This window comes from Halomonas litopenaei, assembly GCF_003045775.1.
Lineage (GTDB): Bacteria > Pseudomonadota > Gammaproteobacteria > Pseudomonadales > Halomonadaceae > Halomonas > Halomonas litopenaei.
In genome coordinates, this window is record NZ_PXNS01000009.1 from 1 (window position 1) to 220,917 (window position 220,917).

Here is a 220,917-nt window from a genome sequence, read left to right on the forward strand (position 1 = left end):
CGTTGGTGATGCCGCCGGGGCCATCGGCGCCGAACTGGTCGTTGCCGAGCACATCGACGGTGACGGAGCCGTCGTTGTCGGTGGTGGCGACGTCGGCGTTGGCCACTGGCGTGTCGTCATCGACGGTAATGCCGATAGTGCCCGAGGCGCTGTCACCGACGCCGTCGGTGATGGTGTAGCCGACGCTGAAGTTGATGTCGCTCTCGACACTGGGGTTGGAATGATCCAGCGGTTTGGCCAGCACCACCTTGTAGATGCCGTTGGCAACGTCGGTGAGCTGGACGGAAATGACACGTTCACCCGCGTTGTTGAAGCCGACCAGCGAACGACCATTGCCGCTCAGCGACCAGGTGACCGGGCTGCCGCCGGAGGTCAGCACGGGGAGGCCGGCGGTATTCCAGGTAAAGCTACCGCGGCCGTCGCTGCCAAAGTCGTAGCCCAGCGAGCCGATCGCCGCGAGGCGTTCACCAGCCACGTCATTGATGCCACCGGCGATGCCGCCAGGCAGGCCGTCCTCGTCGAGAACCGCTTTTGGCGGGGTGGTGTCGGGATTGCCATCGGTTTCCGGCGTGGTGGGGCCTGTACCTGTGCCGCCGCCGTCCGCGACCCCGACACTGAGATTGCCGGTAACGGTGCTGCCATCGCCATCGGTGGCGGTGTAGTCAATCGTGGCGTTTCCGGTAAAGCCAGGGTGGGGAACAAAGGTCAGGGTGCCGTCAGGGTTGATGGTGGCGGTACCAACATCCGGGCCGCCCTGGACGGTGACACTGGTGAGCTCGCCTGGGCCATCGGCGCCAAAGTTGTCGTTGTCCAGTACGTCAACCGTGATGGGTCCGCTGTTGTCGCCTGCGGCGGCATCGTCGCCCGGCACTGGCATGTCGTCATCCACGGTAACGCGGAGGATGCCCTGCGCACTGTCGCCGTCGGCGTCGGTGATGGTGTAGCCGACGCTGAAGTTGATGTCGCTCTCGACATCGGCTCGGGGGTGATCCAGCGGCTTGAACAGGTCGACCCGGTAGGTGCCGGCGGCAAGATCGCTCAGTTCAATCGAGAGGACCTGCTGTCCGCTGGCGCTGGTGCCAAGAAGAGAGCGTCCGTCTGCGCTGAGTGCCCAGCTGACCAGGCTGCCCTGGGAGGTCAGTACCGGCAGGCCGGCGGTGCTCCAGGTGAAGCCGCCAGGGCCGTCATCGCCGAAGTCATAGCGCAGCCGGCCAGTGGCGATGGTGCGTTCGCCCGGGTAGTCATTGATGCCACCGGCGATGCCGCCGGGAAGGCCATCTTCATCGACCACCGCCTTGGGCGATACGGTGGCAGAATTGCCATCCGTCTCGGGGGTGGTGGGGCCTATCCCATTGCCGCCGGAGATGACGATGTGGGCACTGGAGCTGAAGCTGTCACCGTCGCCGTCCTTGGTGGTGATGTTGAAGTCGAGTGCGCCACTGGCATCGTTGTCGGCGCTGAAACTCCAGGTGCCGTTGGGGTTGACGGTCAAGATGCCCTTGCCGGTATCGATCGGGGTGCCGAGCGGATACTCGTGGTCGTCGGCCTGGAGGTTGACGACGGTATCGGCGACGCCGTCGGCCCCGCCTTGCTGTGACCAGGTACCGGTGACGGTATCGCCGGCTTCCAGGCTCGAGGGCGCGATAACGGTGGTGGTCGGCGAGTCATCGTCAATATCCACGCCCAGGCGTGCAGTGGCGCTATCACCGTCACCATCGGTGATGGTGTAGTAGACCGAAAAGATCAGGTTGTTCTCGATGGTTGCGTCGGGATGATCGATCGGGCCGAGCAGCGAGACGCTGTAGCTGCCTGAGGCAAGATCGGTCAGCCTGACCTGAAGCAGGGTGGTGCCATCGCTGGTGGAGGCGGACAAGGTCCGGCCGCTTGTGGAAACCTGATAGGAAAGGGCCTCGCCGCCAGATGTCAGTGAAGGAAGGCCGGTGGTTTCCCAGCGAAAGGGATGGGTCGCGGCTGGGCCGTTGGCACCGAAATTATAGCCCAGGGTGCCGGTGGCCACGGTGTCCTGGCCAGCCGCATCCTGTGGGCCGCCAGGAATGCCATTGGGCAAGCCATCTTCATCCAGCAGCGCCAGGGCGGTGACCTGGGTGGTGCTGTCCTGCGCCAGCAGTGTGGCGGCAGTGGACTGATTCAATGATGAATCGGTGTTGAAGTTCATTGGGTAATTCCTTGCATGGATGCCGTTAGGGAAGGCGGGGCTTGTTAAACGTATGCAAGGAAAAAAGATGGCGACATTGTACTCATGGGCGGGTGCAAGGGATTCAGAGTAGAGGGTGGCAGAGGGGGGCTGAATGCCCGAAATGTGGGATGGTTTTTAAAGACCTTTTCGTCTTTTTTTTGCCTAAAAGGGTTTTTCCTTACATTGGATATCGGGCGGTATTTGAGACGATGTCGTGATGCGGGGTTCGCTGCCATGGCTGGGGGGTAAAAATGGTAATGAGCCGGTCCTGGTTTGTACGCGAAAAACGCCAGTTGTGCGCACGGCTGGCTGCCGCGACGCGGATAGGCGATAATGGCCGACTAGCGCCAGCGGTGCAGATTCGGCTGTGGAGCGCGGATCTGGTTGCCTCTATTGATTATCTTGTATTCAGCAGGTCGTATGTCCTTCTTTCACCATCTCGATGAACGTACCCCCCTCAAGGGTCGTCTGGCGCTCAGCGTCGAGTACGACGGTACCCACTATTGCGGTTGGCAGCGGCTCAAGCACGCCCCGTCGGTGCAGGGGGCGGTGGAGAAGGCGCTGGCCAAGGTGGCGGGTGTGCCGATCACGTTGCATTGCAGCGGACGCACCGACTCAGGCGTGCACGCGACCCGCCAGATCGCCCACTTCGACCCGCCGGTGGAGCGTTCCGAGAAGGCCTGGGTGTTCGGCGGCAACGCCAACCTCCCCCGGGATGTGGCGATCCGCTGGATTCGCGAGGTGCCCGACGAATTCCACGCCCGCTTCAAGGCGTTGGGCCGGCGCTATCGCTACGTCATCCTCAACCAGCCGAGCCGCCCGGTGCTGGAGCGTGCCAACGCCACCTGGTGCCGCGACCCGCTGGATGCCGACGCCATGCACGAGGCCGCCCAGGCGCTGGTCGGCGAGCACGATTTCTCGAGTTTTCGTGCCGCCGGCTGTCAGTCGAAGACGCCCTGGCGCCACCTGCACTTTATCGAGGTACACCGCCACGGCCCGCTGGTGGTGGTGGACCTTCAGGCCAACGCCTTCCTGCACCACATGGTGCGCAACATCGTCGGCGCGCTGGTGACGGTGGGACGGGGTGAGCAGGGCACCGACTACATCGCGCGACTGATGGCACTCAAGGATCGCAAGCAGAGCGATGTGACGGCGCCAGGCTGTGGGTTGCACTTCGTCGACACCCTGTACGACCCCGAGTGGCAACTGCCCGCCGAACCCTTGGGGCCGAATCTGCTGGCCTTCCTGGGGGAGTGGACAGGAGAGCGCCCGCTGCCGGACTGCCCCATGGTGGAGTTTCGACGCGGACGTCCGATCGCCGAGACGCGCAGGGCGGTACGTGCCGAAGAGCTCGCCGACGGGCTCGGCGACGGTTTCGCTGAAGGACCTGCCGGCGCTTCGGCGGCGCACGCCGCGGACAAGGAGTCCTGATGATCGCTTCCGCGCACCGTACCCGCGTCAAGTTCTGCGGCTTTACCCGCGAAGAGGACATCGACGCCGCCGTGGCGTTGGGCGCCGATGCCTTGGGCTTTGTGCTGTGGCCCGGCAGCAAGAGGGCGGTCAGCCTGGGGCGGCTGGCCGAACTCGCGGCGCGGGTGCCGGCCTTCGTCACCCGGGTGGGGCTGTTCGTCGATGCCGACGACGAGACCATCGAAAGGGCACTGCCGTGTCTCGACCTGCTGCAGTTTCACGGTAGCGAGAGCGCCGAGGCCTGCGAGCGCTTTGCGCGCCCTTATATAAAGGCGCTGAGAATGCGCGACGGCCTCGATCTGCACGAGGCCGAACGCACCTACGCCGGCGCCCAGGCACTGCTGCTGGACGCCTATCGCCCAGGCGTGCCCGGCGGCACCGGTGACACTTTCGACTGGTCGCGCATCCCGTCGTCGCTGGCAAAACCTGTTATCCTCGCCGGTGGCCTGTCGGCGGACAACGCCGCCGAGGCGATTGACCGGGTGAGGCCCTTCGCCCTCGACGTCTCCGGGGGCATCGAAAGCGCGCCGGGCGCCAAGGATCCAGAGCGCATGCAGGCCTTTATGCGCGCGGTGGGGCAGGGCGACGCCCGCCGCTGACGCGGCAGCAGGCCCCACGCCCGGTAGCGAGCGACCATCACCGACTTTTTATTCAGCCAGTTTATCCGCAAGGAGTCCGACGTGAGCAAGTTCAGTGAACTGACCCAATGGCCTGACGCTCGGGGGCACTATGGGGCCTACGGAGGTCGCTTTGTCTCGGAAACCTTGAGCTTTGCGCTGGACGATCTGAGCCGCACCTACGAAAGCCTCAAGGACGATCCTGACTTTCAGGCCGAATTTGACCATGACCTGGCGCACTACGTCGGTCGGCCGTCGCCGCTCTATCACGCCCGGCGCTGGTCTGCGCAGCTTGGCGGTGCCCAGATCTGGCTGAAGCGCGAGGATCTCAATCACACCGGCGCCCACAAGGTGAACAACACCATCGGCCAGGCGCTGCTGGCCAAGAAGAGTGGCAAGCCCCGGGTGATCGCCGAAACCGGCGCCGGCCAGCATGGCGTGGCGACCGCCACCGTGGCGGCGCGGCTGGGCCTGCGCTGTGACGTCTACATGGGCGAGGCCGATACCGAGCGTCAGAAGCTCAACGTCTATCGCATGCGCCTGCTGGGGGCCAACGTCATTCCGGTGACTTCCGGTACCCGCACGCTCAAGGATGCCATGAACGAGGCGCTGCGCGACTGGGTCACCAACGTCGACGATACCTTCTACATCATCGGCACCGTGGCGGGGCCGCATCCCTATCCGCAACTGGTGCGTGACTTCAACGCGGTGGTCGGCCGTGAAGCGCGGCGCCAGTCGCTCGAGCAGTTCGGCAAGCTGCCTGACGCGCTGATCGCCTGCGTCGGCGGTGGCTCCAACGCCATGGGGCTGTTCTATCCCTTCGTCGAGGACGACGGCGTCGAGATGTATGGCGTCGAAGCCGGCGGCGACGGGGTCGAGACCGGCCGTCACGCTGCGCCCCTGGCCTCCGGCGCGCCCCGCGGTGTGCTTCACGGCAACCGCACCTACCTGATGTCCGACGAGGGCGGCCAGGTCAGCGATACCCACTCGATCTCGGCGGGTCTCGACTACCCCGGTGTCGGACCCGAACACGCGCTGTGGAAGGACGTCGGCCGGGTCAACTATGTGGCGGCCAACGACGACGCCGTGCTCGAGGCCTTCCGTGAGCTGACCCACGTCGAGGGCATCATGCCGGCGCTGGAATCGGCCCACGCCCTGGCCCACGCCAAGGTGCTGGCGCCGACCCTGTCGCCGGACCAGAACATCGTGGTCAACCTGTCCGGGCGTGGCGACAAGGACATCCTCACCGTTGCCAAGATCGACGGAATCGACCTGTAGGAGCTAGAGAATTCCATGTCTCGTATCGATAAACGCTTTCGTTCTCTCGCCGATCAGGGTCGCAAGGCGCTGGTTCCCTACATCACCGGGGGCGATCCCACCCCGGAGGTGACCGTCGACTACATGCACGCACTGGTCGAGTCCGGCGCCGACATCATCGAGCTGGGGGTGCCTTTCAGTGACCCCATGGCCGACGGCCCGGTCATCCAGAAGGCCTGCGAACGTGCCTTGAAGCACGGCACCCGTCTGACCGACCTGTTGGCCATGGTGGCCGAGTTTCGGCGTCAGGACGACGACACCCCGGTGGTGCTGATGGGCTATCTCAATCCCATCGAGCGCCTGGGTATCGAGCGCTTCGCCCGCGAGGCGAGGGCGGCCGGCGTCGATGGCGTGCTGGTGGTGGACATGCCGCCGGAAGAGGCCGATGAACTGGGGCCCTTGCTGGAAGCCGAGGATTTGGCGCCAATCTTTCTTGTCGCCCCTACCACTTCCCCAGAGCGTGCCGCTACAATATGCGCCCACGCGCATGGCTATCTCTACTATGTGTCGCTCAAGGGAGTGACCGGCTCGGCGAGCCTCAACGCCGACGATGTGGCGGCCCATCTGGCGCCGCTGCGCGAACTGACCGACCTGCCCCTGTGTGTCGGTTTCGGTATCCGCGACGGCGCCTCCGCCGCGGAAGTGGCTAAGGTTGCCGATGGCGTCATCGTCGGCAGTGCCCTGGTCTCACGCATCGCCGAGCACTGTGACGCTCCCCGCGAGGCCATCGCCGAATTGAAGGCGGTGATGACAGAGATACGCCAGGCCCTGGACGCCTGAGAGGCGATCGGGGAAGAGATTCGACCCTGTCGTCGGCCACCGCCGGCGACCGTAGCAACGGAAGACTTCTGACATGAGCTGGCTAGACAAGATTGTGCCCTCGGTGGGCCGCATTCAGCGCAAGGACCGCCGGGCGAGCGTTCCGGACGGTCTCTGGCGTAAGTGCCCCAAGTGCGAGTCGGTGCTTTACCTGCCCGAACTCGAAAAGCACCACAACGTGTGTCCCAAGTGTGATCACCATCTGCGCCTGACCGCGCGCAAGCGCCTTGACTGGTTCCTCGACAAGGAAGGTCGCGAAGAGATCGCCGCCGACCTCGAGCCGGTGGATCGTCTCAAGTTCCGTGACTCCAAGAAGTACAAGGACCGCCTGGCCGCGGCCCAGAAGGACACCGGCGAGAACGACGCCCTGATCGCCATGCGCGGTTCGCTGGATGGCCTGCCGGTGGTCGCGGTGGCCTTCGAGTTCACCTTCATGGGTGGCTCCATGGGGGCCGTGGTCGGCGAGAAGTTCGTACGTGCCGCCACTATCGCTCTCGAAGAGGGCCAGCCGCTGGTGTGCTTCTCGGCATCCGGCGGTGCGCGCATGCAGGAAGCGCTGTTCTCGCTGATGCAGATGGCCAAGACCTCCGCCGCGCTTGAACGCCTCAAGCAGGCCGGCGTGCCCTATATCTCGGTGTTGACCGATCCGGTGTTCGGTGGCGTGTCGGCGTCACTGGCCATGCTCGGCGATCTCAACGTGGCCGAGCCCAACGCCCTGATCGGCTTTGCCGGTCCTCGGGTCATCGAACAGACGGTGCGCGAGAAGCTGCCTGAAGGCTTCCAGCGCAGCGAGTTCCTGCTCGAACACGGCACCGTCGACATGATCGTCCATCGCCACGAGATGCGTTCGCGGCTGGGTGGGGTGCTGCGCAAGCTGACCCATCAACCTGCGGTAGGTATCGCCGACGACAGCGAGCCCGACCTGGTGGACGCCGCCGAAGCCGCCGAGCGTGACCTGGCGGTGGCCATGGCAGACAGTGAAGGCGCCCAGGCCGAGCACGCGCCGGAGACGGCCGAGCAGCAGACGCACAGCGATGAAGCCGATGCTGCCCAAGGCGAGGAGCCGAAGGACGGCGAACGCACCCAGGACACACCGCGCTAGCCCATGGACAACGACGGTCTGCCCACCACACTGGATAGCTGGCTCGCCCGACTCGAGGCCGCCCACCCCGTCGGCATCGATCTGGGCCTCGAGCGGGTCGCCTGTGTGGCACAGCGTCTCGGTCTGACCGAGCGGCCGATTGCACGCCGGGTGATCACCGTCGCCGGCACCAACGGCAAGGGGTCCACGGTGGCCATGCTCGAGGCGCTGGGACGGGCCCATGGGCTGTCCACGGCGGCCTACACCTCGCCCCATCTGGTGCGTTACAACGAGCGCCTTCGGCTGGACGCCAGCGAGGCCAGCGACGAGGTGCTGATCGAAGGCTTTGTTGCGGTGGAGCAGGCCAGGCTCGCGCCATCCCCGGTCAGCCTGACCTACTTCGAGGTCGGTACCCTGGCCGCGCTGTGGACCATCGCCAGGCGCCAGCCCGACCTGGCGGTGCTGGAGGTCGGCCTCGGTGGTCGCCTGGATGCGGTCAATGTGGTGGATCCGGATGTCGCCGTGGTGACCACCGTGGCTCAGGACCACGCCGCCTTCCTGGGCAACGATATTGCCATCATCGGCCGCGAGAAGGCCGGGATCATGCGTACCGGGCGTCCGGCGGTGCTGGGCAGTCGTGACCTGCCCTCGAGCGTTGCCGACCATGCCCGTTCGCTGGGTGCGCCGATCTTTGCGCTCGGCGAGGCCTTCGCCCATTCGGGCCGCCATGCAGGCCCTCAAGCAGCACCTTGTGCAGGACCTGATGGCGAACAGGGCGGCTGGTCGTGGCGCGGCAGCGACGCACAAGGCCAGCCGGTCGGCCTGGAACGACTAAGCGATCCCGGCCTGCCGCTGGACAACGCCGCTTCTGCGCTGCAGGCACTGTGGCTGGCCCTTGGTGAACTCGATCCAGACGCCTGTCGCCAGGCACTGGCCGAGGTGCGTCTTCCCGGGCGGATGCAGTGGCGCGGTAACTGGTGCCTTGACGTGGGCCACAACCCTCACGCCGCCAACTATCTGGCCGGGCGACTGGCCGAACGGCGTGAAGTGCAACGGGACGTCCAGGGGCGGACCCTGTGTCTGATCGGCATGCTCGAGGACAAGGACGCCGAGGGGGTCATCGCCGCGCTGTCGCCGGTGGTGGACGCCTGGCTGCCGGTGACGCTCGAGGGCGATCGCGGACGTAGCGCAGCCGACCTCGCGGCACGTATCGAACATCAAGGTGGCACCATCCTTCACCACGCCGATAGCGTCGATGACGGCGCCGACTGGCTCGAATCGTGCGTCGAGCCGGCAGATCGTGTACTGGTGACGGGATCCTTCTTCACCGTGGCTGCCATACTGGCGAGATGGAGCCGCCAGTCCAGTGGCGGTGGCGTCATCGAGGGAGCGACATGAAATACGGAATGCGTGAGCGGATCAGCGGGATCATTATCGTGGTGGCGCTGGGCGTCATCTTCGTGCCGATGTTGTTTGATGAGCCCGAATCCCCCGAGCAGCGGCCGGACCCGGTGCTGACCATCGACCCGCCGGTGGATGTGGAGCGCCGCGACGTGCCTGAGCCCACCCCGCCGGAAGGGCTTGGGCAGATTCAGGCACCGGTTGCCCCTGGCGAGGGCAACGCTTCGCAGGCCGACGAGGGCCAGAGCGAACCCTCCGAGTCCAGCCAGCCACAGCAGGTGGATCCTGAACCGGCGCAGCAGGTGGCCGAACAGGCGTCCTCCGAGCGCCAGGCCGAGCCCGAACCGGCACCCGAGGCCAGCCAGCCGCGGGAAGATCCTATCGCCGCCCTGGCGCGCCAGGCCGAACAGCGTACGACGAGCGGCCCCACCGCGGTGGAAGGCGGTGAGTGGGCGGTGCAGGTGGGCAGCTTCGGCGAGGCTGGCAACGCCCAGCGCCTGATGCAGAAGCTGCGTGACCAGGGTTACCCCGCCTACTCACGTGAGCGCAACAACTCGCTGACCACGGTCTACGTGGGTCCCTTCGGGGCGTCTGAGGACGCCGAGGGCGTGATGAGCGAGCTCAAGTCCCGGGAAAATCTGCAGGGGCTTCTGGTCAAGGTGGATAGCTGATGCTGGTGACATGGGTGGACTGGGTCTTCGTCGCCGTGCTGGCGCTGGCCGTGGCGGCGGGGTTCGTCCGTGGCCTGGTGCGTGAGGCGCTGGGCCTGGCCAGCTGGATCGTGGCGCTTTTGGCGGCACGCATGTTCGCCGAGCCGGTGGCCGAGGTGTTGGGCAACTGGATCGACAGTCCGGACGGCCGGCTTATCGTGGCCTTTATCCTGATCATCGTGATCACGATCCTGCTCGGCGGCATCCTGATACGGATGATCCAGGCGGCGGTGGAGTGGGCCGGCGCCGGCTTTCTCAACCGCCTGACCGGCGCCTTGTTCGGTGGGGTGAAGGCGGCAGCGGTGCTGACCCTGGTCACGCTGCTGATCGGCTTTACCCCGCTGGATCAATTGACGGCCTGGCAGGATGCCAGCGTGCGCCCCCACTTCGAGCAACTGCGCGACTGGGGCCTTGGCCAACTGAGTGATTTCGAGGGCAGCCTGCCGGACTTTCCCGAGTCCCTGCGCGAGCTGCCCCAGGCAGAACCATCGCCGCCGACCGGTGGCGAGGCAGAGGGATCTGCCATCGACGATGCGAAGCAAGGTGCCACAAGCACGCTCTGACTTCGCCAGTGACAGACGACTCTTGCGCTGGCCCCCGGGCGGCGTTTCACGGTAAATGAGGTAAGTTGAATGTGCGGTATCGTCGGCCTGATGGCCAAGCAGGCGGTTAACCAGGCAATCTACGACGCCCTGACGGTGCTGCAGCACCGGGGTCAGGACGCGGCGGGCATGATGACCTGGAACGAGGGCCGTTTCCTGCTGCGCAAGAGCAACGGTCTGGTACGTGACGTCTTCCACACACGCCACATGGCGCGCCTGAAGGGCAACCTGGGCATCGGCCACGTGCGCTATCCCACCGCCGGCTCGTCCAGCGAGGCCGAGTCGCAGCCGTTCTACGTGAACTCCCCGTACGGTCTGGCGCTGGCGCACAACGGCAACCTGACCAACTCCGAGCAGCTCAAGAAGGAACTGTTCTCCTCGGATCTGCGCCACATCAACACCAGCTCAGACTCCGAGGTGCTGCTCAACGTCTTCGCCCATGAGCTGGGTAAGCAGGGGCCCCATCTGCTGCCGGGCGACATCTTCGACGCCGTGCGTCGGGTGCACCGTCGTTGCCGCGGTGGCTACGCTGCGGTGGCGGTGATCAACGGTGTAGGCCTGGTCGCCTTCCGTGATCCTCAGGGCATCCGTCCGGTGGTCTTCGGCACCCGCGATCAGGGCGAGGGGCAGGAAGTGATGATCGCCTCCGAGTCGGTGGCGCTGGACGTCGGTGGTTTCGAGCTGGTGCGCGACCTGGCGCCGGGCGAGGCCATCTTCGTCGACATGGATGGCAACTACCACACTCAGTCCTGTGCCGATCGTCCGCTGCTTGCCCCCTGCATCTTCGAGCACGTCTACCTGGCGCGCCCCGATTCGCTGCTGGACGGTGCCTACGTCTACGGCACCCGCCTGCAGATGGGCCGCAAGCTCGCCGATCGCATCAAGAGCGAATGGCCGGATCACGATATCGATGTGGTCATCCCGATTCCCGACACCTCGCGCACCTCGGCACTCGAGATGGCCCAGCACCTGGGGGTCACCTATCGCGAAGGCTTCATGAAGAACCGCTACATCGGGCGGACCTTCATCATGCCCGGGCAGACCCAGCGCAAGAAGTCCGTGCGCCAGAAGCTCAACGCCATCGATATCGAGTTCAAGGGCAAGAACGTGCTTCTGGTGGACGACTCCATCGTGCGCGGCACCACCTGCAAGCAGATCATCCAGATGGCCCGCGACGCCGGCGCCAACAAGGTATACTTTGCCTCTGCCGCGCCTCCCGTGCGTTATCCCAACGTCTACGGCATCGACATGCCCGCCGCCAGCGAGCTGATCGCTCACGGCCGCAGCGAGGCCGAGGTGGGTGAGCTGATCGGCGCTGATCGTATCGTCTACCAGGACCTTGAGGACCTGAAGGCGGCCTGTCGTGAGGTCAATCCGGCGCTGGCCGAGTTCGACTGTTCGGTGTTTGATGGCAAGTACATCACCGGCGACATCGACGAGGCCTACCTGTCCGATCTAGAGGCTTCGCGCAACGATGGCGCCAAGCAGGATCAGAGCGCTGGCGATCACGCCCTGGTCGGCATGCACAATCAGGACGATATCGACTGATACCCAACAGCTAACCGCAGGGCGTCGTCGGTCGGCAGGGGGAGTGCCCGAAGGCGCTCTCTCTACCCGTCCGAGTCGACGGCACCCTGGCGAGTGATGGAGACGGATATGCTGGACCCGACGCAGGACGAATGGAACCTCGAGACCCTGGCCATCCGGGCGGGGCACGATCGCACCCAGGAGCAGGAACACTCCGAGCCGATCTTTCCGACCTCGAGCTTTGTCTACGGCAGCGCAGCCGAAGCGGCGCGCAAGTTTTCCGGTGACGAGCCGGGCAACGTCTACTCGCGCTTCACCAACCCCACGGTACGCACCTTCGAACGTCGCCTGGCGGCGATGGAAGGGGGCGAGCGCTGTGTAGCCACCAGTTCCGGCATGGCCGCCATCCTGTCCACCGCGCTGGCACTGCTTCAGGCCGGTGACGAGATCGTCGCCTCGCGCTCGTTATTCGGCTCCACCGTCAGCCTGTTCGACAAGTATCTCGGCAAGTTCGGTATCACCACACGCTATGTGGAGCTTTCCGATCTGGACGCCTGGGAAGTGGCGATGACCCCGGCGACTCGGCTGCTGTTCGCCGAGACGCCTTCCAACCCGCTGTCCGAGGTTGTCGATATCGCGGCGCTGGCCGAACTGGCCCATCGCCACGATGCCTTGCTCGCCATCGACAACTGCTTCTTGACGCCGGCGCTGCAGCGGCCGCTGTCACTGGGCGCCGATCTGGTGATCCATTCGGCCACCAAGTACCTGGATGGCCAGGGGCGCGCCATCGGCGGGGCCGTGGTCGGGCGTGACAAGGAGCTCGAGGAAGTCTTCGGAGTGGTGCGGACCTGCGGCCCATGCCTCAGTCCCTTCAATGCCTGGATCTTCACCAAGGGACTGGAGACGCTGAACCTGCGGATGAAGGCTCACGCCGCCTCGGCGCTGGAACTGGCGCGCTGGCTTGACGCTCACCCGGCGGTAGAGAAGGTTCACTACAGCGGACTCGAGAGTCATCCCCAGCACCAGGTGGCGAGCCGCCAGCAGCAGGGTTTCGGCGCCGTGGTCGGGGTCGAGGTCAAGGGCGGGCGCGAGCAGGCCTGGTCAGTGGTCGATGCCACCCGCATGCTGTCGATCACCGGCAACCTGGGGGATGCCAAGACCACCATTACCCACCCGGCGACCACTACCCACGGGCGTCTGTCGGACGAACAGAAGGCAACCGCCGGCATTTCCGAGAATCTGCTGCGCATCGCTGTGGGGCTCGAGAATCTCGACGACATCAAGGCTGACCTGGCCAGGGGGCTCGACGCCCTGGTCTAGAGGTTCGCCCGAGGCTGCCATGCTGGAGCCTCCCAATAGTGATGTGTCAAAGCGCTGCTTTACCACGACCGCCGCACGAGTCCGCTCGTCGGCGGTCGTTGCGTTACGGGGGAAGGGCAGCAGCCAGGCGCGCCATATCGCGGTTTTATCGTATCTATCGTTCGAAATTTTTCCACGGTTTGCCGTCTAAAGATGCGTTAAGCTCGATTTCATCGATTAATCAAAGGACGTTGGCATGTGGCGAAATTCACGCCAGGGGTGGGGCCTGTTCGCCATCCTGCTGCACTGGACAAGTGCGCTGGCGATTCTCGGTCTGTTTGCCCTGGGCTGGTGGATGACCGGTCTCGACTACTACAGCAACTGGTACAACCTGGCCCCCTGGTGGCATCGTGGCGTCGGCATGTTGCTGCTGTTCATTGTGGCTGGCCGTATCCTGTGGCGGCTGGTGCAGCCATCCCCCGAGGCCCACGGTTCAGCGCTTGAGCGTCGCGGAGCGGCGCTCGGTCATCTGGCGCTCTATCTGCTGATGACCACGGTGCTGATCAGCGGGTATCTCATCTCCACCGCCGACGGCAAGGGCATCGCCGTGCTCGACCTGTTTACCGTGCCCGCGCTGATCAGTGACCTGCCGGAGCAGGCCTCCCGCGCCGGCGTGGTGCACTGGTACAGTGCGCTGGCGCTGATCATCCTGTCGGCGGGCCACGCCCTGGCGGCCTTCAAGCATCACTACCTGGACCGTCAGGACACCCTGGTTCGCATGGTCGACCCGCGCCTGGCGCGTCGGGCCAAGCCTGACAAGACCACCGGGGAGCAGGCCTGAAGACGCCAACGTGACCTTGCGACCGCCGGCAAGTGTTGTCCGGACGTCAAGAATCGACCGGCCCGGGGCCGATGAATGACCCAAGGTCGGTATAGAGAAAGAGTGCTGACGCAATCACCGCGTAACCATCAAGGAGAGTGACATGTTCAAGAAGACCGCCATCGCCGCCCTGACCGCCGCCTCGCTGCTGACGCTGGCCCAGGCCCAGGCCGCCGACTACGCCATCGATTCTGAAGGCCAGCACGCCTTTATCCAGTTCAAGATCAGCCACCTCGGCTATTCCTATATTCTGGGTAGCTTCGAGTCCTTCGACGGTACCTTCAGCTACGACCCGGAAAACGTCGAGGCGGCGTCCGCCGAGGTCGAGGTTGATGTCACCAGTCTGAATACCAACCACGCCGAGCGCGACAAGCACATCCTGAGCGGTGACTTCCTCGACGCCGGTGAGTACCCGACCGCCACCTTTACCTCCACCGGCTTTGAATCTACCGGCGATGGCGAAGGTGTTCTGAGCGGTGACCTGACCCTGCATGGTGTGACCAACAGCATCGAGATGCCGGTGACCCTGCTGGGCGAGGGTGACGACCCCTGGGGCGGCTATCGCGCAGGCTTCGAAGGTTCCGCCGAGCTGGCGCTGTCCGACTACGACATCGACATGAGCAAGTTCCCCGAGCCGATGCACAACCTTGAGCTGTACGTGACCTTCGAAGGCATTCGTCAGTAACACGCCCTGCTCAACATGACGAAAGCCCCGGGACAGGTGCCCGGGGCTTTTGCCGTTGAAGGAGGCTGAGCGAGGGTTCGTTATGGCTTACCATAAGCGGCCTATCTACCATCCGGAGACACCGTGCACCTAAGTTCCGACTCTACCTCCCTGGGGCGCACCCTGTGGCAAAAGACCTGGCCGATGGCGATCGGAGTGTTGTCGCTGCTCGGCTTTCAGCTGGTCGACTCTGCCTTCGTCGCGCGCCTGGGCACCGCTCCCCTGGCGGCCCAGTCCTACACCTTTCCGCTGTCGTTTCTGATCATCGGCGTACAGGTGGGCATGGGGATCGCCATTGCCGCCTTGATTTCCCGGGCGCTGGGTGGGGGCGAAGACGACCGCGCCCAACGTCTGGGCAGCCTGTCGCTGATGATGGGGACAGTCGCCATCGGCCTGCTGGCGCTGGTGTTATGGGCCCTGCAGAGTCCCATCTTCGGGGCCCTTGGGGCCGACGCTCACGCGCGGGAGTTGATTCGCGCCTACTGGGCACCCCAGCTGGTCGCCGCCTGGCTGGGGGCGGTGGTGTACTTCGGCTACAGCCTGTTTCGTGCCCACGGCAACACCAGCTTTCCCGGCAGCATGATGGTGCTGACCAGCCTGGTGAACCTGTGTCTCGATCCGATTCTGATCTTTGGTATCGGCAACTGGGACGGGCTGGGCCTGCCCGGGGCCGCCTGGGCCACGGTGCTTGCCTTTGGCAGTGGCCTTGCCTTGCTCGGCTGGCAGTTGAAGGGGCGCCACTGGCTCGCGTTCGAAGGCCTCCGGGAGGAATGGCGGCTATCGGGGCGGTCCTTTGCGGGGGTCGCCTGTCCCGCCATGGTCAGCCAATTGATGCCGCCGCTGGCGGCGATGCTGGCGATTTCCACGGTGTCACGCCTGGGCGAATCCGCCGTGGCGGCCTGGGGACTTGCCAGCCGTCTGGAGACGGTGTCGCTGATGGTGGTGCTGGCGCTGACCATGTCGCTGCCACCCTGGCTCGGCCGCTGCTACGGCGCCGGCGACTGGGCCCAGGTGCACCGCCTGATGCGCCTTGCCCTCAAGGTGGTGGTGGTGTGGCAGTTGATGCTGGGTGTGTCGCTGGCACTGGCTTCGCCTTGGGTCGCCCGTGCCCTGGCCGGCACGCCGGAGGTCAGCGAATCGCTGATGGTGCTGATGCGCTTCATGTTGCCGAGCTATGCCGCGCTCGGGGTGTGCATGCTGGTGGTGTCGGCCGGCAATGCCCTCGGCTGGCCGATGCGCGCCATGCTGCTGTCTGCCGCGCGGTTGTTCGTGTTCTACCTGCCGTGCCTGTGGCTCGGTGTAACGCTGATGGGCGGTGTTACCGGCCTTGGGCTTGGAGCGGGGGTGGGCAACCTGCTGGCGGGAATTGGCGCCTACCTGTTGCTGCGGCGGACCCTGTCGCGTCCGAAGCGTAGTGGCAAGGGTGAAATGCAGGGTAGTTGAATCAACTGTTTTAAGGAACTTGAGAGAAAGTAAAGTCTGCGACTCGTAATAACTTCGATATCACCGTTCGCGTAAGGTGGCTAAAAAAGAATAAAACACTTCGGACTCGACCCTATACTCCTCTCATTGCAGGCCGTGGCCATTGGCCACGGCCTATCTCATGCTCAACGCCCGGGATCGGGACGGGCCATCGACAACGAGAACAGAGGAGTGGCGACATGAAGGTACTGGTACTGGGAGCGGGTGTCGTAGGGGTTACCACCGCCTATTATCTGGCCCGTCAGGGACACGAGGTAAAGGTGGTCGATCGTCAGCCCTCCGTGGCGATGGAGACCAGCTACGGCAACGCTGGCCAGGTATCCTTCGGCTTCTCCTCCCCCTGGGCTGCCCCGGGCATCCCCCAGAAGGCGGTCAAGTGGATGTTCCAGGAGCATGCTCCACTCAAGATCCAGCCCAAGATGGACTCGAACATGGGTCGCTTCATGATGCAGATGCTCAGCAACTGCAATCCTGACAGCTACGCCCTCAACAAGGAGCGCATGGTCCGCGTCGCTGAGCACAGCCGCGCCTGCATCAATGCGCTGCGTGACGAGACCGGGCTGCGCTACGAAGATCGCCAGCGTGGCCTGCTGCAGCTGTTCCGTACCGAAAAGCAGGTCGAAGCGGTGGGCAAGGACATGAAGGTCCTCGAGCAGTGCGGCGTGCGTCATGAACTGCTGGACGCCAGCCGCATCGCCCAGGTGGAGCCGGCGCTTGCCCGTGTGCCCGGCAAGTTTGTCGGTGGCCTGCATCTGCCCGACGATCAGACCGGTGACTGCCACCTGTTCACCAATCGCCTGGCCGACTACTGCCGCGAGAAGCTCGGTGTCGAGTTCATGTTCAACACCACCATCGAGCGGCTGACGCGGGTCTCCGGCAAGGTAGAGGCGGTGCACACCAGTGCCGGCACCCTGACCGCCGATGCCTACGTGATGGCGCTGGGCAGCTACTCGCCGTTCCTCGCCCGTGACCTGGACATCCGCCTGCCGATCTACCCGGTCAAGGGCTACAGCCTGACCCTGCCGGTGGTCGATGACGGCGGCGCGCCCCAGTCCACCGTCATGGACGAAACCTTCAAGGTGGCGATTTCGCGCTTCGACGACCGTATCCGTGTCGGCGGCACTGCGGAGCTGGCCTCCTACGACCTCAGCCTGGCCGAGAAGCGTCGTGCCACCATTTCCATGGTCGTGCGCGATGTGTTCCCGGAAGGCGGCGATCTGGCCAAGGCCGAGTTCTGGACCGGCCTGCGCCCGATGACCCCGGACTCCACTCCGATCATCGGCGCTACCAAGTACGACAACCTGTGGCTCAACACCGGCCACGGCACCCTGGGCTGGACCATGAGCTGTGGCAGTGCTCAGCTGCTGTCCGACCTGATCGACGGTCGTACGCCCGCCATCAACCCCGATGGTCTGGCCGTATCCCGCTACGCCGCCTGAAGCCTGAAGCAGTAGAGGCAAGACAAGGCACAACGTCAAGGGCACAACGCCAAGGCATAACGCCAAGGCATAACGCCAAGGCATAACGCCAAGGCATAACGCCAAGGCATAACGCCAAGGCATAACGCCAAGGCATAACGCCAAGACATAACGCCAAGACCCGCGCCTACCGATAGATAGCCAGAGCAGGGTGGTGCAGTAGCACCGCTAGCGACTCAGCCAACACAACGACACCCCGACGGGCCTTGCCCGCCGGGGTGTCGTCGTTTGTGGTATTCGACCACGGCGCGTCGTCAAATCGTGGCCAAACCAGGAAAAGGGTGGGGCGCACTCAGCGACGTCGAGGCAAAGCTCGAATCCCCGGATATGTCGGTATATGCTGAAAGGCAACAACTAAACTTAGCCAGAATGACAGACAGTCCAGCTCCATCCGGGCGTGGAAGCCAGGACGCCTTATTCAAGCCTGGTGGGTAGTGCTGATTTCATAGAAGGGTGTGGCATCAATCGCCAGGGAAGGGGCGTGTCTGTGTGACATTCTCCCGCGGTAGCCTGCCTGAAGGGTAATCGGCAACCGGAGTATCCACGCCGGGCCTGTGTCGATGCTATAGCAGATCCAATGGGCTGGATGTGCCAGCAAACCGAGTCGTGCAGGTGATGCCGACGACATAGAACTCCCGGGCGCGCAAGCTAGCTGCATAAAAGGACCGCAGTGACCTCGGCACGCGTCAGTACGGTGGGAAGCCTACGATGTTGGTGCGCGTGCTAGAAATCGAGCGGTCCCAACTCGACACCAAGAAACTTGTGGTACAAGAAGGCGAGAGCATTCAACGCAATCTTCTGCGTATTGACCGAGACACCGCTGTCGTTGGCGAGCGATGTCTGGAAGACGCGCACCTCGGGTGCACCCATCTCAGCAGGATGTCGGCGATGGTGATACAAGATGAACCGCTTTATCCAGTGCAGATACGTCTTTTCTGTTCGAATACTGTAGCCACGCAAACGTAGATCTCGGCGGATGGACTCCAGGAACGGGCTCTTGCTCATGTGTAGCCTCCCGAATACGGTAACTATACATTCATACAGCATATTGAGAGGCGTCCAGGTGCCGTGCCTGGAAAGCAACAGAAGAACGCATGTTTTCTCCGCACAAATTCCAGAAAAAAGGCAGAACATCAGAGAGATGTCAGCAGAGTCCGGTGGAATGTCAGGCACACTTTCGCAGGAATTCGAGCATGCGCGTATTGGCGACTAAGGGCGAAGAAGGCATAAGATGAATTTCTTGTTAGTATCAAGAAGATGTGAAGCGTTTTATGCAGGTCCGGGCGGCGTCAATTTAAGCAGGCATACAATTAAAAATGTTACATTTCTCGGAGAGATTATGGATAACTGGCTCTACTCAGAAGTTCTTAAACAAGATGACCTTCGAGTTCCAACATTTGCTAGGCAGAGCACAATCAATTGGATGAAGGCTCTTCGTTTTGAAATAGTGAATGAGCATGGTGTTTCAACTAAGGAACAGTTTGAATCTTCTCTTCGGCATTTTAAGGCTGCATACCCCAAAAGATTGAGGCCTTTAAATAACAGTATTGTTTTTGAATCACTGTACTCATCATTAACTAACAGCCTTGCTTTACAAACATCTGCGAAAAATTCCGACAGTGAATCTTGGATGCTTCCCAGTTCAATAGTTAGTTGGTATTACTCAGTTTATTTTTCCATATTGTCAATGTTTGGCTCTACTGGCCAAACAGTAGATGATAACCACGCTTCAGTTTATAGGGCTTTCGGTTCAAATTTGAGTGACCAAATGCCTCACCCCTTCAACATGAAAGCATCACATGTGAAAAATGAAGAGTACTGGTCAAAGCTTCCTCTGTATGTCTCTGCGAATAGCTTTAGTTTAAGTAAAACATTTCCAGAAAATGAAGATGCAGCAAGAGGTATGCTATTAGAGTATCTTTCTGGTACTGCTAAATACTATACATGGTTAACCAAGGAGAGAGTTCTTAAGAAATCTATTTACAGTGATTTTAGGACTAAAGTTGCTAAAGAAGATAGGAATAAACAATTAGCAAAAACAGTAGCCTTTATGCACTGTGCATTTCGCTACAGAGGCAAGGCTAACTACCGTGATGGTATATATCTTACGTATGGCAAAAGCTCCGCAGCTGAAACGAAGGCATTTCTCGAAGATATGGCAGTAGTATCAAAATTTGTGTTTATTTCAGGTCTGGCACTTGCATATAGATCCCCCCTAAACCCTGAAGTGGTTAATTTCATCAACGATGTAAACACAAACTTAAAAGGAATTGATAGCCTGAGTGATGATGAGTGTTTCTGGAGGGTGCTGTGAGCCAAAATGTAACAAGCGCAAACAGTCGGAAAATTTACTTGCTGGCGCTCCTAAATTTCCGCTGTTGCGGGCGTTAGCTGTCTTTGAAGCTCTGGAGTCAATATGAAATTTGAATCTATTAATTTTCAAGATAAATACACAAAGTTTTCTGAGCATTGGTCACCGCGTATTATTGCAGAAATGAATGACTATCAGTTTAAGTTGGTAAAAGTTGAGGGAGAGTTTGTTTGGCATGATCATCCTGATACAGATGAGGTTTTCATCGTTATGGAAGGTGTGCTTAACATAGAGTTCCGAGATGGCATGGTCACGCTTAATGCAGGTGAAATGTTTGTAATCCCTAAAGGCGTAGAACACAAGCCAAGCTCTAGCACCGAATGTAAGATCATGATTGTTGAACCCAAAGGTGTCGTTAATACAGGTGATAAAAGTAGTGAGCTAACTGCCGAAAATGACGTCTGGGTGTAAACTACAGCTAACAAAGCGTTTAAGAGTGACTCCCAACGTGTGCCGGTTTCGCTTCTCTCAAGTATGGCACACGTAGCTGCACACCTTAACGCGGCGTTACATGAATAGGAGGTTGAAGAGTGTTTGACAAGGCATTTGAGTTCATTTTTCAGGGAGAGTACGTCGCATTTTCCATCGCGATTGTTTTGGGAATTTTATTTAACCTAAAACATATCTTGTCCTTTGCAGACATCTATAAAAAGCGAAGAATCGAGCTATTGAAGGAAGCTGTGTCTGTATGTTCGATAAATGGAAACCTGAAGGTTCATTTCGAAGATGAAATAGAAAATGAATATTTTAGATTGGCTCATAAAGTGAAGATGCAAAAGGTTGTTAGGGATGCATGCATTGATTGGCATGTAAGACTGAATAGAGAGCTTTCGATCGCTCATTTTATAAGAGCAAGGAGCCATTTAGAGATAAATAATGGTGAATTAGAGGTAAAAATATCGACCTTCGACATGATTGGCTATTGGTACAATATTATAGCTGGTATTTTATTGTTGCTAATAGGCTCTCTGTTTCTGACGATGACTAATGCTATTCAATCACAATCGATAGTTGGAATTGTTTTTGTGATTGGAGTTTCTCTATTTTTAATATTCTTTGGATTATTTCTCTTGTCCCAGACGTTTTCAGTTGTTTCCGCAAAGAGGGTACAGAAGGCAATCGACTTATGTAACAAGTCACGGAAGGCGGATGCGTGAGACGCGCCGCTTCGTTCAGAGTTAGGCTTTGGAAGGTTCACCGTATGACGAAGAGAGTCGACGATAGATCGTCCAGCCATCTAGGTATCAGGTCCCGGATGATCGATCACGATAAGTTACGCGCCTTGGTCAAACAACTTTATGCAACGGTTAGCGAATTGGAAGCCATGTTTCCTGGAAGGCACTTTACGCCGGATGGACATATGGTTGGTAGTTTGGGGGAATGTCTCGTTGCGGATGCATATAATCTGGAGCTGATGGCAGCGTCCAACGAAGGCTATGACGCAGTTACTGAGTCCGGCCTGGAAGTCGAGATAAAAGCAACGCAGTCAAATTCAGTGGCGTTTCGAAGTCAACCGCAGCGTACGATCGTCATCAAAATCTTGTGCGATGGTACTTTCGAGGAAATCTACAATGGACCAGGAGACCTTGTATGGAGCCATTTCAGAGGTAAACGTCTACCGAGTAATGGTCAGTTTCAAGTCTCTGTCAACACACTCCGGAAGCTTAATGAAACCGTCGAGGAAGTAAGTCGTGTGCCAAGAAAAACACAGTCAGAATTTGGGAGTAAGGAGGGCTGAACGATCAGACATAGACTCACTTCTACGCTTGAGTCATCAGCTTGGTTTAGTACACTTTGACAATGCACCAGAGGCATTTGTACAACCTTCTGACGCGGAAAAGGATTTCCTTCTAAGCGCTTTAGATGAAACGGCTAGAGTTTTCCTGGTGGCAGAGATTGACGGCGACATTGTCGGCTTTGTAACAGCGAAAATTACGCGAAATGAGTCGATTCCGTTTCTGATAAGTAGCCCGATATGTCGAGTCGGTACCATAGTCGTAGATGAAGCCTCAAAAGGATCTGGTATTGGTCGTATGTTGATGTCCCATTGCGATGATTGGGCTAAAGCACAAGGCGCGGAGCAAATTAGGCTGGAGGTCATGTCCTTTAATGAAGATGCGGAGAGGTTCTATAAAGAGCTAGGCTACAAAGATCAATCTAAGACTCTGTGGAAGCCTGTAGAGTAGAAAAACGTGGGAGTTTCTTCATGTTATACAAGTCTATAGTGCGTCTGCGTTTCATGAGTCCACGTTTGAAGGCCTAGTGTATGTCTGTAGTGCACGTTTGGATTGAGCACCTTTAGTTGACTGACGATGCCTGTCAAGCTTGTTGGAACGCGGGATCACGCGGCTTGGCGGTCTCAATGAGCAAGTGCGTGTGGCATCGAACGGGACCTGCAGGGCCGCGCCATTTTTCCTACGCTGAATAGGCATCGGCATGGGCGATCGTCCTGTGGCTCAGGACGGATGGTGCTTAGCGCTATGGTGCCGTCTCGGTGGTATCCGGTATCGAATCGGTGAGCGGGTGGCTGAGGATGCATCAGGCTAACCGAGGCCGGCGATCAAATAGTGCGGTACACCCAAGTGTGCACTCGGTGCACGCGATGCATTCAGGCTCAGGTTCAGGCTCGGAGAGGTGGCGTATGACCAGGCAGATGGGGGGTCAGGGGCTATGTCTCTCGATTTGGCTGCTTGCTGGTTCGTCGGCGGCCCTGGGCGCGGGCTTGCCATCGGGGGAGGGCAGGGAGGCAGTCGAAGTGCAGTGCTCGGTGTGCCATCCGGTCAGTCGCATCAGCCAGAGCCTTGGCTACAGCCGTGAGGGGTGGCTCGAGTTGATGGGCACCATGGTGGATCTCTCGAGTGATCCTGCCCGCCGCGGGGCTATCGCCGACTATCTGGCGGAGCACTTTCCTCCCAATGAGCGACGGGCACCGACGTTGCTTGAGGGAGATACCGATATCAGCTTCCACGAATGGGTGGTGCCGACGCTCGGGCAGCGCTCAAGGGATCCGGCCGAGGCGCCAGACGGCGGGATCTGGTGGGCGGGCCAATGGGGAAATCTGGTGGGGCGCATTGATCCCATGTCCGGTGAGATGCGTGAATACCCGCTGCCGCCCGGCAGCATGCCTCACTCTGTGACGCTGGATCGTGACGGTGGTGTGTGGTTTACCGGCAACAAGAACGGGACGCTGGGGCGTCTCGACCCGGCCAGTGGTGATATCGAGGTGGTCGACATGCCTGACCCCTCGGTGCGTGATCCCCATACGGCGGTGTTCGATGATGACGGTCTTCTCTGGTTTACGGCGCAGCACGCCAATCGCGTCGGACGCCTGGATCCGCAAACCGGTGAGGTCGAACTCGTTGCCATGCCTAGCTCGGGGTCACGCCCCTACGGCATCAAGATCGATGCAGAGGGCACACCCTGGGTGGCCTGCAATGGCAGCAACTGCCTGGTACGGGTCGATCCCGACACCATGGCGCTTACCGAAATCGAACTTCCCCATCAGGCAACCACTGTGCGCAGGCTCGATATCGCCGATGACGGCATGATCTGGTACGTCAATTCGGGAAGGGGCCGGCTTGGGCGCTATGACCCCCGCAGCGGTGAGGTGCAGGAGTGGCCGTCGCCAAGCGGCGAGAAGTCTCATCCCTACGCGATCGCGGTACTCGATGGCGTGGTCTGGTACAACGAATCCGGGATGCGCCCCGATGCTCTGGTGCGCTTTGATCCCGTCACTGAGACCTTCCAGAGCTGGGCGATCCCGTCTGGCGGTATTTACGCCGGTATCGTGCGGCATATGCGACCGACCCGGAATGGCGACCTGCTGATTCATCAGAGCGCCACCAATCGCATCATTCGAGTCGAGATCAATCGCTAGGGGCCTCCGGTTGTTCCGGTGTCCGTAGCTCCCCTTCACGCACCCCGTCGAGAAAGCCTCTCGGCGGGGTGCCTTCGTTTGTTGACCTGATGGCTGATTGGACATCGTCACATTGATGAAGACGGTCTATGCTTCAAAGGCCAAGTTTACTTAGGAAGAGTGTTCTACGGGGGTAGTCATTCTGATTGAATCCATCAGGAATACTTGGTAAGTACTTGATAAATTAGCCGAGATGTTTGGTGTCCTGCGGTCGTGGCCCCGGTGCCTTTTTAAGCACATTTTATTCAGGGCTGCGCCGCCAGAAGCGCTTTCCTTTCCGTGTCAGATGAAAGAGGTCAGCGCGGGGACGCTGTCGGGGCGCCTTGCCCGTTATCCAAAGCTCCGGTGTCCGAGCATGTTTCCCTCCTGCCTCGCATAGCACCAGATTCCGGTCGCCTGCTTCCTGTTTCGGTGGGCTGACGTCCCGGAAGTCGACTCCCCCCGCTCGGTCATCGTTTCGATGACCCGGGTAGCGTTATTTCTCGCCGAGCTTCTTGTTGACGACCTGTACTGCGCTGCCCTGCGAAGTTGCAAACGTCATTCAACGTCAAGGAGCCAACACATGAACACGTCAAAAGACCCCGATCCCTGCCCATGCCGCTCTCAGGTGGGGCTGGGCAAGGATCGGGCGGAAGAGCTCGTGGTGGCCAAGGTGCCCCAGGGCTTTGAGGCCAACATCGATGTGCGCCTCGTTCCTGGAGGAGACTTCGCGCTCCCCAAGCGTCCTCTGCGCTGCCGTCCTCGCAAGGGAGCGCCCCGTCGGGATGCCGAGCCTCTTGCGTTACCAGAGGAGGTGATGAAGAAACTCCAGGAGGCCGACAAGTTGATGATGGAGTGGTTGGCCAAGGACGAGGCGAACGCGAGCCTATACATGGCGCGTCCTGTCGAGGCCTTGCTCAAGGCCGGTGTCAAATTGTCAAGGCAGGAGCTGAAGGCCGTCGAGCGGGCCCACGGGGAGGTCGAACAGACAGCAGTGGTAGGTCCCGGAGTGAAGGTGGCGGGTTTCAAGGCTGCGGCCTTCCCGCGTGGTCGTATCGGCGAGATCAAGCCGGGTGCGAAGCCGCAGGACGATGATGGCTTTGCTGTTCACAAGGAGGGCTAGTCATGGCACTGGATCGAACAGCCGGTTTTGACATGCTCGTTCAGATTTCCGAGAACGAACTCAACAATCAACTTGCCACGGCCTTCCTCGCCGGAGGGATCTTTCCACCCAGTATCAGCGTGCCAGTCAATGCAGGCGGTGTCAGCGGGAGCGCCGATCTGAATTTCGATACCCCCGTCGCCGACCTGGACCGCCCTCGGCCGAGAATGGGGCTGACCGTTCCCTTTTCCAATTCTCAGCTCCAGATCACCGCGCCCCTGGCGTTGACGGTCGCCCCGATCGGTGGCGCCATCACGGTGGTGGACAGTATCGCCATGGTGACCGAGGGCAGCAATCAATTCGCCACCATGGACTTCAATGCCGGTGCGCCCACGGTCAATGTGGCCTTCGATCCTGCGTCGGTGTCACTGCTTGAGCCGCTTCTGGATGTTGCGGGGCTGAGCCTCACGCAGGCGCAGAACATGATGGCGGGAGTCGTGCTCGACCAGCTTCAGTCCAGCATCGGTCGAATCGATCTGACGCCAGCGATCCCGGTCGTCGACGATACGGATGCGACAACCGTCTTCGACATCGATGTCACCACCGTGAACGATACCACGGCACTGGATCGTGATTGCCTTGCGTTCGGTGTGCGCATGTCCAGCGACGGCGGGGGTAATATCAATAACGTCACCTCCAGCTTGATCCCTGCCGGGAGCCAGTCGCTGGTGACGATGAGCAACTTCTGGTTGCTGGCCAGGGTAATGCGCCCACGTATCGCAAGCTCCATGGGCAGACCTGTCACCGATTTCGACACCCCCTTGAGGCTAAACCGCAGTATCCCCGCACCGGGTGGTCAGGGGACGCTTCGAAGTCTTGAGGCTCGCGTTGTCGCCAATCGCATTTCCGTCACGGGACGTGCCACCGACTCGGGTAGTGGTTGGTCGGCGGAGTCGAATTTCTCGTTCTTCATCGATATCGGTCTGGATGCTGGGGCGATCACGGTGACTGCCACCACGCCGGTGGTGGATACCGATGTGGACCTGGCCTGGTGGGTGTGGCTTGCCTCACTCGGTCTGGGAGGTCTGTTCGGCGGTATCGTCGGAGTCATCATTGCCGCCGTGGTGCTGGCGATTGTCGAGGCGGTGGCAGAAGGCATCGCCGATGGTCTGATTTCGGATGGCATCAGCGGGGCCATTGGTGGCCTGCCGGCGATCCCGCTCGGGCCGATCGGTGGTGGTCTGACGCTGTCCAGTATCGTCCTCGATGATCTGGAATTGCGCTCGAGCATCGTGCGGTCGGTCTCGGTGCCGGTAAAACACCAGGGCGGAAACGTCGGTCTCGGAGGGTTCTCGGTGGATCTGGACAGTGGCGCCCTCAGTGCGGGGGTGCTGCCCGGAACCGATCTCGCCTGGAATCCCGCAAGCGGCTTGAATGCCGTCGGTGGCAGTGGGCTGACGGTCACGGGGACCTCCTTCGGCGCGCTGACACCGGTGCAGATATCGCGCCTGCCGCTGGCAACAAGCCAGATGTCTCTGGGCCTGATACCCCTCACGTGGCCGCGATGGTTCCTGTTCATGCCTCACCATGAGGTGGTCTTCGGGATGCGCACGTCCGAAGGGCGCCTGGCCAAGTTACGTGCCTGGCGCCAGATCGATCAGCAGGGGGCACTGCATCTGGACTGGATCACCTTCGACACCCCGACGCCATCGCTGGATATTGCGGCACGATGGAGCGTGACAGAGCGCGGAGAGGTGACTGACTACATTGCGAAGGACTGTTCTCGTTGTCGTTCCAGCCCGGTGCGATGGTGCGGCGTGTTTGAAGCCTGGCCCAGGCTCACGGCCTTCCCGGTGGACTACGAGTGGTGCCTGTGTGGGCAGACCCTGGAACAGGGCGATGGCAAGGTGAAGAGCGCGGCAGGCATCATTACCTATCGACTGGAGGGACGACGGCTCAAGATCGCGACCGAAATGGGCCAGTTGTTCAAGTGCGAGCTGTGTGTCAGCGCCATCGATGCCCGTGGCCTGGAGCTGTACACCTGTATTCAGCTCAATCAGCCCGGTATAGAGCGACGCTGCCGTCCGTGCAAACCGACTCGCAAGGATGTGTCGGTCAATCTGTTGCCGGTGGCCGCTGAGCTTGCCTACTGGCGACCCTTGCTGCCGCGGGAGCCGCTGGTCGAGGTAGATCCCATCGGCTAGGCTCGAGCCCACAAGAAACGCAAGAAAGTAGAAGGAAAAGAGATGGCAGGAGGGGCCGGTACCCGAGCAGGGTTCCGGCCCTTTACTGATTGGTGAGTTCTGCGCCTCGGCGTAACGCCATCTGGTTGCGGGATTCCCCGCCTGCTGGCGAGGCAGCCTGTCGAGGGAGGCTTGACGAGCGCTTCGCTCGTCGACTTTTCGGGCAGCGCCTAGTGGCCGTGCGCTGAACGGCCAATGGAGGAGGGCAAGTAATGAAAGCAGTTGTTCAGGAAGAGATATCCGGTTGCGGTATCGCGACGTGCGCGGTTCTGGCCGGCGTAAGCTACGCCGAGGCCAGGAGCAGGGCCAAGGCGTTGGGCATCCACGCACAGGACCAGGCGCTCTGGTCTGATACCGCATACGTCAGGCGGCTGGCAACCGATCTGGGGGTCGAGCTGGGCGCCAGGGAGTTGCCGTTCGAGTCCTGGGAGGGGCTTCCCGACCTGGCTGTGCTGGCGATTAAATGGCGACGGGAGAGAGGGCGACCGTTCTGGCATTGGGTCGTCTTTCGTCGAGACGAAGGGGGAGAGAGCGTACTGGATTCGAAGAAATCATTGAAGCGTAATGTTCGACAAGACTTCGGTCGACTGAAGCCAAGATGGTTTATCGAGGCCTCCGTTATTTGAACAGGAGGAAAGAAATTTAGGCTCTCTTTTTTGTGGATTGTCTATCTGAGAACGTTGCATTTTTTTGATGTTGAAATATTTCGCAAGATTGTAGGTTATTGGAGCAAGACGAAAGTCGTTGCTACTAAAAAATATGACGACTCTTTAATCGTGGAATCTATCTTTCTTACGTCAGCATGCCCTCTTTATTGCGCTTTGACGTAGGAGAAAGCCATGTTTTTCTCAAGACCAATAAGGTGCATTGCATTGGTGCCTTTTATGGTGGGAGGAACGGCGGTAGCGGAACCCGTCGACATCGACTTCCAGGAAGTGACGAACCTTGCCGCCACTGTTTCTCCAGACGGCAGCCAGGCCGTCCTCGATATTCAAGGTGTGCTTTGGCGCCTGGACATGGCGTCGGGGGAGACGGTGAAGCTAACAGAGCCTGGTCTCGATCCGGCCAGGCCGCACTGGGGGCCGTCCGGTGACCTTATCGTCATGCAGGCCTACCAGCAGGGAACCTTCGATATCTGGATGATGGACAGCGATGGCGAAGGCTTGAAACCGCTCACGGGTGCGCCTTGGGACGAGCGCGAGCCAGAGCTTTCGCCCGATGGCAGTGAAATCGCCTTTGTGTCCGACCGGGGCGGTAGCTATGACGTCTGGACGATGACGCTGGAAACGCGGGCCCTTACCCAGTGGACCGATACGCCTGAAGAAGAGGCGTACCCCACCTGGGCGGCAGACGGCAATCGTATCGCCTACGTCGCCGATCGTACGAGTATCAAGGAGGTAAGCCGCGCAGGAGACATCCAGGCATTGGTCTCCGATATTCAGGGGATTGCCTACGCCCCTTCCTGGTCGGCGGGGGACAATGAGCCGATATCCTGGATTCGTTCGACTCCAGGCAAGACCGAATTGATGCTGGGCGACGAGGTGCGCCTCGACGGACACGATGTGTTCCCGTTCCGCGTGGACTGGCAGGCCGACGGCAGTGCGGTATTGGCGGCCGATGGCCAACTGATGCGCCTGGAAGCCGGGTCTGATGATCTGGTCCCGATTCCCTTCGCCGCCAGCCTATCGATCGACAGACCGAACTTCAGCCGCGAGAACGACCTTGTCGGGTTCGGGCGGCACCAGGTGAAGGGGATCGTGACGCCAGCGTTGCACCCCGACGGCAATCAGGTCGCCTTTGCCGCGCTCAATGACCTGTGGCTCATGCCGGTCGGCGAGGCTCCGCAACGCTTGACCAACGATGTCTACTACGAGTCCGACCCTGCCTGGTCGCCTGATGGGGAGCGACTGGCCTACGTCAGTGATCGCAGTGGCGCTCTGGACATCTGGATTCGCGAGATGGCGAGCGGCAAGAAGTGGGCCCTGACGAACTCCGATGAGACAGAGCTTTACCCCGCCTGGTCGCCGGATGGCTCGAGGCTGGTCTATCAGAATGCCTCGGGCGATACCAAGGTGATCGATATCGCGTCAGGTGAAAGTCGCGCTATCGTCGAAGGCATGTTTCAGCCTGGCCGCGCCAGTTGGTCGGCCGATGGCAAGCACGTCGCGCTTGCCGGTGTCGTGCCCTACACCAGCCGTTTCAGGGAGGGCACCAATCAGGTGCTGGTGGTCGATGTCGCGTCGGGTGAGCAGCGCTTCTATCCGGTTGCCGAGCATGCCTCCATCACCACTCGCTCCGACAATGGTCCCGTCTGGGCGCCTGACGGCGGCAAGATGAGTTTTGTACTGGATGGTGCGCTCTACGTGATGGATGTCTCCGCCGAAGGCCGCCCCACAGGCGAGCCGAGGCGAGTCGCAGAGGGCATCGCCGATTCTCCTTCCTGGAGCGGAGATGCATCCCGCTTGCTGTTTTTGAAAGATGGTCAACTCAAGATGGTGAGCCTCGACGATGGTGAGGTCCAGAACATCGACGTGAGGCTCGAGTGGTCGCCACAGGAGCTGCCTGAGAGCACGGTTGTGCACGTTGGCCGCCTGTGGAACGGCGCAAGTGACGAGGTGCTCACCGATGTCGACATCACGGTGGTGAACGGTCGAATTGCCGCCATCGGTTCGCACGATGACAGCAGGCCACAGGGTAATGTCATCGACGCCAGCGAGCTGACTGCGGTGCCGGGGCTGATCGAAGGTCACACCCACCAGACCTGGGGCAATCACACCTTCGGCTATGGCGCCCGGCAGGGCCGCCTTTTGTTGTCCATGGGGATCACCAGCACGGTCTCGGTGGGGGATCTTGCCTACCGAGCGGTGGGCGACCACGAGGCTATCGCGTCAGGGAAGCGTGTCGGTCCGCGCTTCTTCTACACGGGTGGCCCGCTCGATGGTTCGCGCATCTACTACAATGCCATGCGCCCGGTAGCCGACGAAGGCCAGTTATCGGCAGAGCTGGAGCGCGCCGAGGCCCTGGACTTCGATGTGATGAAGACCTATGTGCGGATGAACCCGGCCTTCATGAAAGCGGTATCCGATGAAGCGGGTCAGCGAGGGGTGCCGACCTATTCGCATTTTCTCGCCCCGGGCGTCTATCTGGACCAGAGCGGCACGACCCATCTGGGCGCCACCGAGCGGCTGGATTACTCGCGTATCGGCTCGCTGACGGGCAGGACCTATCAGGATGTGATCGATCTTTTTTCCCGGGCGAACATGTCGGTGGTGTCGACCTTCTTCGCGGTGGAGCCATCGCTGTTTGGCGACAACGACATTAGAGACGATGTCAGGGTCAAGGCGTTGGTCCCTCGGGCCGAGCGAGATGCCCTCCAGGAGGCCTTCGACAGCGACAGCTCCCCCGACAACTCCCACTTCCTGGCACAGTACGCGGATAATCCCGAAACGCTTGCTCGGATCGTCGAAGCGGGAGGGCGGCTGATCGCCGGCAGCGACTCCCCTCTGGACTTTGTCGGTTTCGGACTCCACAGCAATCTGCGTTGGCTGGAAAGCGGCCCCTTGACGCCGTTCCAGGCGCTGAGGTCTGCCACAGCAGTACCCGCCATGGAGCTTGGCCTGCACGAGCAACTGGGCACGCTGGAAGTCGGCAAGATGGCGGATATCGCCTTTGTCCGGGGGAAGCCGGATGAGGACATCCGTGACCTCATCAAGGTGGAAATGGTGATGAAGGGCGGTCATGCCTATCGCGTGGAGGACCTGGTGGCGCCTTTTTCCATGAATCTTGAATAGGTGCCTCGTCGCCATGAACAAGGGTCGTCAATTGACGGCCCTTGTTTCAGGATGCGGGTCAGCATGGCATCGGATGGGACCTTGTATCCTGACATTTTGCCGACATGGGGTATGTCATGAGGTATGGCGTCTGTGGACTTTTCCTGATGCTGGCGCTGTTGCCGGGAGGCGCCGTGGCCCATGATGATCCCTGGACCAGGGGCATCAACGAAGCGGCGGTGGGTTCGGGCTTTGACGATCCTTTTACGGAAGATATCAACGAAGCGGCGGTAGCAAGCGGGTTCGATGATCCCTTCACTGACGACGTGAATGAAGGTGTGATCGGCTCGGACATCGATGATCCGTTCACCGACGATATCAACGAAGGCGCAGTCGGATCAGGGCGCGACGATCCTTTTACCCCGGGTATCAATGAAGGCGCGGTAGGCTCGGGGTTCGAGGATCCGTTTACTGAACAGATCAATGAGGGGGCGATTGGCTCGGGTAGCGGTGGTTTCTGATCCGCTCTTGTCAGTGCGGGTCTCTGGCGCAGGTCTCTGGCGTCGGCGCAGGTCTTTGGTGTCAGCCTGGCATATGCACCGGGAAGGCCGTTGATATCGTCTCGTGCTACATTGCCAAGCTCGCCGTGGCGGATAGCGAGTTCCGTGACGGCCGCTGAGTGTATTGTCCATCGTCACTGAGGAAAACCGTTGAGTGCCATCGCCACCACACCGACACCGCCGTACTACGCGGTGATCTTCACCTCCACGAGAACGCCGGGGGATGACGGCTACGGCGAGATGGCCGAGCGCATGGTCGAACTGGCGGCACAGCAGCCGGGGTTTCTGGGGGTGGAGTCGGCGCGCTCGCCGGGTGAATACGCCGCCGGCATCACCGTGTCCTACTGGTCTGACCTGGCATCCATTCGCGCCTGGAAGGCCAACCTGGATCATCGCGAGGCCCAGGCCAGGGGCCGCGAGCGCTGGTATGCAAGCTACCGCGTCAGGGTGGCACTGGTGGAGCGGGAGTATGGACTCGACGAGACAGCGGGTATGAGCTGAGCAGCGACGTCGCTGTCATGACGCACCGCTAATATGACATGGCCAATGACAAGGCCCCGCCGGGCAGCTGCTGCACTGCAGCCCGGCGGGGCCTTGTCGTTCTTGCGTATTGGTCTCACGTGCCACGCCACTTTCACCCGACGGGGCTGGCGTTATCGCGTCGCCCTTGCTCAGTGTTGGGCGGTGAGTCTGACAGGGGAGTCGCTCTGGTCGAGGGTCGCGTCGCCGCAGGCGAGTGCGTCAACGATGGGAATGAGCTGTGTGATGACGGCTTCCACGCAATCGTCATCGTAGCGGCGGCCACGTCGCTTCTTGAAGCCCTGCTCGTACAGTCGCATATGGTGGGTGGCGCTGACGCCGGCCTTGTCCAGGCAGTGGGCGGTGCAGTGCATCTGGCAGCCGTCGAGTGCCACGATCGGTCGCCCGGATTGGGCCTTGCGCACCAGCCCCGGCACGCCGCCACCAACGCCCGAGATGCAGGACATCTCGGCGATGCCGCGATGGTCGAGCGCAACAGCAACGCTGTTGGCGAGCTGGGCCACGTCTGAGCAGCCGGAGCAGGCGTAGACCAGAGGAAGGGGTGAGGGGGTGGCCATGGTGGGCTCTCCTTGTCGGAACATTCTGGGGTGTGCTGTCGGTGTTCAGGTCGTCTCACTAGCGGGCGAACTGGCTCAGCGGCAGGTAGGGATAGCGCTGGCCGGGCACCACCTGCTGGCCAGGGGGCACCTGGAGGTAGCCGTCGGCTTGTGCTGCACTCTTGAGCATATTGGAGCCCTGGTCGCCGGCGATCCTGGCCACCGGGGCGATGTCGCTGTGATCCAGGCGGACGCGCAGCCACTGGGTGCGGGTGCGGTTGGCGCGGTAGGTGAAGCCTGCGTGCACTGCAAAGCTCGCCAGCGGGGCGATGGTTCGTCCCTGTCGGCGATGCAGTACCGCCAGGCCCAACAGGTGCCAGGCGACCAGGGCAGCGGTGGGGTTGCCGGGAAGTCCCAGCAACGGGGTGCCGGTAGACGGGGACTGGCCGATGTAGCCCAGGGTGAAGGGCTTGCCGGGCTTCATCGCCACGCCGCTGAGGCAGATGCCGCCAAGGCGCTCGAGGCAGGGCCTGACGTGGTCTTCCTCACCCACCGAGACGCCGCCGGTACAGACGATCAGATCGGCCTGGCGGGCGGCGAAGGTCAGCGCTTCTTCCAGCGCCGTGGCGCTGTCGCTGATGTTGCCAAGGTCGACAAGCTCGGCGTTGTGATCCTGCAGCAGGGCGTGCAGCATGCCGGCGTTCGAGTTGTAGATCTGGCCCGGGGCCAGCGGCTTGCCGGGCGTGACCAGCTCCGAGCCGGTACTGATGACGGCGACGCGCACCCGACGCCGGCAGGGCACCTCGGTGATGCCCTGGGCCGCCAGCAGCGCCAGGCGGATGGCATCGAGGGGCTCACCTGGCTCGAGCAGAGCCGCTCCCTGGGTGAGCTCTTCGCCGCGTCGCCGGATATGGTCTCCCAGGTGCAAGTCAGTGGGAAAGTGGATCTGGCCGGCGTCGTCGATCCGTACCTGTTCCTGGGGCACCACCACGTCGGCACCGCGGGGAATCGGTGCGCCGGTGAAGATGCGCGCACAGCCGTCGAAGGGCAGGGTGATCGGGGCGGCGCCGGCGGGCACCCGGGCCACCACCGGCAGAGCAAGCCGGTGCTTGAGGTCGGCCAGACGCAGGGCGTAGCCGTCCATGGCGCTGTTGTCGATGCCGGGAACGTCGTGCAGCGCCTTGAGCGGCGCGGCCAGGATGCGGCCACGGGCGTGGGTCGTTCTCAGCGTCTCGGTGTCCTCCAGCGGGCGGGTCAAGGCGATGACCTGCTCGCGGGCCTGCCAGGGATCGATCAGGGTGCGGCCCCTGGTCGGTGTGTCACAGCCGCAGGTCTCGCTCATGGGGTGACCTCCAGGGCTTCGTGTCGAGCCGTCATCCCGTTGACTGAAGCGACGTGGTGATCGGCGCTGCGGCTGGTGCAGCGCTGGCTGTCCTTCACCACCATGGCGACGAAGTTGCAGGGCCGGGTGCGGGCGTCGAGCTGGGCTGCAAGAATGTCGTCCCAGGCCATGGCGCAGGCCTTGGGCGAGCCGGGCATGGAGAACACCAGGGTGCGATCGATCACCCCGGCCACGGCGCGGGACTGGATGGTGGAGGTGCCGATGGCCTCGAAGGAACGCAGACGAAAAAGCTCGCCGTAGCCTTCGACGACCTTGTCGAACAGTACCGTCAGTGCCTCCGGGGTGTTGTCACGGGCGGTAAAGCCGGTGCCGCCGTTGACCAGCACCACCTGGATGTCGGAACGGATCACCCAGGCGCTGACCTGGGCGCGAATGCGATAGATGTCGTCGGGGACCAGGGCGCGCTCGGTCAGGCGGTGCCCGGCGCCGGCTAACCGGTCTGCCAGCAGGTTGCCGCTGCCGTCCTCGTCCAGGCCACGGGTATCGGACACGGTGAGGATGGCGATATCCAGCGGGGTGAACACGGCGCACGTGGACGTATGAGACATGCAAGGACTCCGGTGGAGAGAACGTGAAGGGAGCCCGCCGGACCCTGAGGTCTGGCGGGGGTGTCAGGTGGGAGGGAAAGGGGGAGTCGCACGCGTCGTTCGCTAGTGGCGCCTGGTCGGCGCTCTGTCTGTGCTCTTTCAGCGACCTGTCAGCGCCCTTATCAGCGCATCAGGGGACCGTCGACGTCATCGTCGGCCAGGGTGAAACCCTCGACGCCGATCTCGCTTTCCAGCGCCAGCAGGTAGTGGCGCAGGGCGACTCGGGTGGCTTGTTCGGTCAGCTCGTGGGCGACCCTGTCCTTGACCTCGGCGTAGGGCAGTGGCTGGCGCTCCAGACGAGCGTCGATGACGACCACGTGCCAACCGTAGCGTGACGGCAGCGGACGCTCGTGCAGGCCTTCGGGCAGGGGTTCCAGTGCGCGGTCGAGCTCGCTGACGGTCTGGCCGCGGCTGACCCAGCCAAGGCTTCCGCCTTCGTCCTTCGATGGGCACTGCGAAAACCGCTGCGCCATTTCATCGAAGCGTTTGGGATGCTGCTTGAGGGTGTCGATCAGCCCTTCGGCCTTCTTGAACTGCTCGTCGCGGGCGTCCAGGTCGTCGGGGGCTGCCGCCAGCAGGATATGCCGGACCTTGAGACGGGTGGGCTCGCAGAAGCGTTCGGGGTGAGCCGCGTGAAAGCGTACGCAGGCCTCTTCATCGGGCGGGGGGACTTGCAGTTCCTGATCCAGCATCACGGCGATCGCACGCTCGTCGGGCTCGTGCAGCGAGCCCGTCTCGATGCCCAGGATCTCGGCGCGCTGGCGCAAGAGTTCCTGGATGACCAGGGCGCGGGCCGCCGCCTTGGCGGCGGCCTCGCGATCCGTTGACGGATGGAACTGCATCTCCCCGGCGATGGCTTCCTCGCCGATCACGCTGTCACCAACACGAATGCTGGGAACCGTTGTGTGCGGCAGGGTTTCCACGGGGATGGTTTGCATGACATGCCTCCTCAGGCACGGCGCCGGACGATCTGGTAGCGACGCCCCAGGTAACCCAGGGGAGCGCTCCAGGCGTGAACCAGGCGAGTGAACGGGAACACCAGCACAATGGTCAGACCGACCAGAATGTGCAGGTGATAAATGAAGCCAATGCCTTCGAGGTGGGTGGCGGCGCCGCCCTGGAAGAAGACGATGGCCTGTGCCCATTCGGCAAGCTTGATCATCACGCCGCCGTCCAGGTGATGCAGGGCGGCGGGAATGGTCAGCAGGCCCAGGGTGACCTGAACCACCAGCAGCACGATGATCAGGTTGTCCATGAAGCTGGAGGATGCCTTGACCCGTGGGTCGGTGAAGCGGCGATGCAGCAGCATGGCGCCACCGATCAGACAGGCGATACCGGCAAGGCCACCGACCAGGATGGCGAACACCTGCTTGGTGCCGGCGCTGATGAAGGGAGCGTAGACCCAATGCGGTGTCAGCAGGCCGACCAGGTGACCGAAGAAGATCACCAGGATGCCGACGTGGAACAGCGGACTGGCCAGGCGCATGCGCCTGGACGACAGCATCTGGCTCGAGCCGGTCTTCCAGGTGTATTGGCCGTGGTCGAAGCGCAACAGGCTACCGATCAGGAAGACGCTGCCCGCCAGGTAGGGATAGAGGCCGAACAGCAGGGTGTGCAGGTAGTTCATGACAGACCTCCAGTGGGTCGAGAGGGCATGGCATCGGGGAGGCGAACGGTGTCGGGCTGGATACTGCCCCGGCGTTCGGCGAGGCGCTTGCCCTCGGCGGAGGTCAGCGCGCAGTCCTGGTCGGATTCGGCCGAGAAACGCACGGCCTCCTCCTCCCACACGGCGTCGAGGGCGGCAGGGGTGTTGTCGGCCGGTTCTTCCTTGACCGCTTCGCGGTGGAGGTCCACCTGATCCTCGGCGCCGATCAGCGACAGCAGGGTCAGGGTCACCAGCGCCTGGTCGCACTGCTTGGTCTCCAGACGGGCGGTGATGAGCGCCAGGATATGGCTGACGTCACCGATCCAGCGGGCCACCTCATCACCCTCGCGGGTGGAGAGGAACTCGAGCAGCAGTGGCAGGTGGTCGGGAAGCTCGCGGCTGTCGAGGGCAAAGCCGGCATCCTCGTACTCGCCGAGCAGGTCGACCATCGCCTGGCCGCGGTCGCGGGATTCGCCGTGGACGTGCTCGAACAGCAGAAGCGAGGTGGCGCGGCCACGATCGAACTGGGCGACGTAGGCCGCCTGGACGTCCAGCAGGCGGGCATCCGCCAGGCGATCACACCAGTCGAGCAGTGCCTGCCGGGGGGCTCCCCCCGGCAGTGGCATGGCGGCGATCGCCGCCTTGACCTCGGCACGCCCCTCGATCAGTTCCCGGTCGGGATAGTCGAGCAGCCGGGCCAGGGCGCGCAGACCCTGGGCGAGTGGATTAGTCATGCTCGACCTCCGGATGGCTGGGGTCGTACTGCTCGACGTTGACCAGGGTGGTGGTCTGCTTGCGTCCGCCGAACAGGCTGGTCTTGTCGCTGCCACCCTGGCAGCCGTTGCCGAAGGTGAAGCCGCAGCCGCCACGCTCCGGGAAGGCCTCGCGGGCCTGCTCGCGGTGGCTGGTCGGGATGACGAAGCGGTCCTCGTAGTTGGCGATGGCCAGGTAGCGGTACATCTCCTCGACCTGGGCCTCGCTCAGCTCGACCTCGTCGAGCACGTCGTGGCGCAACTCACCGTCCACGTGCTTGCCGCGCATGTACTCGCGCATGGCCATCATGCGCTTGAGCGCGCGAACCACCGGCGCCTCGTCACCGGCGGTGAGCATGTTGGCCAGGTACTTCACCGGGATACGCAGTGATTCGACCTTGGGCAGCACGCCGTCGGTTTCCACGTGGCCACCGTCCACCGCCGACTGGATCGGCGACAGCGGCGGCACGTACCAGACCATCGGCAGGGTGCGGTACTCCGGGTGCAGCGGCAGCGCCAGCTGCCAGTCCATGGCCATCTTGTAGACCGGGGACTCCTGGGCCGCCTTGATCACGTTGTCATCGATACCGTCACGCTTGGCCTGGGCGATGACCTCGGGATCATTGGGGTCGAGGAAGATCTCGCACTGGCGCTTGTACAGGTCGCGCTCGTCCTGGGAGGCGGCAACCTCCTCGATGCGATCGGCGTCGTAGAGCAGCACGCCCAGGTAGCGGATGCGACCGACGCAGGTCTCGGAGCACACCGTAGGCTGGCCCGACTCGATACGCGGGTAGCAGAAGATGCACTTCTCGGACTTGCCGGACTTCCAGTTGTAGTAGATCTTCTTGTACGGACAGCCGGACACGCACATCCGCCAGCCGCGGCACTTGTCCTGGTCGATCAGGACGATGCCGTCCTCTTCACGCTTGTAGATCGCACCGCTCGGGCAGCTGGCCACACAGGCCGGGTTGAGGCAGTGCTCGCACAGGCGCGGCAGGTACATCATGAAGGTGTTTTCGAACTGGCCGTAGATGTCCGCCTGGATCTTGTCGAAGTTGGCGTCCTTGCGGCGCTTGGCGAACTCGGTGCCGAGAATCTCTTCCCAGTTCGGGCCCCATTCGATCTTCTCCATGCGCTGACCGGAGATCAGCGAACGGGGACGCGCCACCGGCTGGTGGCGGCCCTTCTTGGCCTGGTGCAGGTGCTGGTAGTCGAAGGTGAACGGCTCGTAGTAGTCGTCGATCTCCGGCAGGTCGGGGTTGGCGAAGATGTTCGCCAGCACCCGCCACTTGCCACCGATGCGCGGCTCGATGGTGCCGTCCTCGCGCCTCAACCAACCGCCTTTCCAGCGCGCCTGATTCTCCCACTCCTTGGGATAGCCGATGCCCGGCTTGGTCTCGACGTTGTTGAACCAGGCGTACTCGACGCCTTCACGACTGGTCCAGACGTTTTTGCAGGTCACCGAACAGGTGTGACAGCCGATGCACTTGTCGAGGTTGAGCACCATGCCCACTTGGGAACGGATCTTCATTTCACTGCCTCCTGGGCGCTGTCCTGTCCTTCGCCGTCCAACCAGTTGACGTGCTTCATCTTGCGCACCATGACGAACTCATCGCGGTTGGAGCCGACGGTGCCGTAGTAGTTGAAGCCGTAGGAGAGCTGTCCGTAGCCGCCGATCATGTGGGTCGGCTTGGGGCAGACGCGGGTGACCGAGTTGTGGATACCGCCACGGGTGCCGGTTACCTCGGAGCCGGGCACGTTCACGATGCGCTCCTGGGCGTGGTACATCATCGCCATGCCGGTCTTGACCCGCTGACTGACCACAGCGCGGGCGGCGATGGCGCCGTTGGCGTTGTACAGCTCGATCCAGTCGTTGTCCTCAACACCGATGGCGACCGCGTCCTCCTCGGACAGCCAGACGATGGGGCCGCCACGCGACAGGGTCAGCATCAACAGGTTGTCGGAGTAGGTGGAGTGGATGCCCCACTTCTGGTGCGGGGTGATCCAGTTCAGCGCGATCTCCGGGTTACCGTTGGGCCGCGGCATCGCCATGGCCTTGGTGGCCTTGGTGTCGATGGGCGGACGGTAGACCAGCAGGCTCTCGCCGAAGTCACGCATCCAGGCGTGATCCTGGTAGAACTGCTGGCGGCCGCTGACGGTACGCCAGGGGATCAGCTCGTGGACGTTGGTGTAGCCGGCGTTGTAGGACACGTGCTCGTCTTCCAGGCCAGACCAGGTCGGGCTGGAGATGATCTTGCGCGGCTGGGCCACCACGTCGCGGAAGCGGATCTTCTCCTCTTCCTTGGGAACCGCCAGGTGGGTGTGGTCGCGTCCGGTGATCTTCGACAGCGCGTCCCAGGCCTTCACCGCCACCTGACCGTTGGTCTCCGGTGCCAGCGCCAGGATCATCTCGGCGGCGTCGATGGCGCTTTCGAGTCTTGGCTGGCCCTTGGCCGGACCCTCGAGCTTGACGTGGTTGAGACCACGCAACAGCTCGACTTCCTTGTCGGTGTTCCAGCCGATGCCTTTGCCACCGTTGCCGATGCTCTCGAGCAGCGGACCCACCGAGGTGAAGCGCTCGTAGGTCTCGGGGTAGTTGCGCTTGACCTCGATCAGGCTCGGCATGGTCTTGCCGGGGATCGGCTCGCACTCACCGCGCTTCCAGTCGAGCACTTCGGGCTGGGCCAGCTCGCCGGGGCTGTCATGCTGCAGCGGCAAGGTGACCAGGTCGGTTTCCTCGCCCAGGTGGCCGGGGCAGACCTGGGAGAATCTCTTGGCGATGCCCTTGTAGATGTCCCAGTCGCTGCGCGCTTCCCAGGCCGGATCGGTGGCGGCGGTCAGCGGGTGGATGAAGGGGTGCATGTCCGAGGTGTTGAGGTCGTCCTTCTCGTACCAGGTCGCGGTGGGCAGCACCACGTCGGAGTACAGGCAGGTGGTCGACATGCGGAAGTCCAGGGTGGTGAACAGGTCCACCTTGCCCTCGGGGGCCTCGTCGTGCCAGGTGACTTCCCGGGGCATGGCGCCGCCGGATTCGCCCAGGTCCTTGCCCTGCAGCCCATGGCGGGTGCCCAGCAGGTACTTGAGCATGTACTCGTGACCCTTGCCCGAGGAGCCCAGCAGGTTGGAGCGCCACACGAACATGTTGCGCGGGAAGTTCTGGGGGTTGTCCGGGTCCTCGGCGGCGAAGCCAAGACGGCCCTGCTTGAGCTGGCTGACCACGTAGTCGGCGGTGGACATGCCCGCTTCACTGGCGGGGCCTGCCAGGCGCAGCGGGTTGACCCCGAGCTGCGGCGCCGACGGCAGCCAGCCCATGCGCTCGGCGCGCACGTTGAAGTCGATCAGGCTGCCGTCGTACTTGTCGGCCTTGGCCAGCGGCGACAGCAGTTCCTTGACCTCGAGCTTCTCGTAGCGCCACTGGCTCGAGTGGTTGTAGAAGAACGAGGTGCCGTTCATGTGGCGTGGCGGACGCTGCCAGTCCAGGCCGAAGGCCAGCGGGGTCCAGCCGGTCTGGGGACGCAGCTTTTCCTGGCCCACGTAGTGGGACCAGCCGCCGCCGGACTGACCGATACAGCCGCACAGCACCAGCATGTTGATCAGGCCACGGTAGTTCATGTCCATGTGGTACCAGTGGTTCATCCCGGCACCGACGATGATCATGGACCGACCCTGGGTCTTGTCGGCGTTGTGGGCGAACTCGCGGGCGATGCGGATGCACTGGTTGGCGGGTACGCCGGTGATCTTTTCCTGCCACGCCGGGGTGTAGGGGCGCAGCTGGTCCAGTGCGGTGGCGCCGTCGTCCTCGCCTTCGCCGCCGAGGCCACGGTCGATACCGTAGTTGGCGCACATCAGGTCGAACACGGTGACCGCCAGCACTTCCTTGCCATCGGCCAGGGTCAGCTTCTTGGCCGGCAGGCAGTGGTGCAGCACCTCGTTGCCTTCGACGTGGTCGAAGTGCTCGTGGGCGATGCCACCGAAATAGGGGAAGGCCACCTTGGCGACGCTGTCGTGGGTGTCGGCCAGCGACAGTCGCAGGTCGATCTCCTGGCCGTCGGCGTCCAGTGACTCAAGGCTCCACTTGCCCTTTTCGTCGTCGCCGTTCTCGCCCCAGCGGAAGCCGATGGAACCGCGCGGCACCACCAGCTGGTCACGGGTCTCGTCCCAGGCGACGGTCTTCCACTCAGGGTTGTTTTCCTGGCCGAGCGAGGCGTCGAAGTCGGCCGCACGCAGCTGCTTGCCCGGGGCGTAGGTGCCGTCCTCGCGGGGCTCGAGGGCCACCAGGAAGGGCATGTCGGTGTAGCGCTTGACGTAGTCGGTGAAGTAGACGCTGGGCGAGGCGAGGTGGAATTCCTTCAGGATGACGTGGCCCATGGCCATGGCCAGGGCGGCGTCGGTGCCCTGCTTGGCGGACAGCCATTCGTCGGTGAGCTTCGAGACCTCGGCGTAGTCCGGGGTGATCGACACCGTCTTGGTGCCCTTGTAGCGCACTTCGGTGAAGAAGTGGGCGTCCGGGGTACGTGTCTGGGGCACGTTGGAACCCCAGGCGATGATGTAGCCGGAGTTGTACCAGTCGGCGGATTCCGGCACGTCGGTCTGCTCGCCCCAGGTCTGGGGGGAGGCCGGCGGCAGGTCGCAGTACCAGTCATAGAACGACAGGCAGACGCCGCCGATCAGCGACAGGTAGCGGGCGCCGGCGGCGTAGGAGACCATCGACATGGCAGGGATCGGCGAGAAGCCGATGATGCGGTCGGGACCGTAGGTCTTGGCGGTGTAGACGTTGGCCGCCGCGATCAGGGTCTGTGCCTCGTCCCAGTCGGCGCGGACGAAGCCGCCCATGCCGCGGGCACGCTTGTACTGATTGGCCAGGACCGGGTCCTCGACGATGGAGGCCCAGGCATCCACCGGGTCGGCGTGCTTGTCCAGCGCGCGTCGCCACAGGCTGACCAGCTCCTGGCGAATCAGCGGGTACTTGAGGCGGTTGGCACTGTACAGGTACCAGGAGTAGCTGGCGCCACGTGGGCAACCGCGGGGCTCGTGGTTGGGCAGATCGGCGCGGGTACGCGGATAGTCGGTCTGCTGGGTTTCCCAGGTGACCAGGCCATTCTTGACGTAGATCTTCCAGCTGCACGAGCCGGTGCAGTTCACCCCGTGGGTGGAGCGCACGATCTTGTCGTGCTGCCAGCGGGCGCGATAGCCGTCTTCCCAGTCACGTGTCTCTTCGCGGGTTTCGCCGTGTCCGTTGGCGAATTCCGGAGGACGTTTGGTCAGGTATCTCAGGCGATCGAGAAAATGACTCATGGAGGTCTCCTCAAAGGCCCCCCGAAGGGGGCCTGGCTAGACGGTCCTTGTGGACTCGAATGTCACGGTCTTGACGGGAACGTCAGTGCTGGGTCTGAGCCGCACCGGCGCTTGGCTTGCGGGTGGGACCCGCATCCAGGTTCAGTTCGATCTCCGCGCCCTTGCGGCTGTAGTAGAACCAGGTCAGGGCGGTGCAGAACACGTAGAACACGATGAAGCCGATCAGCGCCGCCTCGGCGCCGCCGGTCAGCGAGATCGAGGTACCGAAGGACTTCGGAATCAGGAAGGCGCCGTAGGCGGCGATGGCCGAGGTGAAGCCGATGGTGGCAGCGGATTCGCGCTCGGCGTGGACCAGCTGCTCGGCGGCGGTCAGGTTCGGCATCAGCCGCGGCACTTCCTTGCGGAAGATCGACGGGATCATCTGGAAGGTGCTGGCATTGCCGACGCCGGTGGCGAAGAACAGCAGCATGAAGGAGGCGAAGAAGCCGTAGAAGGCAATCGACATGTCCTTGTTCATCAGGAAGAACAGCACGCCGATCACGCCGCCGATCATGGTCAGGAAGGTCCAGAAGGTGACCCGGGCACCACCGAAGCGGTCGGCCAGTCCACCGGTCCAGGCACGACTCAGGGCGCCGACGAACGGGCCGAGGAAGGCGTACTGGAGGGCATCGATGGCCGGGAACTGGGTCTTGGTCAACAGCGGGAAGCCGGCGGAGAAGCCGATGAAGCTGCCAAAGGTGCCGGTATAGAGGATGCACATCAGCCAGTTGTGCTTGCGCTTGAAGATGACCGACTGCTCCTTGAAGGAGGACTTGGCGCTGGCGATGTCGTTCATGCCGAACCAGGCGGCAACGGTGGCGATGGCGATGAACGGCACCCACACGAAGCCGGCGTTCTGCAGCCACAGAAGATCAGTGTCGGACATCGGCTGGCCACTGCCGGTGAACATCACGAAGCTGCCGGTGGAGATGACCACGGGCACCAGGAACTGCATCACCGACACGCCGAGGTTGCCGAGGCCGGCGTTCATGGCCAGGGCCTTGCCCTTCTCACGCTTGGGATAGAAGAAGGCGATGTTGGCCATGGAGGACGCAAAGTTGCCGCCACCGAAACCACACAGCAGGGCGATGATCGCCATCACCAGGTAGGGCGTTTCGGGATTCTGGACGGCGAAGCCGATCCACAGAGCAGGCAGCAGCAGCGAGGCGGTGGAAATCGCGGTGAAGCGACGGCCGCCGAAGATCGGCACGGTAAAGCTGTAGAAGATCCGCAGGGTGGCACCGGAAAGACCCGGCAGGGCCGCCAGCCAGAACAGCTGGTTCGGGGTGTACTCGAAGCCTACCTGGGGCAGCTTGGCCACGACCATGGACCACACCATCCAGATGCAGAAGGCCAGCAGCAGACAGGGGATGGAGATCCACAGGTTACGCGTGGCGATCTTGCGACCGGTGGACTGCCAGAAGGACTCGTCCTCGGGGCGCCAGTCCTCGAGCACGAAGCGGCTCGGGGTGGACAGCTCGGGCAGGTCGGTGGACTCGCAGCGATCGCGGGCCTCGATACGCTCGGCCTTGCGGATGGCGAAGTGCATCCACATGAGCGCGGCGGCAACCACGACGAACATCAGCATGAAGCAGCTCTGCCAGATGCCGATGACATCGTTGAGCATGCCGAAGGTCAGCGGCAGGAAGAAGCCGCCGAGGCCACCGACCATGCCGACGGCGCCACCGACCAGGCCGACGCTCTTGGGATAGTAGACCGGGATGTGCTTGTACACGGCGGCCTTGCCCAGCGACATGAAGAAGCCCAGCACCATGGTCAACAGGATGAAGCCGACCAGCGGCATGGCGAAGGTGAACTCGACCGGACCACGGACGCCATCGACGACGTACTGGGTGGGCGGATAGCTCAGCAGGAAGGTGCAGATGACCGAGGCCAGGAAGGTCCAGTACATCACGCGACGGGCGCCGTAGCGGTCGGACATCCAGCCGCCGAGGATACGGAACAGCGAGGCCGGGATGGTGTATAGCGCCGCCACGATACCCGCCGCGGAGAGGCTCAGACCGTAGACCTCGATCAGGTAGTGGGGCAGCCAAAGGGCGAGGGCGACGAAGCCACCGAAGACGAAGAAGTAGTAGAGCGAGAAGCGCCACACGCGCAGGTCGGCCAGGGGCGCGAACTGCTCGGACAACGGCAGACGTACGGCATTGCGCGACTGATTCTGGGGGTCTTCCTTGGCCAGCAGGATAAAGGCCACGCCCATGATCGCCATGATGGTGGCGTAGACCAGGGCGGTGCTTTTCCAGCCCATGGCCATCAGCAGAAAGGGCGCGCCGAAGTTGGTGACGGCGGCACCGACGTTACCGGCCCCGAAGATGCCCAGCGCCGTACCCTGGCGTTCCTTCTCGAACCAGGCCGAGGTGTAGGCCACGCCGACGATGAAGGAGCCACCGGCAAGGCCGATACCCAGTGCGCCGACCAACAGCATCACGTAGCTGTTGGCGAAGGTCAGCAGGTAGACACAGGTAGCGGTGACCAGCATGAGCAGGCCGAAGACCCAGCGGCCCCCGAAGCGGTCAGTCAGTACACCGAGAAAGAGTCGGCTGATCGAACCCGTCAGCACGGGAGTGGCCATCAGCAGGCCAAGTTGGGTGTCGGAGAGCGCGAAGTCCTCCTTGATCTGGATACCGAGAATCGAGAACAGGGTCCAGACGGCGAAGCAGAGAGTGAAGGCGAGTGTGGATAGGCCTAGCGCTCTGTTCTGCTGACGCCGGGGTACGGTGTCATGTTGGAGCATGTGCTTTCCTCTTTAGGGGTGCCGGTTCGGCCCCTAAACCTTGCTACAATGTATCTGTATGGCACTTGATTGTGGTCAAGAGAATTGCGTGCTATATCCAGCGCATTTGCTTAATTACCTCCATGGAGGTATCCGGGTGTTTTTGAGGTGTTCGTCACGTATTATCTGCCCTCTCAGATGGATGCGACATTCCGGAAACTTCTAGATGATGAAACCCTTGATCTGGGTCAAAAAGGGAAGGTGTGGTAGATGAACGGCGCCTTTTACCTGCGCCGATCACTGATGCTGCGCATGCTGGTCGCCATGGCGGCGATATCCTGTCTGGCCCTGGTCAGCCTGCTGGGCTCCATCGTCATCGCAAAGAGCGCGGGAGGTTACGCCGACGCCATCAACCAGGCGGGCTCGCTGCGAATGCAGGCCTATCGACTGCTGGCGACGTCGGAGTTGCTGCCGGCGGATCACCCCAGGCGACGCTGGCAGCACGAACAGATGGAGGCCACGCTGGCTGCCGGGGCGATCATCGCGCTGATTCCGGTGGACGCCGATGATCCGCTCAGAGAGGCCTACGACAGGGTGGTGGAGTGCTGGCACGAAACCCTGCGTCCCAACACGGTGGATTTCGAAGGTGGTGACGTCTTTCGGCTGGATGATAAGGTCGCCGAGTTCGTCGACAAGGTCGATATTTTGGTGGGAAGGCTTCAAGAATATGCCGAGTCAAAGGTCGTATTTCTTGAGGTTTTTCAGGGGGCATCACTCGCCGTTCTCGTGATATTTATGGTGATGGTTGTCTATCGAATAGTCTGCGGTGTCATGCCGCCATTTCGTGACCTTATTCGCGTTGTAAATGGCGTGATGGTCGGTGACTTTTCGGGGAGAACCATCTACCGAGGTAACGACGAGTTAGGCTTGTTATCCAGAACAATCAACAAGATGAATGCCAGCCTGTCGGAAATGTACGGTCAGCTGGAAAAGCGTGTCGCGGCGAAGACCCATGAACTGAAGCGCAGCAATGATGCGTTGCGTATGCTTTATCTGACCGCGCGGCGTCTCAATGGGGTCACTCCGCTGACCCGGGAAGAGCTCGAGGAAGTGCTGCGCCAGCTTGAGGCGGTGACCGACGAAGGCCCCTTCGAGCTGCGCCTGTCCATGGGAGGCAATGGCAAGGATATTGTCAGACTCAGCTCTCGCCCCGGCGCGGAAAGCGCTTTCGTTCAGGCACCATCGCGCGGGCGTGAAATATCAGACAAGGCGGCTGCCGGGCTGTATGCCAACGGCAATGAATACGCGGTCAGGGTGCGCGAAGCGGGTCGGGATTTTGGCGAGTTGCGTGTCCATCAGCCTCCCGGCCATATGCTTGCCCAGTGGAAGATCGAGCTGGTGGAGACGGTGGCCGGGCTGATTGCCGCGGCCTTGTCGCTGTCCGAGAAAGCCGACGAACAGCGTCGTCTGGCGCTGATGGATGAGCGCGCGGTGATTGCGCGAGAGCTTCACGACTCGCTGGCGCAGTCGCTGTCCTACCTGAAGATCCAGGTCACCCGTCTACAGATGCAGCTCGATCAGCAACGCCACGAGCAGGTGGCGCAGGTGGTCGCGGAACTCCGGCACGGTCTCAATTCGTCCTACCGCCAGCTCAGGGAGCTGCTCAACACCTTTCGTCTGCGCATCCATGAGTCGGGTCTGGAAGCGGCGTTGGAGGAAACGGTGCTGGAGTACTCCAAGCGGGGTGACTTCGAGCTGACCCTGAAAGGCCAGTGGAGCGGGCTGTCGCTGACCCCCAACGAGGAAATTCATGTGCTGCAGATCGTGCGCGAGTCGCTGTCCAACGTGGCCCGCCATGCACGTGCTCGGCACTGCACCATCAGCCTCGCCGTCGACGACACGGGGCACTATCAACTTTCGGTCACGGACGACGGTGTAGGCATCGGACCGCAATCCGATCCATCCATGTCCCACGGGATGGCGATCATGGAGGAGCGGGCACGAAGCCTGAGTGGAAAGCTCACGGTCAGGGGCATCAAGCCCTGCGGCACCGTGGTGACCGTCCGCTTTCTGCCGCGTCTGTTGGCGCAGTTACCTGTGGCGTCCGAGTGATGGGCTTTCACGGGCGCGAGGTCGCGACGACGTGGCCTGCTGAACGTGTTGCCCGGCAGCGGGTCGGGTGAAACCACTCTGGAGATAGCACTATGAGCATGCTTCGATTGATGATCGTGGACGATCACCCCCTGTTCCGGCGTGGGGTGCGTCAACTGGTGGACATGGATCCTGGTCTGGTGGTGGTCGGTGAAGCCTCGGATGGCGCCGAGGCGGTGCGCAAGGCCGTCGATCTGCAACCCAACCTGATCCTGCTCGACCTCAACATGCAGCCCATCGACGGCATCGAGGTGCTCCGGCGGATGCGTGACGCCCGGGTCAAGAGCCGCATCGTGATCCTGACCGTGTCCGACTCCGACGACGACGTGGTGCGCGCGCTCAAGGAAGGCGCCGATGGCTATCTGCTCAAGGACATGGACCCCGAGGAGGTGCTGCGGCTGATTCGCGAGGCTGCCCAGGGTCAGGTGGTGCTGGGGCCACAGATGGCGTCGCTGCTGGCCAGCGTGGTCAAGGGCGAGCTGCCGGCAGGGGGCGACGACGGCATGTCGTGCCTGACCGCTCGAGAGAGGGACATCCTGCGGACCCTGGCTCGCGGCCTGTCCAACAAGATGATCGCCCGTGAGCTGGACATCGCCGAGGGCACCGTCAAGGTCCACGTCAAGCATCTGTTCAAGAAGCTGGATCTTCGCTCACGGGTGGAAGCAGCGGTGTGGGCCACCAAGCATGGCCTGGGCTAGGGCTTGTCTGAAAAGTGCCTGCGCTCGGTAATACGGCGTTAAAAATCGTCTGGTGCGCCAGCCCGGTCAAAATGCTCATTTACACCCCGTAAACTGCGCTTTCTCACCGATTTTTGCCTTGTCTAACCTTCGCTCGTCGACTTTTCGGACTGCGCCTAGGGCTTTTGCGAAACCTGCCTGCGCTCGTCGACTTTTCGGACAGAGCCCAGGGCTTGCAGAAACAGGCTTGCAGGAATGGTGGTTGCGCTCGGTGGCGCCGGGAAGTTCGTCCGGATACGACAACGCCCGGGACAGGCCCGGGCGTCGTTTGCTGGCTGGCACAGCCCGCTGGCAGGGCGTCAGTCGTTGACGGCGGCCACCGCCTTGGCCAGGTACGGCAGGTTCTCCTGGGAGAAGCCGGCGACGTTGGCGCGGCCCGAGCGCACCATGTAGATGCCGTACTCGTCACGCAGGCGGTCCACCTGTTCCGGCGTCAGGCCGGTGTAGGAGAACATGCCACGCTGCTCGGCGATGTGGGCGTACTTCTGGTCCAGCCCGTAGGGCTTCAAGGCCTCGACGAAGTCACGACGCAGGGTGTTGATGCGATCGCGCATTTCGGTGAGTTCCTCGCGCCACACCGCGGCGAGTTCCGCCGAGTTGAGGATCTCCGCCACGATGCTGCCGCCGTGGGCCGGCGGGTTGGAGTAGTTCTCACGGGCGACGATGGCGATCTGCGAGCGGACGTTCTCCATCTCCTCGCTGTTCTTCGCCACCACGATCAGGGCGCCGGTACGCTCGTTGTAGATGCCGAAGTTCTTCGAGCAGGAGCTGGTGATCAGCACGTTGTCGAGATTCTCGGCCAGCAGGCGAACGGCGTAGGCGTCCTCGTCGAGGCCCTCGGCGAAGCCCTGGTAGGCGAAGTCGACCAGCGGCAGCAGGTCGCGCTGCTGGATCACTTCAAGCACCTGTTGCCACTGCTGGTGGTTCAGGTCGAAGCCGGTGGGGTTGTGGCAGCAGGCGTGCAGCACCACCACGTCGCCCTGGGGGATCTGCTTGAGGGCTTCCAGCATGCCGTCGAAGTCGAGACGGTTGTCGGCGTCGACGTAGGGATACTTGTGCAGTTCGATGCCGGCGGCGGTGAAGATGCCGTGGTGGTTCGGCCAGGTCGGGTCGCTGACCCAGATGCCCTTGCCAGGCAGTTGGGTCGCGACGAAGTCCGCCGCCAGGCGCAGGGCGCCGGTACCACCGGGGGACTGGGTAACGCTGGCGCGGCCGGCCTCGAGCACGGGGGAGTCCTGGCCCAGCACCATCGGCAGCACCACGGCACCGTACTGGGCGGCGCCGTGTGAGCCGATGTAGGTCTTGGTGGTCTCGTTGTTGAGCAGCAGGGCTTCGGCCTCCTTGACCGCACGCATCACCGGAGTGTTGCCCTTTGCATCGCGGTAGACGCCGACGCCAAGATCGACCTTCTGGGGATTGGTGTCCTTCTTGAAGGCCTCGATGAGCCCGAGGATGGCATCCCCGGGAACCCGCTCAATCTTCTCGAACATTTTAGCTTGCTACCTCGTCGGTTCTGGCCGCTAGGATGAAATCGTTCTTGTGCAGGCCCTTCATCTCGTGGGACCACCAGGTCACGGTGACCTTGCCCCACTCGGTCAACAGGGCCGGGTGATGGCCGGCTTCCTCGGCGATCTCGCCGACGCTGTTGGTGAAGGCAAGGGCCTGCCGAAAGTTGCGGAACTTGTAGCTCCGCTCCAGTTGCATGATGCCATCGCGCTCGACGATCCGCCACTCGGGGATCTGCGCGTGCCACTGTTCGATCTCGGCCTCGGTGGCGTGGGGGGCGTCCCAGCTGCAGGCTTCGCAGGACTGCTCGGTGAGGGTCTGGGTGGTGTCGTTCATGCTGTCTCCTGGTGGTGTCGGTGAGCGAATGTGGATGTTCAGGCGTGTTCGCTGCGTCGGTCGTTGTCGGCACCGTCGTGGGCGGATGGGCCGGTCTCGCCGTTCTCGCCGGGCGTTGGCTTGGGCTTGGTCGTTGAATTGGGCTTGGGCGGAAAGCGCGGTTCGAATAACCCCAGCGCCTTGGCTTCCTCGACCAGTGCCATCAGGTCGCGCCGGGACAGTTCCTGAAGCCTGTCAAGGCTGTCCAGAACGTAGTAAAGGGGCTGCAGGATGTCGATGCGGTAGGGGGTGCGCAGGGCGTCGAGGGCGTCGAAGGGCGCATGTGCAGGGGTGTCGGACAGGGCGTGCAGGGTCTCCTTCGGCGAGGAGATGATACCGCCGCCATAGATGCGCCGGCCTTGCGGGGTGTCCACCAGGCCGAATTCCACGGTCATCCAGTAGAGCCTGGCTAGGTAGACCCGGTCCTTGGGTTCGGCGGCGAGGCCGATGCGGCCGTAGGTGGCGGTGAACTCGGCGAAGGCCTCGTTGGTCAGCATCGGGCAGTGGCCGAAGATCTCGTGGAAGATGTCCGGTTCCTTGAGGTAGTCCAGCTCCTCGGGGGTACGGATGAAGGTCGCCACGGGAAAACGACGGTTGGCCAGCAGTTGAAAGAAGGTGTCGAAGGGGATCAGGGCCGGTACCTGGGCGGTCTGCCAGCCGGTGGCTTGCTGTAGCACCCGATCGACGTCGCCCAGTTGCGGAATACGATCGCTGGGCAGGCCGAGGCGCTCGAGGCCGTCCAGATACTGCTGGCACACGCGCCCTTCGATCAACGTCAGCTGGCGTTCCATCAGCGTCTGCCAGGTTCGGTTCTCGACCTCGCTCCACTGGATGATGCCGTCGGCATCCGGCTCACGGGCCTGATAGGCGGTGCCCTTGGTGGACGGGGTGGACGAAGAAGGTGCGTGCATGGTGTCTCCCGGCGATTGTCGACTGTTGTGGTATCGAGACTGAGTCGAGTCTAGGCATGGGGGCTTTCGTCACGCAGCCGTGCATCGGGGGGATAGGCACCAGAAGGCGGCCCTTTTCTGTCAGGAAATCTTTACAGCTGGTGCTCGAGATGGTGTCTATCGACCAAAGATGCAGGACGCGCTCCTCTGTCTTCGATAGGCTGTAACGAAATCTTGACATACGAGTCAGACCAGCCTGACGGAAACTTCAGATGGTGTGACCCTTTTGCGGAGCCGTTCCCTTCATGCGCCTGAGAGTTCACTGCCAGAATCGTGTCGGCATCCTTCGCGACATAGTGGCCCTGCTGGCCGACTATGGGGTCAACGTGGCCCGGGGCGAGGTGGGCGGAGAGCACGGCAACGCCATCTATCTTCACGTGCCGCAACTGTTGCACGCCCAGCTGGCGACGCTGAAGCCCAGTCTCGAGCAGGTGTCCGGCGTATTCGGGGTGCGCCGGGTCAGCCTGATGCCCAGCGAGCGCCACCAGCTCGAGCTGGAGGCGCTGCTGTCGTCACTCTCCGACCCGGTGATGTCCATCGACATGGAGGGGCACCTGGTGGCGGCCAACCGGGCGGCGAGCCAGTTGCTCGGCGTGCGCGTCGACGAGGTGCCCGGGCTGTCGCTGAATCGCTACCTGCCGGAGCTCGACCTGCCGGAAGTGATTCGTCGCAACAATGCTCGGGTCAATGGCCTCAGGATCCGGCTCAAGGACGCCACCTACCTGGCCGATATCGCGCCGCTGCATCGCGAACACCACGACGACGTGGCCTCGCTGGCCGGGGCTGTGGTCACGCTGCATAGCGCCGATCGTATCGGCGAGCGTATCTATCAGGTGCAGCGCCAGGAGATGCGCGGCTTCGAGGCGATGTTCGCGGCCAGCCCCCGACTCGCCTCCCTGATCCACGAGGCGCGGCGCATGGCGCCGCTGGACGCGCCGCTGTTGATCTTTGGTGAGACCGGCACCGGCAAGGAGGTGCTGGCGCGGGCCTGTCACCTGGCCAGCCAGCGCGGTCAGGCGCCGTTCATGGCGCTGAACTGCGCCGGCCTGCCGGAGTCCATGGCCGAGACCGAACTGTTTGGCTATGCCCCGGGCGCCTTCGATGGCGCTCGCCCCGAGGGCAAGCTGGGTCTGCTGGAGCTGACCGCCGGTGGCACCATCTTCCTCGATGAGGTCGGCGAAATGAGTCCGCGGCTGCAGGCCAAGCTGTTGCGCTTTCTGCAGGACGGTGGCTTTCGCCGGGTCGGCGCCGATGACGAGACCTACCTGGACGTGCGGGTGATCTGTGCCACCCAGCAGGATCTGCTGGCCCTGTGCGGCCAGGGGCTGTTTCGTCAGGACCTCTATCATCGCCTCAACGTGCTGTCGTTGAGCGTTCCGCCGCTGAGGGATTGCCTGGATGGCATCGAGGCCCTGGCCGGGCACTTTGTCGACCGAGCCGCGCGCCAGATCGGCTGCGCGTTGCCTACGCTTTCCCCCGCGGCACTGGCGCGCATGGCCAGCTATCACTGGCCCGGCAATGTGCGGCAACTCGAGAACGTGCTGTTCCAGGCGGTGTCGCTGTGCGAGACCGGGGTCATCGAGCCGGCCCATCTGCGGCTGCCGGCCTCGGGGGCGCCGGCGGGTCTTGCCGGTATCGATCTGGACGGCTCGCTCAACGACATCCTGGGCGAGGTCGAGCGGCGCGTATTGGCCTCGCTGTACCCCCAGCATCCGTCCAGTCGCCAGTTGGCGCGACGCCTTGGCGTATCCCACACCACCATCGCCAACAAGCTGAATCGGTATGGCATCACCGGCAGCGAAGGCTGACGGTGAGTGTGAGAGTGAAAGTGAGACTGAGACTGAGACTGAGACTGAGGGGGCTCGAGGCACCGACGGGGCATCGAGGCCCACTGCTCGCGGTCGAATAGCTGGCGGTCGAATAGCTCGCGGTCGCAAGGCTAGCCTTCGAATAGTGGTGCGAGGGCCTGCCTGACGTCGGTATAGCGGGCGCTTTCCTGGCTGGCGAATCCCGGCAGGCGTCGCGCCTTGGCCTGACTCAGGCGCGGGCTGATGACGCCACACAGGAAGCGGGTAGCAAGCTCCAGGTCCAGCGGCTTGCCTGGCTCGACACTTTCCAGTGCCTGGGCCAGGCCCGTCAGCCAGGCTCGCAGTTCGCCCTCGTCCGGGAGCGCCGGAGTCGGTGCGGGTGGCAGGCTGGCGGTCTCGCCGCGACAGGCCGAACAGTGGCCACAGCGTCGGGGGGCATTGGGGTCACCGAACCAGTCGGCGAGTCGCGCGCTGATGCAGTCGTCGGCCTCGAACAGCGCCAGCATGGCGTCGAGTCGCTCGAGTTCGACCCCCGCGCGCTCGACGAACTGCTGATGCAGCTCGGGGGCCAGCTGTCCGGGGTCCACGGCCGCGAGTTTGTGGTAGACCTCGGTCATCTGCTTGCTTTCCAGGCGCATCAGCCCCTGTTCCGCCAGGTAGTCGAGTGCCTTGAGCACCCGCGGGCGGGAGGTGTCGAGGCCGCGTTCCTGGCCCAGCTGGTCGAGGCGTTCGAAGTCCAGCCGATACCAGGTACGGGCCTTGTGCGAGGCATCGAGCAGTGCGCCGAGAAAGGCGCCGCGCTCGCCGGGAAAGCGGGCCAGCAGGGCTTCGGGTTCGATCGCCAGGCTGAAGCGATACTCGGCGAAGTAGCTGTGGCTGGCGCGCACCACGCCGGCCAGTTCCAGCTTGACCAGCAGCGTCTTCAGCGGCAGCTCGCGGATGTCCGAGAGGCGTGACAGGGCGTTGAGCGACAGCTCCCAGCTATCGGAGGCATCCGCCAGGTCGGTCAATACCGCCTCGATGCCCGACAGCGGTGGTACGTCACCATGGATAAAGTTCTCGAGCACCGGCAGGTGTTCACGTCCGGCCAGCATCAGGCACTCCGACGGCTTGCCGTCGCGCCCGGCGCGTCCGATCTCCTGGCTGTAGTTCTCGATGGACTTGGGCAGGTCGAAGTGCACCACCTGGCGGATATCGGCCTTGTCGATGCCCATGCCGAAGGCGATGGTGGCGACGATGCCGGGCAGGCGTCCGCTCATGAAGTCCGCCTGCAGTCGCTGGCGGGTCTCACTGTCGAGCCCGGCGTGGTAGGCGGCGACCTCGAGCCCGGCAGCCTTGAGGTAGGCCGCCAGGCGTTCGGCGCTTTGCTGCAGGGTGACGTAGACAATGGTGCCGCCGTTGCCGAGTCTTGGCGCCAGCCAACTGGCCAGATGGCGAGCCCTGTTGTCGGCGGGCAGCGGGGTGACGGCAAGGTCCAGATTGGCGCGGTAGAAGCCGGTGGTGATGACATCGTCAGGCGCGATATCGAAGCCTCGACGCATGTCATCGATGACCTTGGGCGTGGCGGTGGCGGTCAGCAGCAGCACCTGATCGATGCCGAACTCCCGGCGATAGTCGGGCAGTTTCTGGTAGTCCGGTCGAAAATTATGTCCCCATTCCGACAGGCAGTGGGCCTCGTCGATCACCATCAACGAGACCCGCACGTCGCGCAGAAAGGCGCGAAAGCGTTCATTGCGCAGGCGCTCGACCGATACCATCAGGACCTTGAGCTGGCCGTTGCGGGCCGCTGCCATGACCTCCCGAGCCTGATCGCGATCCTGACTCGAATCGATGCTGGCGGCGGCGATACCGCGCGAGGTCAGCGTCGCCAGTTGGTCCTGCATCAGCGCCAGTAGAGGAGACACCACCAGGGTGAGGTGCGGCAGGTGCAATGCCGGCAGCTGATAGCACAGCGACTTGCCCGAGCCGGTCGGGAAGATCGCCGCTGCGCTACGGCCTTCTGCGATGGCGTTGATGGTCTCCCGCTGTCCTGGCCGAAAGTGGCGGTGGCCGAAGACGTTCTCGAGGGTCTGGTCGATGGTGGTGGACATGCTGGCTCCCTGATGGCGGGCCCTGTGACAGCGGCAGGATCGGGGGCAAGGGTACCCAAAACAGTCACCGGCATGAAGCGACGACGTGCCAGCTCAGGTGGCGATGTCAGGAAGAACCCTGGGGCAGCCAGCGCTGGATCACGCGATCGCGGCCCTGCTGCTTGGCTTCCATCAGGTTGGTGTGGACCTGCTGCATCAGTTGCGCGCTGCTCAAGCCGCGAACGAAGTCGGAGACGCCGATACTGACGGTGACCTTGTGGCGACCGATGCCGAAGTCCTGACGAGAGATGCTCTCGCGCAGGCGTTCGGCCAGCTCGCGCGCTCTGCCAGCGGGTGTCATCGGCAGCAGCAGGGCGAATTCGTCGCTGCCCATGCGTGCCAGCATGTCCTCCTGGCGCAACTGGCTGGATGCCAGGGCGGCGATCTGACAGAGCACCCGATCACCGAGTCCGCGCCCCCAGGTGTCGTTGATCAGGGCAAAGTGGTCCAGGTCTATCAGCAACAGCGATAGCGGCGTGCCATGACGGTTGGACATGGAGGCGATCTTGTCGATGTGTCCCATCATCGAACGTCGGTTGGTCAGCCCGGTGAGTTCGTCGGTGCCGGACAGGTAGCGAAGACGTTGCTCTTCGGCGACCTGATCCTCGATGTCCACCAGCAGGCCATGCCACAGGATGCCTTCGTCCGAGCGTTCCGGCAGGGCCTCCAGCGAGTACCAGTGCGGGGTGAGTTCGCCGATCGGCAGGCGCAGTCGCGTGGAGACCGGCGACAGCCAGTGGGCAGAGTGTTCGATGGCCCGGATGAATTCACCATAGGCGTCACCCAGCAGATCGCCGAGCCGCTGACGCACGTCATTGATCGACAGCAGTGGCTCAAGGCGAGCCGTCATCTGATCTTCACCCGTCAGGGCGGGAAGCTGCAGGCGGCCGCGAGCGTCTCGCTTCAGGGTGAACAGCACCCCCGGGACACGCTTGAGGCAGGCAAGACTCGCGCTTTCATTGCAGGTCGGGGAGGGTGACGGCGGGTCACGATCTTCCATAGCAGGCAGTCCTTGGCCACGGGATGGCGGGTCAACCCGAGGTATCGGGCCTTCACCACCATCTTAAAGGCAGGGCATTGCGGGTATATCAGTCCAAGGGACTAGGAAATATCAGACAAAACTCTGCATTTGTGGATTGCGCCATAGGGAGGAAAGGCTTGAACGTTTTCGCCAGGCCGCTGATAGCGGGCGTTGTGGCCGTGGAGCCGGGAGCTGATCGATCGGCAGACATCGGCGTGAGGGCTTGATCAAGGATATGCCGCAACGAGAGTGACTAGGCAGGTTCCCGTCATGATTCATCGAAAGCGCACGCATTTCCGGCAACTTCGCGGTCACCGGGGTGCGTCATAGCGAAGCTCTCGCCCCCTGGAAAAGACTACCTGCCACAGTTGCAGGTAGCGCGCTCTGAAGGCTCCGGCACAGATCGCCAGGTAGTAGCGCAGCATCCGATAGGTGCGTTCATTGCAGTGCCGTGTGTTGTAGTGACGTGCAATGTCATGCCAGCAGGCGTCAAGGTTGGCCAGCCACGCCAGCAAGGTGGGATCGTAGTCGGGGCCGAAGTTCTGCCAGTCTTCCACCATCAACGTCTCCTCGCTGTGCTGGCAGATCTGGCGGGCGGACGGCAACACGCCGTTGGGAAAGATGTAGCGATGGATCCAGGGGTCTGCGGTGATGCGAGAAGTATTGGAGCCGATGGTATGCAGCAGGAAGAGCCCGTCATCCGGCAGCAGGTCGGCCACCGTCCGAAAGAAGGTCGTGTAGTTGCGCTGTCCTACGTGTTCGAACATGCCGATCGAGGCGATCCGGTCGTACTGGCCTTGCAGGTCGCGGTAGTCGGCCAACTGGATATCGACGGGCAAGCCCTGGCAGCGCTCTCTGGCCAGTGCCACCTGCTCCCGGGAGATGGTGATACCGGTCACGCTGACGCCGTAGTGACGTGCGGCGTGCTCGGCCAGGCTGCCCCAGCCGCAGCCGATGTCGAGAAGGTGCATGCCAGGGCGCAGCGCCAGCTTTCGACAGACCAGGTCGAGCTTGGCGAGCTGGGCCTGATGCAGCGTCGTTGCCTGGCGCCAGTAGCCACAGGAGTAGCACATGGTGTCGTCAAGCATATACCGAAACAGGTCGTTGCCGAGGTCGTAGTGAACCTCGCCGACCTGATAGGCTCGGGCGCGACTCTGGAGGTTGAAGAAGCCCGCCTGCAGGCGATAGAAGAGGTGGCTCGCGGCGCTACGCGAGCGTTGGCCCAGGCCGTGGCGCAGCAGCCGATGGGCAAGCTGGTCGATACGCCGCGCTTCCCACCAGCCATCCATGTAGGCTTCCCCGAGCCCCAGCGTGCCCTGGTGCAGGATGCGGGCGAACAGATCGGGATGATAGATTTGGATATCGTGGGGTTCAGGTCCGTTGAGGCGAATGCCCGAGCCCTCGAGCAACTGCTCGATGATCAGCCGAGGGCGATTGTTCGGCAGTGCGATGGGATGGGGGCGGGCGTCGCTGGTCATGTGGCCTCCTGGTGTCCGTGCAGGCGGCATGTCCGAGGAAACGAGAAGCGGGCAGGAGAGTTGCCCGCTCCGAAGTGAGGCCAGGTCCGCCACCTCGGCAGGGGCCTGAATCACCTTCGGCTATCTTTATTGTTGCAAAACAGCATAGTTCAGCTGGCATGCCTTTCCAGCGAAGAACGCTGGCGGGTTGGCACAGAATCAAGGAGGCTTAAGTTATGCACGTTATCGTCGATCTTTGCGTGGTCCCCCTGGGTGTGGGCGTTTCGGTCTCCGACCACGTGGCCGCTTGCCAGCGGGAGATTCAGGCGTCCGGTCTCAGCCACCAGATGCACGCCTATGGCACCAATATCGAAGGCCCCTGGGATGAGGTCATGGCGGTGGTCAAGCGCTGCCATGAGGTGGTGCACGAGATGGGGGCGCCACGCATCACCACCACCTTGAAACTCGGTACCCGGACCGACCGCGATCAGAGCATGGCAGACAAGGTCGAGAGCGTGGCACGACGCCTGGGTGACTGACGGCTCACTTCGAAAGCGCATTTCACCGCCTGCCCCGACCTCGCGACGCTGATCGCTGCATGAGACGGGGCGCGTACCTTGCCGGGCCCAGTCAGTCCGCAGGTGGCAACAGATGGTGACCGGCCTGGTCGGCCAGGTGGCGGCCGAGTCGCTCCAGCGGCTCGCCGCCGTGGCGCCAGTAGTGCCAGTACAGCGGTACGTCCAGATGCCAGCCCGGCACAACGTCCTCAAGCTCCCCCGTCGAGAGCTCCCGATACGCCTGGATTTCGGGAATGAGCCCGAAGCCGAGGCCCGCGTGGGCCAGGCGCAGAAATCCCTCGACGCTGGCGCAGCGGTGGTGCGGGAAGGGGCCGTTGAAGCCATGGGCCGCCATGAAGCGGTGTTGCAGTTGATCGTTGGGCCCGAAGATGATGGCCGGCGCCTGGGCTAGAGAACCGGCGTCCGCGCCCTGGGGGCAGTGTCGGGCCATGAAGTCGGGACTCGCCAGTGCGCGGTAGCGCATCACGCCCAGGGCGATGACCCTGGCGCCCTGGACCGGCATGTCGCTGGCGCACAGGCACGCAGCCACTTCGCCCAGGCGCATGCGTTCAAGTCCGACCTCCTGATCCTCGATGACCAGATCCAGGGTAATCGCCTGATGCTTGAGGTAGCCGGCGATGGCGCCCGGCCACCAGGTGGCGAGGCTATCGGCATTGATGGCGATACGTAGCTGACGGTGGCCCAGTGCCAGCTGCGGTGCATCCTGGATCAACTCGCCCTCCAGCAGTTGTACCTGCTGGACGTGGTTCAACAGCCGTTGACCCAGTTCGGTCGGTGTCGGCGGGGAGCCCCTCACCAGCACCGGCTGTCCCAGGCGAGCCTCCAGCAGCTTGATGCGCTGGGATACCGCCGATTGGGTCAGCCCCAGCGCGCGGGCCGCGCGCTCGAAGCCCTGGTGGGTCAGCACGGCGGCCAGTGCATCGAGCAGTTTGTAGTCCAGCATGGGCGTCTATCCATGTCCTTAAGTATAAGAAATGGTAATGAGGCAGTGGGAGAAGTGATTTCTCTTATTTACCAGCTTGCCCTAGTCTCTGCCACATCCAGCAGCGCGCAACATCGGCGCAGCGTCGACAATCATCGTGAGGAAGGACAGACCATGTGGCTTTCACTGATCCAGGGCGTGGGCACCGGAGCGGGACTGATCATCGCCATCGGCGCGCAGAACGCCTTTGTGTTGTCCAAGGGACTGAGGCGACAACACGTCTGGTGGGTGGCGGGGATCTGCGCCCTGTGCGATGCCGTGCTGATCGGCCTGGGGGTGATGGGTCTCGGCGCCCTGATCGCCCAGAGCGAAGGGGCCATGCTGTTGGCGCGCTACGGCGGCGCCGCCTTTCTTGCCTGGCAGGCCTGGCTGGCCATTGGTCGGGTTCGACGGCCCAGGGGCATGGACGTTGCATCGTCTGCCTCCAGTGCCAGCCTTGCCCAGGTGGTGCTGGCGACCCTGGCGGTGACGCTGCTCAACCCCCAGGTCTATCTGGACACCCTGGTGATGCTGGGCGCCATCGGTTCGCTGCAAGAGAGCCCGGTGGGGTTCTACGTGGGGGCGACCATTGCTTCCTTTGTCTGGTTCTTCGGCCTGGTAAGCGCCGCCGGCGCCCTGGCACCGCGGCTGAAGAGCCCGAGGGCATGGCAGTGGGTGGATGGGATCATCGCCGTGATCATGCTGCTGGTGGCGTGGCAGTTGGTGACGCTGACGCTGTAAAGGTCGCAGCGAGAGGCAGCCTGTCATGCCAGCGTGACGTCGTGTAAGGATTTCGTGACGCCTGGGGTGCAGAGCGCACACGGGGTGTCACGCCAGCGCTACAGCTGGCCGATGCCAGGGCGTGTGCGCTACCACCTCATGCCGCTCCGGGGGGATGGGGGGCGCGTGTCGAGGAGCCTAGGATGGGGAGTGACAATCACAATGACGGAGGCCCACATGACCGCAGTCGCTCCCATCGATACCCACAACCCCATCGGCACCAATGGCTTCGAGTTCGTCGAATACAGCGCCCCGGATCAGGCTGGCATCGACGCCCTGCGCGAGCTGTTTCTCGCCATGGGGTTTACCGAGACGCGCCGCCACCGCTCGAAGCGGGTCACCCTGTTTCAGCAGGAGGGGGTGAACTTCGTGCTCAACGCGGAAGCCGGCAGTCACGCCGCCAGGTTCGCCGAGATTCACGGTCCGGGCGCCTGCGCCATGGCGTGGAAGGTAGCGGATGCTCGTCAGGCACTGTCCTACGCCATCGATCAGGGCGCCCGTCAGGTCGATAACCCTGTCGGTGCTGGCGAGGTCGGCATTCCGGCGGTGGAGGGTATTGGTGGTTCGTTGCTGTATTTCGTCGATGATCGGGTCGACGAACAGGGACGTACCATCTACGACATCGACTTCGAGCCCATCGCCGGCACCTCGGCTCAGGACAACAGCGTTGGTCTCAAGGTGCTGGATCACCTGACCCACAACGTGGCGCGGGGTCAGATGGATCCCTGGGCCGACTTCTATACCCGTATCGCCAACTTCCGTGAGAATCGCTATTTCGACATCGAGGGCAAGAAGACCGGGCTGCATTCCCGCGCCATGACCGCACCCTGCGGCAAGATGCATATCCCGATCAACGAGTCCGCCGACGACAACTCCCAGATCGCCGAGTTTATCCGCGAGTACAACGGCGAGGGTATCCAGCACCTGGCCATGGCCACCGACGACATCTACGCCACGGTGCGCGCGCTGAAGGCCAACGGCATTCGCTTCCTGTCCACCCCCGACACCTACTACGAGAAGGTCGATGTGCGGGTGCCCAACCACGAAGAGCGGGTCGAGGATCTGCGTGAGTTGAGCCTGCTGATCGATGGCGGTCCGGATCAGGGGGTGCTGCTGCAGATCTTCACCGAGACCGTGATCGGTCCGATCTTCTTCGAGATCATCCAGCGCAAGGGTAACGACGGCTTCGGCGAGGGCAACTTCAAGGCGCTGTTCGAATCCATCGAGGAAGATCAGATTCGCCGCGGTGTCCTCGACGCCGACTGACGTCGGTCGGCTACAGCCGCTGTCGTCACTGGCGTCTTGTCGGCCAGGTGAGCGGCAGCGGATCCTTCGCCAGGTAGGCCCTTGGCCGCGACTTTGCGTCGTCGGCCTGCCCAATCACAACAAAATCCGTCACAATGGCGCGCTGGATGCCCTGGGTCTGTGCTGTTTCAGGCTGTTTTCAGGGCGCCACCGCCATGGTGGACAAACAAAAGTGCGCAAGCGATCTCTGGTGAGTCATGACAACCAATGAACCCTCTCGCACCCAGTGGCTAGGCCGCTGGGGCTTCGTTCTGGCCGCGACCGGCTCCGCTGTGGGCCTGGGCAATATCTGGAAATTTCCGTACATGACCGGAGAGTACGGCGGCGGCGCCTTCGTGCTGGTCTACCTGGTCTGTATCCTGTCGGTCGGTGTGCCCATCATGATGACCGAGATCGCCCTGGGGCGGCGTGGTCGGGGCAGCCCTATCGACGCCATTCGCCGGGTGGTCAAGGAATCCGGAGGCAGTTCGCTGTGGTCGCTGTTCGGCTGGATGGCGATGCTCTGCGGCTTTTTGATCCTGAGTTTCTACGTGGTGGTCGCCGGCTGGTCCTTCGCCTACCTGTGGAAGATGATCTCCGGCGGGCTGGTCGGTTCCAGCGTCGATGACATGGCGGCCATCTTCGGCGCCAACAATGCCAACCCCTTCAGCCTCGGCGGTTGGAGCACCCTGGTGACCGTGGCCACCATGGTGATCGTCGGCAAGGGGGTGCAGCAGGGCATCGAGAAGAGCGTCGGCTGGATGATGCCGGGTATGGTGATCATGCTGCTGATCATGATCGTCTACGGTATGTTCTCCGGTGGCTTCGGTCAGGCCGTCCACTTCCTGTTCGACTTCAAGGCTTCCAGTCTGTCAAGCGAAGGCATGCTGGCCGCCATGGGCCATGCCTTCTTTACCTTGTCACTGGCCTCCGGGGCCATCCTCACCTACGGCAGCTACCTGCCGAGACGTGCTTCCATCGGTCGTACCACCCTGACAGTCGCGGTGGCCGATACCCTGGTGGCGCTGATGGCGGGGCTGGCGATCTTCCCGGTGATCTTCGCCAACGGCATGGAGCCCAACAGCGGCCCCGGCCTGATCTTCATGAGCCTGCCGCTGGCGTTCCAGGCGATGCCGATGGGCACGCTGTTTGGCATCCTGTTCTTCATCATGCTGTCGATGGCGGCGCTGACCTCCTCGATCTCGATGGTCGAGGCCACGGTGTCCTGGCTCAACGACAACAAGGGCATCAGCCGCAAGGCGGCCGCCTGGGGCACCGGCATCGTGCTGTGGCTGATGAGCACCCTGGCGATGCTGTCGTTCAATATCGGTGCCGACTGGACACTGGCCGGCAAGCACTTCTTCGATTGGCTCGACTTCCTCACCTCGCGTCTGATGATGCCGCTGGGCGGACTCGGCATGGCGCTGCTGGCCGGTTTCTTCCTCAAGAGCGAAGCGGTACGCGATGAGCTGGACCTGCCGGCGGGCATGCACGCCCTGTGGCTGTTCATGGTGCGCTACGTCAGTCCCCTGGGCATCCTGGTGATCTTCGTCGATGCGCTGGGCATCGTCGCTGTGGATTTCGCCGCCCACTGGCTGTGGCTGGCACTGATCCTGGTCGTGATGACCGGTCTCGGTGAAACCCTCAGCCCGAGGCTGCGGCGGACGCTGAGCGCCAAGGGGTAAGACAGTCACCCCACTGACCCTGCCAAAGCCGCCAGAGCGCCGCTTTCCCCGTCGGGGAAGGCGGCGCTCTGGTGTGGGGTGACGACGCCTTGCAGCAGCAATGAAGTGTGTTTTTGGTAATAACGAAGTGGACGTTTAATTCCGGCATGGCATAATGATGCCCGTTGTCATCGCCCGTTGTTCACTCTGGAGTCCACCGTCATGAGCCCTTCCCAGTTGCCTGCCCACAGTGGCTTTCCGGCCGGTAGCGTGAGTCTCGTCGGTGCCGGTCCCGGCGATCCTGAGCTTCTGACCCTGCGTGCCTGGCGGCGACTGTGCGAGGCCGAGGTGGTGCTGCACGATCGACTGGTCAGTGAGGAAATCCTGGCGCTGGTGCCGGCATCGGCGGATCGCTACTACGTCGGCAAGGCTCGCTCCGATCACAGCCTGCCCCAGCAGGACATCAATCGCTCGCTGGTCGACTGGGCCCGTCAGGGCAAGCGTGTGGTCAGGCTCAAGGGGGGCGACCCTTTCATCTTCGGTCGTGGCGGTGAGGAGCTTGAGACTCTGGTGGCCGAAGGCGTTCAGGTGGAAGTGGTACCGGGCATCACCGCGGCTTCCGGCTGCAGCGCCTACGCCGGCATCCCTTTGACCCATCGTGATCACGCCCAGTCGGTGCGCTTTATCACCGGGCACTTGAAGGAAGGGGGGTGCGAACTCGACTGGCGGGCGCTGGCAAGCCCTGGTCAGACGCTGGTGTTCTACATGGGGCTTGGCAGTCTCGACTACATCAGCCAGGGCCTGATCGGCGAGGGACTGAACCCTGACACCCCGGTGGCGCTGGTCGAGCAGGGAACTACCCAGCGCCAGCGCGTCCATCTATCCAACTTGGCTAATTTGCCGAAGTTGAATGATCGGGATATCATTCGACCGCCCACCTTGATCATCGTCGGCAGCGTGGTATCGCTGCACGAGCAACTGGCCTGGTTCGATCATGCGCAAGCGGGGAGTCGTGGGTGGATGCACGGCAAGCATCCGTCACCCCGAGAACGTTCTTCGGATTGAACGTGCGCCATCGCTGGAGACTTCGCACCAGGCTCTGAATCCCCGCGTCTCGCGGGTTACCTGAGGTGAAGATGATGTTGTCCATTTCTCTGCGTCGTATGCTGTCCGGTCGATCGACCATGGCCGCCTGGGCGGCCGCCGTTGTTCTGGCCATGGCGTCGCTTGCGAGCGCGCCGGCAATGGCCCGTGACGACGGAGAGGTTGCTTCCCAGCGCGGCCAGGCTTCCTACTACAGCGATCGCTTCCAGGGACGTCGAACCGCCAGCGGCGAGTCCTTCGACCAGCAGGCGCTGACCGCCGCCCATCGCAGTCTGCCCTTCGGTACCAAGGTGCTGGTCACCCGTCGTGATACCGGCCAGAGCGTCGAGGTCGAGATCAATGACCGCGGCCCCTTCGTCAAGGGACGGGTCATCGACCTGTCCAAGCGTGCCGCCCGCGAGCTAGGTATGCTCAAGCGCGGCACCGCGCCGGTCCTTCTGACCTACCTGCCCGGAGCTTGACCCGGGGCACCAACAGGGGCCACAAGCATCGGTACGTCGAAACGAAGATGTGCGATCGCAGGTGATCGACCAAGGCCCGCCAGGCAAGCCTGGCGGGCCTTGTCGTGTCTGAGCAACGATAGCAGGGCGCATCGTCACCGCGAGAACTGCTCGATCGCCCGGGTATCGACCGGCTGATCGTGAAATTCGCGCTGCCAGCGGGCGAGCAGGGCGGTGCGCTTCAACTCATCGAGGGTCGCCAGCAAGCCGGGGCTCAGAGGAATCGGCCTCAGGCCGTCAGGGTAGTCGCGGCGCATGGCAGTGGCGGTGCCCGGGCCATCCAGCTGGGGGTGCAGGGCGCCGAGTTCACCGGCCTCGGCGATGACCCTTTGGCCGTCGGCGCTCAGCAGGTAGTCGATAAAGCGGCGCGCTGCCCCCGTGTGCGGCGCCTGGCGAGGCACGAAGGCCAGACGTCGAATGACCAGGGCATAGTCGTCGGGAATCACCAGCCTGAGCTCGGGGTCATCGGCGATCCTTTCCCGGGCATAGCTGCCCAGCACGTTGTAGGCGATGTCGTAGCGACCCTGCCTGAGGCCTTCCAGCATGGCGCCGGTGGTATTCACCAGGGCGGTATCTGCCTTGCCCAGCGCCGCCACCAGGTCCCAGTAGCGCGGGGACAGGCGTGACTCCTCGATGGCGTAGGTGTAGCCGGCGCCGCTGGAGGTGGGGTCGTAGGTGACCAGGCGTCCTTGCAGCGGCGAGCGCGCCTCGGCCAGCAGGCCGAGCAGATCGGCGCGGCTGTCGACGGGGCCGAGGCGCTGCTCGAGACGGCGGCTGACCACCATCACGATGGGTTCGAAGGTAAAGGCAAACAGCTCCTGACGCCACTTGGCCGTGTCCGGCCAGCGCTGGGTGATGGCGGTGTCGATGCTCTGGGCGTGACCCTCGTTGACCAGCAGGTACTGCCAGGGCATGGCCGACGAGATGACCACATCGGCCTCTGCCGGGGCGTCGAGAAAGCGCTGATGCACGTCCAGCGTCGAGAAGTTGCGGTAGGTGATGGTGTAGCGCGGATGACGACGATGGAAGTCCTCGAGTAGCGGCAGGGCGTAGGGGATATCCAGGGCCGCGTGGATCACCAGCGCATCTGACGACTCTCCTGTACCTTCGAAGGTGACCTCATCGTAGGCTGGCTGCTGCGAGGCGTTCCCCGGGTATGCCTCGAGGGGGGAGTCGGCCCCTGCCTCGGGTATGGATTGCGCCAGGGACTCATCAGGCAGAAGCGACCACAGCGCCAGCGACGCCACCAGCGTGACAACGGCGGTCATCCAGGGGGGCAGCGCAAGGGTGCGGGATATCATGGCTGGCTCCGTGAAGGGGCGGACGTCGATCCCTTGTCGACGCCTTCGCCGAATTGCAGGCTGACTCGCAGGCCCGGCGGTGGTGCTTCCCGGGCGTCACCGAGGCTCAGTCGAGCGCCGTGGGTGCGGGCGATGCCGTCGACGATGGCCAGGCCCAGACCCGAGCCTTCGCTGGTGTGCTCACCGCGGTGGAAGGGGCGCAGTACCAGCAGTCGACGCTCGTGGGGGATGCCTGGGCCGTCATCGACGACCGCCAGAGCGATCGGGTCGGCGCTGACCTCGACGGTGATGTGCCTGGCACCGTAGTGGCAGGCGTTGTCGATCAGATTGGCCAGCGCCTCGCCCAGCTGCCAGTCGAGCCCCTGCACGTGCACCGGTGCCTCTGGCGCCTCCAGACCAAGGTCGACGCCGGCGCGCTGACAGCGTTGCCAATGGGCCATCACCGCCTCACGGGCGACCTGAACCAGATCGGTGGGGGCCAGTTCGGGCTGGTACTCGGGATTGTCCAGGCGGGTCAGTGACAGCAGTTGCATGGCCAGGCGCGAGGCGCTCTGGCTGGTGGTCTGCATGGCGCCCAGGGCCGAGCGCCAGATGGCGGGGTCGTCCTGGCGCAGGGCCAGTTCGGCCCGGGCGGAAAGCCCCGCCAGGGGGGTGCGGAGCTGATGCGAGGCGTCGCCGATAAAGCGTTCCTGGTTGGCCTTGACCCGACGCATCCGTGCCAGCAGCTCGTTGACGGTATCGCGCAGCTCGGCCAGCTCTCGCGGCAGCGGCAATTCCAGCGGTGCCAGGGTGCGCGGATCACGGGTGCGTATCTGGCGTCGCAGTCGTGTCAGCGGTGCCAGCGCCAGGCGAATGGCGATCAGCAGGGCGGCCACCGACAGCACCGCCACCGCCAGCAGGTAGGCGAGGCTCTGGCGAAACAGCTCGCCGCTGAGCGCGTCGCGCCCCTCGCGTGTGTGGGCGACCCGGATCTCGAAGGGCTCGCGCAGGCGCCAGTCCTCAAGCCGAGAGCGGCGCACGCCGAGGCGCAGAGGCATATCGTGGTAGTCAACGTCGCCATAGACGACGTCGCTCGCGTCCTGGGCGGCGCCTTCGATACCGGGCAGGTCGGCGTTGCCGGTGACCCGCTTACCGCGAGCGTCCACCAGGGTATAGAACACCCGTTCGTCGTGGCGCGAGGCGAGCATTTCCAGGGCTGCCGGGGGCAGGTCGAGCCATAGTCGGTCGTCCTGCCACTGGGCCTGTTCGGCGATCGACAGACTGGCGGCGTCGAGCAGTCGGTCGAAGGCCCGGTCGGCGGTCTGGCGAGCGTCCAGCCAGGCCCGCCACAGCACCACCGAGCCGACGATCAGCATCGGCAGCAGCAGCCAGGTCAACAGTCGGCGATGGAGTGAATCTCCGCTCATGGTGCTTCCAGCAGGTAGCCGAGACCGCGCACCGTGCGCAGGTTCACTCGATGCCCCTGAAGGCGCTTGCGCAGACGATGCACGTAGACCTCGATGGCATTGTCGCCGAGTTCCTCCTCGCCGAAGGCTTCACGCACCAGGGTAGCCTTGTCCACCGGCTGGCCGGCGTGTCGCATCAGGCACCCCAGCAGGCGCTGCTCTCGCGGAGGCAGTGCCAGCGCCTCGTCGCCCAGGCTGAAGCGCTGGGCCAGGCTATCGAAGCTGAGTTCGCCCACGGTGATCAGGCCGGAGGGGGCGCGGCGACGCATCAGGGCGCGTACCCGGGCCTCCAGCTCCTCCAGCGAGAAGGGCTTGGCCAGGTAGTCATCGGCACCCAGGTCGAGCCCTCGCACGCGATCTTCTACCGCGCCGCGAGCGGTGAGAATCAGCACCGGGGTCGAGCTGTCGTGGCGCCTCAACGCCTCCAGCACCTCCAGGCCGCCGAGCCCAGGAAGGTTCAGATCCAGAAGTACCATGTCCAGTCGGTGATTTCCCTGGAGGCGGTCGCGGGCGTCGATGCCGTTGTCGAGATGCACAACCTCGTGGCCTGCGATGCCGAGGGCATCGACCAGGGTCTCGGCCAGAAGCCGATCGTCTTCCACCAGCAGCAGTGTCATGCGCGCCTCCCTTGGGTGTCCCGCTGATCGATCAACTGTGTCACCGCCTCGTCGAGCCGTGTCGCGGCGGCCTGTGTGTCCAACCGTCCCTCGGGCCCGGACAGGGCCAGCCAGAGTTCGTGACGACCTTCCAGCGGCAGCCGCCGACACACCATGATGCCTCCCGCAAGGGCCGGCGCCGGAGCGTCAGTGTCCCGCAGGGGCCACTGGCTGCCGGGAACAAGGTCATGGCGCAGGCTCTGATCGGGCAGGGCGGCCAGGCGACAGTGAACCACGCCGGCGGTCACCTCGAGCAGGCTGGCGGTGTCGCCGAGTTGTCGTGCCAGGCCGTCGAGTAGCGGCTGGATCAGCGCCGCGAGATCGCGACTGGGGGCGTGGCGACGGGCGAGGCGCACCGGAGCACCGCCAATGCGCCAGCGGCCATCCTCTCCACGCTGGGTGTAGTCGAAGCGTTCCAGCGAGGCCAGAAGCCTGAGCAGGGTGCTCTTGTAGAAGCCGGTGGCGCCGGCCAGTTCTGCCAGACTGAAACTATCCTGAGGAGTATCGAAGACCTCCAGGACCGAGAGGGCCCGTTCGACCGCCTCGACGCGATCCTGTGCCATGTGAACCTTCCTGTCGGTGATAGCGAATGATGTCGCTGGCATTCAACTTTGGTCGGAATTACGCGATCGCGCGTTGACCCGGATGCTGTCCGGGCTTAGCTTTCCATCCAAGGGAACGACGTTCTGTCTTACAGAATTGTAAGCCAGGTGTCAGTTTCCAACAAGTGGAAATCTCGGCGCCGTCTCGGCGTCAATCGCGACGGGATGTCGGCTCGTGCCTCCTGTCAGCAGACAACAACAGAGGACTTCGTCATGTCCATGAACACGCCAGTCAAACTGATCGCCATCGCTGCCATCACCGGTGCAGCCAGCACTGCCGTTGCCTTTGAGCCCGAAGGCAAGGTCGAGTGCCTGGCGCCTGCCGACCCGGGCGGCGGCTGGGACTTCACCTGCCGCAGCGTCGGTACCGTGCTCGAAGAGCTGGACCTGGTGCCGCGCGGTGTTCAGACCGTCAACATGGCCGGTGCCGGTGGTGGCGTGGCTTACGCTCACACCGTCAGCAAGCGCGCCGGTGATGACCAGCTGCTGGTCGCGGCTTCCACCGCCACCACCACACGCCTGGCCCAGGGGCAGTTCCCGGGAATGACCGCCGACATGGTCAACTGGGTCGGCGCCCTGGGGGCGGACTATGGGGTCATCGCCGTCAGCGCCGACAGCGAGTACCAGGACCTCAACGCCATCATGGACGCCATCAAGGAAGACCCGCGTGCGGTGAAGTTCGCCGGTGGCAGCGCCAAGGGCGGCTGGGATCACCTCAAGGTGCTGATCGCGGCTCAGGCTGCCGGCGTCGAGAACCTGCCGAGGATCCCCTACCTGTCCTACAACAACGGCGGCGAGGCCATGACCCAGGTGGTCGGCGGCCACGTGGACGCCTTCACCGGTGACATCACCGAGGCCCAGGGTTTCATGGAGTCCGGTGACCTGCGCGTGGTGGCGGTGCTGTCCGAGGAGCGTCTGCCGGGCGAGTTCAGCGAGATCCCCACCGCCAAGGAGCAGGGCATCGACGCCGTGGGTCCGAACTGGCGCGGCTTCTACATGCCGGCGGATATTCCTGAAGACGCCAAGCAGTACTGGGTCGACGCCATGGACACCATCTACGAGAGCCAGGAGTGGAAGGACGTCATGGAAAGCAACGGCCTGATGCCGTTCCACATGAGCGCCGGTGAGTTCGAGACCTTCGTCAAGGAGCAGATCGCCGACATCAACCAGCTCTCCAAAGATATCGGACTGATCCAGCAATGAGCATGTTCAACGACCGCGTATTCGGGGTCTTGATGATCGTCCTGGCCGTCGCGTACGGCTGGGGCGCCACCCAGTTTCCCGAACCCTTTGGCGGGGCCGAGGCGGTAGGCCCCGAAACCTTCCCCTACCTGCTGGCCGTCGTGCTGGGGCTGTCCAGCCTGTACATGGTGGTGCGCCCGGATCCTGACAATGCCTGGCCCTGGAGCCGCACCGGCGTCGAGCTGATCATCGCCCTGGTGGTGCTGGTGCTCTACGCGGCCCTGCTGCAGCCGCTCGGCTTCATCCTGGCGACCCTGCTGGCGGTGGGCACCCTGTGCTGGCGCATGGGCGCGCCGCCGGTCAAGGCCTTCATCGTCGGCGGTATTTCCGGCGTGGTGGTATTTCTGATCTTCAACTTTGCGCTGGACCTGCCCCTGCCCCTGGGTGTGCTGTCCTTCCTGGAGGTGGGCTGATGGAAACCCTTGGCTACCTGATCGATGGCTTCGGGGTGGCTCTCGCCCCGCATAACCTGATGTTTGCGCTGCTGGGCGCCTTTCTCGGCACCCTGATCGGCGCGCTGCCCGGACTCGGCCCGGCCAACGGTGTGGCGATCCTGATCCCGCTGGCCTTTACCCTGGGGCTCAAGCCCGAGACCGCCCTGATCATGCTCACTGCGGTCTACGCTGGCGCCATGTACGGTGGGCGTATCTCGTCGATTCTGTTGAATATACCCGGTGACGAGCCGGCCATGATGACCTGCCTCGACGGCTATCCGATGGCCCAGAAGGGCAAGGCCGCCGAGGCCCTGGCGATCTCCGCCATAGCTTCCTTCATGGGCAGCCTGATCGCCACCGTGGGCCTGATCCTGCTGGCGCCGATCCTGGCCGATTTCGCCCTGACCTTTGGTCCTGCGGAATACTTCGCGCTGTTCCTGCTGGCCTTCGCGACCCTTGGCGGTATCACCGGCAAGAACCCGATGAAGACCGTGGTGGCCGCCTGCATCGGTCTGATGATCGCGACCATCGGTATCGACAATACCGGGGTGCAGCGCTACACCTTCCAGGTGCTCGAACTTTACGAGGGTGTCGACTTCATCATCGCCATCGTCGGCCTGTTCGCCATCTCGGAGCTTCTGTTCTTTATCGAGGACCGTGCCGGCAAGGGCAAGAAGACCATCAAGGTCAACAAGCTCAAGCTTTCCTGGGCCGACATCAAGGGCATCATGCCCTCGAGCATCCGTGGTGGCATCCTCGGCTTTATCGCCGGCGTCCTGCCGGGGGCCGGTGCTTCGCTGGGCAGCTTTATCGGCTACACCCTCGAGAAGAAGGTGGTCGGCAAGAAGGGCTACTTCGGTGAAGGTGACCCGCGCGGCGTGGCTGGCCCCGAGGCCGGCAACAACGGCGCTTCCAGCGGTGCCCTGGTGCCGATGCTGACCCTGGGCGTCCCGGGTAGCGGCACCACCGCGGTGCTGCTGGCGCTGCTGATCTCGCTGAATATCACCCCTGGCCCGCTGATGTTCACTCAGAACGCGGACATCGTGTGGGGGGTGATCGCGGCGCTGTTGATCGGCAACTTCCTGCTGCTGGTGCTCAACATTCCGCTGGTCGGTATCTTCGTCAAGCTGCTGTCGGTGCCGCCGATGTACCTGTTGCCGATCGTCACCATGGTGGCCTTCGTCGGCATCTACTCGATCTCCAACACCACCTTTGATCTGTACTTCATGGTGGCCTTCGGGGTCGGTGGCTACATCCTCAGGAAGCTCGAGATCCCGCTGGTGCCGGTGATCCTGGGTCTGCTGCTTGGCCCGGAGATGGAGAAGAACCTGCGCCACGCCATGGACATCTCCGACGGCGACTGGACGATCCTGTGGGACAGCGGCCTGGCCATCGGCCTGTGGCTGTTCGCCGGTCTCGGCCTGATCCTGCCGTACATCGTCGGCCCGATCCTGAGAAAGCGCATGGAGGTTCAGACCGGCCACACCACACCGGGCGATTGAGCGACCCCGCTCCCGGTGGTTGACGAAGGCCTTCGGGCTCGACTCGACTAACGACCTTGGGCGCCCCGATGGGGCGCCCTTTTTTTGTGTGCATCATGACCGTGCGGGCGTATGCGGAGGCATATCAGCCCGCTGGCTGGTGTTGTCGGTCATCGATCCAGGCCCTGGCCAGCCAGCCGCCGGCCTCGGCGATCCGCTCCGGTGTCGAGCCGGCGTAGCCCAGCACCAGCCCAGGCATGGCGTCAGGCGCCAGGTAGTGACCCGATAGCGGCGACAGGGTGACGCCCTCGCGCCGCCCGCGCTCGATCAGGCGTTGCTCCTGTGCCCGTGAGGCGAGCCTTGCCACCAGGTGCATGCCGGCCTGGCCGGCCGACAGTTCAAGTCCTTGCTCTACGGCAGGCGCCAGGGCCTCGCGCAGGCATGCCTGGCGCTGTCGATAGCAGTGGCGCATGCGCGCGATGTGGCGAGAGAAGTGTCCCTCGACGATAAAGTCTGCCAGCGCTGACTGGGAGACGTACTGGCCTTCCCGATGCAGTCGCGCGTTGGCGCGGCGAAAGTCGTCCACCAGGGCCTCGGGAAGTACCAGGTAGCCGAGCCTGAGGCCCGGGTAGAGCACTTTGCTGAAGGTGCCGACGTAGAGCACCGGACCGCCCCCGGCCAGCCCCTGGAGGGAGGCCACCGGCGCAGTGGTATAGCGAAATTCGCTGTCGTAGTCGTCCTCTATGATCAGCGCGCCGTGGTGGCGGGCGAAGTCGAGCAGGGCGAGACGCCGTGCCACCGGCATCGTCACGCCGCAGGGGTACTGATGCGAGGGGGTGACATAGATCAGTCGAGGTGGCGGGCTATCCGGGGCGAGAGCCTCAGGCTGCATGCCCTGTGCGTCCACCGGTACCGGGACGGGCGTTAGCCCGGCCATGTTGAAGCAGGCCTTGGCACCGGCATAGCCGGGATCCTCGACCCAGACGCTGTCATCGGGGTCGGCCAGCAGGCGGGCGATCAGCTCGAAGCCCTGCTGGGCGCCCTGGGTAATCAGGATCTGATGTGGTTGGCAATTGACCGAGCGCGATAGACGCAGGTAGTCACACAGCGCCGTCTTGAGGGCGTGATGCCCGCCGCTGGCGGCGTAGCCGAAGGCATCCAGGCTGGCCTGGTGGCGATGGCGCCGTAGCAGGCGCTGCCACGCCTCGCGCGGGAACAGATCGAGGGCGGGGACGCCCGGGGCGAAGGCATCCCGGGAGCCCTCCATCTCGCCGCAGCTCTCCAGCAGGCGCTGACCTCGCCGAGAATGCCAGCGGCTCGCCTGGATGGGGGCGCCGGGCAACGGGCTGGGTTCGGGCAGCGCCAAAGACGCCACGAATAGCCCGGCCCCCGGGCGCGCCTCGACGAAGCCTTCTGCCACCAGGCGGTCCATGGCGGCAAGCACCGTGTTGCGGCCGATGCCGAGGTCCGCGGCCAGCCGTCGAGACGAGGGCAGGGCGCTGGCGGCGGGCAAGCTACCTTGCTGTATCCACTCGCGCAGGGCCGCGTACAGGCGCTGGGACAGCGAACCCGACGGGGGTTCGGCGGCGGGTGGCGCCAGGCGCATGGCCAGCGCTTCGGTGATCCATTCGGCGTGACGGTGAAGGCTGGGCACTGGTTCCCCTTTTCTGGACAGTATTGGTTCTTATGGTGGGACCACTATTGCGCAAGACTGGGTGCCTGTCATCCCGACGAGCCGGTGCGCCTCTGGCCAGCCGGCGCACACGACCGCCAATGTGAAAGGTGACTCATGAACCATGTTCGTCCTGCCTGTATCGCCGATCTACAACCCCTGAGTGAGCTGCTCGATGGCTACCGGGTGTTCTATTCACAGGAAAGCGACATCCAGGCTGCCCGCGACTTTCTCCAGACGCGCCTCGCGCTCGCCGACTCGCGCCTGCTGGTCAGCGACAACGAGGGTGTGCTCGAAGGCTTCGTTCAGCTCTATCCGACGCTATCCACGGTACGGGTGGGACCGCGCTGGACCCTGGCCGACCTGTTCGTGGCGCCCGAGGCGCGTGGCAAGGGGATCGGCCGTGAGCTGATGGAGGCCGCCGCGAACCTGGCGAGGGAGCAGGGCGTGGGCCAGTTGACGCTTAATACCCAGACCCACAACCACACCGCCCAGGCGCTGTATGAGTCACTTAACTGGCAACGCAACGACGCCTTCTACGCCTATACCCTGAACCTGGATGACCCTGCGGGCACATAAACTTCTACTTCTCGCAGTCAACATTGATGGATGCCAACCACTCTGAAGGAGCGCGTGACCCTTGTATCAGCCAAGACACTTCGCCATGACCGACGAAGACGCCATGATGGCGGTGGTCCGAGCCTATCCCTTTGCGACCCTGGTCACCGACGGTGACCAGGGGGTGTGTATCGACCACCTGCCGCTGATGGTCGAGCAGACGTCACAGGGCGCGCTGGTGCTGCGTGGACATATCGCCCGCGCCAACGCCCTCTGGCGGCTGGGTGAGGGTGAGGGTGAGCGAGCAGACGCCGCGGCGATCGAGGCGGTGGCGATCTTTCATGGCCCCGACGCCTACATTTCGCCTGGCTGGTATCCCGACAAGCACCGCCATGGTCGCGTGGTGCCGACCTGGAACTACCAGGTGGTGCATGCCCATGGCCGGCTCGCCTTCCAGCGTGAAAGCGATTGGCTCACCTCGCACCTGACGTCGCTGGTCGATCGCTTCGAGGCGGGCCGGGAAGCGCCCTGGGCGGTGGACGACGCCCCCGAAGACTACCTGGAGGGGATGCGTCGTGGCATTGTGGGGGTGGAGCTCGAGGTGACGCGCCTGGTGGGCAAACATAAGGCGAGTCAGCACAAGCCTCAGGAAGAACGCGAGGGCATCCGCGAAGGCCTTCGAGGGGATGGGCGTTCGGCTTGTGACGCTGCCGTGCTGTGTGGCGATCAGCAGCGATGATTCCACCTGCTGGGGCAGCAACGATGGGGCAACAACGATGGAGCAAGGACGCGAGATGAATGACTGCCTGAGACAGGCAACGCTGGAGGACGCCGAAACGCTGGCCGCCCTGGGGCGCCGCACCTTTTACCAGACCTTTGTCGACTTTTACTCCAAGGCGACCATGGAGCGCTATCTGAATGATGCCTTTGACCTTGGGCGGGTTCAGCGCGAGCTGGCCTGCCCGCAGTCGCGATTCTGGCTGCTGGAAGAGGCCGGCCACCGCGAGACGGGTGAAGCGGGAAAGGAGCGCGAGGGCGTTGCCAAGGGGCCCGTAGCGGTCGGCTATCTCAAGCTCAACTGGGGTGAGGCCCAGACCGATCTGAGCGAGCACAATGGTCTCGAGATCGAGCGCATCTATCTGCTGGCCGAGGCCCAGGGCCGAGGGCTTGGCAAGATGCTGTACGACAAGGCCATCACCGAGGCGCGAGAACAGGCCAGGGCCTTCGTCTGGCTGGGCGTGTGGGAAAACAATCATCCCGCCATCGCCTTCTATCGCTCCCGGGGCTTTGTCGAGGTAGGCACCCACAGTTTTCAGATGGGCGATGTGGTGGACAGGGATCTGATCATGCGGCGTGATCTCTGACGTAGCCATCGCCATCGCCATCGACCATAAGGTCCCATGGATAGAACATCGCTGCACCACGATACTGCGAGGCCACCATCAATGGACAACAACAAGACGAGGGAATCTCTGTGAGTTATCGAATTGCCACTATCGCTGGTGACGGTATTGGCCCGGAGGTGGCGGGCGCCACGGTGCAGGTACTGCAAGCGCTGCTGGGTAGCGACGTGCTGCGTTTCGACTGGCTCGACGGTGGAGCGGGGCACTATGACAAGACCGGCGAGGTGCTGCCCCAGTCGACGCTGGACGCCTGTCGGGCCAGTCACGCCATCCTGCATGGAGCCGCCGGGCTGCCGGGGGTGACCTACGACGACGGTACCGAGGTGGGCAACGACCTGCACCTCAAGCTGCGCTTCGGACTGGACCTTTACGCTAACGTGCGTCCGATCCGCCTGCTGCCCGGGGTCGAGTCGCCGCTGAGACACCATCAGCCCGGTACCATCGACTATGTCATCGTGCGCGAGAACACCGAAGGCCTCTACGCCAGCCGCGGCGCCGGGGTGGTGCTGCGAGACGAGATGGCCAGCGACAGCCTGGTGATCACCCGCAAGGGCACCGAGCGAGTCGCGCGCTTCGCCCTGGAGCTGTCACGGCGACGTCAGGGCGCACCGAAGGACGGCAAGCGGCGGCTCACCGTCTGCGACAAGGCCAACATCCTCAGAAGCTACGCCTTCTTCCGTCGGGTATGCGACGAGGTAGGCGCCGAGTTCAACGACGTCGAACTCGACTATGCCTACGTCGACGCCATGACGGTGCACCTGGTCAAGCGCCCGGACTTCTATGACGTGATCGTTGCCGAGAATCTGTTCGGTGACATCATCTCGGACCTGGGGGCGGCCACCGTTGGCGGGATGGGGGTGTCGCCGTCTGCCGAACTGGGCGATCGCCACGGTCTGTTCCAGGGGGCCCACGGCAGCGCCCCGGATATCGCCGGGCAGGACGCCGCCAACCCCATCGCCACCCTGTTGTCCGGGGCCATGATGCTCGAATGGCTGGCGGTGGAGCACGCCGACGATCGTTTGTCTGACGCCGCCGGTCGGTTGCGTCAAGCGGTGGACGGCGTACTGTCCGATGGCCGGTATCGGCCCCGGGAATTCGGCGGCGATACCGGCTGCAGCGCCTTTACCGAACAGGTGCTGCGACAGCTCGAGGGCTAAGCCTTGTCGATGAAACGGTCTGGTGCTTGGCCCTGTGTCGGGTCCCAAGGGGGCACATGGCGGGACACCCAGTCCGGTTCAGGTTCGATGTCTTCAAGGTAGTGCGCGCCAAGTGTTGCGAGAGACGTCGGTCGCGCAGACGGTCCTGGTCGGGTTCCAGGGGTGGCTAATCTGTCCACCCCTGGCCAATCTTGCACCAGATGTATTCTGGTCAATAGGAGGGCGTATGCCGGCCAATCATGCTCGAAACGTGGCGCTCACGCCTGAACTAGATGGTTTTATCGACGAACTGGTGGCCTCTGGGGATTACGCCAATGCCAGCGAAGTGCTACGAGCGGGGTTGCGTGCACTCAAGGAACGTCGTGAGATTGCGCTCATCGGCTCTCGAATAGGTGTCGCGCTTGAGCAGCTTGATCGTGGAGAAGGTGTAACCGGTGATCCACGAAAAGTTCTGGGTAGTGTTCTCGAGGCTGCTCGAACTGGCGATGCTTCTTGACGTGATTGATTTATGCGCCGGCGGCACTTGCAAGCCTGAAAGATATTCTTCGTTGGACCCTATCGGAATTCGGCGAGGCGAGAGCCGAGCGGTATACGGCACAACTTGTTCACCGCCTTGAATCCCTGGCGGCGGGACATCCGCCCCATCCCAGGCCATGCTCGACACTATCGAGCACTGTTGGCCATGAATCTCACCTTCGCTACTTCCGTGAAGGTCGACACTATCTGATCTTGCGCGAGACGGACGAGACACTCGAACTTGTCGAAGTCTTCCACGAACGGATGAATGTGGACGCATGGCTACGTGCCTTGTCTCGGTGATGTTTTCGTATCGACTCCCATTTGCCTTCCGAACAGACACTCCAGCTGTGTCGCTGAAAGGTGGCTGCGCTCGGAACACTTGTACTCGCCGCTGCCGTCATGCTGAGCCCTGCAAGTGAAGCGTCTCGATATAGGGCGCTCCTTTCTGGTGCCGGCCGTGGCGGGGTGCACCGCTGGTTGGCGCTGTGGTGGTGCAGAAGTAGGGGGCGGGGTAGCGAAGTGCACCATGCATGGTGCAATGGTGCGCTTCTGTGGCGCGAGATGCTCTCCTGTGGCGCAAGGCGGGGTGGGTAAGCCCCCTTCTTGGCCGACGTAATGTCGGAATTTATAAATGTTTTATATGGCTGGCATGGGACTTGCTTGAAGTGGTGATGGAGGTCGACGTCGCAAGACGTCAGGCCTGAGCGATACAGCGGTTTTACCTGAACCGTTTGGCTCCCTCTCGACGATGGTCCATCACAACGACAAGGCAACCCCTGGAGGTTTCCCATGCCCACCGCTTCGATCTCTTCTACGCAGGTTTGTGCCCACCGTTCCAAAGCGCTTTCTAGAAAGGTGCTGGCCAGCCTGGCCGTGTCCACGCTGTCGCTGGCCATCGCCGCACCGGCGCTCGCCCAGGAGGACCCGATCAAGGTCGGTATCCTGCATTCCCTGTCCGGTACCATGGCGATCAGCGAGTCGACCCTGAAAGACACCATGCTGATGCTGATCGAGCAGCAGAACGAAGCGGGTGGCCTGCTCGGCCGCGAGCTTGAGCCGGTGGTGGTGGACCCGGCCTCCAACTGGCCGCTGTTTGCCGAGAAGGCCCGCGAGCTGCTGGCGCAGGAAGAGGTCGACGTGATCTTCGGCAACTGGACCTCGGTGTCGCGCAAGTCGGTGCTGCCGGTGGTCGAGGAGCTCAACGGTCTGCTGTTCTATCCGGTGCAGTACGAAGGCGAGGAATCCTCCGAAAACGTCTTCTACACCGGCGCTGCGCCCAACCAGCAGGCGATTCCTGCGGTGGACTACCTGATGAACGAGGTCGGTGTTGAGCGCTGGGTGCTGGCCGGTACCGACTATGTCTATCCGCGCACGACCAACAAGATCCTCGAAGCCTACCTGAAATCACAGGGCGTGGCCGACGAGGACATCATGGTCAACTACACCCCCTTCGGTCACTCCGACTGGCAGAACATCGTCTCCGAGATCAAGCAGTTCGGTGGTGCCGGCAAGAAGACGGCGGTGGTCTCCACCATCAATGGCGACGCCAACGTGCCCTTCTACCGGGAGCTGGCCAACCAGGGCGTCGAGGCCTCGGACATCCCGGTGGTGGCCTTCTCGGTGGGCGAGCAGGAGCTGTCCGGTCTCGACACCGCGCCGCTGGTCGGCCACCTGGCGGCCTGGAACTACTTCATGAGCGTGGATGAAGACGTCAACTACGACTTCATCGACGCTTGGTACGACTACACCGGCGACGACAACGCCGTCACCAACGACCCCATGGAAGCCCACTATATCGGCTTCAACATGTGGGCCGAGGCGGTGCGCAAGGCCGAGACCACCGATGTAGATGCGGTCAAGGAAGCGATCATCGGTGTGTCGGTGCCCAATCTCACCGGTGGCTACGCCACCATGATGCCCAACCACCACATCACCAAGCCGGTGCTGATCGGCGAGATCCAGGACAACGGCCAGTTCTCGGTGGTGTGGCAGACCCCGTCCACCGTGGCCGGCGACGCCTGGTCCGACTATCTGGAAGGCTCCCGCGATCTGATCAGCGACTGGCGTGCTCCGCTTGAGTGCGGCAACTACAACGTGGTGCAGGGTAGCTGCGGTGGTGGCTCAGACGTCGCCTCCAGCGAATAGAACATAACGACAAGGGGCCGGTGTGCACGACGCACCGGCCCGGATCACGCCAACCCTGCCCGTGGTGCCGTCGGCACCCGGGTGTCTCAAGGGACCTCACCATGAATTCAATTGCAGGTCGTCACTGGCTGAGCGCGCTGGTGCTGCTTTGCCTCGTCGCCCTGGGGCTGGGCCAGGCTTGGGCTCAGGACGCTGGCGCTTCCGAGGCCGCGTCTTCCGACCAGGGGCCGGCGCTGTTGTCGGCGCTGGCCGAGTCCAGCTTCCGCGACAAGGAAGCGGCCATCGACGCCATCGCCGAGAGCGGTGACGAGCGCGCCCGGCGCTGGCTCGAGAGCTTTGCCGAGGGCAAGCTCGCCCGCGTCAAGGACAGCGGCGCTATCGTCGTGGTACTGGAAAATCGCGGTCGCAACTGGCCCGTGGCCGACGCCCTGACGCTGGAACCGGCGGGCGAAATATCGCGCCGCGAGCTCGACCGCGTCTCCATCAACAACAGTCTTAGGGGCTATCTGGACAGCACCCTGGCGCTGATCGACCTGCGTGTCGATGACCCTGCCCAGCGGCTGGCGGCGGCGCGGGATCTGCTGGGCGAGGTCGAGGCCGAGGCCGTCGATTCGCTGAGCGAGCTGGCCGCCGCCGAGAGCGACCCCGAGGTGGCCGCGACCCTTGAGCAGGCCATCGCCATCGCACGGGTCGAACAGGGAGACGTCGCGGCGGTCGAGGCGCTGTCCGGCAGCCTCAATGGCCAGGCCAGGGCCGCGCTGATGCAGGCCAGCCGCAGCGACGACGTGGCGCTGGCGGAAGCCGCCCAGGCCGCGTTGGCCGAGAGCGAGCAGGCGCTCAAGCTCAACCGCGCCGCCGAGACGCTCTACTTCGGCCTGTCGCTGGGCTCGGTGCTGGTACTGGCGGCGATCGGCCTGGCTATCACCTTCGGCGTCATGGGGGTGATCAACATGGCCCACGGCGAGCTGATCATGCTGGGGGCCTACACCACCTGGGCGATGCAGCAGCTGTTGCCGGGGCAGCCGGGGCTTGCGCTGCTGCTGGCGATTCCGGCGGGCTTTCTGGTGGCGGCGCTGGTGGGTGTGGCCATCGAGCGAGGCGTCATCCAGTTCCTCAAGGGGCGTCCGCTGGAAACCCTGCTGGCGACCTTCGGCGTCAGCCTGATCCTGCAGCAGCTGGTGCGCACCCTGATCTCACCGCTCAACCGTACCGTGGTGACGCCCGAGTGGATGAGCGGCTCGCTGGTGATCAATGAAGCCCTGTCGTTGACCCTCAATCGCCTCTATGTGCTCGGCTTCGCCATCCTGGTGTTTGCCGCCCTGATGCTGGTGATGCGCCGCACCCGGCTGGGACTGGAGGTACGCGCGGTAACCCAGAACCGTGCCATGGCACGCTCCATGGGCATTCGCGCGACCCGCGTCGACATCCTGACCTTCGCGCTGGGGTCGGGGGTGGCTGGCCTTGCCGGGGTGGCGCTGTCACAGCTCACCAACGTCGGTCCCAACCTCGGCCAGAACTACATCATCGACTCCTTCATGGTGGTGGTGTTCGGCGGGGTCGGCAATCTGTGGGGCACCCTGGTGGCGGGGCTCTCGCTGGGGGTGATCAATCAGGTGCTGGAGCCCTGGGCCGGGGCGGTACTGGCCAAGATCCTGGTGCTGGTGTTCATCATTCTGTTCATTCAAAAGCGCCCGAGGGGACTGTTTCCCCAGAAGGGCCGCGCGGCGGAGGGCTGAGCGATGCCATCATCCCGACTATGGCTGGCTCGCCCGTTCGGCGAGCGGTCGACTCTGATCTTCCTGGCGGTGCTCGGTGCCACCATGGCGCTGGTGGTGGCGGCAAATCTGCTGCTGGCGCCGGAGCACCCGCTGCACGTCTCCACTTATACCGTTACCTTGCTGGGCAAGTACCTGTGCTACGCGCTGCTGGCGGTGGCGGTGGATCTGGTCTGGGGTTACCTGGGGATTCTCAGCCTGGGCCACGGCGCCTTCTTCGCCCTCGGCGGCTACGCCATGGGCATGTACCTGATGCGCCAGATCGGCGACCGCGGTGTCTACGGCGATCCACTGCTGCCGGACTTCATGGTGTTCCTCGACTGGGACAGTCTGCCCTGGTACTGGCTTGGCTTCGACATGGCCGGTTTTGCCTTTGTGATGGTGCTGCTGGCGCCGGGCCTGCTGGCGCTGGTGTTCGGCTTCCTGGCGTTCCGTTCGCGGGTCACCGGGGTCTATCTGTCGATCATCACCCAGGCGCTGACCTTTGCGCTGATGCTGGCGTTCTTCCGCAACGAGATGGGCTTTGGCGGCAACAACGGCCTGACCGACTTCAAGGAACTGCTGGGCTTCGACCTATCCGCCGACGCCACACGACTGGGGCTGTTTATCGCATCCGGCGTGGCGCTGGCGCTGGGCTTCCTGCTGTGCCGCGCCATCGTGGTCAGCAAGCTCGGGCGGGTCTGCGTGGCGGTGCGCGACGCCGAGTCCCGCACCCGCTTTCTCGGCTACCGGGTGGAGCGCTATCAGCAGTTCGTGTTCGTCGTCTCGGCCATGCTGGCCGGGGTCGCCGGCGCCCTCTATGTGCCCCAGGTGGGCATCATCAACCCCAGCGAGTTCTCGCCGCTGTTCTCCATCGAGGTGGTGGTGTGGGTGGCCCTGGGTGGCCGTGCCACCCTCTATGGCGCGGTGATCGGTGCGCTGGCGGTGAACTACGCCAAGAGCGTGTTCACCGGGGTGATGCCGGAGGCCTGGCTGTTCGCGCTCGGTGCGCTGTTCGTGCTGGTGACGGTGCTGCTGCCCCAGGGCATCGCCGGGCTTTTGTCACGCTCTCGCCAGCAAGGCAGCGACGATGACAGCGACACGCAACCCGACACGCCAACCGACACGCTGGATGCAACCCCCAGGGAGGCCACCCCATGAGCTTTCTTCAGAGCCTGGCCGATCGCGATCGGGTCTTCGACTTCCTGGTCCCGGAACAATCGCCGGTCGACGTGCGCCACGGCCCGATCCTCTATCTCGAGGACGTGTCGGTGAGCTTCGACGGCTTCAAGGCCATCAATGATCTCAACCTGACCATCGACGACGGCGAACTGCGCTGCATCATCGGCCCCAACGGTGCTGGCAAGACCACCATGATGGACATCATCACCGGCAAGACGCGCCCGGATCAGGGCAGCGTGTGGTTCGGCAGCCGCCACAACCTGTTGACCAAGAACGAGCCGGAGATCGCCCGGCTCGGCATCGGGCGCAAGTTCCAGAAGCCCACGGTGTTCGAGGCGCTGACGGTGTTCGAGAACCTCGAGCTGGCGATGGCCATGGACAAGAGTCTGTGGCCGACCCTCAAGGCGCGCATGACCGGGGAGGTGCTGGCGCGAATCGAGGAGGTGCTCGAGACGGTGGGCCTGGCGTCGCTCAGTCGCCGCCAGGCGGGCATCCTGTCCCACGGACAGAAGCAGTGGCTCGAGATCGGCATGCTGTTGATGCAGCGCCCTCGGCTGTTGCTGGTCGACGAGCCGGTGGCGGGGATGACCGAGCAGGAGATGGAGCGTACCGCAGAGCTGTTGTTGAGCCTCGCCGGCAAGCACTCGGTGGTGGTGGTGGAGCACGACATGGGCTTTGTGCGTTCGATCGCCCGCACGGTGACGGTGCTGCATCAGGGTTCGGTGCTGGCCGAGGGCAGTATGGACAAGGTGGCAAGCGACCCCAGGGTGATCGAGGTCTACCTGGGTGGCGACGAGGAGGCGGCATGATCGGACTGGAGCGGGTACCTCAGCAGTCTTCGGTAAGAGCGCTGTACTGGGCGGACAGCGCATCCCGCGGCAGGCTGGCCACGCTGTGGGCGAAGGTCTGCGGCCGGTGGGTGCAGGAGATGGGCAAGGAGGTGGAACGATGCTGAGCATTCGCGGGCTCAATCAATTCTATGGCGAGAGCCATACCCTGTGGGATCTCGATCTTGACGTGCCCAGGGCGGCCTGTACCTGTGTGCTGGGTCGTAATGGCGTCGGCAAGACCACCCTGATGAAGGCGATCATGGGCGAGGTGCCGATCACCGGCGGTGAGCTTCACTACGCCGACGGTGTCGCGCTGGAGAAGCGTCGCCTCGAGGATCGCTCACGCCTGGGCGTGGGCTATGTGCCTCAGGGACGCCAGATCTTTCCGCTGATGACGGTGGAGGAGAACCTGCGCACTGGCCTTGCCGCCCGTGGCGATGGCCTGCGCCAGGTGCCCGAACGGATCTATGAGCTGTTCCCGGTGCTCAAGGAGATGCGTCACCGGCGGGGCGGCGATCTGTCCGGCGGTCAGCAGCAGCAGCTGGCGATCGGGCGCGCCCTGGTGATCGAGCCGAAGCTGTTGATCCTCGACGAGCCGGGGGAGGGCATCCAGCCCAATATCGTCGCCCAGATCGGCGAAGTCATCCGTCGGTTGATCGCCGATGATGGGCTGACCGTGCTGCTGGTGGAGCAGAAACTGCCCTTTGCCCGACGCTTCGCCGACCACTTCGCCATCCTCGATCGTGGGCGGAGAGTCGCCGTCGGTGATATCGGTGAGCTCGACGACGCCGTGGTGAAGCGCTACCTGACCGTCTGAGCGGTAGCGTGTCAATCAGGGTGAATCGCTGCACATCAATGGTGCGCAATCGTAAGGTTGCGCACTTTTTTTGTGCGCGACCAAAGGCGTGCTTTTCTCTGGTGCAATCCTTGGTTGTTCTATAAGAAATTGAAAAATAAGTAAAAAAATAGAGATTCGAGAAGCTGGTACGGGGCTTGCACCTTGATTGGGCAATGGTGGTGGCCTTTTTTACTTTCGCTTGCCACGCCGACTCGACGGACCGCCCGGGAGAGCCATGAGCGCGCAGACAACACAGGATTCGACCGATCGGCACGGCCATCGTTTCGACGCAGGACGGCGCTGGGAGGCCAGCCTCGATCTCGGCTTTCGCCATGATGGCCAGGCCACTCGCCTCTATCGGGTGGATCATCGCGGCCCCCTGCGGGTGCAGCGTCCCTTCTATCCCGAAGGCCGCGACGGCACCTGCCACGTCTATCTGCTGCATCCCCCGGGGGGGCTGGTCAGCGGCGATATCCTGGATATCCAGGCGCGGGTGGGCGCGGGCGCGCGGGCACTGCTGACCACACCGGCGGCCAACAAGCTGTATCGGGCCGACCGCAACGCCGTGGCCTGGTCCCAGCGCACTCGTCTGGTGGTCGAGGAGGGCGGGCTGCTCGAGTGGTTGCCCCAGGAAACCATCGCCTTCGACGGCTCGCGAGGGGTGCAGGCCACCGAGATCGAGCTTTCCGGCAGCGCCCGCTGCCTGGGCTGGGAGGTGCTGGCGCTGGGCCGGCCGGCCAGTGACCTGCCGTTTGCCAGCGGCCACCTCGAACAGCGCTTTCGGTTATCCCGGGACGGACGACCACTGTGGATCGAGCGCCAGCCCCTCGACCCTGACCATCGTCGTTTTCACGGCGCCTGGGGGCAGCGAGGGTGCAGCGTCCAGGCAACCCTGTGGGCGGTCGGGCTCGAAGACGAGTCCGCGGCGATCGAACGTCTGCGCCAAGGGTTGGGGCAGGGAGGGAATGACCTTGCCGGCAGTCCCGGCGCTGGTGAAGCCGAGCGCTGGGCCGTCACCGTGCGTGATGGCGTCCTGCTGCTGCGCTACCTCGGTCACTCGCGGCGCGAGGCCTGGTCGCTGTGCGAGGCGGCCTGGACGTTGCTGCGTCCGATGCTGATGGATCGCGAGGCCTGTGTGCCGCGCATCTGGTTTACCTGAATGTCATGCCGGGCGGGACAGGCGACCCCTGGCCACCCTGACCAACATCGAGGATGAAAGGATGGAGCTGACACCGCGTGACAAGGACAAGCTCTTGCTGTTTACCGCTGGCCTGGTGGCCGAGCGGCGACGCGCCAAGGGGCTCAAGCTGAACTATCCCGAGGCGGTGGCCTTGATCAGCTGCGAGATCATGGAGGGAGCCCGGGAAGGCCTGAGTGTGGCCGAGATGATGAGCCGAGGGCGCCAGATACTGGGGCGTGACGAGGTGATGGAAGGGGTGGCGGAAATGGTCGACGAGGTACAGGTCGAGGCCACCTTTCCCGACGGCACCAAGCTGGTGACGGTGCACAACCCGATCTCGTGACGCTGCCAGGCCCCGGCTTGATCCGGGGGCGACGCGACAGGCTCATACGCTGATACCAATAGGGAGGGCGCGGGATGATCCCCGGAGAATACCAACTGAAGGACGGTGACATCGCCCTGTGCGAGGGTCGCGACAGGGTCACGCTGGAGGTGGCCAATCGCGGAGATCGACCGATTCAGGTCGGATCCCACTATCACTTCGCCGAGACCAACCCGGCACTGGCGTTCGATCGCGACAGGGCGCGGGGCTTTCGTCTGGACGTGGCCGCGGGCAGCGCGGTGCGCTTCGAGCCGGGGCAGAGCCGTGAGGTCACCCTGGTGAGCTTCGCCGGACGTCGTCATATCTACGGCTTTCGCGGTGAAGTCATGGGCGCGCTGGACGATGCGGCCGCACACAGCGGCGACAGCGGTCAGGAGGACGCCCGATGAAGATCAGTCGTCAGGCTTATGCCGACATCTATGGCCCCACCGTCGGCGACCGGGTGCGCCTGGGAGACACCGAGCTGTGGATCGAGGTAGAGAAGGACGCCACCCACTACGGCGACGAGGTCAAGTTCGGTGGTGGCAAGGTCATTCGTGACGGTATGGGGCAGAGCCAGCGTCTCGACCAGACGGTGATGGACACCGTCATCACCAATGCCCTGATCCTTGACTGGTGGGGCATCGTCAAGGCCGACGTGGGCCTCCAGGCGGGTCGCATCGCCGCCATCGGCAAGGCCGGCAATCCAGACACCCAGCCGGACGTCACCATCGTGATCGGACCCGGCACCGAGGTCATCGCCGGCGAGGGCAAGATCCTCACCGCCGGCGCCATCGACGCCCACGTGCACTTCATCTGTCCGCAGCTGGTGGACGAGGCCCTGGCCAGCGGCATCACCACCATGCTGGGGGGCGGTACCGGGCCTGCCACCGGATCGAACGCCACCACCTGCACGCCGGGGGCCTGGCACATCCACCAGATGCTCAAGGCCTGCGACAGCCTGCCGATGAACATCGGTCTGCTCGGCAAGGGCAACGCGAGCCTGCCCGAAGCGCTGGAGGCCCAGATCGAAGCGGGCGCCATGGGGCTCAAGCTGCACGAGGACTGGGGTACCACCCCGGCCTCCATCGATACCTGCCTGAGCGTGGCCGAGCGCTACGACGTTCAGATCGCGATCCACACCGACACCCTCAACGAGTCCGGTTTCGTCGAGGACACCCTGGCGGCGTTCAAGCAGCGCGGCATCCATACCTACCATACCGAAGGCGCCGGGGGCGGCCACGCACCGGACATCATCACCGCCTGCTCGAAGGACTATGTGCTGCCGTCGTCGACCAACCCGACCCGGCCCTACACGGTGAACACCGTCGACGAGCACCTGGACATGCTGATGGTGTGTCATCACCTCGACCCCAATATTCCCGAGGACGTGGCTTTCGCCGATTCGCGCATTCGCCGCGAGACCATCGCCGCCGAGGACATCCTGCATGACCTCGGCGTCATCTCGATGATCGCCTCGGATTCCCAGGCTATGGGACGCGTCGGCGAGGTGGTGTGCAGGACCTGGCAGACCGCTCACAAGATGAAGGTGCAGCGTGGTTTACTGCCGGAAGATCAAGAACGTGGCGCCGACAACCTGCGTGCCCGCCGCTATGTGGCCAAGTACACCATCAACCCCGCCATCACCCACGGCCTGGCCGATGAGATCGGTTCTGTCGAGGTGGGCAAGCTGGCCGATCTGGTGCTGTGGGATCCGGCCTTCTTCGGCGTCAAGCCGGCGCTGGTGCTCAAGGGGGGAATGATCGCCATGGCCCCCATGGGCGACCCCAATGCCTCTATCCCGACTCCCCAGCCGGTGCACTACCGTCCGATGTTCGGGGCGCTGGGCCAGGCCGCCGCAGCGACCCGGGTGAGCTTCGTGTCTCAGGCCGCGCTGGATGCGGGGCTCAAGGATCGGCTGGGGCTTCAAAGCAGCCTGGTGGCTTGCCGGGATGTGCGTGCGGTGCGCAAGGGCGACATGAAGCTCAATGACCGTTGCCCGGATCTCAAGGTCGACGCCCAGACCTACGAGGTCACCTGCGATGGCGAGCTTCTGACCTGTGAACCGCTGGACGTGCTGCCGTTGGCCCAGCGCTATCACCTTTTTTGAGTCAGCGATGATGACGGTTTTCGACAGTGCCGCTGACAGTACCAAGGAGTCATCCATGAGTTCGCTATTGTCGCTGACCCGCCGGCTCGGGCCGTTGCCCGTCGGCGATGGGCAAGACGGCGTCCAGGACACCCTGACCCTGAGCTACGACGATCGCATCAAGGGGCGCCTGCGGGTGACCCTGGACAGCGGGCGTGCGGCGGGTCTGTTTCTCGAACGCGGTCCGGTGCTGCGCCACGGCGACGGTCTTCAGGCCGAGGACGGCAGCCGCGTCCGGGTCATCGCTGCGCCGGAACCGGTGGTGACCGCCTGGGTAGCGCCGGGGCCGGACGCCGGCCTTGCGTTGGCTCGGTTGTGCTACCACCTGGGCAACCGCCACGTGACCCTCGGTATCGGCGAGGGCGAGTACCAGGGTGACGCCTGCTGCTACGTGCGCTTTGCGCCGGACCATGTGCTGGAAGAGCTGGCCGAGCGGCTTGGTGCGCGGCTCGAGCACCACCAGGCACCCTTCGATCCCGAGCCGGGCGCCTACACCATGGGTGGGCATTCGCATGGTCATTCGCACAGCGATTCTCATGACCATGACCATGGGCACGGACACGGGCATTCGCACGGGCATGGCCATTCACACGGCTCTTCACATGGCTCTTCACATGGCTCTTCACATGGCTCCTCACATGGCTCCTCACATAGCCACGCTCAGGGGATCACCTGATGGCCGGGATCGAGTCTGCGTCACAGGCGCACGATGATCTGGCCCTGCTGGGGCTGCTGCAGCTGGTCAGCCCGGCGTTGCCGATCGGCGCCTTCGCCTGGTCCCAGGGGCTCGAGAGCGCCTTCGAACTGGGCTGGGTTCACGATGAAAAGAGTCTTGGCGACTGGCTCGAGGGCGTGCTGGAGGATGGCCTGGCGGTGGCGGAACTGCCTGCCCTGGCGCGACTCGTCGAGGCCTGGCAGCAGGGCGACGAGGATAGGGTGGCGCATTGGGACTGCTGGCTGGGGGCGGTACGCGAGACCCGAGAGCTGCGCGAGGAGGATCGCCAGCTGGGCGCGTCGCTGGTGCGCCTGATGCGCAGCCTGGGGCTGGCGCCCGAAGTCGGCTTGCCTGACGAGCCTGGCTATGTGACCGCCTTCAGCGCCCTGGCGGTAGCCCGCGGGTTGCCGCCGCGACAGGCCATGCTGGGCTTTGCCTGGGCCTGGCTCGAGAACCAGCTGGCGGCAGCCTGCAAGGCGCTGCCGCTCGGGCATACCGCGGCCCAGCGACTGGTCGAGCGGCTGCGTCCGGCGCTGGTCGAGGCGGTGGGGCGTGCCCTGATCATCGACGATGACGACATGGGGCCGGCGCTGCCGGGGCTCGCCCTGGCCAGCGGCCTGCACGAAACCCAGTACTCGCGGCTGTTTCGCAGCTGAGCGAGTGACAACGATGCCATCGATACCGGGGTATCGACGGCGCCATTCTCCGGTCTTCGACACGTCGGGGAATGGCCTTACATGACAGGCAGGAGAACACCATGACCACTTCAACCACTCCCTCCCAGTGCCTGCGCGTCGGCGTGGGCGGCCCGGTGGGCTCGGGCAAGACGGCGCTGCTCAAGCAGCTGTGTCGGGCCCTGCGTGATCACTACGATATCGCCGTGGTGACCAACGACATCTACACCAAGGAAGACGCCGACTTCCTGACCCGCAACGAGGCGCTGTCGCCGGATCGCATCCTCGGCGTCGAAACCGGCGGCTGTCCGCACACCGCGATCCGCGAGGACGCCTCGATGAACCTGGCGGCCATCGACGAGCTGCACCGCCGCCATCCTGGGCTCGAACTGGTGCTGGTGGAGTCCGGCGGCGACAACCTGTCGGCCACCTTCAGTCCTGAGCTGTCGGACCTGACGCTCTACGTCATCGACGTCTCCGCGGGTGACAAGATCCCGCGCAAGGGCGGGCCGGGCATCACCAAGTCGGATCTGTTGATCATCAACAAGATCGACATTGCCGAGCAGGTGCATGCTTCGCTGGAGGTGATGGACCGTGACTCGCGCAAGATGCGTGGCGAACGTCCTTTCGTCTTCACCAATCTGTATGACGGCGTCGGTCTCGACACCATCATCGGTTTCATTCTCGAGCGGGGCATGTTGCCCGACCGGCGAGCCGAGGCAGTGGAAGCCTGAATCGCCCGTTACCACGCAGCCGAAGCGTTGCGTTCTCAGTCAACAAGGAGTCTGTCATGACACAGCGTTCTCGTGTTTCTTCCCGTTCCCTGGCGATCGCCGGCGCCATGGCCGCTGGCCTTGTCGCACCGCTGGCGCTGGCGCACCCCGGCCACGGCGTCGAGCATGGCGGCCTTGCCGCCGGCCTGATGCACCCCTGGTTGGGGCTCGATCACCTGCTGGCGATGGCGGCTATTGGCCTGTGGAGTCTGGGGCAGGGGGCTGCCATGCGACGCTTTACCCCGCTGATGGCACTGGCTGGCATGCTGGCCGGGGCTGGTCTGGCGCTGTCCGGCGCGCTTCCCGCCGGCGCCTTGCCTGGTGTGGAAGGGGGAATTGCCCTGTCGGTGCTGATCGCCGGGGTCATGGTGGCGGCGCTGATGCGTCTGCCGGCAGCGCTTGGCGGAGGCCTGGTGATCGCCCTGATGACGATGCATGGCATCGCCCACGGCGCCGAGATGCCTGCAGCCGCCTCACTCGTCGCCTACGTGGTGGGCTTTTCGGCCTCGACGCTTGCCATCACCATGCTGGCGCGGGTGCTGGGTGGCTGGCTGGCCAGCCGCGAACAGCGCCTGGTGCGTGCCCTCGGTGCCGCCATCGCGGTCTGCGGTGGGGTGCTGGCGCTGAGCTGAGCGATCTCCCACTGACCGTCGATGGTCTCTCGCGCCCGGCCCTGTGCCGGGCGCGAGCGTTTGAGGCTGCTGCATCGCCCCGCCTGCGACGGCGGAGACGGGTACGTGTGTGGGTGAAACGTTTTGGGCTATGCTCGTGCGCCACGGATGAATTCGCCAAGAGGACGCTATGGCCAGGCTGGGACGCACGATCAAATGGAGCGGGGCAGTACTGCTGGTCGCCTGGGCGGGGATGGGGCTGTGGCAGAGTATCAAGCCACTACCGGAAAACGTCGGCAAGGCCTGGCCCGAGCGGCCAGTGGGCGAGGTCGAATTTCTCGCCGATCGAACCTGGTATGACGAGGGTGGCCGCCGTCATCTTGATCAGCACATCTTTGACGAAGCGGTGGCGATGATCGAGGGTGCCCGCCGGCTGATCGTCGTCGACATGTTCCTGTTCAATCGCCTCGAGGGCAGTGGCGGGGGCGACTTTCTGCCCCTGGCCGAACGCCTTGCCGATGCGCTGATCGCCGCCCGCCAGCGCCAACCGGCGCCGCGAGTGGTAGTGATCACCGACCCCCTAAATACTCTCTATGGAGGCCAGCGGGTGCCGCTCTATCAGAGCCTGGAGGCGGCGGGGGTCGAGCTTGCCATCACCCGTCTCGATCGCCTGCGCGCCTCCAACCCGCTGTGGTCAGGCCTTTGGCATCTGGGACTGGATCGGCTTGGCAACGACCCGGACGGGGGCTGGCTGCCCAATGCCTTCGGTGGCGAGCCGGTGACCCTGAGAAGCTACCTGGCGCTGCTCAATTTTCGCGCCAATCATCGCAAGACGCTGACGGTGGATCACGCCGAAGGGTGGTCGACACTGATCACCTCGGCCAATCCTCACGACGGCAGTAGCCTGCACTCCAACGTGGCGCTGAGGATCGATGGCCCCGTCGCCCATGACGTCATCGCCTCGGAGGTCGAGGTGGCGTCCTGGTCCGGCGTCGAGGTATCGCAGCCGCCAGCACCTGAGGCCGAGCCATCGGATGGCGCGATGGCGCAACTGCTGACCGAAGCCGCCATCCGTGACGCCGTGCTCGCCCGGATTGATGACACCGTCGCCGGCGATCGGCTGGATGTCGCTGCTTTCTATGTCGCCCACCGCGGGGTGGTCGAGGCGCTGAAGGAGGCCAGCGGGCGAGGAGTGGCGGTTCGGGTGCTGCTCGACCCCAACCGTGAGGCCTTCGGTTTCGAAAAGGGAGGCCTGCCCAATCAGCCGGTGGCCGAAGAGCTGTTGGACGCGGGCGTTCAGGTGCGCTGGTGTGTCACCGACGGTGAGCAGTGCCACAGCAAGGTGGTGCTGGTGAGAAGGGGCCCGGCGAAGGACGAGCTGGCGGACGCCGTGATTCTGGGCTCGGCCAACCTGACCCGACGCAATCTCGACGACTTCAATCTTGAAAGCAGCGTCTTGCTAAAAGGGCGAGGAGTCGTCGCCATCGACGATATCGGCGCCTGGTTCGACCAGCGCTGGGACTCGAGCGACGGACGTCGAACCAGCCGAGCCTGGGCGCCGCGGGACGAGGCTAGCTGGTTCGATGGCTGGCGCTATCGATTGATGGAGGCCAGCGGCCTGTCCACCTTCTGACCTCGCTGGTGGGCTGCGCAGGACGGTGGAGATACCGACGCGAGAGCACGATGTGCCTCGACCGGCCAGCTTGACAGTCCGCCGCCCCGCGACCATGTTTCACACGCTGGCCGACGCTCGATTTGACACAATTTCGAGCTCGGCGTGGCGACATCGCAACGCCCGTGTCGGGCACAAGGAGAGTCTTCGATGGAAAAGTTCTGGTTGGTGGTAAAGGTCGTGATTCTGGCGCTGATCGCCATCCTGGTGGTGCAGAACATCGAGATGGTGCAGGTGAAACTGCTCGGCTGGACCATTGCCATGCCGATGGCCCTGCTGGTGGTGGTGATCTACCTGCTGGGCATGATCAGCGGTCGCGGCCTGATGGGGCTGATTCGTCGCCTGCAGGGCAAGGAGCCGCAGCGCCGCTGAGGGCATCGACCCGCGAGCGCTTTCGAGGGTCCTGGTGCCAGGGCAGGCCGAGGCGGCAGTTGTGCTCAAGCTCTGCGATGACCTGGGCGCCCAGCAGCAGGATCACGGCGCCGATCTCGAGGCTCAGCAGCACCACGATCAGGGTCGCCAGGGGGCCGTAGACCGCGCTTACCAGTGACAGGTTGGCGAAGTAGTAGACCAGGGCGATCCTGACCCCTTCCCACATCAGGGCGGCGGCAAAGCCCCCGGCCAAGGCGCGCCTCAGGGAAATGCGTACCACCGGCAGGACCTTGTAGATGGCGCTGAACAGCAGGAAGACGCCGACGAAGCTGGTCAGGTTGAGGGCCGGCTCCGACAGCGAGGCCATGGGCAGCTCACGGCCGTATAGCGCCATCCACAGTCCATTGAGGGTATTGGCCAGGCTGACTGCCATGGCCAGCGCCAGCAGCGCCGCACTCAGTACCAGCATGAAGGCGTAGGGCAACAGGAAGGACACCCAGAGGCTGCGGGTGTCCTTGACGTCGGGCTTTCTGAAGATCAGCGCCAGGGCGTCTTCCAGCATGCGAAAGGCGAAGGAGCTGAAGATCAGCAGCACCGGGATGCCGTAGATGCCGATTGCGTCGCGGGAGTCCAGCAGTGCGCGCACCGACTCCAGCATCACCTCGGCGTGGGTCGGGGCGATGTGGCGTGCCTGCATGGCGATCACATTGAGCAGCTGCTGCTCGTCCACGACCTGAGCCATCGCCACCACCATCAGTGCGAACAGCGGAATGGTGGACAGCAGAATATTGAAGCCGACCCCGCCCGCCAGCAGCATTCCTCGATTATGCAGAAAGTGGGTCAGCACCCGCCACATGAAGAAGGCGAGCCGTGGCAGCAGAGTAAAGACGGCGTGTTGGTACCAGCGCGGTGCTGTCATGGGCCCGAATCGTCCTTGAGGGATAGGGCATGATACGCTGGGAGCCAGTGTCAGCGTCAAACCCTTGCCCAACCAGATGGTCAAAGTGCGGGGGTACGCCGGGAGGAACGAGTGGCATCTGCAGATCAGGAATCCCGCACCGAATCCGACGCCAGGCTGATCTACGATGGACAGTGTCCATTGTGTCGGAGCTTCGTGTCGCGCTACGGACTGTCCAAGGGACGGCTGGATCTCGTCGATGCGCGCCATCACCCCGAAGAGGTCCGGCGTCTGGAGCGTCTGGGCTGTCGCCTGGACGAGGGTATGGTGCTGGAGCTCGGCGACGAGCGCTACCATGGTGATCAGGCGGTACGTATGGCGGCAGTGGCCGGGCGAGGTCGAGGTCCGTTGTCGCGTGGGATGCTGTGGTGGCTGTCGTCGAGACGGCGAGCACGCCTCAGCTATCCGCTGCTCAAGGCCGTTCGTCGTGTCATGCTCAAGGGGCTCGGCGTCGGTCCGATCAGGCCTTGAAGTGTGTCGCTCCCACCGGATGGGGCCGCAGACGGCCTGGCGTTGATCATCAGCACTGGGCATCGGCACTGAGCATCAGCGCCGGGCATCAGGGCCGGGCATCGGCGCCGACCAGCGATACTGGTCACCAACGCCGTTCATCTACCGTTATTTATCAAGCCACCAGGAGGGAGGCAAGATGCAACTAAGTCGACGTCTGTCGGTCCCTCATAGCGAGATCGCCATGAGTGCGATTCGTGCCCAGGGAGCCGGCGGCCAGAACGTCAACAAGGTCGCCTCGGCGATTCATCTGCGCTTCGATATTCAGGCATCGTCGTTGCCTGACGACGTCAAGGAGCGCCTTTTGGCGCTCAATGATCATCGCATCACCCAGGACGGAGTGGTGATCATCAAGGCCCAGTCGGAACGCACCCAGGAGGCCAACCGCGCAGCGGCACTGGCGAGGCTGAAATCGCTGTTGCAGCAGGGACTGGTGATTCCCAAGGCGCGTCGCGCCACCCGGCCCAGCAAGGCGGCCAAGCGGCGTCGCCTCGAAGGCAAGAAGCAGCGGGGCAAGCTCAAGTCGCTACGCGGCAAGCCGGAGACGTAGCGCATCGAACAGGCGCTGCATCCTGAACGCTTGTGAGGGCGGCTTTCCGCAGACTCCTGCGCTTCGCTAATGGGGCTCGACGCTCTGCGGAAAACATGCTCGGATAGGGTACACGGCAATTTTCTAATGCTCGCTAGCGCGTATTTTTGATGGAGCACACCCCTGACGCGCCCGCAGTCAGGCAGTATGCTGTGATCACTTTGGTCCTCGAACCTCAGGACCCGTCCCACCCCAAGGGAGACCCCCGAATGGAAGAGATCAATCCCGACAAGGACAACAACACCGAGAAGGATGGCAACACCTCCGAGGCGACCCAGTCTTCAGCCTCCGGCAAGGATGCCAAGGAGCTGTTCAAGGACAACCGCGTCAAGGGCCTGGCGGCGGTGGCCGGCGTCAGCCTGATCTGGGCCATCGGTGCCCAGCTCAGCGCCAGTTCCAACGGCGAGGCACGCACTGCCCTGACCAAGGAACTCGATGCCAGCGAGTCACGCGTCGAGACCCTGCGCGAGCAGGTGTCCGGGCTGGAAGAGAGCCAGGCTACCCTGGAAGCCCAGCGTGCCGAGCTCGAGAGCCAGGTATCCCAGTGGGAAGAGGCCGAGACCTCGCTTGAGGAAATGCGTGCCCAGCTCGAAACCCTGAAGGCCGAGGAGGCCGAAGCGCGTACCGCCCAGGCGGCAGCCGAAGAGCAGGCCGCCCAGGTACAGGCCGATCTCAAGGAACTCGAATCCACCCAGGCATCCTTGCAGTCCGACCTGGTGGCGGCGCGCAATCGTCTGGAAGAGGCGCAGAACGAACAGCAGCAGCTGGTGGAGCGTCGTGATTCGCTCAAGTCCGAGGCTGAGTCCTTGACCGGAGAGGTCGATGACGCCGAGAAGCGCCTGAGTGATCTGGAAAGCTCCATCGAAGAGAAGCAGAGCGCCGTCGGTTCACTCGAGGAAGAAGTGGCGAGCCTCGAGAGCCAGCAGCAGGAGGCGCAGAAGCAGGCCGAGCAGGCCCAGGCCCGCCTCGAGCAGACGCTGGCCAGCACCGCCGAGCAACGCGAGCAGGCCGAGGCGCGTGTTCGCCAGGCCGAGTCCCGTGCCGAGGAAGCGGTCGCCCGCCGCGATGAGCTGCAGGCCAGGATCGATGAACTCGAGGCCCGTGCCGACGAGCGTCGCCAGCGTCTGGCTCGTCTCAACAATCAACTCGACACCTGGCGCATCGAGCTCGAGAACCTCGATCGTGCCACCGCCGAGCTCTCCGATGGCGCATCCTCCGGTCAAGGCAGCGACAGCGAGGGTAGTGCCGATAAGCAGGCCTCGTCCCAGGGCGAAAGCAGCAGCGGCTCCGTCGAGGTCATCAGCTCCGGGGGTGGCGACCAGAGCAATGGCGACCAGAGTGGTGGCGGCGAAAACAGCGGCGACCAGAGCAGTGATGGCATGAGCCAGGCCGATATCGCCGTTCAGTCGGCGAAGCGGTCGGCGGCAGAGGAACAGTCGTCGCAGGAGCAGGACTCTTCTCAGTCCTCGGGCAACAGCGCGGCCTCGGCCAGCGAGCAGGGCTCCAACGAGAGCGCCGCCGAGGACGAGGACGTGGCCTCGTCCGAGTCCATGGAGAAGACCCCGGGTGGCAGCGAGGGTGATCAGGCTTCTGCCGACGCCTCCCAGAGCGGGGAAGGTTCCTCCGCCGACGCTTCCCAGGCGGATGCGGCCAGCGAAGAGGGCTCCACCGATACGGCCGCCGAGGGCGAGGAGTCGTCTACCCAGTGGACCGATGAAGTAGCCTCCGGTGCCGCCGACGCCGTCGAGACGGTCAAGGACGTGGCCCGTCAGGCTGCCGAGAAGGTGCGCGAGGCGGCAGCCTCGGTCACCGACGACGCCAGCACCGAAAGCACCAACTGAGCGTCAGCGAGACGGTTGCCGGCGGTGACGTCGGCAAGGTTGCGGGAAGCAACAGCGGCGGGCCTTCGGGCCCGCCGCTGCGTTTGGCGGTCCCGCTTCGCTTAACCTCGCGCCGCCTGGGCCCTATACTGGCCCGGCGGATTAACCGCGCCCATCTGGAAACAGGAGCGAGACGTGATCGAAGGGGTCAAGCATATCGTTGCCGTGGCATCGGGCAAGGGTGGTGTCGGCAAGTCGACGGTGACCGTGAATCTGGCGCTGGCCATGGCCGCCGAAGGCTATCGCGTCGGCGTTCTCGACGCCGATATCTACGGGCCCAGCCAGGCGCAGATGCTGGGAGTCGGCGAAGGCGTGCGCCCCCAGGCGAGCGGCGAGAACCAGTTCCTGCCGCTGGAGGCCCACGGCATCCAGGCCATGTCCATGGCGTTCATGGTCGACGTTCGCGAGCCCATGGTGTGGCGTGGCCCGATGGTGGCGGGGGCCTTCCAGCAGATGCTCAACCAGACACGCTGGAGCGACCTGGACTATCTGTTCGTGGACATGCCGCCGGGCACCGGTGACATCCAGCTCACCCTGGCCCAGAAGGTACCGGTGGACGGCGCGGTGATCGTCACCACGCCCCAGGACATCGCCTTGCTGGACGCGCGCAAGGGCATCGAGATGTTCCGCAAGGTCAAGGTCCCGGTGCTGGGCGTGGTCGAGAACATGAGTCTGCATACCTGTTCGAAGTGCGGCCACAGTGAGCCGGTCTTCGGCGAGGGGGGAGGAGAGCGCATCGCTGCGGAGTACGATACCCGGGTGCTGGGGCGCCTGCCGCTGTCGATGGGCATTCGTGAGCAGGTGGACGGTGGACGTCCCAGCGTGGTCGCCGAGCCCGACTGCGAAGTGGCGACGACCTTCCGCACCATGGCGCGTCAGGTGGCCGAGCAGATCGACGGTGACGGTGGCGACCAGGGGCCGAGCATCAGCTTCAGCGAGTAAGGGCCGGCGGAGGATGACGCTTGGCGGCGTCGCCGGCTGATCCTCATCAAGCGCCTGTCAGGCGCCTATCACCTTTGCATCGTGACGTGGCAGCGAGGGGCCGCTATCATGTGGCCCCACCGAACGCGTCCACTCTTCGAGCACCCAGCAGGAAGTCCCATGAGCATCAAGTCCGACAAATGGATCCGCCGCATGGCCGAGAACGAGGGCATGATCGAGCCCTTCGAGGCCGATCAGGTTCGCTACGTCAACGACCGGCGGGTCATCTCCTATGGGACCTCGAGCTACGGCTATGACGTACGCTGCGCCGACGAGTTCAAGGTGTTCACCAACATTCACTCGGCGGTGGTCGATCCCAAGGCCTTCGACGAGAAGAGTTTTGTCGACATCAAGGGCGATGTCTGCGTGATTCCGCCCAACTCCTTCGCGCTGGCGCGGACCGTCGAGTACTTTCGCATCCCGCGCAGCGTGCTGACCATTTGCCTGGGCAAGTCCACCTATGCGCGTTGCGGCATCATCGTCAACGTGACGCCGCTGGAGCCGGAGTGGGAAGGTCACGTGACCCTCGAGTTTTCCAACACCACCAATCTGCCGGCCAAGATCTACGCCAACGAGGGCGTGGCACAGATGCTGTTTCTGGAATCTGACGAGATCTGTGACACTTCCTACGCCGATCGTGGCGGCAAGTACATGGGCCAGCGTGGAGTGACTCTGCCGCGCACCTGAGTGCGAAGAGGCGAGGGCTTACCGCTCACGCGACTCCTGCATGCAAGGCCCACAGACAACTAGGCCCGCCGATCGCTCGGCGGGCCTTGTTGTTTCAGGCGACAGCGCGGCCAGATTTCACCGGGACTCGTCGTCCTCGTCGAGTTCCGCGGCGGCGTCCTCGTGGGACAGTCGCATGCCGCCCGGCGGCAGCGGCTGGCCGTCGATGGTCGCGATGTCGCCCTGCAGGCGCAGACGCCCCTCGAGGAACCAGCGTACCGCGATCGGGAAGATCAGGTGCTCACGACTCAGCACTCGCTCCTTGAGGGTCTCTTCGGTGTCATCCTTGTTGACCTTGACCACGGCCTGGATCGCCACCGGCCCGCCATCGAGTTCCTCGGTGACGAAGTGTACGCTGCAGCCGTGCTCGTCGATGCCGTCGGCCAGTGCCCTGGCGTGGGTGTGCAGGCCCTGATAGGCCGGCAACAGCGACGGATGGATGTTGATCATCCGTCCCATGAAGCGCTGGACGAAACGTGGCGTCAGGATGCGCATGAAGCCGGCCAGCACCACCAGGTCAGGCTCGTGGCGCTCGATCACCTTGATCAGGGCGCCGTCGAAGGCATCGCGGCTGTCGTACTCGCGGTGGGGCAGGGCCACCGCGTTGATGCCGGCATCACGCGCCCGCTTCAGACCATAGGCGTCAGCGACATTGGACACCACGGCCACGATCTCGCCACCCAGTTCGTCGTGGCTCTGGGCGTCGATCAGGGCCTGCAGGTTGGTGCCACCCCCCGAGATCAGCACTACCACCCGTGGCTGGGTGGCCTCTTCCGGGGTGAAGCCGTTGAGCTCGCCATCGTTCACGCCCTCGCTCATGACGCCGGCATCTCCAGTTGCACCTGCTCCTCGTCGCCCTGGCGCGCGGCGATGTGGCCAATGCGATGGACGCCTTCGCCCTGGGCCTGCAGGTGAGCGCGGATCTGGTCGGCCTGATCTTCAGGTACCACCAGCACCATGCCGATGCCGCAGTTGAGCACGCGGTGCATCTCATGTTCGTCCACGTTGCCCTGCTGCTTGAGCCAGTCGAACACCGCAGGGCGCTGCCACAGGCTGGTATCGACGTGGGCGGTGAGGTCCTCGGGAAGTACCCGGGGCAGGTTCTCGAGCAGGCCACCACCGGTGATGTGGGACAGGGCGTGGACCTGATAGTCGTCGTGGCGCAGCAGTTCCAGCAGCGGCTTGACGTAGATGCGTGTCGGCGCCATCAGGGCGTCGCCCAGTGATTGGCCGTCGATGTCGGTGGACAGGTCGGCGTCAGCCACCTCGAGGATCTTGCGGATCAGCGAGTAGCCATTGGAGTGAGGGCCGGATGAGCTCAGGCCCAGCAGTACGTCACCGGCGGCGACCTTGGTGCCGTCGAGGATCTCGTCCTTCTCCACCACGCCGACACAGAAGCCGGCCAGATCGTAGTCGCTACCTTCGTACATGCCGGGCATCTCGGCGGTTTCGCCACCGACCAGAGCACAGCCGGCACGTTCGCAGCCTTCGCCGATGCCGCTGACCACGTCGGCGGCGATATCGACGTCCAGCTTGCCGGTGGCATAGTAGTCGAGGAACAGCAGCGGCTCGGCGCCGGCGACCACCAGGTCGTTGACACACATCGCAACCAGATCGATGCCGATGGTGTCATGGCGACCCAGGTCCATGGCCAGGCGCAGCTTGGTGCCGACCCCGTCGGTGCCGGAGACCAGCACCGGCTCACGGTAGCCGCTGGGCAGCTGGCACAGCGCGCCGAAGCCTCCCAGCCCGCCCATTACCTCGGGGCGGGTGGTGCGTTTGGCGACGCCCTTGATGCGATCGACCAGGGCGTTGCCGGCGTCGATATCGACACCGGCGTCCTTGTAGCTGAGCGAAGCCCTTTCGGGGGAGGAGGAGGAGTCGGTCATGACAGATCCTGTGGAGTCGGTCGACCCGCGGGCGTGGTGCGCACCAGCGGACGAACGTGAGACAATGGGCACGTTGGGGGCGGAGATTGTAGCACTGTGCTTCGGCCATCGCAGCCATGGCACACTATCGGTCGGGCATCACAGGGAATGGTGGTTTCTTTCGGGGAAAAGCGAATGAGCAAGCAGTGGTGGATTGTCGCCGCGGTGGCGGCTGTTGTGCTGTGGTTCTTCGTCAGCATCGAACCGGTGTTGGCGCCCTTCTTCGTCAGCATGGTGCTGGCGTACCTGGGTGACCCTATCGCCGATCGCCTGGAGGAGCGCGGGCTGTCGCGTCAATGGGCGGTCTGCGTCGTGTTTGTGCTGTTGACGCTGCTGGTAGGGCTGACGCTGCTGCTGCTGGTGCCGCTGCTGGGACAGCAGATCGGGCAGCTGGTGGAAGCGCTGCCGGCGGTACTGAGCTGGATTCAGAGCACGGTGTTGCCGGAGCTGCAGTCGTTGACCGGTCTCGATCTCAGCACCGACTTCGATGCACTGCGCAAGGCAGTACTGGAAAACTGGAAAGAAACCGGTACCGTCGCCGCCAGCGTACTGGCCCAGGTGTCGCGGTCGGGTATGGCGCTGGTCGGCTGGCTGGCCAATCTGGCGTTGATTCCGGTGGTGACCTTCTACCTGCTGCTGGACTGGGACGTGCTGGTGGGCAAGGTCAGGCGGCTGCTGCCGCGTCAGTGGGAGCCGACGGCCGTTCGGCTGGCCAAGGAGTGCGACGAGGTGCTGGCGGCCTTCCTGCGTGGCCAGTTGATCGTGATGCTGTGCCTCGGCGTCATCTATGCCATCGGACTGACGCTGCTGGGTGTTCGCTTTGGCCTGCTGATCGGGCTGCTCTCAGGGCTTGCCAGCATCGTGCCCTATCTGGGCGTGATCGTGGGGATCTCGGTGGCCGGTGTGGTGGCCTTCTTCCAGTTCGGCGACTGGCTGGTACTGCTGGGCGTGGGGCTGGTGTTCGGCTTCGGGCAACTGGTGGAAAGCACCCTGCTGCAGCCGAAGCTGCTGGGGGACAAGATTGGCCTGCATCCTGTCGCGGTCATCTTTGCGGTGCTGGCCGGCGGCCAGCTATTCGGTTTCACCGGTGTGCTGCTGGCGCTGCCGGTGGCGGCCATGGTGATGGTCATCTTGCGCTACCTGCATGATACGTATAAGAATTCGTCGCTCTATGACGCGGAGCATGAATCCGACAAGGAGCCCTCCGCCGCCAACGAGGAGTCCTCATGAGTCGAGCCCCCGCGCAGTTGCCTCTGGGCGTCGGACTGCGCGACGACGCGACCTTCGACAACTACCATCCGGGTGCCAACGCCACCCTGGTGGAGTGCCTGAGTCATCAGTTCGATGACAACGGCGAGCCCTTTCTGTACCTATGGGGGGGCGACGGCGTCGGTCGTAGCCACCTGTTGCAGGCGGCCTGCCACCAGGCCTCCGCGCGGGACCTGCGTACCCTCTATCTGCCGCTGGAGGAGCTGGGCCACTTCCCGCCGTTGATGCTCGAGGATGTGGAGCGTCTCGACCTGGTGGCCATCGATGATCTGGATCGAGTGGTGGGGCGCAAGCGCTGGGAGGAGGCGCTGTTCCATGCCTTCAACCGGCTGCGAGACAGCGGCAAGCGATTGTTGATCGCCGCGGATCGCCCGCCCCGGCAGCTCGATATCAAGTTGGCGGATCTGGCGTCGCGGCTGACCTGGGGCATGACTTTCCACCTCAGGCAGCTGTCCGACGAGGACCGCATGCAAGCGTTGAAGCTGCGTGCCCACCTGCGTGGCATGGAGTTGCCCGACGAGGTGGCACGCTACATCCTGCATCGTGGTGCACGCGAGCTCAGTGAGCTGTTTCGCTCGCTCGAGGTGCTGGACAACGCCTCGCTGTCGGCACAGCGCAAGTTGACCATCCCCTTCGTCAAGAAGGCACTGGACTGGTAGCGGTCTGGGCATCTCCAGGAAAGCTCTCCAGGAAAGCAAGACGGCGACCCATTTTGGGTCGCCGTCCTGTTGTCAGGGCCAGGTCGAATCGGTACGCGGTATCAGCGGCTGAGCTGAATCTCGCTGTGGCCACCATTTCTTAGCGTGACTTCCTTGATCACGATCTGGCGGCTGCCACTGGCCGGATCGACCACCGTGCCCGAAACGTAGAAGTCGCCGGGGGGCAGGTCGCGTAGCTGAAAGTAGCCGTTGGTGTCGGTGCGGGTGGTGTGGGTGTATTCGCGGGCCCGTGGGTCGGCGCGTTCCACCGCCCGGCCGGCCAGCGCCTGGGCCGCCGCCTCGGCGGAGTACTTGGTGATCGGTGCGACCGATACCGTCTCGCCACCGCCGATGACCGGGCCTGCGGGGGTGTTCAGGGTGAGTCTGCCGGACAGCACGGCGCTGCCGCTCTTCGGCAGCTGGGCGTAGACGTCGGCGGGGAAGGGGATCTCCCTGGGGACCCTGGCTTGATCGGCGGTGGGCTGGTCGTCTCTCGGGCCCGGCTGTTCGATCGGGGTGTCGGGTTCGCCGATATCGATGACCTCCGGGGCGCGGGACGTGCCGGTGGTGCTGACGCTCTGACAGCCGGTGATCAGCAAGGCGAGGATGGCGATTACCGCCAGGCGGAATCGGCGTGACAACAGCGGGTAGGGTGCCTTCATGGCGCGGTCTCCTTGCAACGAATGTCGTTGGGCCCTGTGTGCTGTCAGCTTATGGAATCGGCGTCGGAATTGCCACGCGTGGCGTGTGCGTGGCCGGATAGGCGTCTGCCGCCTTGCGAGCGTTGTTGCCTGATGGCCTGGCCTCGACGCTGCCTGCAGACGCAAAACGGCCCCCGATCGAAATCGGGGGCCGCTTGGTGAACGACCTGAGTCGTTCAGGCGTCTGCCGTAGCCAGATTACTTGGCGTTGGCGGTAGCCTTGGTGGCGGTGTCGGTGGCCTGCTTGACGTTCTCTTCGGCCAGCTTCTGGCTCTTGGAGACGAAGTCCTGCTGCAGGGCCACGACCTTCTCGGCGTCGCCCTTCAGGCGCTCGGTCAGGTCCTTGGCGACCTTCTGCTGGCCTTCCATGTAGGAGCGCAGACCTTCGACGTCCTTGACGGAAGTGAAGGCGCGAGCCTGGGCCAGACCGGTCTCGGTGTAGGCCTTGGCGGCTTCCAGCTGGGCGCTGGTCAGCTTCTCGGCGAAGTCGACGGTCAGGCTGGCGTAAGCGCGGGCCGGGCCGAAGAACAGGTTTTCGACTTGCTCGTTGTTGAACAGTGCTTTGGTATCGATAGTGCGCATCATGTGAACCTCCTGGGGTTTCGAACTACTTGTCGGCGATGACCGTGGGACCATTCCCAGTGGTCGATGCCGTTGCGTCGTCTGTTGCAGTGCACAATAGCAGAGGGTTTTGTGCATCGCAACATGGATTGGGTCGAGAATCGGGGGAAAAGGGGTTTGGATCCAAAGAATGCTTGAAACAGCGAAAAAACGACGAAAAGTCCGTTATCTAGCCTTCTTCGCCCTTTGATGGGATACCGGCGTGCAAGTTCACCGTGCCCCTGGATCGCCTTCAGCCTAGTGTGGAGACATGACAGCGATGTGATCCCTGCAAGCCTTGCAAGCAGGAAGTCTCGCCACCATGGTATTCAAGAGAAAACGAAGGACCGTACCCTTAACCCTTTGCCTTTGACGATCAGGAGTGATCCATGACGCAGACCCGTATCGAACGCGACAGCATGGGGGAGCTCGAGGTTCCCGCCAATGCGCTCTATGGCGCCCAGACGCAGCGTGCGGTCAACAACTTCCCGGTGTCGGGCCAGCCGATGCCGTCAGCCTTTATCCACGCCATTGCTCGCATCAAGCGAGCGGCGGCGGTGGTCAACGGCGACCTGGGATTGCTGGACGACGATCGTCGTCGTGCCATCGTCGAGGCGGCAGACGCGATCATCGCGGGTCAGCACGATGATCAGTTTCCCATCGATGTGTTTCAGACCGGGTCCGGCACCTCGAGCAACATGAACGTCAACGAGGTGATCGCCCACCTGGCGAGCTCCGATGACTTGAGCGTCGGGCCCAACGACCACGTCAACATGGGACAGTCGAGCAACGACGTCATTCCCACCGCCCTGCACCTGTCGGCGGCGCTGGAAGTTACCGGTACGCTACGCCCGGCGCTCGAGCACCTCAGAGGTGTCATCGACGCCAGGGCAGAAGAGCTGGACGAGGTGGTCAAGACCGGACGCACTCACCTGATGGATGCCATGCCACTGCGTCTTGGTCAGGAACTCGGTGGCTGGTCGAGCCAGGTGGGGCAGGCCATCGAGCGTCTCGACAGCGCCATGGTGCGGCTGTGTCGGCTGGCCCAGGGGGGGACTGCGGTCGGCACCGGTATCAATGCCCATCCGGAGTTTGCCGAGCGCATGGCCGCCGAGCTCTCCGCCCGCACCGGGCTCGCTCTGACGCCCAATGACAGCTTCTTTGCCAGCCTTGGCTCCCAGGACGCAGCGGTGGAGCTGTCGGGTCAGCTCAAGGGTCTGGCGTGTGTGGTGATGAAGATCGCCAATGATCTGCGCTGGATGAACTCCGGCCCGCTGGCGGGGCTTGGCGAGATCGAGCTTGAAGCCTTGCAGCCGGGCAGTTCGATCATGCCGGGCAAGGTCAATCCTGTGATACCCGAATCCGCCGCCCAGGCCGCCGCTCAGGTGATCGGTCTGGACACCGCCGTGACCGTCGCCGGACAGAGCGGCAACTTCCAGCTCAACGTGATGCTGCCACTGGTGGCAAGCAACCTGCTGACGTCGATCACCCTAATGAGCCAGACATCGCGGCTGCTGGCGGACAAGGCGATCGCCACCTTCAAGGTGCGCGAGGACAACCTGAGTGAGCCACTGGCGCGCAATCCCATCCTGGTGACGGCATTGAACTCGGTGATCGGCTATAACGCCGCGGCGGCCATCGCCAAGAAGGCCTACCAGGCCGGCCGGCCGATCATCGACGTGGCCGAGGAGGAGACCGACCTCGGACGCGATGAGCTCGAACGCCTGCTGGATCCCGCCTCCCTGACCCGTGGCGGTATTCCCGAATAGAGGTGACGAGGGCGCGGCCGACATGGCGCCTCTTGGAATAGCGCCTCTTGGAATAGTGCCTCTTGGAATAGTGCCCTTGGAATAGCGCCCTTTGAAGAAGAAGAGCCTTGCCACGACGGCAAGGCTCTTCTTTTCTATTGCTACCCGTCTTTTCTATTGTTGCCAGTCCATCGCCACACGTTTTGCCGCCACATCTGTTACCACGACATGGACATCGCCTGGAAGGCGGGAACTCAACTCGACTGATCGCGCTCCCTGGCTTCCTCGACGGTTTCACGGGCGTCGTGATGCTCTTCGTTGTCGGCGTCCGGGGTGTCGTGCTCGTCGGCTCTGGAGGGGCGATAACAGACGGTGGCAAGGATCGGGAAATGGTCTGAGCCAAAGGCCCGCAGCCGATCCATCTTGGCAAGGGTGAAGTGCTCGCTGACGAAGACATGGTCCAGCGGCCAGCGCAGGAACGGATAGCCGGCGTGGAAGCTCGAGAACATGCCGCGGCCGCGCCGCAGGTCCAGCATGCCGCTGACGCGGCAGAACAGGCGCGTGCTGCGTGACCAGGCAACGTCGTTGAGGTCGCCGGCGACCAGCGTCGGTACCGGGTTCTGGTGGATCTCTTCGGCGACCAGCGAAAGCTCGGCGTCCCGCCACAGCGATTCCTCGCTCTCGCTCGGTGCCGGTGGCCTGGGGTGAAGGGCGCGAAAGCGGATGTGATCTCCGCTTTCGAGTTCCACCTCACAGTGGATCGAGGGGATGTCATCCTGGATCAGCCACTTGACCTCGGGGTCGATCAGCGGGCGACGGGAATACAGGTGCATGCCGTAGAGGTTGTCCAGCGGGACCCGCACGGCGTAGGGGTAGCCGTCTGCCAGGCCGGCATCGAGCTTGTCGCCCCACCATTGGTCGGATTCCAGGGTCAGCACCATGTCCGGGTCGCGCTCGGCGATGATCTCCAGCAGGTCGTCGCTGCGCCGGTTCGGCGTGAGTACATTGGCGATCAAGAGCGTCAGGCAACGCTCCGGGGCGTCGCCCTTGGCGGCCATGACCTGCACCGGCCACAGCGGTGTCCAGGGCAGTACATAGAAAGCCTGGATGGCGAAGACGACCAGGCCGGCCGTGGCAATCCAGAGTGTCAGGGGGTCGCTCGCCAGCGGGCTTGCCAAAGCACAGAACAGCCCGATGAGTCCGATCTGGACACGGGGGAATTCACAGGCCCTGAGCCACCACCAGTGGGACGGAATCCTGGCGATCAGGGTAGCGCCAGCGACGATGGTCACCACCGCGATCAGAAGGGTATCGATGACAAGTGAGAGCATGCAGGGGTCCCTTTTCGGTCCGGCGCACCGGCTCGGCGCAACAATGATGATGACGAGCCTAACGGTCCTCGGCCTTTAACGATAGAGCCAAGGAGCGCCGTTGAGGACCTCAGGCCCGTTCGCGCGATGTCGGTGTGGCACTCGCGAAGTATTCCTCGAGCCGTTCTTGGGCCTCGTCGCCGAACAGGATTCGGGCGGCCTCATCGAGGCCAGGTGACCCGTGCAGGGTCTGAGTGTCCACCACCAGGGCGATCTTGGAGCGGCGGCGCAGGAAGTCCTCGAGTCGTGTGATCATCTCTCGCCGGGCGGCGTGCTCGAGCTCGCAGCGCAGGTACTCGGTACCCTCGATCAACAGCTCTCCCTGTCGCGGGTCCTGGCGGATCTGCTCCAGCATGTCGAAGGCGTTGAGGCCGTAGCGACGCCACAGGCGCTTGCTCAGAGGTTCACTGGACGAGGAAGGGGTGCGCTCATCGAGGCCCAGCAGGCTTGCCTGGTGCAGGAATTCTCGCCTGTCCGTGTCGGAAGGTTCGCCGTACCAGCGGGCGCGCGGCTGTGGCAGCTCGAGGCCTAATCGTTGCACCTCTCTGACGATCTCCTCGCCGACGTTGAGGCAGTCGGTGAGCTTGCCGCCAAAGATGCTGATATGGCGCTCCTTGGCGTTGATGTCGATGGCATGCTTGCGCGACATCTGGAGAAAGTCGCGGCCATTGCCGGCGTTGGCCTTGACCGCCAGCGGGCGCACGCCGCAGCGAGTGGCGATGATGTCCGAACGGTCGAGCGGGCGCTTCAGACTCAGGCGCTTGTTGATGTTGTCCAGCACGAAGTCGATGTCGGCGTCGCTGATCGCGACCTCCGGGCGCTCTTCCTTGGTGTCGGTGGTGCCGATGCAGGTGCGCGGCCCCATGGGAATGGCGAAGAACAGCCGCCCGTCGTCGGCAAAGAAGGCCAGCACGCGCTGGCGCTCGGACAGCCGTGGCACGATCAGGTGGATGCCCTTGGAATAGGCGTGGTGGTGATCGGTGGTCTGTCGGCTCAAGGCGTTATGGTCGTCCACCCAGGGGCCGGTGGCATTGATGATGATTCCGGCGCGCAGGCTGAAGGTCTCGCCGCTCTGGTTGTCCCGGGCGTCAACGACCCAGCCGTTGTCGCTGCGCCGCGCCCCCCGCGACTCGACGTAGTTGGCCGCCGCCGCGCCGTAGTCCAGCGCCGAGCGTACGAAGCTATAGACGAAGCGGGCATCGTTGTCATGCAGGTAGGCGTCGGAGTACTCGAAGCCACCGATCGCCGCACGCGTATCGACCAGTGGCTCGCGTCGGTTGATGCCTTTTGGCGTCAAGTAGCGCGGCAGTCGGGTGAAGGCGTTGCCCATCAGCCAGTACAGCCAGGTGCCCGCCCAGAGCATGCGAGGGTGATAGCGAAAGCCCCTGTCGATGGTGGTCAGAAAGCGAATTTCCTGGACCGTCGACGGGAAGCTCCTGATCAGGTGGTTGCGGCTCTTGCATAGCTTGCGCACCAGCGAAAAGTCATAGCTTTCCATGTACTTGATGCCGCCCCACACCAGATTGGACGAGTGCTGACTGGTCTCGCCGGCGAAGTCGCCACGGTCGATCAAGGCCACCCGGGCGCCCTTGCCGGCCAGCGCGGCGGCGCTGGCGGCGCCGTTGATGCCGGCGCCGATGATCAGTACATCGAAGTGCTCCTCCTTCAGGCGCTGAAGGTTGGCGTCACGTAGTTGCATGCATGTCCCCCGCGGTTCCTGAAGGAGTCGGGACGCAAGGCCCCGGTGTGGTCAGTCTTCGTCGCGCTCCCAGTTCATGGTCCGTCGCACGGCCTTTTTCCAGCCCTTGTAGCGTCGTTCCCGTTCGGCGTCTTCCATGGCGGGCGTAAAGGTGCGTTCGATGTCGCCCCGGGTGGCGAGCTCCGGCAGGTTCCACATGCCCACCGCGATCCCCGCCAGGTAGGCCGCCCCCAGGGCGGTGCTCTCGATGACCCTGGGGCGTTCGACGTCGACCGCCAGCATGTCAGCCTGGAATTGCATCATGATGTTATTGGCGACGGCGCCGCCGTCGACCCGCAGGGCCTTGAGGGTGATCCCCGAGTCCTTCTGCATGGCGTCGATGATGTCTCGCGTCTGGTAGGCCAGGGCGTCCAGGGTGGCGCGGGTGATATGCTCCTTGCCGGAGCCTCGGGTCAGGCCGAAGATCGCTCCACGGGCGTACATGTCCCAGTAAGGAGCGCCGAGGCCGGCGAAGGCGGGGACCACGTAGACACCACCGGCATCCTCGACCTTGCTGGCGTAGTATTCGGAGTCTTCCGCCGAGTCGATCATCTTGAGTTCGTCGCGCAGCCACTGCACCGCCGCGCCGGCGATGAAGATCGATCCTTCCAGCGCATAGGTGACCTTGCCGTCGAGCCCCCAGGCGATGGTGGTCAGCAGGCCCGAGGTCGAAGGCACCGGGGTCTCGCCGGTATTCATCAGCAGAAAACAGCCGGTACCGTAGGTGTTCTTGACCATGCCCTTGTCGAAGCAGGCCTGGCCGAACAGGGCGGCTTGCTGGTCACCGGCGATACCGGCGATGGGGATCTGGGCGCCACCGAACATTTCCTTGGCGGTGGTACCGTAGACCTCGCTGGATGGCCTGACCTCGGGCAGCATCGCCCGGGGAATATCGAGGGCCTCGAGCAGTCGGTCGTCCCAGTCGAGCCGCTTGATGTCGAACAGCATGGTGCGCGAGGCGTTGGAGACATCGGTCAGGTGGCGTTCGCCGCGGGTCAGGTTCCACACCAGCCAGCTGTCCATGGTGCCAAACAGCAGATCGCCAGCCTCGGCGCGCTGCTGGGCACCGTCCACCTGGTCGAGGATCCAGCGAATCTTGGTGGCGGAGAAGTAGGCGTCGACCACCAGGCCGGTGGTGTCGCGGATATGGGCTTCCAGCCCCTGGGCCTTGAGGTCGTCGCATAGCGGTGCGGTGCGTCGATCCTGCCAGACGATGGCGTTGTGGATCGGTTTGCCGGTGTGCCGGTCCCAGATCAGGGTGGTCTCGCGCTGGTTGGTGATGCCGATGGCGGCTACCTGGGACGGCTTGACGCACTGGGTTTCCAGCACTTCTCGTGCGACTCCCATCTGGCTGCCCCAGATCTCCATGGCATCGTGTTCCACCTGGCCTGGCTTGGGGTAGTGCTGGGTAAATTCCTTCTGCGCGATGCCGACGATGCGGGTGTCCTGGTCGAACAGGATGGCCCGGCAGCTGGTGGTGCCCTGATCAAAGGCGAGAATATAGCGTGTTGGCATGTTCCGGTGTCCTGACGGTTGTTGTGGTCGAGCGATACCTTCACCTTCGGTGAGCAGACGGTTTCCGTCTAGTGCTGCCGGCAGGGACATGGCCAGATGCAGCGACGTCGGGTGCCCCTATGCAACGTCGCCGCCGCGGGTGATCAATGGTCGTACGAGGCCACAACAAGTTCGTTATCGAAAATAAAGGTAGCGTTGAGGTCGTGAACGAACAACCAGAGCGCGAAAGTTTTCGCTAGCACTTTGGTCGTGCCGTCTGGAGAGCAGGGGAAGAACGTCGCCTCGGCTGGAGTTGGTGCGGCAAGGCGTCCACGGGACCTAAGAGGAGTCGGGAGGGCCTGGCGTTTTCGCAAGATGACACAGAGCGGCTGTGGCAGGCCAGGTGCAGGATCAGGCCAGGTGCAGGGTCAGGCCAGGCGCAGGATCACGCAAGGTGCAGGGCGACCCCGTGTTCCTGCAGTAGCCGTGCGATGGCCTCCGGTGGCTCGCGATCGGTGAACAGGGCGTCGAGTTGGGATACGTTGCCCTGGCGCACCACCGGGTTGCGGTGAAACTTGGAGTGATCGGCGGCCAGAAACACCTGACGTGAGTTCTCGATAATCGCCTGAGCGACGCGGACTTCCTGATAGTCGAACTCGAGCAGGGAGCCGTCCTGATCGATGCCGCTGATCCCGATCAGCCCAATGTCCACCTTGAACTGATGGATGAAGTCGATGGTCGCTTCGCCGATGATCCCGCCGTCACGGGGTCTGACCTGGCCGCCGGCGACGATCACCTTGAAGTCTTCCTTGTGATGCAGGATGGACGCCACGTTGAGGTTGTTGGTGATGATCTCCAGGCCCTGATGCTCAAGCAGTGCCTCGGCCACCAGTTCATTGCTGGTGCCGATATTGATGAACAGCGAGGCGTGGTGGGGCACCTGGCGCGCCACGGCATCGGCGATGCGTCGTTTGGCGTCGAGGTTGAGCGTCTTGCGGGTGGCGTAGGCGGTATTGACGGTGCTCGACTCGAGGCCCGCGCCACCGTGGACTCGGCGCAACCGGCCTTCGCTTGCCAGTGTGTTGAGGTCGCGGCGGATGGTCTGAGGGGTCACCGCGAAGTGATCGGTCAACTGCTCGATGCTGGCGTATCCCTGGCGACTGACCAGTGCAATGATGGCGTCCTGACGCTGCTGCTGGTTCATCCCGATTGCCCTTGTGCTTGGAAGGCCTTGAAAGATGGAAAGCCCTTGTGCCTGAAAGGCCCCTGACAGACGGAAGGCCTCGATAGAAGAAAAGCCCTTGTGCCTGAAAGGCCCCTGATAGACGGAAGGCCTCGATAGATGGAAAGCCCTTGTGCATCGATGGCCCTGGAACAGGCAGGCCCTGGTGCATGGAACGTCCTGGTACATTGCCGGCGAGGACGTCGCTTTGGGCCGCCGATGAGGCTGTCGTGGATCTCGCTTCACCAGACGCATTCCCGATGATCGTAAACGAACGCGACCGGATTTGGCGATGGTGGAATCGCGCTGCGGTGAAGGCGTTCGAGACGCCGAACGCGACCCTCGAAGGAAAAAATCATTCGGTGAACTCAAGGGCTTGCAAAATTCTGCCGAAGGCGTAGAATTCGCATCCGTTGTCAGCAGCGAGGGTGGTGACTCCCTCGTTTCGGCAGCCGTGTAGGACCATAGCTCAGTTGGTTAGAGCGCCACGTTGACATCGTGGAGGTCGGCGGTTCAAATCCGCCTGGTCCTACCAGCTAGATCGCACATCGAGTGATGCAGGACCATAGCTCAGTTGGTTAGAGCGCCACGTTGACATCGTGGAGGTCGGCGGTTCAAATCCGCCTGGTCCTACCAGCACTACCTCGCAGTGCCATTGCAAGGCGTATTGCGACGTGCCATCTCGCTTTCCTGCTTCAGGACCATAGCTCAGTTGGTTAGAGCGCCACGTTGACATCGTGGAGGTCGGCGGTTCAAATCCGCCTGGTCCTACCAGATTACAGACAAAAGCCCCGTGGCCTCGCCTCGGGGCTTTTGTCGTTTCTAAGGGTCGTCGCCGTCGCCGGTGTTTGGCAACTGATGCCACCGGCTGATCAACGCAGTGGCCGAGCCGCGGGTGGGCATTGAAGTGAGTGCGCCGCCTCCGGGGCGGCGCGGTTCATCCGTTCGGACAGTTCAGGCGTCGCCGAGCCCGCTCAAGCGGCGGAAGGTGGCCACCAGGCGCTCGATGCCGGCCTGGTCGTCTTCGCTGAAGCGCCCCTGGTCGGGGCTGTCCAGGTCGAGCACGCCCCATAGTTCACCGTCCTTGTCGAGCACCGGCACCACCAGTTCGGAGCGCGAGGCGCTGTCGCAGGCGATATGGTCCGCGACCGCGTGGACGTCGTCGACGCGTTGGGTCTGGCGGCTGCGGGCGGCGGCGCCACAGACACCCTTGTCGAAGGGGATCGGATGACAGGCTGGCTTGCCCTGAAAGGGGCCCAGGGACAGCATGCGCGGCTGGCGCTGCAGATAGAAGCCGACCCAGTTGAGGCGCGGGACTTCCTGCATGATGAAGGCCGAGGTCTGGGCGGCGTTGGTCAGCCAGTCGCCGGAGTCGAGCAGGGCGGTGAGCTGGCGGTCGAGAAGATCGTAGGAAGACATGTCGAGTGTGGCAGTGTCCGCGGGTGAAAACGGCGAGGCCGGCGCTGGGGCCGGCCTCGAGAGGGAGCGCGCGTCAGGCTTACTTCCAGCCAGGAACGGCGGCGCCCTTGAACAGCTCTTCTGCCTTGGCGGCGACTTCGTCGCTCTGGTAGGCGTCGACCAGTTGCTGGATCTCCTCGCGATCCTCGTCGCCACCGCGCACGGCGATGATGTTGACGTAGGGCGACTCGGGGCCTTCCTTGACCAGGGCGTCGTCCAGGGTCAGGCCGGCCGGCTGGGCGAAGGTATTGTTGATGAAGGCCATATCCACGTCGGGCAATACGCGCGGCAGCTGGGCCGCCTCGATCTCGCGGAAGTCGAAGTCGTGGGGGTTTTCCACGATATTCAGCGGCGTGGCTTCCAGGTTTTCGGGGTCGTCCAGAGTGATCAGGCCCTCGTTGTGGAGCAGGATCAGTGAGCGGCCTTCGTTGGACGGGTCGTTGGGCAGCGCGATGGTGGCGCCCTCGGGCAGGTCCTCGATGCTCTCGTACTTCTCGGAGTAGGCCCCGATCGGGTAGACGAAGGTGCGCCCGGCGATGGCGAAGTCGTAGCCGCGGTCGTTGACCATGGCGTTCATGTAGGGCTCGTGCTGGTAGGCGTTGGCGTCGAGGCTGCCGTCGGCCAGGGCGGCGTTGGGCGTCACGTAGTCGGTGAACTCGATGATCTCGATCTCCAGACCATAGCGCTCCTCGGCCAGATCGGCGGCGACCTGCATGACGTCGGTCTCGGGGCCGGCGACGGTGCCCACCTTCAGGCTGTGCTCATCGGCGTTGGCCTGGCTGATCGCCAGTGACAGGGTGGAAAGCGCCAGGGCGCCCAGCAGTGTCTTGCGCATCTTCAGTGTCTCCCGAAACGGTGTGTGACGTGTGTGGCGATGTTAATGGAATAACACGTCTTTCGCTAATGCAATTTGGTTATTAAGGCCATGCAGGGTGCATGTCACTTGTGGTCACTCTTGCGCACCAGATAGTCACCCAGGCTCTGGAAGGCCTGAACCATGACCACCAGGATGGCAACGGTGATCAGCATGATGGTCGGATTGAAGCGGTTGTAGCCGTAGCGAATGCCCAGGTCGCCAAGACCACCTCCGCCCACGGCGCCGGCCATGGCCGAGTAGCTGACCAGGGTCACCGCGGTGACGGTCAGGGCGGTGAAGATGCCCCCGCGAGCCTCCGGCAGCAGTACCTTGGTGATGATCTGCCAAGGGGTGGCACCCATGGACTGGGCGGCTTCCACCAGCCCGGGAGAAATCTCGTTCAGCGCGCCCTCGACCAGGCGTGCGATAAACGGAATCGCGGCGATGGTCAGCGGCACGGCGGCAGCGTTGGTGCCGATGGACGACCCCACCAGCATGCGCGTGAACGGAATGATCGCCACCATCAGGATGATGAAGGGGATCGAGCGGCCGATGTTGGTGATGATGCCGAGGACCGACTGCAGCACCGGCTGGGCCAGGATCTGGCCCGGGCGAGTGACATAAAGAAGCACGCCCAGAGGGATGCCGACCAGGGCCGCGATCACACCGGACACCGCCACCATATAGAGAGTGTCGAGGGTGGCTTCGAGGATGAGGTTAAACATCGCGCTGGACATGGCCAAGCACCTCCACTGTCAGGTCGTGAGATTGCAGGTAGGCGAGGGCGCGCCGGGTGTCCTCGGCATCCCCCATCAGTTCGGCGATCATCAGGCCCAGGGTTCGCTCCTGGATGGACTCGACCTTGGCCTGCAGAATGCTGACGTCCACGCCGCACTCTCGCGCCAGCCGCGAGATCAGGGGAGTGGACACGGCGTCGCCGGAAAACGCCAGGCGTACCACCGGATGCGAATTCGGCCCGGGTGTCTGCTCGAGGCGGTCGATCAGCTCCCTGGGCGGTTCGAGTTCGAGGAATTCGTTGAGGAAGTCGCGGCCGAGCTGAGTGCGCGGGGCGGTGAAGAAGTCGCCGACATCGGCTTCCTCGACCAGTCTGCCACCAGAGATCAGGCTGACGCGATGGCAGATCGACTTGACCACCTCCATCTCGTGGGTGATCAAGAGAATGGTCAACCCGAGCTTCTGGTTGATGTCCTTGAGCAGTTCGAGGATCGAGGCAGTGGTGTGGGGGTCCAGCGCCGAGGTGGCCTCGTCGCACAGCAGTACCTGAGGACGGCTGGCCAGGGCGCGGGCGATGGCCACGCGCTGCTTCTGACCGCCCGACAGCTGTGCCGGATACTGCTGGGCCTTGTCGGCCAGGCCGACCAGCTCCAGTAGAGGCGTGACGCGCTTGGTGATCTCGTCGCGCTTGACGCCCATCAGTTCCAGCGGCAGGGCGATGTTGGCGAATACCGTGCGCGAGGTCAGCAGATTGAAGTGCTGGAAGATCATGCCGATACGGTGGCGCGCCTGATTGAGGGCGGGGCCGGAGAGGCTGGTCAACGTCTGGCCATCCACCTCCACGGTGCCGGAGGTAGGCCGCTCAAGCAGGTTGACGCAGCGAATCAGCGTCGATTTGCCGGCGCCGGACAGGCCGATGACGCCGTGAATCTGCCCCTGGGGTACGTGCAGGTCGACGTCGGCTAGCGCCTTGACGGCGCGTGAGCCGGCACCAAAGGTCTTGGAAAGGTTGGTCAGTCGTATCATCTCAGCTACCGGGTGGGCACCGAGGGACCTGGGCGGGCAAGAGAACGGCAATGGGCAGGCATAAAAAAAGGCCACCCTGACGGGTGGCCATCAACGCTGGACACACCCTTTTAGCTGCACTTCATGCACCGACGCCTTGTGAGCGTCGCGGTACGGGCGCCCGCAATCCGGGTACAAATCGGCGCCTAAAAATGTAGCGGGCAAGGATAGGGCGAGCGAAGGACCCTGTCAATCGTTTACGCATAGCCGCTGGCAAGGTCTTTCGAGGTAGGCGCTACGTCGTAGTGGATCCGCCCGCCGGACGCCGTGACTGGCGATAGGTTTTCTGAACAATAGCGCAAGCGTGGACCTTTGGAGGCGCGGCTTCTAGACTGGGCCGGTTCGGGGAAGGCCCCGTGATGGCAAGGAGACAAAGATGTTCACCGGTATCGTTCAGGGCACCGCCGAGGTGGTCGAGATCAAGGAAGCGGAGGCCTTTCGCAGCCATCTGGTGCGGATGCCGCGTCACCTGTGTGAAGGCTTGGAGCTGGGCGCATCGGTGGCCCACAACGGGGTCTGTCTGACCGTCACCGATATCGACGGGGATCTAGTCAGCTTCGACCTGATGCGCGAAACCCTGCGGGTCACCAATCTCGGCGGTCTGAGCGTCGGTGATCGCGTCAACGTCGAGCGGGCGGCGCGCTTCGGTGACGAGATCGGCGGGCACGCCATGTCCGGTCACGTCATGGGGCAGGCGGAGCTGGTGGAACTCGACGAGGCACCCAACAACCGTCGCCTGTGGTTCCTGTTGCCGCAAGGCCTCGAGCGCTTTGTCTTTGCGAAGGGCTACATCGGCGTGGACGGCATCAGCCTGACCATTGGTGAGTTGCGCAACGATACCCGGGGGCCGGCCTTTTGCGTCGACCTGATCCCGGAAACGCTGGCCCGTACCACACTGGCCGACCGTCGCCCGGGAGACAGGGTCAATCTCGAGATCGATCCCCAGACCCAGGCCATCGTCGAGACGGTAGAGCGGGTCATGGCGGCCAGGGGCTGAGCGTCGACAAGTACCTTTGCAGCCAAGTGCTGTAGCTTTGTGCCGCAGCGCCCGGACGGGCGTCGGCGGTGGTCTCCCTCGCTTGAGAAGCTGCTAACTTAACCGGATGTAACATTCCTTTAAGTGCACCGACCGTGATCAGCGAGGGACTACCATGAAAATGACAGCCAAGGCATTGGCGACAGGCGTGTGCGCCGCAGCGGCGTTGGGAATTGCCACGGCTGCCGTGGCCCAGGATCTGTCTCCCTGGGTGGACAGCGAGGGCACCATCTCCTTGCCGGACAACTTCCGCACCGAGATGGCGCATCTGGGCTCCTGGTTCGTACCCGAAGGGGACGCCAGTGGCTTCCATAACGTCTATACCGAGCCCGAGAGCGTGGCGTCCTTCCGCGAGAACGGGGTCTTCCCCGACGGGGCCGTGCTGGTCAAGGAGTTGCGGGCACACAGCACCGGCGACTACACCACCGGCGCCGGGGTGAGCTACGAGAACGAGACCATCAAGCAGTGGTTCGTGATGGTCAAGGACTCCACCGACCGCTTTGCCGACAGCAATGGCAGTTGGGGCGATGGCTGGGGTTGGGCGCTGTTCAAGACCGATGATCCTTCCACCAACGTTTCAGCCGACTACAAGGCCGACTGTCTTGGCTGTCATGTCCCGGCCCAGGACAAGGACTGGATCTATACCGAAGCCTATCCGATTCTGGTAGAGTAGCGCGCCTTCGAGAGTCGCCGACATCGGGCGCGGTACGGCGGACTCGCCGTACCGCGCCCGATGTGCGTTTGGCCCCGGCCGATCGTCGAGGGCTGGGATGCCGCTTTATGGGGCGGGCAGCCTTGCTTGACGTGGTGGCGCTGGAGGTCGCGCGGACGACCCTGCGTGCTCCCTGTGCGTTGGCCAGGTTGTGCAGGATCGTCGTGATTCCCTGGACGGCCTGCTATATGGTGTCACTAGTCGCAGGGTGGCAGGGCGCGTTCGGCGAACTCTCGTCCTGGACACTCCCCTATTGACTCCACGTGCAGGACCCAGCGCATGTCCAACCAGCAGCCTGAACCGAGCTCCGGCAAGAGCCCGCTCGATCGCTTCTTCAAGCTCAGTGAGCACCGCACCACCGTCAAGACGGAGGTGATCGCCGGGATCACCACCTTCCTGACCATGGCGTACATCATCTTTGTCAACCCGAGCATCCTGTCCGAGGCGGGCATGGACTACGGGGCGGTCTTCGTGGCGACCTGTGTCGCCGCCGCGGTGGGCTGTCTGGTAATGGGGCTGTGGGCCAACTATCCCATCGCTCTGGCGCCAGGCATGGGTCTGAACGCCTTCTTTACCTACGGTGTGGTGCTGGGCATGGGCTACACCTGGGAGGCAGCGCTGGGAGCGGTCTTCCTGTCCGGTGTTACCTTCTTTCTGCTCAGCATCTTTCGCATCCGCGAGTGGATCATCAACTCGATTCCGATCACCTTGAGACTCGGCATCGCGGCGGGTATCGGTCTGTTTCTGGCCATGGTGGCGATGAAGAATGCCGGCATCATCGTCGACAACCCGGCCACCCTGGTGTCGGTGGGCGATCTGTCCGAGCCGGCCCCGCTGTACGCCCTGGCCGGGTTCTTCGTGATTACCGCGCTGGCCCATCTGCGCGTCACCGGGGCGGTGATGATCGGCATTCTGGGGGTGACCCTGGTGGCCATGCTGCTGGGCCACAATGAATTCGGCGGGGTGGTGTCGATGCCGCCGTCGATCGCGCCGACCTTGATGTCCATGGACCTGGCCGGTGCCTTCGACGTGGCCATGATCAGCGTGGTCTTTGCCTTCCTGTTCGTCGATCTGTTCGACACCTCCGGTACCCTGGTGGGCGTTGCCCATCGCGGTGGCCTGCTCGACAAGGACGGCAAGCTGCCGCGCCTGGGCCGTGCGTTGATGGCGGACTCCACCGCCTCCATGGCCGGCGCTGCCCTCGGTACCTCGACCACCACCAGCTATGTGGAAAGCACCGCCGGCATCGCCGCCGGTGGGCGTACCGGTCTGACCGCCGTGGTGGTCGCGGTACTGTTTCTGGCCAGCCTGTTCTTCGCTCCGCTGGCGGGCTCCATTCCGGCCTATGCCACCGCGGGGGCACTCCTGTACGTGGCGTCGCTGATGGCGGGAAGCCTTGCCCACGCCGACTGGGACGACGCCACCGAGGCGGCGCCGGTATTGATCGCCGCCCTGGCCATGCCGCTGACCTTCTCCATCGCCGAAGGTATCGCCTTCGGCTTCGTCAGCTACGTGGCGATCAAGGCCCTGTCCGGTCGCTTCAAGGACCTGAACGCCGCCGTGGTGATCCTCGGTGTGCTGTTCGCGATCAAGATGATCTACCTCGATTGAGCCCATCGGGCTGACCGGGGCTGGCTGACCAGGACCGGCTGAGCCGGCAGGTTGGCCAGCCCCGCCGTGCGGCGCCGAGACAAGGCGCCGCATGTGTCATGCATTCTTCTTTCGACCCCTAGCGAGAACCGCCATGAGTATCTACGGCGACTACATCAAGTCCGTCATTCGCACCGTTCCCGACTGGCCCCAGCCGGGTGTCAACTTTCGTGACATCACCCCGCTACTGCAGAACAGTGCGGCCTTTCGCAAGCTGATCGACAGCTTCGTGCACCGCTATCAGGAGATGGATCTGGACGCCATCGCCGCCATCGACGCCCGCGGTTTCATCGTCGGCGCGCCGGTGGCCTACGAGCTGGGCTGCAGTTTTGTGCCGGTACGCAAGAAGGGCAAACTGCCGTTCAAGACCATCAGTCAGACCTACACCCTGGAATACGGCCAGGCCGAGGTAGAGCTGCACTCCGATGCCTTCCGCGATGGCGACCGTATCCTGGTGGTGGACGACCTGATTGCCACCGGTGGCACCATGCTGGCCGCGGCCGAACTGATCAGCCGCAGCGGGGGACATGTGGTGGAGACGTCTGCCATCGTCGATCTGCCGGATCTCGGCGGCTCCCAGAGAATCCGTGACGCTGGCCACAGCGTGTTCGCCGTGTGTTCCTTCACCGAGGACGAGTGACCCATGAGCAGTCAACGCTACCATCGCCATTTCGTGGTGTCCTGGGACCAGCTTCATCGCGACGTGCGCGAGCTGTGTCATCGCCTGATCGAGCGCGATACCAAGGGCATCATTGCGATCACCCGGGGTGGGCTGATTCCCGCCGCGCTGATCGCTCGGGAGCTCAATGTTCGCCTGATCGACACCGTCTGCATCAAGAGCTACGACCATATGGAGCAGGACAGCCTCGAGGTGCTCAAGGGCGTGGATCACGACGGCGAAGGTTGGCTGCTGGTCGATGATCTGGTGGACACCGGCAAGACCGCGCGCAAGGTGCGCGAGATGCTGCCCAAGGCGCACTTCGTGACCATCTACGCCAAGCCCGAGGGTCGTCCGCTGGTGGATCAGTACCTCACCGAGGTCGCCCAGGACTGCTGGATCCAGTTCCCCTGGGACATGGGCGTGGCCTACGTCGAGCCCCTGGCGGACCAGCGGCGGTGAGCGACATGGTTCAGGTATTACCCGACAGCTGGGAACGCTGGCTCGGAGCCGAGTTCCAGGCGCCCTACATGCAGCAGCTCAAGGCGTTTCTGGCGGCAGAGAAGGCCGCCAGGAAGACCATCTATCCGCACTCGTCGGACTGGTTTCGGGCCTTCGAGCTGACGCCGCTGGACGAGGTACGAGTGGTGATCCTGGGGCAAGATCCCTACCACGGTCCTGGCCAGGCTCATGGGTTGTGCTTTTCGGTGCGCGAGGGCGTCAAGCCGCCGCCGTCGCTGGTCAATATCTACAAGGAGCTGGCCCAGGACCTGGGGGTGACGCCGGTCAACCACGGCCACCTCGAGGCCTGGGCGCGCCAGGGGGTGTTGCTGCTCAACACCTCCTTGACGGTGGAGGAGGGCAACGCCGGCTCCCACCGGGGCAAGGGATGGGAGACCTTCACCGACCGCGCCATCGAGACCGTCAACGCCGAGGCGCCGCCCTGTGTCTTTCTGCTGTGGGGCAGCCACGCCCGCCAGAAGAAGGCGCTGGTGGATCAGGAGCGTCATCTGGTGCTGGAGTCGCCGCACCCGTCGCCGTTGTCGGCCCACCGCGGCTTTTTCGGCAATCACCATTTCTCTCGGGCCAACGCCTTTCTCGCCGAGCACGGGAGATCCACGGTGGATTGGCAGCTGCCGCCGACTCCCTGAACGTGTTGGGCGGACGGCCTGGACGTCCGCCGGCTTTCGGTGCACGCAGCGGGTTAACCTGACGCGGCGTTGCAGGTAGAATGGCGCGCAATTTGTCGCCCGCGTCCATGCGACGAAGGTCGTCCAAGCACCACCTCCCGTTATCAAAGAGGACTCGCCAATGAGCGTCCATGCCATCGATCACCCCCTGGTCCAGCACAAACTCGGTCTGATGCGTGAAGCCGGCATCAGCACCAAGAGCTTCCGTGAACTGGCCGGCGAGGTGGCAAAACTGCTCACCTACGAGGCGACCCAGGACCTGGAGTTGCAGGACTATGACATCGATGGCTGGAGTGGCGAGACCATCACCGTCAAGCAGCTCAAGGGCAAGAAGGTCACCATCGTACCGATCCTGCGAGCGGGACTAGGCATGCTGGAAGGTGTCACCGACCTGATTCCCAGTGCACGGGTCAGCGTGGTCGGTCTCTACCGCGATGAAGAGACCCTCGAGCCAGTGCCCTATTTCTCCAAGTTCGCCAACGACCTGGACGAGCGCATGGCGGTGGTCATCGATCCGATGCTGGCCACCGGAGGTTCCATGGTGGCCACCCTGGACATGCTGCGCGACCGTGGCTGCCAGTTGATGCGAGTGATCGTGCTGGTGGCGGCTCCTGAAGGCATCCGCCGCGTTCAGGAAGCCTACCCGGATATCGAGATCTACACCGCCTCGGTGGACGAGCGCCTCGACGAAAACGGCTATATCGTGCCGGGACTGGGCGACGCCGGGGACAAGATCTTCGGTACCCGCTAAGCACGCGATATCCCGCCAATGCCACGGCCAGACTATCCTGCGGTGGCATTTTACCCAGTGGTTTCATGCCTATGATCGAAAGCAGACATTTCAGGTGAAATGTCTGCTTTGCTGTGTCCGCAAGTCAGTTGGGCGGGAACGCAGTTCAGCCATTGTCCGTCTGGACAGACGCCGCGCTCTCGTTGTGGCTGTCGGTGGTTGATTCAAGAATCAAGGAGGCATGGATGAAGTTGTTGCGTGTGGCAGCTAGTGCTGCAGTAATTCTGAGTCTGGCGGCAAGCGTTCAGGCTGGGGTGATACGCCCCGATTGCGATGCTGAAAAGGTCGCCAAGAATGCGGCACTCGAGGCCACGGTGGGGGTGTCTGGTCGTTGCACCGCAGATCGCGCCGTGGAAAACGCCAAGGACAACGTCAATGATCGTGTCGATGACGCCCGGGACGGGGTCGCGGATCACGTCGACGATGCTCGGGGTGGGGTTTCCGATCGGGTGGATACTGCACACGACAGCGTCGAGCGAGCGGGCGGGAAGGTCGATGATGCGCTGGATAAGCCAGTGCGTACGCTGTTGAACTGACGTCAGCGGGTTCTCCCGCCTCCGTCGTGCGCCCAATGTTCCTTTGCGAACATTGGGCGCTTTTTTTTTCTGGAAACAACATCTGCACCAATACTCAGCTACCAGAGAGGTGGCTTTTCGCATTAGACAAAAGTTGGTGTCGGTGAAAAAGAAAAGCAAAAACAAGGAGATGAGGCATAAAAAGGGCGTCTTCTGGCGCGTGGCGGGGCCTTTCGTTTAAAAACATCACGGGCGAGTAGAGATTCTCTACTACCGTACAGATGACGCCCCTCGGAGACGAGGGGAACCTCTGCGCGAAAGAGTACGCCCATGTCCCTGATCCTCGACGGCGTCACCCGCAAGGTGGCGAGCGAGACCCACATCGATGACGTCAGCCTGACCCTGGAGCCGGGTTCTTTCAATGTCCTGCTGGGCCGCACCCTGGCCGGCAAGACCAGCCTGATGCGCCTGATGGCCGGGCTGGACCAGCCGACCCGCGGGCGCATCCTGATGCAGGGTGAAGACGTGACCGGCAAGGGGGTGCGCCAACGCAACGTGGCGATGGTCTACCAGCAGTTCATCAACTACCCCCACCAGAGTGTCTTCGACAATATTGCCTCTCCGCTGAAGCTGGCCCGTGTCGCCAAGAGCGAGATCCAGCGGCGTGTCCACGAGATCGCTGAGCTGCTGCATATCGAAGGCCTGCTCGACCGCCAGCCACTGGAGCTGTCCGGTGGCCAGCAGCAGCGCACCGCCATGGCACGGGCGCTGGTCAAGGACGCGGACCTGGTGCTGTTCGATGAGCCTCTGGTCAACCTCGACTACAAGCTGCGCGAGGAGTTTCGCGAGGAGTTGAGTGCCTTGTTCGCCCGGCGTGACTGCATCGCGGTCTACGCCACCACCGAACCGGCGGAAGCGCTGGCGCTGGGTGGCAATACGGCAATTCTGCACGAGGGGCGCCTGGTTCAGCATGGCCCGACCGCTACGGTGTTCCGCCAGCCGGCCTCCCTGACCGCGGCGGAGATGTTCTCCGAACCCCCCATCAATGTGCTGGAAGGGCGTATCCGCGATGGTGAGGTGAGCTTTGACGACGAGGTGCACTTTCCGCTCGATGAAGCTCTGGCGGCGCTTGACGAGGGCAGCTACCGCTTCGGTGTGCGGCCGGCTCATCTGGCCATGCAGCCCCGGGCGGACGATGACCTGGCGCTTGACGTCAAGGTCGAGCTGGCCGAGATCAGTGGCTCCGAGACCTTCCTGCACGTGGGCAACGAGAGGATGTCGCTGGTGGCGCATCTTCCCGGTGTTCACAGCTTTCGTGTGGATGAGCCGATCACACTCTATGTACCGGTGCATCGCCTGTTCGTGTTCGACATGGATGGCAAGACCCTGCACGTGCCGCCGGAAGCCGGTGACGGAGGGGTGCGTCCGCCGCTTCCGTCGTCACAGCAGGCACCGCCGGCGTCGGGGGAGGAGCGCTAGCATGGCCGAGATTCGCCTTTCACAGTTGGCACACAGCTATTCGGCGTCGCCTTCGAAGCGCAGCGACTACGCCATCGAACAGATGGATCACGTGTGGGAGCAGGGTGGTGCCTATGCCCTGCTGGGGCCATCCGGCTGCGGCAAGTCGACCCTGCTCAATATCATCTCCGGGCTGCTGGTGCCTTCCCAGGGCGAGGTGCGCTTCGACGGGGTCATGGTCAACGAGCTGCCGCCTGAAGAGCGCAACATCGCCCAGGTGTTTCAGTTCCCGGTGGTCTACGACACCATGACGGTCTACGACAACCTGGCCTTCCCGCTGCGCAACGTTAAGACCCCGGAGGAGCGGGTTCGCGAGAGGGTCGAGGAGGTCGCGGATATCCTTGATCTGACCGACCGCCTGGCCAGCAAGGCGCGCAACCTCAGCGCCGACGAGAAACAGAAGGTGTCCATGGGGCGTGGCCTGGTCCGAGATGATGTGGCGGCCATCCTGTTCGACGAGCCACTGACGGTGATCGACCCGCAGCTCAAGTGGAAGCTGCGGCGCAAGCTGAAGGAGATCCATCAGCGCTTCGCCATCACCATGATCTACGTGACCCACGATCAACTCGAAGCCTCGACCTTTGCCGACAAGATTGCGGTGATGTACGACGGTCGAATCGTCCAGTTCGGTACCCCGCGCGAGCTGTTCGAAAGCCCCGCTCACACCTTCGTCGGCTACTTCATCGGTAGTCCCGGCATGAACTTCTTCACGCCATGCATCGATGGCGACAACATCCTGATCGACGGCCAGCACCTCGAGCTGTCCGCCGAGATGCGACGGTCGCTGCTTGATGCTCGTGAACGCAGCGACAACCTCAAGCTGGGCATTCGTCCGGAATTCATCGAGCTTGCCGAGGACGGCACGAGCGGCACCCTCAGCGCCGTGGTGGACCACTGCCAGGATCTCGGGACCTACTCGATCTTGACGCTGGCGCTAAACCAGGCGCGCTTCAAGGTGCGCGTGGAGGAGGGCGGGCTCGCGCTATCCGGGCGCGTATCGGTGCGTTTCCCTGAAAGATGGCTGACTTTGTACGTAGACGAATCCCGGGTAGAGGTGGCGTCATGAACAAGGTTCCCAATAATCGCGCCTGGTGGCTGGTGCTGCCGATGCTGGCGCTGGTCGCCTTCTCGGCCATCGTGCCGCTGATGACGGTGGTCAACTACTCGGTGCAGGACGTCTTCGACGCCAATACCCGCTTCTTCACCGGCACCGAATGGTTCGTCAAGATGCTCAACGACCCGGCGCTGCAGGCGGCGCTGGCCCGGCAGTTTGCGTTTTCGCTGACCATTCTGGCGATTCAGGTGCCGCTGGGGGTGGGGATCGCGCTGTTGATGCCCAAGCGTGGCTGGCGGGCGTCACTGGTGTTGATCCTGGTGACCTTGCCCTTGCTGATCCCGTGGAACGTGGTGGGCAGCATCTGGCAGATCTTCACCCGTGGCGACATCGGTCTGATGGGCTGGAGCCTGCGCCAGATCGGCTATCCCTACAACATCACCTCGAGTCCGCTGGACGCCTGGGTGACCATCGTGCTGATGGACGTCTGGCACTGGACCTCGCTGATCGCACTGCTCTGCTACAGCGGTCTGCAGGCGATTCCCGAGGCCTACTATCAGGCGGCGCGCATCGATCGCGCTTCACGCTGGGCGGTGTTTCGCTATATCCAGCTACCCAAGCTCACCAACGTACTGGTGATCGGGGTGCTGCTGCGTTTCATGCATTCCTTCATGATCTACGCCGAACCCTTCGTGTTGACCGGCGGCGGGCCGGGAAGCGCGACCACCTTCCTCAGTCAATCGCTGGCGATCATGGCCACCGCCCAGTTCGATGTAGGGCCTTCGGCGGCCTTTTCGCTGATCTACTTCCTGATCATCCTGCTGGTCTGCTGGGTGTTCTATACCGCCATCATGAATCTGCAGAAGGACCGGCAGGGAGGGGCTCGCCATGACTGATTCCACGCCATCCAGTCCCGACCAGGTGCGAAAGCGCGCGGAAAAGGAGGCGGCCCGCCGCCGTCGGCAGGGCCGTTCGACAGGACGACGCTTTCGACGTGGCTTCTTGATGCTGGCCTACATCGTGTTCGTGCTGCTGCCGATCTACTGGCTGGTCAACATGTCGCTGCAGACCAACAGCGAGATCCTCGGCGAGCTGACCCTGTGGCCGCAATCGCTGACCTTGGCCAACTACGCCAAGATATTCACCGACCCGAGCTGGTACATGGGCTACGTCAACTCGATCACCTATGTGTTGATGAACATGGCGATCAGCATGAGCGTGGCGCTACCGGCGGCCTATGCCTTCAGTCGCTACCGTTTCATCGGTGACAAGCACCTGTTCTTCTGGCTGTTGACCAACATGATGGCGCCGCCGGCGGTGTTCCTGCTGCCGTACTTTCAGCTCTACTACACGGTGGGCCTTTTCGATACCCACATCGCCGTGGCGCTGGCCCACTGTCTGTTCAATATTCCGCTGGCGGTATGGATCCTCGAAGGCTTCATGTCCAGCGTGCCCAAGGAGATCGACGAGACCGCCTTTATCGATGGCTACAGCTTCCCGCGCTTCTTCGTCCAGGTGTTCATTCCGATGATTCGCTCCGGCATCGGCGTGACGCTGTTCTTCCTGTTCATGTTCTCCTGGGTCGAGCTGTTGCTGGCACGCACTCTGACCTCCACCGAGGCCCAGCCCATCGCCTCGGTGATGACGCGAACCTCGACCGCCTCGGGCATCGACTGGGGCACCCTGGCGGCGGCCGGGGTACTGACCATCGTGCCCGGCATCGTGGTGGTGTTCTTCGTGCGCCATCACATCGCCAAGGGCTTTGCCCTGGGCCGGACCTGAGGAGCACCGACATGGACTGGATGGTATGGACCCTGCCCACGGCGATCTTCTTTGGTGTCATTGCGCTGTTGCTGGTGGTCATGACGACCTGGGAGCTGGTATCGCCGACTCGGGAACGGCGCGGTTTTCTGCCGATCAGCACCACCCGGGGGGACCGTTTCTTCATCGGCATGCTGTCGGCGGCCTACATCCATCTGGCGGTCGTGGGCTTCACCAGCCTGAGTCTGTGGCTGGCGCTGGGCGTATCGGTGGTGTGGATGCTGGTCCTGCTGCGATGGGGCTAGCGGGGGCCAGGCTCCCTTCGACGACAACGATCGACCTGACGGTCGACGACAACAATAGAGGTGACCATGAACGCTAGACTCAAGCTGACCAGACTAGGTGCTGTGGGGCTATTGCTGCTCAGCGGCGGCGCCCTGGCCCAGGACGATCGAACGGCGGTGATCGAGCGCCTGGCCGACGAGGTGTTCAAGGACTCGACCCTGAGCCGCGAGGAACGCATCGCTGAACTGGAATGGTTTGCCAAGGCTGCCGAGCCGTTTGAAGGCATGGAGATCAACACCGTCGCCGAGGGCCTGACCACCCACACCTGGGAGCGCGACGTGCTGGCGCCGGCCTTTACCGAGCTGACCGGTATCGAGGTCACCCACAACATCATCGGCGAAGGTGATGTGGTGCAGAACATGCAGACCCAGATGCAGTCGGGGCGCAATATCTACGACGCCTACGTCAACGACTCGGACGCCATCGGTACCCACATTCGCTACGGCTCGACCATCAACCTGAGCGAGGCCATGGCCAACGAGTGGAAGGACCTGACGCTGCCGACCCTCGATCTGGACGACTTTATCGGTATTCAATACACCACCGGGCCCGACGGCAGCATCTACCAACTGCCCGACCAGCAGTTCGCCAACCTCTACTGGTTCCGCTATGACTGGTTCCAGCGCGATGATCTGAAGGCACAGTTCAAGGACATCTACGGCTATGATCTGGGTGTGCCCACCAACTGGACCGCCTATCAGGACATCGCCGAGTTCTTCAGCGAGCACGTCGGCGAGATCGACGGTCAGAAGGTCTACGGCCACATGGACTACGGCCGTCGGGATCCGTCGCTGGGGTGGCGCTTCCATGACTCCTGGCTGTCCATGGCCGGCATGGGCAGTCCCGGGGTGCCGTTCGGCAACCCGGTAGACGACTGGGGCATTCGGGTCGATGAAGAGAGCCACCCGGTGGGGGCCAGCGTCAGCCGTGGCGGCGCCACCAATTCACCGGCCTCGGTGTTCGCCGTCACGAAGATGGTGGAGTGGCTTCGAGACTATGCGCCGCCCGAAGCCCAGGGCATGACCTTCGGCGAGGCCGGGCCGGTGCCGGCCCAGGGCAACGTGGCCCAGCAGATGTTCTGGTACACCGCCTTTACCGCCGACATGGTCAGTCCCGATGTGGCGGTGACCGACGATGAGGGCAATCCCAAGTGGCGCATGGCGCCGTCTCCCACCGGCCCGTACTGGGAAGAGGGGATGAAAGTCGGCTATCAGGACGTGGGGGCCTGGACCTTCTTCGATTCGACGCCGGAGGATCGGCGCAGCGCGGCCTGGCTGTTTGCCCAGTTCACCGTGTCCAAGACCGTCTCGCTGGAGAAGCTGATGGCGGGGCTGACGCCGATCCGCCGGTCCGACATCTTCTCCGACCAGATGACCGAGATGGCGCCGAAGCTGGGTGGCCTGGTGGAATTCTACCGCAGTCCCAACGAGTCCAACTGGACGCCTACCGGCACCAACGTGCCTGACTATCCGCGCATGGCGCCGCTGTGGTGGCAGAATCTGGCCCCCGCGGTCAATGGCGACATCTCGGCCCAGGAGGCCTTGGATAATCTGGCCGGTGACCTCGACAACATCATGGCGCGTCTGGCGCGGGCCAAGGTGTTTGCCACCTACGCGCCGGTGCTCAATGAACCCAAGGACCCCGAAGAATGGTTGAGCCAGCCCGGCGCGCCCAAGGCCAAGCTGGACAACGAAATGCCCCAGGGCACCACGGTGCCCTACGAGCAGATGATGGAGGAATGGATGTCGGCCGGTACCCGTGAGTAGGACGGGGACTTGTGCGCAGGTGACGGCGCTTCGCAGGTCGCCTTTCGTGCATGGCCCCTGATGTGCAGGACGCCGGGCCCTCGCTGGAGACAGCGGGGGCCCGGTGCCTTGTGGGCAATTCATGGCGCCGGCTGGATAGCGCAGGCTGGATGAGAGGAGCGTCTGCCAAGCGTTGGCGGTGGCGTCGAAAGACGCGCAAAATTTTGCCGAAACGTTGCGCGTGCGTTGGTACCATAGCCGGCGTTTGTCCACCGCGGAGCCCTCCATGTCAGACCCCTCGTCCTCTTCCTCGCCCGTCGCCCCATCGGCGGATTCCTTGCCTCGGCTGGCGCTGGTCGGTGCCCAGATGCTGTTCGTGGCGTTCGGCGCCCTGGTGCTGGTGCCATTGCTGACCGGCCTCGATCCCAACGTCGCCATGTTCACCGCCGGTATCGGCACCCTGGTGTTCCATCTGACCACGCGTCTGACGGTTCCGGTGTTTCTGGCGTCGTCCTTTGCCTTTATTGCCCCTATTCAGGGCTCCATCGCCCACTTTGGTGTCTCCGCCACCCTGGGCGGGCTGATCGCTGCCGGTTTCGTCTACGTGGCGATCTCCCAGGCGGTTCGGCTGAAGGGGACGGGGTGGCTGCATCGGCTGCTGCCGCCGGTGGTGGTAGGACCGGTGATCATGGTCATCGGTCTTGCCCTGGCACCAGTCGCGGTGAGCATGGCCACCGGCGAGAACAGCGAGACCATCGGTTACACCCAGGCCATGGTGCTGTCCATGTCGAGCCTGCTGGTGACGCTGATCCTGGCGGTCTTCGGGCGCGGTCTGTTGCGCCTGGTGCCGATCATGGGGGGGATCGTCACCGGCTATCTGATGGCATTGCTGATGGGAGTGGTCGACTTCAGCCCGGTACGTGAGGCGGCCTGGCTGGCGTTGCCATCCTTCACCGCGCCGAGCTTTCACTGGGCGGCGGTCCTGTTCATGATCCCCGTCGCCATCGCGCCGGCGGTGGAGCATATCGGTGATATGGTGGCGATCGGCTCGGTGACCCGACGCAACTACCTGGAGAAACCAGGCCTTCACCGCACCCTGTTGGGCGACGGCCTGGCGACCATTTCGGCGGCGCTGTTCGGTGGGCCGCCCAACACCACTTACTCGGAGGTCACCGGGGCGGTCACCCTGACCCGCGCCTTCAATCCGATGTTCATGGTGTCCGCCGCACTGGTAGCCATCACCTTGGCCTTCGTCGCCAAGCTGGGGGCAGTATTGCAGACCATTCCTACCCCGGTGATGGGCGGGATCATGACCCTGCTGTTCGGCTCCATCGCGGTGGTCGGCATGAATACCCTGGTGCGCGCCGGCAAACCCCTGACCGCCCCGCGTAACCTGGTGGTGGTCTCGCTGATCCTGGTGTTCGGCATCGGTGGTATGCAGTTCGGCGATGGCCAGTTCGCCCTGCAGGGGGTCAGCCTCGCCGCCTTGATCGGCATCGCCCTTAACCTGGTGTTGCCCCGGGCCAGCGAGGACGAATGAACCCTGCTATTACCATGGCCCGGCGTGACAGCCGGGCCATCGGCTGTTGGCGACCGGGCACTGACGATCATGCCCTGTCGTCGTCTTTGATCAATGATGTAGCTGCTCTCCGCCATCGGAAAAGGTGGGGGGAATTAATGGTGCAACTTCTCGCCACCACCGGAAAAGGTGGGGGCAATCAATGGTGCAGTTGCTCTCCGCCATCGGAGACGGTGGGGGGCAATCAATGGTGCAGTTGCTCTCCGCCATCGGAAAAGGTGGGGGGAGTGTTCGCACTGACAATCACGCATTCCTGATCCCCCAGGTTGCGAAACCGATGGGGCAGGCGTGAGTCGAAGTAGTAGGCGTCGCCGGGGCCGAGCAGACCTGTCTCGCCGTTGACGGTGATCTCGATCTCGCCGGTGATGATGACGCCGCCTTCCTCGCCGTCGTGTTCAAGCATCTCTTCGCCGGTATCGGCTCCGGGCGGATAGCGCTCGTGGAGCACCGACATGCGTCGGTCCGGGCGTCTGGCCGCGACAAGCCGCCAGGACAGATGGCCATCGCCGATCTCGGTGAGCTCCGCGGCACGATAGAAGGGGCTGGGGTGGTTCGGTTCGTCACCCGCGAAGAAGGCGCTGATCGATACCGGCAAAGCGTCAAGAATCTTCTTAAGCGAGCTGACCGATGGGCTCACATTGTTAAGCTCAATCAGCGAAATGGTGCTGTTGGTCACACCGGCTCTTTTCGCCAGTTCGCGTTGAGAAAGCTGCTTTTCCTGTCGTAGTTGGCGCAATCTGGCGCCGACGTCGAAACTGTCTTCCATCCTGTTTCCCGTCTCGGCAAAGCCGATGTTGTGCATAATGATGGACACATGATACCCGCTAACGTCGCTGTCCGACATCCCTGGCGTCTACTGTCTACCCCGATACGCTCATGGCAGCCTGCGGGTGGCTAAGGCATCATGGAGGATGCTGTCGACGACCAATAAAAGAGGTGCAATGGTGGCGAGGCTGGACGCGAAGGAGATAAGCGGCGTGGTTCTGGCGGGAGGCCAGGGGCGACGCATGGGGGGAGTCGACAAGGGGCTGGTGCCGTTCGACGGCAAGCCGCTGGCGGCGCACGCCGTTGCCTGTCTGAAGCCCCATGTGGCTAGCGTGATGATCAATGCCAATCGCCATCTGGACGAGTACGCGGCTCTCGCCGATCGAGTGGTCGAGGATCACCAGGCGGGCTACCACGGACCCTTGATGGGCATCTACAGTGGTCTGGTCGCGTCCTCTACGCCCTGGGTGGTGGTGGTGCCCTGTGACAGCCCGGCGCTGCCCGCCGATCTGGTGCCCCGGCTGGTGGCTGGCTGGCGCGATGGGCTGGATATTGTCGTCGCCCATGACGGCGAGCGGCTGCACCCCGTGGTGGCGTTGCTGTCCCGTCACCTGCATGAGGATCTCGCGGCGGTACTGGAGCAGGGCGAACGCAAGATCGACCGCTGGTACGATCGCCACCGCTGGGATCGGGTCGACGTCAGCGACTGCGCTGCCGCCTTCGCCAATCTCAACACCGAAGAGGAAAGACGACGGCTGGAGGCGTGTCGCCAGGAGCGTGACTCATGACGCAGGCGCTGAGCTTGCGCCCCGATCAGCCGCTGTTGGGCATCGCCGCCTGGAGCGGGACCGGCAAGACCACCCTGCTCGAACGTCTGGTACCGATGTTGAAGGGTGCCGGGCTCAAGGTGGCGGTGATCAAGCACGCCCACCACCGCTTCGAGGTAGACCAGCCTGGCAAGGACAGTCATCGCCTGCGTATGGCGGGGGCCGAACCTATCCTGATCGCCTCCCGCGCCCGGCTGGCATTGATGATGGAGACGCCGGGGGGCGAAGAGGCCGATCTGGCAACCCTGCTGGCCATGGTCGCGCCGCTGGAACCGCAACTGGTGCTGGTCGAGGGCTTCAAGGACTGGCCTTTGCCCAAGCTGGAGCTCCATCGGCCGGCGCTGGAAAAGCCGCTGATGGTGGAAGACGATCCATGGATTCAGGCCGTCGCCAGTGACGCGCCCCTGGCGACAAGGGGCGATGTGCTCGATCTCAATGATCATGACGCCATCGCCGCCTGGGTCCAGGCCTGGGTGAGGCGTTGGCCCGAGTGGATTGTCGCGCACCAGGGAGGAGAACCGTCATGACAACGCTCTCCTGTTTCGATCTTGGTGAGCGCATGCTCGGCGTCGTGGAGGCGCGCGATGCCCTGTTGACGCTGGTAGCTGGTCGCCTGGCGGCGGAAAAGGTGCCCCTGGCCAGGGCCCACGGCCGAGTGCTGGCCGAGGCGGTAGAAGCGCCTTTCGATGTGCCCGGGCATACCAACTCCGCGATGGATGGGGTGGCGCTCAACTGGTCGACCGAGGACCCCGGCGAGGTCTTTCTCCAGGTGGGAGAAGCCCTGGCGGGGCAGCCTTTTCAGGGTCGCCTGGGCGAAGGTGAGTGTATTGCCATCACCACGGGGGCGCCCTTGCCGCCAGGGGCCGACACCGTGGTCATGCTCGAACAGCTCGAGCGAGATGGCGATCGTGTGAGGGTGACACGCGCCGACCGCGTCAAGCAGGGGCAGAATGTGCGCCAGGCGGGCGAGGATCTGCGTGCCGGCCAGGTGGCCATTGCAGCAGGCAGGCGCCTCGAAGCCGCCGCGCTTGGCCTGTTGGCGTCTCTCGGGCAGGCCGAGGTCCGGGTGCGGCGACGTCCTCGGGTAGCCGTGTTCTCCACCGGCGATGAGGTCACGGCACCCGGTGAGGCACGCGCCCAGGCGGCGATCTATGATGCCAACCGCTATTCTCTGATGGGGTTGTTGCAGGAGCACGGCGCCGAGGTAATCGATCTCGGCATCGTCGCCGATGACACCGACGCCCTGGTCGAACAGCTCGCTGACGCCGCCCGGACCGCGGATCTGGTGGTCTCCAGTGGCGGAGTGTCGGTGGGACAGGCCGACCACACCCGGGAAGCGGTGGAGCGTCTTGGCAGGTTGACCCTGTGGCGGATCGCCATGCGGCCAGGCCGGCCCATGGCATGTGGGGTGATTGGCCCCGACGAGACACCCTTGCTGGGACTGCCGGGTAACCCGGTGGCCTGCATGGTGACCTGTCTGGTGTTTGTGGTGCCGATGCTCGCGGCTCTGGAAGGGCGCTCACCCACTCAGCCACGCTGGAAGGCCGTGGCCGGTAGCGCCTTTCGCAGCAGGGTCGGACGTACGGACTACAGTCGCGGTGTCTTTCACTGTGATGCGGACGGGAACTTGCGGGTGGTCAATACAGGCAATCAGGGTTCCGGTATTCTGTCGTCCATGGTCTCGGCCAATTGCCTGGTCGAGATTCCCGAGGATACGGACTCGGCGTCCATCGATGATATCGTGATGGTACTCCCTCTCTTTCGATTTTCCTGAGGCTTGAACATGACGCTTTCCCATCTCAACGCACGCGGCGAAGCCAACATGGTCGATGTCGGCGACAAGGCAGCGACCCGACGGGAGGCGACGGCGACCGGAAGCATCTCCATGGCGCCGGAGACTCTGGCGCTGTTGAGCGATGGCAAGTTGCCCAAGGGCGACGTGCTGGCGACCGCCAGGATTGCCGGTATTCAGGCCGCGAAACGCACCCACGAGCTGATCCCGCTTTGCCACCAGCTGGCGTTGTCCAAGGTCAGCGTCGACTTCGAGATCGACGCCGAATCCAGCTGTGTCAGGGTGTCCGCCACCTGCCGTCTGACCGGACGGACCGGGGTCGAGATGGAAGCCCTGACGGCCGTATCGGTGGCCTGTCTCACCCTTTACGACATGTGCAAGGCGGTGGACAAGGAGATGGAGATCGGCGAAATCCACGTGGATGCCAAGCAGGGCGGCAAGTCCGGTGACTATCTGCGTCGGAACGCGACCGCTGCGACGGCAACGCCGATCGTGACCAGCCCCGAGAACAGCCCGGCGTTGACCCTGGGGCTTGCGTCCGCCGCGGAGCAGTGTGTCAGGGTGAAGTGCCTGGCTGAACTGCGCGAAAGGCTTGGCGTCGGTGAAGCATCGGTGCCACTGGACAGGTTGCCCAGTGCCGATGTTGCCGGTCTCAAGCAGGCACTGAAGACCCTGGATGATCGCTTCAAGGGGCTGGATGAAGGGCGTGTGCTGTGCGCCGTCAATCAGGTGATGGCGAGTGACGGTACCCGTCTGACCTGTGAGGACGAGGTGGCCTTCTTCCCGCCGGTGACAGGAGGCTGATCGATGATACGCGTGCAGCATGAGACCTTCGATGCAGGTCATGAACAGCGCCGGATGCTCGAACATCGCACCGACATCGGAGCGGTGGTCAGCTTCACTGGACTGGTCAGGGACTTCAATGAACGCCCGGACGTCACGGCGCTGACGCTTGAGCATTATCCCGGCATGACCGAAGCGTCGCTGGCCGAGATCGAGGCTGAGGCGCGACAGCGCTGGCCGCTCGATGAGGTAACCCTGATCCACCGGATCGGTCGTCTGGAGCCCGGTGATCCCATCGTACTGGTGGTGGTGGCCAGCGCCCATCGGCGTGCCGCCTTCGAAGCCTGCGAATTCTTGATGGACCATCTGAAGACCCGGGCGCCATTCTGGAAGAAGGAGCACACCGAAAGCGGCGATTACTGGGTATCTGAACGTCGTCAGGATCATGATGACGCCAAGCGTTGGGAGGTCGCTTCGCAATGACACAACAGTTGATCGATAGTTTCGGTCGCCGGGTGACCTACGTCCGATTGTCTGTCACCGACCGCTGCGACTTTCGCTGCGTCTACTGCATGAGCGAGGAGATGACCTTCCTGCCACGTGCCCAGGTGCTGACGCTGGAGGAAATCGCTCAGGTGGCGCAAGCCTTCACCGAGCTCGGCGTGGAAAAGATTCGTTTGACCGGGGGGGAGCCGCTGGTCCGTCGCAATATCGAGCAACTGGTGTCCAGTATAGGGGCATTGCCGGGGCTTCGGGACTTTGCCATGACCACCAACGGGGCGGGCCTGAGGCGGCATGCCGAGGCGCTGCGCCAGGGCGGCATGAAGCGTCTCAACATCAGCCTGGATTCGCTGGATCCCGAGCGCTTTCGACGCCTGACGCGTACCGGTGACCTCGACAAGGTGCTGGACGGCATCAGCGCCGCTCGGCAGGCCGGCTTTGAGCGGATCAAGCTCAATGCGGTGGTGCTCAAGGGGCGCAACGAAGACGAGGTGCTGGATCTTGTCGAGTTCTCCAGGGCAGAGGGGCTGGATATCAGCTTTATCGAGGAGATGCCGCTGGGCGATGTGTCCGACCATTCCCGTGCCGAGACCTATTGTTCAAGTGACGAGGTGCGCGAAAGGATCGAGCAGCGCTACCCCCTGATGGCCACGACGGAAGCCACCGCAGGGCCTTCTCGCTACTACCGTATGGAGGATAGCGAGACGCGGGTCGGATTCATCTCGCCCCATAGCCATAACTTCTGTTCTTCCTGCAATCGTGTTCGGGTCACGGTGGAAGGGCGTCTGCTGCTGTGCCTTGGCAACGAGCATTCGGTGGATCTCAGGGCGGTATTGAGGCGCTACCCCGGTGACATGGAGAAGCTCAAGGCCGCCATCGTGGAGGCGATGCCGCTAAAGCCTGAGCGGCACCATTTCACCACCGATGGGGATGTTCAGGTGGTTCGCTTCATGAACATGACCGGTGGCTGACAGCGCTTTCGCCAAGTGACCGTTTGTTTCCTTACCTGCGCGGGCGCCTTGGGCGCCCGCTCTTTGTATCCTGGCCGCTGTCTTTTTTCCTCGAGGTGTCAGCGTTTCAACCAATATTGACCGGTCAAGGGGTGACTGGGCTCGTCCAATGAGCTCGCTGTTGACGTATAAAGACCGCCAATATTTCGGTAATTGACAAGGAAAAATCTCCAGCATTTCTTGCCAAGAGTGGCCGGTTGCATATACTTTTCTTCAAGTGAATTGCGGCGTGCGCCGCTTGGTGTCAAAGCTATGGAGTGAGCTATGTCCAGCGAATCATTGGAACGCATTGCGAGAAACAAGAACGTGGCACGGGCAGCGGCTCGTCAACTGAGCATGGAACAGCTGCAAAAACTGGCGGAAGTGGTCGAGGAGGTCATCGATCAGAAGCGCGACGAGGAGCGCCAGCGCCAGGAAGAAGAGATGCAGAAGGCCCAGAAGCTGGCGGAGATCCGTGAGCAGATCACCGAAGCCGGCCTGTCGCTGGATGATCTCGTATCGGAGCAGCCCAAGCGCAAGCGTGGACGTCCGCCCAAGAACGCCAAGTGATTCTGCTGGCGCAGGTGTGGTCACGCGAGTTCGGTTGACCTGACCTTGCACGGACGTGTCGCGTCGCCAGTGCAGCTTGGCCGCTGTGTCACCAAGGCGCGTGCATGACGCAAAGCGCGTGAATGGTGATGGCACGGCCACAAGTACGGCGAACGTCGAGCCGCGACCGGCCCTGGAAACGTCCAGGGCCGGTTGTTTTGTTTATAGGGGGGAGGCTCAGACGTCGCCGGCGATGCCTTCGATATCGCTCGCCATCAACTGGAGTTCGACCTGTGGCAGACGCTGCAAGTGTTCGCCCAGCCAGGCCTGAATACGAGGGTAGAGGCCACGACGGAGCGCCGACAGGGTATCGACGGCCAGGTCGTCGAGTTGTTCGTCGAGCCAGTCGATGAAATTGTCCTCGTCCAGGGGGCTGGTCTGGCTTGAGTCGATCATCAGCCGGCCAATTCTGGCCCAGCCGGTGTCGGTCGCTACCAGGCTGATGGCGAGGAAGAGTACGCCGTGGCGATTGCGCGCATGTGCCGGAGATTGACGCCGGTCGATGCCCCCGCGCTCGATGATGCACTGAGACAGAGGGAAGCTTTCCTCGCGGGTCAGGCCGCCCTGGTCGAAGCGGATCAGATCGCCGTTGCGAGGTGCCAGCGGAGCCTCGATGCCCAGGCGACAGGCCAGTTCCTGATGAGCTGACTGATGGTTTTCCTCGCCATGGACCGGCAGCAGTCTGGTCGGCTGGAGCCAGCGATAGAAGCGTTCCAGTTCCTGCTGTGCGGGGTGCCCGGAGGCATGCAGTTCGGGGTGGCTGGCATCATCGATGATGGTGACCTGAAAGCGCGCCAGGCCGCGCTTGAGCCGCTCGATAAGGTGCTCGTTGCCGGGAATGGCCTTGGCCGAGAAGATGACGGTGTCGCCAGTGGTCAGCTCGAAGTGAGGATGCCTTCCCTGGGCAAGGCGCGACAGCGCGGCGCGGGGTTCGCCCTGGCTCCCCGTGGCAATGACCAGCACTTCCTCGGGTGGTAGATAGCCCAGGTCGCTGACGGGCACCAGCGCAGGAAAGTCGTCGAGATAGCCCAGTTGCCTGGCATGGCCCACCATGCGCTCCATGGAGCGCCCGAGCAGGCTGACCCGGCGTCCGCAACGAGCAGCGGCGCGGCCGATGGCCAGGACCCGTGCCAGATTGCTGGCGAAGCAGGAAACGACAACGCGGCCCTGGCAGCGGGAGATGGTAGACACCATGGCCCTTGCGACCTCGCCTTCACTTCGTGAATGGCCGGCCACGTTGGCATTGGTGGAATCACCCACCACCAGATCGACCGGCGCGAGGGCGCGAAACAGATCTTCGTTCACCGGTTGGCCGATCAGCGGCTCTGGGTCCAGTTTCCAGTCGCCGGTATGCAGGATGCGCGAGTTGCCTGCCTGAATGAGCAGGGCGCAGCTTTCCGGGATGGAATGGGTCAGCGGCAGGAAACGAAGGGAAAACCCTGCGATGTCCCTGGCGTCCCCGGGTTCGATGACGTCTATCGCGTCGGTGGGAAGTCCCCGTTCGCTGAACTTGACGCGCAACATGGCGGCGACCAGAGGGGTCGCCAGAATAGGGCAGGCCCAGCGTGGCCATAGCCAGGCGGCGGCACCGATATGATCTTCGTGGCCATGGGTAATGAGCAGCGCCTGCGGACGGATGCCGCGGGTATCCAGTATCGAGGTGTCTGGCACCTGGAGCGGCTCACCTGGAAGGTCCTGGCGAATAAGCATGCCACAGTCGACGGCAATCCAGGCGTCCTGATAGCCGTACAGGCTTAGATTCATGCCGATCTCGCCACAGCCTCCCAGGGGCAGAAAATGCACCGGTGGGCGGCGTCGTGGTCGAATCTGGGCTCGCGGAATCGGCATCATGCTCGGCATCGTGGACGGTGTTCATTTCACTATACGGGATCGACCGCGCACGACTCAACGCGAGAGGTCAAAGGACCCGTGCAGCGGTCGTTCGCCATCTCACTTTTCGCTACAATGCATGCCCCTAGCGGGCGTGCTCATCGCCCCTCCCCATGGTGGTGCAAGGTTGGTCACCGAGAGTTGGTCCAAGGATACAGGTGTTATGTCCCATTTCTATCGTCTGGTCGTGTCGTGTCCCGATCGACTGGGTATTGTCGCCAGGGTGTCGAACTTCATTGCTGGCCACGGTGGTTCCATCACCGAGGCCAATCAGCACTCGGACCTGGCCTCTGGTCGCTTCTTCATGCGCTACGAAATCCTGGCCGACTCCATCGGCATGTCGAAGGAAACCCTGTGCGAGGCCTTTGCGCCGGTAGCGCGTGAATTCGAGATGGACTGGGCGCTGCGCGACACTCGTCAGAAGCGGCGCGTCGTGCTGATGGTTTCCAGGGAATCTCATTGCCTGGTGGATCTGTTGTATCGATGGACCGCTGGAGAGCTCGATTGCGAGATCGCGGCGGTGATTTCGAACCATGACGACATGCGCAAGATGGTCGAGTGGCACGGTATTCCCTACCATCATGTGCCGGTTTCGGCAGACGACAAGAGTGCCGCCTTCGCCGAGGTCGAGCGTCTGGTCGAGGCGTCCGAGGCCGACAGTATCGTGCTGGCGCGCTATATGCAGATTCTTCCGCCTGATCTGTGCGAGCGCTACAGTGGGCGAGTCATCAACATTCACCATAGCTTCCTGCCATCCTTTGCCGGGGCCAAGCCCTATCACCAGGCTTACCAGCGCGGCGTCAAGCTGATTGGTGCGACCTGCCACTACGTCACCGAGGAACTCGACGCCGGGCCGATCATCGAGCAGGATATTCACAGGGTCAGTCACTGTCATACGCCGGATGACCTGGTGCGTTTCGGGCGCGATGTAGAAAAGACCGTGCTGGCACGGGGGCTGCGTTGGCACCTCGAGGATCGGGTGCTGATCCACGACAACAAGACCGTCGTCTTTGCCTGAGCCGGCATCAAGGGCGCCGGCCGTTCTTTCGACGCCCGGCGCCTGGGCGGGAGTGGGTGATCGAGGGAGTGTCGAAAGCCTGGTCCGGTCACTCACCCAGGCATGCCAACCGAGCCGGAATCGCCCGCACAGGTAGGCAGCAGGAAGAGGAGGGGCCATGTCCTTTGCTCAGGTGATCCTTGCCCCCTGGCTGATCTGGGTTTGCGCGGGGGTGGCGTTGTCTGCCCTGGTGCTTGCCCTTTTCCAGCGTCCCTGGCGCGCCCTCTTTCAAGATACTGGCCTGCAGCATCGCTGGCTGGCGGCAACGCTGATGGTGGCGATGCTGTGGCAACTAAGGGCCCAGGCGGTCGATTGGCTCAGTCTGCATCTGCTGTTCACCACTCTGATGACGCTGGTCTTTCGAGGCCCCCTGGCGCTCTTGAGCTGTCTGCTGGTCAATCTGTCACTGGTGCTGACCGGGCGCGTCGCCTGGCCACTGCTGGGCGTCAATCTGGTGGTCACCGGCCTGGTACCGATGCTGGTGACGGTGCTGATATGGCGCCTGGTCGATCGACGGCTGCCATCTCATCCCATGGTTTTCCTGTTTATCGGCGGGTTCTGGTGCGCGGCGTTGTCGGCACTGGCTTCGGGGCTCGCGGTGCTGGGGTTGACGCGGCTCGGCGCCAGTGACCCGTCAGCGTTATTCCAGGCCAGCGAGTACGCGCGTTTCCTGCCGCTGCTGATGCCGGCGGAGGCCTTTATCAGCGGCATGCTGCTGAGCATTCTGATGTTCTACCACCCACACTGGGTCGCCACCTTCAACGACAGTCGTTACCTCGACGACGATGGTCGCGGCGGCCGGGGCCCGTGAGCTGAGCAGGGCCGGCGACCTTGCCTCAGGCCGGTTTGATCTGGCGTGACGGTTGCGGTGTCGGGTCCGCGTGGCGGGCGCAGTCCGGATTGTAGTGCAGCCCCCGGGATTCTCGCCTGGTGCAGGCGCTGGCGACCGTCAGACTGGCCAGAGTGAGCGCCTGGCGACAGGCGTGCAGTTCGACACTCGCGGCGCCGCCCCGAGTCAGGTCATGAAACTCCGATTCCAGTTGCTCGAGGGTCGTGCGTGCCTCGGCCAGCCCTTCGTCCTGGCGCACGATGGCGACCCTCGCGCTCATGATCTGGCGGACGCGCTGGCGCAACGAGGCGAGCCTCTCGCTGGAAACCTGTCGATCTCCGGTTGTTGCGCTCGGCCGTGGTGTCAAGGTGCGTCCCGGCGCCGGCTCACTCAGGTGGCGAGCGGCGGATCTGGCGTAGACCAGGCACTCGAGCAAGGAGTTGCTGGCCATGCGATTGGCGCCGTGCAGTCCGGTACAGGCGACTTCGCCGATGGCGTAGAGCCCCGCCACGCGCGTGGCTCCCCGATGGTCGGTGGCGACGCCGCCGCAGCTATAGTGGGCCGCCGGCACCACCGGGATGGCCTGGGTGGTGATATCCAGGCCGCGTGTGAGGCAGTGGGCGTGGATGGTGGGGAAGTGGTGACGTATGGCGGCGTCGCCGAGGTGACGGATGTCCAGCAGCACATGGTCGCTCGAGGTGCGCTGCATCTCGGCGTCGATGGCGCGGGCGACCACGTCTCGCGGGGCCAGTTCGGCGCGCTCATCGATGGCAGGCATGAACCGCTCGCCACGCACGTTCAGCAGCAGGCCGCCTTCGCCTCTTACCGCCTCGCTGACCAGAAAGGGCGGTCCCTGTGGATCGAACAAGCAGGTGGGGTGGAACTGCTGGAATTCCAGGTTCATCAGTTCGGCGCCGATCTCCCAGGCCATGACCATGCCCTCGCCACTGGCCGGGGCGGGGCTGGTGGTATGCAGGTAGAGCCCGCTGGCGCCGCCGGTAGCCAGGACGGTGTCCTGGGCGACAAGGTCGTGAGGACGCTGGTGGGCGTCCAGGCAACGAGCACCGCAGCAGGCACCCAGGTCATCGGTGAGCAGTTCGACCGCGATCAGGTCGTCGCGCAGCGCGATCTGCGGATGGGCGCGCACTCGGGCCAGCAGGGTGTCGGTCACGGCCCGGCCGGTGGCGTCGTCGGCGTGGATGATTCGGCGAGCGTTGTGGCCGCCTTCCCGCGTGAGGTGGTAGGGGTAGCCACTGGCCGCCTCGGGATCCGGCGTGAAGGGCACGCCAAGGCTCAACAGCCAGGCGATGGCGTCGGGGCCGTTTTCCACGGTGAAGCGCACCGCCGCTTCATCGCACAGCCCGTCCCCGGCAATCAGGGTATCCTGGATGTGGGCCTCGATGTCGTCCTGAGGCGACAGCACCGCGGCAATACCACCCTGGGCCCAGCGACTGGCACCTTGCGCCTCGACACCGGGGCGCAGCAGGGTGACCGGCCGGCGATCGGCGATCTCCAGGGCCATCGCCAGACCGGCGACGCCGCCACCGATGATGAGGACGTCAAGAGGGGCGTTTGCCATGCGTGGTTCCTTCCTTGCGGTCGAAAGAGGGGGCTCGGTGGAGCCCGTGTCGGGGGGCGCGGCGGCGCAGGCGCCTGCTGGGTAGCCGCTCGAGTCCGCCCAGGCGGCGGGCGGTCGCTTCGGTCAGGCGGGCCAGCTCCCGGTTCAGCCAGAGATAGCCGCTGGGGCTGAACAGCATTCTGCCATCCTCGGCGCGTGCCGTGGAGGCGAGGTCGGCGAAATCGTCCAGCGCGAAGGGCGTGACCTCGAGCGTGACCGGGCGTCCGGTGCGCACCTCGAAGGCGAGGGTGCCGAGATCCCGCGCCAGGGCGTGCTGCTGATCGCGCAGTCCTGCCATGGCATCGATCTGTTCGTGACCGGCGCGCGTGGTCCAGTGGGTCTCGAGCAATAGCTCCAGGGTGGACAGCATGCGTCGCTGGTAGGAGATCAGCTCGTCGACCTCGCCGCGGGTCAGGCGTCCTTCGCGGTGGACCGCGTCGGTCAGTCCGCGCTGTTTGACCAGTAATTGGCTGGCGGCCTTGAACAGTGCCTGGGTATCGATGCCCGGTGCCGATGTGGCACTGGTGTGGGTGTGATACAGCCGCGCCATGCGATCCAGACAGTCGGCCAGCAGGAAGCGCAGCATGTCGGTGGCCTTGTGGGGCAGGAAGACCAGGGTGGCGCCGATGCCGACCAGGGTGCCGAGCAGCACGTCGGCGCTTCGCCAGAGTGCCACGCTGAGCTGTTGCGAGCCGTCGCCGATCACCAGCAGCAGGCTGATGGCGAACATCAGTCCGCTGTAGGCCTGGCGACCGCCGAAGACCACCCAGGTGGCGATGGCGATGCCGATCAGTGCGCCGAGTTGTACCCCCCAGCCTGGCAGCGGGAGGATGATCAGCGCCAGGCCGAGGGCTGCGCCGATCAGGGTGCCGGCCAGACGCTGGCGCCCCTTGTCCAGTACGCCCCCGATATGGGGAAGGTTGCCCATCACCATGACCGTGCTCACCAGCGCCCAGCCACTGTGCTGGAAGGGGAACGTCTGGACGATGGCAAAGGTCACGATCAGTGCCAGACTGACCCGGAGTACGTGGAAGAGGCGGCGATGGCGGTGATTGATGAAGGGGTCGCGCAGGCGTCCGAGCAGCATGGTTCAGCCTCTCTGTCGGCCTGGGGCCGGCTCTCGAGCCGGTTGAGGGTGGGCGGTGGGAGGCGCCGTCATACGCTGTCCGAGATCGTCGGGCAGGGGATCTCGGGGTAGAGAAGCATTGTCGCTCAAGATGCTGAAGACCGTGCAGTGCTGATGAAAATGGGGATGAAGTTTACCACGCAGGCTCGCGTGCCGTCCCGAGCCAAATGATGTCTCGAGGGACGGTGTCCAGGTGGCTGACAACGGAAAGGGGCCCCGTCCCTGGGGCCCCTTTCATCATGGTGAGTCATCGTGGTGGGTCATGGTCGCACGTCATGGCCGCACATCATGGCCGCACATCATGACTCGGCAAGACTCAGCGCCAAAGGCTCAGGCGGCAGCGTCCTCTTCCATCATCTTGTGAATGAGCTCCTTGAGGTCCTCGACCTGTTGCTCGAGGGCTTCCACCCGGTCCTCTTCGCTGTTCTGCTGGGCTTTTTCCTCGATTTCCTGCATGTGCTCCTGCAGGGCTTCCGAATCCATGGCGAAGGTGCTGCCCGCCATCACAAATGCGGCGATCATGGTCGATCCGACTAGCGTGCGTTTCATGTGGCATCTCCTGGAAGTCGTCCCTGAACCCTGTGAAGGCCCGCGCTCACTCCATCGAGGCGATATGGCGCTCTGCCGTCCGTGAACTGAACCGGCACAATTCACTATAGGAGGTATTTCTTTATTCGCCATTATTGATATTTCGGCGCAAGCGATGAGCAAGGACATTGGGAACGATGAGAAGGCGATGACAAAGCGACAAGAGGGCGATCAGAGGACGATGAAACACGGGGCGGGGCAGGGAATGCGTCTGGCGTGCAACGCCAACGGCTAGATGGCTAAAGTGGGCTAGGCGACCAGAACACCACCACAAGGCAGGTCATCGAGGGAGTGAGTCACGTAAGACATCGATAGGGTTGGTGCCCGGAGCCGGGCTCGAACCGGCACGGTGTTGCCACCGAGGGATTTTAAGTTCGATCTGATCTAATTGGCGGCCGCGCTTGCAATGCGGTTTTTATGAAAATCAGTCACTTAAAGTTGCGTAATGCTGGACATAGCTGCCTCTCAGGCATTGACTGTGCGACCAAATTGCGACCATATTAAGGTACGGTGAGATTTCTTGGTGACAACGACTTTTACTTAGGAACGGGACAAAGGCGTCTAGCAAAGCATCTGACTGGTATTTTCACAAGCAATGTACTAGAGATCTAGTCATTGCTTAGCTTCTTTTATGAGTTGTCTAGTTGATTTTTATTAATTTTACGGAGTGATTTTCCAGAATTGTGCAGGTGTGAGCAACGTTGTGGTCCTACGAGCTTTGCTATGTCAGCATATACTATATGAATTGCTGAAACAGGAACGCTTTTGTTAGAAGAAACTGATGGTTGCGAGCAAGATGAGCTTAAGGAAAAGTTAGAGCTGCTCAGGGAGATACTGTCTTCTATAGAAATTATATCTAAGTCTACCGATTGGCGAGATGATAGAAACAGGGTGAGAATTGGGCGATTGTCTCATACTGGCATGCTTCTCATCGATGTTATAGAAGACTTCACGTCACAGAGGCGGCGTGATGGTCATCAACAATGATGATGCAGGGAATGGAGATAGTTAAAGATAATGTATTGCCTATTTTTGCGTAGAAATTCCCACTGATTTCATATAAGTCTCAAAGGCAATGCAGGCTGCTTTGCAGCGAGCATCAACCTCACGTTCGAGTGTATCAAGTACATGTCGTTGGGCACCCGGCTTGTACTCCACAATGTCCCACTCGATTTCTGACCCAATCTCGCTGTAATGCGCTTCTACCTTGATGGATGTTGTGACATTCATAGCGTCTCTCCAAGTCTTCTATGTTCCTGAGTGTAACAGTATTTTGAGACATTGGGATGCTCACGCTCGGACCAGCATAGAGAAGTGAAAAAAGATAGTTTTAAGGCCTGGTTGCGGCGCGTTCGAGCACAGGTCAGTGAATTTTGGCTCGCAGGGGCAGGGCTCATGAGAGAAGAAATAATAAGCTTTACAGCTGTAGATGGTGGATGGGAGCTGTTCTGTAGAAACTGTTACACGCTAGAGTTTAACCACTACTCAGATTCTCCGTGGCTCCAATTCGAAATTCAGCCTGAAACAAAAAATGGGGGACGATACACCGTCAGGTGCCGCGTATGCCGCCATGTATCGCGACGAAAATCGCTGCATCCGGATAGTCTTCGACCATCTTAGATTCGGGTTGCGAGCAAGGTAGTGGCGATGGCGGAAAGGTTATAGCAGATCGTAAATTGTGGATCGCACCTCGTACCGCTCTGATCTACGCTGAGCCAAGCACTTTGTTTTCAGGAGACAGGGATGCTCACGCAGATGATCAGTTACCAGGTTGTGGAGAGCGGGCTGGAAATGCGGTGCTTGGTTTGCCAAGCCGTCGAATTTCAGGAGACAGGGCGGCAAGGCTGGAAGCACTTCGAAGTGGTGCCAGACGGCCCTTGGGGCAGATGCTTCATCATTACGTGCAGGGCCTGTGGCCACAAGAACCTGCGCGCCTCTATGCAGCCTGACTGGTATGGCTGAAGTGGGCAGTCAGCTATGACATCATGCTGTGACGCCATCTCAATGAGCCCCGGTGCTCGTGAGCCTGGTGTCTTTGGTAGTCAGCAGGCAGACGGCTGAGCCTGCACAGACTTACTCGGCTAGTACCGCTTCGGCACAGAAGCTGACATTATGTTCTACGCTAAGCACTAGGAGGCTAGACGTAGGATAGTCATGTTGGACATGCCGATGATCAATTTTGCGACCGTGGAAGGCGGCTGGGAAATGTACTGCCTGAAATGCCACTCTGCCGAGTTCAACGTCACGGATCGCTCACCGTGGAGCCAGTTCGAGATCCGGCCGGGTGCCCCGCATGGGAGGTGCTACATCATAAAATGCCGTTCATGTGGCCACGAGGCTATCCGGAACTCACTGCAACCGGATTGAGCGCCACTTTTCGTAGAGCTGACTCGTGCCCGTACTGATTGTCTCGCACGGCCATACCGGCCAGGGGCCAGCAAGACCCAGTGGTGCCAATGAGCGAGTACGAGATCACCCAGTGGCGCAAACGCCTCGAGCGCAAGGGCTGGCTCGGCCTGAGCCGTTCATCGCCGCCGATCAACAGGCTGGTCGAATACCACGTTGTCTGGCAGGGTTGGCTGATCAGCGGGCGCTGTGTGCTTGGTAAGGAGATCAAGGACGACTGGTGGGAACCAGGCACGCCGCAGTACCTGCTTTCCCGCAAGCACGGCATCAGTGATGGCGTGTGGCGGCTGGCGAAGGATCAGCGGGCAGAAGTGGGGCAGTTGAGGAGGAAGTATGAGCCACAGCAATAATCATACAAAACAGTTTGCTTCCATTGGTGACCTGAAGCAATGGCTAGCACACTCGACATCAATAATTGTTCTTAGTGTAGGCGTGCTGGGCTCTTCCATAGAGTTACAATCAAACCTACAATCGCCTTCCAGGCTGGTGACTGCCATACAGTGCTCAGGTGTAGACCATTACCAAGGCGACTGCTTCGTTGAGTATGCCGAAAGCGACGAGGAAGATTTCGACATCAATTACGAGAATTTCGTGTTCGCTCTCTGTATTGAAGTTGTGATGGCATCAAGCAAGAAGCGATATGGTGGAATTAAAAGACTGGCGTTCGCCCTTGAAGATTATTCCTATCTTATGGCTCGAGAGAGCGTTGAGTTTAGCGGTGCCATATATAGAGTCCTGGTTGAGGTTCCGACCGACCCCGATAGCCTGAAAAAACTTGTTGACATAATGAAGAATGAAGGAGCCGTCTTTCTTACAGTGCCAGATGGAAGCGGTGAAATAACGTTAGCGAATTCTTATTTTGGTTCGAAGCCATTTCTTCCAACTTAAATTTCATGTCGCCTTCCTTGGCACCTTACCTCACTCCCAGCCAATAGCCTCAACCGCTTCCACTGTCTCGGCAGCAGCGATCTTTGCTGCCAGCGCCCCCTCTTGTGCAATCAGGTCTCCGCGGCGAGCGGCGATATTGAGAAGCGCCTGGCGGACGTCAGCGACCGGGTGGTCAGCGTGAAAGCCGCTATCGCTATCCTTCCAAGCTGATATGGTCGTCATGCCTGTGGCTTCAGCCAGGTCTATCACCTCAGAAAGCGCTTGCCGGTTGCTCGGATCGCCCGCATAGCGGATGCCGTTCAGGATTACTCCATAGGCCTCGGCGCCTTTGCGGGACTGTTCGATTTCGGTGAGTTTTGCTGCTTTGGAATCAAAGAGCCTCTCAGCCTCGGTCTTGGGCGGAATCCAGTACACGTTACCCATCAGCCGTCTCCTTCTTGCGAACCGTCCAGCCAGTGTTGCCAGCGACATCCACGCCTTGGGCGATCTCGTAATCGTCTACGCCTGCCATTCCGGTGGGGACGACGTAGCAGGTGTTGGGGTCGTAGTCAGCGGCGTCTATGATGGGCGACTCTCGCCAGTGGGCTTTGCGGCCAGGGTACTGGCCCGCTATGACCTTCTGTACAAGGATTATGTGAAGCTCACCACCAATGCGGCCTATCCCCCTTATCGCTCGCGCTCCCGAGGGGGAATTTTCGGCTCCCGTGAATACTCCATTTTCCGGGAAGTGTGATATATCGTATTCAACGAAACTCCCCTCATCATAGGCTTGAACTATCTCTCCACTGAAGCTATATCGAGCGGGGGCCTTGGCTACTGCGAGAAACTTTATCTTCATCTCTTCCTCGTTATTTCCAGGGGCCGTGGGCGACTAGATTTACTAGATCAACCGTTGATGGTGATCCCGTTGCATTCCAGCGAGTGCCGTCTAGCTTCATGACATAAAAATCAAGAGTGTCGGTTTGCGGGAAGCTGTATTGGGTTTGTTCCCATACCGATATTCCGAAATTATCCGAGGCCGAGGCACTTCGACTCCCGAACCCTATGGCGTGGCCTGAGAATGCAGCGGGGACGTCCCAAAGAACGCCTGAGACACTGTTTATGGACAGCGTCCCTCTAGAGAGGCGGCTTATTTGAGACCCATCCGCGAACCTGGTCCATTCGCCGTCACTATTACTGTCCGATTCAACGATTGGATCGCCATTGACTGTAGGCATCGTGTCGAAATCGTTCGCCCCTGACAGCCGCGCATACCGCGCGTCAGCCTGAGAAGTCTTAGGGACATCATCCGCACCTGTACCCACATTGACTGCAGCCGCCGTCCCGGCATCTGAGATAGTGCTCAGCAGCTGGGTGCCGGTGTGGTTGGAGCGTTGTACGGCGAAGTCCTTGGCGGCTTGCTCGGCACTTGCTGCCGAGCCGGCCGGGTCGGCACCGACCTGCGCGGGAGTATGAGCAGAGCTTTTTTCCTCGTGCGCGGCGACCGCAGATGAAGCTGTTCCAGCGGGGTCTGCGCCAACGTCGCCTGGTACGAGCGTGACGGCGCCAGTTTTGCCGGCAACGCTAGCTACGCTGTCGGTGTTATCGATCTTCGACCAGGTGCCACCACTGCCGCTCTCGTTGGGTGTCCAGAGCAGCATGTCCTTGTTGCGGTACTCGACCCCGCCAATGGTTTCGCCATTCGCCGCGCCAGTGACCAGCCAGTAGCTGGCCCCAGTCGGCTCGGGCGGCAGGGAGCCGGTGCTCGCATCCCAGGCGCCTTGGGCGACCATGGCGTTAACAGCACGCTGTCGGGATACTTCCGCCCAGTGAGCGGCGGAGAACTGCGAGCCGTCACCCTCTGGCACCGGTGTATCGTTCGGGTATTGGGCCCAGTGTTGGGCCTCTAGGGCAGAGTCGTCTGCGGCGCTTTCTGATCCCGCGGCGTTTGATTCGCTGGCTGCAGCGGCGCTCGCAGAGCCCGCTGCGTTCGAGGCAGAGGTGGCCGCACTACCCTCGCTCGCTGCTGCTGCACTGGCTGAACTGGCGGCATTCGCCTCGCTGGTCGACGCGGCGCCGGCACTGTCGGAGGCGCTGGATGCCGATGCGCTGGCAGCGCTGGCTGAGCTGGCGGCATTCTGCTCACTCGTGGCCGCGTTTGAGGCTGATTCGCTGGCCGCCGTAGCACTGTCGGCAGCGTTGGATTCGCTTGCGGCCGCCTCGCCGGCAGAGGCCCCCGCCTCATCCCGGTACCCGCGGGCTTCGTCCACCAATGCCCGGAACTCGATCACGATGCCAGGCGTCAGGTCCTGTTCGCCTTGCCACTCGACCACCAGCTCGTTGAGGTCGGTGGCGGTGGAGTCAGCACGCACCTCAAGATTCTTGGCGAGCTCGAGGAATGACCGGCCCTGCATCACACGCACGTCGTAGCGACCCACCTCGACGGAGATGGAGTAGTCGCCCTGGGCGTCGGTGATCGCCTCGGCACGAATGTGGTTCAGGACGGTGGCGGATGTCCTGACGGCGTCAAAGCGGATGGTCGCCCCGGGCAGCGGCTGGCCATAGGGGTCTTTCAGTACGCCGGTAAGCGTCACTGCCATGGTGTGTCTCCCACAAAAAAGCCCGCGCTTGGCGGGCTGTTAGAGTGCGTTGCGAAAGCGGGTCAGGGCCCGATGCATGTCGGCGGGTGTGTCGGATCTTCGAATATCTGCCTTGGCCGCGATACGCGCCTCCTCGATGGTGCCGGCACGCTTTTCCCATCGGGTGCGAGCGCGCTTGATGCGCTGACATACGGTGGTCACATCAGCGTCTGTGGCGGTCGCCTCGGCTTCGACCATTGGCCCCGAGCCTTGGGCCGCCTCGGCCAGCTTGAGTTGGTAGACGGCCTCTTGGGCGGGTGAAACGTAGCGAGCAGCCTCGGCCTCGCTGTCCACTAAGTCCAGATAGTGCCGCTCGGCCTCGGCCCGGGAGGAGAACCGGCGAATGCTCAGCCTATCCATCGATCGCCACCTCCAGGGTTTCATCGAGGCGCCAGGCGGGGCCGACCAGCTGGATCTGGTAGGTGCCCGGCACGTCGACATCGAGCTGGGCGCTGTCGCTGGTGGTGACCATCTGTTGGCCGTCCATCGCCAGCAGGGTGCCAGGCTCCAGCCCAGTGATGGTGGCTGTTAAGCCCTCGACGGCAACCTGAGCATCCCGGTGCTGCTTTGGCTTGATCTGGCCGTCCGCCAGGTCCACGTAGTGGGCGGCATCGTCAAAGCCTGCCTCGACCTCGACATAGTCTTCGTGCTCACCACACTGCATCTCGACATGGTCTTCGGGGCAGTCTGTGACGCGCAGGATGGCACCGGTCAGTTCGCAGTAGATTGCGACGATCATCGCTTTTTGCCCTCTGCTGTCAGGGTGGATTGGGTGGAATTGACGGTGCTGGCACCGCGACACTCAATGGCAATAGTGACGCCTTGGCGGTTGCCTACATCGAGGGTGCAGGCGTGGTTGAGCTCGCCGGTACCCGTGGGAATTTCGAACCAGACACTCCCATCGACCTTCCATCGGAAGTAGGGCCGGCCGCCGCCGCCTGTCGCATTCGTTGCTGCGAAGTTGGCGAAGACTCGGCCGCCCTCGGCATTGAGGTACACCGATAGCCAGCTGACCCAGCTCCCGTTGCTGCTTCTTCCAGAGGTTCGTGACGTACCGACAGGGATAGTCACCGCTTGCCCGGCAATCTGCAGCGTGTCGACCTGTGCATTACCAATCTTGGCGCTGGTGATCGCTGCATTGCCGATCTTGGCGTTGGTGATTGCGCCGTTGCGAATATGGGCGTTCTGGACGTCGATGTTGAACAGCTTGCCGTAATCCACATGGAGCTCATCGGCCTGGATGTAGCTGGCCTTGACCTTGCCGTTCTCCACAATGAACGAGCCATCGGACGCCTTGAGCTTGGTGAACGTCAGGTACTGGATCAGCGCTTCTTTCAGGTACAGCGTGCCATCGGTGAAGATGAACGGGATCACCTCGGCGTCGCCGTCACCTGGCTGGGCGATGTAGAACCGGTCCGCCAGCACACCGAAGTCGAAGACGTCCTGATCTTCGTCGTAGGCCGTGCCAAAGCCCGCCACTCGACCGCCGCCAGTCACGTTCAGCACATAGCTGGAGTTGAGCCCGTCGATGTTCTGGCTCAGGTCCGTGAACAGATCCGTCTGTTTTATCTGCCCGCTGATCACCGACATGATTTTGTCGGGGTCGTTCTCGGTGGTGGCCTGCACCGGGTACCAACTCGAGACGCCGTAGGCGTTGATGCCGCGCACGTAGTAGTAATACGTGGTGTCGGGCTCGAGGTCGGTGTCGGTCAGGGTAGGCGCCACGCCGACGCGCACTGCATTCGACTCGATCAGTCCTGTGTCGAGTGCGACGTTAGAGCGCCAGAATTCCCACATCTGCCCAGGGTAGAGACCATTCGGGATCAGGGTGATCTCGAAGGTGCCCGCACGGATGTCGATGCTATCCGGCGGCGTCGGCAACAGCAGGCCGGCCACATTGGTGGTCCAGTACGCCCAGGGCGACGCGGAGCCGGTACCGGTGATGCCGCGGACACGGATCTGCCATTCACCCGGCTCTGCATCGAGGATGTCGAACGACGTGCCCGGGCCTGTGAAGGCCTCACCCCATGACACGTCATTCGGCCCCTGCACCTCGGCAATGTAACGGACGACGCGAGCATCATCGCTGGACGTCCAGCTGACGGTGATCTTCTGGTGCTCGGTGCCGCCGGCCAGGTACTTGGATGCCTCGACGGTAATGGAGTAGGGCGCCGCCACCGGGCCGGTTGGGATCAGTGTGTAATCCTCGTCCGGCAGGTTGAGGCCTTGCTCGACGCGATCGTACTTCGTCGGGTCATGCTCGACGGCGGTGATCTGGTAGATCGCCGTCTCCTGCTCAGCGACGGACAGCACCCGGAACTTGCGCGGCTCGACGTCCTGGCTCGACAGCATCCAGATGGCGCCACGGATCGGCTCAGCTGAGAGCGGGCTGACCAGCTCGACATGATCACCGGCGAACCGGTCGACCTGTCGGCGCTCAATCCCCCCGGTGGGCAACAGCACGTCCAGGTACCAGTCGCTGCCGCTGACCTGCTCGGGCACCTGGTCAAGCACCAGGGCAGAGAGCCCAGGGCGAACGATTCGGCCAGAGAGCCGGGCGCCGGCCGTGGTCGGGTCGTTGACTGCGATGATGTCGCCCGGACGCAGGTCGGCATGGTCGACGCTTGCCTGGTAGGTGATCGTCTCGGTTTCAGCGCGCTCGCTGTAGAGCATCCATTTGCCAAGGCGGTGTGCCTGGCCGCGACTGGTACAGCCTACGGCGGTGACGTCGATCTGCTTCCAGCCGAATTGCTGGATAGCATCGGCATCCTCAACGACCTCGACCTGGAGTCGGTAGTTGTCGCCAGGGTCGTTCCAGCTCACCAGGGCAACCGAGTGCCGGGCCTTCAGCGCGGTACCGCTGTACTCGAACTCACCGTCGACGACATTGGCCGGTGCCACCAGCTTGACCGGATCGGCCGGCATGTCGGCTGTCGCCATGACGGTATTGGCGCCCCAGTAGGTCATGCCACGGAACGCAGTCGCTAGGGTGTCGAGCGCCTTGATGGCTTCCTCTCGGCTCGACAGCACGGTGTTGAAGGTGAAGCGCGGCTCTTGGCCGCTGAAGCCATCAGGGATCAGCTCATCGCAGTATTGGGCGATCTGGTAGAGGCCCCACTTGTCGACGTTCTCCAGCCCGGCGCCGTACCGCCCGCTGGTGGCCAGATCGAGAAAGCACCACGCGGGGTTGTCGGTCCACGCCAGCTTGAACGAGCCGTTCCACAGGCCGGTGTATTCGCGAGTCTCGGGGTTGTAGTTGGTCGGCACCCGGACGATCAGGCCCTTGACGTCGTAGCTCCGCGAGGGGATCTGGCTGCCAAAATCCTGGGCATCGACCTCGAGCCCGACCAATGCAGTATCGGGATACTGCAGCTTGGCGTCGATGATCTCGGTGTAAGTGGCCCAGTACGTCGCGTTGCGCAGGGTGGCGCTGCCGTTGTCGGGCGTCACTCGGCGCACGCGGATGTCCCAGGGGCCATCACCGGTGAGCGGCACACGATAGGACCGCTGGTAGGGGCTGGTGGTCTTGCCCTTGATAATGTCGTAGCGCTTCTCGGACCAGCTACCTCCATTGGGGCGAACGTCAACAGCCACCGCCACCTCGGTGGGCAGCAGATCGCCATTCTCGACGTTCTGATAGCTGAGCGCCTGCACCTGGACGGTGACGCGAGCGGCATCAGCCTCCGGATTGGTAACGGTGCGAACAACCGGTGTTGCCTTTGTCACCTCGGTGGATACGTCGTTGGCGGTCTCCACCGCTGGAAACCCTGCGATGTGCGATTGATCGGGCTCACCGGTGCGGGTGTGAACAGTCACGCCCTGGAAGTTGAAATCGCCTCCCTCGTCCTGCAGCGGCGTCTCATCCAGATAGATGCTCTTGAGCCCGTTGGTCAGGCCGACAATTGGACCCTCGCCCAGCACGTCGATGATCCTGGCCTTGGAGGTGGAGCGAAGAGTGTTAGGCGCCTCGCGTGGTGTGCGCGCTTCATCGCCGCCGCCTTTGCCGCCTTTCTCTCCATAGACACGCTGATCGTTCATTCATCCAGCTCCTCAGCAGTCATACCAGCCGATGCCACGACACTGCCGACCTTCACGCGGCCATAGATCACCGGCACCGGGAGTCCTTGGGTGCTGGTGTTGGTTGGGCCATCGAACAGGAAGGAAGGGCGCTCATCAGGTCTTTCTCGCTCGCCGTAGTCGCCTGTCTGCGGGGTGGGAGATAGCATTTGTGCGACACCACCCAAGGCAAGAGCCAGGCCCGCATTGAACATCCCAGGACCGAAAACAGGGCTAGCCCAAAAACTGGCAACCATCAGTACTGCGCCCGCAATGGTCTGCCAGATACCATCGCCCCCAGCCCCGGCGACCGCTGGGAGTAGGTGAATCTCGGTGGCATCATCCATGCCGACCACCAAGCCTTCTTCGTCGAGCGACACACCGCCGTCGAGCGGGCCACGCACGACATGCCAGTCGCCATCACGTATGACAGCCTCAAAGCCGGGAATCTGGATCAACAGTGCCCGGATTGCTTCGGCCGGATCACGGACGTCCAACGAAAAGGACTCGCCGAAGCGAGCCCCAAGAAAGCCATGCAGATAGAGCGTTTTCATCAGTCCCTCGACGTGTGTCGGAGCCAGTGGGTGATGTAGGGGAGCCAGCGGGTAGCAGGGTCTCTGCGCGAGAGTCGGGAGGAATCGACAGGCTGCCGGCCAGATGGGTGGTGCAGGCATAACCCGCTCTCCACCAGGACGCCGCCATGGTTGGGCACATCGCTGCGAAGCTGGGCGAACCACATATCTCCGGGCATGGCCTCGTCTGCCTCGATGACGCGGAACCCCGCCTGCTCGAAACCCTGGCGGTAGAGGTCTTGGCCCTTGAGCCACCATTCCCATGAGCGAGGAAACTCGGGGAGGTCGACGCCCAGTTCCATCGCGTAGTAGTCGCGAATCAGGGCGTAGCAGTCGGTCACGCCGTGGACGAAGCCCCTGCCGACCAGGTCAGGCCGGTCGCCGCCGCCCCACCAGCGAATGGGTGTCGTGGTGTTGCCATCGGTGGCCACAATCCCCCACGGAACGCCCGAGGCAATCTGGCCGCGCATGTCGGCCTCGCTCGGGCAGTCCGGGTAGTCCGGGTGTGAGTGAACAATGGCCCGCAGGCCCTGGGCGGTGGCCGCTGCCATATCGCGCTTGGCAATGGCGAAGGTGGATCGGGGGTCGTCTGCCACATTGGCTACCTGCCGGCAGCCGTGGTCGGTGATCAACCACACAGCCTCATCTGGATAAGCGGCCAGGGCTTCGGCGCGTATTAGCGCCTCATTATGATTCGAACTCAGACAGTCGACTAATGGCATTGGTTGCGTCATCACCCGATGCTAAAGATAGGGAACACTCACAACCAAATGAAGGATTCGGCATGAGCAAGTGGGAGTTAAAGAAGGTTTGCATTGTTGAGCCTGGTAGAGGGGGCATCGTCGAGGCTAATTACCTCAATGATGCTGGTGTCCACTGGGCGTTCACCGTGTCTTTTCCAGAGGATGGCGATGAGATGAGCATTTCCGAACTGATTGATTTTGTGGAGTTAGAGCGAGAGCGTCTTCTCTCTGATGCAGGGGCCAAGCCTGGCAACTTTTGAATCATCTCACCCGGCCTACGCCCGGGAATGCCCGCGTCGGGAGGACGCCGGCTTGTCCGAACCTCAACCGGCAGTCGCTCAACCGCTTGCCGCACACATCGCGCCCCATGCCGGGCAGGGCATCTGATCCATCAGCCTCCCACTCGCCGGCGCCGGAATAGGGGCAGGTCACGCCCTCGTAGCGGTACTGGGTGCCGTCCCACCAGCGGTAACGGTGCGTGCACGAGTCTCGCAGGATCTGCCGGTGGGGTATCATCCGGCCTTCCTGATCCATCTGCACCGACAGCTCGAACTGGATCTGCCGGCGGTTCTGTGACGCCTTGCGCTCGATCACGTAGTAGTCGATCGGGAATAAGGCCTCGGGGTCGGGCGCTGTGCCGTCATCCAGGTGCCGACGGTAGGTGCGCAGGCGCTTGACCGGCGCGCCGACCAGGTCGTCGGCACTGATCACCAGCGACAGAAACGCGAGCTCCATGGCGGTGACCGTGAGCGTCGGCCGGGGCAGGGTGCCCTGGCCGTTCCACTCGAAGCCCTCTGCCTTAATCGGCACCGGCTGGTACTCGTAGCCATTGAACCGAACTGGGCCGCCGTCGACCGGGTAGGGCGCGAAGCGCAGAATTCCGTCGCCATAGTTGCGAGCATCAAGCTCGAACATGGTGACGATAGCGTCTTGCTCCAGGCGCTGGGCGTCGGAAGCGATGATCTGGCTCATAGCCCGAAGTCCTCAACGAATGTTGCTTGTATCGAGGCGACCTGAAAGTTGCTTGGTCGCGTGCTGGTCAGGTCAGTGCAGACCCATCGCTTGGCCGCATACTCCCACGGCGGCTGCCACAGGAATGCATGGACACCTTGGCGCGACTTCAAGAATCCGTAGACCAGTTCGTAATCATCTTGGGAGAGGTTGTTAAAGCTGACGTTCCAGGTTTCTCGGACGCTATTCAGCCCTGTCGGGCGACGCTGTTGGTAGCCGTCGCCAAATTGTACGGTGTCGACGCTGAACGCCGGCGAGACTCCCGGCGAGTAGCTCGCGCAAACATCGGGTAGAACATCGATTTCCATGAATTACCTCTTGGCCAGAAGGCCACCTTGGCGCTTCTGCTCCTGAATCACTTGGAGCACTGTCGCTTTGATCACTTGCGCCGCTGCTCGCCCTTGGCGCTCGCCGTCCTGCATCGTGGCCCCGCCCTCAGCTGTCACATGGACCGGGGCGTTGACGGTGACTGCCGTAGCCACCGGGGTGAATTGCTGTGACGCCAGGAACCGATCGAGCTTGTCAGCCTGTGGCGAGGTGATGACTCGCTCGCCTTTCGCCAGGTTCCAAGTGCCTTCCTGCGGCACGCGATCAATGCCGTCGTGCGCCTGCCCAACAAAGGACGCCCCGGTGTTGATAGCGGACGTAAACCCGCCCTGGACAGGGCTGCCGCCACCGAAGGCGCTAAGGCCTACTGAGAACGCGGTGCCAAGCCAATTCGCCGCCGGCTCCGTGATGCTCTTGCGAACCGCAAGGCGAGCGATGTCCTCAGTAATGCCGGCCAAGACGTCTCGGAAACCTTCTCCGCCCACGATGGCGTCCTCGAACGCGCTCGAGAACGTGAGCCCCAGGTCTTTGGCAATGTCGTTCGTGTTCTCCAGTTCATCGGCCAGTCCGCCGGTAGCCACCTGCTCCATGAACCCGCCAGTCAGGCCGACTGACAATTCGTTATTGAGCTGTCGTTGAGCATCAGCGAGGTCCAGCGTCGCGTCAGAGGCGCTCCGCAGCTCAAGCAGGCGCATATCCTCGTGATACTGGCGCCATGCAGCCTGAGCTGGATAGAGCCGATCGATGACCGACTGCTGAGCATCGGCAAGGCGTTCCGCTTCCCTGGCAGCCTCTTTGGCGGCCTGGGCTGCTTCTTTCGCCGCTGCGGCCTGGGCCTTCTGCGCCGCCTCGCGATCCTTGGCGTTAGGCAGGGTGCTTCCGGCGGCGGGCTCGGTTACGCCAGACAGGGCCTCCTCAAGCTGCTTGGCTTGCTCATCAACCTTGTCGAGGTAGTCGCTGATCACGGCGCTTGGAGCCCCGGCGTTCACTAGCTCGGAAAGCTCGAGGTTGTACTTGCTAAGTTGCTCGCGGGCTTCGTAGGTTTGCTCGACAATGCGGCCCATGAAGGATGATCGGCCAAAATCGTAGTCGATCAACTCAAGGTCACCGAAGCCTGGCAGCGACTGCAGGCCAGTGATTGCTTTATTGATGCCTTCAATTATGGAGTCGATCAGCGCATCAACATGACCCCATGCGTTCTGAGCGAAGTTGGCAAAGGCGACATCAAGCTCGCCGACCCATACCATGACTTCCGCCCCTGCTATTCGCAGGTCATGAATCTTGTCTAGAACGGGACCTATGGACTCCACTGCCTGCCTGAACGCGACGGCAAACGAATCACGAAGATCGTCTGTGTCCGCAGCCGCATCTACCAACTCGTCACCGAGAGCTGTCATGTAGGGAGTTAGCTCAGTGACAAGGATTTGCCCCATTGAGGACAGGAGCTTTAGAGATTTATCGAATTCGGTGGAGAACTGATTGAGTTTGGCGATATCGAGCTCGCTCAGCACGATACCGAGCCTGTCAGCCTCATCCCCCATCTCGGCGAAGCCTTTACCGCCATCGCGTAGCAGAGGGATCAGTGCCGTGGTGTCACTGGCCACGGCCTCAAGGTAGAAGGTCATATCCTGCTGCGACAGATTCGCCTTCTCTAGGCTGTCGTAGTAGAGCTGGAGCGCTTGCGGGCCAGACAGGTTCCTAAACTGCTCAGCAGTCACTCCGACCTGAGGCGCGATATTCTCGAAGAAATCCGCCATTTCCCCGCCGCCGGTGGCCATGAAGTCACCGACACGGTCATTGACGTCCTGCAGGATTTGGGAAAGCTTGTCCTGCTCCACTCCAACAGTGGTGCTGGCATAGGCCATCCGCTGGAAAGCCTCAACGCTAGTATTGGCCACCGCAGCCTGGTTCTTGGTTTCTCGCGCAGAGTCGGCCGCGCTCTTGGCGTAGACCAGGAAGCCTGCAGCTGCCGCTGATGCGGCAGTCCCTGCAGTCGCCATAGCCTGCGAGGCCGATTTGACGCTCGAGGCAATGCTGGTCATGCTTTTCTTGGCTTGGCGTGACGCCTTGTCCATGGGGCCAGTGAAACCACCAACCTTGGCAACCAAGTCGAGCGTCAGCTGTCCGAGGCTTCTTACAGCCATTACTCACCTCATCAGTCGGTGGTCAATAGGTCATGAAGGCGAAAACACTTGCTTGCGTGATGCAGCTGCTCGGAATCGCAGGCCTCATCTATGGGTGGCAGGCCGATAACCCACCAGTTGCGATTTTGTCGCTGTGTGTTGCCGTGATCGGCGGAGTGGTCTGGAAAACTCGCGCTCGTGGCTAGATCCAGGCTTCCATGGCCTGCTCGACAGTGATTGGCGGCTCGTCGTGGTGGGGGGCGAAGTCCCAGACTCGATAGCCGCCTTTCTTGCTGTGGACGTTGGCCAATATCGAGGCGAGCATCGCAGCGCCATACTCTTGTCGTAGGCCGGGGTTGAGCGAGCCCCGCTTATTGCGGAAGGCCACCCAGCGACGAAACTCGCGGTAACTCATGCGGGCCTTGGCCTCGGCGACCGTGCAGCCGCCGATGCCATTCATCACGAGCTCGTGCCAGACTTCTTCTTCGTCACCGAGCGGCTCTTGCTCTTTCCCAGGCCGCTGACCCTCCCGATGACCTCGAGCAGCGCCATGGTCAGATTGTGATTGAGCGGCCCGCGCTCTGGGTCAGCTTCGCCGGTAATGTCGCCCACGCTAAACACCGGCTCGCCGGCTTCATCGCAGATACTGGCAGCGATGCGGGCGGCTAGGGCGTCAGTGTTTTCGCGGCTGGCCACGATCTCGGAGACGGCCGTCTTGTAGGACAGCGGCTTGACGAACACCGTAGCGCTGACATCCTCGCCGTCTTGGCGCCATGTCACGGTTTCCTCGGCCAGGTCAACGGGGGCGAACGCCCCCATCTCCTGCAGGCTATCCAGATTTAGCTTCATACCTTCGGAATCCATGTGGAACCGCCGCTTCGCTGAATGCTGACCTCACTCGTGACGAGGCTGTTCTGAGAGAAGTCGAACGGGAAATCGGACACGTAGCCCTCGAAGGTGAACCAGGTGCGGGTTTCCGGAAGGTCGAAGTCATCGCCTACGCCCAGGGTGGGGGCATCGGTTCCGTCCGAGAAGCCGATGGCCCACTTGACGGTGGGCGATGGGTTCATCTGCGACAGCTCATGCAGCGTGACGTGGCTTGCATTCGTGGGGTCGGAATTAAGCCCCAGCGAGGCCTGGCCAGGAGTGCGCAGCCCGGGCTTGTAGCTGCGCTCGAAGTCTTCGAGACAGGTGTCCTCAATTTGGTCTGCTGGGTTGCCACCCGGGCTGAAGCTGGTGGCGCATTCCACCTGGACCACTTGAGGCGTGCCGTCGTTGGGATCGATGAAGTAGACGTGAGTGCCTTGTGCCAATACAGACATGGTTCAGATTCCTCTGAGTTGCGGGCATGAAAAAGCCCGCACATGGCGGGCGAGGGTGGTGACGTAGTGGGAGCGGGCTATCTCGGAACGAGCCAATCGACGTCGAACGAGATACGGCGCCGCCCCGTGTCAGGGTCAGTTTCTTGACCGCCCCAGCGGACGACGTAGGCCTTGTCTTCTATAGCGTCGCGGATAGCTTCGGCAACGTCGGTGGCCGCGCTGCCCGTGTCGGCGTAGACGTCCACCTGCAGGGTGAAGGCATCTATATCCGGCCGCTGGGCCAGATAGTTCTCGGGGGCGCCGGTCACCACTTGCCACACGGCATACGGGGTAGCCACGCCTTGAGGTGCTTCACCCCAGGGGTAGAGACGAGTAGGGCTTGAGCCGAGAAGCGCTGTGACCTTCGGGTCAGAAGCGCAGACAGTGAAGATCGGTGGATGCATCAGCTACCTCGATTGGCTCTATTGATCGCCCGCGCCAGGGCCTTGTCGAACTGGCGCAGGAACTCATTTGTCGCTGGCTCAATTGATTCCTGCATCGCTGGTCGCATGAAGGGATCGGCGCCCATTTTCTCAGTGCCGAACTCCTTAAACCGCCAGTAGTAAGTATCACCGCCAGGGTTGTTGGCGTTCTTGGCCTTCGACGTCGAGCCGCCGCGGACACCGACACTCATTTTCAGATCGCCGTGCTGTCGGAAGTACTGGCTATCGAACCGGACCACCACGTTTTCGGCAATGCTATTGGCGGTCTGTGGGTCGTCAATCCGAAGCGCTCCATCCTTGGCGCGATCACGAACAAGGTTCGCCGCCTTACGCAGGGCAAACCGCGTCGCCTTTTTCTTCGGCAGGGCCTCCACCTGCTTCATCTTCGCCAGCGCCTCATCGACGCCAGAGAGGTTGAACGACAGATCAGCCATCGTTGACGCCCTCAGAAACCGGGATGGTCAAGTAGTGCCGGCCACTTTCCGGATCGGGTAGAACGCCCTGGATGTTGTACACCTTGCCGCGGTGAAGAATACGCATATCCGGGGCGATGTCGTCGCGGTGGCGCATGATGATCTTGGCCGACAGTTCTGCCTGGTCAGCGCCGGCGACAATGAACTCTCTGGCGCTTAGTGGTTCGACGGAGGCCCAGACTGTCCTGACCTTTTGCCACCCAGGGATCATCTCGCCTGTTGCAGGGTCTTGGGTAAGCCCCGGGCGCTCAATAGTCACTCGGTGCCGCATCTTGCCGATTCTCATACGCCATAGATCCTGTAGGGCTGAATCAAGGCCTCGACGGCCATTGGCACCTCGGACGTGATGTTCCCAACAACAACCGCCTCTCGGTTCTCGTACCAGTGACCGATCAACAGCAGCATCGCTGTTCGGACACTGCCGTCCATCACCAGCGGACAGTCGTCCTCGTCAGGCACAGAATCACTGGACGCATATAGGGTTCGGTCGGTCTGGTTTTCGATGAACCGGGACGCAGCCTGCGAATAGACCTCGAGAAGGTCATCCTCCTCGGTGTAATCGGGGTCAAGCCGGCAATGCAGCTTGATGGTAGGGAGGTCCAGCATGTTGGGGCCTCCTGTTAGTCAGTGGAGCCGCTTCGTTTCGTGGTCCGCTTTTTCTCAGGCGCTTCTTCGTACTGGCGAGCGTAGCCCTTGCGGATCAATTCGCGGCCATGGGGCTCAGTCGTCTCCATCGAGCCGCCGGCCAGCACCACGCCGCCCTTGAAAGCGATGGGATAGTTAGTGATCAGCTTCATTGTGCTCTCCTGGTGAGCATGGGGGCGCGAGCCCCCATGCCGTTAGGCTTACGGTGCCGGGACGGTGAAGTCGCCGTAGATGAACGCCTCGGGACGCTTAACGGCCAGCGCAAGACGCTCCTCGCAACGAATCGAGATCATGTTCTTCTCGAAGTCGTCGGCGTTCTCGGTGGACACCACCACGTTGGCATCTTCGCGATCGAAGATTTGCGCGCCGGCGTTGAAGGCTCCTGTCAGGAACTTGCCCTGGAACGCAGCTGCTTCGGTGGCGACAACCGGCAGGCCCCAGAGCGTCGGGCCGGTCAGGCCGGCGGGGTTGGCCAGGATGTAACGGCCCATGCTGTCCTTGGTCAGCTCGATCTTGGCCCAGTCGATGAAGTGCAGGACGTGGCCGCTGGCAGGGAACCGGGCAAGCTGTGCCTGAAGCATCGCCAGGCGTAGATCGTCGATGCCGTTCTGCTCATCCACTGCGAAGGCCGCGGAGTAAGCGGACGCCTGCGGGACGATGCCTTCCAGGTTTTGGCCGGTGCCGTCGCCGAACAGGATCTGTTGCTCCTCGACGTACTTGAGGCCGTAGCGCAGCTCAGCATCCACCATGGACTGCAGTTGCGGCATGTCATCGAGGATCTGCTTGGACGCCTTGAACAGGTGGGCCAGGGTGCGCACCGGGGTGATCTTCTCGGCGAACTCGATATCGCTGTACGGCTTGGTGGTGTTTTCCGCCACCGGCGCCGCGTTGTTGGTGAAGCCAGTCTGCTGTACCCAGTAGATCGTGTTCGACGCGGTACGGCCGGGTGCGATCAGGTCTCGGATGAACAGGCGCTGCTTGGGCGCGACGTCGATGCCTGGCTGGCGATCAGGGGCAATGATGTCGCCACCAACGTCGGGCGAGGTCAGGACGTTGACCGGAACGCTGACGCGGCGGCCAGACTGCACGTCTGCAGCAAATGCCTTGAGGGCGTCAGACTCGGCCACCATGCTGCCGGCGCTCTTGGCGGCACCCATAGCCCGATCCAGCGGCATGCGGGCGTATTCCTGCTCAAGCTCGCCCAGGCTGGCCTTGAGGGTGTTGACCGATTCCTGGAGACCATTCTGGGTGGTCATGAGGCGGTCAACTGCCTCTTTGGTCTCGGCAGAGAGCTGGCCACTACGGGACGCCTCGGTCAGAGCGCGCTCGGATTTTTGATTCAGCTCGTCCTGCACCTTCTCGAGTTGCTTGGTGGCGTCGGCGAGCAGCTGGGCGTTTGTCTTGTCAGTCATGGTTTTCTCCGGTGACTGTAGTGAGTTGCGCGACCATCTTCTGGAAGTCGGCGTAGGCTTCGGCCATTCCGGCCTCGTGATCGGCAGCGCTAGGCGTACCGGAGTCGGCAGCGCTTGGCGTACCGGACTTGAGTGCTTGCATTAGCGAGCGTCGCTTGCTGCGCGGTACGCCCGCTTTTGCCATGACCACATCCATCTCTCGGGCGGCCAGGCGTGAGTCGAGTTGATTGCTGGGATCGTCGGTCTCGACCATGTCGGAGGGCAGGTAGTCATCCGCCCACCCCATCTCGACGGCTTCGGTACCGCCGATCCATGTTTCGGCGTCGAGCTGGTCTTTGATGTCCTCGATCGGCAGGCCTGTGCGAGCGGCATAGATGTCGGCCAGGGTGTGATCGAATGGCTCCAGCCAGTCGGCCACCTCTCGCAGTTCGTTGCGGTTGCCCATGGCCATGACCCAGGCGTTGTGGACCATGAAGAACGCTGCCCGGCCGATACGGATCTCGTCGGCAGCCATGGCGATGAACGAGGCGGCCGAGGCGGCCAATCCCATCACGTTGACGGTGACCTTCCCGCGGTGGTCACGCAGGAGGTTGTAGATGGCCAGGCCCTCGAAGACGTCGCCGCCGGGGGAGTTGATGTTGACTGTCACGTCCTTGCCCGGACCGATATTCCGCAGAGCGCCGGCGATGCGCTTGGCAGTGACGCCATCGCCGAACAAATCGGCGCCGATAGGGTCGTAGATGCTGATCGTGTTCGCGGCTTCCTGCTCAGCGGCGTGCAGGCCCGGGTTCCAGGCTTCCAGCGCCTTCGGCAGCAGATCACACTGAACGCCCGCGCACGGGCGAGCCTCCGGCGCTGCCGGAAGTTGCTTGATGGTCATGGTTAGCTCCGGGCTATGTGGACTGGTCTGGCGGATTGGCGCCGATCTGATCGAGCGCCATCATGTTGGATTGGACGGTGAGGGTATCGCCGCCTTCTACCTGCGGCAGGTTCTCTAGCCGGCGGACCTCGTTTCTCGACATAACCCCGTTCTGCAGGAGGGTGTTGTAGTAGTTCGCCCGGCCAGTGCTGTCAGCTCGCAGCAGCCCCTCGACGCTGAACTCCACGTAGTAGCGGTCTGTATTTCCCAGCAGGCACCGGTCGATCTCTTGCTCGATGTTCTCGAGAATCGGCCGTAGAGTATTGGTCAGGAACTGCAGGTTCATGCCCTCGACACTGGAGGCCCAAGACGACTGCTTGTCCATGTGGCCGACCATGAACGGCGGCACGCGGAACCAGCGGCAGATCTCCTCAACGCTGAAGTTTCGAGTCTCCAGCATCTGCGCGGCCTCGGGATTCATGGTGATGGCCTGGTACTTCATGCCGGCCTCGGTGACCATCACCTTGCCGGCATTGGTGGACCCCATGAATCGCTCAAGGTGCTTCTGCAGACGGTCACGCTGCTCTTGCTTGAGGGGGCTGTCGCCGCTCAAGATTCCGGAGGCCTGCATGCCCTGGGCGAACACCTTGTTCGCCGCCTCGTCTGCGGACATGGCGCCTCCGAAGACATCGCGCCCAGCGCTCACCGGCTGCATGCCGCAGATTCCATCAAGACCGAAGCCTCGGATGTGCATCACGTCCTTTTCGGCAATCTCGCGATCCTTCCCAGTCATCGGATCAAGGTATTTGTACTGCAGGGCGCCATTGTCGGCGCGCTTCACTGTCATCCGCTGCGGGAGCAGGGGCTCCAGTGCAACCACCCGCGAGCCAACCTTCCGTTTTTCCACGAATGCGTTGCCCCAGAGGCATAGGCTGGCAACAATCATCAGCATGTACCGGGACGGCGTCATCTCGCGGTTAGGTGCCCGGGTGATTAGTGAGTGCATCGGGTGGCTGGTAGCGGCGATCCTGGAACCGTCAGACTGCCGTTCGTACAGCTTGAGGGGCAGCGTAGAGATGGTTTCGGACAGTAGCCGGACACAGGCCCAGGCAGCAGAGAGCTGAAGCGTGGCGTTGACGGTGACGTCCTTGCCGCTCGATGAGCGCCCATTCCATTCCTTCCAGAACTCGCCCGAGGTCAAGTGGATCGGTACGCCAAGCCAGTCCAGCAGGGCCGACTTGACGCGACCCGGTTTATCTTTTCGCGCCATCAGACACCTACCATGATCATGTTATCGATAAAGTCGTCGTAGTCCTCAGCCACCTCGCCAGCGCCCGCGCAGCCCAGGGCCATGGCCAAGGCCACCATGCCGTCGATGCGGCCGGTTGCCTTGTGTTTGTCGAGTTTGCGGTTTCCCGCGGCGTCTTTCGTGACCACAGCGTTGGCGGCGCACATGGTCAGCACCGGGTGATTGCCGTGCCGGATGCGGCCGTTGAGTAGATCGGCCTCGAGGATGTCCAGGGCAGGGCTCATGTCTTTGAAGCCCTGGCCGAAGGGTGTCAGCGGGAACTCCATGCCGAGATGCTCGGCGTCCTTCTTGAAGACGTCGATGCGCCACCGGTCGAATGCCACCAGCTCGACGTCGAGGTCGGCCATGATCTCGGCCATCTCGGCGGCCACAAAGGAGTAGTCCACTGTTGCGCCCGGTGTGGTACGTAGCCACCCGTCTCGCACCCAGGCGTCGTAGGGCACTCGGTCGGTCTTGGCCCGCTCGTGCAGCCCTTTCTCCGGTGTCCAGAAATAGGGCCATACGTGAGCCACGCCGTCGGCGTCACGGCCCACGATCACGCAAGCGGTCAAGTCGGTTCGGGCTGACAGGTCCAGTCCGGAATAGGCGACAAGGCCTTCGAGGCGCTCAGGGCCACCACCGCACGCTTTCCAGGCGTCGGGCGACACGAACGGCGAGACCGTCGACACGCGCTGGTTCAGGTTCAGGTTTCGGAAAGTGTTCTCGGCTGACGGCATCCGTTTGGCGCGGGTGGCCTGCTTCTCCATGTCCGCCCTGGAGCGGAACAGATCAAGCGCCGGGTTGGCTGCCTTCCAGGCTGACTCGTCGTCCAGCTCGGCATCCTTGGGCGCCGCATAGACGTGACTGACGATATGGGGGTCGCCAGAGCGCTCGGCGTCATCCAGCCACACAGAGAGGAGGTCGGCGTCGGTGGCTGCCTGCGTGCTGATTGCCAGCAGGAGCGGTGCATCGTGGGCGCCCTGGGCGGTCGTGATCGCGTCGATGAAATCATCCTGCGGGCCGCGCACCTGGCCGACCTCATCGAGGATTGCGAGGATCGGAGAAAGGCCGTGGGTGGTCTTGCCTTCGGCGGCCAGCGCCTTGTACTCGACGTTGCAGGGCAGACCGATCAGCTTCTTGCCGCTCGGCACGATGTGGACGATCTCAGTCAGCCGGGGTTCTAGCTGGACCATCTTGCAGGCCAGGTTGAACACGATGCCCGCCTGCTCGCGGCTCATAGCGCCCGACACGATCTGGCTGTTCTGCTTGGCCTCGGGGCCGACCAGGTGGGCCAGCAGGATGCCGGCAATCAGGCCCGTCTTGCCGTTCTTGCGGGCGATGCTCAGGTAACCGTCTGTGGTTCCGACTGGGTTGTCGTAGACATCGAGGATGAAGCGCTTCTGAAAGTCGGCCAGCTTGATCGGCTGGCCTACCAACTTCCCTTCCGGCACGCGGCATAGCGCCTCAATGAACGCTATGACTCTTTCGCCACGGGTCATGGGCACCTCAGTGCATTGGGCGCGCAATCAGGTCGTCGGCAGCGCTCATGGTTCGTTGCGCCTCGGCATGCAGCCCGTTGCGCTTTTGCTGGTCGCGTGACTCGCCCTGGGTCGCCCGGGCATGGATTTGCAGAGAGCGGGACAGGGACAGCGCCTGAGCGGAAAGGTCGGTCAGAATCTTGTGGACCGGGTGGATCTTCGACACGCCGGCCTGGTCGGCCATCAGTCGCGTCTCATCCTCAGCCACCTTGGTGTAATGCTCGATGTCGGCGTTCACCCTGGCCAGATGGGCAGCCAGTACCAGATCGCCAGGCGTCCAAGAGTCGGCGGCGCGGGTCTGCATGATGGCGTCCCAGAACGGCCGGGCCGCTGTTGGCAGGTGAACATGTTTCGGTGGCTCGATGATTCCGGCCGCCGCTGACGCAACCGCCGACTGAGCGGCAGCCGCGCTGTCGCTACGCTTGCGGCGATTACTTTTCGTCATGTTGTCAAGCCTAAATATGAGAAAAACTGGGTTAGCGATGAAAGAAAACTTCGGCGGCGGTCTTTAAGCGGTACCGGTGAACTTTCGACCCACCCCTCCCTATGTCCGCCAGTGGTGGCCAGGGTCGAGCGGCCATCCGTCCTCTCCGCATCCTGGCAGTCGCCCCGTCTTCTCTTGGCCCTGCTTTGCACTATCGTGGCAGTGCTTGCACAGGCTCTGGAGATTGCCGGGGTCATAGAACAGCGCCTCGTCACCCTTGTGCGGGATGATGTGGTCGGCGATGCCGGCGGCAGTGACTCTCCCCATCTGCTGACACAAGCGACACAGCGGCTCATCACGTAGCTGTGCAGCGCGTAGTCGATACCATGCTTTGGTGTTGTACAGGCGGCGCCACGGACGTTCCTTCATGGTCACCTCGCAGGCGTGCCATCCAGGTAGGTGGTAGGGGGATCGTCGGGGTCAGCCTCGTCGGCCAGGGCTTGGATCAGCAGGGCCAGTAGTTCGTTGGTCCGTCTCTGCTCCAGCAGCATCTCGCGGAGCAAAAAGTCGCTTGGCTCGCTCATGGGCGATGGCCCTCCACTTCTTGATGCGCTCACGTCGAGCGGCACAGCCTGAACATGCCATGCTGACCTCATCGAATAGGGACCGCCTGAGCTTTCTCAGACGGCTGGTACGGAGTGCAGCGCTTCACAGCGTCCGCCCTTGGTAGGTGGGGACCACCTCCGGGTGCTGCAGGGTGTTTAGCGTGCCGAGCTAGGGGCTGGGTGCGTGCGGAGCGACCGCTATGCTCAAGCGTCTTACATCAGCCTTGGGCATGGGCGTGCATCGAAACTGTTGCTATACCGATGTGTAGGCTGTTGCCATAGGTTCGTTCTCAGCATACTCTGCCACCGCCTTAGTCGATCTGTAGGAGACCTGGAGGTGGACAAGTATTTGGTCGAGAGCTACCTAACCGCTAAGAGCCGGCGGGTGCGGTGGGCGGTAGTTAAGCTTTCTCAGCACTACAATGAAGAATCCAGAGAGGTTGTTTCGCGACATTCCCGCGAGGCAGATGCCCGTGCCGAAGCAGCAGCCTTATCATTCGTTTCGCAGCCGGCCACCTAAGCTATCCTCATGACTGCCCCCATGATCGCGAGGTAGTTCCAGAATGCCTGCCAGATTCCAAGTTCGCTCAGTGCTTACCGATCCCGACAGCACCAAGGTCGATTACTGGCAGGTGGTCGATACGCACCTGAACGACGACGTAATTGCTTCCTACCACGACTGCGAAGCAGCTGAACGAGAAGCCGAAAAACTCAACCGCGATAGCGAGGCTGACTGAATACCCGTCGGGCTCACTTTGTTCTGATCGCGTCCATGAACGTACGGGGCGCTCGGCTCTCTTGCCGCTGCCGGCTGCCGAGGAAGAAGCCCATCACGCTGCTGACCAGGCCCGCGGCAATGCCCGTCACCGCGATGTCGGCATACCGCTCGCCGGTGGGTGTCAGCTCCACGAACGTCACCGCGCCGATGTAGGCGAACACTGCGACGATCACCAGGGTGCCGAGCAGGTACACGAAGTTGCGGGCCAGCCAGCCGGCGTTGTCGGCCTGCAGCGTGGCGATCTGCATTGCCCGGGCGTCCTGCTGATCCTGTAGGTAGAGCCGGGTCAGCTCGATGTCGAGTTCGCGCAGTTTGGCCTTGGCCGCTTCCGGGTCAGTCTGTACTTGGCTCACTACCGCCTGCGGCGTGGCCTCAGTGCCCAGAGCGTCAGCGACGCGCTTACCCAGAGCAGCACCGACCAGGCCACCAGCGCCAGGTACAACGGCATTGCCAGCCGCGGCTCCTGCGACCTGAACCATGCCAGGGGCAGCCTCTTTGAGCGCTTGGCCAACACTCGGTGCAATCTCTGATAGGAATCCACCAACGTCGCTCCAGTTCATGCTTGGCCTCACTCGCCGCTGTAGAGCGACGTGATGGCGGGGAAGCGTCCGCATTCATGCCGGACGACGCCCCGGGTGTCGGGTAGTTGATCAGGGGGAACGCCAACGATCAGCGCCTGCCAGTGCTGTACGCCTTCGCCACGGATCATCGGAGCATCCTTGAAGAAGGCGTCGACCTTCACGTCCATGCCGGCCTGACCCTCGAGCGCCCATTCGACGCCTCGGAAGCTGCACTTCCGATTCTTGACTGCCGAACCGCTCACGATCGTGGCAGGGCGGCCCAGGTATTCCGTCTCGGCCAGGCTCTCGATCTGCATCTCGGTGACCACCGGGAGCACTGACCCATGGAGTCGTGCAGCGGTGTCTGTCTGCGAGAACAGCCCAAGCCAGCCCAGGGCCAGGAAAAAGGCGGGCCAGCTCAGGGCCCAGTGTGCTATCCGGTCAGCCATTTGCGTATCTCCTCGGCTACGGTCTTCCATGCCATCAGAGCGCCCGCAAGACTGGCCAGGATCATCGTCACCCACTTGGCGGCCCAACCGAGGGACTTCCAGCCGCGATAGGCTCGCAGCACCTCGTGGATCAGGGCGACGTCTTGTTCTGAAAACTGGGGGTCAGTGCAGACGCGGCGCTCCAGCCTTTCGAGAGGATCGTCTTGTTCAGCCATAGGAACTCTCGGGCTGGTGTGTTTTCCGCTTTCGCGGTCTGCGTATTCAAGCGTTGTGTCCGCGCCGCTCTTAGGCAGCGTCGGAATACTCGGGCTCGCACACCTCGGCGATCAGCACTTGGCCGACCTCGGTCACCAGGGCGTCGAGGTTGTCGCGGTATGCAGCCAGGTCATTCGGGTTCGTGATGAAGAACAGCTCGACGATGATCCCGCCGGCACGGACGAAGGCCAGCCGGCTGTGCTGGCCAGAGCCTTCGCCTTTCGCGCCGCGGTTGTCGATGCCCATGACACTCGCCATTGAGTGGCAGAGGAGGGCGCCTAGCCGCTTGCCGCTCGCATCCGACAGTGTTTCGACACCGGTGGCGGTGGGCTTGGAGAAGGCATTGCAGTGGAACTCGACAGCAACGTCGTGACGCTTGGCCATCTCGCAGGCCTGACGTAGCGGCAGGTTCTGGCCCGGCTGGCCATCTCGGCCAAATACCAGCTTGTCGGCGAGGTAGTCACATAGCCGGTCGCGGAAGTCGAGCACCACGTCAGCCTCGGTCAGGCCGTTACCGGTTGCGCCAGGATCGGACATCGAGTGGCCGGCGCTGATGAACAGCGTCTGTGTCTGGAGCGCCATCATCATGCACCTCGAATAAAACAGCCCGCAGGAACGGGCAAAGACACCAGGTGGCGGCGTCATCACGGGAAAGGGTGCCGCCCACTCGATGGCGAGGGACAGGGCTCGCGGGACGGCATAACGAACTACGCCCCGGCGGGAGGCCAGGGCGCAGGAACGAAAAAGCCCCGCCGGTGCGGGCGAGGCCTTGAAAGTCTTGGGCTGTTTAGGCGTACCTATGCCAGCCTACCAGTTAGGGTAACACCAACCGGCCACTTGTCAAGCAGCTGATCGTACTTCTTGCTGAGCGATCCAGTTCCTAAGCGTGGTGCGAGCCCGTCGGGCGCACTTCTGAAGCGCCTCGACGCTCTCATACGGCCTTACTCCCTCTGCCATACCCAGGCTCCTCAGCAACAGGGCCTGGCGTTGCACCATTTGGCTTGCCGTCACCTTCCACTCTGACTCCCCGGCCTTCTCGGGCCGGATGCGTGCTGCTTGGAGCATCATGGCGGCTGCCTGTCGTCGGGGAAGGCGGTCAAGCATGAAGGCGCAGGCGCGGTGCCATTCGCTGTCCGGGTGGTAGCGCTGGGCAGCCAGCATCGCCTGATCGCTACGGCCGCCACCGCCCGGCACCTCGCCAGCCAGGGCGGTGACCGAGAAGGGCTGGAACCCCGGGTTCTTGTGCCTGCAGTCCAGCTTGAGCTCAAGCATAGTGTCGATCACCCTCGCGAGAGCTGATTGGCACGCCGCTTCACTTTCGCTGGCCGCCTCGACGACGCGCCACGGATTGCCCACTTTGTTCCAGTCGTCGTATGTCATGCCGCGCTCTCCCGTTTTGCTCGTGCTTTGGCGTCATTCGCCGTGCTGTGTTCGCTGATGCTTTGAAACCCTCGCCAGAGGGTGTAGCGGTCGACGCCGCCGTGAGTCGTCTTGCAGATCACGAATTCGCCGCTTTGGATCGAGTAGGCGCTTTTCCGTGACCACTTCACGACCGGCGCCTCGGGTCGTTGTGGTGGTAGCGCCGATCTGGCGGGCGCTCGCTCTGCTTGTCGCTCACTCGAACACCTCCTCGGACCAGCCGCCGCCATCCTTCTTGCGGCGCTTCATGACCGCGATGAACCGGAAGGGGTAGAGGTCGGCGGCAATCTTGATCTTTGCCCGGGCATCGTCCCGCCAGAAGCCCTTGACCTCGTGACACTCCATCAGCCCATCAGCTCGCATTACCGCGAAGTCTGGTGAGTAGAAGGTGTTGTCTGCGAGGCGCAGCTTGAGCCCTTCGAAGCGGTACCAGGCAATCTCGCCGGCGACGCGCTGCTGTTCGAGCAGGGCGGCATAGGCCGCCTCTGTCTGGTTCATCCTTCCGGCCTTCATGCGGCCCAGGGCTAGATCGCTCATTGCTCCAGCTCCTGGGCGCGCTTGGCGCTTGTGTTGCGCGGTTTCTCGTCGCAGTAGTCGCTTTCATTCCAATCGCCACTGACCGGTTGAAACTGTCGGTCGTTAAATGCCGCCACCCACCACTCGCCATCATCACTTCTGGCCCAGTGATCGAGGCAGGTGCAAGCCGCAAGGTTTCCGTTGGCAATGTGCGCGATGACCTCCACCAGCATTCCGTCGCGTTCGATGTGCTCCTGCGGAACGCCTTCATGCGTGGTAAGCACAAGACGGCAACGGCTCCCGACCGGAGGCAACGTCAGGCTTTCGTTGTCCCACAAGAGCCCTTCCTTGCTGATACTCTTGGGCCATATGGACCGTCTTTGACCTTCCTCATGGCGGATCAGGGCGTTGTCGATATGGTCAGTCACTTGGCATCCCTCCGGCGCATGGTCTCTTCGATGTTGAGAACGCGGTCGTGGTTTACGATTGCCCGCGCGCGACTCCCTGTGGCGATACGCCGTATGTAGCCGTAGGGGCTATCTTTTCCTGTCTCCCAGATACAGTGCGACGTGGTGCCTACAATCCATGCCAGGTCCACTTGGCTGGCTATTGAGATGCCTTGCCGGGCCAGTTTTTTAACGATGTCAGCCATGGGCATCCTCCTTGGCGGCGATGAACTCGAGGGCGTCAGCCAGGTCGCCGACGATGGGATCGTCTGTGAAGTGGTCGAGGCCACGGTTGATGGTGTCGGTCAGCCACCCTGGCTGTCGGGTCTGCATCTCAGGGCTGGCATGGATCGCCTGATGGCACTCCCGGCAGACGGGCATAGCGAAGCTGTCCGGGGCTGTGGTGCCCATGCCAGACAGGCCCCAGTGAAGGCCGACCACGTGATGGGCGTCAGTGGCGCAGCCACCGCACGCACAGCAGGGCAGGGACCGGACGAACGCCAGGTAACGCTCACTGCGCCACCGGGCGTCGCTCGACGCCTTCTGTGCTGTCTTGCGGCGCTTCTGCATAGGATTACGGGCCATCGGCGCCCGGTTGCGAAGCGGTGTCTTCCGCTGGAGGGCTGATCTCCTCACGAATCCCTCCTGTCGATCTGCTCGAGAAAGCTGCGCATCTCCCCGCGGGCCCGGCGCTTCTCCTCGCGCTGCGCCCATGCCAGGGCGGCACAGGCGCCGAGGCAGGACACGATGGCGAAGGCGAATAGGGCGAATGTCGGGTTCATGCGGCCTCCCCAAATTCTCTGGCAAGCTCCATGTATTCGCTGTCGAACGGATGGGTAAGAGGGATGCCGTACTCCGCTGCCCAGGCGTCAATCTTGGTCATGAACTGGTGCATCTCACCTGCGTCCAGATCACTTGTCTTGCGCAGTTCGTAGCGCTTCTCGATGACGCCGGTGCGCAGGTCGATGTCGCTGACCTCCTCGTGTCCGAGAAACGTGCGCTTTAGGTTTCGCTTCACTGCGTCCTTGGTCATTGCTGAGCCGTCGGCGAATGAGGCCTTACCCTTGGCAACGAAGAAGCCTGCAATCTCCTCGCACCACTTGTGGAATAGGGCATTCTGCGGGAGCGACCGGCGCGTGCCGGTCAGCTTTACGTTGCACGGGAACCCCCTCTCTTGGAGGGCGCACTTGAGCCGCGAGAGGTCGGCAATGCCGTTCAGCCGGATGTTGATGCTCATCCCTTGCCTCCCGCGATCACTGCCAGGGTGAGAACGCCCAGGGAGGCCCCAATGAACAGGCCGATCAGAAATAGGGTCATACCACCTCCTCGCGGTACGCTTTGTCGTAGCTCCAGGAGGGCGTGATGATCTCCAGGGCGCTTTGAGGGCGTCCCTTGACGCGACGGACACGAAACTTGCCCTCTCCGCATGAGAAAACGCCGTAGCGCCTCCCGCTGATCTCGGCACGGTTCACAGCCATGTGCACGGCGTGCGCTGGGCAGTCAGTCATGGTTGATCGGTAGTTGCACTTGATGGCGGCGTTCATGCGGCGGCCCTCCTGCGCATACTCATGATCAGGGAGCGGCGGCGCTTGGCGTTCTCCCTGGCCCAACGGCGGTAGTTAGGGCCCAGCACGCCGATCTGCTTGTGGACCCACGAATTGCTGACCTCGTAGCCGATGGCATTGAGGTAGGCGGTGCACTCCGAGCAGTTCATGCCCTTGAAGTCGATGCAGTCGCCCAGGATGTCGTGGATCTCGGCCACCAGGGCTGCGTCTTTCCGGCGAAAGGCCCCGGCCCGCTCTGGGTTGCACAGCCCCATGTCGGCGGCCTTGCCCCGTACCGAAATGCGTGAGCGCCCCAGCTTGTCGGCTGCCTGCTGGTAGGTAGCGCCGCTGGCAATGATCTGCTCGAGCCTGTCCAGCTCCTGGCGTGTCCAGGGTTGGCGGGGGCCGGCCTGGCGAGCCAGGCCCAAGTCCCACGCCTTGTGGTTGACAGAGCTCTTGGTCCGGCCAAGCTCCTCGGCGATGGCTCGGTGGGTAACGCCTTCGGCCAGGCGCTGGCGAAGGGTGGTCAACTCGGCCTCGGTCCAGATGCGCCCGCTCATGCATCACCCCCTTCGGCGAGAATCCCTTTGATTCGAGCGATGGTTTCTTCGGTGCTCTTCGGCGGCTCTTCGCCACGGGTTCGCCAGAAATCCTCCGCCTCCTGCTGAGCCTTTCGCTCACTGGCCTCTTGGGCCTTGCGGATATCGCTTTTCATCTCATCGCTTTCGAGAAGGGCTATCCGGTCATCCAGCTCGCCGCCTTCGAGGAGTCGATTGCACAGCGCCTCGTACTCGGCAAAGAACACCTTGCGCAGCCGGTATCGCTCGCCTTCGCTGGAGCAGTGGCGAAGATCCCAGGAGCCGGTGGCAGTGGTGGCGTCCATGACGGCCTGGTGGCTCCAGTGGTGCTCCATAATCCGGCCTGCATAGGTGCAAGCCTCGCGGAAGGCGATCTCGGGTTCCGGCAGCCCGAAGTCTTTCAGGCTCGGTTTGAAGATTCGGCAGAGCTCAGCGATGGATGGCGGCCAGTTCCCGCCCTCGAGCTTGATTTCTTCAATGGCCATGTCGAGCGATTCCATCGTCGGCAGTGATGACCACCTCGCCATCGAAAATCCGAGCTCCCGCTTGGCCAGTTGAAGCATCTCGTTCGTCGAGAACGACATCCGCCAGGTCCTCGGAAAAATCGCCTCCAGCCGAGTAAACGCCCGGTTCACCAGCGCCTGAATCTCCTCCTTGCGCTCCTCCTTCGTCGAACAGGCCTTCCGCCCAGGAGGTGTCGTAGGGGTCTGCGAGGCTCGCTGCGACACGATCCTGCTCTGCGCGACGGTTGCCAGCTGAGATGCGGTTTTCATGACGAGACTCCTTGAGCTTCTTGACCTGGATTTCGAGCTGATCCCACTTGGCGCGCAGCTTGGCGGGGCTGAGGATGACGACTGACCAGAACTGGTGTTGGGCAGTCCAGGTGATCAGGAAACGGATTTGTTCGACGGTGCGCTCGTCACGGGTTCGCATCAGGCGAAACTCGTTTGCCCAGGAGCTCATGTTCGGACGCTTGGGGTTGGTCAGGTCGGCACTGATGGCGGCGAACATTTGCTCGGCCATCTCGTGGTCAACGGGGTCACCCCATTTCTTCGGCGAGGATTTCTTCGAGGACTTTCTAGAACCTTTAGGTTCTAGAGTGTCTGTAGTGTCTGTATTTGTGTCCCCATCTTGGGGGCGTTTTTCGTCCCCATTTTGGGGTCGGAGTCCCCAAGTTGGATCATGCTTCCGTTTTGGGGACACCCGAGACTTTTGAGCCGAGAAATCCCACTCGCTGATGCGGGTATTGATGCCGATCGGTGCCTGCGAGCCGCCATCGCGACGAAGAACCTTCTTGGCCAACAGGCCGTTCACGGTTTCGCTGCAACGCTTGGTCGTCAGGCCGGTCATCTTGGCCAGTACGCTTTGCGAGAGGCGTGCTGAGGAGCGATCCCACCCGAAGGTGGCTCGCTCTACTGCACGGACGACACGGGCCTCTCTACTCGTCAATGGCGCCTTGCAAAGCGCCTCGACGATAGCGTTGGCAGTACGGACATATCCGTCTTCCAACTGTGCCCCCTTGCTTTCAGGCTCGGGTACTTCCCGGGCCTCGAAACGCTCGTGGTCGGAGATACGGGCCAGATTGCTCATGCCACGTCCTCCAGCTTGTGCTGAGCCCACAGGCCGGCAATCCAGTTGACGCCCTTGGGTGTGAATTTGGCCTGGCTGTAGGAGTGCCCGCCGTCCTCGGTGACGCCGGTCTTAACGACGAAGCGGTCAGCGTCGATGTGCTGCTGGTACGGCATCCACTCGCCGCCCAAGCGGTACATGACACGGCTGTCTTGCAGGAAGGCGCGGAACTCGCGCTCGTTGGCCTGGAGCAGCTTGGCGACCTGGCGGAATCCCTTGTTGCCGGAGTCGGCGGAGACGTAGCGCTCTACGAACTCGACGGCAGGCTTGGCGTGCTCAAGGGCGGCCTCAGCGCGCAGCTTGCTCTCAACCTCATCGGCCCAGGCACGGGCGGCTTCGACAGGGTTGGTGAAGTCGGGCAGGGCAGGCTTGGCCTCCTGCTGCTCGAGTTGCTGCCACCGGTCTACAACAGCGGCGGTGAACTCCGGGGAGAGGCGAGCAACCAGCACCAGGGAGTCACGCTTGTTGAACCGGTACTCCTGATAGGTATTGCCACGGTGCTCGTAGTCGAACGTCGCCAGTGGCGAGGTTAAAATCTGATCAGCGGCCAGGCGCTCGGCTGACTTCCGGACGGCGTCGTGGCGACTTCCGGTCAGTTCCGCGATCTCGCGGCTCGACATGGTGGGCTTGCTGGTTTCGATGATGTCGTTCATACTTTGATCACCTTTTGAAGTAGTGAAGCCCCGTTCTGGTTGGTCGCCGGCGGGGCTTCGTTGCGTTTAGGCCTTGGCCAGTCTCGGCTCGGCCATTTCCTCCAGCTCCGCCTCAAGCGAGGTCAGGGCGTCAATCTCAGCGCGCACCGCCTTGCGGATCTCTTTGCGCTCCTGAGCACTGATTCGGTTATCTGCCAGCGCGTCACGCACTGTTTGCGCCACTGTCCCGGCTGCGACCTGATGGTTGATCACCAGATCAAACAGGGTGGCGTCGTCGTCTCGTGCGCCTTTCTGAATCGCCACCATCCCCATCTGATCGAGAAGCGGCTGCACCAGGCGTGCATCGCGAGCAAAGCGGATCAGCTGGAAGTACTTGCTCAGGGATAGCGGCCGCCCGTTGTTCGGGTTGAGCTGTGCGGACAGGCAGTTGTAGGTCATCCCCAAATCCCCAGCGAGGCGCTCTAGCCCGTATTCCTTTGCCACTTCCTGAATCGATGCTGTGAATTTATCCATGTGTTGAACTCTGCTCTGTTCTCGATCCTGTCGGCGGTGACAGGGCGGGGTTAATCTATGGGTGTGGTTAAGCGGCACTGGGCCGGGCCTTCAACTTCCCCTTGCTCAACCGCTCAATCTGGTACTGGCGGAGAGTAGGAACGTCCTCACCCCACTGGGTGATCGCTGAGGGGGAAACTCCGATGGCTCGAGCCAGGTCGATCTTCTTGCCGCCGAAATACTTGATTGCGTCTGCGGTAGTCATGGGGACCTCCTGTATGCAGCAATTTAAGCATGCTGAAGTGCTTTCCGCAAGCATACTGAAAGGCGATGGGTTTAAGCTCGCTAAAATGAACATCAGCGACCGAATCCGTCAGGCCATCGAGCACAGCGGGCAATCCAAGAGCGCGATTGCCAAGCGATGCCAGGTCAGCCCGTCCGCCGTCACCCAGTGGCTGAGCGGCGAAACCAAGGCGCCAAAAGCCGAGAAGCTGCTGAAGCTCGCTCGCGCTACGGGCGTGTCCTATACCTGGCTCGTCGAGGGGAAGGGGCTGATGCATGGGCGCCCCAAGGATGAGCTGGAGTTCCATGAAACCGAGATCGTCGAGGACGATGCGCCCTTGGCGTCCGACGAGATCGAGATCCCGTTCTTCAGGGAGGTGGAGATGGCTGCCGGAGACGGCCGCACCCAGGTCATTGAAAACCATGGGCAGTACATGAAGTTCAGTCTGGCGCGCCTGGCTCGAGCCGGTGTCCAGCCCCATAATGCGGCCTGCGCCACGCTTACCGGCACGTCAATGGAACCGGTGATCATGGATGGCTCGCCCATCGGCATCGATAAAGGCACCACACACATTGTTGATGGCCAGATATACGCCCTGGATCACGGGGGTATGCTGCGAGTGAAGCGACTGTACCGCGCGCCGCTCAACCGAATGCGCGTGGTGAGCGACAACCAGATCGAGTATCCAGAAGAGACGTACAGCATCAGCGACCCCGACGCGCCAAAAATCATTGGCCGGGTCTTCTGGTGGGAAGTCTTCGCATAAACCTTTAACAGCACTGAAAATTTGCCCGCCCTGAGCGGGCTTTTTTGCGCCTTGTGTTTCAGTAAACTGAAATTTATTTAAGCATTCTGCTTGACGATTCATTTCAGCATGCTTAAATTGGGAAGCGTGGACAGGGCAGCAGCCCACCACCCGAGCTACCGGATGTAGCCGACGCGATGAAGCCCGAACGTCTGGAACATAGGGTGGAGCCGAGAGCGAGCTGGACTGAGTTGCCAGTAGCTGAGATGCCCGAGAGGGATGACGTTAAGCAGAAGGATTCCGACGCCCTGCACAGCGGGGCGTCATCCACCAGCCTTCTCGCCGAGAGGGCTGATGGATGACAACGGGAGGCGGCGACATGATCAAGCGGGCGTATTTCTACTCAGCGACTCGGCGCAACAAGAGTGGGGAGTATGCATGGTGGCAAGGCACCTTCTCGATTCGCTCTTGGTTTCCAGCGTCGGCAAGAGATCTTGCTGAGATTGCCAAGGGAAAGGCGAGGAAGGGGATGGATGAGATTTCAGCGGGGCAGGTTTGGCACGACAGGACTCCGCGCTTAGTGGCCTTGAACCGTTTATGACCACCCAGGAGAGACGCAATGAGTGATTCCACCAGCAAGCTGAAAGAGCTGTACCAACAGGCTCGCCAACATCAGGCGGTAATCGAAGCGCATGAGAAGCGGGGGCGGGAGCTCTCCGACAAGCAGGAGGAGATCGAGACAGCCATGATGAACGAGATGGCTGCCATTGCAGGGGATGACAGCCAACCCTTCTCTAACTCTGCCTTAGTCCTTCTTGGTCGGGTACTTGCCCTCGCGGACCAGAAGGTGCTCTACAACTTGAACGCGAGCACTAAGGTTGGCGAATAGGTTTGTCATGCTCGACTGAGCGAATGTCAGATCCTGGGCCGCCTTTGGGTCCAGTCCCGCGAGGCGTCCTTGGAGTGTCGATAGGCGGCTGATGAGCTCTTGATGCTGCTCCTCAAAGTCTACTTCCAGGGCCGCCACCTTGGGCAGCCTCAGGCTTCCGTCAGACATCAGACTTTCCTTATGTTGCGGTGTGGAAATCACAGCATAGGAAAGAAACGCGTCACCTGCGTAGTGGTGAGGCAGCCGGGGCTGACCGGCAACGCGATCCCATGCGTCAGTTGGGCCCAGCGCCCTGCCCCGGGCCAGAGTACGGGGCCATCGAAGTGGCGGTTGAGAAGGCCGGGAGCGCCCAGCCGTCCCTTAAAGGGCAGCCGCCACCTCGATGCACCCGCACCACCATCTGTTCCCTGCATTTGCCCGCCACCGTGCGGGCTTTTTTCTTCCAGGAGGTCGCATGACCGCAGACACAGCACGCCGTCGCCTCGGGCTGCGGCCTCTCATCGGCGAGCAATGGGCCGACAAGATCATCACGAGCGAGCACCGCAAGCGGTGGTTGCGCAAAGAGCGCTGGCAGCGTCGCAAGGCCATGGCGGCCAAGGGTGTAACGCCGCCGATTGAGATTTGGAGGGCGGTATGAGCGAAACCAAATTCACACCGGGGCCGTGGACGGTCCACCACCGAATGCGCGATTGCGTCACCTTCGAGGGAAAATTCGGAACCGAGAACCTGTTTCTGGAGAACCGGGAGGGGTACTACGCCTGCCAGAGCGAGCATGACGCCCACCTGATCGCGGCGGCGCCGGAGCTGTATGAGGCGCTTGAGGTGTTTGGGAGATTGGCCGACCAGCTTGATGGAGATAATGAGGTGCAGCGAACACCCGACGACGAGTGGGCAAAATTCAGGCTATTAGCCTCGGACTACCGGAAGGCTCGCGCCGCTCTAGCCAAAGCCCGAGGCGAGTCATGACCCCCGATAAATCCTGGCTGGTGGTGTTCGCCCTTCTCTACGCCCTGGCATTCATCGGCGCCGCTTGGTGCGGCAGGAGGTAGGTATGAGCACGAGCGGATGGAGCAAACACAGCCGCGACATCGAGGCGTTGCGAGACGCCACCCGAGATATGGGCAACCAACTGGCCGAACACCCCATCAAGGAGATGCTGGCGGAGGACCCTATAGCGATGGAAGAGCTGATCGAGGCCGCTATCGAGGTCTTTGCTAGCGGCGGGTACCGAGGCGGGCCTGACGTCAACACGGCGATTGAGGTGGCCATCGACCAGCACTACCGGAGGAGGGCGGCGGCATGAGCTTCAACATCGATTTCGAGATGAAGGTCCGCGTCGAGTTCTCTGATAAGCCCAAGTCGAAAGCGTTTTTTATCGATGGCGACTGGAAGGAGTCGTTCTACGACCTCGTGGACCTCGAAGACTTGGCCAGCTCCATTGCTAACGGGTTTGTCCACGCGACTCCGACCTTCCAGCCCGAGCATCGAGCATTCGGATTTTTCCTCGAGGGATATGGCCTTTTTCTGCGAACCAGTTATAGCCCCGAGACATATGAGCTCACGGGGCAGTATGCAGATGACTGCAGCGGGATCGCTATCAAGCTGATTGACGATCTGGAGGCTGTCTACGTGGAGGAAACGGCATGACGTTTATGACCACCGTTGCCGGTATCCCGTGCCGGTGCCAGGTGACGCTCTACAGCCCTGGGGTGCCGATGCGCACCACTGGATTTGGATTCGGTGACGCTGATCCACCAGAGCCGGAGGAATTCGAGTTCGACATCCTCGATCGCCGCGGTTTTCCGGCGGCATGGCTCGAGCGGAAATTGACCGACGACGACTACGACCGGCTGCTCGAGGAGTACCGCAGAGAGCGGGGCGCCTGGGCGGCATGAGGAGGAAAGCATGCGAGCACTGATCTTGATCACCGCCCTGGCCTTGGCCGGCTGTAGCAGCCAGCCGATCGACCGGGAATTCGGACATCGCCACGGCTACGACGCCATGCGGTCGATGATTCAGTCCACAGGGGCAATCCATCACGGGGTTGACTGACGAGAAGCCCCAGCCGATGGCGGTCGGACTGGGGCGGATACCAACAGTATCGAGGAGAGGATAAAGCAATGAGCACTGAGTTGGCCACACGACAGGAAGGGGCGGTTCAGGCGCCCGCGCAACAGGTGAGCGAGTCGGCAGCGATCATCCAGGTGATTGAGCGGGCGGCCATGAACCCCGACGTCGACATCGACAAGATGGAGCGGCTGCTGCAAATGCAGGAGCGCGTCATGGAGCGCCAGGCGGCCATGGAATACAGCGCAGCGATGGCAGCCATGCAGACGGAAATGCCGAGCATCGCTGAGCGCGGCAAGACGAACAACGGGAAGTACGCCACGCTCGAGGACATCGTCGACACCGTTCGGCCAGTGATGCAGAAGCACGGCTTCGCGGTCAGCTTCCGCGTCAAGACGGTCGACAAGGGGATCGAAGTCACGGGCGTGCTGATGCACAAGGGCGGCCATCGGGAGGAGACCGCAATGCTACTGCCCGCCGACACCAGCGGCAACAAGAACGCCGTCCAGGCCTTCGGCTCGACCACCAGCTACGGCAAGCGGTACGTGCTGTGCGCACTCCTGAATATCACGACTCGCGGCGAGGACGACGATGGCGTGTCGGCAGCGCCAACCAAGACTGTCACTGCGTTCCAAGCCGGGCAGATCGCACAGCGCTTGGCCCAGTGCCCCGAGAAGACTCAGGCATGGTTTGCCGAGACCTATGGTGACGCCAGCCGCGTCCCGCGCACCAAGTTCGACGGAATGATGGCGCAGCTCAACAAGATCATCCAGGAGGCCGGTGATGCAGATCATTCATGAACTTGAGCAGGGCACGCCCGAGTGGCACGACGCCAGGCTGGGCATCGTCACGATGTCCAGGCTCAAAGACTTGTTGGTCAATGGCAAGGGTCCTGGGGGCTTTGGTGCCGGCGCAATCAGCTACATGCACGAGCTGATCGGCGAGCGTATGACCGGCGAGCCTTCCGGTGCTTTCCAGGGCAACCGCCACACCGAGCGCGGGCACGAGATGGAGCCGGTGGCCCGCGACTTGTACCGCCAGGCCACCGGCAACCAATCCAGGGAGGTCGGCATCGTCCTCAACCACGGCGCCGGGTACTCGCCTGACGGGCTGATCGGTGAAGACGGTGCGCTCGAGATCAAGAGCAAGCTGCCCAAGCTCCAAGTCGAGGTGCTGCTGGCGGATGAGATCCCCAAGGATCACATCGCCCAGTGCCAGGGCGGGCTATGGGTCAGCGAGCGTGAGTGGATCGACTTCGTCAGCTACTGGCCTGGGATGCCGCTTTTCGTGAAGCGGGCATATCGCGACGAGAAGATGATCCGAACCATCGCAGAGCGCGTCGATGCGTTCTACGAGGAAATGGAAACCCGAATGGGCCGCGTACTGGCGGCATGAGGAGGAGAGCATGACCGCAGTAGCTGAGAAAGAATCAACAGAGCTGGTCACCGTGCCGTCCAAAGAGACGGCGCTTGAGGTGTTCAAGACTGATAAGGGCTTGGACCCATACCTGGCAACGATCCGCGAGGAGCTGGACGCTTTTCTCGCCGAACCGCCCACCCTGGATACCGCAAAGGGACGACAAGCCTACGCCTCCATGGCGCACAAGATAGCCCGCAGCAAGACTGCAATCGACAATATTGGCAAGGAGCTGGTGGCCGACCTCAAGCAATTGCCAAAGACCATCGACGCAGAACGGAAGCGGTGGCGTGACCAGCTGGACGCATGGCGCGACGAAGCGCGTGGGCCGCTGAATGAGTGGGAGGCCGCTGAGGAGGCGCGCAAGGCTCAGCATCAGGCAGGCATCGAACGACTCGACCTGCTGGCCTCTGACATCCCCAATCTGGATAGCAAGGAGCTGGCCAACTGCATCGCCGAAGCCGAGGCCATGGCCATTGGCGAGCACTGGGAGGAGTACGAGGCAGAAGCGGCCCGCACCAAGGACCGGGTGCTGTCTTTGCTGCGGGAGGGCCTTGCCAAGCGCCAGGCCTACGAGGCTGAACAGGCCGAGCTAGCCCGGCTGCGCGCCGAAGCTGAGGCGCGCGAGCAGAAGGAACGCGAGGAACGCATTGCGCGTGAGGCCGAGGAGCGGGCCCGCCGTGAAGCCGAGGCGGCCGCCCAAGCAGAGCGTGACGCTGCCGCTCGCCGGGAAGCTGAAGCCAAGGCAGCGGCGGAGCGGCGTGAGCGTGAGCACAAGGAAGCAATTGAACGTCAGCGCCGGGAAGCAGAAGCAGAGCGTCAGCGCATCGAAGACGAGCACCGCCGCCGCGAGGAGGAGCGCCTGGCCGATGAGCGTCGCCAGCAAGATGAGTTGGCACGACGCCAGGCCGACAAGGAGCATCGCGCCCGCATCAACCGCGCCGCCCTTGAGGCCATGATTGGCGGTGGGATGCCGGAGGACTGCGCCAAGACGGCTATCACGCTCATTGCGAAGGGGCAGATACCCAGTATCACCATCAGCTACTGACAGGCCCCACACCGGGGCCTTTTTTGTGGGAGGCGGTATGGAACAACACCAATGGAAGACCACAGAAAAACAGTACGTGAAGCGCCGTCTCGATGAGGGCGCCACATACCAGGACATCGCAATAGAGTTGGGGTTTGGGCGAGACCAGGTCCATGGCTTGGCCAAGCGCAGCGGCTTTACTGATCCCCGTCGCCGCGGCGCTTGGCGTCGGCGAGATTGGTCCGAGCTCGACCAGGCAGTGCAGGACTGCATCGAGGTCCAGTGCATGTCCATTCGCCAGGTCGTCAGCCATCTGCAACGGCAGGGTATATCGACCAGCTACTCCAGCATCTTGAAGCGGGTCAAGCAGATGCCAGCGCCGGTCCAGTTTCAGGCCCGCGTTAACGCGGCCCGTCGCCAAGCCAGCAATGCATATCGAATGCGCCTGCGGATCAAGCGGGCGGCATGAATAAACGCGCCGTGCCCGGTGGCGCCAATGACCGGGACGAGGCCAGGCCACCGTGTCTCAAAACGGAGTCAGCCCGCTGGCCGCCGTCTCCTCAGCTCCACCCGTGCTGAGCGCGGGCGAGTTCACTGCACAGCAGTAGGCGGCAGGGCGGGCCGGGTGCCGCACGTGAAGCGGCAATTTCTTTCCAGCCTCGGCACACGCCGGGGCTTTCTCATGCCACGGAGAGACGCATGACCAGTCTGAACCTGTTCGGCCACGAGCTGGTGGTCGACAACTTCGCCGGCGGCGGCGGAGCCAGTGAGGGGATCGAGCAGGCCCTGGGCCGGCCAGTAGACCTCGCCATCAATCACGACGCCACGGCCATCGCCGTGCACACCGCGAATCACCCAGGTTCTGAGCACAGTGTTGCTGACGTATGGGACATCGATCCCGAGACGGCCGCCGCTGGTCGTCCAGTGGGGCTCGCCTGGTTCTCGCCGGACTGCCGTCACCACAGCAAGGCCAAGGGCGGGCGCCCCGTCAGCAAAAGCGTGCGCGGCCTGGCATGGGTTGCCGCGCGCTGGGCAGCCAAGGTGAAGCCTCGGGTCATCGCCTTGGAGAACGTCGAAGAATTTCTGGACTGGGGCCCGCTGATCAAGAACGCCAAGGGACAATTGGTGCCGGATCCAGCTCGAAAGGGGCAGACCTTCAATGGCTTTGTGCGTGCCTTGCGCCGGCATGGGTACCAGGTGGATTGGCGGATCCTGAAAGCCTGCGACTTCGGAGCCCCAACCATTCGCCGTCGGCTGTTCCTGGTGGCCCGCCGTGATGGGCTGCCCATCAAGTGGCCGAAGCCAACTCATGGCGACCCGGGCTCGCCTGCCGTTCGGAGGGGGAAGCTGCAGCCCTGGCGTACCGCCGCGGAGTGCATCGATTGGTTGATTCCGTGTCCCAGCATCTTCGAGCGGCAGCGGCCCCTGGCCGACGCCACCCTGCGCCGCATTGCCAAGGGCGTGATGCGGTACGTGGTCGAGAGCGGCGACCCCTTCATCGTGCCGATCGCCAACTACGGCAATGGCTCGGAATTGGTCAACGCCATAGGCGAACCTCTACGCACCGTCACGGCCTGGCCAAAGGGCGGCAGCTTCGCGCTGGTCTCCGCATTTCTTTGTAAACACTACACCGGTGTGATCGGCGACGACCTGCGCAAGCCGCTGCCGACGATCACGGCCACTGATCACAACGCGCCGGTGGCCGTAAGTTTGGTGAACCTCAAGGGCAGTGAGCGAGGCGGCCGGGACCCTCGGCAACCGATGCCCACCATCTGCGCCGGCGGCACCCACGCGGCGGCCGTAGCCGCCTTCTTGGTGAAATATTACGGGCAGGGCGTTGGCCAGGTCATGAGCGATCCGATGCACACCATGCCGACGAAGGATCGTTTCGGGCTGGTCACCGTGACCATCGCCGGAGAGCAGTACGCCATCGTCGACATCGGCATGAGGATGCTGCAGCCCCATGAGCTGGCTGCAGCGCAGGGCTTTCCAGATCACTACGAGTTCGCCCAGGTAAACGGCAAGCCGGTACCGAAGTATCAGCAGGTGAGGCTGATCGGCAACAGCGTGTGCCCGCCGCTGGCCAAGGCCATCGTCGAGGCGAACTTCACACACGAGCGTCGGTTCATGCCGGCAACTGAGCAAGGGGAGGCCGCATGACACCAGCCGAGTGGATCAACGACATCGAGGTTTGGGGGGAGGTCGGCGCCAGAGCTGTCGAGCAGGCGCTGGCTGATCAGATGTGGAGGGAGTGGGTATGCAGCGAGTAGACAGGCTGCGCGGCCTGGTGTCCGTGCAGCAGGAGATCAGGGTGCGGGAAGGACTGCCGGTGCGGTTCAGCGCCCGGCATGTGGCGGCGGGGCTTGGCGCCGTGATGGGCCAGTACCGGTTGGTGAAAGCGCCAGAGGCGGCCCAAGAGGCGATTCGGCAGTGGCACGAGCACGGGCGGATTCAGCGCGACGGCACGCTCGACGGGATACCGGCTTGGAGGAAGGCGGGATGATCGCGGCCATCATTCTCGGCCTGCTGATCATGGCCGGCGGGGCGCTGGTCCTGCGAGAAGCGAGGCGGGCGTACAGAGAGCAGAGGAGAAGGGTATGAGCAGTTCGATTGAAGCGCTACAGCAGCGGCTGGAGCAGGTGGAAGCCGAGAGGGATGCGCTGGCGGCAAGCTACGAGGCGCTGGCAAACGAGGTTCGCGGGATCATACAGGATTCCGATGGCGTGGCCGGCTACCACCTCAACGGCGACGTTGCCGACTGGGACGAGTTCGAGCTGGGCGACCTGCTGAGTGAACAGGGGCCGGATTGCCTCGCCTGCCGCGATGCCAGGGTAAAGGCGAAGGCGCTAGATGACGCCGCTGACGCTATAGACCGCGTTGGTACTGACTACCCGCAAGGTTTCTTGCGCGGTCGCGCCGCCAAGCTTCGTCAGCAGGCCGAGGGAGGTGGCGATGAATAAGCTCTTGCCCTGTCCGTTCTGCGCAGGAGAAGCCGAGTTCGGGCGCATAGGCACGCCACGACAGTCCTGCATCGTGGCCTGCACTGACTGCGGTGGACGGCTCGAGTCCAACGAGGAGGGTGGCGCGTGCGGCTCTCAGTGGAACGATCGCCACGTCCCAGACGGCTGGCAGTGCGTGCCAGCAGCGCCGACGCTGGAGATGCAAAAGGCCTACTTCGATTCCATTGATGAAAACATGCAGCGAGTGAAAGCCGATCTTAGGTTTGGGCGGTTCGATAATCAGCGCCTTGGCTACCAGCGCATGCTCGCAGCGGCGCCGAAGCCGGGAGGAGGCGATGAGCCTTAGCTGGTGCGGTTCCTGGTATGCCAGGTATAGGTTCAGCGGCGCCCGTGGAAAACAGAGTGAGCCTGGTGAGCATCATTGTGCCCACCTGAGCAAGGGGTGCGGGGTATAGTAGGTTAAACGCAAAAACTGGAAGCCATTTATGTCCTTCGATGTCGACGAGCTACTGTATCTAGCCGCTTTCCCTACTCGTGCCGAAATTCTTAACGTGGTCCAAAAATTCGATCCGATCTGTGTGTCTAGGATTTCTGAGGTGCTATCTCTGACTCAGAATCAGACCAGCAAGCATCTCACCAAATTGCGCGAAGCAGGTCTTGTAAAGGCGGATCGGTCAGGCCGTACCGTGTACTACCGCCTTGCAGATGAACCTTGTTTACGCGATTTCCTTAAATGGCGGCGACGATACCGCCAGTGAACTGCCGATCATCATGCCGCCCACCGAGGCGGCTTTCTTTTGCCCTGAAGGAGAGCTTGATCATGACACCCCTGATGCCGCCGAGCGAGGTGGCGGAACTCTTGGCCATCAGTGAGCGCAAGGTCTACGCGATCAAGCACCTGATTGGCTATGTCGCCCTGGGCGGCAACGTACGGTTTGAGCGAGAGGCGGTCGACGCTTACATTGAGAGCTGCAAGCGCGGCCCCTCACGAGGGGAGCAACAAAAATGGGTATCACGGTTCGATACCGCGCATCTCGGAACAGGTGGGTCGTCACCGAGTCGGGTGAGCGCGGCAGATATCAGCGAACGTTTATCACGGAAAAGGAAGCAAGGCAGTTCGCCACGAAGCGAGAGGCTGAACTAAACGAGGCTCAGTTCAATGGTCTCATGGGCCGGCAGGAGCGGAGGACCTTCATGGAGGGTCTTCTGCGCTGGGTCGACGAGTACGACACGAACAGCCAGGGCGCGAGCATTCGTGCAGTCGCCCGCTGGTTCGACGAGAACGCACCAGACGTGCTTCTTGGTCAAGAGGTGTTGGATGTCGCCAGGTCGATGCAGAAGGATATGCGCAGGAAGCGGCTCAGCCAAAGCACAATCAATAACCGGACCCAGGTGGTCAAGCGAGTGCTGAGCCTGGCGTATCGGGAGTGGGATTGGCTGGGTCAGCCGCTGGACGGCAAGCTGCGCAAGCCTACCCCGAAAAACGAGCGCCACGTCTACCTGACCGCAGGGGATATACGGCGTTTGGTTGAGGCTGTGCCGGAAGAGTATCCGGAGGAGCGGCGAATCATCACGCTGGCTGCTTTGACGGGACTACGCCGCGGCGAACTCCTGTCGCTTGACCATGGCAACATCCAGGGTGGTCGCATCGTGTTGCGACCAGGGCAGACCAAGAGTGGCAAGGCCAGGGTCGTGCCGCTGCCGGAGGATGGTGCGGCATTGGTGGCCAACCTGCCGTTTGCATCTGACGCTCATCAATTGCGTAAGGCGTTTGAAGCTGCCCGGCGGGCTATAAAGCGTGATGATCTGCGCTTTCATGACCTTCGCCACACCTACGCCAGCCTGCTAGCTGAGGCGGGGGAGGTGATGACGACGGTGCAGGCGCTACTTGGCCACAGCAGCTTGGTGGTGACCAGCCGGTACGCGCATATGTTCGACTCGCGCCTGGATCAAGTGGCTGGCAGGCTGCCGAAGCTTTGCGACCAAATTGCGACCAGAGAGGAGGGTGTCGAGGGACTAGGTAGCGTAAGGCATTGAAACGATTGGTGCCCGGAGCCGGGCTCGAACCGGCACGGTGTTGCCACCGAGGGATTTTAAGTCCCTTGCGTCTACCAATTTCGCCATCCGGGCAGGAACGTCGCCAGAGGTAAGGCGATAGGGTCCGAAGGGATCGGACACGGCTTCTGGGAAGCGGGGCACACCTGAAAGGAAAAATGGAGGCTGGAGTCGGAATCGAACCGGCGTACACGGAGTTGCAGTCCGCTGCATAACCACTCTGCCATCCAGCCTCATGAGTCATCCATCGTCTGATGATGGAGCGGGAAACGAGATTCGAACTCGCGACCCCAACCTTGGCAAGGTTGTGCTCTACCACTGAGCTATTCCCGCCTGACTCGAGGACGTATTATACGGATAAGTCGGTGACTGTCAAACGCTTTTCCCTGAATTTTCGAATAGGCCCCGGATCGCCAGAGCGCTGCCTACAGCGAGCGGCTCAGGTGCGGCCAGGCGGCCCGCAGGTACTGGATCATCGACCACAGCGTCAGTATGGCGGCGGCGTACAGGGTGACAACGCCCAGTTCGGCGATCAGGTGGCCGGGAGGGAAGGCCAGCAGCAGCAGCAGGGCGACCATCTGCAGGGTGGTCTTTACCTTGCCGATCCAGGACACCGCGACCGAACCGCGCTTACCCATCTCCGCCATCCACTCGCGCAGTGCCGAGATGACGATCTCGCGGCCGATGATCACCAGCGCCGGCAACGTCAGCCAGGCGGCGTCGTAGCGCTCGATCAGCAGTGCCAGCGCCACTGCCACCATCAGCTTGTCCGCCACCGGGTCGAGGAAGGCGCCAAATGGCGTCGACTGGTCCCACTTGCGCGCCAGATAGCCATCCAGCCAGTCGGTGATGGAGGCCAGGCCGAACAGGGCGGCGGCGGTCAGCATGCTGTATTCGAAGGGCAGGTAGAACAGCACCACCAGCAGGGGGATGAAGACGATGCGTGCCAGGGTCAGAATATTGGGAATGTTCATCGATACCGCTGTCCTTGCTGGAGGGGGGCGACAAGAAGCGACGGACGACGTTGGCGCCCGTCAAAGTGGTTCATTCTATCCGTGATACCTCAACTCATCCATGCAGGGCACGATGAATTGTGTCTGCCATGGTGGCGCTGATGCCGGGGACCCGAGCCAGTTCATCGCGGGTGGCCTGCTTGATGCCCTGGAGTCCGCCGAAGAAGCGCAGCAGTTCACGTCGGCGTTTGGGGCCGACGCCGGGGATATCCTGAAGTGTCGAGGTGCGCCTGGCCTTGTCTCGCTTGGCACGGTGGCCGGCGATAGCGAAACGGTGCGATTCGTCGCGGATGTGCTGGATAAGGTGAAGACCCGGCGAGGTCGGTGGCAGCGCCAGAGAGCGATCCACGGTCTCGACAAAGAGGGTCTCGAGGCCAGCCTTGCGGGTGGTGCCCTTGGCCACCCCGAGCAGGATCACGCCGTTGATGGCGAGCTCGGCGAGCACCTCCCGCGCCATGTTCAACTGGCCCTTGCCGCCGTCCACGACCAGGATGTCGGGTAATACGCCTTCCCCTTCGTTGAAGCGCTTGAAGCGACGAGTCAGCGCCTGCTGCATCGCTGCGTAGTCATCGCCGGCGGCGACTCCCTTGATGTTGAAACGCCGATAGTCGCTCTTGCGCGGGCCGTCCTGGTCGAACACGACGCAGGATGCCACCGTGGCCTCGCCGTGGCTGTGACTGATATCGAAGCATTCGAGCCGTTGCGGCGTCTCGTCGAGCTCGAGTGCTTGGCGAAGATCTTCGAAACGTTTGGCGAGCTGGGTCTGGTTGGCCAGTTGGCCGGCCAGTTGCTGCTCGGCGTTGGTGCGGGCGAGTTCACGCCACTGGGCGCGGTGACCGCGGACCTTGTCGGTCATGCGTACCCGGCGTCCGGCATGCTCGCTCAGCGCCCGGGCGATCAGTTCGGCGTCGGGTACGGCGTGGCTGGTCAGCACTTCGGTGGGGATCTCCCGGGCCTGGCCGAGGTAGTACTGGCTGACGAAGTCACCCAGCAGTTCCGGCTCCCCGAGATCGAGGCTGTTGGCGGGGCTGTAGTGCCGCGCCCCCAGCAGACGCCCCTGACGAATCGACAGCACCGAGATGCACAGGGCACCCGGCTGGGAGGCCAGGGCAAAGGCGTCGGCGTCTCCGCTGCCGGTATCCACCACCTGGCGCTGCTGCAGACGGCGCAGATCCTGCAACTGGTCGCGCAGACGTGCCGCTTCCTCGAAGTCGAGGGCCTGGCTTGCGGCCTCCATGTCGCGGGTCAGCTCCTGGCTGACCGATTCGCTGCGTCCTTCCAGGCACTGGATGGCGTGTTCGATGTCGCGGCGGTAGTCTTCTTCGCTGATGTAGCCCACGCAGGGGGCGCTGCAGCGCTGAATCTGATACTGCAGGCAGGGCCGGGTGCGGTGTGCGAAGACGCCGTCCTCGCAGTTGCGGATACGGAACACCTTCTGCATCAGCGATAGTGTTTCGCGCACGGCGCCGCTGGAGGGATAGGGCCCGAAATAGCGGCCGTCATCGTGGCGGGTCCTTGCGCGCTTGTGTTCCAGAGCGGGGAAGGGATGACGGTCGGTGACAAACACGAAGGGGTAGGACTTGTCGTCACGCAACAGGATGTTGTAGGGCGGTCTGAGCTGCTTTATCAGGGTCTGTTCGAGCAGCAGCGCCTCGGTCTCGCTGTTGGTCACCGTGACCTGGATGTCGTGGATGCGAGCGACCAGCGCCTGAGTCTTGGTATTGAGTGCGCCGCGAAAATAGCTCGCCAGGCGAGCCTTCAGGCGACGAGCCTTGCCGATATAGAGGGTATTGGACTGGTCATCGAACATCCGGTAGATACCGGGTGATTCGCTGACGGTCTCGAGAAAGCGTCGGGCATCGAAGGTCATGGTCTGGTAAGGCTCACCCTGTCACATCACGTCAGGGAGCTCATGCTACCAGAGCCTGGCGGGGGACGTATCGTCCCCGACGGCACATTGGGTAAGAGCCTCAGGCTGGCTTCTAGTCTTCCTTGAAGCCTTCGACAAGCCCATGCCGCAGCCCCAGGTGGGTCAGGGCGACATCGGAATTGACGCCGAGCTTTTCGAAGATGCGATAGCGGTAGGTGTTGACCGTCTTCGGGCTCAGGAACATGCGATCGGCGATGTCGGCGACGCGTTGGGCGTTGACGATCATCATCGCGACCTGAAGCTCGCGCTGGGACAACTGATCGAACGGGTTTTCCTCGTGGTCGATGCGCGACAGTACCAGCCGTTGAGCGATCTCCGGGCTGACGAAGCGCTGTCCGGCGAACACCGCGCGGATGGCCTTGACCATCTCGTCGTGCTGGGAACCCTTGCTGATGAAGCCGTGGGCACCGGCCTCCAGCAGCCGCTGGGCAAAGGCTTCCTCGATAAAGGCCGTCAGCACAAGAATACGGATGTCCGAGGTCAGTCGGCGGATCTTGCGAGTGGCCTCGAGCCCGCCGATGCCCGGCATGCGAATGTCCATCACCACCACGTCGGGATTGAGGCGGCGAGTCTGAGCAATGGCCTCTTCTCCGTCCGCGGCTTCCCCGACGACATTGATGTCCTTCTCTGCATTGAGCAGATGAACGATGCTGGTGCGTACCAGGTGATGATCGTCAGCGACAAGAACCCTGATCAATGCCGATACTCCTGGAAAAGGTGAAAACTGGGATCATGGATTGGACCGAGGCGAGCCAATGCTCATTGCGGGGTCTTCTCATGATGATTCGCAGTAGACTGTCACAAATTGATCCTAAGGGGAATTGGGTCTCCGGGGGGCGACGGCGTTTTCAGCATAGCTGCATTGATAGTGTGCTATATCTCTGATAGCGGCGCGCCTCGGTATCGGGCGCTTGTCGCCCGGGACTGCTGCATGAGCCCCAACGTCCTGGTTGGCTTGATGTGATGCCGCCTGTCGCGTCATTTCATGTTACCAGCCGCAGGGCGGGTGTGCAGTGTCGTAGGCGTGAACCGGGCGCCGCCAAGGCGAGACCATGGCGATGGACGGGCGAAACCGTCATGCGGACGCGCCGGCAGGCTATGCTGAACTTGACCGGCGTCAATGAAAGCACGATTGCGTCCACGACACGCCTTGATCTGGTGCGCACTGGCTGCGTAGTGCGGCCCCGTGTCCCGATCGAGTCCTCTGGATGGCCAGTCTGGCCAAGGTTGCGCCATGTCCTGTCCCCTGTCTGAACAAGACTCCCTGCTCGCCGACAAGTTGCGTTTTCGCCTGGCGCGTCCCACCAGCGCCTATGACGTCCTTGGCTATCGTTGCACGGGGATACCTTGCACCCCGCCAGGCGCGCGCGAAGCGGTCTGGGCCAGGGACGACTACCGTTGTCGCTTTTGTGGCTTTCGCAGCGCCAAGTATCAGCAGGCGGTGACCCTGGGGACTGACAGTCGCAATGTCGATGATATCGTGTCGGCCTGTCTGTTCTGTGATCAGGTGAATCGCCTGGATCTGGTGCCTTCCATGCGTTCCGGTGTACTGGTGTGGCTGCCCGGCGTGACCCAGGCGGACCTCAATCGGCTGGCCCCCGTCATTTTTGCTGCGCGCCTCGACAGGCGGCTGCAACTGCGAGCACGCGCCCTGCTGGAGCGTGTGATGGAGGCGCGAGCCGCCGCCAGAGAACGCTTCGGTAGCGACGATCCACTGACCCTGGTCGAGTTGCTGAGAGCGAGGGGAGAGGGGCGAGCGGACGGCCTGATGCAGCAAGGCTTGCGCCTTTTTCCGCTGGATCGGCGGGTCGTCAGTCAACAGGGGCTTTGCTTCAATCAGTTCCCGCAGATTCTGGCGTACTGGCGCTCGAGGAAGGGCCCGCTAGGGGGCGAGCGAATCGCCGAAGCGCTGGCGATGAGCGAATCGCGGCTGATGGCCGGGGGCGGTTCAGATGCCACCGCCTCTTCGGTTCCGTCGTCCTGACGTCCGTAGCTTGGTCAGTCCAGCGGCGCGTGGATGCGCTCGGGCAATCCGGCAGCGATGGGTTCGTCATCGAGCATCTCGATGTTGCCGCTGGCGCTCAGCATGAAGCGGGCGAGAAAAAAGGCGTCGGCATAGTAGAGCGTCGCCAGGTAGCGATAGACGTCTTCGTCATCGGCCGGGTCCTGGCGCGGCGCGTGACAGCTTCCGGCGACGATGGCCTGAATATCGGGATGGACCGGGAGCAGCGGATCCTCGAGCGAATCGACAATATAGAAGGGACCGTCCGGCCCCCTGACGAAGAAGCAGAAGAAGCGCAGGTAGCCGAGCGCATTGGCAGCGCAAAGCTGGATCGGCTGGCGAGCGTTCAACTCGTGGATCGGCGGTGCAGTACCGGTCAGCCGGGTCAGCGGGCGCGGCACGTGGTCTCCAGCAGCGCCTTCCTCGACGAAGTACAGCGCCAGGCCCTGCATCCAGTCGGGATGTTGCAGGCGTATCAGGGTGGCGTCGGGGTACCAGGGCAGTCGGCAGGCGTCGGCCACCAGTCTGTTGTCGGCGAGATGCTTTCCATCAATACGGCTGCCGCAGGGCCAGTGGGACTCGACAAATGCCGGCCTGCAGCGCCGCCAGGGGTACTGCCAGGGGTTGCCTTCCAGGGTCGGGGCGAGAGCGCCGCGGGCAATCGCTGGATCGGGGCCCATGTCGTTGGGCGAGGTGCCTGCGCACTGTTCCTGGTCCCCATCCGCCGCAGGGGCGCGCAAGGCCGCCACCGCTTTCTCGATAACCGCGGTGGACTGACCCGCGCCTTCGAGCCAGGCAAGTATCCTGGGGTCGGCCACCGGGCCGTCCTCGAGGGCGCGTCCAGCGTCGTCGCGAGTGCATGTCCGGGTCAGACGTTCAGCGTATACCTGGGCGACGCTGCGTCCGTCGCGAGTTCGCATGGCCGCATCGGCGTTTCGCTGAATCAAGGCCAACGCCAGTGGAAACTGGCCTAGTGACAGCGCGATCAGCACCGGTGCATCGCGGTCACGAGTGGCCATGTCAATATCGGCTCCGGCGTCTGCCAGCACGATAGCGATGTCCTTGTAACCGCCTTCGGCGGCCAGTTGCAAGGCGGTGACGCCTGGCTGTTCTGCGCAGGCATCGACCTCTGCGCCGGCGGCTGCAAGCCGTTCGACCAGGGTTTGGTGATTGAACTGCACGGCCAGGTGCAGAGGGTGCCAGCCCTCGGCGTCGCTGGCGTCACAGTCTGCCCCCGCCATGATAAGCGTCTCGACCAGGTCCAGCGCTCCGCCGACACAGGCCAGGTGGAGCAGAGTGGGGGCTAGGGGCGCCTTGGCGCTTCCTCTTGTGGCAACGCCTGGCTCGGTTGCCTGCTCGATGTCCGCCTGCTCGATGACCCTCTGCCCGATGAGCAGGACCTTGGCCGCCTCGCTCGCGCCCTTGAGGCAGGCGAGCTGCAGGGCGCTCATGGCGTGCTTGTCGAGGACATCCACCGATACGCCGCCGAGATCCAGCAATGCCGTGACGACCTCGGCTCGATTGGCCAGGGCGGCCAGGTGAAGCGCCGTGCGGCCATCCGGGGTGGTGGCCTGCATGTCGGCCCCGTGGCGAGCCAGCAGCCTGATTGGCTCGGCATGTCCCTGATCGGCGCACAGGTGCACCAGGTTCCAGCCGGCAAAGGGGCTGCGACCAGGCCAGTGCAATTGGGTGTTCGGGTCGCTGCCGGCGCGTAGCAGTACCTCGGCACAGGCGACATGACCACCGGTCACCGATGCCTGCAGCGCGGTCTGATGGATCGGTTGCTCTGCCTTGGTGTCTTCTCGATGGTCTCTGGCGTCGAGTGTGGCAGTTGTATGGCAGAGCAGGGCCAGGGTATCCGGGTGGCCGTGCTCGGCGGCCAGGTGCAGCGCTGTGCGGCCGTCGCCGATCGCCGCGGCGGGATCGGCCCCGTGCTCGAGCAACAGCTCGGCCACCCTGGTGGCTCCGCGGGCGGCGGCGATGTGCAAGGGGGTGTGTTCGAAGTCGCCGAGCTTGCCTGACGGGACTCCCTTTGCGCCTTCCTTGCGCCAGGCATCCTGCCGTTCCCGGGCGCTGCTTTCCTTGCCCCAGTCCGCGGCGAGCGCGAGGGCACCGAGGTCGGCGCCGCGTTCAATCAGCCAGCGGGCTATTTCCGGATGATCATTGTAGGCGGCCAGGTGCAACGGCGTGGCGTCGTTGGCCAACCTGGCGTCGATCTCGAGTCCTTGGGCCACCAGCGCCTCGGCGGCCTTCACATGATTGCCGCGGGCGGCGAAGTGCAGATAGCTCCAGTGCGTCTGATGGGGGGCTGCCGGGTCAGCCCCGAGGGCAATCAGGTGGCTGATGGTGTCGGCTCGATCGTTGGCGATCGCCTGTTCCAGCGGGGTCTGACGGTTGGCGTTGGTGAGGTCGGGGCTCTGGCCGCGTTGCTGTATCAGGTAGTCGAGCACCCTGTGCTGGCCGGCGAGCGCGGCCAGGTGCATCGGTGTCTGGCCGTGGGGCGCTTGCTGTGCGTCCAGGCTGGCCCCTGCTTCCACCAGACGCTGCAGGCAGTCGACGGCTCCTGCCTGTGCCGCCAGGTGTACGGGGCGCCAGTGGTCCTCATCGGCGTGGTCAGGATCGGCACCGGCCGCCAGCAGCGGTTGCAACAGGTCGAGGCGGTTTTTCCAGACCGCCCAGAAGGTCGCGGTGCGGCCATCCTTGCGCGGTAGATCGACCGCCTCGGGCCTTCTGGCCACCATTGCCGCGATGATATCGGCGCGCTGGTAGAAGGTGGCCAGGATCAGGTGTGTCGGCTTGCGAGGGCTCTGGGTGACCACCGCTGCAGGATCGGCTTCCAGCAGCAGCAGGGTGAGGCAGAACTCCCGCAGGCGGGCAAGCTCCTTGGTCGTTGGCGGGCCTTCGCCGAGCACATCATGCCAGATCGCCAGCACCCGGGCCGCGCGATCCAGGTAGAGCAGGCGATAGGCGTTCCAGCGCGCGGCGTCCGGCGGGCTGGCAAGACAGTGCTCGGCTTCCCCCACCAGTTGGCGGACGCATTCGCGTACCGGGCGCTCCCGTTCCAGCCACTCGCTGGCCTGGGGCCAGTGATGGAGTACCGCTTCGTGGACCAGGCGGACACGCCCGTGGCGTTCATCGATCAGCAGGCGCCGCTCGCGCAACGCCCGGGCCAGTTGAAAGGCGTCTGTGGCATCCGCCGCGGGGAAGACCGTGGCGGGTAACGTAAAATGCTTTTCGCCGACCTGGCGCCAATCCACCAGGCGACGCAGCAGGTCACCGACGACGCTATCCGACCACAGTGCGCCGGACGCCGCCTTGGCCTGCTCGAAGGCCTCATTGGCGAGTTGGGTGATGGCGCCTTCGATACTGTCGTGGCCCTCGGCGTTGGCGGTGTCCAGTACCCACAGGGGGGGCTCCCGCTGGCGGTCGCCCCCGTCGGGGGGACGAGGGTGACCGGTGGCCTGGAAGGCCTCGGAGCCAGACGCGCTCTCGGTGAAGCCTGCTGTGGCGCTGGTGCCGAGCCCCTGGATGTCGTTGTCGTCCTGGCGGTCACCACTGCGGCCAAAGCTCGTGGTGATAGCGTCACCCAGGGACGCCGAGTCAGCGATGGTGGCTTCCTCGGCAAGCCGCAGGCCGTGCTCGTAGAGATTGCGCAGCGCCAGTGACAACAGCGGCAGCAGGCTGTCCTGGGCGTCGCCTCGACCATGATGGCCGCGAATCCGCTGGATATTGTCCTTGAGCCGGGCTACCAGGGCGTCGCTGATGGCCAGGCGTCCGGTCAGCCGAAAGGGCTTGCGAATAATTTCGTCGAGACTGTTGTCAGGAGGAAACGACATCCTCGTTACCTGGCCAGTGGCATGGAGTTCGTTGAGCAGACTGTCGCGCTCCACCAGCTCCTGACGGTTTCCCTGGAGGGTGACAAAGATGCCCAGACGCGGGGCCAGGGCGCGGCATGAATGGGCCGCGTGGAGCCACTGCACCAGCGGATCCCAGAACTCGGCTTCCTGCTGTTCGCCATACAGAGCGTCGACGATCTCCTCGAACTGGTCGAACCCCTGCAGCAGACGAGGAGGTCGAGCCAGGCGCGTGGCGGCGGCGTCCAGCAGTAGACACAACTCCTCGTTCAGGGCTTCGATACGCAGGTCCGTTGACGTCCTTCCCAGCAGACGGCGAGCTCTCCTGGCAGTTGGTTCATCGCACCAGCCGGCGCCTTCCAGGCGTTTCACGATGGCGTCGAAGAGCATTGTCAGCACGCATCTGTCGCCGCTTCCTGCGTCCGTGGCTCGGCTATCCGGGGCCAGGTCGGAAGGGCGCAATATGCAATCAAGGCAGCGATGATCGGCGCTGTCCGCTACCAGGGCACCGATGATGCCGGCACGCAGGAACGACGACTTGCCCGAGCCGCTTCCGCCCTCGACCCAGACCACGGGGACCCGGTCCTGCTGGTTCCAGCGCTGCTTGAGTTCCTCTCTCAAGGTGCTTCGCTGGTCGGAGCGCCCGCAGAAAAGCGCGTGGTCCCCGACGTCGTAGGACTCCAGACCCTTGAAGGGGTCTCGGTCCGACGCCGTCAGGGCCAGGTTCAGGTCCCGCTCCATGAAACGTCTCAATTCACCGATAAAGGCGTCCTGAGAATCGATGACACGAATGACGTGGCCGCGACGTTGCACGAAGGCAACCAGATTGATCAGTTGCTTGAGCTGCTGGGTGCGGTCTTCCAGTCGCCTGGTGATGCAGGCTGAATCCGTTCCGCACTTGTCCTGGCATTCATGAAAGTGACGATAGTTGCCCCAGGCGGCTTTCAGTGGCTCGGTGGTGTCCAGCAGGTCCCTCGGCCCGACCAGACACAGCAGCAGTGGCAGTGCGCGAGATCCTGCCGATGCCTCCTGGCGCTGTCGCTCGCGGTAGGCCAGGGTGGCCAGCAGTTCAAAGGTGGAACCGGTAAGGGCGAATCCACCACGGTCGGCCCAGGCGTTGTCCCAGGGAATCACCAGGCCTGGGCTATCGCCGCCGTCGTCGGGCTTCATGGGATCGAGGACCCGCAGGTCATCGATGGGGTGATGGCTTGCCAGAGGGCTACCGACCTTTTCACCGAAAAGGCAGATCACCCCTCTGCAGAGGGGATCCGAGGGGTGGGGAATCTGCTGCTGGGCCGGCACCGCATCATCGAAACCGTCTTCGGCGGTATCGACCTCCCAGGCGTAGAGCCGAAGGCCGTGATCGTCGGCGGCCTGGTGATGCAGCGTCTCGATCTCGTCCCTGCAGGCGCGGCGCAGGTAGGCCACGTCACCGGGTGACGCAAGAAAGATGCTGGGGTGTTTCAGCGACGGAAAGGTGTTTTCAGATGAACCGGATGAACCGGCTGTCCCGGGAGGGGGGAGGTCGGTCGCTGTGGCGTTCGGGGGCTCGCGGGAGACGTCGCTCATGGGCTGGGTCCTGTCCCGGGCGTCAGGCCCACTGCGCCAGCAGTCGATCCAGGAAGGCAGGATCGACCACCGGTGGTGGCGTAGGCTTTGGCCGTGCCGGACTGACTCTGCGCAGACGACGTTGCGGACGCAGCGCCTGGGGCATGATCTCTCGGCTGCTGTCGTGCAAGGGGTTGCGGTCGAACTGGCCACGAAACAGCGGGTCGCTGCGGTATTCCGGTCGCCTGGCCAGGCGTGCCTCGTCGCCGGCGATCAGCAAAAGCATCTCGTCGAAATCCAGGTCGAGCAGCTCCTCCGGGCGCGGGAAGCCGGTCAGGGTCGCCAGGTCCATCGCCGCGTTCATGTTGGGTACGCCAAAGGACTGCACCACCCGACAGTTGTTGAGCATGGTCTGCCAGTCCTGGGGGTACAGCTGACGCAACTGGCTCATGTCCTGCCAGAAGCTCCAGGTCTGCAAGCCGTAGCCGCGCAGCAGGGTGATGGCCTGTCGCAGCTGCGGCAGAGGGCCGAGCTGGGGCGCCTCGTCGAGCAGGAACAGGGTGCGCAGCGCTGGCGCCCGGCGTCGGCGCACCACCGCCGCGATCAGCACGCCGATCCACAGTCTCAGCAGGCGGCCGTGGGATTCGAGCTTCTCGGGGGGAATCACCAGGTAGATCGACACCAGTTCCCCGCGGGTGACGTCATCCAGCGAAAAGGTGGAGTCCTGGGTAGCCTCCAGTACCGCTTCGCCGCGCAGGAAGCCGAGACTGTTCTGGGCGAAGGCCATGTAGCCGGCCAGGGTGGTCTCGGCCGGCAGAGTCAGACTGGCGGCGGTGGCTTCCAGGTCCGGATCCTGCATCTGGCGCATGCGCTCGGCCAGCTTGGCCAGCTCTTCGGTGTCCTGGCTGACCATCTTGCGTAGCTTGCCGAGCAGCCCCTTGCGCTTTTCCGGCTGGCTGCGGATCAGGTAGAGCAGCAGACCATTGAGCACCTGCTGGGCGCGCTGCAGCCAGAAGCGGTCACGGCCGTCGAAGCCGTGTGACTCCATCATCAGCTCCGACAGCATGGCGATGTCATCGAGCTCGGTGCGTGAATTGGGGATGACGATGTCGGTGGGGTCCAGCCGGTCCGCCGGCAGGTCGGTGATGCCCATGGGGTCGAGCACGATGACCCTGTGGCCCATCTGGCGGCGGCGACGGGCGGTCACCGCCGCGTTCTCGCCCTTGGGATCGACCACGATCACCGGCCCCGGATAACGCAGCAGGGTGGGGATGATGCAGCCGGTTCCCTTGCCCGAGCCGGTGGGGGCAATGGTCATCAGATGGCCGCTGCCCTCGAACAGGATCGGATCGAGCTGCTCCTGGTTCGCATTGGTGGTGGGTGCCCCGATGCGGAAACCGAACGGCTGATGAGGCTGGCCCTGCTCCAGCGACCAGCCCACCAGCAGACCGTCCCCCTCCACCGATGACGGCAGGCGACGAGGGGGCAGAGGCGAATCATCCGGTACCAGGGTCATGGTGTGGGGTCCTCGTGGGCAGGCAAGGGGGCTCAGCGCAGGTAAGCTGATTCAGGGCAGGCGCACCGCGCCGATAAAGCGTTCCAGTCGCAGCGGCAGATCGTCGAGCAGGGTGCGGTCCTCCTCCATGTGGACCTCGCCGTCGCGCAGCACCGTGAAGTCGCAGTCCCACAGCGAGCGCCCGTAGACCACCGGTACCTGGATATGCCAGGCGACGACCGGACTGTCGACGTCGCTGTTGAGAGAGCGCTGTTCAGCCAGATCCCCGCTGTGCAAGGTCATGGGGGCTGGCGCGTCGGCTTCGTCGTTGGCGCATACCACACGGGGGGGATAGCTCACCTTGGACAGCGCCTGACGGACCGCATCGAGCGCCTGAGGCGGCGGATCGGCATCGACCCAGGGAAAATAGTCAGCGGATTCCAGCACGCGGAAACGGCCGCTCTCGGCGCCTCCGATGATGAAACCGGTGAACAGGTGCAGGTATTCCAGCGCCGCGGCCGGGGAGGTGGCGGGGTCGCCATAGACACTGTTCAGTCGAAACAGCGCCTTGCTGGTCAGGTCCAGCGGCCAGACACCGCTCTGGCCATAGATGAAGGCGAATAGGCCGGGGCCTTCTTCGGTCTCCAGCAGGACGTCGCAGAGCAGATGACGGCGATAGCACAACAGTGGCATGGCGCGGATCGCCAGTGCGGTGAAGCACTCGCAGGTGGGCCGGATATCGCCGGCGAGCTGGGCCTGGGTCAGGTCCAGCAACAGCGGCAGACTGTCCTCGGGGGACAGCGTCTTCCAGTCCCCCGGGACGGGCGGCACGCTGGGAAAGGCCTGGTCTGCAGGCGTGAGGTGCTTCTCGAGAAATGTCTCCCAGCGATCTCGGTCCATGCAGGCCTCCGCCTGTATCGGGGCTACCGCTTCAGAAGCCCCGGTGGTGCAGCAGGGGCCGGGGGGCTGTCTTCACCCTAGATAGCCGCCGTCGTCTTGGCAACGGCTTCGGCGCCAATCAGAGCGGCAAAAATCTGGTGTCTCTCGATCATGAATCCCGTGTTCAAGGCGGCCAGGTCAGCAGGCACTTTTCAGACAAGTCCTAGAATCCGGGCACCAGCTCCCGCTCGCTGTAGATCATGCTCCAGACCTTGAGGTCGTCGGCCATCGTCAGTTGCAGCTGACCGAGCAGACGACGGACCACGGGGCGCTCCGGTGTGTTCAGGCGAGAGGTCAGCTTGCTGCCCAGGCGCTTCAGGCGTTGACTCATGCGCCGGGACTGCTGAGCGGCGGCGCGTAGATCGCCGGTGGCGCGGATGCCGAAGATGGCCGCACCCAGCACCGGCAGAAAGCCGCCGAGCAGGGTGGCTACGGGCTTGTAGAGCTCCGCCGGAAGTGCCGGACCGTTGAGGTAGACCAGATAGCACACCAGGTACAGGACGCCACTGGCCAGCGTCAGCCAGAGCGCCCCCTTCGCCAGGTACTCGAGGCGATCGTCCTGAGTCTCCAGGCGCTCGGCGGTTTTTTGGTGATAGCCGATCTGGCCGTCGATCTCTTCGTGCAGGGCCACGTCCAGGGCCCGCCTGAGGCTATCACCGGAGACGACGGCGTCGGGTGGGCCGATTTCCCGCAGTGAGCAGCGCACGTACCAGGGAATCCAATCGAAGCGACCGTTGTCCACCGGCGGCTCGGCGGCGCCGACGGGTGAGGTACCGATCAGCAGCGATAGTCGTGCCGGTCGGATCGCCTCGGCCAGGCTGCGGTAGGCCAGCCAGCGGCTCTGCCACTGCCCACGACGCCCGAGCCAGGTGATGAGCAGGATGCCGGCGATGATCGCAAGCTCCATGCTGACCAGCAGCGCCTTGACGCCCTTGCTGTCCCACGCCAGCACCGCCAGCAGACCCACCAGCACGGCGAGCGCTGCCAGCAGGAAGTTGGTGGTGTAGGCGCTGCGAAAGCGGTGAGCGTAGTCGATGGCGCGATTGTCTGCGGCGATCCAGCGTTGTCGCAGACGCTGGTCCAGGGTCGCCTCGTAGCTATCACCGCCAAGATGGTGTGCGGCTCTGAGTGTTTCCTTCCAGGCTCCGCTGCGTTCACGTTCAAGCCCCAGGTCGACCGATGCGGCGAAGGGTACGTCGCGCACCAGCAGGGCACGCAGCCACTCATGAACACAGTGACGGGTGCGCGGCCGTGGGGTCTGGCGGGCAAAGTCGCCAAGGCCCTTGAGCGGGCAGCTGGCGTCGTCGGGGCCGCGGCCCAGCAACAGCAGCTGCTCGAGTCGGTCGTTCAGTAGCTGGCTGATGTCACCTGGCGTCAGGGCTTTCCAGTCGCCGTCGTCCAGGGGCTCGACGACGTGCTCTCGGGGGACCCACAGGTGCAACTGGCCCTGCAGGTCGAGCCACAGTGTGATCAGGCCACGCAGGCGTGCCTCGTCGATGATCTCGGCGGTACCTCCACGCCCTCGTGAGGGCTTGCCGTCCCATACCGCCAGCAATACGTCGGAATGCGCCAGCACTAGATGGCCGGCCGCCTCGTAGCCGGCTTCCCGCTGATCGCCGGGCTCGCCGAGGTCGAGTTCGGTACAGCTGGTCACCGCCGGATGTTCGAACCAGCGCCAGTAGTCGGCCAGGGCGTCGCCGTCGAAGTCGTCGGCGTATTGCCGACGTCGAAAGGGCAGGATTAGGTTGATCTCGTAGCCACGTGAGGCCGCCGCCTCGGCGACCAGCCGGTCGGCTCCCTCGGCGATGGCGCTGGCCAGTCGCATGCAGGCAGGCTCATCGGCATAGAGGCCGGGTTCGGCCTGTTCTCCCAGCCGGCGCGTATCGGTGGCGAGGCGTTCGAGTATGTCCTGGACCGCCTTGCCCAGCGCATCATGGTCGGCCTCCGCCAGGTCCTTGGGGCGGTGCCCGGTCACGCCCACGCGCAGGGTGAGTCGAGGGGCAAGATAGGCATTGTCGGTCACGGCGTGTCTCCGGGCTCGTCGAAGGGATCCTCTGGGGATCGCGTCGTGGCTTACTGGAGCATAGGTGAGGTCGCCTCGTTTCGCCGGCCAGCGAGTCTGACGGCAGGCTGCTGGCGTCCAGGGCGAGCGTCTGCGGGACCAGGCTCAGGCCGGTGATGTCAGGGCGATGCAGGATAAGTCCCAGGTCCTGTGGGTAGGCGCCATGATCTTCCGCACACGCCTGCAAAGCCCCCTTGCACTGGTGCCTCGTCATGGCCGACGTGGGTGGAGCATCGACCAAAGTCTCGTCGTCACTTCCTTGCATGGGCCAGTGGGGACAACTAGATTCAGTCTCGGTGGTATGACACGTATACAGTCGCCCAGGCATGGAGCCTGTCGAAGCGATTGCGTGCATCCACCTTGCACACTCCACACGCCACAAGAGCCCGGGAGAACAACAAGATGCGCCCCAATCACTGCCAGCCGCCCGCCCGCTTCATTCGTCGTAGCCTGATCGCCGCCATGGTCGGCGTCAGCCTGTCGGCGGCCGCCCAGGCGGAAACGCTGACCTTCGCCCACGTCTACGAGACCTCGGAGCCCTACCACGAGTGGGCCGTCTGGGCCGGCGAAGAGATCGAGAAACGCACCGATGGCCGCTACTCGGTGGAGGTGCACCCAGCCTCTTCACTGGGCAAGGAAGCCGACATCAACGAGGGGCTGAGCCTCGGCACCGTCGACCTCATCTTTACCGGCAATCAGTTCGCCGGCCGTTCCTACGGTCCCATCGGCATCGCCGGTGCGCCCTACATGTTCCGCGATTTCGATCACTGGCAGGCCTACGTCGACAGCGACCTGTTCGCCGAGATCGCCCAGGGCTATGAGGACGCCACCGGCAACGTGCCGCTGGCGATGAATTACTACGGCAAGCGCCACACCACGTCCAACGAGCCGATCAATACGCCGGAGGACATGCAGGACCTGAAGATTCGCGTCCCCAACGCACCGATGTACATGATGTTCCCCGAGCAGGTCGGCGCCAATCCCACCCCGATCGCCTTCGCCGAGGTCTATCTGGCCCTGCAGCAGGGTGTCGTCGACGCCCAGGAAAACCCGCTGCCCACGATCAAGGCCAAGGCCTTCTACGAGGTGCAGGACGTCATCAACCTGACCGGTCATATCACCGACTCCCTGATCACGATTGCCGGCGGTCCGCTGTGGAATCGCCTGTCCGAAGAGGATCGGCAGATCTTCCGCGACGTCTATGAAGAGGCCGGCGAGAAGATCACCGCCGATATCGTGCAGCAGGAGCAGGACCTTGTGGCCTGGTTCGAGGAGCAGGGCGTCACCGTCAACGAGGTCGACACCGCACCGTTCCGCGAGGCGGTGATGCCGGCTCACAACGGTGACGCGGCGACCTGGGACCAGGAAACCTACGATCGCCTCCAGGCTATCGGCCAGTAAACGACGGAGGGGAGGGCGCCGTGCGCCCTCCCGCGGGAGATCCTTCATGACCCGATCTGACGTGAGTGACCCTGGCGTCGAACACGAGACCACCAGCGCCTTCGAGGTGCCCGATGACGACGACCGGATCCGGCCGGGTGACTACGGCATCGAGGACTATCTAACGCTGGTGGTCTTCTGGCTGCTGGCGTTGGACGTCTTTGTTCAGTTCTTCAGTCGCTACGTGCTCGGCAACTCCATCGCCTGGACCGAGGAAATCGCCCGCTACCTGCTGGTGGCGGTGGGCTTTCTCGGCAGCGCCATGGCCGCCCGCAAGGGCTCGCATATCGCCGTGGAATTCTTCTATCGCTACCTGTCGGAGCCCACCGCCCGGGTCATGTGGACCCTGGTGGATCTGGTGCGTATCGCCTTTCTCGGCATGCTGGCCTGGATCACCTGGCAGCTGGCCCAGCGCACCAACTCGATGATGGTGTCGGTGGACCTGCCCAAGAGTCTGCTCTACTACGTGGTGCTCTTCGGGGTGGTGCTGATGCTGGTGCGCTCGATCCAGCTGGCGGTGCGTCACTGGCGCACCGGCGAGAGTGAATTGATGTGTCGCGATGAAGACGACTGAGCGCCACGAACAAGGAACAACCCCATGACTGAAGCAATGATCAGTGCCCGGCGCGGATCGCCAGTGCCCCCGGTGGTGGCGGCACTGGCGGTCGTCGGCTGCATCGCGCTGGCGTTTTTCGAGAACTACCTTTCGTTTCTGTTTGCCGCCCTGTTTACCCTGCTGGTCTGCGGGGTGCCCATCGCCATCAGCCTGGCCGGCTCCTGCCTGATGTACGTTCTGCTGACCGGGCGCGTGCCCGACGTGGTCGTGGTGCACCGCATGGTCAACGGTATCGACAGCTTCCCGCTGCTGGCGATTCCGTTCTTCATCCTCGCCGGCAACCTGATGAACAACGGCGGCATTACCACCCCCATCTTTGACTTCGCCAAGGCGCTGATGGGTTGGATGCGTGGGGGCCTGGGCCACGTCAACGTCGGGGCCAGCATTGTCTTTTCGGGGATGTCCGGTGCCGCCGTGGCCGATGCCGGTGGCCTCGGCACCATCGAGATCAAGGCCATGCGCGACGCCGGCTATGATCAGGAGTTTGCCGTAGGCATCACCGCAGCGTCCTCGACCATCGGCCCGATCATTCCGCCAAGCCTGCCCATGGTGATCTACGGGGTGATGGCGTCGGTCTCGGTGGGGCAGTTGTTCGCCGCCGGCCTGGTGCCGGGGCTGCTGATGGGTCTGACGCTGATGGTGATGATCACCTGGCTGTCGCGGCGTCGCGGCTACAAGCGTGACGCGCGGTTCTCGGTCTCGGTGCTGGGCAAGACGTTCTCGCGGGCCTTCCTGTCGCTGCTGACCCCGGTGATCATCGTCGGCGGCATCGTCACTGGTGCCTTTACCCCGACCGAGGCGGCGATCGCGGCGGTGGTCTATGCGCTGATTCTGGGGGGACTGGTCTACCGTACCCTGACCTGGCGGCGACTGTTGAAGGTCAGCATGGAAACCATCGAGACAACGGCGGTGATCCTGTTCATCGTTGCCGGCGCCTCGATCTTTGCCTGGATCCTGACCAGCAACCAGGTCACCCAGCACGTCATGGGGCTGCTGGGACCCTTCCAGGACAATCCCATTGCCGTGCTGCTGATCATCAACTTGGTGCTGATCGTGGTGGGCTGCTTCATGGAGACCATCGCCGCCATCACCATCCTGGTGCCGGTGCTGCTGCCGGTAGCGGTGGCCTCCGGGGTGGATCCGGTGCACTTTGGTGTGATCATGGTGCTCAACCTGATGATCGGTCTGTTGACCCCGCCGGTAGGCATGGTGCTCTACGTGCTGTCGCGGGTGTCGCATATCTCCTTCGAGAAGTGCATGCGCGGCACCCTGCCTTTCCTGATCCCTCTGGTGGTGGCGCTGTTGCTGGTGACCTTCATTCCGGCGATTTCGCTGTGGTTGCCGACGCTGGTCTACCGCTGAGTCCCGGGTCGCCGCTGCGGCGGTGACGCGGTATGGCCGAGTCAAGGCGGCGCCAAGTGATCGGCGCGCGCCTTGCGGCTCTTATCCCCCTCACAAGGAATCCCCATGAGTGCCAGTCAATACGAGGCCTGTCGGGTCGATTACAAGGATCTGCATCGCTTTATCGAACAGGCGCTGGCGGCTGCCGGCGCCGATCAGGCCTCCCGGGAAGCGGTGGCCAAGGCGTTGGTCACTGCCTCGCTGATGGGCACCGACAGCCACGGCCTGAGGCTATTGCCGCACTACCTCAACGCCCTGCAAGGCGGGCGGATCAAGGGCAGCCCGACGCCGAGCATCAAGCAGCGTCTGGCCGGCACTGCGGTACTGGACGCCGATGATGGCTTCGGCCACCTGGCCGGGTATCGGGCCATCGATCATGCCGTCAGCATGGCCCGGGAGGTCGGCATCGGTGCGGTGGCGGTCGGCAACTCGTCGCACTTCGGTGCCGCCGGCTGCTACGCCCTCGCCGCGGCAGAGCAGGGCATGCTCGGCATGGCCTTTTGCAATTCCGATCCGTTCGTCCTGCTCCACGGTAGTCAGCGGGCCTTCCACGGCACCAATCCGATCGCCTTCGCTGCACCGGTGGCCGGCGAGGATCCGTATCTGCTGGACATGGCCACCAGCTCGGTGCCCATGAATCGGGTGCAGCAGTATGCGGCCATCGGACGGCCCTTGCCGGCGGACATCGCCGCGACCAGCGACGGCAGCACGACCACCGATGCCCGCCAGGTCAGCGCCTTGTTGCCGGTAGGTGGCGCCGGCTTCGGTTTCAAGGGGGCCGGGCTCGGTGGCATGGTCGAGGTGCTGAGTTCGACCCTGGCCAACATGGTCCACGGTTTTCGCCTGCTGCCGATGGGCGGGCCGGACATGTCGACTCCCCGCGGCGTCGGCCACTTCTTTCTGGTGATGGACCCGGGCGCCTTCGAGGAGCGCAGCGCCTTCGAGCGTCGCCTGGCCGAGTACCTCAAGGATCTGCGCGAGATGACGCCGGTAGAGGGTCAGCGGGTGCTGGCGCCGGGGGATCGCGAGTGGCAGACCCGCGATGAGCGCAAGCAGACCGGCATTCCCCTGGACCATGCCCAGCGCGACCAGTATCGCCAGATCGCCGAGCGCTTTGCGCTGACGGCGCTGACCGAGCATTGATCGAGCGCCGTCGAGGTTTGGCCTGGCCCGGGGGGTGAGTGTGCCGCAGTGACGCCTTGCTGCCCAGGGGGTGCGCCTTGCAGTACCATGTGCGCCGTGTCCCGGAGACGCTCCGGGTGATGGATCGAGGGAGACCCGCGTCGATGAGCAAATATCGGGTGGAGCGCAAGACGCTGTCCGAGCAGGTGGCCGAACAACTGGAGGCTGAAATCCTCGAAGGGCGGCTGGGCGAGAATGATCAATTGCCGTCCGAGCGTGAATTGATGGAGCAGTTCGGGGTCGGGCGCCCGGCCGTACGGGAGGCGCTGTTCTACCTGCAGCAGCTAGGCTTGATCGCGATCAACAGCGGCACTCGGGCACGGGTTATCCGGCCCACCGCCGAGGCCGTGATGGCCAGGCTGTCCGGGGTTACCCGGCAATTGTTGGCCAAACCCGAAGGGCAGCAGTACTTTCAGGAGGCCCGGGCGCTTTTCGAGGTCGCGCTGGCCCGTCAGGCGGCGCAGCACGCAAGCGATGAGGAGATCCAGGCGTTGCGCGACGCTCTGGCGCATCAGCGTTCGGTGATCGGCGATGATGCCGCCGTCAAGCGGGCCGATAACGACTTTCATGGCGTCCTGGCGAGTATCGGGCACAACCCCATCTACGACGCCATCCATCAGGCACTATCCGAGTGGCTCGATGACCGTCGCGCCCTGGCGCTGCAGCAGCCCGGGGAGGACCTGGCTGCCCTGGAGGCCCACACCGAGATCGTCGAGGCCATCGCCGCCCGGGACCCGGAAGCCGCCGAGGCCGCCATGCGACGGCACCTCGATCGTCACTACGGCACCTATATGCAGCTCAAGCAACGCCTCAAGAGTCGCCAGGACGACGCCTGAGCTGAGGGAGCGGAAGCACCCGTGCTGCACCGGGCAACGAGAACGGCCTTGGGCCAAGGGCGTGAGCCGAAGCCATACGCCGCCGCCGGATGACATCCGGCGGCGGCGTGTTATTGAAGGGTGCCTTGTTTGAGTGATCCGCCAGTTTGCCCAGGACGTTGTCAGGTCGAGGACAGGGACGAGGTCGACGCGGAAGCCGTCGAGGGGAAAGCGCTGGCCAGGCGTGGTACGTCCCGACCCTGGCGGGCGGCCATCTGTACCACCGGCGCCAGCCTTCGCTCCAGCTTCTGGGGATGATTCTGGGCGATATCTCCCAGTCGGTGGTCCAGCCATGGATTGCGGAAACGATCCAGAATGCTGTCGACGTAGTCCTCGAGTTCCATGCCCGGAAGTTCCTGATCGAGCACCGGCACCACCTCCTGGCGCAGCATCTTCTCCAGTTCGTCTCCCAGGCGGGGGTCGTCTATCGCCTGGCGAACCAGTGTCACTTCCTCGCCGAGACCGAGATCCAGGACGCGAGCGACCAGCCAGGTATGAGCCAGGTTCAAGAGGTGCAGCTTGCGCCGCTCGAAGGGACGGATATCGTCGACCAGATGTACGTCCGGGTGGGAGAACGGCATCACCAGCCCGGGCGTTTGCTGAATCGCCCAGAGGCCATAGGGCTCGGCGACGGCGCCCACCGGATCCAGCTCGGCGGAGACGATGCGGTCCACCAGGGTCACCGCCCACACGCAGTCCCGCTCGAGCCATGCCATGAAGCCATCGTCGTCGTAGTGGGCCTGTGCCAATTCCAGGATGACGTCCTTGAGCTTGAGGGCGTTGTCGGTCAGAAGCTCGCATGGCAGCAGGGTGACGCCGGGACGGCCGGCGTCGAAGCGGGTCTTCAACAGGTGCGTCAGCTTGGCGGGGAAGCTCTCGGGGCAGTCCCGCCGTGGGCCATCGCCCGCCGGGACCTGATAGCCCGCCTCGGAGGTGTTGGAGACCACGTGAGTTACCTCATCGCGAAAACGCCGCTCCACTTCGGCCCAGGCTTCGCTGGCAACCAGCGCGGTGGTGATGCTGTCGACCTGATGGGTGGTATCGATCAATTCGCCATCACGTCGGCCGCGCATCCTGACCGGGTAGACCGGGTCCCGGGCCAGGGCGTGGGCCTTGGTTCGCCCGGCCGCACGGTCCGAGCTCTGTACCGCAATGATACGGATATCACTGCCGTGTTCGTCCCGCGCCTGGCTGGCGAACAGGTCGACGTGGGCCAGCAGAAAACGGCCGATGCCGAACTGCATCAGGGTGACGGTGGTTGCGTTTTGCATGTTGCCAGTCTCTCTCAAGGGAAGCTCACAGGCTCTCTCACGGGGACGCTCACAGGCTCTCTCACAGGGACGCTCACAGGCTCTTTCACAGGAACGCTCACAAGGACACCCCGCGCTTCCAGGGAATGAAGTCGTGCTGGGCCAGCCCCACGGCGCGGGTGGTGTAGCGCCCAGAGGCGGTCTCGATGCACAGCGCCAGCAGGTCATCGGCGAGCTCGTCGATGGAGGCCTCGCCCCGGATCACCGCTCCGCTATCGAAGTCGATGATGTCCGCCATGCGGCGGGCCAGGTCCGAGTTGCTGGCGACCTTGAGGGTCGGTGCCACCGGGTTGCCCGTGGGCGTGCCGAGCCCGGTGGTGAAGATCACCAGGTTGGCGCCGGAGCCGACCAGAGCGGTAGTGGATTCGACATCGTTGCCGGGACTGCACAGCAGCGCCAGGCCGGGTCGCGTGGCGGTCTCGGTGTAGTCGAGGACCTCGACCACCGGGCTGTCGCCGCCTTTCTTGGCGGCCCCGGCGGACTTCATGGCATCGGTGATCAGACCATCGCGGATATTGCCCGGCGAGGGGTTCATCGAGAAACTCGCGCCGACGGCGTCGGCGTGGCGCTGGTAGGCCTGCATCAGCGACGAGAAACGTTCGGCGGTGGCGTCGTCGACGCAGCGCGACAGCAGTTCGTGCTCGACTCCGCAGAGCTCGGGAAATTCGCTGAGGATGCCGCTGCCGCCGAGGGCGACCAGGCGATCGATGACACCGCCCACCACCGGGTTGGCCGACAGACCCGAGAAGCCGTCGGACCCACCGCACTCCACCCCGATACGCAGGGCCGATAGCGGCGCCGGCTGACGGGTCACCTGGTTGGCCTCGCGCAGGCCATCGAAGATGGTGCCCAGGGCCTGTTCGATCAAGGCGTCTTCGCTGGTGCTGGCCTGTTGCTCGAGGTAGTGCACCGGGCGCAGGCCCTGCGGGTCCTTGCTTGCCACCGCCTGCTTGAGCATGGCGATCTGGGCCTTCTGGCAGCCAAGGCTCAGCACCGTGGCGCCGGCCACGTTGGGGTGGGTGATGTAGCCCGCCAGCAGGTTGCACAGCGCCTGGGCGTCGTCGTCGGTGCCGCCACAACCCAGGGTATGGGTCAGAAAACGCACGCCATCCACGTTGGGAAAGGGCGAGGAGGGAGGCTCGGTCACATGGCTCGGGCTATCGCCATGAAGCATCTGGCGTGCCATCTGCTTGTAGTCGCGGAAAGGGTCGTCACCCAGGGCGTCCGCTACACACTGGCGAAGCACCTCGATATTGCGGTTCTCGCAGAACACCAGCGGCACCACCAGCCACAGGTTGGCGGTGCCCACGCCACCGTCCGGACGATGGAAGCCGTCGAAGGTGTGATCTTCGAAGGCGGAAACGTCCGGTGCCTGCCAGTGCTCCCGGCGGGTGACCGGGGTATCCGAGTGGGTGAAGTGCTCCAGGTTGTCGGTGCGGATCACGCTGCCACGGGCGATCGCCCGGGTGGCCCGGCCGACGGTGACGCCGTACATGGTGACGGTGTCACCGACGGCCAGATCCTCGAGGGCGAACTTGTGCTTGTGGCGGATGGCTTCCACCAGCGTCAGGGTGTCGGCACCCTCGTCGATGCGGTGCCCCTGGGGCAGGTCGCGCAGGGCGACACGCACATTGTCGGCAGGATGGACCCGCAGGCTTTCCTGGGCGGGCTGGTCGCTGGCGATGGTCGCGTTGGACGACGCTGCCTTGTTCGATGCAGCGGTGGTCGATGACGTGGTGGTCGATGACTGTGTGGACATGGGACGGTCCTCGGCAAAGGCGTTGACGTTGTTATCGTGACGGCCTGGTGATCGGGTGCAGCAGATGACGGTGGGTGCCGTACGCCGCCTGGTGAAAGAGTGTTCGGTGCCCGTCGAAGGGGGCTCGCTGGTCCTGGCGCCGACTTATCGATCGAGGTGAATCATCGCCTTGATCACGCCGGCCTCGCCGCCGCACCACACCGGCATGGTCTCCGGCAGGGCCTCGAGCTTGGCACGATGGGTGATCATCGGGCGCACCTGGATACGGCCTTCTTCCAGCAGTTCGGTGACGCAGTCGAAGTCTTCTCGGGTGGCGTTGCGGCTGGCGAGCAGGGTCAGTTCACGGCCGTGAAAGCTCGGATCGTCAAAGCGAATGTCTGACTTGACGATGCTGACCAGCACGTAGCGGCCGCCGTGTCCGGCCAGGCCGAAGCCGGCCTCCATGGCGCTCGGATTGCCGGTGGCGTCGAACACCACGTCGGCCAGTGCGCCGTCGTTGAGACTGGCCAGGCGCGCCTGCGGATCGTCCTCGCCCACTACCAGGGTCTGCTCGAAGCCGAGCGCTTCGCGGCAGAAGGTCAGGCGTTCGGCGCTGGTATCGAGCAGCAGTACCCGTGCACCTTGGGCCCGGGCGACCTGGGCGACGCCGATGCCGATGGGGCCGGCGCCGACCACCGCCACCAGTTCATCCGCTTCCACCGCGGCCCGGCGCACCGCGTGGGCACCGATGGCTTGGCACTCGATCAGTGCCAGCTCGTCTGGTTCCAGTGCCGGGCAGGCCACCAGATGATCGACCGGAACCTTCAGCCACTCGGCCATGCCGCCGTCGCGATGGACGCCGATCACCTGCATCGCCTGGCAGCAGTTGGTCTTGCCGCGTCGGCAGGCGCGACACTCGCCACAGTGCAGGTAGGGGATCACGTACACCGGCTGGTGCTCGAGGCGGGCACGGGTCGCCTCGTCCACGTCGTCGGCAAGGGCCTCCACCGTACCGGCCAGTTCGTGCCCCAGCACCCGGGGGTAGTCGAAGTAGGGCTGGTTGCCGCCGAAGGCGTGGATATCGGTGCCGCAGACCCCGATGCGCGAAATGCGCACCAGGGCCTCGCCGCCGGCAAGCTCGGGGCGGGGGCGCTGTTCCAGGGCCATCTGCCCTGGTTCGACGCACACCGCCACGGTCATGGGCTGGTCGCGCTGGCTCATGCGTCCGAATCCGCCACGACCTTCTGGGTCTGCACCCCGAGGCCCTCGATGCCCAGGCGCATGGTCTGACCCGGACGCAGGAACACCGGCGGATTCTGGCCCAGGCCGACACCAGGCGGCGTGCCGGTGGAGATGACGTCGCCTGGCTGCAGGCTCATGAAGCGGCTCAGGTAGCTGATGAGGTAGGCCACCTGATAGACCATGGTGCGAGTATTGCCGTCCTGGTAGCGCTTGCCGTCGACCTCGAGCCACAGGTTCAGCGCCTGGGGATCTTCCACTTCATCCGGGGTCACCAGCCAGGGGCCGAGGGGACCGAAGGTGTCGCAACCCTTGCCCTTGTCCCAGGTACCGCTGCGCTCCAGCTGGAATTCCCGCTCGGATACGTCGTTGATCACGCAGTAGCCCGCCACGTGCTCGAGGGCGTCGGCTTCGTCGATATAGCGACCGCCCTTGCCGATGACCACGCCGAGTTCGACCTCCCAGTCGGTCTTGGAGGAATCGCGGGGAATGATGACGTCGTCGTCGGGGCCGCAGATGGCGCTGGTCCACTTGTTGAAGATCACCGGCTCCGGCGGCACCTCGGCGCCACTCTCGGCGGCGTGGTCGGCGTAGTTGAGGCCGATGCAGATGAACTTGCCGACCTGGCCGACGCAGGGGCCGATGCGGGTGTCGGCGGGAACCTCGGGCAGGCTTTCCAGATCGAGGCCGGCGATGCGCGCCAGGCTGTCACGTCCGAGGGCCTCTCCGGCAACGTCATCGATGACGCCGGACAGGTCACGGACACGTCCGTTGGCGTCGAGAATACCGGGAGCTTCCTGGCCGGGGGCGCCGAATCGCAGCAGTTTCATGGGGTGTCCTTTGTCGTTGATTGGATGGATAAGGTCGATGGATAGGGTCGATGGATTGATGTCGTTGTGTCGTCTTTTACGCTAGCCAGCCACCGTCGATGATCTGGCTGGTGCCTGTGGTATACGCCGATTCATCCGAGGCCAGATAGACGGCCAGTGCGGCTATTTCCTCGGGCCTGCCCAGGCGTCCCATTGGCTGGCGGTCGAGGAAGGCCTGGCGCACCTGGGCTTCGTCCTGTCCCTGAGCCTCGGCCTGGGCGCGAATACGCTGCGCCAGGGAGGGCGACTCCACGGTACCCGGACAGATGGCGTTGCAGCGGATGCCGTGGGTCACGTAGTCCGCCGCCACCGAGCGCGTCAGACCGATGACGGCGGCCTTGCTGGTGCCGTAGGCAAAGCGTCCGGCAACACCCTTCAGGCTGCTGGCGACCGACGCCATGTTGATGATGCTGCCACCACCGGCCTCCAGCATACCGGGAAGAAAGGTCGAGATGGTGTGGTACATGGCGGTGACGTTGATCGCCATGGAGCGATCGAAGTCCTCGATGGAGCACTCCAGCAGGCTGCCGCTATGCACGTAACCGGCACAGTTGAACAGGATGGTCGGTGTCGGAATCTTCGCCCCCAGCTCGGCGATCGCCGCAGGGTCGGTCACATCCAGGGTGTGGCAGCGGACACCCCGGCGATCTGCCAGATCCTCAAGCTTGGCCGGATCGAGGTCGGTGGCGTGGACCTCCGCGCCCTCGGCGATAAAGCGCTCGACGGTGGCGCGACCGATGCCCTGGCCGGCGGCGGTGATCAAGGCGGTCTTTCCTGACAGACGCATGATGTCTCCTGTTGGCAGGGGCGACGAGGTTGTTGTCATGGCGGCGAAACATCAGGTGTCGTAGTGACGAAGGCCTGGTGCTCTCCCTCTAGCTGAAGCCTGCTGGTGCCGCGGGTTTTCGCTAGGTGGTATGACAGGCTGCTAGCATGACGTTATCCGTAGTATGGCGCAGGTTGGCTGGATTGCAATTGGCGCCAAGGGCCGACTTTGGTCGCAAAGGATCAAGAGAGCCGGGGTAGCGGAATATGGCCGATAGCAAAGAGCGGGGACGGATAACGCTTGTCCGCGGGAAGAGGGCGCCGAGAACATAAAAAAAGGCGGCCGGGGAGGGCCGCCAGGAGGGCAGGGAACGCAAGAAGGATGGCGGATATCGCTGCCGAGAGACATCCTTCTCTCGGGGCAGCCCCTATGCCACTTCTGGACTCCGGGGCGAATCCAGTGGCTCGCCGGTAGACGTACCCTGCAAGGCCATAGGGTGACGCAGGGTCACCGCCATCGCTTCATGCTCGGTGGTGCCAGGTGCTTGTCTTGCCGGCCTTCGTGCTACTGGGTATCGGGTGTTTATATGTCTATACGGCCGGCTGCGGTTCGCATGTGCACGTACCGCACGTTTCTACATAGCACCTTTCATTGGCACCTTTAGGCACCATATTCCAGATGGTCCCCGTTCCTGACTCTGACTCCCTGGCCGATGGTTCAGGCCCTGGACTGTCGGAACGGGGCCAGACAGGCGATCAGCCGTCGTTGCCAAGCTGGGACTGGGTGCCGCCACCGGCGTCGTCGCCGGCGCCCTTGCCGGCGGTCAGTACCGGGTAGTACTGGGTAAAGACGAAGTCATCGGCAGCCGCCGCCGCGTGGCAGGCGTTGCAGGCTGCGGTGGGGAAGGCCGCCGCAGTCTCCTTGAGGCTCGAGTGGTCCGGCGTCGAGAAGCTGTAGTAGGCCCAGTTGCCGGGCTCGTCCGGGAAGTGCTCGCTGCTCTTGATGGTCGCCTCGAGGCCGATGTATTCGCCCATGAAGTAGCCGTTGCCGCTGGCCGCCTGCTTGCTGCCGACGCTGATCAGCTCCTTGATCATGATGGCGCCATCGCGGAATTCACCGGTTTCCTTCCAGTGGTCCCAGCTTTCCGGATCGATGTAGACGGCGTGGAACTCGGGGAACGGCGCCTTGCCGTTGTTCATGTCATTGGGCGTGAGCGGGGTGCCGACGAACACCCATTCGCGGAAGCCGGTGGGGCGCGTGAGCTCCCCGTCGGTGATCTCGAAGTAGGTCTCGGCGACCGCGTCAAAGGCGATCAGGCTGGCGCCCATGGCGGCGGCGATGGCGGTGAGACGGGAAATCCTGAGCATGGTCTGTCCTCCTTGGTCACCGAGGCGCACCTGGACGCATCCATCCACGGGTGCTGCGCTGACGGCGACGAGTCACGGCAAGGGCGGCGCAGGCTTCTTGGGTGGCCTTTGGCTTGCTCCCTGTCCTTTATCCGGGCCTTGAGGCCCTTGTCTGATGATGGTCGATGTTCCTTGGTCCCCTCGCTCGCGCGATTGCAGCGATGACGTTGCCGGTCTTGTTCCTGACCTTGCGTTGTTCCTGACCTTGCATTCGCGATGTAACGCGCCTTGCGCAAGAACAACCGTCATATGTCGATTCACTGACTGACCTCGGCGGGAGGGGTCTTGAAGGTATATGTCAGGCCCATGTCACTCGCCATGTCCGGCGCGGGAACTCGCATACCGCATGCGCGAATGCTTGAGTAGCAGCGCGTAATGGCACAGTTGGCGGCCTGAAACAAAAAAGCCTCGCCGAGGGCGAGGCAGAAGGGAGATGTCGGTTCGTGCGGGTCTTGCGTGGTGTCAGCCGCGCTGGTGGGCGAGCCAGGCGCGGATACCGTAGGTCCAGGGGGGCAGCTGGTCGGAGCGTTCGACGCGATTGACCAGAGCGCCCAGGCTAGGCGTCGAGATGGTGACCACATCACCCAGGTGATGGGTAAAGCCCTGGCCGGGCCCGTCGCGGTCCTGAATCGGCGAGAACATGGTGCCGAGGAACAGCATGAAGCCATCGGGGTACTGGTGATGCGCGCCGATGGTCTGGCCCACCAGGTCCAGCGGGTCGCGACTGATCTCGCGCATGTCGCTCTGGTCCTCGAGCAGGAAGTCGTCGTCGTTGCCTTCGATGCGCAGGCTGACCATGGCCGAGCGCACGTCGTCGATCGAGAAGTGGTCATCGAACAGGCGAATGAAGGGCCCGATGGCACAGGAGGCGTTGTTGTCCTTGGCCTTGCCAAGCAGCAGGGCACTGCGTCCTTCGACATCGCGCAGATTGACGTCATTGCCCAGCGTCGCGCCGCGGGCGTTGCCTTGTGCATCCACCGCCAGCACGATCTCGGGCTCGGGGTTGTTCCAGCGCGATGACGGGTGCAGCCCCACCGCCGCGCCCTGGCCCACCGCGGACAGCGGCTGCGACTTGGTGAAGACCTCGGCGTCGGGGCCGATGCCGACCTCCATGTACTGGGACCAGGCGCCACGGGACTGAAGCTCGGCCTTGAGCGCCATGGCCTCGTCGGAGCCGGGACGGATCTTCGACAGGTCACCGCCGATCACGCGCTTGAGTTCCTCGCGCAGCTCGCCGGCGCGGGCGGCGTCGCCACCGGCCTGCTCCTCGATGACGCGTTCCAGCAGGCTGACCGCGAAGGTCACTCCACAGGCCTTGATCGCCTGGACGTCGCAGGGCGCGAGCAGGTGCGGGGCGCGCTGGGGTGTCTGGCAGGAATTTTCCAGCAGGCTGTCCAGGCTACCCAGGGACTCGCCCTCGGCGTTGGCGATCAGCTCGGCGGCGTCGTCGCGTTCGAGCAGGTCGGCCATGACATTGATGGTGGCCGACAGGTCGATAAGCTGGCCATCGCGAACGGTTACCAGGACGGGGCCTTGCTGGTCGTCGCGCCACACTCGGCCGACCAGCAGGGCACGGTCGGCGTCGTCGGGCAGGATGTCGCGGGCGGTAAGGCGGGGACTCATGTTAGGGCCTCTGTCTGTTGAAAAGGGGAAGTCGATGGCTCAGCGCTGCATTCTCGGCAGGATACGCCCGGGGCTCATCAGGCCGCGGGGGTCCAGCAGGCGCTTCAGGCCACGCATGATGTCGTGCTCCGGCGCCGACAGGCTTTCGAGGAAGTAGGGCTGCTTGACGCGACCGATGCCGTGCTCGGCGCTGATGCTGCCGTCGAACTCGGCGACAATGGCAAACAGCTGCTCTTCCAGCTCATGCAGTAGACTGCGCTTGTCGTCGTCGTCCAGATGCGCCGGCGGCAGGATATTGAAGTGCAGGTTGCCATCGCCGACGTGGCCGTAGGCGATGACCTGAGAGTCCGGCGAGGCCTCGGTGATCGCCGCCTCCGCCTGGTCATGGAAGGCGGTAAGCTGGGAGATCGGCAGCGAGACGTCGGTACGCAGGTGCTCGCCGCGGCGCTGCTGGCCTTCCAGCATGGCCTCGCGCAGCTGCCATAGCTGGGCCGCCTGGGTATCGCTTGTGGCCAGCACACCATCCTCCAGCAGGCCGTCCTCGAGTCCTCGCTCGAATAGCGCCTCGATCATGCTGTCGAGATCGGCAGGCCCGCTGGCGGCGACTTCCATCAGCACGTACACCGGGTGGGGTGCATCCAGCGGGTCCGGCAGTGAGGGATCGGCCTCCAGGGCAAGCTCCATGCAGGCCCGCGGAATCAGCTCGAAGGCGGTCAGCAGGTCGCAGCAGCTGCGTCTTGCCTGGGCGTAGAGTTTCAGCACCGAGGCCACGTCGGGGCAGCCGATCAGCGCCGTGCGTGTTACCTGGGGACGAGGGTAGAGCTTGAGTACCGCGCCGGTGACGATGCCCAGGGTACCCTCGGCACCGATGAACAGCTGCTTCAGGTCGTAGCCGGTGTTGTTCTTGTGCAGTGCCTTCATGTCGTCGAGCAGACGGCCGTCCGGCAGTGCTACCTCGATACCCAGTACCAGCTGGCGCATCATGCCGTAGCGCAGCACGTTAAGGCCGCCGGCGTTGGTGGCGATATTGCCGCCGATCTGGCAGCTGCCCTGGGCGCCGAGGGCCAGCGGAAAGGTGCAATCCTCGGCCTCGGCGGCGTCCTTGATGGTCTGCAGTACGCAGCCGGCGTCGACGCTCACGGTGAAGTTGATCGGATCGATGGAGCGAATTTTATTAAGCCGCTCCAGGCTGATGACCAGCTCCGGTGTCTGGCTGTCCGGCAGGGCACCTTCGACCAGACCGCTGCCGCCGCCCTGGGGGACCACCGGAATATCGTGGCGATGGCAGTAGCCGAGTACCTGCGCCACCTGCTCAGAGGTCGCCGGGCGAGCCACCGCCAACGGCAAACCGCCGCGGGCGCCGGCCCAGTCGACCCGATAGCGCTCGAGGTCGTCTGTCAGCACGCCGGTGCTGCCCAGGGTCTCTCGCAGAAAGGTCAGCAGGTCGTCGTTGGCGCTCATCGGGGGCTTCTCCGCTCGGCGGGCGGCCAGGGGCCGCCCAGGTTGTTCAAGTTCGGGGTTATCGGAACCACAGCACCACTCCCGGGAACAGCAGGAACACGACCAGCAGTGCCACCAGGGTGAAGTAGAAGGGCAGCAGGCTCTTGACCAGGCTTTCCATGCCGACCTTGCCGACGCCACAGCCGACATAGAGCACGGTGCCCACCGGCGGGGTGATCAGGCCGATACCCAGGATGAAGGACATCAGCACGCCGAAGTACACCGGGTCGATGCCAAGCTTCACTACCACCGGCGTCATCAGCGGTGCCAGGATCACCATGGCCGGTGTCAGGTCCATGAAGAAGCCCACCACCAGCAGGAAGGCCGACAGGATCAGCAGCAGCAGAAGCTTGTTCTCGGTGATGGCCGACAGGCTCACTACCAGTTGCTGGGGAATCATGTTGGCGGTCAGAAGCCAGGCCAGCACGCTGGCGAAGGCCAGCAGCAGCATGACCACACCTGTCAGTCGACCGGTGCTCACGCACAGCTCGAAGAAGCGCTTGAGCGACAGGCTGCGATAGACGAAGAAGGACACCGCGAAGGCATAGACCAGCGCGATGGCGGCGCTCTCGGTGGGGGTGAAGACCCCGGTGAGGATGCCACCGACGATGATCACCGGCAGCAACAGCGCCAGGATGGCGTCCTTGAGGGCACTGGCGAGCTCCGGGAAGGAGAAGGTCTGGCCCTTGCCGTTCTTGCGTGACTGCACGTAGGTGGTGGCCGCCAGTCCCAGGGTGATCAGGATGCCGGGCACGATGCCGGCCAGGAACAGCTGGGAGATCGAGGTGTTGGTGACCACGCCGAACAGGATCATCGGGATCGACGGCGGGATGATGATGCCGACCACCGAGGCCGCGACCACGATGGCGGTGGCCATGGGCGCGCTGTAGCGATGCTGCTTCATCGGCTCGATCATCATGCTGCCGACCGCCGAGGCGTCGGCCACGGCGGAGCCGCTGATGCCGCCGAAGAACATCGAGGTCATCACCGCCACCTGACCCAGACCGCCGGCGACGAAGCCGACCATGGCGCTGGCCAGTCGGACCAGACGGGTGGCGATGCCGCCTTCGCTCATCACCTCGCCGACCAGGATGAACAGCGGGATGGCCAGCAGCGGAAAGGAGTCCAGGCCGTTGACTGCCTGGGCGACGATGGGCGATAGCGAATAGTCGGAATAGAAGAAGATGAACAGACTGATGGCGCCGAGGCCAAACGAGATCGGCATGCCAATGACGATGCAGATGGCAAGCCCGATAAGGATGCTCCACAGGATCATGGTTCGGACCTCCTGAGCAGGGCCACCAGGGCCAGGGTGTTGGCGATCAGGGTCAGCCCTGCCATCACCGGCATGGCGCTATAGAGCCAGGTCTTGGGGATGCCGAGCATGGGGGTGGCGCTGGTATAGCCGGAGATCAGCTCCTTGAAGCCGAGCAGGATGCAGATGCAGACGAGGTAGATCACCGCCACGGCGGTCAGTCCCAGCACGCGGCGCAGCCCGGCCGGGGCCAGGTCCTTGAAGTAGGTCACCGCCACGTGTTCCTTCTCGAGGCTGCCGAGCCCGGCGCCAAGCAGTACCAGCCAGATGAACAGCACCCGGGACAGCTCCTCGGCCCAGGCGTAGGAGGTATTGAGCACGAAGCGACCGAAGACATTGGCGGTCACGCAGAACACCACGCCGAGCACCAGCAATCCGACGGCGATGCGCAGCGTGGTAATCAACCACCCCAGGAGTCCCGGGGTGGAAGTGGAGGATAGGGTGGTCATGGGTCACCTCCGTGGTGACGACGACCCCGCCGCGAACAGCGGCGGGGTCGGGCTAGGGCTTACTGGGAAACAGCGCGGATATCGTCGATCAGCTCTCCGCCGATCTTCTCGCGCCACTCGTCATAGACCGGCGACAGGGTCTCTTGGAAGGTGGCCACCTGTTCCGGGGTCAGCTCGGTGATGTTCATGCCCTCGTCCATCAGCTCCTGCTTGATCTGGTCGTTGAGGGTGCGGCTGACTTCACGCTGGTAGTCGCCCATCTGCTTGGCGGCGTCGGACAGCAGATCCTGATAGCCCTCGGGCAGACGGCTCCAGAAGCGCTCGGAGACCAGGGTGATAAAGGGCGTGTAGACGTGGTTGGACTCGGTGGCGTAGTCCTGCACTTCGTTGAACTTGGACGACTGAATGGTGATCCAGGGGTTCTCCTGGCCGTCGACCACGCCCTGCTCGAGGGCGGTGAACAGCTCGGCGAAGGACATCGGCGTCGGGTTGGCGCCCAGGGTCTTCCAGATATCCAGGTGGATCGGGTTCTGCATGGTCCTGACCTTGAGGCCATCCAGATCCTCGGGCGAGGCCACCGCGTTCTGGCTGTTGGTCAGCTGGCGATAGCCGTTCTCGGCCCAGCCGAGGGCCTTGAGGCCATTGGTGCTGGCGGTTTCCAGCATGCGATCACCGATCTCGCCGTCGAGCACCTCGTCGGCCACTTCCGGAGTGGGGAACAGGAACGGCAGGTCGAAGACCGCGAACTCCGGGAACATGTTGACCAGCGGCGACGTGGACGGCGAGGTCATCTCCAGGGTGCCGGACTGCAGCGCGCTGACCGCCTGGAGGTCATCGCCTAGCTGTGCGCTGTGGAACAGCTCGACCTGGATATGACCGTCACTGCGCGCCTCGACGATGTCCTCGAAGTACTCGAGGCCACGGTACTGGGCGCCGGACTGGGTGGTGCCGATGCTGAACTTGAGGGTGTAGTCGTTGCCGTCACCCTCGGCCACGGGTCCGTCGACCTCGGGGATCGGCGGCATCTCGCTGGCGGCCTGGGCGGTGGCAACACCACCCAGCGTCAGGCTGCCGATGGTCAGGGCGGCGATGGCCGCGCCCAGGCGGCGACGGGTGAAGGGGGCGACGGACGTTGTGATTGTTGTCATGCTTCTCTCCAATTTGCGTGGCGTGCTGGCCATTGCGTAGCGCTCTGGCCCTTGCTTGGCGTGCTGGCCAGCGGCCCCGGGAAGCGTTTCGTCCCGGGGCCGCTGGCCGGTGGAGCGGCTCAGGCGTCTTGCCAGGCCGCGCCTTCGGGGTAGCGATGCATCTCGAGGGACTCGGGCTTCATGGTGATGCTGTAGCCCGGCGCCTCGGGCACCAGGTAGCGACCCTGACGGATACGCACCGGGTCGACAAAGTGCTCGTGCAGGTGGTCGACGTACTCCAGCAGGCGACCTTCCAGTGAACCGGAGACGGCGATGTAGTCGAACAGGGAGATGTGCTGGGTGTATTCGCATAGGCCCACGCCACCGCCGTGGGGGCAGATCGGCA

Annotated in this window: 226 protein-coding genes and 6 tRNA genes (1 of these 232 only partly in view); 124 read left to right on the forward strand and 108 right to left on the reverse strand. The window is 63.2% G+C overall.

The window, feature by feature from the left end; all coding sequences use genetic code 11:
* Positions 1-2,176 (reverse strand): Ig-like domain-containing protein (locus C6W88_RS14855; RefSeq protein ID WP_197037128.1); only part of this gene is annotated, 2,176 nt, incomplete at its 3' end.
* 441 nt (positions 2,177-2,617) lie between these two features.
* On the opposite strand from C6W88_RS14855, the gene truA reads away from it, so the two are divergent.
* From truA to C6W88_RS14925, 14 genes are all read left to right on the forward strand, one after another.
* A complete protein-coding gene (gene truA, locus C6W88_RS14860) occupies positions 2,618-3,628 on the forward strand; it encodes a tRNA pseudouridine(38-40) synthase TruA (RefSeq protein ID WP_108133026.1) in 1,011 nt (336 codons plus the stop codon).
* Complete coding sequence (locus tag C6W88_RS14865; protein ID WP_108133027.1) at positions 3,628-4,266, forward strand: phosphoribosylanthranilate isomerase; 639 nt, start codon at positions 3,628-3,630, stop codon at positions 4,264-4,266. The genes truA and C6W88_RS14865 overlap by 1 nt, the downstream gene beginning before the upstream one ends.
* An 81-nt stretch (positions 4,267-4,347) precedes the next feature.
* Positions 4,348-5,562 (forward strand): tryptophan synthase subunit beta, encoded by a 1,215-nt coding sequence (trpB, locus tag C6W88_RS14870; protein WP_181248630.1) that lies wholly within the window; start codon positions 4,348-4,350, stop codon positions 5,560-5,562.
* A 15-nt stretch (positions 5,563-5,577) separates the two neighbouring features.
* Positions 5,578-6,381, forward strand: coding sequence for a tryptophan synthase subunit alpha (gene trpA, locus C6W88_RS14875; protein WP_108133029.1), 804 nt, complete (start codon positions 5,578-5,580; stop codon positions 6,379-6,381).
* Between the two features lie 73 nt (positions 6,382-6,454).
* Positions 6,455-7,522: an acetyl-CoA carboxylase, carboxyltransferase subunit beta gene (gene accD, locus C6W88_RS14880; protein ID WP_108133030.1), complete on the forward strand. Its 1,068-nt coding sequence runs from the start codon at positions 6,455-6,457 to the stop codon at positions 7,520-7,522.
* A 3-nt stretch (positions 7,523-7,525) separates the two neighbouring features.
* Entirely contained in the window at positions 7,526-8,899 is a 1,374-nt protein-coding gene (folC, locus tag C6W88_RS14885) for a bifunctional tetrahydrofolate synthase/dihydrofolate synthase (RefSeq protein WP_108133031.1), read from the forward strand.
* Positions 8,896-9,573: an SPOR domain-containing protein gene (locus C6W88_RS14890; protein WP_108133032.1), complete on the forward strand. Its 678-nt coding sequence runs from the start codon at positions 8,896-8,898 to the stop codon at positions 9,571-9,573. Before folC ends, C6W88_RS14890 begins: the two co-directional genes overlap by 4 nt.
* Positions 9,573-10,175 (forward strand): CvpA family protein, encoded by a 603-nt coding sequence (locus C6W88_RS14895; protein ID WP_071211105.1) that lies wholly within the window; start codon positions 9,573-9,575, stop codon positions 10,173-10,175. The genes C6W88_RS14890 and C6W88_RS14895 overlap by 1 nt, the downstream gene beginning before the upstream one ends.
* 69 nt (positions 10,176-10,244) lie before the next feature.
* The gene (gene purF / locus C6W88_RS14900; protein WP_045992459.1) at positions 10,245-11,762 is read left to right on the forward strand and encodes an amidophosphoribosyltransferase; all 1,518 of its coding nucleotides are present in this window, start codon (positions 10,245-10,247) and stop codon (positions 11,760-11,762) included.
* A 108-nt stretch (positions 11,763-11,870) separates the two neighbouring features.
* A complete protein-coding gene (locus C6W88_RS14905; RefSeq protein WP_231498663.1) occupies positions 11,871-13,061 on the forward strand; it encodes an O-succinylhomoserine sulfhydrylase in 1,191 nt (396 codons plus the stop codon).
* Between the two features lie 235 nt (positions 13,062-13,296).
* Entirely contained in the window at positions 13,297-13,881 is a 585-nt protein-coding gene (locus C6W88_RS14910) for a cytochrome b (RefSeq protein ID WP_108133034.1), read from the forward strand.
* Between the two features lie 142 nt (positions 13,882-14,023).
* Positions 14,024-14,605, forward strand: a complete 582-nt coding sequence (locus C6W88_RS14915; protein ID WP_108133035.1) for a YceI family protein — start codon at positions 14,024-14,026, stop codon at positions 14,603-14,605.
* Between the two features lie 183 nt (positions 14,606-14,788).
* A complete protein-coding gene (locus C6W88_RS14920; protein WP_108133036.1) occupies positions 14,789-16,087 on the forward strand; it encodes an MATE family efflux transporter in 1,299 nt (432 codons plus the stop codon).
* Between the two features lie 218 nt (positions 16,088-16,305).
* Entirely contained in the window at positions 16,306-17,565 is a 1,260-nt protein-coding gene (locus C6W88_RS14925; protein ID WP_045992464.1) for a D-amino acid dehydrogenase, read from the forward strand.
* Positions 17,566-18,327: 762 nt separating this feature from the next.
* Here the strand turns inward: C6W88_RS14925 and C6W88_RS14930 are convergent.
* Entirely contained in the window at positions 18,328-18,609 is a 282-nt protein-coding gene (locus C6W88_RS14930) for a phage integrase N-terminal SAM-like domain-containing protein (protein WP_269320708.1), read from the reverse strand.
* A gap of 226 nt (positions 18,610-18,835) precedes the next feature.
* Here C6W88_RS14930 and C6W88_RS21420 point away from each other — a divergent pair, with 226 nt between their 5' ends.
* From C6W88_RS21420 to C6W88_RS14985, 12 genes are all read left to right on the forward strand, one after another.
* Entirely contained in the window at positions 18,836-19,918 is a 1,083-nt protein-coding gene (locus C6W88_RS21420; RefSeq protein WP_146164672.1) for a hypothetical protein, read from the forward strand.
* A gap of 102 nt (positions 19,919-20,020) precedes the next feature.
* Positions 20,021-20,386, forward strand: a complete 366-nt coding sequence (locus C6W88_RS14935; RefSeq protein WP_108133037.1) for a cupin domain-containing protein — start codon at positions 20,021-20,023, stop codon at positions 20,384-20,386.
* 119 nt (positions 20,387-20,505) lie between these two features.
* Positions 20,506-21,132 (forward strand): hypothetical protein, encoded by a 627-nt coding sequence (locus C6W88_RS14940; RefSeq protein ID WP_108133038.1) that lies wholly within the window; start codon positions 20,506-20,508, stop codon positions 21,130-21,132.
* Positions 21,133-21,230: 98 nt separating this feature from the next.
* On the forward strand, positions 21,231-21,713 hold the full coding sequence (locus C6W88_RS14945; RefSeq protein WP_108133193.1) for a DUF6998 domain-containing protein: 483 nt from the start codon (positions 21,231-21,233) through the stop codon (positions 21,711-21,713).
* A gap of 28 nt (positions 21,714-21,741) precedes the next feature.
* Positions 21,742-22,161 (forward strand): GNAT family N-acetyltransferase, encoded by a 420-nt coding sequence (locus C6W88_RS14950; protein WP_219906539.1) that lies wholly within the window; start codon positions 21,742-21,744, stop codon positions 22,159-22,161.
* Between the two features lie 569 nt (positions 22,162-22,730).
* Positions 22,731-23,852: a Vgb family protein gene (locus C6W88_RS14955; RefSeq protein WP_197037130.1), complete on the forward strand. Its 1,122-nt coding sequence runs from the start codon at positions 22,731-22,733 to the stop codon at positions 23,850-23,852.
* A 601-nt stretch (positions 23,853-24,453) separates the two neighbouring features.
* Positions 24,454-24,993 carry a macro domain-containing protein gene (locus C6W88_RS14960; protein ID WP_108133040.1) on the forward strand — a complete coding sequence of 180 codons (540 nt, stop codon included), beginning with the start codon at positions 24,454-24,456 and terminating at the stop codon, positions 24,991-24,993.
* 2 nt (positions 24,994-24,995) lie between these two features.
* The gene (locus C6W88_RS14965) at positions 24,996-27,176 is read left to right on the forward strand and encodes a hypothetical protein (protein ID WP_108133041.1); all 2,181 of its coding nucleotides are present in this window, start codon (positions 24,996-24,998) and stop codon (positions 27,174-27,176) included.
* 251 nt (positions 27,177-27,427) lie between these two features.
* Complete coding sequence (locus C6W88_RS14970) at positions 27,428-27,841, forward strand: hypothetical protein (protein WP_108133042.1); 414 nt, start codon at positions 27,428-27,430, stop codon at positions 27,839-27,841.
* 258 nt (positions 27,842-28,099) lie between these two features.
* The gene (locus C6W88_RS14975; protein ID WP_181248631.1) at positions 28,100-31,006 is read left to right on the forward strand and encodes an amidohydrolase family protein; all 2,907 of its coding nucleotides are present in this window, start codon (positions 28,100-28,102) and stop codon (positions 31,004-31,006) included.
* A 146-nt stretch (positions 31,007-31,152) separates the two neighbouring features.
* A complete protein-coding gene (locus C6W88_RS14980) occupies positions 31,153-31,506 on the forward strand; it encodes a hypothetical protein (RefSeq protein ID WP_108133044.1) in 354 nt (117 codons plus the stop codon).
* A 189-nt stretch (positions 31,507-31,695) separates the two neighbouring features.
* Positions 31,696-32,046: an antibiotic biosynthesis monooxygenase family protein gene (locus tag C6W88_RS14985; protein ID WP_045994429.1), complete on the forward strand. Its 351-nt coding sequence runs from the start codon at positions 31,696-31,698 to the stop codon at positions 32,044-32,046.
* Positions 32,047-32,216: 170 nt separating this feature from the next.
* Here C6W88_RS14985 and C6W88_RS14990 read toward each other — a convergent pair whose 3' ends face one another.
* From C6W88_RS14990 to C6W88_RS15030, 9 genes are all read right to left on the reverse strand, one after another.
* A complete protein-coding gene (locus tag C6W88_RS14990; RefSeq protein WP_108133045.1) occupies positions 32,217-32,642 on the reverse strand; it encodes a putative zinc-binding protein in 426 nt (141 codons plus the stop codon).
* 58 nt (positions 32,643-32,700) lie between these two features.
* Complete coding sequence (locus C6W88_RS14995; RefSeq protein WP_108133046.1) at positions 32,701-33,963, reverse strand: molybdopterin molybdotransferase MoeA; 1,263 nt, start codon at positions 33,961-33,963, stop codon at positions 32,701-32,703.
* Positions 33,960-34,571, reverse strand: coding sequence for a molybdenum cofactor biosynthesis protein B (gene moaB, locus C6W88_RS15000; protein ID WP_108133047.1), 612 nt, complete (start codon positions 34,569-34,571; stop codon positions 33,960-33,962). The genes C6W88_RS14995 and moaB overlap by 4 nt, the downstream gene beginning before the upstream one ends.
* Positions 34,572-34,732: 161 nt before the next feature.
* Positions 34,733-35,548 (reverse strand): peptidylprolyl isomerase, encoded by an 816-nt coding sequence (locus C6W88_RS15005; RefSeq protein WP_108133048.1) that lies wholly within the window; start codon positions 35,546-35,548, stop codon positions 34,733-34,735.
* 11 nt (positions 35,549-35,559) lie between these two features.
* Positions 35,560-36,237, reverse strand: a complete 678-nt coding sequence (narI, locus tag C6W88_RS15010) for a respiratory nitrate reductase subunit gamma (RefSeq protein ID WP_108133049.1) — start codon at positions 36,235-36,237, stop codon at positions 35,560-35,562.
* On the reverse strand, positions 36,234-36,989 hold the full coding sequence (gene narJ / locus C6W88_RS15015) for a nitrate reductase molybdenum cofactor assembly chaperone (RefSeq protein ID WP_108133050.1): 756 nt from the start codon (positions 36,987-36,989) through the stop codon (positions 36,234-36,236). Before narJ ends, narI begins: the two co-directional genes overlap by 4 nt.
* The gene (gene narH / locus C6W88_RS15020) at positions 36,982-38,538 is read right to left on the reverse strand and encodes a nitrate reductase subunit beta (RefSeq protein ID WP_108133051.1); all 1,557 of its coding nucleotides are present in this window, start codon (positions 38,536-38,538) and stop codon (positions 36,982-36,984) included. The genes narJ and narH overlap by 8 nt, the downstream gene beginning before the upstream one ends.
* Positions 38,535-42,302: a nitrate reductase subunit alpha gene (locus C6W88_RS15025; protein ID WP_108133052.1), complete on the reverse strand. Its 3,768-nt coding sequence runs from the start codon at positions 42,300-42,302 to the stop codon at positions 38,535-38,537. Before C6W88_RS15025 ends, narH begins: the two co-directional genes overlap by 4 nt.
* An 82-nt stretch (positions 42,303-42,384) precedes the next feature.
* Positions 42,385-45,096, reverse strand: coding sequence for a nitrate/nitrite transporter (locus C6W88_RS15030; RefSeq protein ID WP_108133053.1), 2,712 nt, complete (start codon positions 45,094-45,096; stop codon positions 42,385-42,387).
* Between the two features lie 303 nt (positions 45,097-45,399).
* Between C6W88_RS15030 and C6W88_RS15035 the strand changes: the two genes are divergently transcribed.
* A complete protein-coding gene (locus tag C6W88_RS15035; protein WP_258183947.1) occupies positions 45,400-47,187 on the forward strand; it encodes a histidine kinase in 1,788 nt (595 codons plus the stop codon).
* 92 nt (positions 47,188-47,279) lie between these two features.
* Entirely contained in the window at positions 47,280-47,924 is a 645-nt protein-coding gene (narL, locus tag C6W88_RS15040; RefSeq protein ID WP_108133055.1) for a two-component system response regulator NarL, read from the forward strand.
* Positions 47,925-48,262: 338 nt separating this feature from the next.
* Here narL and C6W88_RS15045 read toward each other — a convergent pair whose 3' ends face one another.
* The 3 genes from C6W88_RS15045 to phhA are packed head-to-tail and all read right to left on the reverse strand — an operon-like array spanning position 48,263 to position 50,755.
* On the reverse strand, positions 48,263-49,453 hold the full coding sequence (locus C6W88_RS15045) for an amino acid aminotransferase (protein ID WP_108133056.1): 1,191 nt from the start codon (positions 49,451-49,453) through the stop codon (positions 48,263-48,265).
* A 1-nt stretch (position 49,454) separates the two neighbouring features.
* On the reverse strand, positions 49,455-49,805 hold the full coding sequence (locus C6W88_RS15050) for a 4a-hydroxytetrahydrobiopterin dehydratase (protein ID WP_108133057.1): 351 nt from the start codon (positions 49,803-49,805) through the stop codon (positions 49,455-49,457).
* Between the two features lie 38 nt (positions 49,806-49,843).
* Positions 49,844-50,755 carry a phenylalanine 4-monooxygenase gene (phhA, locus tag C6W88_RS15055; RefSeq protein ID WP_108133058.1) on the reverse strand — a complete coding sequence of 304 codons (912 nt, stop codon included), beginning with the start codon at positions 50,753-50,755 and terminating at the stop codon, positions 49,844-49,846.
* A gap of 284 nt (positions 50,756-51,039) precedes the next feature.
* Between phhA and C6W88_RS15060 the strand changes: the two genes are divergently transcribed.
* Positions 51,040-52,602, forward strand: coding sequence for a sigma-54-dependent transcriptional regulator (locus tag C6W88_RS15060; protein ID WP_108133059.1), 1,563 nt, complete (start codon positions 51,040-51,042; stop codon positions 52,600-52,602).
* A gap of 131 nt (positions 52,603-52,733) precedes the next feature.
* Here the strand turns inward: C6W88_RS15060 and C6W88_RS15065 are convergent, their stop codons facing one another.
* The 3 genes from C6W88_RS15065 to cfa all read right to left on the reverse strand — a co-directional run bounded on the left by C6W88_RS15065 (position 52,734) and on the right by cfa (position 57,230).
* Complete coding sequence (locus tag C6W88_RS15065; protein WP_108133060.1) at positions 52,734-54,692, reverse strand: RecQ family ATP-dependent DNA helicase; 1,959 nt, start codon at positions 54,690-54,692, stop codon at positions 52,734-52,736.
* Positions 54,693-54,798: 106 nt separating this feature from the next.
* Positions 54,799-55,731, reverse strand: coding sequence for a GGDEF domain-containing protein (locus C6W88_RS15070; protein ID WP_108133061.1), 933 nt, complete (start codon positions 55,729-55,731; stop codon positions 54,799-54,801).
* 332 nt (positions 55,732-56,063) lie between these two features.
* Positions 56,064-57,230, reverse strand: coding sequence for a cyclopropane fatty acyl phospholipid synthase (gene cfa / locus C6W88_RS15075; protein ID WP_108133062.1), 1,167 nt, complete (start codon positions 57,228-57,230; stop codon positions 56,064-56,066).
* A 215-nt stretch (positions 57,231-57,445) separates the two neighbouring features.
* Between cfa and C6W88_RS15080 the strand changes: the two genes are divergently transcribed.
* Positions 57,446-57,748: an MTH1187 family thiamine-binding protein gene (locus C6W88_RS15080; RefSeq protein ID WP_045994015.1), complete on the forward strand. Its 303-nt coding sequence runs from the start codon at positions 57,446-57,448 to the stop codon at positions 57,746-57,748.
* Between the two features lie 91 nt (positions 57,749-57,839).
* Here the strand turns inward: C6W88_RS15080 and C6W88_RS15085 are convergent, their stop codons facing one another.
* Positions 57,840-58,730: a LysR family transcriptional regulator ArgP gene (locus tag C6W88_RS15085; protein WP_108133063.1), complete on the reverse strand. Its 891-nt coding sequence runs from the start codon at positions 58,728-58,730 to the stop codon at positions 57,840-57,842.
* A gap of 153 nt (positions 58,731-58,883) precedes the next feature.
* Between C6W88_RS15085 and C6W88_RS15090 the strand changes: the two genes are divergently transcribed.
* The 5 genes from C6W88_RS15090 to C6W88_RS15110 all read left to right on the forward strand — a co-directional run bounded on the left by C6W88_RS15090 (position 58,884) and on the right by C6W88_RS15110 (position 64,041).
* Positions 58,884-59,489 (forward strand): LysE/ArgO family amino acid transporter, encoded by a 606-nt coding sequence (locus C6W88_RS15090; RefSeq protein ID WP_108133064.1) that lies wholly within the window; start codon positions 58,884-58,886, stop codon positions 59,487-59,489.
* Positions 59,490-59,705: 216 nt separating this feature from the next.
* Positions 59,706-60,794 carry a 4-hydroxyphenylpyruvate dioxygenase gene (gene hppD / locus C6W88_RS15095; RefSeq protein ID WP_108133065.1) on the forward strand — a complete coding sequence of 363 codons (1,089 nt, stop codon included), beginning with the start codon at positions 59,706-59,708 and terminating at the stop codon, positions 60,792-60,794.
* Between the two features lie 236 nt (positions 60,795-61,030).
* Positions 61,031-62,497, forward strand: coding sequence for a sodium-dependent transporter (locus tag C6W88_RS15100; RefSeq protein ID WP_045994012.1), 1,467 nt, complete (start codon positions 61,031-61,033; stop codon positions 62,495-62,497).
* 201 nt (positions 62,498-62,698) lie between these two features.
* On the forward strand, positions 62,699-63,541 hold the full coding sequence (gene cobA / locus C6W88_RS15105; protein ID WP_108133066.1) for a uroporphyrinogen-III C-methyltransferase: 843 nt from the start codon (positions 62,699-62,701) through the stop codon (positions 63,539-63,541).
* A 179-nt stretch (positions 63,542-63,720) separates the two neighbouring features.
* Positions 63,721-64,041 (forward strand): septal ring lytic transglycosylase RlpA family protein, encoded by a 321-nt coding sequence (locus C6W88_RS15110; RefSeq protein ID WP_371931866.1) that lies wholly within the window; start codon positions 63,721-63,723, stop codon positions 64,039-64,041.
* Positions 64,042-64,175: 134 nt separating this feature from the next.
* On the opposite strand, the gene C6W88_RS15115 is transcribed toward C6W88_RS15110, so the two are convergent.
* From C6W88_RS15115 to C6W88_RS15130, 4 genes are read right to left on the reverse strand one after another with little or no spacing between them, the layout of a single operon-like run.
* Positions 64,176-65,381 carry an ABC transporter substrate-binding protein gene (locus C6W88_RS15115; protein WP_231498665.1) on the reverse strand — a complete coding sequence of 402 codons (1,206 nt, stop codon included), beginning with the start codon at positions 65,379-65,381 and terminating at the stop codon, positions 64,176-64,178.
* Positions 65,378-66,787 (reverse strand): sensor histidine kinase, encoded by a 1,410-nt coding sequence (locus C6W88_RS15120; protein ID WP_108133067.1) that lies wholly within the window; start codon positions 66,785-66,787, stop codon positions 65,378-65,380. The genes C6W88_RS15115 and C6W88_RS15120 overlap by 4 nt, the downstream gene beginning before the upstream one ends.
* Positions 66,784-67,443, reverse strand: a complete 660-nt coding sequence (locus C6W88_RS15125) for a response regulator transcription factor (RefSeq protein ID WP_045994009.1) — start codon at positions 67,441-67,443, stop codon at positions 66,784-66,786. The genes C6W88_RS15120 and C6W88_RS15125 overlap by 4 nt, the downstream gene beginning before the upstream one ends.
* On the reverse strand, positions 67,440-68,045 hold the full coding sequence (locus tag C6W88_RS15130) for a helix-turn-helix domain-containing protein (protein WP_108133068.1): 606 nt from the start codon (positions 68,043-68,045) through the stop codon (positions 67,440-67,442). Before C6W88_RS15130 ends, C6W88_RS15125 begins: the two co-directional genes overlap by 4 nt.
* A 252-nt stretch (positions 68,046-68,297) precedes the next feature.
* Between C6W88_RS15130 and C6W88_RS15135 the strand changes: the two genes are divergently transcribed.
* From C6W88_RS15135 to C6W88_RS15145, 3 genes are read left to right on the forward strand one after another with little or no spacing between them, the layout of a single operon-like run.
* Positions 68,298-69,287 carry a Bug family tripartite tricarboxylate transporter substrate binding protein gene (locus tag C6W88_RS15135; RefSeq protein ID WP_045994007.1) on the forward strand — a complete coding sequence of 330 codons (990 nt, stop codon included), beginning with the start codon at positions 68,298-68,300 and terminating at the stop codon, positions 69,285-69,287.
* Entirely contained in the window at positions 69,284-69,739 is a 456-nt protein-coding gene (locus C6W88_RS15140; protein ID WP_045994006.1) for a tripartite tricarboxylate transporter TctB family protein, read from the forward strand. The genes C6W88_RS15135 and C6W88_RS15140 overlap by 4 nt, the downstream gene beginning before the upstream one ends.
* Positions 69,739-71,262: a tripartite tricarboxylate transporter permease gene (locus tag C6W88_RS15145; protein ID WP_108133069.1), complete on the forward strand. Its 1,524-nt coding sequence runs from the start codon at positions 69,739-69,741 to the stop codon at positions 71,260-71,262. The genes C6W88_RS15140 and C6W88_RS15145 overlap by 1 nt, the downstream gene beginning before the upstream one ends.
* Positions 71,263-71,386: 124 nt before the next feature.
* Here the strand turns inward: C6W88_RS15145 and pdxR are convergent, their stop codons facing one another.
* On the reverse strand, positions 71,387-72,847 hold the full coding sequence (gene pdxR / locus C6W88_RS15150; protein ID WP_108133196.1) for a MocR-like pyridoxine biosynthesis transcription factor PdxR: 1,461 nt from the start codon (positions 72,845-72,847) through the stop codon (positions 71,387-71,389).
* 183 nt (positions 72,848-73,030) lie between these two features.
* Between pdxR and C6W88_RS15155 the strand changes: the two genes are divergently transcribed.
* The 22 genes from C6W88_RS15155 to C6W88_RS15255 all read left to right on the forward strand — a co-directional run bounded on the left by C6W88_RS15155 (position 73,031) and on the right by C6W88_RS15255 (position 91,806).
* Positions 73,031-73,492, forward strand: coding sequence for a GNAT family N-acetyltransferase (locus C6W88_RS15155; protein WP_045992505.1), 462 nt, complete (start codon positions 73,031-73,033; stop codon positions 73,490-73,492).
* Positions 73,493-73,553: 61 nt separating this feature from the next.
* Positions 73,554-74,210, forward strand: a complete 657-nt coding sequence (locus C6W88_RS15160) for an FMN-binding negative transcriptional regulator (protein ID WP_108133070.1) — start codon at positions 73,554-73,556, stop codon at positions 74,208-74,210.
* A gap of 55 nt (positions 74,211-74,265) precedes the next feature.
* Complete coding sequence (locus tag C6W88_RS15165) at positions 74,266-74,835, forward strand: GNAT family N-acetyltransferase (protein ID WP_045992503.1); 570 nt, start codon at positions 74,266-74,268, stop codon at positions 74,833-74,835.
* Positions 74,836-74,945: 110 nt separating this feature from the next.
* Positions 74,946-76,031, forward strand: coding sequence for an isocitrate/isopropylmalate dehydrogenase family protein (locus C6W88_RS15170; protein WP_197037131.1), 1,086 nt, complete (start codon positions 74,946-74,948; stop codon positions 76,029-76,031).
* Between the two features lie 226 nt (positions 76,032-76,257).
* On the forward strand, positions 76,258-76,527 hold the full coding sequence (locus C6W88_RS15175; RefSeq protein ID WP_108133072.1) for a type II toxin-antitoxin system ParD family antitoxin: 270 nt from the start codon (positions 76,258-76,260) through the stop codon (positions 76,525-76,527).
* A 5-nt stretch (positions 76,528-76,532) separates the two neighbouring features.
* A complete protein-coding gene (locus C6W88_RS22110) occupies positions 76,533-76,850 on the forward strand; it encodes a type II toxin-antitoxin system RelE/ParE family toxin (RefSeq protein ID WP_108133073.1) in 318 nt (105 codons plus the stop codon).
* Between the two features lie 489 nt (positions 76,851-77,339).
* Positions 77,340-78,695, forward strand: a complete 1,356-nt coding sequence (gene urtA / locus C6W88_RS15185) for an urea ABC transporter substrate-binding protein (protein ID WP_108133074.1) — start codon at positions 77,340-77,342, stop codon at positions 78,693-78,695.
* Between the two features lie 101 nt (positions 78,696-78,796).
* Positions 78,797-80,431 (forward strand): urea ABC transporter permease subunit UrtB, encoded by a 1,635-nt coding sequence (gene urtB / locus C6W88_RS15190; protein WP_108133075.1) that lies wholly within the window; start codon positions 78,797-78,799, stop codon positions 80,429-80,431.
* Positions 80,432-80,434: 3 nt separating this feature from the next.
* Positions 80,435-81,610 (forward strand): urea ABC transporter permease subunit UrtC, encoded by a 1,176-nt coding sequence (gene urtC, locus C6W88_RS15195; RefSeq protein WP_108133076.1) that lies wholly within the window; start codon positions 80,435-80,437, stop codon positions 81,608-81,610.
* Positions 81,607-82,440 (forward strand): urea ABC transporter ATP-binding protein UrtD, encoded by an 834-nt coding sequence (gene urtD, locus C6W88_RS15200; protein WP_045992499.1) that lies wholly within the window; start codon positions 81,607-81,609, stop codon positions 82,438-82,440. The genes urtC and urtD overlap by 4 nt, the downstream gene beginning before the upstream one ends.
* Complete coding sequence (locus tag C6W88_RS21520; RefSeq protein ID WP_156088605.1) at positions 82,437-82,586, forward strand: hypothetical protein; 150 nt, start codon at positions 82,437-82,439, stop codon at positions 82,584-82,586. The genes urtD and C6W88_RS21520 overlap by 4 nt, the downstream gene beginning before the upstream one ends.
* Positions 82,580-83,278, forward strand: a complete 699-nt coding sequence (gene urtE / locus C6W88_RS15205; RefSeq protein WP_045992498.1) for an urea ABC transporter ATP-binding subunit UrtE — start codon at positions 82,580-82,582, stop codon at positions 83,276-83,278. Before C6W88_RS21520 ends, urtE begins: the two co-directional genes overlap by 7 nt.
* 256 nt (positions 83,279-83,534) lie before the next feature.
* Positions 83,535-84,458, forward strand: coding sequence for an urease accessory protein UreD (locus tag C6W88_RS15210; protein WP_108133077.1), 924 nt, complete (start codon positions 83,535-83,537; stop codon positions 84,456-84,458).
* Positions 84,459-84,519: 61 nt separating this feature from the next.
* Positions 84,520-84,822, forward strand: coding sequence for an urease subunit gamma (ureA, locus tag C6W88_RS15215; RefSeq protein WP_045992496.1), 303 nt, complete (start codon positions 84,520-84,522; stop codon positions 84,820-84,822).
* 74 nt (positions 84,823-84,896) lie between these two features.
* The gene (locus tag C6W88_RS15220) at positions 84,897-85,250 is read left to right on the forward strand and encodes an urease subunit beta (RefSeq protein WP_108133078.1); all 354 of its coding nucleotides are present in this window, start codon (positions 84,897-84,899) and stop codon (positions 85,248-85,250) included.
* Positions 85,247-86,950, forward strand: coding sequence for an urease subunit alpha (gene ureC / locus C6W88_RS15225; RefSeq protein WP_108133079.1), 1,704 nt, complete (start codon positions 85,247-85,249; stop codon positions 86,948-86,950). Before C6W88_RS15220 ends, ureC begins: the two co-directional genes overlap by 4 nt.
* 55 nt (positions 86,951-87,005) lie before the next feature.
* Positions 87,006-87,665, forward strand: a complete 660-nt coding sequence (gene ureE / locus C6W88_RS15230) for an urease accessory protein UreE (protein ID WP_108133080.1) — start codon at positions 87,006-87,008, stop codon at positions 87,663-87,665.
* Positions 87,665-88,360: an urease accessory protein UreF gene (locus tag C6W88_RS15235; RefSeq protein WP_108133081.1), complete on the forward strand. Its 696-nt coding sequence runs from the start codon at positions 87,665-87,667 to the stop codon at positions 88,358-88,360. The genes ureE and C6W88_RS15235 overlap by 1 nt, the downstream gene beginning before the upstream one ends.
* Before the next feature lie 101 nt (positions 88,361-88,461).
* On the forward strand, positions 88,462-89,112 hold the full coding sequence (gene ureG, locus C6W88_RS15240; protein ID WP_045992492.1) for an urease accessory protein UreG: 651 nt from the start codon (positions 88,462-88,464) through the stop codon (positions 89,110-89,112).
* A 56-nt stretch (positions 89,113-89,168) separates the two neighbouring features.
* The gene (locus C6W88_RS15245) at positions 89,169-89,783 is read left to right on the forward strand and encodes a HupE/UreJ family protein (RefSeq protein ID WP_108133082.1); all 615 of its coding nucleotides are present in this window, start codon (positions 89,169-89,171) and stop codon (positions 89,781-89,783) included.
* Between the two features lie 169 nt (positions 89,784-89,952).
* Complete coding sequence (locus C6W88_RS15250) at positions 89,953-91,395, forward strand: phospholipase D-like domain-containing protein (protein WP_108133083.1); 1,443 nt, start codon at positions 89,953-89,955, stop codon at positions 91,393-91,395.
* A 189-nt stretch (positions 91,396-91,584) separates the two neighbouring features.
* On the forward strand, positions 91,585-91,806 hold the full coding sequence (locus C6W88_RS15255) for a LapA family protein (RefSeq protein WP_045992490.1): 222 nt from the start codon (positions 91,585-91,587) through the stop codon (positions 91,804-91,806).
* Here C6W88_RS15255 and C6W88_RS15260 read toward each other — a convergent pair.
* Complete coding sequence (locus tag C6W88_RS15260; RefSeq protein WP_108133084.1) at positions 91,742-92,725, reverse strand: YihY/virulence factor BrkB family protein; 984 nt, start codon at positions 92,723-92,725, stop codon at positions 91,742-91,744. The genes C6W88_RS15255 and C6W88_RS15260 overlap by 65 nt on opposite strands.
* 111 nt (positions 92,726-92,836) lie before the next feature.
* Here C6W88_RS15260 and C6W88_RS15265 point away from each other — a divergent pair, with 111 nt between their 5' ends.
* The 5 genes from C6W88_RS15265 (at position 92,837) to dcd (ending at position 97,411) form a co-directional block, all read left to right on the forward strand.
* Positions 92,837-93,235, forward strand: a complete 399-nt coding sequence (locus C6W88_RS15265) for a DCC1-like thiol-disulfide oxidoreductase family protein (RefSeq protein WP_045992489.1) — start codon at positions 92,837-92,839, stop codon at positions 93,233-93,235.
* A 178-nt stretch (positions 93,236-93,413) separates the two neighbouring features.
* Positions 93,414-93,824: an alternative ribosome rescue aminoacyl-tRNA hydrolase ArfB gene (arfB, locus tag C6W88_RS15270; protein ID WP_045992488.1), complete on the forward strand. Its 411-nt coding sequence runs from the start codon at positions 93,414-93,416 to the stop codon at positions 93,822-93,824.
* Between the two features lie 248 nt (positions 93,825-94,072).
* Entirely contained in the window at positions 94,073-95,704 is a 1,632-nt protein-coding gene (locus tag C6W88_RS15275; protein ID WP_108133085.1) for a coiled-coil domain-containing protein, read from the forward strand.
* Between the two features lie 177 nt (positions 95,705-95,881).
* Positions 95,882-96,685 (forward strand): iron-sulfur cluster carrier protein ApbC, encoded by an 804-nt coding sequence (apbC, locus tag C6W88_RS15280; protein WP_181248632.1) that lies wholly within the window; start codon positions 95,882-95,884, stop codon positions 96,683-96,685.
* 159 nt (positions 96,686-96,844) lie between these two features.
* Complete coding sequence (gene dcd, locus C6W88_RS15285; protein WP_045992486.1) at positions 96,845-97,411, forward strand: dCTP deaminase; 567 nt, start codon at positions 96,845-96,847, stop codon at positions 97,409-97,411.
* Positions 97,412-97,528: 117 nt separating this feature from the next.
* Here the strand turns inward: dcd and purN are convergent, their stop codons facing one another.
* Positions 97,529-98,269, reverse strand: coding sequence for a phosphoribosylglycinamide formyltransferase (gene purN, locus C6W88_RS15290; RefSeq protein ID WP_108133087.1), 741 nt, complete (start codon positions 98,267-98,269; stop codon positions 97,529-97,531).
* Positions 98,266-99,339 carry a phosphoribosylformylglycinamidine cyclo-ligase gene (gene purM, locus C6W88_RS15295; protein ID WP_108133088.1) on the reverse strand — a complete coding sequence of 358 codons (1,074 nt, stop codon included), beginning with the start codon at positions 99,337-99,339 and terminating at the stop codon, positions 98,266-98,268. The genes purN and purM overlap by 4 nt, the downstream gene beginning before the upstream one ends.
* A gap of 174 nt (positions 99,340-99,513) precedes the next feature.
* Between purM and C6W88_RS15300 the strand changes: the two genes are divergently transcribed.
* Positions 99,514-100,608, forward strand: a complete 1,095-nt coding sequence (locus C6W88_RS15300; protein ID WP_045992483.1) for an AI-2E family transporter — start codon at positions 99,514-99,516, stop codon at positions 100,606-100,608.
* Positions 100,605-101,306, forward strand: coding sequence for a DnaA regulatory inactivator Hda (gene hda, locus C6W88_RS15305; protein WP_045992482.1), 702 nt, complete (start codon positions 100,605-100,607; stop codon positions 101,304-101,306). The genes C6W88_RS15300 and hda overlap by 4 nt, the downstream gene beginning before the upstream one ends.
* A gap of 101 nt (positions 101,307-101,407) precedes the next feature.
* Here hda and C6W88_RS15310 read toward each other — a convergent pair whose 3' ends face one another.
* Both C6W88_RS15310 and C6W88_RS15315 read right to left on the reverse strand, forming a co-directional pair.
* Positions 101,408-102,007, reverse strand: a complete 600-nt coding sequence (locus tag C6W88_RS15310) for a carboxypeptidase-like regulatory domain-containing protein (protein WP_108133089.1) — start codon at positions 102,005-102,007, stop codon at positions 101,408-101,410.
* 237 nt (positions 102,008-102,244) lie between these two features.
* The gene (locus C6W88_RS15315; RefSeq protein WP_045992506.1) at positions 102,245-102,628 is read right to left on the reverse strand and encodes a phasin family protein; all 384 of its coding nucleotides are present in this window, start codon (positions 102,626-102,628) and stop codon (positions 102,245-102,247) included.
* A gap of 407 nt (positions 102,629-103,035) precedes the next feature.
* Between C6W88_RS15315 and C6W88_RS15320 the strand changes: the two genes are divergently transcribed.
* Positions 103,036-104,415, forward strand: coding sequence for a class II fumarate hydratase (locus tag C6W88_RS15320; RefSeq protein ID WP_045992480.1), 1,380 nt, complete (start codon positions 103,036-103,038; stop codon positions 104,413-104,415).
* Positions 104,416-104,648: 233 nt separating this feature from the next.
* On the opposite strand, the gene C6W88_RS15325 is transcribed toward C6W88_RS15320, so the two are convergent.
* The 4 genes from C6W88_RS15325 to C6W88_RS15340 all read right to left on the reverse strand — a co-directional run bounded on the left by C6W88_RS15325 (position 104,649) and on the right by C6W88_RS15340 (position 110,200).
* A complete protein-coding gene (locus C6W88_RS15325) occupies positions 104,649-105,725 on the reverse strand; it encodes an endonuclease/exonuclease/phosphatase family protein (RefSeq protein ID WP_108133090.1) in 1,077 nt (358 codons plus the stop codon).
* Between the two features lie 109 nt (positions 105,726-105,834).
* Positions 105,835-107,463: a glycerol-3-phosphate dehydrogenase/oxidase gene (locus tag C6W88_RS15330; protein WP_108133091.1), complete on the reverse strand. Its 1,629-nt coding sequence runs from the start codon at positions 107,461-107,463 to the stop codon at positions 105,835-105,837.
* Between the two features lie 51 nt (positions 107,464-107,514).
* Positions 107,515-109,017, reverse strand: a complete 1,503-nt coding sequence (glpK, locus tag C6W88_RS15335) for a glycerol kinase GlpK (RefSeq protein ID WP_108133092.1) — start codon at positions 109,015-109,017, stop codon at positions 107,515-107,517.
* Positions 109,018-109,441: 424 nt separating this feature from the next.
* Positions 109,442-110,200: a DeoR/GlpR family transcriptional regulator gene (locus C6W88_RS15340; protein WP_108133093.1), complete on the reverse strand. Its 759-nt coding sequence runs from the start codon at positions 110,198-110,200 to the stop codon at positions 109,442-109,444.
* Between the two features lie 476 nt (positions 110,201-110,676).
* Here C6W88_RS15340 and C6W88_RS15345 point away from each other — a divergent pair.
* The 3 genes from C6W88_RS15345 (at position 110,677) to C6W88_RS15355 (ending at position 110,992) form a co-directional block, all read left to right on the forward strand.
* Positions 110,677-110,753: transfer RNA gene (locus tag C6W88_RS15345), tRNA-Val, on the forward strand.
* A 24-nt stretch (positions 110,754-110,777) separates the two neighbouring features.
* Positions 110,778-110,854, forward strand: a tRNA-Val gene (locus tag C6W88_RS15350).
* A gap of 61 nt (positions 110,855-110,915) precedes the next feature.
* Positions 110,916-110,992 (forward strand) — tRNA-Val (locus tag C6W88_RS15355).
* A 180-nt stretch (positions 110,993-111,172) separates the two neighbouring features.
* Here the strand turns inward: C6W88_RS15355 and C6W88_RS15360 are convergent.
* The 4 genes from C6W88_RS15360 to C6W88_RS15375 all read right to left on the reverse strand — a co-directional run bounded on the left by C6W88_RS15360 (position 111,173) and on the right by C6W88_RS15375 (position 114,293).
* Positions 111,173-111,637 (reverse strand): free L-methionine (R)-S-oxide reductase MsrC, encoded by a 465-nt coding sequence (locus tag C6W88_RS15360; protein ID WP_045992475.1) that lies wholly within the window; start codon positions 111,635-111,637, stop codon positions 111,173-111,175.
* Between the two features lie 79 nt (positions 111,638-111,716).
* A complete protein-coding gene (locus tag C6W88_RS15365) occupies positions 111,717-112,511 on the reverse strand; it encodes a MetQ/NlpA family ABC transporter substrate-binding protein (protein ID WP_045992474.1) in 795 nt (264 codons plus the stop codon).
* Between the two features lie 104 nt (positions 112,512-112,615).
* Positions 112,616-113,269: a methionine ABC transporter permease gene (locus tag C6W88_RS15370; RefSeq protein ID WP_045992473.1), complete on the reverse strand. Its 654-nt coding sequence runs from the start codon at positions 113,267-113,269 to the stop codon at positions 112,616-112,618.
* Positions 113,250-114,293: a methionine ABC transporter ATP-binding protein gene (locus C6W88_RS15375; RefSeq protein ID WP_108133094.1), complete on the reverse strand. Its 1,044-nt coding sequence runs from the start codon at positions 114,291-114,293 to the stop codon at positions 113,250-113,252. The genes C6W88_RS15370 and C6W88_RS15375 overlap by 20 nt, the downstream gene beginning before the upstream one ends.
* 415 nt (positions 114,294-114,708) lie before the next feature.
* On the opposite strand from C6W88_RS15375, the gene C6W88_RS15380 reads away from it, so the two are divergent.
* The 15 genes from C6W88_RS15380 (at position 114,709) to C6W88_RS15450 (ending at position 128,846) form a co-directional block, all read left to right on the forward strand.
* The gene (locus C6W88_RS15380) at positions 114,709-115,329 is read left to right on the forward strand and encodes a riboflavin synthase subunit alpha (RefSeq protein WP_108133095.1); all 621 of its coding nucleotides are present in this window, start codon (positions 114,709-114,711) and stop codon (positions 115,327-115,329) included.
* Positions 115,330-115,483: 154 nt separating this feature from the next.
* Entirely contained in the window at positions 115,484-116,041 is a 558-nt protein-coding gene (locus C6W88_RS15385; RefSeq protein ID WP_231498667.1) for a cytochrome P460 family protein, read from the forward strand.
* Between the two features lie 318 nt (positions 116,042-116,359).
* A complete protein-coding gene (locus tag C6W88_RS15390) occupies positions 116,360-117,691 on the forward strand; it encodes an NCS2 family permease (RefSeq protein ID WP_108133096.1) in 1,332 nt (443 codons plus the stop codon).
* 133 nt (positions 117,692-117,824) lie between these two features.
* Entirely contained in the window at positions 117,825-118,370 is a 546-nt protein-coding gene (locus tag C6W88_RS15395; RefSeq protein WP_108133097.1) for an adenine phosphoribosyltransferase, read from the forward strand.
* A 3-nt stretch (positions 118,371-118,373) separates the two neighbouring features.
* Positions 118,374-118,850 carry a xanthine phosphoribosyltransferase gene (gene gpt / locus C6W88_RS15400; RefSeq protein ID WP_045994212.1) on the forward strand — a complete coding sequence of 159 codons (477 nt, stop codon included), beginning with the start codon at positions 118,374-118,376 and terminating at the stop codon, positions 118,848-118,850.
* Between the two features lie 5 nt (positions 118,851-118,855).
* Complete coding sequence (gene ung, locus C6W88_RS15405) at positions 118,856-119,539, forward strand: uracil-DNA glycosylase (RefSeq protein ID WP_108133197.1); 684 nt, start codon at positions 118,856-118,858, stop codon at positions 119,537-119,539.
* A 160-nt stretch (positions 119,540-119,699) separates the two neighbouring features.
* Positions 119,700-120,329 (forward strand): uracil phosphoribosyltransferase, encoded by a 630-nt coding sequence (gene upp / locus C6W88_RS15410; protein WP_045994211.1) that lies wholly within the window; start codon positions 119,700-119,702, stop codon positions 120,327-120,329.
* A 224-nt stretch (positions 120,330-120,553) separates the two neighbouring features.
* Positions 120,554-120,904 carry a hypothetical protein gene (locus tag C6W88_RS15415; protein WP_108133098.1) on the forward strand — a complete coding sequence of 117 codons (351 nt, stop codon included), beginning with the start codon at positions 120,554-120,556 and terminating at the stop codon, positions 120,902-120,904.
* A 309-nt stretch (positions 120,905-121,213) separates the two neighbouring features.
* A complete protein-coding gene (locus C6W88_RS15420) occupies positions 121,214-122,362 on the forward strand; it encodes an ABC transporter ATP-binding protein (RefSeq protein ID WP_108133099.1) in 1,149 nt (382 codons plus the stop codon).
* 1 nt (position 122,363) lies between these two features.
* The gene (locus C6W88_RS15425; protein WP_108133100.1) at positions 122,364-123,467 is read left to right on the forward strand and encodes an ABC transporter ATP-binding protein; all 1,104 of its coding nucleotides are present in this window, start codon (positions 122,364-122,366) and stop codon (positions 123,465-123,467) included.
* Positions 123,464-124,351 carry a carbohydrate ABC transporter permease gene (locus C6W88_RS15430; protein WP_045994208.1) on the forward strand — a complete coding sequence of 296 codons (888 nt, stop codon included), beginning with the start codon at positions 123,464-123,466 and terminating at the stop codon, positions 124,349-124,351. Before C6W88_RS15425 ends, C6W88_RS15430 begins: the two co-directional genes overlap by 4 nt.
* A complete protein-coding gene (locus C6W88_RS15435; protein WP_108133101.1) occupies positions 124,344-125,237 on the forward strand; it encodes a carbohydrate ABC transporter permease in 894 nt (297 codons plus the stop codon). The genes C6W88_RS15430 and C6W88_RS15435 overlap by 8 nt, the downstream gene beginning before the upstream one ends.
* Before the next feature lie 11 nt (positions 125,238-125,248).
* Complete coding sequence (locus C6W88_RS15440) at positions 125,249-125,521, forward strand: DUF2160 domain-containing protein (protein WP_108133102.1); 273 nt, start codon at positions 125,249-125,251, stop codon at positions 125,519-125,521.
* Between the two features lie 66 nt (positions 125,522-125,587).
* A complete protein-coding gene (locus tag C6W88_RS15445; RefSeq protein ID WP_045994205.1) occupies positions 125,588-127,327 on the forward strand; it encodes an ABC transporter substrate-binding protein in 1,740 nt (579 codons plus the stop codon).
* 265 nt (positions 127,328-127,592) lie between these two features.
* Positions 127,593-128,846 carry a uracil-xanthine permease family protein gene (locus C6W88_RS15450; RefSeq protein ID WP_045994204.1) on the forward strand — a complete coding sequence of 418 codons (1,254 nt, stop codon included), beginning with the start codon at positions 127,593-127,595 and terminating at the stop codon, positions 128,844-128,846.
* 223 nt (positions 128,847-129,069) lie between these two features.
* On the opposite strand, the gene C6W88_RS15455 is transcribed toward C6W88_RS15450, so the two are convergent.
* The gene (locus C6W88_RS15455; protein ID WP_108133103.1) at positions 129,070-129,651 is read right to left on the reverse strand and encodes a type II toxin-antitoxin system RelB family anti-toxin; all 582 of its coding nucleotides are present in this window, start codon (positions 129,649-129,651) and stop codon (positions 129,070-129,072) included.
* Positions 129,652-129,826: 175 nt separating this feature from the next.
* Between C6W88_RS15455 and mobA the strand changes: the two genes are divergently transcribed.
* The 7 genes from mobA to C6W88_RS15490 all read left to right on the forward strand — a co-directional run bounded on the left by mobA (position 129,827) and on the right by C6W88_RS15490 (position 135,112).
* Positions 129,827-130,438, forward strand: a complete 612-nt coding sequence (mobA, locus tag C6W88_RS15460) for a molybdenum cofactor guanylyltransferase MobA (RefSeq protein ID WP_045994202.1) — start codon at positions 129,827-129,829, stop codon at positions 130,436-130,438.
* Positions 130,435-131,004 (forward strand): molybdopterin-guanine dinucleotide biosynthesis protein B, encoded by a 570-nt coding sequence (gene mobB / locus C6W88_RS15465; protein WP_108133104.1) that lies wholly within the window; start codon positions 130,435-130,437, stop codon positions 131,002-131,004. Before mobA ends, mobB begins: the two co-directional genes overlap by 4 nt.
* Positions 131,001-132,251 (forward strand): molybdopterin molybdotransferase MoeA, encoded by a 1,251-nt coding sequence (gene moeA / locus C6W88_RS15470; protein WP_108133105.1) that lies wholly within the window; start codon positions 131,001-131,003, stop codon positions 132,249-132,251. Before mobB ends, moeA begins: the two co-directional genes overlap by 4 nt.
* A 9-nt stretch (positions 132,252-132,260) precedes the next feature.
* A complete protein-coding gene (gene moaC, locus C6W88_RS15475) occupies positions 132,261-133,073 on the forward strand; it encodes a cyclic pyranopterin monophosphate synthase MoaC (RefSeq protein ID WP_108133106.1) in 813 nt (270 codons plus the stop codon).
* Between the two features lie 3 nt (positions 133,074-133,076).
* Positions 133,077-133,535, forward strand: a complete 459-nt coding sequence (gene moaE / locus C6W88_RS15480; RefSeq protein WP_108133107.1) for a molybdopterin synthase catalytic subunit MoaE — start codon at positions 133,077-133,079, stop codon at positions 133,533-133,535.
* A complete protein-coding gene (moaA, locus tag C6W88_RS15485; RefSeq protein ID WP_108133108.1) occupies positions 133,532-134,524 on the forward strand; it encodes a GTP 3',8-cyclase MoaA in 993 nt (330 codons plus the stop codon). The genes moaE and moaA overlap by 4 nt, the downstream gene beginning before the upstream one ends.
* A gap of 303 nt (positions 134,525-134,827) precedes the next feature.
* Complete coding sequence (locus tag C6W88_RS15490; protein ID WP_045994196.1) at positions 134,828-135,112, forward strand: H-NS family histone-like protein; 285 nt, start codon at positions 134,828-134,830, stop codon at positions 135,110-135,112.
* 216 nt (positions 135,113-135,328) lie between these two features.
* On the opposite strand, the gene C6W88_RS15495 is transcribed toward C6W88_RS15490, so the two are convergent.
* Positions 135,329-136,915, reverse strand: a complete 1,587-nt coding sequence (locus C6W88_RS15495) for a ribonuclease J (RefSeq protein ID WP_045994216.1) — start codon at positions 136,913-136,915, stop codon at positions 135,329-135,331.
* Positions 136,916-137,204: 289 nt separating this feature from the next.
* Between C6W88_RS15495 and purU the strand changes: the two genes are divergently transcribed.
* On the forward strand, positions 137,205-138,059 hold the full coding sequence (gene purU / locus C6W88_RS15500; RefSeq protein ID WP_108133109.1) for a formyltetrahydrofolate deformylase: 855 nt from the start codon (positions 137,205-137,207) through the stop codon (positions 138,057-138,059).
* A gap of 157 nt (positions 138,060-138,216) precedes the next feature.
* On the forward strand, positions 138,217-138,909 hold the full coding sequence (locus C6W88_RS15505) for an energy-coupling factor ABC transporter permease (protein WP_108133110.1): 693 nt from the start codon (positions 138,217-138,219) through the stop codon (positions 138,907-138,909).
* A gap of 25 nt (positions 138,910-138,934) precedes the next feature.
* On the opposite strand, the gene nadB is transcribed toward C6W88_RS15505, so the two are convergent.
* The 4 genes from nadB to C6W88_RS21425 form a co-directional block, all read right to left on the reverse strand.
* Positions 138,935-140,506 carry an L-aspartate oxidase gene (nadB, locus tag C6W88_RS15510; RefSeq protein ID WP_108133111.1) on the reverse strand — a complete coding sequence of 524 codons (1,572 nt, stop codon included), beginning with the start codon at positions 140,504-140,506 and terminating at the stop codon, positions 138,935-138,937.
* The gene (locus tag C6W88_RS15515) at positions 140,487-141,632 is read right to left on the reverse strand and encodes an FUSC family protein (protein ID WP_045994192.1); all 1,146 of its coding nucleotides are present in this window, start codon (positions 141,630-141,632) and stop codon (positions 140,487-140,489) included. The genes nadB and C6W88_RS15515 overlap by 20 nt, the downstream gene beginning before the upstream one ends.
* Positions 141,633-142,001: 369 nt before the next feature.
* Positions 142,002-142,220, reverse strand: a complete 219-nt coding sequence (locus C6W88_RS15520) for a hypothetical protein (RefSeq protein ID WP_045994191.1) — start codon at positions 142,218-142,220, stop codon at positions 142,002-142,004.
* A gap of 1,065 nt (positions 142,221-143,285) precedes the next feature.
* Positions 143,286-143,489 (reverse strand): hypothetical protein, encoded by a 204-nt coding sequence (locus C6W88_RS21425; protein ID WP_146164673.1) that lies wholly within the window; start codon positions 143,487-143,489, stop codon positions 143,286-143,288.
* Positions 143,490-144,715: 1,226 nt separating this feature from the next.
* Here C6W88_RS21425 and C6W88_RS15530 point away from each other — a divergent pair.
* Both C6W88_RS15530 and C6W88_RS21430 read left to right on the forward strand, forming a co-directional pair.
* Positions 144,716-145,015, forward strand: a complete 300-nt coding sequence (locus tag C6W88_RS15530) for a hypothetical protein (protein WP_108133113.1) — start codon at positions 144,716-144,718, stop codon at positions 145,013-145,015.
* Positions 144,999-145,553 (forward strand): hypothetical protein, encoded by a 555-nt coding sequence (locus tag C6W88_RS21430; RefSeq protein ID WP_146164674.1) that lies wholly within the window; start codon positions 144,999-145,001, stop codon positions 145,551-145,553. Before C6W88_RS15530 ends, C6W88_RS21430 begins: the two co-directional genes overlap by 17 nt.
* Positions 145,554-145,583: 30 nt before the next feature.
* On the opposite strand, the gene C6W88_RS15535 is transcribed toward C6W88_RS21430, so the two are convergent.
* Genes C6W88_RS15535 through C6W88_RS15570 form a run of 8 tightly spaced genes read right to left on the reverse strand, consistent with a single transcriptional unit; the run spans position 145,584 to position 153,533 of the window.
* Positions 145,584-145,976, reverse strand: a complete 393-nt coding sequence (locus C6W88_RS15535) for a DUF4376 domain-containing protein (protein WP_108133114.1) — start codon at positions 145,974-145,976, stop codon at positions 145,584-145,586.
* A complete protein-coding gene (locus C6W88_RS15540; protein ID WP_108133115.1) occupies positions 145,969-146,391 on the reverse strand; it encodes a hypothetical protein in 423 nt (140 codons plus the stop codon). The genes C6W88_RS15535 and C6W88_RS15540 overlap by 8 nt, the downstream gene beginning before the upstream one ends.
* 10 nt (positions 146,392-146,401) lie before the next feature.
* A complete protein-coding gene (locus C6W88_RS15545; RefSeq protein WP_108133116.1) occupies positions 146,402-148,132 on the reverse strand; it encodes a prophage tail fiber N-terminal domain-containing protein in 1,731 nt (576 codons plus the stop codon).
* 39 nt (positions 148,133-148,171) lie between these two features.
* Positions 148,172-148,531, reverse strand: a complete 360-nt coding sequence (locus C6W88_RS15550) for a hypothetical protein (RefSeq protein WP_108133117.1) — start codon at positions 148,529-148,531, stop codon at positions 148,172-148,174.
* Complete coding sequence (locus tag C6W88_RS15555) at positions 148,524-148,910, reverse strand: hypothetical protein (protein ID WP_108133118.1); 387 nt, start codon at positions 148,908-148,910, stop codon at positions 148,524-148,526. The genes C6W88_RS15550 and C6W88_RS15555 overlap by 8 nt, the downstream gene beginning before the upstream one ends.
* Entirely contained in the window at positions 148,907-152,209 is a 3,303-nt protein-coding gene (locus tag C6W88_RS15560; RefSeq protein ID WP_108133119.1) for a TipJ family phage tail tip protein, read from the reverse strand. The genes C6W88_RS15555 and C6W88_RS15560 overlap by 4 nt, the downstream gene beginning before the upstream one ends.
* Positions 152,206-152,781 carry a tail assembly protein gene (locus tag C6W88_RS15565; protein WP_181248709.1) on the reverse strand — a complete coding sequence of 192 codons (576 nt, stop codon included), beginning with the start codon at positions 152,779-152,781 and terminating at the stop codon, positions 152,206-152,208. Before C6W88_RS15565 ends, C6W88_RS15560 begins: the two co-directional genes overlap by 4 nt.
* A complete protein-coding gene (locus tag C6W88_RS15570; protein WP_108133121.1) occupies positions 152,781-153,533 on the reverse strand; it encodes an NlpC/P60 family protein in 753 nt (250 codons plus the stop codon). The genes C6W88_RS15565 and C6W88_RS15570 overlap by 1 nt, the downstream gene beginning before the upstream one ends.
* A 50-nt stretch (positions 153,534-153,583) precedes the next feature.
* On the opposite strand from C6W88_RS15570, the gene C6W88_RS15575 reads away from it, so the two are divergent.
* The gene (locus tag C6W88_RS15575) at positions 153,584-153,802 is read left to right on the forward strand and encodes a hypothetical protein (RefSeq protein WP_108133122.1); all 219 of its coding nucleotides are present in this window, start codon (positions 153,584-153,586) and stop codon (positions 153,800-153,802) included.
* 1 nt (position 153,803) lies between these two features.
* Here C6W88_RS15575 and C6W88_RS15580 read toward each other — a convergent pair whose 3' ends face one another.
* From C6W88_RS15580 to C6W88_RS21680, 18 genes are all read right to left on the reverse strand, one after another.
* Entirely contained in the window at positions 153,804-154,514 is a 711-nt protein-coding gene (locus tag C6W88_RS15580) for a phage minor tail protein L (protein WP_108133123.1), read from the reverse strand.
* Positions 154,511-154,861, reverse strand: coding sequence for a phage tail protein (locus tag C6W88_RS15585; RefSeq protein ID WP_108133124.1), 351 nt, complete (start codon positions 154,859-154,861; stop codon positions 154,511-154,513). The genes C6W88_RS15580 and C6W88_RS15585 overlap by 4 nt, the downstream gene beginning before the upstream one ends.
* A gap of 3 nt (positions 154,862-154,864) precedes the next feature.
* Entirely contained in the window at positions 154,865-157,024 is a 2,160-nt protein-coding gene (locus C6W88_RS21675; protein ID WP_181248707.1) for a hypothetical protein, read from the reverse strand.
* 181 nt (positions 157,025-157,205) lie between these two features.
* Entirely contained in the window at positions 157,206-157,463 is a 258-nt protein-coding gene (locus tag C6W88_RS15595; protein ID WP_108133125.1) for a phage tail assembly protein T, read from the reverse strand.
* Entirely contained in the window at positions 157,463-157,852 is a 390-nt protein-coding gene (locus tag C6W88_RS15600; protein ID WP_108133126.1) for a phage tail assembly chaperone family protein, TAC, read from the reverse strand. The genes C6W88_RS15595 and C6W88_RS15600 overlap by 1 nt, the downstream gene beginning before the upstream one ends.
* Entirely contained in the window at positions 157,849-158,325 is a 477-nt protein-coding gene (locus C6W88_RS15605; protein ID WP_108133127.1) for a phage tail tube protein, read from the reverse strand. The genes C6W88_RS15600 and C6W88_RS15605 overlap by 4 nt, the downstream gene beginning before the upstream one ends.
* A 77-nt stretch (positions 158,326-158,402) precedes the next feature.
* Entirely contained in the window at positions 158,403-158,768 is a 366-nt protein-coding gene (locus tag C6W88_RS15610) for a DUF3168 domain-containing protein (RefSeq protein WP_108133128.1), read from the reverse strand.
* Positions 158,768-159,241, reverse strand: coding sequence for an HK97-gp10 family putative phage morphogenesis protein (locus C6W88_RS15615; RefSeq protein WP_108133129.1), 474 nt, complete (start codon positions 159,239-159,241; stop codon positions 158,768-158,770). Before C6W88_RS15615 ends, C6W88_RS15610 begins: the two co-directional genes overlap by 1 nt.
* Positions 159,234-159,566: a phage head closure protein gene (locus C6W88_RS15620; RefSeq protein ID WP_108133130.1), complete on the reverse strand. Its 333-nt coding sequence runs from the start codon at positions 159,564-159,566 to the stop codon at positions 159,234-159,236. Before C6W88_RS15620 ends, C6W88_RS15615 begins: the two co-directional genes overlap by 8 nt.
* Positions 159,563-159,886, reverse strand: coding sequence for a head-tail connector protein (locus tag C6W88_RS15625; RefSeq protein ID WP_108133131.1), 324 nt, complete (start codon positions 159,884-159,886; stop codon positions 159,563-159,565). Before C6W88_RS15625 ends, C6W88_RS15620 begins: the two co-directional genes overlap by 4 nt.
* A 14-nt stretch (positions 159,887-159,900) precedes the next feature.
* Entirely contained in the window at positions 159,901-160,077 is a 177-nt protein-coding gene (locus C6W88_RS21525) for a hypothetical protein (protein WP_156088606.1), read from the reverse strand.
* 48 nt (positions 160,078-160,125) lie between these two features.
* A complete protein-coding gene (locus C6W88_RS15630; protein ID WP_108133132.1) occupies positions 160,126-161,337 on the reverse strand; it encodes a phage major capsid protein in 1,212 nt (403 codons plus the stop codon).
* Positions 161,330-162,217: a head maturation protease, ClpP-related gene (locus C6W88_RS15635; protein WP_108133133.1), complete on the reverse strand. Its 888-nt coding sequence runs from the start codon at positions 162,215-162,217 to the stop codon at positions 161,330-161,332. The genes C6W88_RS15630 and C6W88_RS15635 overlap by 8 nt, the downstream gene beginning before the upstream one ends.
* A gap of 13 nt (positions 162,218-162,230) precedes the next feature.
* Positions 162,231-163,466 carry a phage portal protein gene (locus tag C6W88_RS15640; protein WP_108133134.1) on the reverse strand — a complete coding sequence of 412 codons (1,236 nt, stop codon included), beginning with the start codon at positions 163,464-163,466 and terminating at the stop codon, positions 162,231-162,233.
* The gene (locus C6W88_RS15645; RefSeq protein WP_108133135.1) at positions 163,466-164,983 is read right to left on the reverse strand and encodes a terminase large subunit; all 1,518 of its coding nucleotides are present in this window, start codon (positions 164,981-164,983) and stop codon (positions 163,466-163,468) included. Before C6W88_RS15645 ends, C6W88_RS15640 begins: the two co-directional genes overlap by 1 nt.
* Before the next feature lie 7 nt (positions 164,984-164,990).
* Positions 164,991-165,326 carry a phage terminase small subunit, hendrixvirinae-type gene (locus tag C6W88_RS15650; protein WP_108133136.1) on the reverse strand — a complete coding sequence of 112 codons (336 nt, stop codon included), beginning with the start codon at positions 165,324-165,326 and terminating at the stop codon, positions 164,991-164,993.
* Between the two features lie 240 nt (positions 165,327-165,566).
* A complete protein-coding gene (locus C6W88_RS15655; RefSeq protein WP_108133137.1) occupies positions 165,567-165,875 on the reverse strand; it encodes an HNH endonuclease in 309 nt (102 codons plus the stop codon).
* A 2-nt stretch (positions 165,876-165,877) separates the two neighbouring features.
* Positions 165,878-166,030, reverse strand: coding sequence for a hypothetical protein (locus C6W88_RS21680; RefSeq protein ID WP_181248706.1), 153 nt, complete (start codon positions 166,028-166,030; stop codon positions 165,878-165,880).
* A gap of 584 nt (positions 166,031-166,614) precedes the next feature.
* Between C6W88_RS21680 and C6W88_RS21530 the strand changes: the two genes are divergently transcribed.
* Positions 166,615-166,788: a hypothetical protein gene (locus C6W88_RS21530; protein ID WP_156088607.1), complete on the forward strand. Its 174-nt coding sequence runs from the start codon at positions 166,615-166,617 to the stop codon at positions 166,786-166,788.
* A 13-nt stretch (positions 166,789-166,801) separates the two neighbouring features.
* Here the strand turns inward: C6W88_RS21530 and C6W88_RS15660 are convergent, their stop codons facing one another.
* The 18 genes from C6W88_RS15660 to C6W88_RS15740 all read right to left on the reverse strand — a co-directional run bounded on the left by C6W88_RS15660 (position 166,802) and on the right by C6W88_RS15740 (position 175,635).
* Positions 166,802-167,389 (reverse strand): hypothetical protein, encoded by a 588-nt coding sequence (locus C6W88_RS15660; RefSeq protein ID WP_146164675.1) that lies wholly within the window; start codon positions 167,387-167,389, stop codon positions 166,802-166,804.
* Positions 167,390-167,397: 8 nt separating this feature from the next.
* Entirely contained in the window at positions 167,398-167,838 is a 441-nt protein-coding gene (locus C6W88_RS15665; protein ID WP_108133139.1) for a hypothetical protein, read from the reverse strand.
* On the reverse strand, positions 167,823-168,053 hold the full coding sequence (locus C6W88_RS15670) for a hypothetical protein (RefSeq protein WP_045995096.1): 231 nt from the start codon (positions 168,051-168,053) through the stop codon (positions 167,823-167,825). Before C6W88_RS15670 ends, C6W88_RS15665 begins: the two co-directional genes overlap by 16 nt.
* Positions 168,054-168,123: 70 nt before the next feature.
* On the reverse strand, positions 168,124-168,675 hold the full coding sequence (locus C6W88_RS15675) for an N-acetylmuramoyl-L-alanine amidase (protein WP_181248705.1): 552 nt from the start codon (positions 168,673-168,675) through the stop codon (positions 168,124-168,126).
* Between the two features lie 258 nt (positions 168,676-168,933).
* The gene (locus C6W88_RS15680; protein ID WP_108133141.1) at positions 168,934-169,473 is read right to left on the reverse strand and encodes a hypothetical protein; all 540 of its coding nucleotides are present in this window, start codon (positions 169,471-169,473) and stop codon (positions 168,934-168,936) included.
* Between the two features lie 234 nt (positions 169,474-169,707).
* Complete coding sequence (locus tag C6W88_RS15685; RefSeq protein WP_108133142.1) at positions 169,708-170,049, reverse strand: DUF1064 domain-containing protein; 342 nt, start codon at positions 170,047-170,049, stop codon at positions 169,708-169,710.
* Entirely contained in the window at positions 170,046-170,456 is a 411-nt protein-coding gene (locus tag C6W88_RS15690) for a hypothetical protein (RefSeq protein ID WP_108133143.1), read from the reverse strand. The genes C6W88_RS15685 and C6W88_RS15690 overlap by 4 nt, the downstream gene beginning before the upstream one ends.
* Positions 170,453-170,680, reverse strand: coding sequence for a hypothetical protein (locus tag C6W88_RS15695; protein ID WP_108133144.1), 228 nt, complete (start codon positions 170,678-170,680; stop codon positions 170,453-170,455). Before C6W88_RS15695 ends, C6W88_RS15690 begins: the two co-directional genes overlap by 4 nt.
* Positions 170,673-171,059, reverse strand: a complete 387-nt coding sequence (locus C6W88_RS15700) for a DUF968 domain-containing protein (RefSeq protein ID WP_197037132.1) — start codon at positions 171,057-171,059, stop codon at positions 170,673-170,675. Before C6W88_RS15700 ends, C6W88_RS15695 begins: the two co-directional genes overlap by 8 nt.
* Positions 171,060-171,106: 47 nt before the next feature.
* Positions 171,107-171,256, reverse strand: coding sequence for a hypothetical protein (locus C6W88_RS21685; RefSeq protein WP_197037133.1), 150 nt, complete (start codon positions 171,254-171,256; stop codon positions 171,107-171,109).
* A complete protein-coding gene (locus C6W88_RS15705; RefSeq protein ID WP_108133146.1) occupies positions 171,253-171,711 on the reverse strand; it encodes a NinB/YbcN family protein in 459 nt (152 codons plus the stop codon). The genes C6W88_RS21685 and C6W88_RS15705 overlap by 4 nt, the downstream gene beginning before the upstream one ends.
* A 76-nt stretch (positions 171,712-171,787) precedes the next feature.
* The gene (locus C6W88_RS15710; RefSeq protein WP_108133147.1) at positions 171,788-172,018 is read right to left on the reverse strand and encodes a hypothetical protein; all 231 of its coding nucleotides are present in this window, start codon (positions 172,016-172,018) and stop codon (positions 171,788-171,790) included.
* A complete protein-coding gene (locus tag C6W88_RS15715; RefSeq protein ID WP_108133148.1) occupies positions 172,015-172,578 on the reverse strand; it encodes a hypothetical protein in 564 nt (187 codons plus the stop codon). The genes C6W88_RS15710 and C6W88_RS15715 overlap by 4 nt, the downstream gene beginning before the upstream one ends.
* Positions 172,575-173,180 (reverse strand): hypothetical protein, encoded by a 606-nt coding sequence (locus tag C6W88_RS15720; RefSeq protein WP_231498669.1) that lies wholly within the window; start codon positions 173,178-173,180, stop codon positions 172,575-172,577. The genes C6W88_RS15715 and C6W88_RS15720 overlap by 4 nt, the downstream gene beginning before the upstream one ends.
* Positions 173,071-174,186 carry a replication protein gene (locus tag C6W88_RS15725; protein ID WP_108133150.1) on the reverse strand — a complete coding sequence of 372 codons (1,116 nt, stop codon included), beginning with the start codon at positions 174,184-174,186 and terminating at the stop codon, positions 173,071-173,073. The genes C6W88_RS15720 and C6W88_RS15725 overlap by 110 nt, the downstream gene beginning before the upstream one ends.
* Positions 174,183-174,878, reverse strand: coding sequence for a phage antirepressor KilAC domain-containing protein (locus C6W88_RS15730; RefSeq protein ID WP_108133151.1), 696 nt, complete (start codon positions 174,876-174,878; stop codon positions 174,183-174,185). The genes C6W88_RS15725 and C6W88_RS15730 overlap by 4 nt, the downstream gene beginning before the upstream one ends.
* A gap of 66 nt (positions 174,879-174,944) precedes the next feature.
* On the reverse strand, positions 174,945-175,391 hold the full coding sequence (locus C6W88_RS15735; protein WP_108133152.1) for a phage regulatory CII family protein: 447 nt from the start codon (positions 175,389-175,391) through the stop codon (positions 174,945-174,947).
* Between the two features lie 67 nt (positions 175,392-175,458).
* Positions 175,459-175,635, reverse strand: a complete 177-nt coding sequence (locus tag C6W88_RS15740) for a Cro/CI family transcriptional regulator (protein WP_108133153.1) — start codon at positions 175,633-175,635, stop codon at positions 175,459-175,461.
* A gap of 13 nt (positions 175,636-175,648) precedes the next feature.
* Here C6W88_RS15740 and C6W88_RS15745 point away from each other — a divergent pair, with 13 nt between their 5' ends.
* The 19 genes from C6W88_RS15745 (at position 175,649) to C6W88_RS15835 (ending at position 186,794) form a co-directional block, all read left to right on the forward strand.
* Positions 175,649-176,419: an XRE family transcriptional regulator gene (locus tag C6W88_RS15745; protein WP_181248704.1), complete on the forward strand. Its 771-nt coding sequence runs from the start codon at positions 175,649-175,651 to the stop codon at positions 176,417-176,419.
* Between the two features lie 598 nt (positions 176,420-177,017).
* Positions 177,018-177,287 (forward strand): hypothetical protein, encoded by a 270-nt coding sequence (locus C6W88_RS15755; RefSeq protein ID WP_108133156.1) that lies wholly within the window; start codon positions 177,018-177,020, stop codon positions 177,285-177,287.
* 454 nt (positions 177,288-177,741) lie between these two features.
* Complete coding sequence (locus tag C6W88_RS15760) at positions 177,742-177,924, forward strand: hypothetical protein (protein ID WP_108133157.1); 183 nt, start codon at positions 177,742-177,744, stop codon at positions 177,922-177,924.
* Positions 177,921-178,253: an XkdD/Y8K6 family phage-associated protein gene (locus C6W88_RS15765; RefSeq protein WP_108133158.1), complete on the forward strand. Its 333-nt coding sequence runs from the start codon at positions 177,921-177,923 to the stop codon at positions 178,251-178,253. The genes C6W88_RS15760 and C6W88_RS15765 overlap by 4 nt, the downstream gene beginning before the upstream one ends.
* Before the next feature lie 85 nt (positions 178,254-178,338).
* Positions 178,339-178,590: a hypothetical protein gene (locus C6W88_RS15770; RefSeq protein WP_108133159.1), complete on the forward strand. Its 252-nt coding sequence runs from the start codon at positions 178,339-178,341 to the stop codon at positions 178,588-178,590.
* Positions 178,587-178,934 (forward strand): hypothetical protein, encoded by a 348-nt coding sequence (locus tag C6W88_RS15775; RefSeq protein ID WP_108133160.1) that lies wholly within the window; start codon positions 178,587-178,589, stop codon positions 178,932-178,934. The genes C6W88_RS15770 and C6W88_RS15775 overlap by 4 nt, the downstream gene beginning before the upstream one ends.
* Positions 178,931-179,182 (forward strand): hypothetical protein, encoded by a 252-nt coding sequence (locus tag C6W88_RS15780; RefSeq protein ID WP_108133161.1) that lies wholly within the window; start codon positions 178,931-178,933, stop codon positions 179,180-179,182. The genes C6W88_RS15775 and C6W88_RS15780 overlap by 4 nt, the downstream gene beginning before the upstream one ends.
* Before the next feature lie 10 nt (positions 179,183-179,192).
* Complete coding sequence (locus C6W88_RS21535) at positions 179,193-179,339, forward strand: hypothetical protein (protein ID WP_156088608.1); 147 nt, start codon at positions 179,193-179,195, stop codon at positions 179,337-179,339.
* Between the two features lie 68 nt (positions 179,340-179,407).
* On the forward strand, positions 179,408-180,154 hold the full coding sequence (locus C6W88_RS15785) for an ERF family protein (RefSeq protein ID WP_108133162.1): 747 nt from the start codon (positions 179,408-179,410) through the stop codon (positions 180,152-180,154).
* Positions 180,138-180,749 carry a lambda exonuclease family protein gene (locus C6W88_RS15790; RefSeq protein WP_108133163.1) on the forward strand — a complete coding sequence of 204 codons (612 nt, stop codon included), beginning with the start codon at positions 180,138-180,140 and terminating at the stop codon, positions 180,747-180,749. The genes C6W88_RS15785 and C6W88_RS15790 overlap by 17 nt, the downstream gene beginning before the upstream one ends.
* Positions 180,750-180,759: 10 nt before the next feature.
* Entirely contained in the window at positions 180,760-181,818 is a 1,059-nt protein-coding gene (locus C6W88_RS15795; RefSeq protein WP_108133164.1) for a hypothetical protein, read from the forward strand.
* 37 nt (positions 181,819-181,855) lie between these two features.
* Positions 181,856-182,266 carry a hypothetical protein gene (locus C6W88_RS15800; RefSeq protein WP_108133165.1) on the forward strand — a complete coding sequence of 137 codons (411 nt, stop codon included), beginning with the start codon at positions 181,856-181,858 and terminating at the stop codon, positions 182,264-182,266.
* 230 nt (positions 182,267-182,496) lie between these two features.
* Positions 182,497-183,957 carry a DNA cytosine methyltransferase gene (locus C6W88_RS15805; RefSeq protein ID WP_181248718.1) on the forward strand — a complete coding sequence of 487 codons (1,461 nt, stop codon included), beginning with the start codon at positions 182,497-182,499 and terminating at the stop codon, positions 183,955-183,957.
* 97 nt (positions 183,958-184,054) lie between these two features.
* Positions 184,055-184,300, forward strand: coding sequence for a hypothetical protein (locus C6W88_RS15810; RefSeq protein WP_108133166.1), 246 nt, complete (start codon positions 184,055-184,057; stop codon positions 184,298-184,300).
* A 94-nt stretch (positions 184,301-184,394) separates the two neighbouring features.
* A complete protein-coding gene (locus C6W88_RS15815) occupies positions 184,395-184,757 on the forward strand; it encodes a hypothetical protein (protein WP_108133167.1) in 363 nt (120 codons plus the stop codon).
* The gene (locus tag C6W88_RS15820) at positions 184,750-185,103 is read left to right on the forward strand and encodes a Lar family restriction alleviation protein (protein ID WP_108133168.1); all 354 of its coding nucleotides are present in this window, start codon (positions 184,750-184,752) and stop codon (positions 185,101-185,103) included. The genes C6W88_RS15815 and C6W88_RS15820 overlap by 8 nt, the downstream gene beginning before the upstream one ends.
* Before the next feature lie 139 nt (positions 185,104-185,242).
* Positions 185,243-185,515: an ArsR/SmtB family transcription factor gene (locus C6W88_RS22115; protein ID WP_108133169.1), complete on the forward strand. Its 273-nt coding sequence runs from the start codon at positions 185,243-185,245 to the stop codon at positions 185,513-185,515.
* Between the two features lie 62 nt (positions 185,516-185,577).
* On the forward strand, positions 185,578-185,901 hold the full coding sequence (locus C6W88_RS15830; RefSeq protein ID WP_181248717.1) for a helix-turn-helix domain-containing protein: 324 nt from the start codon (positions 185,578-185,580) through the stop codon (positions 185,899-185,901).
* Positions 185,902-185,951: 50 nt separating this feature from the next.
* Complete coding sequence (locus C6W88_RS15835) at positions 185,952-186,794, forward strand: tyrosine-type recombinase/integrase (protein ID WP_181248716.1); 843 nt, start codon at positions 185,952-185,954, stop codon at positions 186,792-186,794.
* A gap of 6 nt (positions 186,795-186,800) precedes the next feature.
* Here C6W88_RS15835 and C6W88_RS15840 read toward each other — a convergent pair.
* The 6 genes from C6W88_RS15840 to C6W88_RS15865 all read right to left on the reverse strand — a co-directional run bounded on the left by C6W88_RS15840 (position 186,801) and on the right by C6W88_RS15865 (position 190,452).
* A tRNA-Leu gene (locus C6W88_RS15840) sits at positions 186,801-186,887 on the reverse strand.
* An 84-nt stretch (positions 186,888-186,971) separates the two neighbouring features.
* Positions 186,972-187,045: transfer RNA gene (locus C6W88_RS15845), tRNA-Cys, on the reverse strand.
* A gap of 25 nt (positions 187,046-187,070) precedes the next feature.
* Positions 187,071-187,145, reverse strand: a tRNA-Gly gene (locus C6W88_RS15850).
* Between the two features lie 92 nt (positions 187,146-187,237).
* Positions 187,238-187,786: a CDP-diacylglycerol--glycerol-3-phosphate 3-phosphatidyltransferase gene (gene pgsA / locus C6W88_RS15855; RefSeq protein WP_108133171.1), complete on the reverse strand. Its 549-nt coding sequence runs from the start codon at positions 187,784-187,786 to the stop codon at positions 187,238-187,240.
* Positions 187,787-187,880: 94 nt separating this feature from the next.
* Positions 187,881-189,695 (reverse strand): excinuclease ABC subunit UvrC, encoded by a 1,815-nt coding sequence (gene uvrC, locus C6W88_RS15860; protein WP_045994189.1) that lies wholly within the window; start codon positions 189,693-189,695, stop codon positions 187,881-187,883.
* A gap of 112 nt (positions 189,696-189,807) precedes the next feature.
* Positions 189,808-190,452, reverse strand: a complete 645-nt coding sequence (locus tag C6W88_RS15865; protein ID WP_045994188.1) for a response regulator — start codon at positions 190,450-190,452, stop codon at positions 189,808-189,810.
* Between the two features lie 537 nt (positions 190,453-190,989).
* Here C6W88_RS15865 and C6W88_RS15870 point away from each other — a divergent pair.
* Positions 190,990-191,739, forward strand: a complete 750-nt coding sequence (locus C6W88_RS15870; protein WP_108133172.1) for a type IV secretion protein DotN — start codon at positions 190,990-190,992, stop codon at positions 191,737-191,739.
* A gap of 14 nt (positions 191,740-191,753) precedes the next feature.
* On the opposite strand, the gene C6W88_RS15875 is transcribed toward C6W88_RS15870, so the two are convergent.
* The 4 genes from C6W88_RS15875 to C6W88_RS15890 form a co-directional block, all read right to left on the reverse strand.
* Entirely contained in the window at positions 191,754-197,180 is a 5,427-nt protein-coding gene (locus C6W88_RS15875; protein WP_108133173.1) for an ankyrin repeat domain-containing protein, read from the reverse strand.
* A 22-nt stretch (positions 197,181-197,202) separates the two neighbouring features.
* On the reverse strand, positions 197,203-198,675 hold the full coding sequence (locus C6W88_RS15880) for a type IV secretory system conjugative DNA transfer family protein (protein ID WP_108133174.1): 1,473 nt from the start codon (positions 198,673-198,675) through the stop codon (positions 197,203-197,205).
* Between the two features lie 51 nt (positions 198,676-198,726).
* Positions 198,727-199,554: a hypothetical protein gene (locus C6W88_RS15885; RefSeq protein ID WP_108133175.1), complete on the reverse strand. Its 828-nt coding sequence runs from the start codon at positions 199,552-199,554 to the stop codon at positions 198,727-198,729.
* 202 nt (positions 199,555-199,756) lie between these two features.
* On the reverse strand, positions 199,757-201,616 hold the full coding sequence (locus C6W88_RS15890; RefSeq protein ID WP_108133176.1) for a hypothetical protein: 1,860 nt from the start codon (positions 201,614-201,616) through the stop codon (positions 199,757-199,759).
* A 441-nt stretch (positions 201,617-202,057) separates the two neighbouring features.
* Between C6W88_RS15890 and C6W88_RS15895 the strand changes: the two genes are divergently transcribed.
* The 5 genes from C6W88_RS15895 to nanR all read left to right on the forward strand — a co-directional run bounded on the left by C6W88_RS15895 (position 202,058) and on the right by nanR (position 207,130).
* On the forward strand, positions 202,058-203,056 hold the full coding sequence (locus C6W88_RS15895; protein WP_108133177.1) for a sialic acid TRAP transporter substrate-binding protein SiaP: 999 nt from the start codon (positions 202,058-202,060) through the stop codon (positions 203,054-203,056).
* Between the two features lie 46 nt (positions 203,057-203,102).
* Complete coding sequence (locus C6W88_RS15900) at positions 203,103-203,669, forward strand: TRAP transporter small permease (RefSeq protein ID WP_108133178.1); 567 nt, start codon at positions 203,103-203,105, stop codon at positions 203,667-203,669.
* A gap of 24 nt (positions 203,670-203,693) precedes the next feature.
* Positions 203,694-205,073, forward strand: a complete 1,380-nt coding sequence (locus C6W88_RS15905) for a TRAP transporter large permease (RefSeq protein ID WP_108133179.1) — start codon at positions 203,694-203,696, stop codon at positions 205,071-205,073.
* 105 nt (positions 205,074-205,178) lie between these two features.
* Entirely contained in the window at positions 205,179-206,255 is a 1,077-nt protein-coding gene (locus C6W88_RS15910; protein ID WP_108133180.1) for an Ldh family oxidoreductase, read from the forward strand.
* Between the two features lie 143 nt (positions 206,256-206,398).
* A complete protein-coding gene (nanR, locus tag C6W88_RS15915) occupies positions 206,399-207,130 on the forward strand; it encodes a transcriptional regulator NanR (protein WP_108133181.1) in 732 nt (243 codons plus the stop codon).
* Positions 207,131-207,291: 161 nt separating this feature from the next.
* On the opposite strand, the gene C6W88_RS15920 is transcribed toward nanR, so the two are convergent.
* From C6W88_RS15920 to C6W88_RS15975, 12 genes are all read right to left on the reverse strand, one after another.
* Positions 207,292-208,440: a mannitol dehydrogenase family protein gene (locus C6W88_RS15920; protein ID WP_108133182.1), complete on the reverse strand. Its 1,149-nt coding sequence runs from the start codon at positions 208,438-208,440 to the stop codon at positions 207,292-207,294.
* Between the two features lie 97 nt (positions 208,441-208,537).
* A complete protein-coding gene (locus C6W88_RS15925) occupies positions 208,538-210,238 on the reverse strand; it encodes a UxaA family hydrolase (protein ID WP_108133183.1) in 1,701 nt (566 codons plus the stop codon).
* Between the two features lie 144 nt (positions 210,239-210,382).
* The gene (locus C6W88_RS15930) at positions 210,383-211,438 is read right to left on the reverse strand and encodes a zinc-binding alcohol dehydrogenase family protein (protein WP_231498670.1); all 1,056 of its coding nucleotides are present in this window, start codon (positions 211,436-211,438) and stop codon (positions 210,383-210,385) included.
* Positions 211,435-212,286: a fumarylacetoacetate hydrolase family protein gene (locus C6W88_RS15935; RefSeq protein WP_108133184.1), complete on the reverse strand. Its 852-nt coding sequence runs from the start codon at positions 212,284-212,286 to the stop codon at positions 211,435-211,437. The genes C6W88_RS15930 and C6W88_RS15935 overlap by 4 nt, the downstream gene beginning before the upstream one ends.
* Before the next feature lie 76 nt (positions 212,287-212,362).
* Positions 212,363-213,112, reverse strand: a complete 750-nt coding sequence (locus tag C6W88_RS15940; RefSeq protein WP_108133185.1) for an SDR family oxidoreductase — start codon at positions 213,110-213,112, stop codon at positions 212,363-212,365.
* 734 nt (positions 213,113-213,846) lie between these two features.
* Positions 213,847-214,458: a cytochrome P460 family protein gene (locus C6W88_RS15945; protein ID WP_108133186.1), complete on the reverse strand. Its 612-nt coding sequence runs from the start codon at positions 214,456-214,458 to the stop codon at positions 213,847-213,849.
* A 501-nt stretch (positions 214,459-214,959) separates the two neighbouring features.
* The gene (locus C6W88_RS15950) at positions 214,960-216,120 is read right to left on the reverse strand and encodes a fumarylacetoacetate hydrolase family protein (protein WP_108133187.1); all 1,161 of its coding nucleotides are present in this window, start codon (positions 216,118-216,120) and stop codon (positions 214,960-214,962) included.
* A 39-nt stretch (positions 216,121-216,159) separates the two neighbouring features.
* Positions 216,160-217,581 carry an FAD-binding oxidoreductase gene (locus C6W88_RS15955; RefSeq protein WP_108133188.1) on the reverse strand — a complete coding sequence of 474 codons (1,422 nt, stop codon included), beginning with the start codon at positions 217,579-217,581 and terminating at the stop codon, positions 216,160-216,162.
* Positions 217,582-217,639: 58 nt separating this feature from the next.
* Positions 217,640-218,896, reverse strand: coding sequence for a TRAP transporter large permease (locus C6W88_RS15960; RefSeq protein ID WP_108133189.1), 1,257 nt, complete (start codon positions 218,894-218,896; stop codon positions 217,640-217,642).
* On the reverse strand, positions 218,893-219,384 hold the full coding sequence (locus C6W88_RS15965; RefSeq protein ID WP_045995049.1) for a TRAP transporter small permease: 492 nt from the start codon (positions 219,382-219,384) through the stop codon (positions 218,893-218,895). Before C6W88_RS15965 ends, C6W88_RS15960 begins: the two co-directional genes overlap by 4 nt.
* Before the next feature lie 59 nt (positions 219,385-219,443).
* Entirely contained in the window at positions 219,444-220,532 is a 1,089-nt protein-coding gene (locus C6W88_RS15970; RefSeq protein ID WP_108133190.1) for a TRAP transporter substrate-binding protein, read from the reverse strand.
* 119 nt (positions 220,533-220,651) lie between these two features.
* Positions 220,652-220,917: the 3' end of an L-fuconate dehydratase gene (locus C6W88_RS15975; protein WP_108133201.1), read on the reverse strand. 1,048 nt of this gene lie beyond the right edge of the window; only the last 266 of its 1,314 coding nucleotides appear in the window; its start codon lies beyond the right edge, outside the window; it ends in the stop codon at positions 220,652-220,654.

What these genes read in the sequence shown, in the direction of transcription:
- truA (WP_108133026.1), top strand. Translation starts at nt 2,618, where the DNA reads ATGTCCTTCTTTCACCATCTCGATGAACGTACCCCCCTCAAGGGTCGT.
- C6W88_RS14865 (WP_108133027.1), top strand. Translation starts at nt 3,628, where the DNA reads ATGATCGCTTCCGCGCACCGTACCCGCGTCAAGTTCTGCGGCTTTACC.
- trpA (WP_108133029.1), top strand. Translation starts at nt 5,578, where the DNA reads ATGTCTCGTATCGATAAACGCTTTCGTTCTCTCGCCGATCAGGGTCGC.
- accD (WP_108133030.1), top strand. Translation starts at nt 6,455, where the DNA reads ATGAGCTGGCTAGACAAGATTGTGCCCTCGGTGGGCCGCATTCAGCGC.
- folC (WP_108133031.1), top strand. Translation starts at nt 7,526, where the DNA reads ATGGACAACGACGGTCTGCCCACCACACTGGATAGCTGGCTCGCCCGA.
- C6W88_RS14890 (WP_108133032.1), top strand. Translation starts at nt 8,896, where the DNA reads ATGAAATACGGAATGCGTGAGCGGATCAGCGGGATCATTATCGTGGTG.
- C6W88_RS14895 (WP_071211105.1), top strand. Translation starts at nt 9,573, where the DNA reads ATGCTGGTGACATGGGTGGACTGGGTCTTCGTCGCCGTGCTGGCGCTG.
- purF (WP_045992459.1), top strand. Translation starts at nt 10,245, where the DNA reads ATGTGCGGTATCGTCGGCCTGATGGCCAAGCAGGCGGTTAACCAGGCA.
- C6W88_RS14905 (WP_231498663.1), top strand. Translation starts at nt 11,871, where the DNA reads ATGCTGGACCCGACGCAGGACGAATGGAACCTCGAGACCCTGGCCATC.
- C6W88_RS14910 (WP_108133034.1), top strand. Translation starts at nt 13,297, where the DNA reads ATGTGGCGAAATTCACGCCAGGGGTGGGGCCTGTTCGCCATCCTGCTG.
- C6W88_RS14915 (WP_108133035.1), top strand. Translation starts at nt 14,024, where the DNA reads ATGTTCAAGAAGACCGCCATCGCCGCCCTGACCGCCGCCTCGCTGCTG.
- C6W88_RS14920 (WP_108133036.1), top strand. Translation starts at nt 14,789, where the DNA reads ATGGCGATCGGAGTGTTGTCGCTGCTCGGCTTTCAGCTGGTCGACTCT.
- C6W88_RS14925 (WP_045992464.1), top strand. Translation starts at nt 16,306, where the DNA reads ATGAAGGTACTGGTACTGGGAGCGGGTGTCGTAGGGGTTACCACCGCC.
- C6W88_RS14930 (WP_269320708.1), bottom strand. Translation starts at nt 18,609, where the DNA reads ATGAGCAAGAGCCCGTTCCTGGAGTCCATCCGCCGAGATCTACGTTTG.
- C6W88_RS21420 (WP_146164672.1), top strand. Translation starts at nt 18,836, where the DNA reads ATGAATTTCTTGTTAGTATCAAGAAGATGTGAAGCGTTTTATGCAGGT.
- C6W88_RS14935 (WP_108133037.1), top strand. Translation starts at nt 20,021, where the DNA reads ATGAAATTTGAATCTATTAATTTTCAAGATAAATACACAAAGTTTTCT.
- C6W88_RS14945 (WP_108133193.1), top strand. Translation starts at nt 21,231, where the DNA reads ATGATCGATCACGATAAGTTACGCGCCTTGGTCAAACAACTTTATGCA.
- C6W88_RS14960 (WP_108133040.1), top strand. Translation starts at nt 24,454, where the DNA reads ATGAACACGTCAAAAGACCCCGATCCCTGCCCATGCCGCTCTCAGGTG.
- C6W88_RS14965 (WP_108133041.1), top strand. Translation starts at nt 24,996, where the DNA reads ATGGCACTGGATCGAACAGCCGGTTTTGACATGCTCGTTCAGATTTCC.
- C6W88_RS14970 (WP_108133042.1), top strand. Translation starts at nt 27,428, where the DNA reads ATGAAAGCAGTTGTTCAGGAAGAGATATCCGGTTGCGGTATCGCGACG.
- C6W88_RS14975 (WP_181248631.1), top strand. Translation starts at nt 28,100, where the DNA reads ATGGTGGGAGGAACGGCGGTAGCGGAACCCGTCGACATCGACTTCCAG.
- C6W88_RS14980 (WP_108133044.1), top strand. Translation starts at nt 31,153, where the DNA reads ATGCTGGCGCTGTTGCCGGGAGGCGCCGTGGCCCATGATGATCCCTGG.
- C6W88_RS14990 (WP_108133045.1), bottom strand. Translation starts at nt 32,642, where the DNA reads ATGGCCACCCCCTCACCCCTTCCTCTGGTCTACGCCTGCTCCGGCTGC.
- C6W88_RS14995 (WP_108133046.1), bottom strand. Translation starts at nt 33,963, where the DNA reads ATGAGCGAGACCTGCGGCTGTGACACACCGACCAGGGGCCGCACCCTG.
- moaB (WP_108133047.1), bottom strand. Translation starts at nt 34,571, where the DNA reads ATGTCTCATACGTCCACGTGCGCCGTGTTCACCCCGCTGGATATCGCC.
- C6W88_RS15005 (WP_108133048.1), bottom strand. Translation starts at nt 35,548, where the DNA reads ATGCAAACCATCCCCGTGGAAACCCTGCCGCACACAACGGTTCCCAGC.
- narI (WP_108133049.1), bottom strand. Translation starts at nt 36,237, where the DNA reads ATGAACTACCTGCACACCCTGCTGTTCGGCCTCTATCCCTACCTGGCG.
- narJ (WP_108133050.1), bottom strand. Translation starts at nt 36,989, where the DNA reads ATGACTAATCCACTCGCCCAGGGTCTGCGCGCCCTGGCCCGGCTGCTC.
- narH (WP_108133051.1), bottom strand. Translation starts at nt 38,538, where the DNA reads ATGAAGATCCGTTCCCAAGTGGGCATGGTGCTCAACCTCGACAAGTGC.
- C6W88_RS15025 (WP_108133052.1), bottom strand. Translation starts at nt 42,302, where the DNA reads ATGAGTCATTTTCTCGATCGCCTGAGATACCTGACCAAACGTCCTCCG.
- C6W88_RS15030 (WP_108133053.1), bottom strand. Translation starts at nt 45,096, where the DNA reads ATGCTCCAACATGACACCGTACCCCGGCGTCAGCAGAACAGAGCGCTA.
- C6W88_RS15035 (WP_258183947.1), top strand. Translation starts at nt 45,400, where the DNA reads ATGGCGGCGATATCCTGTCTGGCCCTGGTCAGCCTGCTGGGCTCCATC.
- narL (WP_108133055.1), top strand. Translation starts at nt 47,280, where the DNA reads ATGAGCATGCTTCGATTGATGATCGTGGACGATCACCCCCTGTTCCGG.
- C6W88_RS15045 (WP_108133056.1), bottom strand. Translation starts at nt 49,453, where the DNA reads ATGTTCGAGAAGATTGAGCGGGTTCCCGGGGATGCCATCCTCGGGCTC.
- C6W88_RS15050 (WP_108133057.1), bottom strand. Translation starts at nt 49,805, where the DNA reads ATGAACGACACCACCCAGACCCTCACCGAGCAGTCCTGCGAAGCCTGC.
- phhA (WP_108133058.1), bottom strand. Translation starts at nt 50,755, where the DNA reads ATGCACGCACCTTCTTCGTCCACCCCGTCCACCAAGGGCACCGCCTAT.
- C6W88_RS15060 (WP_108133059.1), top strand. Translation starts at nt 51,040, where the DNA reads ATGCGCCTGAGAGTTCACTGCCAGAATCGTGTCGGCATCCTTCGCGAC.
- C6W88_RS15065 (WP_108133060.1), bottom strand. Translation starts at nt 54,692, where the DNA reads ATGTCCACCACCATCGACCAGACCCTCGAGAACGTCTTCGGCCACCGC.
- C6W88_RS15070 (WP_108133061.1), bottom strand. Translation starts at nt 55,731, where the DNA reads ATGGAAGATCGTGACCCGCCGTCACCCTCCCCGACCTGCAATGAAAGC.
- cfa (WP_108133062.1), bottom strand. Translation starts at nt 57,230, where the DNA reads ATGACCAGCGACGCCCGCCCCCATCCCATCGCACTGCCGAACAATCGC.
- C6W88_RS15080 (WP_045994015.1), top strand. Translation starts at nt 57,446, where the DNA reads ATGCACGTTATCGTCGATCTTTGCGTGGTCCCCCTGGGTGTGGGCGTT.
- C6W88_RS15085 (WP_108133063.1), bottom strand. Translation starts at nt 58,730, where the DNA reads ATGCTGGACTACAAACTGCTCGATGCACTGGCCGCCGTGCTGACCCAC.
- C6W88_RS15090 (WP_108133064.1), top strand. Translation starts at nt 58,884, where the DNA reads ATGTGGCTTTCACTGATCCAGGGCGTGGGCACCGGAGCGGGACTGATC.
- hppD (WP_108133065.1), top strand. Translation starts at nt 59,706, where the DNA reads ATGACCGCAGTCGCTCCCATCGATACCCACAACCCCATCGGCACCAAT.
- C6W88_RS15100 (WP_045994012.1), top strand. Translation starts at nt 61,031, where the DNA reads ATGACAACCAATGAACCCTCTCGCACCCAGTGGCTAGGCCGCTGGGGC.
- cobA (WP_108133066.1), top strand. Translation starts at nt 62,699, where the DNA reads ATGAGCCCTTCCCAGTTGCCTGCCCACAGTGGCTTTCCGGCCGGTAGC.
- C6W88_RS15110 (WP_371931866.1), top strand. Translation starts at nt 63,721, where the DNA reads ATGGCCCGTGACGACGGAGAGGTTGCTTCCCAGCGCGGCCAGGCTTCC.
- C6W88_RS15115 (WP_231498665.1), bottom strand. Translation starts at nt 65,381, where the DNA reads ATGATATCCCGCACCCTTGCGCTGCCCCCCTGGATGACCGCCGTTGTC.
- C6W88_RS15120 (WP_108133067.1), bottom strand. Translation starts at nt 66,787, where the DNA reads ATGAGCGGAGATTCACTCCATCGCCGACTGTTGACCTGGCTGCTGCTG.
- C6W88_RS15125 (WP_045994009.1), bottom strand. Translation starts at nt 67,443, where the DNA reads ATGACACTGCTGCTGGTGGAAGACGATCGGCTTCTGGCCGAGACCCTG.
- C6W88_RS15130 (WP_108133068.1), bottom strand. Translation starts at nt 68,045, where the DNA reads ATGGCACAGGATCGCGTCGAGGCGGTCGAACGGGCCCTCTCGGTCCTG.
- C6W88_RS15135 (WP_045994007.1), top strand. Translation starts at nt 68,298, where the DNA reads ATGTCCATGAACACGCCAGTCAAACTGATCGCCATCGCTGCCATCACC.
- C6W88_RS15140 (WP_045994006.1), top strand. Translation starts at nt 69,284, where the DNA reads ATGAGCATGTTCAACGACCGCGTATTCGGGGTCTTGATGATCGTCCTG.
- C6W88_RS15145 (WP_108133069.1), top strand. Translation starts at nt 69,739, where the DNA reads ATGGAAACCCTTGGCTACCTGATCGATGGCTTCGGGGTGGCTCTCGCC.
- pdxR (WP_108133196.1), bottom strand. Translation starts at nt 72,847, where the DNA reads ATGCGCCTGGCGCCACCCGCCGCCGAACCCCCGTCGGGTTCGCTGTCC.
- C6W88_RS15155 (WP_045992505.1), top strand. Translation starts at nt 73,031, where the DNA reads ATGAACCATGTTCGTCCTGCCTGTATCGCCGATCTACAACCCCTGAGT.
- C6W88_RS15165 (WP_045992503.1), top strand. Translation starts at nt 74,266, where the DNA reads ATGAATGACTGCCTGAGACAGGCAACGCTGGAGGACGCCGAAACGCTG.
- C6W88_RS15175 (WP_108133072.1), top strand. Translation starts at nt 76,258, where the DNA reads ATGCCGGCCAATCATGCTCGAAACGTGGCGCTCACGCCTGAACTAGAT.
- urtA (WP_108133074.1), top strand. Translation starts at nt 77,340, where the DNA reads ATGCCCACCGCTTCGATCTCTTCTACGCAGGTTTGTGCCCACCGTTCC.
- urtB (WP_108133075.1), top strand. Translation starts at nt 78,797, where the DNA reads ATGAATTCAATTGCAGGTCGTCACTGGCTGAGCGCGCTGGTGCTGCTT.
- urtC (WP_108133076.1), top strand. Translation starts at nt 80,435, where the DNA reads ATGCCATCATCCCGACTATGGCTGGCTCGCCCGTTCGGCGAGCGGTCG.
- urtD (WP_045992499.1), top strand. Translation starts at nt 81,607, where the DNA reads ATGAGCTTTCTTCAGAGCCTGGCCGATCGCGATCGGGTCTTCGACTTC.
- C6W88_RS21520 (WP_156088605.1), top strand. Translation starts at nt 82,437, where the DNA reads ATGATCGGACTGGAGCGGGTACCTCAGCAGTCTTCGGTAAGAGCGCTG.
- urtE (WP_045992498.1), top strand. Translation starts at nt 82,580, where the DNA reads ATGCTGAGCATTCGCGGGCTCAATCAATTCTATGGCGAGAGCCATACC.
- C6W88_RS15210 (WP_108133077.1), top strand. Translation starts at nt 83,535, where the DNA reads ATGAGCGCGCAGACAACACAGGATTCGACCGATCGGCACGGCCATCGT.
- ureA (WP_045992496.1), top strand. Translation starts at nt 84,520, where the DNA reads ATGGAGCTGACACCGCGTGACAAGGACAAGCTCTTGCTGTTTACCGCT.
- C6W88_RS15220 (WP_108133078.1), top strand. Translation starts at nt 84,897, where the DNA reads ATGATCCCCGGAGAATACCAACTGAAGGACGGTGACATCGCCCTGTGC.
- ureC (WP_108133079.1), top strand. Translation starts at nt 85,247, where the DNA reads ATGAAGATCAGTCGTCAGGCTTATGCCGACATCTATGGCCCCACCGTC.
- ureE (WP_108133080.1), top strand. Translation starts at nt 87,006, where the DNA reads ATGAGTTCGCTATTGTCGCTGACCCGCCGGCTCGGGCCGTTGCCCGTC.
- C6W88_RS15235 (WP_108133081.1), top strand. Translation starts at nt 87,665, where the DNA reads ATGGCCGGGATCGAGTCTGCGTCACAGGCGCACGATGATCTGGCCCTG.
- ureG (WP_045992492.1), top strand. Translation starts at nt 88,462, where the DNA reads ATGACCACTTCAACCACTCCCTCCCAGTGCCTGCGCGTCGGCGTGGGC.
- C6W88_RS15245 (WP_108133082.1), top strand. Translation starts at nt 89,169, where the DNA reads ATGACACAGCGTTCTCGTGTTTCTTCCCGTTCCCTGGCGATCGCCGGC.
- C6W88_RS15250 (WP_108133083.1), top strand. Translation starts at nt 89,953, where the DNA reads ATGGCCAGGCTGGGACGCACGATCAAATGGAGCGGGGCAGTACTGCTG.
- C6W88_RS15255 (WP_045992490.1), top strand. Translation starts at nt 91,585, where the DNA reads ATGGAAAAGTTCTGGTTGGTGGTAAAGGTCGTGATTCTGGCGCTGATC.
- C6W88_RS15260 (WP_108133084.1), bottom strand. Translation starts at nt 92,725, where the DNA reads ATGACAGCACCGCGCTGGTACCAACACGCCGTCTTTACTCTGCTGCCA.
- arfB (WP_045992488.1), top strand. Translation starts at nt 93,414, where the DNA reads ATGCAACTAAGTCGACGTCTGTCGGTCCCTCATAGCGAGATCGCCATG.
- C6W88_RS15275 (WP_108133085.1), top strand. Translation starts at nt 94,073, where the DNA reads ATGGAAGAGATCAATCCCGACAAGGACAACAACACCGAGAAGGATGGC.
- dcd (WP_045992486.1), top strand. Translation starts at nt 96,845, where the DNA reads ATGAGCATCAAGTCCGACAAATGGATCCGCCGCATGGCCGAGAACGAG.
- purN (WP_108133087.1), bottom strand. Translation starts at nt 98,269, where the DNA reads ATGAGCGAGGGCGTGAACGATGGCGAGCTCAACGGCTTCACCCCGGAA.
- purM (WP_108133088.1), bottom strand. Translation starts at nt 99,339, where the DNA reads ATGACCGACTCCTCCTCCTCCCCCGAAAGGGCTTCGCTCAGCTACAAG.
- C6W88_RS15300 (WP_045992483.1), top strand. Translation starts at nt 99,514, where the DNA reads ATGAGCAAGCAGTGGTGGATTGTCGCCGCGGTGGCGGCTGTTGTGCTG.
- hda (WP_045992482.1), top strand. Translation starts at nt 100,605, where the DNA reads ATGAGTCGAGCCCCCGCGCAGTTGCCTCTGGGCGTCGGACTGCGCGAC.
- C6W88_RS15310 (WP_108133089.1), bottom strand. Translation starts at nt 102,007, where the DNA reads ATGAAGGCACCCTACCCGCTGTTGTCACGCCGATTCCGCCTGGCGGTA.
- C6W88_RS15315 (WP_045992506.1), bottom strand. Translation starts at nt 102,628, where the DNA reads ATGCGCACTATCGATACCAAAGCACTGTTCAACAACGAGCAAGTCGAA.
- C6W88_RS15320 (WP_045992480.1), top strand. Translation starts at nt 103,036, where the DNA reads ATGACGCAGACCCGTATCGAACGCGACAGCATGGGGGAGCTCGAGGTT.
- C6W88_RS15325 (WP_108133090.1), bottom strand. Translation starts at nt 105,725, where the DNA reads ATGCTCTCACTTGTCATCGATACCCTTCTGATCGCGGTGGTGACCATC.
- C6W88_RS15330 (WP_108133091.1), bottom strand. Translation starts at nt 107,463, where the DNA reads ATGCAACTACGTGACGCCAACCTTCAGCGCCTGAAGGAGGAGCACTTC.
- glpK (WP_108133092.1), bottom strand. Translation starts at nt 109,017, where the DNA reads ATGCCAACACGCTATATTCTCGCCTTTGATCAGGGCACCACCAGCTGC.
- C6W88_RS15340 (WP_108133093.1), bottom strand. Translation starts at nt 110,200, where the DNA reads ATGAACCAGCAGCAGCGTCAGGACGCCATCATTGCACTGGTCAGTCGC.
- C6W88_RS15360 (WP_045992475.1), bottom strand. Translation starts at nt 111,637, where the DNA reads ATGTCTTCCTACGATCTTCTCGACCGCCAGCTCACCGCCCTGCTCGAC.
- C6W88_RS15365 (WP_045992474.1), bottom strand. Translation starts at nt 112,511, where the DNA reads ATGCGCAAGACACTGCTGGGCGCCCTGGCGCTTTCCACCCTGTCACTG.
- C6W88_RS15370 (WP_045992473.1), bottom strand. Translation starts at nt 113,269, where the DNA reads ATGTCCAGCGCGATGTTTAACCTCATCCTCGAAGCCACCCTCGACACT.
- C6W88_RS15375 (WP_108133094.1), bottom strand. Translation starts at nt 114,293, where the DNA reads ATGATACGACTGACCAACCTTTCCAAGACCTTTGGTGCCGGCTCACGC.
- C6W88_RS15380 (WP_108133095.1), top strand. Translation starts at nt 114,709, where the DNA reads ATGTTCACCGGTATCGTTCAGGGCACCGCCGAGGTGGTCGAGATCAAG.
- C6W88_RS15385 (WP_231498667.1), top strand. Translation starts at nt 115,484, where the DNA reads ATGAAAATGACAGCCAAGGCATTGGCGACAGGCGTGTGCGCCGCAGCG.
- C6W88_RS15390 (WP_108133096.1), top strand. Translation starts at nt 116,360, where the DNA reads ATGTCCAACCAGCAGCCTGAACCGAGCTCCGGCAAGAGCCCGCTCGAT.
- C6W88_RS15395 (WP_108133097.1), top strand. Translation starts at nt 117,825, where the DNA reads ATGAGTATCTACGGCGACTACATCAAGTCCGTCATTCGCACCGTTCCC.
- gpt (WP_045994212.1), top strand. Translation starts at nt 118,374, where the DNA reads ATGAGCAGTCAACGCTACCATCGCCATTTCGTGGTGTCCTGGGACCAG.
- ung (WP_108133197.1), top strand. Translation starts at nt 118,856, where the DNA reads ATGGTTCAGGTATTACCCGACAGCTGGGAACGCTGGCTCGGAGCCGAG.
- upp (WP_045994211.1), top strand. Translation starts at nt 119,700, where the DNA reads ATGAGCGTCCATGCCATCGATCACCCCCTGGTCCAGCACAAACTCGGT.
- C6W88_RS15415 (WP_108133098.1), top strand. Translation starts at nt 120,554, where the DNA reads ATGAAGTTGTTGCGTGTGGCAGCTAGTGCTGCAGTAATTCTGAGTCTG.
- C6W88_RS15420 (WP_108133099.1), top strand. Translation starts at nt 121,214, where the DNA reads ATGTCCCTGATCCTCGACGGCGTCACCCGCAAGGTGGCGAGCGAGACC.
- C6W88_RS15425 (WP_108133100.1), top strand. Translation starts at nt 122,364, where the DNA reads ATGGCCGAGATTCGCCTTTCACAGTTGGCACACAGCTATTCGGCGTCG.
- C6W88_RS15430 (WP_045994208.1), top strand. Translation starts at nt 123,464, where the DNA reads ATGAACAAGGTTCCCAATAATCGCGCCTGGTGGCTGGTGCTGCCGATG.
- C6W88_RS15435 (WP_108133101.1), top strand. Translation starts at nt 124,344, where the DNA reads ATGACTGATTCCACGCCATCCAGTCCCGACCAGGTGCGAAAGCGCGCG.
- C6W88_RS15440 (WP_108133102.1), top strand. Translation starts at nt 125,249, where the DNA reads ATGGACTGGATGGTATGGACCCTGCCCACGGCGATCTTCTTTGGTGTC.
- C6W88_RS15445 (WP_045994205.1), top strand. Translation starts at nt 125,588, where the DNA reads ATGAACGCTAGACTCAAGCTGACCAGACTAGGTGCTGTGGGGCTATTG.
- C6W88_RS15450 (WP_045994204.1), top strand. Translation starts at nt 127,593, where the DNA reads ATGTCAGACCCCTCGTCCTCTTCCTCGCCCGTCGCCCCATCGGCGGAT.
- C6W88_RS15455 (WP_108133103.1), bottom strand. Translation starts at nt 129,651, where the DNA reads ATGGAAGACAGTTTCGACGTCGGCGCCAGATTGCGCCAACTACGACAG.
- mobA (WP_045994202.1), top strand. Translation starts at nt 129,827, where the DNA reads ATGGTGGCGAGGCTGGACGCGAAGGAGATAAGCGGCGTGGTTCTGGCG.
- mobB (WP_108133104.1), top strand. Translation starts at nt 130,435, where the DNA reads ATGACGCAGGCGCTGAGCTTGCGCCCCGATCAGCCGCTGTTGGGCATC.
- moeA (WP_108133105.1), top strand. Translation starts at nt 131,001, where the DNA reads ATGACAACGCTCTCCTGTTTCGATCTTGGTGAGCGCATGCTCGGCGTC.
- moaC (WP_108133106.1), top strand. Translation starts at nt 132,261, where the DNA reads ATGACGCTTTCCCATCTCAACGCACGCGGCGAAGCCAACATGGTCGAT.
- moaE (WP_108133107.1), top strand. Translation starts at nt 133,077, where the DNA reads ATGATACGCGTGCAGCATGAGACCTTCGATGCAGGTCATGAACAGCGC.
- moaA (WP_108133108.1), top strand. Translation starts at nt 133,532, where the DNA reads ATGACACAACAGTTGATCGATAGTTTCGGTCGCCGGGTGACCTACGTC.
- C6W88_RS15490 (WP_045994196.1), top strand. Translation starts at nt 134,828, where the DNA reads ATGTCCAGCGAATCATTGGAACGCATTGCGAGAAACAAGAACGTGGCA.
- C6W88_RS15495 (WP_045994216.1), bottom strand. Translation starts at nt 136,915, where the DNA reads ATGAATCTAAGCCTGTACGGCTATCAGGACGCCTGGATTGCCGTCGAC.
- purU (WP_108133109.1), top strand. Translation starts at nt 137,205, where the DNA reads ATGTCCCATTTCTATCGTCTGGTCGTGTCGTGTCCCGATCGACTGGGT.
- C6W88_RS15505 (WP_108133110.1), top strand. Translation starts at nt 138,217, where the DNA reads ATGTCCTTTGCTCAGGTGATCCTTGCCCCCTGGCTGATCTGGGTTTGC.
- nadB (WP_108133111.1), bottom strand. Translation starts at nt 140,506, where the DNA reads ATGGCAAACGCCCCTCTTGACGTCCTCATCATCGGTGGCGGCGTCGCC.
- C6W88_RS15515 (WP_045994192.1), bottom strand. Translation starts at nt 141,632, where the DNA reads ATGCTGCTCGGACGCCTGCGCGACCCCTTCATCAATCACCGCCATCGC.
- C6W88_RS15520 (WP_045994191.1), bottom strand. Translation starts at nt 142,220, where the DNA reads ATGAAACGCACGCTAGTCGGATCGACCATGATCGCCGCATTTGTGATG.
- C6W88_RS21425 (WP_146164673.1), bottom strand. Translation starts at nt 143,489, where the DNA reads ATGAATGTCACAACATCCATCAAGGTAGAAGCGCATTACAGCGAGATT.
- C6W88_RS15530 (WP_108133113.1), top strand. Translation starts at nt 144,716, where the DNA reads ATGAGCGAGTACGAGATCACCCAGTGGCGCAAACGCCTCGAGCGCAAG.
- C6W88_RS21430 (WP_146164674.1), top strand. Translation starts at nt 144,999, where the DNA reads ATGAGCCACAGCAATAATCATACAAAACAGTTTGCTTCCATTGGTGAC.
- C6W88_RS15535 (WP_108133114.1), bottom strand. Translation starts at nt 145,976, where the DNA reads ATGGGTAACGTGTACTGGATTCCGCCCAAGACCGAGGCTGAGAGGCTC.
- C6W88_RS15540 (WP_108133115.1), bottom strand. Translation starts at nt 146,391, where the DNA reads ATGAAGATAAAGTTTCTCGCAGTAGCCAAGGCCCCCGCTCGATATAGC.
- C6W88_RS15545 (WP_108133116.1), bottom strand. Translation starts at nt 148,132, where the DNA reads ATGGCAGTGACGCTTACCGGCGTACTGAAAGACCCCTATGGCCAGCCG.
- C6W88_RS15550 (WP_108133117.1), bottom strand. Translation starts at nt 148,531, where the DNA reads ATGGATAGGCTGAGCATTCGCCGGTTCTCCTCCCGGGCCGAGGCCGAG.
- C6W88_RS15555 (WP_108133118.1), bottom strand. Translation starts at nt 148,910, where the DNA reads ATGATCGTCGCAATCTACTGCGAACTGACCGGTGCCATCCTGCGCGTC.
- C6W88_RS15560 (WP_108133119.1), bottom strand. Translation starts at nt 152,209, where the DNA reads ATGAACGATCAGCGTGTCTATGGAGAGAAAGGCGGCAAAGGCGGCGGC.
- C6W88_RS15565 (WP_181248709.1), bottom strand. Translation starts at nt 152,781, where the DNA reads ATGAAAACGCTCTATCTGCATGGCTTTCTTGGGGCTCGCTTCGGCGAG.
- C6W88_RS15570 (WP_108133121.1), bottom strand. Translation starts at nt 153,533, where the DNA reads ATGACGCAACCAATGCCATTAGTCGACTGTCTGAGTTCGAATCATAAT.
- C6W88_RS15575 (WP_108133122.1), top strand. Translation starts at nt 153,584, where the DNA reads ATGAGCAAGTGGGAGTTAAAGAAGGTTTGCATTGTTGAGCCTGGTAGA.
- C6W88_RS15580 (WP_108133123.1), bottom strand. Translation starts at nt 154,514, where the DNA reads ATGAGCCAGATCATCGCTTCCGACGCCCAGCGCCTGGAGCAAGACGCT.
- C6W88_RS15585 (WP_108133124.1), bottom strand. Translation starts at nt 154,861, where the DNA reads ATGGAAATCGATGTTCTACCCGATGTTTGCGCGAGCTACTCGCCGGGA.
- C6W88_RS21675 (WP_181248707.1), bottom strand. Translation starts at nt 157,024, where the DNA reads ATGGCTGTAAGAAGCCTCGGACAGCTGACGCTCGACTTGGTTGCCAAG.
- C6W88_RS15595 (WP_108133125.1), bottom strand. Translation starts at nt 157,463, where the DNA reads ATGAATGGCATCGGCGGCTGCACGGTCGCCGAGGCCAAGGCCCGCATG.
- C6W88_RS15600 (WP_108133126.1), bottom strand. Translation starts at nt 157,852, where the DNA reads ATGAAGCTAAATCTGGATAGCCTGCAGGAGATGGGGGCGTTCGCCCCC.
- C6W88_RS15605 (WP_108133127.1), bottom strand. Translation starts at nt 158,325, where the DNA reads ATGTCTGTATTGGCACAAGGCACTCACGTCTACTTCATCGATCCCAAC.
- C6W88_RS15610 (WP_108133128.1), bottom strand. Translation starts at nt 158,768, where the DNA reads ATGCATCCACCGATCTTCACTGTCTGCGCTTCTGACCCGAAGGTCACA.
- C6W88_RS15615 (WP_108133129.1), bottom strand. Translation starts at nt 159,241, where the DNA reads ATGGCTGATCTGTCGTTCAACCTCTCTGGCGTCGATGAGGCGCTGGCG.
- C6W88_RS15620 (WP_108133130.1), bottom strand. Translation starts at nt 159,566, where the DNA reads ATGAGAATCGGCAAGATGCGGCACCGAGTGACTATTGAGCGCCCGGGG.
- C6W88_RS15625 (WP_108133131.1), bottom strand. Translation starts at nt 159,886, where the DNA reads ATGCTGGACCTCCCTACCATCAAGCTGCATTGCCGGCTTGACCCCGAT.
- C6W88_RS21525 (WP_156088606.1), bottom strand. Translation starts at nt 160,077, where the DNA reads ATGAAGCTGATCACTAACTATCCCATCGCTTTCAAGGGCGGCGTGGTG.
- C6W88_RS15630 (WP_108133132.1), bottom strand. Translation starts at nt 161,337, where the DNA reads ATGACTGACAAGACAAACGCCCAGCTGCTCGCCGACGCCACCAAGCAA.
- C6W88_RS15635 (WP_108133133.1), bottom strand. Translation starts at nt 162,217, where the DNA reads ATGACCATCAAGCAACTTCCGGCAGCGCCGGAGGCTCGCCCGTGCGCG.
- C6W88_RS15640 (WP_108133134.1), bottom strand. Translation starts at nt 163,466, where the DNA reads ATGGCGCGAAAAGATAAACCGGGTCGCGTCAAGTCGGCCCTGCTGGAC.
- C6W88_RS15645 (WP_108133135.1), bottom strand. Translation starts at nt 164,983, where the DNA reads ATGACCCGTGGCGAAAGAGTCATAGCGTTCATTGAGGCGCTATGCCGC.
- C6W88_RS15650 (WP_108133136.1), bottom strand. Translation starts at nt 165,326, where the DNA reads ATGCAGACCCGCGCCGCCGACTCTTGGACGCCTGGCGATCTGGTACTG.
- C6W88_RS15655 (WP_108133137.1), bottom strand. Translation starts at nt 165,875, where the DNA reads ATGAAGGAACGTCCGTGGCGCCGCCTGTACAACACCAAAGCATGGTAT.
- C6W88_RS21680 (WP_181248706.1), bottom strand. Translation starts at nt 166,030, where the DNA reads ATGAGCGAGCCAAGCGACTTTTTGCTCCGCGAGATGCTGCTGGAGCAG.
- C6W88_RS21530 (WP_156088607.1), top strand. Translation starts at nt 166,615, where the DNA reads ATGCCTGCCAGATTCCAAGTTCGCTCAGTGCTTACCGATCCCGACAGC.
- C6W88_RS15660 (WP_146164675.1), bottom strand. Translation starts at nt 167,389, where the DNA reads ATGAACTGGAGCGACGTTGGTGGATTCCTATCAGAGATTGCACCGAGT.
- C6W88_RS15665 (WP_108133139.1), bottom strand. Translation starts at nt 167,838, where the DNA reads ATGGCTGACCGGATAGCACACTGGGCCCTGAGCTGGCCCGCCTTTTTC.
- C6W88_RS15670 (WP_045995096.1), bottom strand. Translation starts at nt 168,053, where the DNA reads ATGGCTGAACAAGACGATCCTCTCGAAAGGCTGGAGCGCCGCGTCTGC.
- C6W88_RS15675 (WP_181248705.1), bottom strand. Translation starts at nt 168,675, where the DNA reads ATGGCGCTCCAGACACAGACGCTGTTCATCAGCGCCGGCCACTCGATG.
- C6W88_RS15680 (WP_108133141.1), bottom strand. Translation starts at nt 169,473, where the DNA reads ATGACATACGACGACTGGAACAAAGTGGGCAATCCGTGGCGCGTCGTC.
- C6W88_RS15685 (WP_108133142.1), bottom strand. Translation starts at nt 170,049, where the DNA reads ATGAGCGATCTAGCCCTGGGCCGCATGAAGGCCGGAAGGATGAACCAG.
- C6W88_RS15695 (WP_108133144.1), bottom strand. Translation starts at nt 170,680, where the DNA reads ATGGCTGACATCGTTAAAAAACTGGCCCGGCAAGGCATCTCAATAGCC.
- C6W88_RS15700 (WP_197037132.1), bottom strand. Translation starts at nt 171,059, where the DNA reads ATGGCCCGTAATCCTATGCAGAAGCGCCGCAAGACAGCACAGAAGGCG.
- C6W88_RS21685 (WP_197037133.1), bottom strand. Translation starts at nt 171,256, where the DNA reads ATGAACCCGACATTCGCCCTATTCGCCTTCGCCATCGTGTCCTGCCTC.
- C6W88_RS15705 (WP_108133146.1), bottom strand. Translation starts at nt 171,711, where the DNA reads ATGAGCATCAACATCCGGCTGAACGGCATTGCCGACCTCTCGCGGCTC.
- C6W88_RS15710 (WP_108133147.1), bottom strand. Translation starts at nt 172,018, where the DNA reads ATGAACGCCGCCATCAAGTGCAACTACCGATCAACCATGACTGACTGC.
- C6W88_RS15715 (WP_108133148.1), bottom strand. Translation starts at nt 172,578, where the DNA reads ATGAGCGGGCGCATCTGGACCGAGGCCGAGTTGACCACCCTTCGCCAG.
- C6W88_RS15720 (WP_231498669.1), bottom strand. Translation starts at nt 173,180, where the DNA reads ATGTCGTTCTCGACGAACGAGATGCTTCAACTGGCCAAGCGGGAGCTC.
- C6W88_RS15725 (WP_108133150.1), bottom strand. Translation starts at nt 174,186, where the DNA reads ATGAGCAATCTGGCCCGTATCTCCGACCACGAGCGTTTCGAGGCCCGG.
- C6W88_RS15730 (WP_108133151.1), bottom strand. Translation starts at nt 174,878, where the DNA reads ATGAACGACATCATCGAAACCAGCAAGCCCACCATGTCGAGCCGCGAG.
- C6W88_RS15735 (WP_108133152.1), bottom strand. Translation starts at nt 175,391, where the DNA reads ATGGATAAATTCACAGCATCGATTCAGGAAGTGGCAAAGGAATACGGG.
- C6W88_RS15740 (WP_108133153.1), bottom strand. Translation starts at nt 175,635, where the DNA reads ATGACTACCGCAGACGCAATCAAGTATTTCGGCGGCAAGAAGATCGAC.
- C6W88_RS15745 (WP_181248704.1), top strand. Translation starts at nt 175,649, where the DNA reads ATGCAGCAATTTAAGCATGCTGAAGTGCTTTCCGCAAGCATACTGAAA.
- C6W88_RS15755 (WP_108133156.1), top strand. Translation starts at nt 177,018, where the DNA reads ATGAGTGATTCCACCAGCAAGCTGAAAGAGCTGTACCAACAGGCTCGC.
- C6W88_RS15760 (WP_108133157.1), top strand. Translation starts at nt 177,742, where the DNA reads ATGACCGCAGACACAGCACGCCGTCGCCTCGGGCTGCGGCCTCTCATC.
- C6W88_RS15765 (WP_108133158.1), top strand. Translation starts at nt 177,921, where the DNA reads ATGAGCGAAACCAAATTCACACCGGGGCCGTGGACGGTCCACCACCGA.
- C6W88_RS15770 (WP_108133159.1), top strand. Translation starts at nt 178,339, where the DNA reads ATGAGCACGAGCGGATGGAGCAAACACAGCCGCGACATCGAGGCGTTG.
- C6W88_RS15775 (WP_108133160.1), top strand. Translation starts at nt 178,587, where the DNA reads ATGAGCTTCAACATCGATTTCGAGATGAAGGTCCGCGTCGAGTTCTCT.
- C6W88_RS15780 (WP_108133161.1), top strand. Translation starts at nt 178,931, where the DNA reads ATGACGTTTATGACCACCGTTGCCGGTATCCCGTGCCGGTGCCAGGTG.
- C6W88_RS21535 (WP_156088608.1), top strand. Translation starts at nt 179,193, where the DNA reads ATGCGAGCACTGATCTTGATCACCGCCCTGGCCTTGGCCGGCTGTAGC.
- C6W88_RS15785 (WP_108133162.1), top strand. Translation starts at nt 179,408, where the DNA reads ATGAGCACTGAGTTGGCCACACGACAGGAAGGGGCGGTTCAGGCGCCC.
- C6W88_RS15790 (WP_108133163.1), top strand. Translation starts at nt 180,138, where the DNA reads ATGCAGATCATTCATGAACTTGAGCAGGGCACGCCCGAGTGGCACGAC.
- C6W88_RS15795 (WP_108133164.1), top strand. Translation starts at nt 180,760, where the DNA reads ATGACCGCAGTAGCTGAGAAAGAATCAACAGAGCTGGTCACCGTGCCG.
- C6W88_RS15800 (WP_108133165.1), top strand. Translation starts at nt 181,856, where the DNA reads ATGGAACAACACCAATGGAAGACCACAGAAAAACAGTACGTGAAGCGC.
- C6W88_RS15805 (WP_181248718.1), top strand. Translation starts at nt 182,497, where the DNA reads ATGACCAGTCTGAACCTGTTCGGCCACGAGCTGGTGGTCGACAACTTC.
- C6W88_RS15810 (WP_108133166.1), top strand. Translation starts at nt 184,055, where the DNA reads ATGCAGCGAGTAGACAGGCTGCGCGGCCTGGTGTCCGTGCAGCAGGAG.
- C6W88_RS15815 (WP_108133167.1), top strand. Translation starts at nt 184,395, where the DNA reads ATGAGCAGTTCGATTGAAGCGCTACAGCAGCGGCTGGAGCAGGTGGAA.
- C6W88_RS15820 (WP_108133168.1), top strand. Translation starts at nt 184,750, where the DNA reads ATGAATAAGCTCTTGCCCTGTCCGTTCTGCGCAGGAGAAGCCGAGTTC.
- C6W88_RS22115 (WP_108133169.1), top strand. Translation starts at nt 185,243, where the DNA reads ATGTCCTTCGATGTCGACGAGCTACTGTATCTAGCCGCTTTCCCTACT.
- C6W88_RS15830 (WP_181248717.1), top strand. Translation starts at nt 185,578, where the DNA reads ATGACACCCCTGATGCCGCCGAGCGAGGTGGCGGAACTCTTGGCCATC.
- C6W88_RS15835 (WP_181248716.1), top strand. Translation starts at nt 185,952, where the DNA reads ATGGAGGGTCTTCTGCGCTGGGTCGACGAGTACGACACGAACAGCCAG.
- pgsA (WP_108133171.1), bottom strand. Translation starts at nt 187,786, where the DNA reads ATGAACATTCCCAATATTCTGACCCTGGCACGCATCGTCTTCATCCCC.
- uvrC (WP_045994189.1), bottom strand. Translation starts at nt 189,695, where the DNA reads ATGACCTTCGATGCCCGACGCTTTCTCGAGACCGTCAGCGAATCACCC.
- C6W88_RS15870 (WP_108133172.1), top strand. Translation starts at nt 190,990, where the DNA reads ATGTCCTGTCCCCTGTCTGAACAAGACTCCCTGCTCGCCGACAAGTTG.
- C6W88_RS15875 (WP_108133173.1), bottom strand. Translation starts at nt 197,180, where the DNA reads ATGAGCGACGTCTCCCGCGAGCCCCCGAACGCCACAGCGACCGACCTC.
- C6W88_RS15880 (WP_108133174.1), bottom strand. Translation starts at nt 198,675, where the DNA reads ATGACCCTGGTACCGGATGATTCGCCTCTGCCCCCTCGTCGCCTGCCG.
- C6W88_RS15885 (WP_108133175.1), bottom strand. Translation starts at nt 199,554, where the DNA reads ATGGACCGAGATCGCTGGGAGACATTTCTCGAGAAGCACCTCACGCCT.
- C6W88_RS15895 (WP_108133177.1), top strand. Translation starts at nt 202,058, where the DNA reads ATGCGCCCCAATCACTGCCAGCCGCCCGCCCGCTTCATTCGTCGTAGC.
- C6W88_RS15900 (WP_108133178.1), top strand. Translation starts at nt 203,103, where the DNA reads ATGACCCGATCTGACGTGAGTGACCCTGGCGTCGAACACGAGACCACC.
- C6W88_RS15905 (WP_108133179.1), top strand. Translation starts at nt 203,694, where the DNA reads ATGACTGAAGCAATGATCAGTGCCCGGCGCGGATCGCCAGTGCCCCCG.
- C6W88_RS15910 (WP_108133180.1), top strand. Translation starts at nt 205,179, where the DNA reads ATGAGTGCCAGTCAATACGAGGCCTGTCGGGTCGATTACAAGGATCTG.
- nanR (WP_108133181.1), top strand. Translation starts at nt 206,399, where the DNA reads ATGAGCAAATATCGGGTGGAGCGCAAGACGCTGTCCGAGCAGGTGGCC.
- C6W88_RS15920 (WP_108133182.1), bottom strand. Translation starts at nt 208,440, where the DNA reads ATGCAAAACGCAACCACCGTCACCCTGATGCAGTTCGGCATCGGCCGT.
- C6W88_RS15925 (WP_108133183.1), bottom strand. Translation starts at nt 210,238, where the DNA reads ATGTCCACACAGTCATCGACCACCACGTCATCGACCACCGCTGCATCG.
- C6W88_RS15930 (WP_231498670.1), bottom strand. Translation starts at nt 211,438, where the DNA reads ATGAGCCAGCGCGACCAGCCCATGACCGTGGCGGTGTGCGTCGAACCA.
- C6W88_RS15935 (WP_108133184.1), bottom strand. Translation starts at nt 212,286, where the DNA reads ATGAAACTGCTGCGATTCGGCGCCCCCGGCCAGGAAGCTCCCGGTATT.
- C6W88_RS15940 (WP_108133185.1), bottom strand. Translation starts at nt 213,112, where the DNA reads ATGCGTCTGTCAGGAAAGACCGCCTTGATCACCGCCGCCGGCCAGGGC.
- C6W88_RS15945 (WP_108133186.1), bottom strand. Translation starts at nt 214,458, where the DNA reads ATGCTCAGGATTTCCCGTCTCACCGCCATCGCCGCCGCCATGGGCGCC.
- C6W88_RS15950 (WP_108133187.1), bottom strand. Translation starts at nt 216,120, where the DNA reads ATGAGTCCCCGCCTTACCGCCCGCGACATCCTGCCCGACGACGCCGAC.
- C6W88_RS15955 (WP_108133188.1), bottom strand. Translation starts at nt 217,581, where the DNA reads ATGAGCGCCAACGACGACCTGCTGACCTTTCTGCGAGAGACCCTGGGC.
- C6W88_RS15960 (WP_108133189.1), bottom strand. Translation starts at nt 218,896, where the DNA reads ATGATCCTGTGGAGCATCCTTATCGGGCTTGCCATCTGCATCGTCATT.
- C6W88_RS15965 (WP_045995049.1), bottom strand. Translation starts at nt 219,384, where the DNA reads ATGACCACCCTATCCTCCACTTCCACCCCGGGACTCCTGGGGTGGTTG.
- C6W88_RS15970 (WP_108133190.1), bottom strand. Translation starts at nt 220,532, where the DNA reads ATGACAACAATCACAACGTCCGTCGCCCCCTTCACCCGTCGCCGCCTG.